The sequence below is a fragment of the Solirubrobacter ginsenosidimutans genome (assembly GCF_027587205.1).
In genome coordinates this window covers 1-163106 of the sequence record NZ_JAPDOD010000017.1, presented here as the reverse complement: position 1 = coordinate 163106, position 163106 = coordinate 1, and the positions used below count along the sequence as shown (strand labels likewise).

The 163106-nt window shown below is 71.2% G+C and carries 157 protein-coding genes and 3 pseudogenes; 109 read left to right on the top strand and 51 right to left on the bottom strand.

All coding sequences use genetic code 11. The features are described 5' to 3' along the window. The 9 genes from OM076_RS18825 to OM076_RS18785 form a co-directional block, all read left to right on the top strand. Positions 1-2920, top strand: a 2920-nt coding sequence (locus OM076_RS18825; RefSeq protein ID WP_270041587.1) for a PKD domain-containing protein, incomplete at its 5' end; no start/stop codon positions are given. A gap of 108 nt (positions 2921-3028) precedes the next feature. Continuing rightward, entirely contained in the window at positions 3029-5080 is a 2052-nt protein-coding gene (locus OM076_RS18820) for a PQQ-binding-like beta-propeller repeat protein (RefSeq protein WP_270041586.1), read from the top strand. 3 nt (positions 5081-5083) lie between these two features. Next, a complete protein-coding gene (locus OM076_RS18815) occupies positions 5084-6679 on the top strand; it encodes an NHL repeat-containing protein (RefSeq protein ID WP_270041585.1) in 1596 nt (531 codons plus the stop codon). Positions 6680-6757: 78 nt separating this feature from the next. Further along, a complete protein-coding gene (locus OM076_RS18810) occupies positions 6758-7405 on the top strand; it encodes a hypothetical protein (protein WP_270041584.1) in 648 nt (215 codons plus the stop codon). 232 nt (positions 7406-7637) lie between these two features. Then, positions 7638-8399, top strand: a complete 762-nt coding sequence (locus tag OM076_RS18805; RefSeq protein WP_270041583.1) for a class I SAM-dependent methyltransferase — start codon at positions 7638-7640, stop codon at positions 8397-8399. Further along, complete coding sequence (locus OM076_RS18800; RefSeq protein ID WP_270041582.1) at positions 8396-8563, top strand: hypothetical protein; 168 nt, start codon at positions 8396-8398, stop codon at positions 8561-8563. The genes OM076_RS18805 and OM076_RS18800 overlap by 4 nt, the downstream gene beginning before the upstream one ends. After that, positions 8560-9192, top strand: coding sequence for a hypothetical protein (locus OM076_RS18795; RefSeq protein ID WP_270041581.1), 633 nt, complete (start codon positions 8560-8562; stop codon positions 9190-9192). The genes OM076_RS18800 and OM076_RS18795 overlap by 4 nt, the downstream gene beginning before the upstream one ends. Next, positions 9189-10220 carry a ScyD/ScyE family protein gene (locus OM076_RS18790; RefSeq protein ID WP_270041580.1) on the top strand — a complete coding sequence of 344 codons (1032 nt, stop codon included), beginning with the start codon at positions 9189-9191 and terminating at the stop codon, positions 10218-10220. Before OM076_RS18795 ends, OM076_RS18790 begins: the two co-directional genes overlap by 4 nt. Then, on the top strand, positions 10217-11659 hold the full coding sequence (locus tag OM076_RS18785) for a flavin-containing monooxygenase (protein ID WP_270041579.1): 1443 nt from the start codon (positions 10217-10219) through the stop codon (positions 11657-11659). Before OM076_RS18790 ends, OM076_RS18785 begins: the two co-directional genes overlap by 4 nt. On the opposite strand, the gene OM076_RS18780 is transcribed toward OM076_RS18785, so the two are convergent. Both OM076_RS18780 and OM076_RS18775 read right to left on the bottom strand, forming a co-directional pair. Then, positions 11646-12209, bottom strand: a complete 564-nt coding sequence (locus OM076_RS18780) for an alpha/beta fold hydrolase (RefSeq protein WP_270041578.1) — start codon at positions 12207-12209, stop codon at positions 11646-11648. The genes OM076_RS18785 and OM076_RS18780 overlap by 14 nt on opposite strands. Then, positions 12188-12316 carry a hypothetical protein gene (locus OM076_RS18775; protein ID WP_270041577.1) on the bottom strand — a complete coding sequence of 43 codons (129 nt, stop codon included), beginning with the start codon at positions 12314-12316 and terminating at the stop codon, positions 12188-12190. The genes OM076_RS18780 and OM076_RS18775 overlap by 22 nt, the downstream gene beginning before the upstream one ends. Positions 12317-12428: 112 nt before the next feature. On the opposite strand from OM076_RS18775, the gene OM076_RS46175 reads away from it, so the two are divergent. Continuing rightward, positions 12429-13502, top strand: coding sequence for an ETX/MTX2 family pore-forming toxin (locus OM076_RS46175; protein WP_270041576.1), 1074 nt, complete (start codon positions 12429-12431; stop codon positions 13500-13502). On the opposite strand, the gene OM076_RS18765 is transcribed toward OM076_RS46175, so the two are convergent. The 5 genes from OM076_RS18765 to OM076_RS18745 are packed head-to-tail and all read right to left on the bottom strand — an operon-like array spanning position 13499 to position 19074. Then, entirely contained in the window at positions 13499-14560 is a 1062-nt protein-coding gene (locus OM076_RS18765; RefSeq protein WP_270041575.1) for an ABC transporter ATP-binding protein, read from the bottom strand. The two genes, OM076_RS46175 and OM076_RS18765, sit on opposite strands and share 4 nt — an antisense overlap. Further along, positions 14557-15576, bottom strand: coding sequence for an ABC transporter ATP-binding protein (locus OM076_RS18760; protein WP_270041574.1), 1020 nt, complete (start codon positions 15574-15576; stop codon positions 14557-14559). Before OM076_RS18760 ends, OM076_RS18765 begins: the two co-directional genes overlap by 4 nt. After that, positions 15573-16517, bottom strand: coding sequence for an ABC transporter permease (locus OM076_RS18755; RefSeq protein WP_270041573.1), 945 nt, complete (start codon positions 16515-16517; stop codon positions 15573-15575). The genes OM076_RS18760 and OM076_RS18755 overlap by 4 nt, the downstream gene beginning before the upstream one ends. 1 nt (position 16518) lies before the next feature. Beyond that, a complete protein-coding gene (locus OM076_RS18750; protein WP_270041572.1) occupies positions 16519-17547 on the bottom strand; it encodes an ABC transporter permease in 1029 nt (342 codons plus the stop codon). Then, on the bottom strand, positions 17548-19074 hold the full coding sequence (locus OM076_RS18745) for an ABC transporter substrate-binding protein (protein ID WP_270041571.1): 1527 nt from the start codon (positions 19072-19074) through the stop codon (positions 17548-17550). A gap of 279 nt (positions 19075-19353) precedes the next feature. Here OM076_RS18745 and OM076_RS18740 point away from each other — a divergent pair, with 279 nt between their 5' ends. Next, positions 19354-22860: a PQQ-binding-like beta-propeller repeat protein gene (locus OM076_RS18740; RefSeq protein ID WP_270041570.1), complete on the top strand. Its 3507-nt coding sequence runs from the start codon at positions 19354-19356 to the stop codon at positions 22858-22860. On the opposite strand, the gene OM076_RS18735 is transcribed toward OM076_RS18740, so the two are convergent. After that, positions 22857-23540, bottom strand: a complete 684-nt coding sequence (locus tag OM076_RS18735) for a zinc metallopeptidase (protein ID WP_270041569.1) — start codon at positions 23538-23540, stop codon at positions 22857-22859. The two genes, OM076_RS18740 and OM076_RS18735, sit on opposite strands and share 4 nt — an antisense overlap. A 35-nt stretch (positions 23541-23575) precedes the next feature. Between OM076_RS18735 and OM076_RS18730 the strand changes: the two genes are divergently transcribed. The 6 genes from OM076_RS18730 (at position 23576) to OM076_RS18705 (ending at position 30351) form a co-directional block, all read left to right on the top strand. Continuing rightward, positions 23576-24277: a haloacid dehalogenase type II gene (locus OM076_RS18730; protein WP_270041568.1), complete on the top strand. Its 702-nt coding sequence runs from the start codon at positions 23576-23578 to the stop codon at positions 24275-24277. Positions 24278-24515: 238 nt separating this feature from the next. Beyond that, the gene (locus tag OM076_RS18725; RefSeq protein ID WP_270041567.1) at positions 24516-25286 is read left to right on the top strand and encodes a polymorphic toxin type 37 domain-containing protein; all 771 of its coding nucleotides are present in this window, start codon (positions 24516-24518) and stop codon (positions 25284-25286) included. A 6-nt stretch (positions 25287-25292) separates the two neighbouring features. Continuing rightward, a complete protein-coding gene (locus tag OM076_RS18720; protein WP_270041566.1) occupies positions 25293-25778 on the top strand; it encodes a HEAT repeat domain-containing protein in 486 nt (161 codons plus the stop codon). A gap of 9 nt (positions 25779-25787) precedes the next feature. Next, positions 25788-26819, top strand: coding sequence for an aldo/keto reductase (locus OM076_RS18715; protein ID WP_270041565.1), 1032 nt, complete (start codon positions 25788-25790; stop codon positions 26817-26819). Between the two features lie 43 nt (positions 26820-26862). Beyond that, positions 26863-28836, top strand: a complete 1974-nt coding sequence (locus OM076_RS18710) for an HD domain-containing phosphohydrolase (RefSeq protein WP_270041564.1) — start codon at positions 26863-26865, stop codon at positions 28834-28836. Between the two features lie 51 nt (positions 28837-28887). Further along, entirely contained in the window at positions 28888-30351 is a 1464-nt protein-coding gene (locus OM076_RS18705; protein WP_270041563.1) for a DHA2 family efflux MFS transporter permease subunit, read from the top strand. Here OM076_RS18705 and OM076_RS18700 read toward each other — a convergent pair. Then, positions 30295-30783 (bottom strand): hypothetical protein, encoded by a 489-nt coding sequence (locus tag OM076_RS18700; RefSeq protein ID WP_270041562.1) that lies wholly within the window; start codon positions 30781-30783, stop codon positions 30295-30297. The two genes, OM076_RS18705 and OM076_RS18700, sit on opposite strands and share 57 nt — an antisense overlap. Before the next feature lie 239 nt (positions 30784-31022). Between OM076_RS18700 and OM076_RS18695 the strand changes: the two genes are divergently transcribed. Continuing rightward, complete coding sequence (locus OM076_RS18695; RefSeq protein WP_272598148.1) at positions 31023-33077, top strand: NAD(+) synthase; 2055 nt, start codon at positions 31023-31025, stop codon at positions 33075-33077. Here the strand turns inward: OM076_RS18695 and OM076_RS18690 are convergent. After that, positions 33074-33430, bottom strand: a complete 357-nt coding sequence (locus tag OM076_RS18690; protein WP_270041560.1) for a response regulator — start codon at positions 33428-33430, stop codon at positions 33074-33076. The genes OM076_RS18695 and OM076_RS18690 overlap by 4 nt on opposite strands. Before the next feature lie 48 nt (positions 33431-33478). Continuing rightward, positions 33479-33910, bottom strand: a complete 432-nt coding sequence (locus OM076_RS18685; RefSeq protein ID WP_270041559.1) for a MarR family winged helix-turn-helix transcriptional regulator — start codon at positions 33908-33910, stop codon at positions 33479-33481. A gap of 44 nt (positions 33911-33954) precedes the next feature. Here OM076_RS18685 and OM076_RS18680 point away from each other — a divergent pair, with 44 nt between their 5' ends. The 5 genes and pseudogenes from OM076_RS18680 to OM076_RS46890 all read left to right on the top strand — a co-directional run. Continuing rightward, on the top strand, positions 33955-35652 hold the full coding sequence (locus OM076_RS18680) for an MFS transporter (RefSeq protein ID WP_270041558.1): 1698 nt from the start codon (positions 33955-33957) through the stop codon (positions 35650-35652). Continuing rightward, entirely contained in the window at positions 35642-36295 is a 654-nt protein-coding gene (locus OM076_RS18675; RefSeq protein ID WP_270041557.1) for an MBL fold metallo-hydrolase, read from the top strand. The genes OM076_RS18680 and OM076_RS18675 overlap by 11 nt, the downstream gene beginning before the upstream one ends. A 44-nt stretch (positions 36296-36339) precedes the next feature. Then, positions 36340-36765 (top strand): organic hydroperoxide resistance protein, encoded by a 426-nt coding sequence (locus OM076_RS18670; RefSeq protein WP_270041556.1) that lies wholly within the window; start codon positions 36340-36342, stop codon positions 36763-36765. A gap of 427 nt (positions 36766-37192) precedes the next feature. Next, positions 37193-38218 (top strand): aromatic ring-hydroxylating dioxygenase subunit alpha, encoded by a 1026-nt coding sequence (locus OM076_RS18665; protein WP_270041554.1) that lies wholly within the window; start codon positions 37193-37195, stop codon positions 38216-38218. Next, positions 38218-38772: pseudogene (locus tag OM076_RS46890) on the top strand (GntR family transcriptional regulator); the annotation flags it as partial. The gene OM076_RS18665 and the pseudogene OM076_RS46890, both read left to right, overlap by 1 nt. 61 nt (positions 38773-38833) lie before the next feature. Here OM076_RS46890 and OM076_RS18655 read toward each other — a convergent pair. Next, on the bottom strand, positions 38834-39781 hold the full coding sequence (locus tag OM076_RS18655; protein ID WP_270041552.1) for a class I SAM-dependent methyltransferase: 948 nt from the start codon (positions 39779-39781) through the stop codon (positions 38834-38836). A gap of 24 nt (positions 39782-39805) precedes the next feature. Next, positions 39806-40444, bottom strand: a complete 639-nt coding sequence (locus tag OM076_RS18650; RefSeq protein WP_270041551.1) for a hypothetical protein — start codon at positions 40442-40444, stop codon at positions 39806-39808. A gap of 139 nt (positions 40445-40583) precedes the next feature. On the opposite strand from OM076_RS18650, the gene OM076_RS18645 reads away from it, so the two are divergent. Then, positions 40584-43457 (top strand): putative bifunctional diguanylate cyclase/phosphodiesterase, encoded by a 2874-nt coding sequence (locus OM076_RS18645; RefSeq protein ID WP_270041550.1) that lies wholly within the window; start codon positions 40584-40586, stop codon positions 43455-43457. Here OM076_RS18645 and OM076_RS18640 read toward each other — a convergent pair. Next, positions 43404-44309: a LysR family transcriptional regulator gene (locus tag OM076_RS18640; protein WP_270041549.1), complete on the bottom strand. Its 906-nt coding sequence runs from the start codon at positions 44307-44309 to the stop codon at positions 43404-43406. The genes OM076_RS18645 and OM076_RS18640 overlap by 54 nt on opposite strands. 85 nt (positions 44310-44394) lie before the next feature. Between OM076_RS18640 and OM076_RS18635 the strand changes: the two genes are divergently transcribed. From OM076_RS18635 to OM076_RS18615, 5 genes are read left to right on the top strand one after another with little or no spacing between them, the layout of a single operon-like run. Beyond that, positions 44395-46467, top strand: a complete 2073-nt coding sequence (locus OM076_RS18635) for a cytochrome P450 (RefSeq protein ID WP_270041548.1) — start codon at positions 44395-44397, stop codon at positions 46465-46467. Next, positions 46448-48229 (top strand): PEP-utilizing enzyme, encoded by a 1782-nt coding sequence (locus tag OM076_RS18630; protein ID WP_270041547.1) that lies wholly within the window; start codon positions 46448-46450, stop codon positions 48227-48229. Before OM076_RS18635 ends, OM076_RS18630 begins: the two co-directional genes overlap by 20 nt. Further along, positions 48226-48807, top strand: coding sequence for an HD domain-containing protein (locus OM076_RS18625; protein WP_270041546.1), 582 nt, complete (start codon positions 48226-48228; stop codon positions 48805-48807). Before OM076_RS18630 ends, OM076_RS18625 begins: the two co-directional genes overlap by 4 nt. Then, positions 48804-49373, top strand: a complete 570-nt coding sequence (locus OM076_RS18620; protein ID WP_270041545.1) for an HD domain-containing protein — start codon at positions 48804-48806, stop codon at positions 49371-49373. The genes OM076_RS18625 and OM076_RS18620 overlap by 4 nt, the downstream gene beginning before the upstream one ends. After that, positions 49361-50083, top strand: coding sequence for an SDR family NAD(P)-dependent oxidoreductase (locus tag OM076_RS18615; protein WP_270041544.1), 723 nt, complete (start codon positions 49361-49363; stop codon positions 50081-50083). The genes OM076_RS18620 and OM076_RS18615 overlap by 13 nt, the downstream gene beginning before the upstream one ends. On the opposite strand, the gene OM076_RS18610 is transcribed toward OM076_RS18615, so the two are convergent. After that, on the bottom strand, positions 50080-50943 hold the full coding sequence (locus OM076_RS18610; protein ID WP_270041543.1) for an NAD(P)/FAD-dependent oxidoreductase: 864 nt from the start codon (positions 50941-50943) through the stop codon (positions 50080-50082). The genes OM076_RS18615 and OM076_RS18610 overlap by 4 nt on opposite strands. A 50-nt stretch (positions 50944-50993) precedes the next feature. On the opposite strand from OM076_RS18610, the gene OM076_RS18605 reads away from it, so the two are divergent. From OM076_RS18605 to OM076_RS18595, 3 genes are all read left to right on the top strand, one after another. Beyond that, complete coding sequence (locus OM076_RS18605; protein ID WP_270041542.1) at positions 50994-51542, top strand: helix-turn-helix domain-containing protein; 549 nt, start codon at positions 50994-50996, stop codon at positions 51540-51542. Between the two features lie 86 nt (positions 51543-51628). Continuing rightward, the gene (locus OM076_RS18600) at positions 51629-55366 is read left to right on the top strand and encodes a family 78 glycoside hydrolase catalytic domain (protein ID WP_270041540.1); all 3738 of its coding nucleotides are present in this window, start codon (positions 51629-51631) and stop codon (positions 55364-55366) included. 46 nt (positions 55367-55412) lie between these two features. After that, positions 55413-56810 (top strand): M28 family metallopeptidase, encoded by a 1398-nt coding sequence (locus OM076_RS18595; RefSeq protein WP_270041539.1) that lies wholly within the window; start codon positions 55413-55415, stop codon positions 56808-56810. Here the strand turns inward: OM076_RS18595 and OM076_RS18590 are convergent. Next, on the bottom strand, positions 56786-57157 hold the full coding sequence (locus OM076_RS18590) for a hypothetical protein (protein ID WP_270041538.1): 372 nt from the start codon (positions 57155-57157) through the stop codon (positions 56786-56788). The genes OM076_RS18595 and OM076_RS18590 overlap by 25 nt on opposite strands. A 60-nt stretch (positions 57158-57217) precedes the next feature. Here OM076_RS18590 and OM076_RS18585 point away from each other — a divergent pair, with 60 nt between their 5' ends. The 3 genes from OM076_RS18585 to OM076_RS18575 are packed head-to-tail and all read left to right on the top strand — an operon-like array spanning position 57218 to position 59777. Beyond that, the gene (locus OM076_RS18585; RefSeq protein ID WP_270041537.1) at positions 57218-57673 is read left to right on the top strand and encodes a MarR family winged helix-turn-helix transcriptional regulator; all 456 of its coding nucleotides are present in this window, start codon (positions 57218-57220) and stop codon (positions 57671-57673) included. Then, positions 57670-59280, top strand: a complete 1611-nt coding sequence (locus OM076_RS18580; RefSeq protein ID WP_270041536.1) for an MDR family MFS transporter — start codon at positions 57670-57672, stop codon at positions 59278-59280. Before OM076_RS18585 ends, OM076_RS18580 begins: the two co-directional genes overlap by 4 nt. Then, positions 59277-59777, top strand: coding sequence for a universal stress protein (locus OM076_RS18575; RefSeq protein ID WP_270041535.1), 501 nt, complete (start codon positions 59277-59279; stop codon positions 59775-59777). The genes OM076_RS18580 and OM076_RS18575 overlap by 4 nt, the downstream gene beginning before the upstream one ends. Here OM076_RS18575 and OM076_RS18570 read toward each other — a convergent pair. Continuing rightward, positions 59762-60532 carry an enoyl-CoA hydratase/isomerase family protein gene (locus tag OM076_RS18570; RefSeq protein WP_270041534.1) on the bottom strand — a complete coding sequence of 257 codons (771 nt, stop codon included), beginning with the start codon at positions 60530-60532 and terminating at the stop codon, positions 59762-59764. The two genes, OM076_RS18575 and OM076_RS18570, sit on opposite strands and share 16 nt — an antisense overlap. 2 nt (positions 60533-60534) lie before the next feature. Continuing rightward, positions 60535-61245, bottom strand: a complete 711-nt coding sequence (locus tag OM076_RS18565) for an SDR family NAD(P)-dependent oxidoreductase (protein ID WP_270041533.1) — start codon at positions 61243-61245, stop codon at positions 60535-60537. Positions 61246-61445: 200 nt separating this feature from the next. Between OM076_RS18565 and OM076_RS18560 the strand changes: the two genes are divergently transcribed. Next, the gene (locus OM076_RS18560; protein ID WP_270041532.1) at positions 61446-62444 is read left to right on the top strand and encodes an NAD(P)H-dependent flavin oxidoreductase; all 999 of its coding nucleotides are present in this window, start codon (positions 61446-61448) and stop codon (positions 62442-62444) included. Here the strand turns inward: OM076_RS18560 and OM076_RS18555 are convergent. Beyond that, positions 62441-62935: a glutathione peroxidase gene (locus OM076_RS18555; RefSeq protein WP_270041530.1), complete on the bottom strand. Its 495-nt coding sequence runs from the start codon at positions 62933-62935 to the stop codon at positions 62441-62443. The genes OM076_RS18560 and OM076_RS18555 overlap by 4 nt on opposite strands. Positions 62936-63005: 70 nt before the next feature. On the opposite strand from OM076_RS18555, the gene OM076_RS18550 reads away from it, so the two are divergent. After that, positions 63006-63539, top strand: coding sequence for an RNA polymerase sigma factor (locus OM076_RS18550; RefSeq protein ID WP_270041529.1), 534 nt, complete (start codon positions 63006-63008; stop codon positions 63537-63539). Further along, positions 63529-64488: a hypothetical protein gene (locus OM076_RS18545; protein ID WP_270041528.1), complete on the top strand. Its 960-nt coding sequence runs from the start codon at positions 63529-63531 to the stop codon at positions 64486-64488. Before OM076_RS18550 ends, OM076_RS18545 begins: the two co-directional genes overlap by 11 nt. Here OM076_RS18545 and OM076_RS18540 read toward each other — a convergent pair. Then, positions 64485-66230 carry a sensor domain-containing diguanylate cyclase gene (locus OM076_RS18540; RefSeq protein ID WP_270041527.1) on the bottom strand — a complete coding sequence of 582 codons (1746 nt, stop codon included), beginning with the start codon at positions 66228-66230 and terminating at the stop codon, positions 64485-64487. The genes OM076_RS18545 and OM076_RS18540 overlap by 4 nt on opposite strands. A 90-nt stretch (positions 66231-66320) precedes the next feature. Here OM076_RS18540 and OM076_RS18535 point away from each other — a divergent pair, with 90 nt between their 5' ends. Beyond that, entirely contained in the window at positions 66321-66797 is a 477-nt protein-coding gene (locus tag OM076_RS18535; RefSeq protein ID WP_270041526.1) for an Hcp family type VI secretion system effector, read from the top strand. After that, complete coding sequence (locus tag OM076_RS18530) at positions 66716-68152, top strand: methyltransferase regulatory domain-containing protein (RefSeq protein ID WP_270041591.1); 1437 nt, start codon at positions 66716-66718, stop codon at positions 68150-68152. Before OM076_RS18535 ends, OM076_RS18530 begins: the two co-directional genes overlap by 82 nt. A 30-nt stretch (positions 68153-68182) precedes the next feature. Here the strand turns inward: OM076_RS18530 and OM076_RS18525 are convergent, their stop codons facing one another. Both OM076_RS18525 and OM076_RS18520 read right to left on the bottom strand, forming a co-directional pair. Continuing rightward, on the bottom strand, positions 68183-70357 hold the full coding sequence (locus tag OM076_RS18525; RefSeq protein ID WP_270041525.1) for a glycoside hydrolase family 31 protein: 2175 nt from the start codon (positions 70355-70357) through the stop codon (positions 68183-68185). A 9-nt stretch (positions 70358-70366) separates the two neighbouring features. Then, the gene (locus OM076_RS18520) at positions 70367-71200 is read right to left on the bottom strand and encodes a VOC family protein (RefSeq protein ID WP_270041524.1); all 834 of its coding nucleotides are present in this window, start codon (positions 71198-71200) and stop codon (positions 70367-70369) included. A gap of 56 nt (positions 71201-71256) precedes the next feature. Between OM076_RS18520 and OM076_RS18515 the strand changes: the two genes are divergently transcribed. After that, entirely contained in the window at positions 71257-72093 is an 837-nt protein-coding gene (locus OM076_RS18515) for a helix-turn-helix transcriptional regulator (RefSeq protein WP_270041522.1), read from the top strand. A 19-nt stretch (positions 72094-72112) separates the two neighbouring features. Here the strand turns inward: OM076_RS18515 and OM076_RS18510 are convergent, their stop codons facing one another. Both OM076_RS18510 and OM076_RS18505 read right to left on the bottom strand, forming a co-directional pair. Next, a complete protein-coding gene (locus OM076_RS18510) occupies positions 72113-72277 on the bottom strand; it encodes a hypothetical protein (RefSeq protein ID WP_270041521.1) in 165 nt (54 codons plus the stop codon). Between the two features lie 11 nt (positions 72278-72288). Beyond that, a complete protein-coding gene (locus OM076_RS18505) occupies positions 72289-72570 on the bottom strand; it encodes a hypothetical protein (protein WP_270041520.1) in 282 nt (93 codons plus the stop codon). Positions 72571-72707: 137 nt separating this feature from the next. Here OM076_RS18505 and OM076_RS18500 point away from each other — a divergent pair, with 137 nt between their 5' ends. The 3 genes from OM076_RS18500 to OM076_RS18490 are packed head-to-tail and all read left to right on the top strand — an operon-like array spanning position 72708 to position 75933. After that, a complete protein-coding gene (locus OM076_RS18500) occupies positions 72708-74867 on the top strand; it encodes a helix-turn-helix transcriptional regulator (protein ID WP_308214348.1) in 2160 nt (719 codons plus the stop codon). Between the two features lie 47 nt (positions 74868-74914). Continuing rightward, positions 74915-75124: a DUF8691 family protein gene (locus tag OM076_RS18495; protein ID WP_270041519.1), complete on the top strand. Its 210-nt coding sequence runs from the start codon at positions 74915-74917 to the stop codon at positions 75122-75124. Then, a complete protein-coding gene (locus tag OM076_RS18490) occupies positions 75121-75933 on the top strand; it encodes an alpha/beta hydrolase (RefSeq protein ID WP_270041518.1) in 813 nt (270 codons plus the stop codon). The genes OM076_RS18495 and OM076_RS18490 overlap by 4 nt, the downstream gene beginning before the upstream one ends. Here the strand turns inward: OM076_RS18490 and OM076_RS18485 are convergent. Further along, positions 75923-76858 (bottom strand): VOC family protein, encoded by a 936-nt coding sequence (locus tag OM076_RS18485; protein ID WP_270041517.1) that lies wholly within the window; start codon positions 76856-76858, stop codon positions 75923-75925. The genes OM076_RS18490 and OM076_RS18485 overlap by 11 nt on opposite strands. Before the next feature lie 109 nt (positions 76859-76967). Here OM076_RS18485 and treS point away from each other — a divergent pair, with 109 nt between their 5' ends. Beyond that, positions 76968-79187: a maltose alpha-D-glucosyltransferase gene (treS, locus tag OM076_RS18480; protein WP_270041516.1), complete on the top strand. Its 2220-nt coding sequence runs from the start codon at positions 76968-76970 to the stop codon at positions 79185-79187. On the opposite strand, the gene OM076_RS18475 is transcribed toward treS, so the two are convergent. Next, the gene (locus tag OM076_RS18475) at positions 79184-79375 is read right to left on the bottom strand and encodes a hypothetical protein (protein WP_270041515.1); all 192 of its coding nucleotides are present in this window, start codon (positions 79373-79375) and stop codon (positions 79184-79186) included. The genes treS and OM076_RS18475 overlap by 4 nt on opposite strands. Before the next feature lie 96 nt (positions 79376-79471). On the opposite strand from OM076_RS18475, the gene OM076_RS18470 reads away from it, so the two are divergent. From OM076_RS18470 to OM076_RS18455, 4 genes are all read left to right on the top strand, one after another. After that, entirely contained in the window at positions 79472-80632 is a 1161-nt protein-coding gene (locus OM076_RS18470; protein ID WP_270041514.1) for an inorganic phosphate transporter, read from the top strand. Next, positions 80629-80865: a hypothetical protein gene (locus OM076_RS18465; protein WP_270041513.1), complete on the top strand. Its 237-nt coding sequence runs from the start codon at positions 80629-80631 to the stop codon at positions 80863-80865. The genes OM076_RS18470 and OM076_RS18465 overlap by 4 nt, the downstream gene beginning before the upstream one ends. A gap of 70 nt (positions 80866-80935) precedes the next feature. After that, complete coding sequence (locus OM076_RS18460) at positions 80936-82009, top strand: hypothetical protein (protein ID WP_270041512.1); 1074 nt, start codon at positions 80936-80938, stop codon at positions 82007-82009. After that, positions 82006-83496: a phytoene desaturase family protein gene (locus OM076_RS18455; RefSeq protein WP_270041511.1), complete on the top strand. Its 1491-nt coding sequence runs from the start codon at positions 82006-82008 to the stop codon at positions 83494-83496. The genes OM076_RS18460 and OM076_RS18455 overlap by 4 nt, the downstream gene beginning before the upstream one ends. On the opposite strand, the gene OM076_RS18450 is transcribed toward OM076_RS18455, so the two are convergent. After that, positions 83493-84137, bottom strand: a complete 645-nt coding sequence (locus OM076_RS18450; protein WP_270041510.1) for a response regulator — start codon at positions 84135-84137, stop codon at positions 83493-83495. The genes OM076_RS18455 and OM076_RS18450 overlap by 4 nt on opposite strands. Positions 84138-84162: 25 nt before the next feature. Here OM076_RS18450 and OM076_RS18445 point away from each other — a divergent pair, with 25 nt between their 5' ends. Beyond that, positions 84163-85647 carry a GAF domain-containing sensor histidine kinase gene (locus OM076_RS18445; protein ID WP_270041509.1) on the top strand — a complete coding sequence of 495 codons (1485 nt, stop codon included), beginning with the start codon at positions 84163-84165 and terminating at the stop codon, positions 85645-85647. On the opposite strand, the gene OM076_RS18440 is transcribed toward OM076_RS18445, so the two are convergent. Beyond that, on the bottom strand, positions 85644-86495 hold the full coding sequence (locus OM076_RS18440; protein ID WP_270041508.1) for a universal stress protein: 852 nt from the start codon (positions 86493-86495) through the stop codon (positions 85644-85646). The two genes, OM076_RS18445 and OM076_RS18440, sit on opposite strands and share 4 nt — an antisense overlap. Before the next feature lie 129 nt (positions 86496-86624). Here OM076_RS18440 and OM076_RS18435 point away from each other — a divergent pair, with 129 nt between their 5' ends. Both OM076_RS18435 and OM076_RS18430 read left to right on the top strand, forming a co-directional pair. Next, positions 86625-87692: an FAD-dependent oxidoreductase gene (locus OM076_RS18435; RefSeq protein WP_270041507.1), complete on the top strand. Its 1068-nt coding sequence runs from the start codon at positions 86625-86627 to the stop codon at positions 87690-87692. Positions 87693-87718: 26 nt separating this feature from the next. Next, entirely contained in the window at positions 87719-88297 is a 579-nt protein-coding gene (locus OM076_RS18430) for an IolE/MocC family protein (protein ID WP_270041506.1), read from the top strand. Here the strand turns inward: OM076_RS18430 and OM076_RS46170 are convergent. From OM076_RS46170 to OM076_RS18415, 3 genes are all read right to left on the bottom strand, one after another. Then, the gene (locus OM076_RS46170) at positions 88227-89156 is read right to left on the bottom strand and encodes a DUF559 domain-containing protein (protein ID WP_270041505.1); all 930 of its coding nucleotides are present in this window, start codon (positions 89154-89156) and stop codon (positions 88227-88229) included. The two genes, OM076_RS18430 and OM076_RS46170, sit on opposite strands and share 71 nt — an antisense overlap. Before the next feature lie 79 nt (positions 89157-89235). Beyond that, positions 89236-91422, bottom strand: coding sequence for a 3-hydroxyacyl-CoA dehydrogenase NAD-binding domain-containing protein (locus OM076_RS18420; RefSeq protein WP_270041504.1), 2187 nt, complete (start codon positions 91420-91422; stop codon positions 89236-89238). Beyond that, entirely contained in the window at positions 91422-92639 is a 1218-nt protein-coding gene (locus tag OM076_RS18415) for an acetyl-CoA C-acetyltransferase (RefSeq protein WP_270041503.1), read from the bottom strand. Before OM076_RS18415 ends, OM076_RS18420 begins: the two co-directional genes overlap by 1 nt. A gap of 85 nt (positions 92640-92724) precedes the next feature. Between OM076_RS18415 and OM076_RS18410 the strand changes: the two genes are divergently transcribed. After that, positions 92725-93348 (top strand): TetR/AcrR family transcriptional regulator, encoded by a 624-nt coding sequence (locus OM076_RS18410; RefSeq protein WP_270041502.1) that lies wholly within the window; start codon positions 92725-92727, stop codon positions 93346-93348. Here the strand turns inward: OM076_RS18410 and OM076_RS18405 are convergent. The 3 genes from OM076_RS18405 to OM076_RS18395 all read right to left on the bottom strand — a co-directional run bounded on the left by OM076_RS18405 (position 93323) and on the right by OM076_RS18395 (position 96841). Further along, the gene (locus OM076_RS18405; RefSeq protein ID WP_270041501.1) at positions 93323-94825 is read right to left on the bottom strand and encodes a TIGR03118 family protein; all 1503 of its coding nucleotides are present in this window, start codon (positions 94823-94825) and stop codon (positions 93323-93325) included. The two genes, OM076_RS18410 and OM076_RS18405, sit on opposite strands and share 26 nt — an antisense overlap. A 68-nt stretch (positions 94826-94893) precedes the next feature. After that, positions 94894-95337: a nucleoside deaminase gene (locus OM076_RS18400; RefSeq protein WP_270041500.1), complete on the bottom strand. Its 444-nt coding sequence runs from the start codon at positions 95335-95337 to the stop codon at positions 94894-94896. Between the two features lie 16 nt (positions 95338-95353). Continuing rightward, on the bottom strand, positions 95354-96841 hold the full coding sequence (locus tag OM076_RS18395; protein ID WP_270041499.1) for a Kelch repeat-containing protein: 1488 nt from the start codon (positions 96839-96841) through the stop codon (positions 95354-95356). A gap of 71 nt (positions 96842-96912) precedes the next feature. Between OM076_RS18395 and OM076_RS18390 the strand changes: the two genes are divergently transcribed. Continuing rightward, complete coding sequence (locus tag OM076_RS18390; RefSeq protein WP_270041498.1) at positions 96913-97680, top strand: MBL fold metallo-hydrolase; 768 nt, start codon at positions 96913-96915, stop codon at positions 97678-97680. 35 nt (positions 97681-97715) lie between these two features. Continuing rightward, complete coding sequence (locus OM076_RS18385; protein WP_270041497.1) at positions 97716-98936, top strand: DUF7405 family protein; 1221 nt, start codon at positions 97716-97718, stop codon at positions 98934-98936. Here OM076_RS18385 and OM076_RS46165 read toward each other — a convergent pair. Further along, positions 98933-101689: an SBBP repeat-containing protein gene (locus OM076_RS46165; protein ID WP_270041496.1), complete on the bottom strand. Its 2757-nt coding sequence runs from the start codon at positions 101687-101689 to the stop codon at positions 98933-98935. The genes OM076_RS18385 and OM076_RS46165 overlap by 4 nt on opposite strands. Then, on the bottom strand, positions 101686-104088 hold the full coding sequence (locus OM076_RS18375; protein ID WP_270041495.1) for a DUF11 domain-containing protein: 2403 nt from the start codon (positions 104086-104088) through the stop codon (positions 101686-101688). The genes OM076_RS46165 and OM076_RS18375 overlap by 4 nt, the downstream gene beginning before the upstream one ends. A gap of 63 nt (positions 104089-104151) precedes the next feature. Here OM076_RS18375 and OM076_RS46885 point away from each other — a divergent pair, with 63 nt between their 5' ends. The 14 genes and pseudogenes from OM076_RS46885 to OM076_RS18305 all read left to right on the top strand — a co-directional run. Next, positions 104152-104361: a TOBE domain-containing protein gene (locus OM076_RS46885; protein WP_372518055.1), complete on the top strand. Its 210-nt coding sequence runs from the start codon at positions 104152-104154 to the stop codon at positions 104359-104361. A 783-nt stretch (positions 104362-105144) separates the two neighbouring features. Beyond that, the gene (locus tag OM076_RS18365; protein ID WP_270041493.1) at positions 105145-105669 is read left to right on the top strand and encodes a PadR family transcriptional regulator; all 525 of its coding nucleotides are present in this window, start codon (positions 105145-105147) and stop codon (positions 105667-105669) included. Between the two features lie 45 nt (positions 105670-105714). Then, positions 105715-106677 carry a collagen-like triple helix repeat-containing protein gene (locus OM076_RS18360; protein WP_270041492.1) on the top strand — a complete coding sequence of 321 codons (963 nt, stop codon included), beginning with the start codon at positions 105715-105717 and terminating at the stop codon, positions 106675-106677. A 225-nt stretch (positions 106678-106902) separates the two neighbouring features. Beyond that, complete coding sequence (locus OM076_RS18355; protein ID WP_270041491.1) at positions 106903-108516, top strand: substrate-binding domain-containing protein; 1614 nt, start codon at positions 106903-106905, stop codon at positions 108514-108516. After that, positions 108516-109955: a PKD domain-containing protein gene (locus tag OM076_RS18350; RefSeq protein WP_270041490.1), complete on the top strand. Its 1440-nt coding sequence runs from the start codon at positions 108516-108518 to the stop codon at positions 109953-109955. Before OM076_RS18355 ends, OM076_RS18350 begins: the two co-directional genes overlap by 1 nt. Then, positions 109952-110578: a MotA/TolQ/ExbB proton channel family protein gene (locus OM076_RS18345; protein ID WP_270041489.1), complete on the top strand. Its 627-nt coding sequence runs from the start codon at positions 109952-109954 to the stop codon at positions 110576-110578. The genes OM076_RS18350 and OM076_RS18345 overlap by 4 nt, the downstream gene beginning before the upstream one ends. Then, entirely contained in the window at positions 110575-110904 is a 330-nt protein-coding gene (locus tag OM076_RS18340; RefSeq protein ID WP_270041488.1) for a DUF2149 domain-containing protein, read from the top strand. The genes OM076_RS18345 and OM076_RS18340 overlap by 4 nt, the downstream gene beginning before the upstream one ends. Then, positions 110901-111584 (top strand): ABC transporter permease, encoded by a 684-nt coding sequence (locus OM076_RS18335; RefSeq protein ID WP_270041487.1) that lies wholly within the window; start codon positions 110901-110903, stop codon positions 111582-111584. Before OM076_RS18340 ends, OM076_RS18335 begins: the two co-directional genes overlap by 4 nt. Next, complete coding sequence (locus tag OM076_RS18330) at positions 111563-112477, top strand: ABC transporter ATP-binding protein (RefSeq protein WP_270041486.1); 915 nt, start codon at positions 111563-111565, stop codon at positions 112475-112477. The genes OM076_RS18335 and OM076_RS18330 overlap by 22 nt, the downstream gene beginning before the upstream one ends. Position 112478: 1 nt before the next feature. Beyond that, positions 112479-113171, top strand: coding sequence for an ABC transporter permease (locus OM076_RS18325; RefSeq protein WP_270041485.1), 693 nt, complete (start codon positions 112479-112481; stop codon positions 113169-113171). After that, complete coding sequence (locus tag OM076_RS18320; protein ID WP_270041484.1) at positions 113168-114121, top strand: sugar ABC transporter substrate-binding protein; 954 nt, start codon at positions 113168-113170, stop codon at positions 114119-114121. Before OM076_RS18325 ends, OM076_RS18320 begins: the two co-directional genes overlap by 4 nt. Before the next feature lie 10 nt (positions 114122-114131). Then, a complete protein-coding gene (locus OM076_RS18315; RefSeq protein WP_270041483.1) occupies positions 114132-114959 on the top strand; it encodes an aldo/keto reductase in 828 nt (275 codons plus the stop codon). 47 nt (positions 114960-115006) lie between these two features. Then, positions 115007-115300, top strand: coding sequence for a hypothetical protein (locus tag OM076_RS18310; RefSeq protein ID WP_270041482.1), 294 nt, complete (start codon positions 115007-115009; stop codon positions 115298-115300). Positions 115301-115744: 444 nt separating this feature from the next. Then, positions 115745-116107, top strand: a pseudogene (locus OM076_RS18305) (aldehyde dehydrogenase family protein); the annotation flags it as partial. Between the two features lie 117 nt (positions 116108-116224). Here the strand turns inward: OM076_RS18305 and OM076_RS18300 are convergent. Beyond that, positions 116225-117718: an aldehyde dehydrogenase family protein gene (locus tag OM076_RS18300; protein WP_270041480.1), complete on the bottom strand. Its 1494-nt coding sequence runs from the start codon at positions 117716-117718 to the stop codon at positions 116225-116227. Between the two features lie 129 nt (positions 117719-117847). On the opposite strand from OM076_RS18300, the gene OM076_RS18295 reads away from it, so the two are divergent. Both OM076_RS18295 and OM076_RS18290 read left to right on the top strand, forming a co-directional pair. After that, entirely contained in the window at positions 117848-119161 is a 1314-nt protein-coding gene (locus OM076_RS18295; protein WP_270041479.1) for a helix-turn-helix domain-containing protein, read from the top strand. 109 nt (positions 119162-119270) lie between these two features. Then, the gene (locus OM076_RS18290; RefSeq protein WP_270041478.1) at positions 119271-119651 is read left to right on the top strand and encodes a hypothetical protein; all 381 of its coding nucleotides are present in this window, start codon (positions 119271-119273) and stop codon (positions 119649-119651) included. 80 nt (positions 119652-119731) lie between these two features. Here the strand turns inward: OM076_RS18290 and OM076_RS18285 are convergent, their stop codons facing one another. Further along, positions 119732-120334 (bottom strand): TetR/AcrR family transcriptional regulator, encoded by a 603-nt coding sequence (locus tag OM076_RS18285; RefSeq protein WP_270041477.1) that lies wholly within the window; start codon positions 120332-120334, stop codon positions 119732-119734. Between the two features lie 24 nt (positions 120335-120358). On the opposite strand from OM076_RS18285, the gene OM076_RS18280 reads away from it, so the two are divergent. The 4 genes from OM076_RS18280 to OM076_RS18265 are packed head-to-tail and all read left to right on the top strand — an operon-like array spanning position 120359 to position 122650. Further along, the gene (locus tag OM076_RS18280) at positions 120359-120967 is read left to right on the top strand and encodes an FMN-binding negative transcriptional regulator (protein ID WP_270041476.1); all 609 of its coding nucleotides are present in this window, start codon (positions 120359-120361) and stop codon (positions 120965-120967) included. Then, positions 120964-121719: a class I SAM-dependent methyltransferase gene (locus OM076_RS18275; protein ID WP_270041475.1), complete on the top strand. Its 756-nt coding sequence runs from the start codon at positions 120964-120966 to the stop codon at positions 121717-121719. The genes OM076_RS18280 and OM076_RS18275 overlap by 4 nt, the downstream gene beginning before the upstream one ends. An 18-nt stretch (positions 121720-121737) precedes the next feature. Beyond that, the gene (locus OM076_RS18270; protein ID WP_270041474.1) at positions 121738-122163 is read left to right on the top strand and encodes a universal stress protein; all 426 of its coding nucleotides are present in this window, start codon (positions 121738-121740) and stop codon (positions 122161-122163) included. Positions 122164-122185: 22 nt separating this feature from the next. Then, complete coding sequence (locus tag OM076_RS18265; protein ID WP_270041473.1) at positions 122186-122650, top strand: (2Fe-2S)-binding protein; 465 nt, start codon at positions 122186-122188, stop codon at positions 122648-122650. A gap of 164 nt (positions 122651-122814) precedes the next feature. On the opposite strand, the gene OM076_RS18260 is transcribed toward OM076_RS18265, so the two are convergent. After that, complete coding sequence (locus tag OM076_RS18260) at positions 122815-123273, bottom strand: nuclear transport factor 2 family protein (RefSeq protein WP_372518054.1); 459 nt, start codon at positions 123271-123273, stop codon at positions 122815-122817. Further along, the gene (locus tag OM076_RS18255) at positions 123270-124157 is read right to left on the bottom strand and encodes a LysR family transcriptional regulator (RefSeq protein WP_270041471.1); all 888 of its coding nucleotides are present in this window, start codon (positions 124155-124157) and stop codon (positions 123270-123272) included. The genes OM076_RS18260 and OM076_RS18255 overlap by 4 nt, the downstream gene beginning before the upstream one ends. An 85-nt stretch (positions 124158-124242) precedes the next feature. Here OM076_RS18255 and OM076_RS18250 point away from each other — a divergent pair, with 85 nt between their 5' ends. From OM076_RS18250 to OM076_RS18230, 5 genes are read left to right on the top strand one after another with little or no spacing between them, the layout of a single operon-like run. Then, positions 124243-124986, top strand: coding sequence for a 2-phosphosulfolactate phosphatase (locus OM076_RS18250; RefSeq protein WP_270041470.1), 744 nt, complete (start codon positions 124243-124245; stop codon positions 124984-124986). Further along, positions 124983-126431: a form I ribulose bisphosphate carboxylase large subunit gene (locus OM076_RS18245; RefSeq protein WP_270041469.1), complete on the top strand. Its 1449-nt coding sequence runs from the start codon at positions 124983-124985 to the stop codon at positions 126429-126431. The genes OM076_RS18250 and OM076_RS18245 overlap by 4 nt, the downstream gene beginning before the upstream one ends. Beyond that, positions 126431-126856, top strand: a complete 426-nt coding sequence (locus tag OM076_RS18240) for a ribulose bisphosphate carboxylase small subunit (protein WP_270041468.1) — start codon at positions 126431-126433, stop codon at positions 126854-126856. The genes OM076_RS18245 and OM076_RS18240 overlap by 1 nt, the downstream gene beginning before the upstream one ends. Then, the gene (locus OM076_RS18235; protein ID WP_270041467.1) at positions 126853-127701 is read left to right on the top strand and encodes an AAA family ATPase; all 849 of its coding nucleotides are present in this window, start codon (positions 126853-126855) and stop codon (positions 127699-127701) included. Before OM076_RS18240 ends, OM076_RS18235 begins: the two co-directional genes overlap by 4 nt. Then, positions 127701-128612 carry a phosphoribulokinase gene (locus OM076_RS18230; protein ID WP_270041466.1) on the top strand — a complete coding sequence of 304 codons (912 nt, stop codon included), beginning with the start codon at positions 127701-127703 and terminating at the stop codon, positions 128610-128612. Before OM076_RS18235 ends, OM076_RS18230 begins: the two co-directional genes overlap by 1 nt. Before the next feature lie 10 nt (positions 128613-128622). Here OM076_RS18230 and OM076_RS18225 read toward each other — a convergent pair whose 3' ends face one another. Continuing rightward, the gene (locus OM076_RS18225) at positions 128623-129168 is read right to left on the bottom strand and encodes a hypothetical protein (protein WP_270041465.1); all 546 of its coding nucleotides are present in this window, start codon (positions 129166-129168) and stop codon (positions 128623-128625) included. Positions 129169-129236: 68 nt separating this feature from the next. Between OM076_RS18225 and OM076_RS18220 the strand changes: the two genes are divergently transcribed. From OM076_RS18220 to OM076_RS18210, 3 genes are read left to right on the top strand one after another with little or no spacing between them, the layout of a single operon-like run. Continuing rightward, positions 129237-129569: a hypothetical protein gene (locus OM076_RS18220; protein ID WP_270041464.1), complete on the top strand. Its 333-nt coding sequence runs from the start codon at positions 129237-129239 to the stop codon at positions 129567-129569. 2 nt (positions 129570-129571) lie between these two features. Next, a complete protein-coding gene (locus tag OM076_RS18215) occupies positions 129572-131719 on the top strand; it encodes a caspase family protein (RefSeq protein ID WP_270041589.1) in 2148 nt (715 codons plus the stop codon). After that, a complete protein-coding gene (locus OM076_RS18210) occupies positions 131716-132390 on the top strand; it encodes a tetratricopeptide repeat protein (RefSeq protein ID WP_270041463.1) in 675 nt (224 codons plus the stop codon). The genes OM076_RS18215 and OM076_RS18210 overlap by 4 nt, the downstream gene beginning before the upstream one ends. Here the strand turns inward: OM076_RS18210 and OM076_RS18205 are convergent. Then, positions 132375-133355, bottom strand: a complete 981-nt coding sequence (locus OM076_RS18205) for a LysR family transcriptional regulator (protein WP_270041462.1) — start codon at positions 133353-133355, stop codon at positions 132375-132377. The genes OM076_RS18210 and OM076_RS18205 overlap by 16 nt on opposite strands. Positions 133356-133435: 80 nt before the next feature. Between OM076_RS18205 and OM076_RS18200 the strand changes: the two genes are divergently transcribed. The 21 genes from OM076_RS18200 (at position 133436) to OM076_RS18100 (ending at position 149479) form a co-directional block, all read left to right on the top strand. After that, the gene (locus OM076_RS18200; protein ID WP_270041588.1) at positions 133436-134317 is read left to right on the top strand and encodes an FAD binding domain-containing protein; all 882 of its coding nucleotides are present in this window, start codon (positions 133436-133438) and stop codon (positions 134315-134317) included. A gap of 1 nt (position 134318) precedes the next feature. Continuing rightward, the gene (locus tag OM076_RS18195) at positions 134319-134564 is read left to right on the top strand and encodes a hypothetical protein (protein ID WP_270041461.1); all 246 of its coding nucleotides are present in this window, start codon (positions 134319-134321) and stop codon (positions 134562-134564) included. Next, positions 134561-134842 (top strand): hypothetical protein, encoded by a 282-nt coding sequence (locus tag OM076_RS18190; RefSeq protein ID WP_270041460.1) that lies wholly within the window; start codon positions 134561-134563, stop codon positions 134840-134842. The genes OM076_RS18195 and OM076_RS18190 overlap by 4 nt, the downstream gene beginning before the upstream one ends. 67 nt (positions 134843-134909) lie before the next feature. Beyond that, a complete protein-coding gene (locus OM076_RS18185; protein ID WP_270041459.1) occupies positions 134910-135179 on the top strand; it encodes a hypothetical protein in 270 nt (89 codons plus the stop codon). Further along, positions 135176-135496 (top strand): hypothetical protein, encoded by a 321-nt coding sequence (locus tag OM076_RS18180; protein WP_270041458.1) that lies wholly within the window; start codon positions 135176-135178, stop codon positions 135494-135496. The genes OM076_RS18185 and OM076_RS18180 overlap by 4 nt, the downstream gene beginning before the upstream one ends. Continuing rightward, the gene (locus OM076_RS18175; protein WP_270041457.1) at positions 135493-136062 is read left to right on the top strand and encodes a hypothetical protein; all 570 of its coding nucleotides are present in this window, start codon (positions 135493-135495) and stop codon (positions 136060-136062) included. Before OM076_RS18180 ends, OM076_RS18175 begins: the two co-directional genes overlap by 4 nt. Beyond that, the gene (locus OM076_RS18170; protein WP_270041456.1) at positions 136040-136912 is read left to right on the top strand and encodes an FAD binding domain-containing protein; all 873 of its coding nucleotides are present in this window, start codon (positions 136040-136042) and stop codon (positions 136910-136912) included. The genes OM076_RS18175 and OM076_RS18170 overlap by 23 nt, the downstream gene beginning before the upstream one ends. Further along, positions 136912-137382 (top strand): (2Fe-2S)-binding protein, encoded by a 471-nt coding sequence (locus OM076_RS18165; protein WP_270041455.1) that lies wholly within the window; start codon positions 136912-136914, stop codon positions 137380-137382. Before OM076_RS18170 ends, OM076_RS18165 begins: the two co-directional genes overlap by 1 nt. Then, positions 137379-139742: an aerobic carbon-monoxide dehydrogenase large subunit gene (locus OM076_RS18160; protein WP_270041454.1), complete on the top strand. Its 2364-nt coding sequence runs from the start codon at positions 137379-137381 to the stop codon at positions 139740-139742. Before OM076_RS18165 ends, OM076_RS18160 begins: the two co-directional genes overlap by 4 nt. Continuing rightward, positions 139739-140623, top strand: coding sequence for an AAA family ATPase (locus OM076_RS18155; RefSeq protein ID WP_270041453.1), 885 nt, complete (start codon positions 139739-139741; stop codon positions 140621-140623). The genes OM076_RS18160 and OM076_RS18155 overlap by 4 nt, the downstream gene beginning before the upstream one ends. Beyond that, positions 140620-142059, top strand: coding sequence for a vWA domain-containing protein (locus OM076_RS46160; RefSeq protein WP_270041452.1), 1440 nt, complete (start codon positions 140620-140622; stop codon positions 142057-142059). The genes OM076_RS18155 and OM076_RS46160 overlap by 4 nt, the downstream gene beginning before the upstream one ends. Beyond that, positions 142047-142199 (top strand): hypothetical protein, encoded by a 153-nt coding sequence (locus OM076_RS18145; protein WP_270041451.1) that lies wholly within the window; start codon positions 142047-142049, stop codon positions 142197-142199. The genes OM076_RS46160 and OM076_RS18145 overlap by 13 nt, the downstream gene beginning before the upstream one ends. Continuing rightward, positions 142192-142635, top strand: a complete 444-nt coding sequence (locus tag OM076_RS18140; protein ID WP_270041450.1) for a molybdopterin cofactor-binding domain-containing protein — start codon at positions 142192-142194, stop codon at positions 142633-142635. Before OM076_RS18145 ends, OM076_RS18140 begins: the two co-directional genes overlap by 8 nt. After that, the gene (locus OM076_RS18135; protein ID WP_270041449.1) at positions 142632-143141 is read left to right on the top strand and encodes a YceI family protein; all 510 of its coding nucleotides are present in this window, start codon (positions 142632-142634) and stop codon (positions 143139-143141) included. Before OM076_RS18140 ends, OM076_RS18135 begins: the two co-directional genes overlap by 4 nt. Beyond that, on the top strand, positions 143142-143570 hold the full coding sequence (locus OM076_RS18130; RefSeq protein ID WP_270041448.1) for an SRPBCC domain-containing protein: 429 nt from the start codon (positions 143142-143144) through the stop codon (positions 143568-143570). 2 nt (positions 143571-143572) lie between these two features. Then, positions 143573-143824, top strand: coding sequence for a hypothetical protein (locus OM076_RS18125; RefSeq protein ID WP_270041447.1), 252 nt, complete (start codon positions 143573-143575; stop codon positions 143822-143824). Continuing rightward, the gene (locus OM076_RS18120; protein ID WP_270041446.1) at positions 143821-146151 is read left to right on the top strand and encodes an aerobic carbon-monoxide dehydrogenase large subunit; all 2331 of its coding nucleotides are present in this window, start codon (positions 143821-143823) and stop codon (positions 146149-146151) included. Before OM076_RS18125 ends, OM076_RS18120 begins: the two co-directional genes overlap by 4 nt. Next, positions 146148-147035, top strand: coding sequence for an XdhC family protein (locus tag OM076_RS18115; protein ID WP_270041445.1), 888 nt, complete (start codon positions 146148-146150; stop codon positions 147033-147035). The genes OM076_RS18120 and OM076_RS18115 overlap by 4 nt, the downstream gene beginning before the upstream one ends. 82 nt (positions 147036-147117) lie before the next feature. Continuing rightward, positions 147118-147513 carry a VOC family protein gene (locus OM076_RS18110; RefSeq protein WP_270041444.1) on the top strand — a complete coding sequence of 132 codons (396 nt, stop codon included), beginning with the start codon at positions 147118-147120 and terminating at the stop codon, positions 147511-147513. A gap of 71 nt (positions 147514-147584) precedes the next feature. Then, entirely contained in the window at positions 147585-148505 is a 921-nt protein-coding gene (locus OM076_RS18105) for a hypothetical protein (RefSeq protein WP_270041443.1), read from the top strand. Between the two features lie 17 nt (positions 148506-148522). Further along, the gene (locus OM076_RS18100; protein ID WP_270041442.1) at positions 148523-149479 is read left to right on the top strand and encodes a cation diffusion facilitator family transporter; all 957 of its coding nucleotides are present in this window, start codon (positions 148523-148525) and stop codon (positions 149477-149479) included. 332 nt (positions 149480-149811) lie between these two features. Here OM076_RS18100 and OM076_RS18095 read toward each other — a convergent pair whose 3' ends face one another. Continuing rightward, the gene (locus OM076_RS18095) at positions 149812-150252 is read right to left on the bottom strand and encodes a DUF3592 domain-containing protein (protein WP_270041441.1); all 441 of its coding nucleotides are present in this window, start codon (positions 150250-150252) and stop codon (positions 149812-149814) included. A 38-nt stretch (positions 150253-150290) separates the two neighbouring features. Here OM076_RS18095 and OM076_RS18090 point away from each other — a divergent pair, with 38 nt between their 5' ends. Further along, a complete protein-coding gene (locus tag OM076_RS18090) occupies positions 150291-150671 on the top strand; it encodes a hypothetical protein (RefSeq protein WP_270041440.1) in 381 nt (126 codons plus the stop codon). On the opposite strand, the gene OM076_RS18085 is transcribed toward OM076_RS18090, so the two are convergent. Continuing rightward, the gene (locus OM076_RS18085; RefSeq protein ID WP_270041438.1) at positions 150656-150964 is read right to left on the bottom strand and encodes a hypothetical protein; all 309 of its coding nucleotides are present in this window, start codon (positions 150962-150964) and stop codon (positions 150656-150658) included. The genes OM076_RS18090 and OM076_RS18085 overlap by 16 nt on opposite strands. A gap of 190 nt (positions 150965-151154) precedes the next feature. Beyond that, a complete protein-coding gene (locus tag OM076_RS18080; protein WP_372518056.1) occupies positions 151155-152030 on the bottom strand; it encodes an aminoglycoside phosphotransferase family protein in 876 nt (291 codons plus the stop codon). Between the two features lie 11 nt (positions 152031-152041). Between OM076_RS18080 and OM076_RS18075 the strand changes: the two genes are divergently transcribed. Further along, positions 152042-152509 carry a carboxymuconolactone decarboxylase family protein gene (locus tag OM076_RS18075; protein WP_270041436.1) on the top strand — a complete coding sequence of 156 codons (468 nt, stop codon included), beginning with the start codon at positions 152042-152044 and terminating at the stop codon, positions 152507-152509. A 12-nt stretch (positions 152510-152521) separates the two neighbouring features. Next, positions 152522-153439 carry an SGNH hydrolase domain-containing protein gene (locus tag OM076_RS18070; RefSeq protein ID WP_270041435.1) on the top strand — a complete coding sequence of 306 codons (918 nt, stop codon included), beginning with the start codon at positions 152522-152524 and terminating at the stop codon, positions 153437-153439. 1 nt (position 153440) lies between these two features. Here OM076_RS18070 and OM076_RS18065 read toward each other — a convergent pair whose 3' ends face one another. The 3 genes from OM076_RS18065 to OM076_RS18055 are packed head-to-tail and all read right to left on the bottom strand — an operon-like array spanning position 153441 to position 156267. Then, positions 153441-153815 carry a hypothetical protein gene (locus OM076_RS18065; protein WP_270041434.1) on the bottom strand — a complete coding sequence of 125 codons (375 nt, stop codon included), beginning with the start codon at positions 153813-153815 and terminating at the stop codon, positions 153441-153443. A gap of 32 nt (positions 153816-153847) precedes the next feature. Beyond that, positions 153848-154873, bottom strand: a complete 1026-nt coding sequence (locus OM076_RS18060) for a DUF459 domain-containing protein (RefSeq protein WP_270041433.1) — start codon at positions 154871-154873, stop codon at positions 153848-153850. After that, positions 154873-156267, bottom strand: coding sequence for an MBOAT family O-acyltransferase (locus OM076_RS18055; protein WP_270041432.1), 1395 nt, complete (start codon positions 156265-156267; stop codon positions 154873-154875). The genes OM076_RS18060 and OM076_RS18055 overlap by 1 nt, the downstream gene beginning before the upstream one ends. 48 nt (positions 156268-156315) lie before the next feature. Between OM076_RS18055 and OM076_RS18050 the strand changes: the two genes are divergently transcribed. After that, positions 156316-158154, top strand: a complete 1839-nt coding sequence (locus tag OM076_RS18050; protein WP_270041431.1) for a M1 family metallopeptidase — start codon at positions 156316-156318, stop codon at positions 158152-158154. Here the strand turns inward: OM076_RS18050 and OM076_RS18045 are convergent. From OM076_RS18045 to OM076_RS18035, 3 genes are read right to left on the bottom strand one after another with little or no spacing between them, the layout of a single operon-like run. Beyond that, the gene (locus OM076_RS18045) at positions 158151-159008 is read right to left on the bottom strand and encodes a TIGR03560 family F420-dependent LLM class oxidoreductase (RefSeq protein WP_270041430.1); all 858 of its coding nucleotides are present in this window, start codon (positions 159006-159008) and stop codon (positions 158151-158153) included. The two genes, OM076_RS18050 and OM076_RS18045, sit on opposite strands and share 4 nt — an antisense overlap. Positions 159009-159022: 14 nt before the next feature. After that, a complete protein-coding gene (locus OM076_RS18040; protein ID WP_270041429.1) occupies positions 159023-159931 on the bottom strand; it encodes an NADP-dependent oxidoreductase in 909 nt (302 codons plus the stop codon). Positions 159932-159943: 12 nt separating this feature from the next. Continuing rightward, positions 159944-162139: a methyl-accepting chemotaxis protein gene (locus OM076_RS18035; protein ID WP_270041428.1), complete on the bottom strand. Its 2196-nt coding sequence runs from the start codon at positions 162137-162139 to the stop codon at positions 159944-159946. Between the two features lie 265 nt (positions 162140-162404). On the opposite strand from OM076_RS18035, the pseudogene OM076_RS18030 reads away from it, so the two are divergent. Beyond that, positions 162405-163106 (top strand): annotated as a pseudogene (locus tag OM076_RS18030) (hypothetical protein); the annotation flags it as partial.

The following is a 163106-nucleotide window of genomic DNA, read 5'->3' as shown; positions in this document are numbered from 1 at the left end:
GCAGACCGTCCGCACGACCAACGCGACCGGCGGCACGTTCACGCTGACCTTCAACGGCCAGACGACCGCTCCGATCGCCTACAACGCGACCGCCGCGGACATCGACACGGCCCTGGAGGCGCTCTCGAACGTCGGCGCCAACAACATCCAGACCAGCGGCGGGCCCGTGAGCACCGCGAACGTCAACGTGTTCTTCCGGCGCGCGCTGCAGCAGACCAACCAGAACCAGATCACCGCCAACGGCGCGGCCCTCACGGGCAGCACGCCCACGGTGGCGACCACGACGGCTCAGGAGGGCGCGTGGTTCCAGCGGCCGACCGGCGATGACCGCCGCTCGACGCTGAACACCAACGATCTCCGCGGCAAGCTGCTGCGCATCAAGGTGAAGGACACGATCGCCGCGGGCGACCAGAACAAGGCCGACCTCGGCTCGGGTGCCGGCGCCTATACCGTTCCGGCGGGCAACCTGAAGGACTACTCGGCGTCACACTACGCCGCCGTCGCCGGCCAGCCCGGCTTCGACACGAAGTTCCGTCCTGAGATCTACGCGATGGGCTTCCGCAACCCGTTCCGCCTGCAGGTGGACGAGAACGACGTCGCCTACGTGACCGACTACTCGCCGGATGCCAACACGCCGGCGCGCAGCCGCGGGCCGTCAGGTGTCGGGCGCATGGAGATCGTCCGCCACCCGTCCAACTACGGGTATCCGCAGTGCTACTCGACCAAGCTCGGGTACTACCGCTGGAACTTCCGCGAGTTCGCTCCCGGCACCACGACCGTCGGTACCCCGCTCGACAACCCGCCGCAGCCGATCGACTGCGGTAACACCAGCGCGTTCCAGAACCCGTCGCGGTGGGTGCGTGACGGTGGCCCGGGCTTCGAGCCCGGCCTCGCCAGCACCCCGCCGCTGAGTGATCCCGAGATCTGGTACTCGTACCGCGACAACGTCGCCGGCACGCCCCTGGGCACGCCGTGCTTCGGCTACTACGCGACGACCCCCGGGCCGGCCGCGCCGGGCTCGACCACCGAGTGCCCGCGGCTCTTCCCGGAGCTGTTCACGGGCGGCGTCGGCCCGCACGGTGCCGTGAAGTACCACTACGACCCCGCCAACGCGGGCACGAAGAAGTTCCCGCCCTACTACGACAACTCGGTGATCCTGGGCGAGTTCACGCAGGACACGATGCGCGAGGTCAAGCTCGACTCGCAGAACCGCGTGTTCAAGATCAACAGCTTCATGCCGTGTGGAGCTGCCAACGTCCCCTCGTCGCCGTTCACGTTCGAGTGCGACAACCCGATGGACATGCAGTTCGGCAAGGACGGCTCGTTCTACCTGCTGACCTACGGTGACGGCTTCTTCGCCGCCAACCTGGACGCCGGCCTGTATCGCTGGGATTACGTCAAGGGTCAGCGCGCGCCGAAGGCCGTGCTCACCACCGACCGGACCGATGGTCCGCTGCCGCTGACGGTCAAGTTCAAGGGCTCGGCGTCCAGCGACGACGACCCGGGTGACTCGATCCGCTTCGAGTGGGACTTCGGCGATGGTTCGCCGCTCTCCACCGAGCCGGACCCGACGCACGTCTACACCAAGGCCGGCCGCTACACGGCCATTCTCTCGGTGTTCGACTCGACGGGCGCCAAGACCGCGACCAGCACGATCATCACGGCGGGCAACTCCAGCCCGACCGTCACGGTCACGGCCCCGCTGGACGGCGGACTGTTCTCCTTCGGCGACAAGCTGCAGTTCAAGGTGACGGTCACCGATCCGGAGGATCCGTCGATCAACTGCAACGACGTCCAGGTCACGTTCGTGCTCGGCCACGACACGCACGGCCACGCCGAGCAGAGCACGACCGGCTGCACCGGGTTCCTGCAGACCGATGCCGGTGACGTGTCGCACGGCGGCAACGTGTTCGGCGTCATCAGCGCGACCTACACGGACAAGGGCGGCCAGGGCGCCAACGCCGCGGCTCCGCCGCTGTCGACCACCAACCAGGTGCAGACGCGTCAGAAGCATCAGGAGGTCGAGTTCGTCGTCAACCAGTCCGGCACGGCGACCGCGACCAACACCGACGGTCCCACGGGCGCGGGCGTGCATCGCTCGAGCCTCGCGGCCGCCGACTGGATTCAGCTGAACGGTCCGTTCAACCTGTTCCAGGCCGACTCGATCTCGTTCCGCGTCTCCGACGTGCAGCCGACCGGTACCGGCTTGCCGCGTACGGTGGGCTCGCCGCTGGCGGCGATCGAGATCCGTCAGGACTCGATCACGGGTCCGATCCTGACCACCGCCAACCTGACCTCCACGGGCAGCACGGTGGCGGCCGCGATCTGGAACACGCAGACGTTCGCGCTCCCGCCCTCCACGGGCAAGCACGAGCTGTTCTTTGTGTTCCGCTCAGTGACCGGTGGGACGACGGGCGGCAACCTGTTCAACCTCAACTGGGCCGAGTTCAACGGCAACGGCGTCACGGTCCAGCAGACCACGGCGACCGGCACGGCGACCGGCACGGTGCCCGCGACGCTGTCGCTGGCGCTCGGCACGCCGGCGTCCTTCGGGCCGTTCACGGCAGGCGTCGCGAAGACGTACAACGCGACGACCACCGCCACCGTCATCTCGTCCGCGGGCGACGCGACGCTGAGCGTCTCTGATCCGAGCTCGGTCGCGACCGGGCATCTGGTCAACGGGACGTTCTCGCTCCCGTCGGCTCTGACCGCCAAGGCGGCCAGCGCGGCCGGCACCGGCGGGGCGTTCGCCCCGGTCGGCGGCTCCGCCGCGCCGACCACGCTGTTGACGTACGCCGCGCCCGTGTCCAACGACGCCGTCACGGTGTCGTTCGCACAGGCCATCGGGGCCAACGACGCGCTGCGCACCGGCAGCTACTCGAAGACCCTGACGTTCACGTTGTCCACGACAACGCCGTAAGACGCTCGACCGCGGCGGCCCCTCTCGGGGCCGCCGCGGCGCAGTGCTGGCGCGCCGCGCCGGGGAGGCGTAGGGTCGGCACAACCTGAGCGAAGGGGTTGTCTGATCGTGTTCCGCCTCGGCGTCGTGTGCCGGATCGTGGCGACCATGTTCGCCTTCGCCGGAGCGGGCGTCGATCCGGCCTTCGCAGTCGATCCCACGGCCGCCTGGGTCGCCGACGACGAGGTGCTCGCGCTGGCTCCCGGGTCCGGCGGGCTGCTGTACCTCGGCGGGTGGTTCGAGCGGATCGGCCCGCGCACCGGCTCGGGGATCGTGCTCGATCCCGCGCTGGGTGCCGTCGAACCCGGCTGGCCCGAGGTCGACGGCGAGATCTCCACCGCCGTGCCGGACGGCTCAGGCGGGTTCTTCGTCGCCGGTGCGTTCGAGCACGTCGGCGGCGTCCCGCGCGCTCACCTGGCGCACCTGCTCGCCGATCGCACGCTGGACGCGGCGTGGGATCCGCGACCGGACGGTACACCGGCGGCCATGGCGCTCGACGGGCCGACGCTCTACGTCGGCGGCTCGTTCACGCGCATCGGAGGCCTGCCGCGCGAGGGTCTTGCCGCGGTGGACGCGAGGAGTGGTGCGGCGACGGGCTGGGACCCGGGGCCGGTCAGCTCGCCCACCGCGCTGGTCGTCGCCGGCGGCTCGGTCTACGTCGCCGGCGCCTTCTCCAGCGTGGCCGGCGCGCTGCGCCGCTGCCTCGCGGCGTTCGACGTGGCGACGGGTGCGCTGACGCCGTTCGACCCGGAGCCCAACGATGCGGTGAACGCCCTCGCCTTCTCGGGCGGCGTGCTCTATGCCGGGGGCACGTTCGACACGATCGGCGGGCACTCGCGCAGCCGCCTGGCAGCGCTCGACGCGGTCACGGGTGCGGTGACGGACTGGAACCCGAGCGCCGACGACACGGTGACCGCGCTGACGCTCGGCGGCGGCACCGTGTACGCCGTGGGTGACTTCACCCACATCGGGCTCCAAGCGCGTCTGCACGCCGCTGCGATCGACACCCTCACGGGAGCGCCGACGCCTTGGCGCCACGACGGGAGCGTCAGCGCGGTGTCGGTCGCGGACGGCACCGTGTTCGCCGGTGGCACCGACGGCGTCGCGCAGCTCGACGGCTTCGGTGCTGTGGTGCGGCGCTGGGGGGCGGGGGCACAGGTCAAGGCGCTCGCCGCGGGTGGCGGGAAGCTCTATGTGGGCGGCAGCTTCGAGGCGTTCGAGCTGCAACCTCGGCGGCACTTCGCCGCGGTCGACACGGCGAACGGCACGCTCGCCGCGTGGGCCCCGACCTCCGACCGCGCGCCGTACCTGCTCGCCGTGTCCGGCTCGACGGTCTACGCCGGCGGCTACTTCACGACCCTCGACGGGCACCGCCACCGCTATCTCGGGGGGCTCGACGCGACGACCGGCGCCTCACGGGCGTGGGACCCGGGAATCGACGGCGAGCCGGGCGAGCTGGTCGTCCACGGCAGGACGCTCTACGCGAGCGGGGGCTTCGAGCGCGTGGAGGGTCACGTGCGCTCCGGTCTGGCCGCGTTCGACGCCGGCTCGGGGGCGCTGCTGCCGTGGAATCCGCACGCGAACGGCGGCGTCGGGGCGATCGCGGTGCAGGGCGGCCGGGTGTACGTCGCGGGCGGGTTCTCGCGGATCGGTGGGAAGAAGCGGCACCGCCTCGCCGCACTGACGGTGAGCCGGGGACGGGCGACGCGCTGGGCGCCCCGGATCACCGGCGATCCGTATTCGCTCGCCGTCAGCGGCTCGACGGTCTACCTCGGTGGTGACATCACCCGGATCGGGGACCGCCGCCGGCGCTGGCTCGGCGCGATCGATGCCCGCACCGGCCGGCCGACGGCCTGGCACCCGCGCGTCGATGCCAACGTCCTGCGCCCGGTCGTCGCCGACGGGTTCCTCTACGCCGACGCGCGCTTCCCACGCCGCGAACCCGTGCAGGTCGCCGCGTTCGCGCTCCCGTCCGGGCGCCTGACCGCGTGGCAGCCGGAGACCGGCCTCGGCTACGTGTCCGCGCTCGCCGCGAGCGGCGGCGTGGTGTACACCGCGACGACCTTCGAAGGCGGCGGGTTCGATCGCGGGTCGCACATCTTCGCCTTCCCGGGGCCGTGACCGGTGCGGCACCCGCTCGGTCTCCTGCTGCTCGCCGTCGCCGTCGCCATGATCTGGCCGGCCTCCGCCGGCGCGGAAGGCGAGGCGTACGTGATCGCCGGCGGTGGGCGGGTGCGTCCGGCGGACATCGCGAGCGCGCCGGCCACCGAGTTGCGGCTGGCGGTCGAGAGCGTGATCGCCGCTCACGACGGTGGCCTGCTGATCGCGGGCGGTGACGTGGTGCTGCGGATGAGCGTGCTGGGCCGGGCGAGCCGGGTCGCGGGTGGGCTTCCGCACGGCGACCGCGGGGAGGGCGGGCCGGCACTCACGGCGCACCTGCGGTCCGCCGGAGCCGTCACCGAAGCGGCGGACGGGACGCTCTTCGTTGCGACCGACCGCACCGTCCGGCGGATCGCGCCGGACGGGACGATCATGACCGTTGCGGGCGGCGGGCCGCTGTACCCGCCGCCGCTCGGGGAACCGCTTCCGGCGCTGTACTCCAAGCTGGCACCTACGGCGCTCGCGCTCGGGCCCGACGGAAGCTTGTGGATCGCCGACGACGAGGAGGACAGCGGCCTGCTCACGCTGAGCGCGGACGGGCTGCTGCGGGCGGTAGCGCCGGTGGGGCCGAGCGACGACCGCTGCGTCGGGCGCGCGGGGTCGTTGGCGCCATCGGCCGGCGGGCTCCTCGTCGGGTTCGCGTACGCGGTCTGCCGCGTCGACGCCGCCGGGGTGCGCACCGTGTTCGCCGGCGACTTCCGGCCCGCCGAGCTCGTACTCGGCCGGATTGCCGAGCGCCCGGTCGCGCTGCCCGGAGGCGACGTGGCGCTCCTGCGCACGGGCTCGTCGACCACGCCCGGCACGATCCTGCGCGTGACCGGCTCGCCACCGCACGCGGTCCGCGTCCCGCTGCAGGCGGATGGCGTCAATCTCCCCTTGAGCTTCAGCGCGTATGAGCTGGGGGTCGCCGCGGACGGCGGTCTGCTCGCGAGTGACGGTAAGGAGCTCGTCTACCTCGCGCCCGAACGCCCAGGGCTGGCGGCGCTGCGCTTCGAGCCGGGCTCGCGCCGCTCGCTCGCGCTGCGCTCGACGCTGCCGGGTCACGTGCGTCTGCGGTTGGACGGCCCGCAGACCGCCCACCTGACCGCGACCCTCGGCGGTGGCGTCGGGCACCCGCGCCTGCCGGGTCGGCTGCGCCCCGGGCTGTATCGGATCGTCGGCGATCTGCGCACGCCGTCAGGCGCACGGACGACGGCGAGGACCGCGCTCGTGCTCGGCGGCACGCTGACCGATCGTGCGGCAGCGCGCGTGCTCGGCCTCCCGCGGCTGCCGCTCGCGCGCGCCGCCGGCCGCACGCGAGACGAGAACCCCGTCATCGCGATCGATCGCTGCCGCCGCTGGTCGCGCACGCGCGTGGACTGCCGGTCGATGGAGCACGACCAGGGCGAGCCGCGGCCGTACTGCCTCTCCCTCCAGGCCGTGCAGCTATCGACCGACGGAACCGTCACCAGCCGTCCCTATGACTGCCCCGCCCGCGGTGCGTTCCTTCTCCGCCCGCACTTCACGCACGCCGCGGTACCGGTCGACCTGCGCGCGATCGCGGAACGCTGGCGCGGCTAGACGAGCTGTACTCCCGGCCAGGTTCCTGGACGATCATCCAATGGTGGGGCGGCTTGCGCCCGGACACAGTCCATGGCGATGAGCGGGAAGACGTTGTTGCAGTGGATCGCGGTGCTTTCAGCATTGGGGGCGCTCGCGGCGTACGCGCTACGACCGGAGAACAAGCCCGTCGCGCAGGCGTCGACCACGTCCGGCGAGTTGACGTTCGCGCCCGACTTCCCGGTCGCGGACCGCGCGTGGGTGCTGGGCGCGATCGCCAAGGCGCGGCCGGAAGCGCGGCGGCTGATCGACGACGTCGACGGGCGAACGCGGATCACGGCGTTCTACGAGCCGTACGGGTACTGGCTGGGCTGGGCGAGGGCCGTCGCGCCGAACCAGTACGAGGTCCGGCTGAACCTCGCGCGCCTCGACGGCCGGCGCAAGATCGACCGCGACACGGTCACGTTGCACGAGCTGGGCCACGTCGTCGACTACGCGCTCGTGCCCGACATGCTGCGCGACCGGCTCGCCGCGCAGGTGCCGACGAGCGGGGTGTGCCCGGACAAGATCCAGGGCGACTGCGCCGCCGCGCCGGAGCGCTTCGCCGACACGTTCGCCAAGTGGGCGCTGCGCGGAGCGGTCTCCGCCGTGGGTGCCGGGTACAGCCTCGCGTCGCCGCAATCGCTCGAGGACTGGGGCGCGCCGCTGTCCGAGCTCGCGATCGAGCTGGACGTCACCGCGGGCTGAGTCGCTCGAACGTCCTGATCCGGCCGCTCTCTGGGCGAACGTTACGGGCGTGGCATTGAAAGTGTCCCGCACACGCCTTCTTCCGGTCGCCGTGGTCGACCGTGGGCGTTTGATGCTCTGTGCGCCGGTTTCGATCAGGTTCGCACTGTTCGATTTGGCGCGCAGGTGGGGGTGCGGCACCAGAGCGTCCTGACAGGCAGCTCTGGTTACACACCCCCTAGCCTTCGCGGACATGGATCCGCTGGCGCAACGGGGATTCGGGGCGAGCCTTGACGCGGCGCGCGTGTACGACCGCGGGCGGCCGGGGTATGCGCCCGAGCTCGCGCCGTGGCTCGCCGAGGAGCTTGGGCTCTCGCGGAGCTCGCGCGTGCTCGACCTGGCCGCGGGGACTGGGCAGCTCTCGCGACTGTTGATGCCACTGGTTGGATCGGTGGTCGCGGTCGAGCCTGCGGCGGCGATGCGCGAGGTGCTGGCGTCGCGGGTTCCCGGCGCCGAGGTTGTCGAGGGCGTGGCGGAGCAGCTCCCGCTGGCCGACGGTTCGATCGACGCGGCGGTCGTCGGCAACGCGTTCCACTGGTTCGACGCCGACGTCGCGCTGCGTGAGCTCGCGCGGGTGCTGCGGCCGGGAGGCGGGCTGGCGATCGTGTGGAACATCGGCCGCGACACCGAGCCGCCGACACCGGAGCTCGAGACGTACGTCGCCGGGTTGCGCACCGAGGCGGGCCTCGGCCCGATGACCGGGAGCCAGGACCCGGCATGGCGTCGCGCGTTCGCCGCCACCGACGCGTTCGCGCCGCTGCGCTACCACGAGCTGCTCCACACCCGCGAGCAGGACCGCGAGACCTTCGTCGCCTACCTCGCCTCGCTGGCCTTCATCGCCGCGTTGCCCACCCGCGACACGGCGATCGAACGGCTCCGCGAGCTCGCCCCGGAAGTGTCGATCTTGTCAATGCGCACCGAGTGCCACTGGACGCGCCGTAGACTCGCGGCGTGACCGCGTTCTCGCCGCCGATCCAGATCGATCCGCGTCCGTTGAGCGCGCTCGAGACGCAGCTCGTCGAGCGGTTGCTGCAGGACCCGTTCGCGCCGCGGAGCTGCGCTCCCAGGCGCGTGCGGCGCGGGCCGTGGCGCGGTGCGGGTGCGGCTGCGCGTCGGTGAACTTCGAGGTGGATCAGGCGGTACCCGCCGCCTGTTTCGACCCCGGCGACGTGCCGTCGGGCCGGTCGGATTGGCTGCCGTTGATCGCGACCGGGACGGACGCGGCGGGTCGCTGGGTGGAGGTGACGTTGCACGTGACGAGCGGCTACCTCGGTGAGTTGGAGATCTGGACGGGCAAGGAGGGCGAGGTCGCTGAACCGGTCGTCGACTCGCTCGAGCTCGAGGAACGGGTGTCGGCGCGGATGAGCCAGGCGATCGCGCGGGCGCTGATCGAGCGCCTGGAGCCGGAGCTGCCCGCGGGCATCGCGCTGGAGCCGACGTGGCTCGGCGGCATCGACGTCCGCCGCGCCGGCCTCCCGGCGGAGAGCGCGTCCGGCTTCGGTGGCATCGCGGCCACGGCGCAGAGCCTCCTTTCGAGTGTCGGCTGGAAGCTCGACGAGCACACCGATTACACGTGGCTGCCGTGCGCCCATCCCGACGTCGAGTGCGCCTGCGCCGACGGCGGGGCGGCGCTCGAGGGCGACGAGCTGCGGCTGTGGTTCGGCGAGGCCGAGCGCCCGACCCGCACGTTCGCCCCGGTGAGCCGCGACGAGCTGACGCGGCTCGCGACGCTGTGGAGCGAGCCGTGAGGCGCGCGTTGTGCCTCGCGATCGCGCTGATCGCGCTCGTCGCCGCGCCGGCGGGCGCGACGACCACAGTGATCGCGGACCATCTCGCCCGGCCGCGCGGGCTCGCGATCGCTCCCGACGGGACGCTGTACGCGACGCTGGTCGGCACCGGTGGGAAGCGGTGCAACTTCGAGGGCTGCTTCGGCGCGTCCGGGAGCATCGTCAAGGTCACGCGAGAAGGTGCTGTCAAGACCGTCGCGGATGGTCTGTTGTCGATGCGCGGCCGGCCGGACGGGTTCTTCTCGCTCGGCGCCGACCAGCTCACCGTCCTGCCGGACGGACGGCTGATGACCGCGATCTCCGCCGAGTTCAACGAGGCCCCGAACACGCCGCCGCGACAGGTGCCGAAGGCCGTCCGCAAGCAGTCCGGGCGGCTCGTCTTCGTCACCCCCGGCGGGCGCCGGGAGATCGGGCCGAACGTCTCGGCCGTCGAGTACCGCGATGATCCGGACGGCGAGGGGAAGGTCTCCAACCCGTACGGCGTCGCGGCGCTGGGCGACGCGCTCTACGTCTCGGACTCGGCGGCCAACACGCTGCTGGAGATCCGGGGAAGCGACGTTCGCACGATCGCGGTCTTCCCGCACACCGAGGCCGGCGCGCAGTCGGTTCCCGCCGCGCTGACGGCGGGCACGGACGGCGCGCTCTACGTCGGCGAGTACACGGGCAACGAGTCCAAGAGTCACAGCGCGCGGATCTGGCGGGTCGCGCCGGGCGCGGCGCCGGTCGTCTTCGCGTCGGGGCTGACGACGATCAGCGCGCTCGCGAGCGGGCCGGACGGCGCGGTCTATGCGACCGAGTTCCGCCCCGGGCGGGTGGTCAGGATCGCGCCCGACGGCACCAAGACGATCGTCGCGACCGGGCTGCACTACCCCGGCGGCGTGGCGGTCGGCAAGGACGGCAAGGTCTACGTCAGCGACTGGTCGGTGGCAGGCGCCACGCGCGAGGATGCGTATCGCAAGCACACCGGCCGTATCCTGCTCTTGACTTGAGCGCGGAGCACGTTGACGTACTGATCGTGGGGGCCGGGCTGTCGGGGATCGGTGCCGCGCACCATCTCCAGACCCGTCTCCCGCACAAGACCTACGCGATCTTCGAGGCGCGCGCGGCCAGCGGCGGGACGTGGGACCTGTTCCGCTACCCGGGCATGCGGTCGGACTCGGACATGCAGACGCTCGGGTACCGGTTCCGCCCGTGGACGGCGGCGAAGGCGATCGCGGACGGTCCCGCGATCCTCGAATACGTCCGTGACACCGCGCGTGAGGCGGGGATCGATCACCGGATCCGGTACGGGCATCGCGTCGTCCGCGCCACCTGGTCGACGCCCGACGCGCGCTGGACGGTGGAAACCGAGGGCGAGCCGGACGTCACGTGCGACTTCCTCTACGTGTGCGGCGGCTACTACCGCTATGACGAGGGCTACCGGCCCGAGTTCAACGGCTTGGAGGACTACAGCGGCCGGCTCGTCCACCCGCAGTTCTGGCCCGAGGACCTGGACTACACGGGCAAGCGGATCGTGGTCATCGGCAGCGGCGCCACGGCGGTGACGCTCGTGCCCGCGCTCGCGGAGCGCGCCGGTCACGTGACGATGCTCCAGCGCTCACCGTCGTACATTCTCTCGATCCCGTCCGAGGACCCGATCGCCAACGCGCTGCGCCGTCTGCTCGGCCCGCGGGCGGCGTATCCGATCGCCCGCTGGAAGAACGTCGGGATCTCGACGCTCGTCTACCAACTCAGCCAGCGCCGTCCGAAGCTGATGCGCAAGCTGCTGCGGCATGGCGTCGCCGCGCAACTGCCGGACGGCTACGACGTCGACGTGCACTTCAACCCGCGCTACGGCCCGTGGGATCAGCGGCTCTGCCTCGTGCCCGACGGCGATCTCTTCAAAGCGATCTCGCGCGGGCGGGCGTCGGTGGTCACCGACGAGATCGACCGGTTCGTCGCGGGCGGTATCCGGCTCGCATCGGGAGCGGAGCTGGACGCGGACGTCGTCGTCACCGCCACCGGCCTGAACCTGCTCGCCATCGGTGGCATCGAGCTCGTCGTCGACGGTGAGCCGGTGTCACTGCCGGAGCGGATGGCGTACAAGGGCATGATGCTCAGCCGCGTCCCGAACTTCGCGTTCACGATCGGGTACACGAACGCGTCATGGACGCTGAAGGCCGATCTGGTGGCGGAGTACGTCTGCCGCCTGCTCACCCACATGGAGCGCCGCGGGTACCGGCAGTGCATGCCGGTCGATGACGACCCGACGGTGGAGCGGCGCCCCTTGCTGGACTTCGACGCGGGCTACGTGCAGCGCTCGATCCACCGCTTCCCGAAGGGCGGCTCGCGCGCGCCGTGGCGCCTCGGGATGAGCTATGCGCAGGACGTCGTCACCCTCCGCCACGCGCGGCTCGAGGACGGCGCGCTGCGCTTCAGCGCGCGTTGAGACGAAGCCAGTCCAGAGTCAGCGGGCAGGCGTGCAGGATCGAGATGTGGCCGTCGAGCGGGCGCAGCCACAGCTCCGGCCGGGGCAGGGCGCGCAGCAGCGCATAGGCGTGCGACGGCGGGATCACGCGATCCTCGCCACCCTGTGCGAGCAGCACCGGCGTTTCGATGCTCTCGAGCTCGAACCCCCACGCTGAGGCGAACGCCACGTCGTCGTCGATCTCTCCGTCCGGCCCGGCCTCCCCGGCGCGCACCGCGTCCTGCCCGAGCGAGGACCAGTCGCCCTCCAGCGCGGCCCAGTCGGCGTCGGTGAAGCTGGACGGGACGAACTCCGCCGTCTCGGCATGCTCGGCCCGTGTCTCCCGGCCCTCGCGGGCCGCGCGCAGACCGCTCGGATCGACCATCCCGCCGAACCAGTCGAACGCCTCGGTGTAGGGCGCGGGGCTTGCCAAGCAGGCGACGGCGGTCACCCGCTCCGGCAGGCCCGCCGCGCAGGCGAGCGCGTGCGGGCCACCGCCGGACGCGCCCATCACCGCGAAGCGCTCGAGCACCCGGTCTGCGGCGAGCCGTGATGCCACAGCACCGCGAACCCGTCGCCGCCGCTGTCGTGAACCCGCAGCGTGCGCCCGTCGCCGAGGGTCAGATCCCGCGCCGTCACCACCCCCACAACCTACCCCACCAACCAGAACGCAAGGTCTTGCCAAGCCGCTCTCTCAGAGAATGCGGCCACGCCCACTCACCTCCCACCTCTCCCTCGATGGAGGAACGTCGTGAGTCCGATCCACCGAATCGCCGGCGCGGTGCTGTGCACCGCCGCCTTCGCATCGATCACGCCCGCCGCGCTGGCCCTGCCGCCGGTCGGTGACGACCCGATCATCCATTGCCCGAAGGGCTACGTCCTCGTCGACGACGTCTGCGTCAAGCTTCCGCCACCGCCGCCTTCGATCAGCCCCGTCGTGACGCTCGGGACGCCGCGCCAGACCGTCGACACCGCCGCGGTCCGGGTCACCGGCCGGGCGACGGACGGCGACCAGCCGAGCGCCGCGCTGACGGTCCAGGTGCGCGTCGACGGCGTGCTCGTGCGGACGCTCACCGCGAACCAGCCCGACCCGCCTGTGGCCACGCCGAACGCCCGTGCCGCCGCGATCCCGCCACCCACGCTGCCCGGCCACACCTATGACGTCACGGTCCCGGCTCCGGCGACCGCGCAGACCGTCTGTGTCACCGCCGTCAACGTCGGCAGCGGCTCGAACACCACCGTCTGCCGGGCCGTGGACCAGGTCGCCGAGTTCGTCGGCCACAGCATCGGCTACGACCTCGATCACCTGCAGATCACCGATGCCAGCCTCGAGTCGCTCGACCACCTGTCGCAGACGAACTCGTCGAACCTCCAGCAGAGCACGACCATGAGCGGCGAGAAGACGTTCACCGACACGCAGAGCTGGACGAACACCTCCACCCTGAAGATGACCCTCTCGGGCGGCGTCAAGATCCCGCTGATCAGCGACTTCAAGGTCTCGGTGGAAGGCTCGAAGAGCTGGACGAAGAACGGCTCGACGACGAACACGACCAAGTTCGCCTGGTCGCAGCCGATCCTCGTCCCCGCACACTCCAAGATCGTTGCCAGCATCGCGGTCACGAAGACCACGCTGACCGTTCCGTACATCCTCTCGGGCGAGTACGTCTACCGCAGCGGCTACAGCGTCGCCGGCACCAGCGGCGGCACGTTCACGGGCGTCAACAGCCACGATCTCGAGGTGACCATCGACCAGTTCGACCTCGACGGGACGCCGGCCGCCAAGCCGGCGCCGCAGCCTCAGGCATCGCTTCTCGCAGGCGCCTAACTCACCAGTTGATCGGCCGCCGGCAATTCCGGGCCGGCGGCCCGCGGCGAGGCGGGCGAGCGGGACGCGGAGACGATCTCCTCGAACGCGACGTTGCGCGGGTGATGACAGGCGGCCAGATGCCCGTTCGCGTACGCGGTGAGCGGCGGCTCGACGGAGCGGCAGATCTCGGTCGCGTGCGGGCAGCGGGTGTGGAAGCGGCAGCCCGGGGGCGGGTTGATCGGCGACGGCGGCTCGCCCTCGACGACCGGTCGCGAGCGGGCGCGGTTCTCGCGCGGGTCGGGGATCGGGATCGCTCCGAGCAGGCCGAGCGTGTACGGGTGGATCGGCTTGTCGTAGAGCTCCACCGCGGGGGAGACCTCGACGATCTTGCCCAGGTACATCACGACGATCCGGTCGCTGACATGGCGCACGACGGACAGGTCGTGGGCGACGAAGACGTAGGAGAGCCCGAACTCGTCCTGGAGCTCCTCGAGCAAATTGACCACCTGCGCCTGGATCGAGACGTCCAGCGCGGACACCGGCTCGTCGAGCAGGATCGCCTTGGGCTCGGCGGCCAGGGCGCGGGCGATCCCGATCCGCTGGCGCTGCCCGCCGCTGAACTCGTGCGGAAAGCGGTTGAGGTGCTCGGGGTTCAACCCGACGCGCTTGAGCAGTTCGCGCGAACGCTGCTCGACGTCGCGCACCCCGCGCAGCCGCAACGGCAGCCCGACGATCTGCCCCACCCGCTTGCGGGGATTCAGCGACGCCTGTGGGTCCTGGAAGACCATCTGCAGTTCGCGGCGCACCGGGCCTAGCTCTCGCCGCCCCGCCGAGGTGATATCGGCGCCGCGGAAGCGGATCGAGCCGCCTGTGGCATCGACGAGCCGCATCAGCGCGCGGATCAGCGTCGACTTGCCGCAGCCCGACTCGCCGACGATCCCGAGCGTCTCGCCCTCCTCCAAGACGAACGAGACGTCATCGACGGCGTGGACGCGCCCGACGGTGCGCGCGATCAGCACGCCACGGCGGACCGGGAAGTGCACCTGCAGGTGGTCGACCTCCAAGAGGGCGCTCAAGAGATCACCGTGGTCTCGTACGCGAGGCCGATCGCGCCGTCGACCATCCGCCGCGCCTGCTTCTCCTCCAGCGACAGCCAGCAGCGGTCGCGCCCGTTCAGCGGCGGGTCCTCGGTGCACTTGGCGAACGCGTGCGGGCAGCGCGGGCGGAAGTGGCACCCCTCCGGCGGGTCCAGCAGCGAGGGCGGCGAGCCGGGGATCGCCGGCAGCCGGCGCGAGCGGTCGCGGTCCAGCCGCGCGATCGACCCCAGCAATCCCCACGTGTAGGGATGCCGCGGGTCGTAGAACAGCTCGTCCAGCGTGCCCTGCTCGACCACCCGCCCCGCGTACATCACCAGCACGCGGTCGGCGATGTCGGCGACGACGCCCAGGTCGTGGGTGACCATGATGATCGCCGCGCCCGTCTCGTCCCGCAGCGCCCGCAGCTCGCGCAGGATCTGCGCCTGGATCGTGACATCGAGCGCCGTGGTCGGCTCGTCGGCGATCAGCAGTTCGGGGTTGCAGGACAGCGCCATCGCGATCATCACGCGCTGCCGCATCCCGCCGCTGAACTCGTGTGGAAACGAGCGCGCCCGCTCGGCTGCGCGGGGGATGCCGACGCGGCCGAGCAGCTCCACGGCGCGCTCGTACGCCGCGCCCCGTTTCAGATCCGGCTCGTGCGCCCGGATCTGCTCGACGATCTGGTCACCGACCCGGTAGACCGGGTTCAGCGATGACATCGGGTCCTGGAAGACCATCGCGATGCCGTTGCCGCGAATGCCCTCGAGCTCGTGCTCGGAGGCCGTGAGCAGGTCGGTGCCGTCGAACTCCGCCGAGCCCTCGAAGCGGGCGTTGGGTGACCTTGTGAGCCCGAGCATGGTCATCGCGGTCACCGACTTGCCCGAGCCGGATTCGCCGACGATCGCGACGATCTCGCCGGGATCGACGGCGAACGAGACGCCGTCGACGGCTCGCACGACGCCTTCCTCGGTGGCGAAGGAGACGTGCAGGTCGGACACAGACAGCAGCGGGGTCACAGGCGGATCCGTGGGTCGAGGAGGGCGTAGACAATGTCGACGAACGCGCCGATCACGACCACCGCGAACGCGGTCAGCATCGTGATGACGAGGATCGGCGGGACGTCGAGCCGGAAGATGGAGTCGGCCGCGTACTGGCCGACGCCGTGGAGCCCGAAGACGCTCTCCGTGAGGATCGCGCCGCCGCCGATCACCGCGGCGAAGTCCAGGCCGAACAGCGCGATGACCGGGATCAGCGAGTTGCGCAGGACGTGGCGGAGCGTCACGCGCGAACGGCTGATGCCCTTCGCCCGCGCCGCGCGCACGTAGTCCTCGTTCATGGTCTCGAGCATCGTCGAGCGCAGGACGCGCGAGTAGACGCCGATGAACAGCACCGAGAGCGCGAACCATGGCATCAGCAGGTGCGTGAACCACTGCCACGGGTTCTGAGTCAGCGGGACGTAGCCGCCGAGCGGGAAGATGCTCCACTTGTAGCCGAGGTAGTAGAGCATCATCGCGCCGAGGAAGAACACCGGGGTCGACACGCCGACGAGTGACAGCACGGTCAGTCCGCGGTCGAGGAGATGCCCCGCCGAGAGCGCGCTCAGCACGCCGAAGAGAATGCCGAGCCCGAGCCAGATGATGCCCGCGCCGATGGCCAGTGACAGCGTCGCCGGCAGGTCGCGCTTGATCTCCTGCAGCACGTTGACCTGCTGCGTGTAGGAGACCACCGAGCCGGAGAAGATCTTGCCCATGGTCGTGAAGTACTGGTCGTAGAGCGGCCGGTCGAAGCCCCACTGCGCGCGCACGTCGGCGACCTGCTGCGGCGTCGCCAACCGTCCGGCCAGGCGGAGCGCGGGGTCCCCGTTGGGGATGGCTTGGAAGATCAGGAACGTCAGGACCGAGATCGCGAACAGGACCCCGATGACACCGACGCTCCGGCGGAGGATGAAACGAACCATGTCAGTGCTCGATGCGCACCTTCGCGCGCGGGTCGAGGGCGTCCCGGACACCGTCGCCGAAGATGTTGATCCCCAGCACGGCGGCGACGAGCATCAGTCCCGGCACGATCGTGAGATGGATCGCGCTCGGGATCAGCCGGATGCCGTCGGAGATCATCGTCCCCCAGGACGGGTTCGGGTCTTGGACGCCCGCTCCGAGGTAGGAGAGCCCGGCCTCGGTGAGGATCGCGTTGGCCACGATCAGCGGGATGAAGACGATCAGCGTCGAGATCACGTTCGGCAGGATCTCGGTCGTCATGATGCGGGAGTTGGAGAGCCCCAGTGCTCGCGCCGCGTCGACGAACTCGCGCTCGCGCAGGGTCAGCACCTGCCCGCGCACCGGCTTGGCGACGTAAGGGACGTAGATCACGCCGATGATCACCGCCGGCACCATCAGCGAGTTCCCCTTGAGCTCGAACAGGCCGAGGTTGAGCCCGCCGACCGCAAGGGTCACACCGAGCGCGACGCCGAGGATCACGACGGGGTACGCCCACAACACGTCCAGCACCCGCGAGAGGACCCCGTCCACCACGCCGCGGAAGTAGCCCGCCGAGACGCCGATGAGCGTCGCCAGGATCATCGTGATCAGCGTCGCGACCCCGCCGATCTCGAGCGAGTTGCGCCCGCCGTAGAGCAGCCGCACGGCGACGTCGCGGCCGTTGGTGTCGGCGCCCAGGAAGAAGCGCCCATGCCAGGTCGGCCCGATCGGGATGCCGGCGACCGACACGACGTCGGTCGGCTTGCCGTTGACCATCACCTGATCGGTCAGGTGGTTGGCGGTCGGCGTGGTGTGCGCGATGTGCTCGGCGTACACGGGGGCGAGCAGGCAGAGGATCACGACCAGCAGGAACAGCCCGCCGAACGCCAGCGCGGTGCGGTTGCGCCGCAGCCGCCGCCATGCCAGCGCGTACGGCCCGATCCCGGCGGGGGCGTTCTCCTCGGGCACCGCGCCCGAGGAGAACTCCGTCCCTGTGGCCTCAGTGGTGGCCACCTACTTGAGGGAGATCGAGGACCAGTCGTTCCCGTACAGCGGACTGAAGACGGCGCTGCCGAAGTCGATCCGGTTCGAGAAGAACATCGGCTGCTTCTCCTGCCCGTAGGCGGCGATGTACGCCTTCTGGGCGAGATACTCGTCGAGCTTCTGCCAGCGGTCGGCGACCGTGTCGAGCTTGTCGGCCGGCACCGCGTTGAGGACCTTCAGCTCGCTCTGGATGTGCGGGTCATTGACCTGGCTGAAGTTCTCGTTGTTGGTGTCCTGGATGGAGTTGGCGTCCATCAGCAGGTAGAAGTCGCTCGGGTTCGGGAAGTCCTGATTCCAGTCGGCGAAGCCCGTCTGCGGCTCCGTCTTCTTGTTGCCGATCGTGGCGAAGTACTGGGCGTCGGCGATGATCTTGGACTTCGCCTTGAAGCCGATCTGGTTCAGGACGTCGGTGTAGTAGGAGACGAACTCCTTGCGCGGGCTGCGCGTCTCGCTCCACACCGTCACCGGCTGCCCGGCCATGCCGGACTGCTGGACGAGCTGCTTGGCCTTGGCGAGATCCGGCGCGCCGTTGGGATCGCCGTACGGGCACGCGCTCGTCGGGTGACCGATCAGCCCCTCGGGCAGGAACCAGCAGGTCTGCGTGAAGTTGCCGCCGTTGAGGCGGTTGATCGCGCGCCGGTCGAGCGCGAGGTTGACGGCCTCGCGGGCGAGCTGGTTGTTGAACGGCTTCGCCTGCGTGTTCAGGAAGAAGTAGAACGTCGAGATCGTGTTCTGCTGCTTGTAGCGGTCGGCCGCCTGGCTGGTGACCTGCGGGACGAGGCTCGGCGGGATCTGGTCGGCCCAGTCGAAGATGTCGGCCGAGTTGTTGAGCACCTGCTCGGCCTCGGTCTGCGTGTTGGACGCGATCTTGACCGTGAGGTCGACGTGACCGGGATCGACCCCCGGAACCATCGTGGCCGTCCACTTGGGGTTGCGGGTGACATCGAACGAGCGGTTCGGGACCACGTTCTTGATCTCGTACGGGCCGACGCCGGGCGGCGGGGTGTTGGAGAGGTTGGTCATCTTGGTCCCGGTGGGGACCAGGCCCGCGGCGGGGAAGGCGAGCACGTTCAGGAACGCGCCATAAGGCTTGGTCAGCTCGATCGTGATCTTGCCCGAGCTGTCGTCGGTCGTGATGCCCGAGATCGTGTGCGACTTGCCGGTGTCGTAGGCGTCGGCGCCCTTGATGTAGCCCGTGAAGAAGGACTTACCGCCCCAGTTGAGCTTGAGCGCACGCTCGATCGTGTAGGTGAAGTCCGAGGCCTTGACCGGTGAGCCGTCGGAATAGGAGAGACCCGGGCGCAAAGTGAGCGTGTAGGTCTTGCCGTCACTCGACACTGTCGGGAAATCCTGCGCCAAGCCGGGAATCACCTTGCCGCCGTCTTCTCCGCTCTTGTGCGCATACGTATATAGCCCGAGATAGGAGATCCATGTCGCCTCCGCCGACTGCGTCGTGTAGCCCTCCTGCGGGTCCAGGAAGTCAGGCGCGGTGCCCATCAGGACGGTGGCCGTGCCGCCGTCTTTCGTCGCTGTAGAGCCACTGGCGGTCTTCGCCGGGGTGGCACTGCTCGAACTCTCAGAACTTGAACCGCACGCCGCCACGGCAGCCGTAAGCGCGACGGTCGCCGCGCCGTAAGCCAACTTGCTTCTCACACTTCCTCCTAGCGAGTCACATCTTGGCCCTGACGCTATGGGGTGGCTATGGCATTTGTGTGAGAAGGGCTAGATTAAGTGTGAGGACTGACGGAGAGCTCTCACGGGTACTGGCTCTGCGCCATGTTGCGCACCACTTTCCTGACCGCGGCTATCACGCTCGCGCTCGCGCCCGTCGCGATGGCCGTTCCGACGTCGACTCCGCTGGCCCTCCCGTACGTCAACGGGCCCGTGTGGAGCATGCTGGTCGACGGCGACACCGCCTACGTGGGCGGGACCTTCACGGCGGCCGGCGGGACCGCCACCGGCCCGCTGGCGCTGGTGCGCTCGTCCGACGGCTCGCTGGTACGCGCGTTTCGCGGCATCACCGCCAACAGCACGCCGGCGAATGTCTCGGACTCGGTGCTCAACGTCGCCGCCGCCGTCTCCGACGGTGCCGGCGGGTGGTACGCGGGCGGCGGTTTCAACCAGGTGGACGGCCTGTTCCGCCAAGCGCTCGTGCACCTGCGCCCCGACGGCTCGCCCGACCCGGCGTTCCGGGCGGACGTGGTCGGGCAGGTCGATGCGCTGGCCCTGCGCGGCGACACGCTGTTCGTCGCCGGCAGCCTGTTCGCCGCCGGCGGCGAGGCGAGCGGGAACCTCGTCGCGATCGATGCGCGGACCGGCGCGCGCCTGGATTGGGAGCCCGACGTATCGCTGAACGAGATCGACGATCTCGAGCTCGACGGCGACCGGCTCTACGCGGGCGGCGGGAGCCTCGTGGCGCTCGACGTCGCGACCGGCAAGCGGGTGCGTTGGGTGCCCAGGTGGAACGGGCACGTCTATGACCTCGCGGTGCGTAACGGCGTCGTCTACATCGCTGGTTCCTATCACCGCTACGAGGGGACCCGGGAGGTCTACGGCGCCGCGGCGGTGCGAACGTCCGACGGCGGCCCGGTGACGATGGCGACCGACGTTCCCTCGCCGCGGTCGGTGGTCGCCACCGAGCAGGCGGTGGTCTGGGGGATCAGCGAGTCGGGTCGCACGCTGCTCGCGACCGACCCCGCGACCGGTGCCGATCTCGGCTGGTTCGCGAGCGTCAACGGATCCGGCTACGGGCGGATCGCCACGGACGGGCAGCGCCTGTTCGCATCGAACCTCACGGGGCCGGCGAACGGGCTAGGCGCCTTCGACGTGCGCGACGGCTCGCCGGTCGCGTGGAACCCGGGGTTCGCCGGCACCGTCGTGGTCTCGATGCTGGCCGCGGCGGACGGGCAGGTCGCGGTCGGCGGCGCGCTCGGGTCGATCGGGGCCGTCGCGCGCAAGAACCTCGCGGCATTCGACCTGCGCACGGGCGCGGTGCTCCCGTTCGACCCCGGCCTCGACGTGACCTACAAGTTCCCCGGCCCGCAGGACACGGTGCGGCCGCTCGCGCTGACGAAGGTCGGCGGGACGCTGTACGTGGGTGGGCGCTTCGACACCGTCGGGGGCGCGGGTCACAAGAACCTGGCGGCGCTCGATCCGGTGAGGGGCGCGCTGTTGCCGTTCCCGGCCTCGGACGTCGAGGTCCACGACCTCGCGGCGGGCGGGGGATCGCTGTTCGTCGGCAAGGCGCTCTACGGCGCCGTCGGCGGCGTCGTGATCGAGGGCGGGCTCACGGCGATCGACCTCGCGAGCGCGACGACGCGGGCGTGGGCGCCGGACACCGACTGCTCGGTCGACGCGCTGACCGTGAGTGGGCCGACGCTGCACGCGGGTGGGTGTTTCAGGCAGGTGGGCGGCGCCGGGCGGGTGGGGTTGGCGAGCTTCCGGATCGCGGACCTGGCACCGGTGGAGGGAGGGGTGGTCAATGGCTCCGTCTCGGGGCTCGCCCCCGATGGGTCGGGCGGCGTCTGGGTCGGTGGGGCGTTCACGGGGAACCTCCGGCATTTCGGCCCCGGCGGGGCGGTGCTCGCCGATGCTCCGGCCGTCGATGGGCCGGTCAACGCGTTCTCGCTCGACGGCGGGGTGTTGACGCTGGGCGGCGCGTTCACGCACCTGGCCGGTGTGCCGCGCAGGAACCTCGGGCAGGTGCGGCTGGCGGACGGCGCCGTCACGTCGTTCGATCCCGAGCCGGGCGGCTTCGTCACCGGCGTCGCCGGGCTGGCCGACGGCGGCGCGCTCGCCGCCGGCGGGTTCGGCTGGACCGCCTTGTCCGTGACGGCCGGGCTCGCCCGCTTCGGGTCGAGTGGGGCAGTCCCGGTGCCCGCGGTGCGGGCCGCACCGACGGTGCGCGGCGATGCCTACGTCGACGGGGCGCAGCGGACCGACGGGGGCGAGTTCGATCCGGCCCTGCGGCGCGAAGTGCATTGGCTGCGATGTGATGCCAACGGCGACGCGTGTGTCGACACGGGCGTGCAGGACACGACGAGCTACAAGCTGCGCGCGGCCGACGTCGGGCACCGGCTGCGAGTCGAGGCGCGGGCGTTCGGCGACGCCGGCGGGTCTGCGGTGAGCCGCTCCGCGCCGGGGCCGTTCGTGGCGGGTGAGCGGCCCACGTACCACGACAACGGGGCGCCGACGCTGTGGGGCATCCCGCGCGCGGGCCAGACGGTCAGTGCCGATCCGGGCTTCCTGGAACCGGCGGCGACGTCGTACAAGTACCTGTGGCTGCGCTGCGACGACGTGTTCTGCGAGCGGATCGAGCACGACGCGCCCACCTACGTGCTGACGGCGGCCGACGTCGGCAAGCAGATCGTCGTCGATGTCACCGCGTCCAACGCCGCGGGCTCGGCACACCAGACGTCGCAGAACCAGGAGTTCGTGGTGCTGGCGGGCGCGGCGAGCGGCGTGGCGCCGACGGGCGTGAAGCCGCTCGCGCCGTACCCGAGCACGGCCGGATCGACCGCCTTCGCGTCGACCGAGCAGGACCTCGACGCAGACGTTCACACCTACCGCTACACGTGGCTGCGCTGCGCCGATGCGACCGGTGACACGTGCGTGCGCTTGCCCGGCCACGCGTACATCCGCCGCTACGGCGCCGCGGACGTCGGCTCCCGCATGCGCGTCGCGGTCGTGACCTACGACCACGACGGCGAGTCCTACGAACGCATCTCCGACCCGGGCCCGGTGATCGGGCCGGACCCGAACCCGACGCCGACGCCGACCCCGTTCCCGACCCCGACGCCGACGGCGAGCCCGACCGCGACAGCGAGCCCGACGCCGACGGCGGACCCGACGGCGACGCCGACCGCGACCGCGAGCCCGACCGCAACGGCGACCGCCACACCGACGGCGAACCCGACCGCGACGGCGGAGCCCAACGCGACGCCCGCGGCGACCGCCGGCCCGAGCCCGACGCCCGCCGCCGACCCTGGCCCCACGCCGATCGCGCCCGCGCTCCCGAAGCGGCGCATCTCCGCCCCCTCGCCTCTACCCACGACGCACGTCGTCGCCACCCACGACCGGGTGAAGGTGCGCGTCCGTTCGACCGTCGCCACCCCCGTGACGGTCCGCGTCAAGCGCGGCGGCGCGACCCTCGGTCGCGCCACCGCCACGCTCAAGGCCGGCGTCACACGCACGCTGACCGTCAAGGTCCGCCGCCGCGGCGCGGTCACCGTCGAGGTCGTGACCCGCGCCGGCACCGTCCGCCACCGAGCGAGGGTGGGCTAGGTGGCGTGATCCATCGCCGCGGCGACGAGGACCAACGCGCCGAAGAACCCGAGCTGGCGCGCGAGGCCCGCGATGTAGGTGAACGCCGCCGCGTTCAGCACCGAGCGGACCTCGTCGACCTCCTCGTCGTCGGCGAGCCGCGCGGCGGAGATCAGCTCCAGTGCCCGCTTGCTCGCGCCCAGCTCGACCGGCAACGTCGCCAGCGCGAACACGACGAGCCCGAACACGTACACGAGCGAGAGCACCATCAGGACCGGGATGCCGAGCCAGAAGCCGCCGATGAAGAACACCGCCGAGAAGGGCGCGAACCGAGACAGCGGCTCGGCGACGGCCTTGCGGATGCGGTAGGCGCGGTTGCCGTCGGCGTCCTGGTAGGCGTGGGAGACCTCGTGGGCGGCGATGCCGAGGGCGGCGACGCTGCGCTCGGTCGCGACCGGCTCCGACAGCCGCAACGCGCCCGCGGCGCCGTCGTAGTGATCGGTCAGCGCGCCCGGGGACTCCTCGACCCGCACGCGCTCGAGACCGTGCGCACGCAGCAGTTGCGTCGCCACCTCCGACCCGCTGATCCGCGCCCGGTTGGGAATCCGGCGGTACATCGTGAAGGTCTGTTGGACGCGTCGCTGCGCGAACAGCCCGCCGGCCAGGGGAAGGAGGAGTAGGAGCCAAAGGACGGCGGTCATGGCCCGGCAGTCTGAACAACGACACACTGTCGTACATGAGCCCAATCGACTTCCGGTCCTTTGACGCCCTGACCTTCGATTGTTACGGGACCCTGATCGACTGGGAGACGGGCATCCTGAACGCCCTGAAGCCTGTCCTGCGGGCCCACGAGACGACCGTCGAAGCGGAGCCGCTCCTCGAGGCCTTCGCCCGCCACGAGGCCGCGCTCGAGGCGGGGCCGTACCTCCGCTACGCCGACGTCCTGGCCGGCTGCCTGCGCGGTCTGGGCGACGAACTCGGCTTCGAGCCGACCCCGACCGAGCGGACCACGTTCGGGCGCTCGGTCACGGAGTGGCCCGCGTTCGCGGACAGCCCCGCGGCGCTCGCCCGACTCAAGCAGCGCTTCAAGCTCGGCGTGATCACCAACTGCGACGACGACCTCTTCGCCGCCTCCAACCAGCGCCTCCAAATCGACTTCGACTGGGTCGTGACCGCCGAGCAGGCGGGCGGCTACAAGCCACGGCCGGAGAACTTCGTGTTCGCGTTCGAGCGCATCGACGTCCCGCGCGAGCGCATCCTGCACGTCGCCCAGTCGCTCTTCCACGACCACGTCCCCGCCACGGCGCTCGGCATGACCACGGTCTGGATCGACCGCCGCCAAGGCCGCGCGGGCGGCGGCGCGACCCCGCCCGCCGACGCGCAGCCGGACCTCACGACGCCGGACCTGAAGACCTTCGCCGACTTGGCCACCGCTTAGGAGCCCGTTGACGAATACCGGTGCGCCCGCTGCGGCACATCCGCGGCGCCTCGCGCCACCCACGCTGCTCACGTGGCAGAGCCACGCATCGCGAGCGCGTGCGGCCCGAGGCACTGGCGGCTGCACCACATCGGTTGGACCGACCATTCGTCAACGGACTCCCTAGGCCCGGTCCCACGCCCAAGTGGGGCCGTGGGCCTCATGACAGCGCGCCGCCGACCGCCAAGACTCCAGAGGCATGTCGCGTGCCCGCTCCGAGACCGGTCAGACCGCCGCCGAGTACATGGGCGTCCTGCTCGTCGTCTCGGCGATCCTGGTCGCGCTGCTGCACGGCGGCACGCCGAAGCTGCTGAGTGTCAATGTCGGGCACGCCGTCGATTGCATCGTCGGCATGGGTTGCCCGGCGGCCGCCACTGACCAAGGCGGCGACAGGCCGGCGCCCCCAGGGGCGCCCCCCGCTCCCCCGACGACGACGACCACGGCGGCCGCCGCCGCGTTCCCGACCCCCAACCCGCAGCCCGGCCCCGCGCCGCCGCGGCCCGCGGCCGCCGTGCCGCCCGGCTGGACCGGCCAGGCCGCGAACCTCCCGACCGGCGGCGACCGCCCGTACGTGCCGCCCAAGAACAGCCACGGCAAGCCCAAGAAGGTGCCGGCGGGCGGACGCGGGGGAGCGAAGGGCTACGAGGACGCCGACGGCAACATCTGGGTCTGGAACCCGCCCGGCGGCCGCACCGCCCATGGTGGCCCGCACTGGGACGTCCAGCATCCCGACGGCTCGCACACCAACGTCGACCCCGACGGCAACATCACCCACGGCGACGACAACTTCCCGAACAAGTCTCGCGGCGGGTCCAGCGACGGCGGCGGCAACTCCGGCGACCACCACACGGCCGAGATCGTCGGCGGCACGGCGGCCGGGATCGGCATCGGCGGCATCATCTGGTGGGGCGCGAAGATCCTCTCACCCGCCTGCGGGCCCTTCGCGCCCGTCTGTGCGGTAGTCCTGTAGCCCGAGATGAACGCCGACCAGATCATCGCCGCCCTCGAACTGCCGGCCAAGGACCGCCGCCCGACGCTGTGGGCGATCGAGGAGGACGAGCGGCCGGAGGACGTCGCGCAGGCCCTCGCGATCGCCGAGGACGCCCACACCCGCCAACTGCTCGCCGACCTGCTCGGCTTCCAGGCCGCGCCCGCGGGCGTCGAAGCGCTGATCGCCGCGCTCTCAGACGTCGAGGGCCGCGTACGCTCCGCGGCGGCTGACGCGCTCGGCAAGGTCTTCATGTCGCACCCGGACCTGCCGGAGCGGGAAGCGGCCGGCGCGGCGCTGCTCGCCCGCGCCGGGGTCGAGCCCGAGATCACGACCCGCACCGTGCTCCTCACCGCCCTCGGCACCACGCGCCACGAGCCCGGCCGCGCGACGCTCCAACGCGCGCTCGACGACCCGGACGAGCGGATCCAGAAGTCCGCACGCTGGGCGCTCGAGCACTACCCGAACGGGTAACGTCGCGGCATGGAGTACCGGAACCTAGGCCGCAGCGGCTGCGTCGTGTCCAGCTTCGCGCTCGGCACGATGACGTTCGGCAACGAGACCGACGAAGCCGGCTCGCACGCGCAGCTCAATACCTTCGTCGCGGCGGGCGGGACGCTGATCGACACCGCCGACGTCTACACCCGCGGCGCGTCGGAGTCGATCATCGGCCGCTGGCTGGCCAAGCAATCGCCGGCGCTGCTGAGCGACGTCGTGATCGCCACGAAGGGCCGCTTCGCGATGGGGGACGCCAGGAACGACCTCGGCCTCTCGCGCCGCCACCTGCGCGACGCGCTCGACCAGTCGCTGCGGCGCCTGCAGGTCGATCACATCGACCTCTACCAGGTGCACTCCTTCGACCCGCTGACGCCGCTGGAGGAGACCTGGGGCTTCCTCGACGACGCCGTCCGGGCGGGGAAGATCTCCTACGTCGGGCTCTCCAACTACACCGGCTGGCAGATCCAGAAGGTCGCCGATCTGGCTGAGCACCGCGGCCTGGCCAGGCCGGTCACCTTGCAGCCGCAGTACAACCTGCTGGCGCGCGAGATCGAGTGGGAGATCGTCCCCGCGTGCGAGTCCACCGGCCTCGGGCTGTTGCCCTGGTCCCCGCTCGGCGGCGGGTGGCTGACCGGCAAGTACACCAAGGACGAGCGGCCGACCGGGGACACGCGCCTCGGCGACGACCCCAATCGCGGCGTCGAGGCCTACGACCGCCGCTCGACGGTCCAGCGGACCTGGGACGTGATCGACGCGGTACAGACGATCGCAAGTGACCGCGGCGTCTCGATGGCGCAGATCGCCCTCGCGTGGTTGACCGACCGGCCCTGCATGACCTCCGTGATCCTCGGCGCCCGCACGCTCGAGCAGCTCGAGGACAACCTCGGCGCGGCCGGACTGCATCTCACCGCCGAGGAGACCGCGCGGCTCGATGAGGCCAGCGACCCCGCGGCCGCGTCGTATCCCTACGGCGACCTGGGCGTCGAGCAGCGGGCGCGCAGGCTGCCCGGTAGTTAGCGCGGGTCAAGACCACAGCCGCGCAGTCGATCTCCCTGGGGAGATGGCACCGCGCAACTGGAGACCCGAGCGATGGCTGCTGACGGCGGCGCTGGTCTGCCTCGGAGCGGTGCTGCTGCGCAACCTCGGCGTCATCCCGCCGGTCCTGCCGCAGGTGTGGGACAAGGCGTACAACGGGGTGGAATTCCTCGCGGTCGCCGTCTGCGGCCTGCGGGCGGCGCGCTCGTCCGGCGGCGAGCGGCTGGCGTGGGGGATGTTCACCGTGGGTCTGCTGGGCTTCGCCGCCGGCGACGTCTACTACACCGCGGCGCTGATGGACGTCGCCACGCCGCCGTATCCGTCCTTCGCCGACCTCGGGTACCTGAGCATCTACCCCGCGGCGTACATCGGCCTCATCTGCCTGTTGCGCGCACGTGCGCCCCGCCTGGGAACGGCGCTGTGGCTCGACGGCGTCGTGTGCGCGCTCGCCGGCGCGGCGGTCGGCGCGGCGCTCGTCTTCGGCGTGATCGCCGAGACCCACGGGTCCTTCGCGACCGTCGCGACCAACCTCGCCTATCCGCTGGGCGACCTGACGATGCTCGCGTTCGTGATCGCGGTGATGGTCGTCACCGGCGGCGCCGCGGGACGGACATGGCGGCTGCTCGCGGTCGCGTTCGCGCTTTGGGCGATCGCCGACGGGACCTACCTGTATCGCGTGGCGGTCGGCACCTATCAGGAGTACACGGTGCTCGACACGGCCTGGCCGGCGGTGTACGTCCTGGTGGCGTTCGCCGCCACGAGCCCGACCCGCGCGCTGGACACGCGGCGCCTGCGCGGCGGGATGCTCGCGCTGCCGGCCGCGTTCACGCTGATCGCGCTCGGCCTGCTGGCGGTCGATCACTATCTGCGGCTCAACGCGGTCGCGCTGTGGCTGGCGACGGGCTCGATCGCTGCGGCGGTGGTCCGCTTCGTCCTGACGTTCCGCGAGAACCTCAGGACGCTCGGAGTCAGCGAGACCGAGGCCGCGACCGACGAGCTGACGGGCCTCGGCAACCGGCGCGCGCTGCTCGCCGAGCTGCACCGCCGCGCCGCCACGGCGACCGCGGAGGACCCGCTGCTGCTCGCGCTCTTCGACCTCGACGGCTTCAAGGCCTACAACGACACGTTCGGCCACCTCGCGGGCGACGCGCTGCTCACGCGGCTCGGGCGCGAGCTCGCCGCGGCCGTGGCGGGCTCGGGCAGCGCGTTCCGGATGGGCGGGGACGAGTTCTGCCTGCTCGCGTCCGGTGCCGACGCCGCCGAGACCCTGCGGCGCGCCTCCGACGCCCTGGTGGCCTCCGGCGAGCGCTTCACGATCCGCTCCTCATACGGCGCGGTCCACCTGACCGGTGACGGGCGGGACCCGCTCGACGCGCTGCGGATCGCGGACCAGCGCATGTACGCCGCCAAGCGCGGTGGGCGGCGCACGAACGACGAGACGGTGCACCAGGTGCTGCTGCGCGTCGCGGCGGAGCACGACGGCGCGCTGCGCGACCACGTCGACGACGTCGCCGACCTGGTCGAAGCCGTCGCCGTCGAGCTCGGCCTCAGTGAGGACGAGCGCGTCGAGGTGTGCCGCGCGGCCGCCCTGCACGACATCGGCAAGGTGGCGATCCCGGACGCGATCCTGCACGCCCCGCGCGCGCTGGACGCGAACGAGTGGGAGTACATGCGCCAGCACACGATCATCGGCGAGCGCATCATCAGCGTCGCGCCCGAGCTCACCGGCGTCGCGCGGATCGTCCGCTCCAGCCACGAGCGCTACGACGGCGGCGGCTATCCGGACGGGCTCGCGGGTGAGGCCATCCCGCTGGGCGCGCGGATCGTCGCGGTCTGCGACGCCTACGACGCGATGGTCACCACCCGCGCTTACCGCGGCGCGCGGCCTGCGTCGGAAGCGCTGCGTGAGCTCGTGCGGTGCGCGGGCTCGCAGTTCGACCCCGCGGTGGTCGCGGCGTTCGAGGCCGCGCTCGCGCCCACCGCGGTCGCCGTGATTTAGACCTTCGGACTTGAACGGAGCGGTCCGTTTGCGTCAGGATCGCGGACGGTCATGCGTGAACTCGGTCGCCCCGTGCTGCTTTCGGCTGCCGTCGTGATCTGCGGCGCCGTCATGACGATCCTCGATTCGACGATCGTCAACGTCGCGATCGAGCGGCTCGCGGTGGTCTACGACGCGCGGCTGTCGACGATCCAGTGGGTCTCGACCGGCTACCTGCTGGCGCTGGCCGCGGTGATCGGGCTGGCCGGCTGGGCGGTGGACCGGTTCGGGACGCGGCGGGTGTTCATGACCGCGGTCGCCGCCTTCGCGCTCGGCTCGCTGCTGTGCGGGCTGGCGTGGTCGGCGGGTGCGCTGATCGCGTTCCGGGTCCTGCAGGGCCTCGGCGGCGGGCTCGTGATGCCGGTCGGCATGACGATCCTCGCGCGCGCCGCCGGGCAGGACCGGATGGGGCGGGTGATGGCGCTGGTCGGCGTGCCGATGCTGCTCGCGCCGGCCATCGGTCCGGTGCTGGGCGGGGCGCTGTTGGACAGCGCTTCGTGGCGGCTGATCTTCTTTATCAACCTGCCGGTGGCGGCGCTGGCGCTCGTGCTCGCGGCGCGGGTCCTGCCGCGCGGGGGCGGGGAGGAGCGTGGGGCGCCGCTGGACGTGCTCGGCCTGGCGCTGCTCTCGCCCGGGCTGGCGGCGCTGGTCGCCGGGCTCGCCTCGCCCGCGGGTGGGGCGCTCGCCCATGGCGTCTGGCTGGTCTTGGGGGTCGTCCTGATCGCGGCGTTCGTCGTGCACGCGCTGCGAACGCCGCACCCGCTGATCGACGTGCGCATCTTCCGCGACCGCGTGGTCGCCGCCGCGACCGCGACCACGCTGCTCTTCGGCGCCGCGTTCTTCGGGTCGCTGCTGCTGCTCGCGCTCTACTTCCAGCTCGCCCGCGATCTCAGCGCGCTGCAGACGGGCGCGGTGCTGGCCGCGCAGGGCGTGGGCGCGATGCTGACGATGCCCATCGCGGGCAAGCTCACCGACCGCGTGGGGGCGGGCTCGGTCGTGCGGGTGGGCGTGGCGCTGGTGCTCGTGGGGACGCTGCCGTTCGCGTTCGTCGCCGAGGACGTGCCGGGCTGGATGCTCGTCTGCGGCCTGTTCCTGCGCGGCGCGGGCATGGGCGCGACGCTGATGCCGGCGATGGCCGCGGCGTACGCCGCCGTGCCCGAGGTCGCGGTCGCGCGGGCGGCGAGCGCGCTGGAGATCGTCCAGCGGGCGGGTGCGACGCTCGGCATCGCGCTGCTCGCCGCGATCCTCCAGCACGGGCTCACGGTGCGCGTGCCCGGGTTCCACGGGACGTTGAGCACGGTCGAGGACGCCTCACCGGCCGTGCGCTCCGCGCTGGCGGACCCGCTCACCGCCGCCGCCGGTCACACCTTCACGTGGGCGCTGATCCTCACCGCCCTGACGCTGTTCCCGGCGCTGCTCCTACCCCGCCGGCGCGAGCAGCCCGATCCGCTCCAGGCTGCTCAAGACCTGGCCTGAAAGGTCCTCGGCGACGGCCTCGGCCGCTTCCTCCTCGGGTGTGACTCGGATGCCGAGCCGATAGCCCTCATAGCGGGCGTCGAGGTGCACCTTCCAGGTGAAGTTGCCGCTGCGCTGCATCCCGGCCGCGAACCGGCTCGGGCTCAGCTCGTCCGTCGCGTTGTGCATCAGCCCCGCCCCGACGCGGTCGTGCGGCGGGCGGAAGTCGTAGGTGTGACCCTTCGGCACCACGAACAGCCACAGCGCCCGCGGCGCGAGCAGATCGGGCTGGAGGAACAGCATGTGGCGCGAGATGTAGCCCATGCTGGCGAGGCTGCGCCGCGCCGTCTTGCCGGGCTCAGGCTTCTGCGCCGCGGGGATCGCGGCAAGGATCCGCTCGGCCGCGACGTCGACCACGACCTTGCCCCACGCCTCGAATTCGGTCGGTTCCACGGGTCCAAACCTAGCTGGCCCCGTCGAACGGCCGAGCTGGTCGGCGCTGCCGAACGCCCTGGCGGTGGCGGGCGCGTGGTGATCGCCGGGAGGCCACGCTCGCCCGGATGCGGCAGATCGCGGCCGCGCTCGGCACCGGCCTGCAGAGCAGCGACGGCCAGTTCGGCGAGTCGCCCGGCACCGTCGCCAGGGGCGGGCTGCCCGGCCGTCGGTGACGCCGCGGCGGCCGCCCCGCCAAGATGCAGGGCGTGCAGTCCTTCGACTCCCTCTACAGCCACGGGTTCGTGCGCGTCGCCGCCGCCGTGCCCCACCTGCGCCCGGCGGAGCCGGCCTTCAACGTCGAACGCACGCTCGAGCTGGCGGGGCGGGCGTCGGAGAACGACGCGGCGCTCGTGGTGTTCCCGGAGCTGGGGCTCTCGGCGTACGCGATCGACGACCTGCTGCACCAGCACGCCGTGACCGACGCGGTGCTCGAGGGCCTGGGGCAGATCGTCGAGGCGAGCCGCGAACTGCTGCCCGTGGTGATCGTCGGCGCGCCGCTGTGGGCAGAGGGCGGGCTCTTCAACTGCGCGGTCGTGATCCACCGCGGGCGCGTACTGGGCGTGACGCCCAAGAGCTACCTGCCCGACTACAAGGAGTACTACGAGGAGCGCCAGTTCCGCGCCGCCCGGGAGGCGATCCGCGACGAGCTCACGCTGCTCGGGCAGACGGTGCCGTTCGGCGCCAACGTCCTCTTCGCCGCCGCCGACGTCCCGAACTTCGTCATCCACGCCGAGGTGTGCGAGGACGTGTGGACCCCGATCCCGCCCTCCTCCTACGGCGCGATGGCGGGCGCGACGGTGCTCGCGAACCTGAGCGCGAGCAACATCACGATCGGCAAGGCGGACTTCCGACGCACGCTCTGCATGGCGCAGTCCGCGCGCACGATCTCGGCCTACATCTACACCGCCGCCGGCCAGGGCGAGTCGACCACCGACCTCGCGTGGGACGGGCAGGCGCTGATCTGCGAGAACGGCGACCTCGTCACCGAGGCGGCGCGCTTCAGCGCTGAGGAGCAGGTGCTGTACGCCGACATCGACCTCGAGCGGATCGTCTCCGACCGGGGCATGACGAACAGCTACGGCGACTCGATCCTTGACCAGCGCGAGCGCCTAAAGACTTTCCGTACCGTCAAGTTCGACGTCAGCACGGGGGATACGCCGCAGCCGCTGCGGCGGCGGATCGAGCGCTTCCCCTACGTTCCCGCCGACCCGGTGACGCGTTCGGAGCGCTGCGAAGAGGTCTACAACATCCAGGTCCACGGCCTCGAGACGCGGCTGCGGGCGACCGGGATCGAGAAGGTCGTCATCGGCGTCTCAGGCGGGTTGGACTCCACGCATGCCCTGATCGTCGTCGCCCGCGCGATGGATCGCCTCGGACTTCCGCGCGCCAACGTCCTGGCCTACACGATGCCCGGGTTCGCGACCTCCGACCACACCAAGGGCAACGCGTGGAAGCTGATGGAGGCGCTGGGCGTGACCGCGCGCGAGATCGACATCCGCCCGTCGGCGCTGCAGATGCTGGAGGACCTCGACCACCCGTACTCCGACGGCGAGAAGCAGTACGACATCACCTTCGAGAACGTGCAGGCGGGTGAGCGGACGTCGCACCTCTTCCGGCTCGCCAACCACCTCGGAGGGCTCGTGATCGGCACCGGCGACCTCAGCGAGCTGGCGCTCGGGTGGGCGACGTACGGCGTCGGCGACCAGATGTCGCACTACGCGGTCAACGCCTCGGTGCCGAAGTCGCTGATCGGCTTCATGCTGCGCTGGGCGATCGACACGGCGCAGTTCTCAGCCGACGTCTCCGCGGTGCTGCAGTCGGTCCTCGACACGGAGATCTCGCCCGAGCTGATCCCGGGCGACGGCGACAAGCCGACCGCCGACAGCGAGAGCAAGGTCGGCCCCTACGAGCTCCAGGACTTCTTCCTCTTCTACATCCTGCGCTTCGGCTACCGGCCGAGCAAGGTCGCGTTCCTCGCCGAGCACGCCTGGGGCGACGTGGATCGCGGCCCGTGGTCGGACCTGATCCCGCCCGACCGCCGCAACGCCTACAGCCGCGCCGAGATCAAGCACTGGCTCGGCGTCTTCCTCTTCCGCTTCTTCCAGTTGAGTCAGTTCAAGCGCACGGCGATCCCGAACGCGCCGAAGGTCGGCTCGGGCGGGTCACTCTCGCCGCGCGGGGACTGGCGAGCGCCGAGCGACGCGTCGGCGCAGGTGTGGCTCGACGAGCTGCGCCGCAACGTGCCCGACTAGGCGGCGAGCAGGTCGTCGACCAGCTCGGTGAGCTCGTTGCCCCAGGTGGGCTTGGGCTTGAAGGCGTCCAGGCCCGGGCGCAGGCGGGACAGTTCGTCCTCGCTGGGGGACCGGCCGCTGTGGATCAGGACCGGGACCTCGCTGAGGTCGCGCAGCCGTTCCAGCGTCTCCCAGCCGTCGAGGCCGGGCATCTGTAGGTCGAGCACGACGAGATCGGGACGATTCTCGAAGAAGCGACGGAGCCCGAGGCGCCCGTTCTCGGCGGTGATGACCTCGTGGCCGGCGCGTTCGAGCAGCATGCGCATGACCATCGCCAGGTCGGGTGCGTCGTCGATGACGAGGATGCGTGCCACTCGTTCACATGATGTGGCTCCGATTGTTGATCGCAGCCAGACGTTGGGTTAGGAATCTGCGATCCGGCGCAGGATCGGCGCCGCAGCGCGGATCGTGGCGCGCTCCGCCTCGCTCAGATCTTCGTTGAGCACGCGTGCGAGCCAGCCGACGCGGTGCCGGCGGTCGGCCTCCAGTGCCTCGAGCCCGGCAGGTGTGAGGTCGATGATCGCCCGCCGCCCGTCGGTCGGATCGGGGCTGCGCGCGACCAGGCCCGCGTCCTCGAGCTCGCGGACGGTCTGCGCCATCGACTGCGGACGCATCCGCGCACCCGCGGCCAGCTCGCTGATGCTCTTCGCGCCTTCGCGGTTCAACGCGCCGAGGACCGAGCCCTGGCCGAGCGGGAAGCCATGCTCGGCTCGCACGCGACGGAAGATCTGGCCGAGCGAGACGCGCAGTTCGGCCGCCAGCTCGGTGATGTCCTCGTCCAAGGTCGGCGCCATTATACACAGGCAAACTGTACAGGCTGCCTGTATACTTTCGGCACGTGGCCTCAGATCGATACAAGTGGGTCGCGCTCTCCAACGCGACGCTCGCCGTACTGCTCGCGACGCTCGACGCGTCGATCACGCTGATCGCGATGCCGGACATCTTCCGCGGCATCCACCTGGACCCGCTGCGGCCCGAGAACTCCTTCTACCTGCTGTGGATGATCCTCGGCTACCTGGTCGTGACCAGCGTGCTGATCGTCAGCCTCGGCCGGCTCGGCGACATGTACGGGCGGGTGAAGATCTACAACCTCGGGTTCGTGATCTACACCGTCGCGTCGCTGTTCCTGGCGATCGACTGGTTCACCGGCGAGGCGGGTGCGACGTACCTGATCATCTGGCGGATCGTGCAGGGCATCGGCGGCGCGTGCCTGCTGGCCAATGCCGCGGCGATCATCACCGACGCCTTCCCCGCCAACCAGCGCGGGATGGCGCTGGGGATCAACAACATCGTCGGCGTCAGCGGGATGTTCGTCGGGCTCGTGCTGGGCGGGATCCTGGCCCCGATCGACTGGCGGCTCGTGTTCCTGATCAGCGTGCCCGTCGGCCTGTTCGGGACGATCTGGGCCTACATGAAGCTCGAGGAGCGCTCCGAGCCGCGCAAGACCAAGGTCGACTGGTGGGGCAACCTCACCTTCGCGCTCGGGCTGATCCTGATCATGGTCTCGGTGACCCACGGCATCCGCCCGTACGGCTCGCACGCCACGGGGTGGACGAGCCCGACGGTCCTCGCCCTGCTGGCCGGCGCGGTCGTCTGTCTGGCGGCGTTCGTCTTCGTCGAGCGCCGCGTCGAGAACCCGATGTTCGAGTTGCCGCTGTTCCGCATCCGCGCCTTCACGTTCGGGACCCTGTCGACCTTCCTGTCGGCGGTCGCCCGCGGCGGCCTGATGTTCATGCTGATCATCTGGCTGCAGGGCATCTGGCTGCCCCAGCACGGCTACAGCTTCACCGAGACGCCGCTGTGGGCGGGCATCTACATGCTGCCGCTGACGATCGGGATGCTGATCGCCGGCCCGACGTCGGGCTATCTGAGCGACCGTTTCGGCGCCCGCTGGTTCGCGTCCGGCGGCATGGTCGGGGCGGCCCTGAGCTTCATCCTGCTCGGCTTGCTGCCGACGGACTTCGCGTATCCGCTGTTCGCGCTCGCCCTGTTCCTGGTCGGCGTGTCGATGGGGATGTTCGCCTCGCCCAACCGCGCGGCGATCATGAACAGCCTGCCGAAGGAGCACCGCGGCGCCGGCGGGGCGATGAACCAGACGTTCCAGAACTCCGCCCAGGTCCTCTCGATCGGCATCTTCTTCACGCTGATGATCATCGGGCTCGCGTCGACGCTGCCGGAGACGCTGACCAGCGGCCTCGAGGCGCACGGCGTGCCCGCCGCGACCGCCGAGCACATCGGCGCCCTGCCCGCCGTCTCGGTGCTGTTCGCCGCGTTCCTGGGCTACAACCCGATCCAGAGCCTGGTCGGCGAGCACACGCTCAACGCGCTGTCGGCGCATGACCGGATCGTGCTCACCGGCCCGAACTTCTTCCCCCACCTGATCTCGTCGCCGTTCCGCGACGGGCTGCACACCGCGTTCGCGTTCGCGGTGATCGCGTGCCTGATCGCGGCCGCCGCTTCGGCGCTGCGCGGTGGGCGCTTCCACTATGGCGAGGTCGCCCTCGTCTCACGACCCGAGGAGCAACATGCACGTTGAGTGGTACGGCCAGTCGACCTTCCGCCTGCAGGCGGGTGGCGTGACCGTGGTCATCGACCCGTTCGGCGATATGTCGGCGGCGGCGGCGCGCGGCCTGCAGTTCGACTACCCGCCGCTTGAAGGCGTCAGCGCCGACCTGCTGCTCGTCACGCACGAGCACACCGACCACAACGCCGTCGAGGTCGTCGGCGGGGACCCGGTGCTCATCCGCTCCAGCGCGGGGACGTTCGAGTCCCCGGTCGGCGAGGTCATCGGCGTCGCCTCCGAGCACGACCCGGTGGCCGGCACGCAGCGCGGCGCCAACGTGATGTACGCGTTCGAGCTCGACGGCGTGCGCGTGGCGCACCTCGGCGATCTCGGCCAGTCGATCCTGCGCGGCGAGCAGGCCGCGGCGCTCGGCCAGGTCGACCTGCTGTTCGTCCCGGTCGGCGACGGGCCGACGATCGGCGCCTCGCTCGCCCACGAGATCTCCACGACGCTGGGCGCGCGCTGGGTCGTGCCGATGCACTACCGCACGCACCGCACGAACTTCCTCGAGACCGCCGACGCGTTCCTGGAGCGCTTCGAGCAGGTCACCCGCCCGGGCGCTCGCTTCGAGCTGTCCGAGGTCGCGGAGGGCGCCGTCGCGCCCGCCGCTCCCTAGCGGGTTGTCAGCATGTGACGCGGATCTCGAAACGGGAGGCAACGATGGCGAAAGTGATCTACACGGCGAAGGCGACCGTGACCGGCGGGCGCGAGAACGGCCACGGCGTGACGGACGACGGCGCGCTGGACATCCAGCTGCGCCCGCCCACCGACGGCGGTGGCACCAACCCGGAGCAGCTCTTCGCGGTGGGCTACGCGGCGTGCTTCGAGGGCGCGCTGGGTGCGGTCGGCCGGCGCCAGAAGCTCGAGCTGGGGGAGGTCTCGATCGCGTCCAGCGTGTCGCTGATCACGACCGACGACCGTGGTTACACGATCAGCGCCGAGCTCGACGTGACCGTGCCGGGCGTTGACGCGGACGCGGCGGTGGAGGTCGTGCGCGCGGCGCATGGCGTCTGCCCGTACTCGAACGCGACGCGGGGGAACATCGAGGTTTCGCTAATCGCGAACGGTCAAGCGGTCGTCCTGTAGGGACGAACGTCAACTGCGCCGGGTGGGGGAGCGGGAGTGCCCGGTCGCGTGGTCGACCGTGGGCGTTTGCGGGTCCGTGCGCGGGTTTCGATCAGGTTCGGACTGGTCGAGTTGGCGCGCGGGTGGGGGTGATGAACAATTGAGTCCTCACAGGACGCATTTGTTCGTCACCCCCTCGCGCATGACTTCGTTGCTCGCCGAAACCGATCACCGGAAGGCCCGGCGCGGACGGGGGTGTCAGCACCACGCCCGTAACTGTCGGTATCCCAGCACGACGCTTCAAACCAACGGAGCCGCGCGCCGAGCGGTTCCACGCCAGCCCGGGACGGGTGGCACTGCCACTCCCTCCCCCCTCACCGGCGCAGTTGACTTTCGTCCCGAGCAAAACGCTTGTCCATGGGTAAGGCCTTACATACCATCACGCACAATGATCGCCGAGCACCCACCCGCCTCTGTGCCCGACTTCGCCGCCCTGCGCCACTGCTGGCACCCCGTCGCCTACACCCACGCAGTCAAGGACACGCCCCACCACACCCGCCTGCTCGGCGAAGACCTCGTCATCTGGCGAGACTCCGGCGGCACGCCCCACGCGTTGCGCGACCTGTGCATCCACCGCGGCACCGCGCTCTCGCTCGGGCGGGTGGTCGGGGATCGGATCATGTGCCCGTACCACGGGTGGCAGTACGGGAGCGACGGCGTGTGCACCCACATCCCGCAGCTCGAGGACCCGACGAAGGTGCCCGGCAAGGCGCGGGTCGACGCATTCGCTACGCAGGAGCGCTACGGGCACATCTGGGTCGCGCTCGAGACTCCCGCGCGGTACGACCTGCCGGACATCCCCGAGCTCGACGATCCCGACTGGGTCGTCGTCCAGGCCGGGCCGTACGCGTGGAACGCGGACGCCAGCCGGCAGCTCGAGAACTTCACCGACTTCGGGCACTTCCCGTGGGTGCATCCCGGCCTGCTCGGCGATCCCGAGCGGCCGGTGGTCCCGGACTACAGCGTCACGATCGACGATCACATCCTGCGGTACGACATCGTCCGCCCGGAGGCGCCCAACAGCGACGACTTCCCGGTCTTCGGGAACGAGACGACCGAGGCGCCCACCAGGCGCTCGCGCTACCAGCTCCACCTCCCGTACACGATCCTGCTGCGGCTCGGGTGGGGCGGGGAGAAGGGGATGGTCTACTTCTTCGCCTCGCAGCCGGTCGACGAGGACCACTGCGCCGGGTACGTCACGATCGCGCGCAACTACGACCGCGAGCAGCCGGCGTCGGTCCTGCAGGACTTCGAGGACACGATCTTCAATCAGGATCAGGTGGTGGTCGAGTCACAGCGGCCCGAGCGGGTGCCGTTCGACCTGGCGGCGGAGATGCACATGAAGTTCGACGCGGTCGCGATCAATTACCGCAAGGCGATGCGCGAGCAGGGCCTCGCCAAGCGCCCGGCGTGATGAGCCTCGACACGGCGATCGAGCGCTCCTCTCTGAGAGGGGAGGCCGTGAGACGGATCCGCGCGGCGATCATCTACGGCGAGATCGAGCCGCACGCGATCCACTCGGCCCCCGCGCTCGCGGCCCGGATGGGCGTGTCGGTCACGCCGGTCCGCGAGGCACTGCTCGAGCTCACCAGCCGCGGCATGGTCGAGCAGGTTCGCAACCGCGGGTTCAGGGTCGTCGAGCACACGCCGGCCGACCTCGACGCGGCGCTCGAGCTGCGCGCCCTCCTCGAGGTCCCGATGCTCACCCGCCTCGCCGGGCGCCTCGAGCCGCACGACGCCACGCATCTGCAAGCCGTCGTCGACCAGGGCATCGCGGCGGCGCGCCTCAGGGACACGAGCACGTTCCTCGACCTCGACCGCTCGTTCCACCTCGGGCTGCTCGAGCGCGCCGGCAACCCTCGCGTCGTCGACGTCGTCGACCAGGTCCTCGACCACCTCCGCCTCGCTCGCTTCGCCGAACATCACGACGCCCTGATCCCCGTCGCCGAAGGCCACGCCCGGATCCTCGACGCGATCGTCGCCGGCGACGCCACAGCGACGACACGAGCCGCGACCACCCACCTCGCCCTCACCCGCACCGCGTGGGAGGACTACTTGCGGCGGAAGAGGAGACGGCCGCGTCGAGCTCGGGCGGGAGCACGAGCCGGCTCAGCTCCAGGCTCTCCTCCAGCTCGAACGTCGTCTGCTGCTCGTAGGTCGCCCAGTTGCCCGCCGCGAACTGGTGGCGGCTGCCGATCACGATGTAGAGCTCGACGCTGCGGGTGTTGAACACCGCCCGCTCGAAGTCGTTGTTCGCGGGCGGCCAGGAGCACAGGACGACCTGCGGCGAGCGCGCCTTCAGCGACTGCTTGGCGTCCTCCTTGACCACCCACTGGGGGAAGCTGACGTCGCGCCAGCTGTGGTCGTCGGTGGCCATCACGTCCACGCCGCGCTCGCGCAGGAAGCGGGTGAGCGTGCCGTCGCCGGCCGCGATCTCCAGCGCGCTGCGGTCGCCGATCTCCGCGGCCAGCGCCGTGATCAGCGGCTTGGAGTAGAAGCAGTAGATGCCCTTCTTGGCGACGAGCGGCATCAGGTAGCGCCGCTGCCACAACAGCGGCCAGAGCGCCTTGAACCAGAACATCGACACCGGCTTGCGCTCGAACCCGCCGCCCTCGAACAGCAGCCGCTGCGCGACCTTGCCGTTGAAGAGGTTGAAGCGCACGCGCCCCTCGGTGACGCCGGTCGCCGCCTGCAGGCTGAGCTGCTTGATCGCCTCCACCGCCATGCGGCGCCGGATCTCGCCCGACACGTCGGCCAGGCCACGGCGCCGGCCCGCCGCCTGCGAACCGCTGCCGGAGGCGAGCGAGGAGACGTAGCGCGTCAGCTCCTCGCGATCCCCGCGCGGGACGATCTCGGCGAGCTCGCGCTGCACCACCGCCCACTCGCGCGGGTACGCGGCCTGCAACTCCGTCAGCGTCGGCTCCTGCTCGAGCCAGGCCCGGATCTCACGTGGATCTCGTGGCGGCGCCGCGGGCACGGCGCCGAATGCTACGCGGCGGCCTCAGCGGGCGCGCGAGTACGGGTCGACGTAGACGTCGTCGATCCGGAAGTGCGCGTCCTTGCCCTTGGGCATGAAGCGGAACGCGACGGGCGCCGCGGCGACGCCCGGCTTCTTGTTGAAGACCTCGATCGCGATCGTCGGCGTCGGCTGCCAGGTCGTGGCGTCGCTCTCGTAGCCGTACGGCTTCGTGTTGAGCAGCTTGCCCTTGGTGTCGTAGTAGAGGACGTCGATCTCGAGGCTGCGCTTGGCCGAGCCGGCGTTGAGCGCGAAGGTCCGGAAGTAGGGGTAGGTCTCGTCGATGCAGATCGGGGCCGTGACGGCGCTCGAGCCCGCGGGGAGATCGAGCGAGTGACTGTCGGCTGCGCCGCCGATCCGCCACGGCTCGTTGCCCGCGACGACCGCGGCCCCGTCGGCGAGGCTCCAGCTCGTGGCTCCCGCTTCGACGCCCGCGTTGGCGACCGGCGTGTAGAGCCCGAGATCACCGAAGGGCGCGAAGGGCTGCGTCAAGGTCGGGTCGGGCTTGCAGTCGTACGGGTTGGCGATCGAGGACTTCGCGTGAGCGGGGGCCGCGGCGATGGCGGCGAAGCCGAGGGCGGCGAGACAGACGCGCAACCCGCGTCGACCAGAAGACAGCTGCATACCCGTACTTGATCGGTCGCCTGCGGGGTTCTTTGACGCCTGACCGGGGTCTGCTGGACGAGTGTTGGCGATGTCAGTCCGCTGACATTGGGCCCGGTGGCCGCTCAATGCGCGCCTGAGCCCGCCGATCCGCACGGTAATGGGCTCTTCGCTCAAAGAGCTCTCCTCGGACGCCCTCGATCACATCGAGCTGGCTCGGGCCCGAGCCACCCGCCGGGCCGAGCGGCGCGAGCTGCTGACCGAACTCGTCGTCGGGTGCCTGTTCGTGCTGGCGGCCGTCGTCATGGCGGTGCTCTGGCCGGAAGGGCACCTGGCCTGGGGCACCGCGCTGCTGCTCGTGGTGATCTACGCCCTGCTCCGGCAGGTCAGCTTCGAGGTCGGCGAAGGCGTCACGACGCCGGTCCAGCTCGCGTTCATCCCGATGCTGGTCCTGCTGCCGCCCGCGCTCGTGCCGGTCGTCGTGCTCGTCGCGCAGCTGCCGGGGACGCTGACGAAGATCGTGCGGCGGCAGGCCGCGCCGCAGCGGCTGGTGCTGCCGATCGCGGACTCCGCCTTCTCCGTGCCGCCGGCGCTCGTCATGGCCCTCGCCGGTCCGACCACGGGCGTCTGGGCGACCGCCGTGGCGTGCCTCGCCGCGCTGGTCGCGTTCGTGGTCGCCGATGTCGCGATCTCGTGGTTCCGGTTGCGGGTCGGGCTCGGCCTGGACCCGCGCACCGAGCTGCATGGCTTCGCCTGGGTCGCCCTCGTCGACGCGGGCCTCGCGCCGATCGGCTTCCTGGCCGCGCTGGCCGGCGCCGTGCACCCGGCGCTGCTGGTGGCGGTCCTCCCGCTGGGCGGGCTGCTGGCCTTGTTCGCCCAGGAGCGCCGCGGGCGGATCGAGAACGCGCTGGAGTTGCAGCGCACCGCCCAGGACGGGCGCGAGCGGCTGCAGACGATCGTCGGCAACTCGTCGGACTGCATCATGATCGTCGCCGCCGACGGGACGCTGCGGATGCTCACGGGCTCCGTCGAGCCGATCTTCGGCCCGGCATGGGAGACGGAGGCGGAGGGCTCACCGCTGCTGGACTACGTGCACGCCGAGGATGGCGCGCGGGTGCGCGCGTTCGTGCGCAGCGTCGCCGACAAGGCCGACACGCCGGGGGAGCTGGAGTGGCGGATGCGCTACGCCGACGGCGCCTATCGCCACGTCGCCGCCGTCGCTTCGAGCCTGCTCGAGGACCCGCGGGTGCAGGGCATCGTGCTCACCGTGCGCGACGTCGAGGACCGCAAGGCCTTCGAGGAGCAGTTGCGCCATCGCGCGTTCCACGACGCGCTGACCGGGCTCGCCAACCGCGCGCTCTTCTATGACCGCACCGAGCACGCGCTCAACCGCGGCGCGCGCAGCAACGCGCAGGTCGGCGTGTTGTTCCTCGACCTCGACGACTTCAAGGCGACCAACGACACGCGCGGACACGCCGACGGCGACCGGCTGCTGCAGGAGGTCGCGAACCGCCTCACCGCCTGCCTGCGCGCCGGCGACACCGCCGCGCGGCTCGGCGGCGACGAGTTCGGCGTGCTCGTCGAGAACCTCGCCGACCCGGGCGCGCTGGAAGCGACCGCCGCGCGGGTCCTGGAGGCGTTGCGCCAGCCCGTCGCGCTCGCGTCGGGCGACGCCGTCGTCTCGGCGAGCGTCGGCATGGCGCTGAGCACGCTCCAGGACCGCGGCGTCGAGGAGTTCCTGCGCAAGGCCGACCTCGCGATGTACGAGGCCAAGCGCAGCGGCAAGCGCCACGCGACGCTGTATGCGCCGCGGCTCGAGCAAGGCCCGCACGGCTCGCGTTCGCAGTGGTTCGCCCGCGACGACGAGCAGCGCGCCGAGATCGAGGCCGTGCTCGAGGACCCGAACGGCATCACGATGGTCTTCCAGCCGATCATGGACCTGCGTACCGGGCGCGTCGCGGGCTACGAGTCCCTGTCGCGCTTCAACCGCGAGCCGCGCCGCGGTCCCGACCTCTGGTTCGCCCAGGCGCACCGCTGCGGGCTCGGCTACGCGCTCGAGGCCAAGGCGATCCTGGCCGCGCTCGCGCTCGCTCCCACCCGCCCGGCGGGCACCTACCTCACGTTCAACCTGAGCCCGTCGTCGCTGCTCTCCGACCAGGTCATGCGGGTGCTCCCGGAGCGCCTCGAAGGCCTCGTGGTCGAGATCACCGAGAACGAGCTGGTCTCCGGCGACCCGGCGATCCTGCGCGCGCTGGCGAGCCTGCGGGCGCGCGGCGCCCGGCTCGCGGTCGACGACACCGGCGCCGGCTACGCGGGCCTCACCCACGTGATGCGCCTGCAGCCGGACATCATCAAGCTCGACCGCGCACTGACCACGGGCGTGGACACCGATCCGGCCAAGGCGCCGCTGATCAGCTCGTTCGTGCGCTACGCGCGTGACATCGACGCCGCGGTCTGCGCCGAGGGCGTCGAAACGCTGCCCGAGCTCGAACGGCTCGCCGACCTCGACGTCGCCTACGGGCAGGGCTATGGCATCGCGCGCCCGTCCGCGCCGTGGGTGCCGGTGGCACCGGAGGCGACCGCGGCGTGCCTGCACTCCTTCGAGGCCACGCTGGCGGACGCGGCGGGCGCAGAGGACCACGACCGCCGCCTGGAGCTGCTCGCGCGGCGGCTGTCGGCGGTCACGACGCCCGCCGAGCTCGAGGCGTGTCTGCGCCCGCTGGCGCTCGAGCTGCAGGCCGACGAGGTGCGCCTCACGGGACCGGCGACCGCCCGGGCGATCCAGCTGCTCGCCGACGATCCGGCCGCCGATCCGGAGGCGGCGGCCGCACTGCGCGCCCGCGGCTTCGGCTCCTGCCTGACGCTCCCGATCACCCACGCGGGCGAGACCGTCGGCCACCTCGAGGCCTACGCGGTCGAGCAGCGCCCGTGGAGTCGCTTCCAGATCGGCCGCGCGCGCGTGCTGTGCTACCAGCTCGGCTCACTCGTGCACGGCTTCGCGCCCGCGGGCGACGCCCTCGGCGACCTCGCGTAGGCGGGCCACGACCGGGAGGCCGGTTCCGCGCCGCCAGGCGAGCGCGATGCCGACCGTCGGCTCCGGAGCGGTGAAGCGGCGGAAGACGGCGCCGGGGATGCGCAGTGTGCGCGAGCGCTCGAGCATGATGAAGCTCACGCCCGCGCCCTCGGCGACCGCTCGGACGAGCCGTTCCTCCTCCGGCTCGGTGCGGATGACGGCGGGCGCGCGGCCCTCGCCGTAGACCGCGGACAGCATCTCCTCCCACGGGCCCGGGCCGTGGTCGCGCGGCCACCAGACCAGCGGCTCCGCGCGCAGGTCGTCGGGCGCGATCGCGCGGCGGCGGGCGAGGCGGTGCCGGGAGGGCAGGACGCAGACCAGCGGCTCGCGGGCGAGCTCGTGCTCCTCGATCGCTGCGTCCAGCAGCGGCGGGCGCACGAAGGCGACGTCGATCAGGTCGTGGCGCAACTGCTCGGCGTGCAGGCTCGTGTAGCCGACCGACAACTCGAGCGAGACCTCCGGGTAGCGGGCGCGGAAGGCTTCGACGATCTCGCCCGCCAGCCCGCCGGTGAGCGAGCGGGTGAGGCTGAGGCGCAGACGGCCGCGCGAGCCGGCGCCGGCCTCCTTGGCCCGCTCCGCCGCGCGCGTCGCGCGGGCCAGGACGTCGCGCGCGTCGTCGAGCAGGCCAACGCCTGCGGGGGTGAGCGAGACGCCGCGGCGGTTGCGCTCGAACAGCCGCACGCCGAGCTCGTCCTCCAGGGTCCGCACCTGCTGCGAGACGCTCGGCTGCGAGAGGTGCAGCTGCTCGGCGGCGCGGCGGAAGTGCAGCTCCTCGGCGACGGCGACGAAGGATCGGAGTTGCCGGAGCTCCACGGTGTGCCGATGATAGGCCCTGCCTTTCACAGGCGTGTGAATTCGTCTTGATCCGCACAAGGTCGGTGCGTACCGTCGCCGGGCAGTGGAGGAGAGACCACTCAGCTGCGCGTTCCGGCCGTTCGAGCTGGAGGATCCGTTCGACTTCTACGCGCGCGCCCGCGCCGAGGAGCCGGTGTTCTTCAGCGAGGAGCTCGGCTATTGGGTCGTCACGCGCTACGCCGACATCCACGCGATCTTCAAGGCGCCGAAGGTCTTCAGCTCGGAGAACACGCAGGCGCCGTACAAGCCGCGCCCGGCGGCGGTGGAGCGGGTCCTGCACGCGGGGGAGTTCCGCGCGTACAGTGGGCTCTCCGGCCGCCAGCCGCCGGAGCACACCCGCCTGCGGGGCTTCATCGCCCAGGCGTTCACGCCGCGGCGGGTGGCGACGCTGGAACCGCAGATCCGGGAGCTCGCGGGTTCGATGATCGGCGCCTTCGCGGACCGGGCTCAGGTCGACCTGGTCGCCGCGTTGACCTACGAGCTGCCGGCGCTGGTCATCTTCCGCCTGCTCGGCATCCCGGACGAGGACGTCCCGCGCGTGAAGGAGTGGGCGGCGAGCCGCGTGTACCTGAACTTCGGGGACCTGCCGGGGGACGAGCAGGTCGAGCACGCCGAGAACCTCGTGCGCTACTGGCGCTACTGCGTCGAGCTGATCGAGGCCCGCGAGCGCGAGCCGCGCGACGACCTGCCGTCTGACCTGGTGCGGCTCGGCGACGCCTCGATCACCAAGGACGAGATGGCGGGGCTGGTCTACGGCCAGCTCACGGCCGGGCACGAGACGACCTCGGCGCTGCTGGCGAGTGGCATCAAGGAACTCCTCTCGCAGCGATCTCGCTGGGTGGAGTTGACGCGCGATCCGTCGCTGATCCCGGCCGCGGTCGAGGAACTGCTGCGGCTCGTCACGCCCGTCTTCGCCTGGAAGCGCAGGACGCTGCAGGAGGCGCGCATCGGCGAGGTCGACGTGCCGGCCGGCGCCAACGTCCTCCTGCTGCTCGGCTCCGCCAACCACGACGACGCGGTCTTCGCGGACCCCGCCGCGATCGACCTGCGGCGCGAGAACGCCCGCAGCCACCTGGCGTTCGGGCACGGCATCCACTTCTGCCTCGGCGCGTCGCTGGCGCGCCTGGAGGAGCGGGTCGTGCTGGAGGAGCTCACCACGCGGCTGCCGGAGCTGTCGCTCGTTCCGGAGCAGGTCTTCGACTACTCCGCGAACACGACCTTCCGTGCGCCGGCCGCGGTGCACGTGCGCTGGCCGGTGCAGGTCGTCGCGCTCTCGGACTGCGCCGACGTCGCGCAGGTGGGTGGCAAGGCCCTGTCATTGGGGACGATGCTGCGCGCCGGCTTCCCGGTCCCGGGTGGCTTCGCGGTCACGACGTCGGCGTTCGCGTCCGGCCGCGTGCCGGAGGCGGAGATCCGTGCGGCCTATGCGGCGCTCGGCGACGACGTGGCGGTGGCGGTGCGCTCGAGCGCCACGTCCGAGGACGCCGCCGATGCCTCCTGCGCCGGGCAGTACGACACCTACCTGTGGATCACCGGCGCCGACGAGGTCATCCGTCACGTCGAACGCTGCTGGGGCTCGATGAACACCGGCCGCGCGCTGGCCTACCGGCGCGACAAGGGGATCGACGAGCCGCAGATGGCGGTCGTCGTCCAGCGCATGTTCGGTGCCCGCGCCGCGGGGGTGGCGATGACGCTGAACCCTTCCAACGGGGATCGCTCCAAGATCGCGGTCGAGGCCGCGCCCGGCGTGGGGGAGGCGGTGGTCTCCGGCGAGGTCACGCCGGACCACTTCCTCGTCGACAAGGTGATGCTCGACGTCGTCTCGACCCGCGTCGCCGACGGCGAGGTCGGAACCTGCCTGACGCCCGTCGAGGTCAAGGCCGTCGCGCGGCTGGCCAAGCTCGTCGAGCGGCACTACGGCCGCCCGCAGGACATCGAGTGGGCGATTGATGTCACCGGCGCCGTCGTCCTGCTCCAGGCCCGTCCCGAGACGGTCTGGGCGAACAAGCCGCACGTCGTTGGCACGACCCATGAGACCGGGCTCGGAAGCCTGGTCAGCACGCTCATCAACCCGCTGGCCCAGAGGAGGACCTCCGGTGTCGACGCAGACCATTAAGCGCTTCGCCAGCCCGTACGACGACGCTCCGCCGCCCGAGGCCGCCGGCTGGGAGGAGCTGTACCCGTACTACCTGCACTTCCGCGAGGACCGGCGCGAGGCCGAGGAGGCGCGCTTCTGGTTCGCCGACACCCAGCACTGGCCGACGGTCTTCAAGCCGTTCGACACGATCACGGTCGAGTTCGCGATCCGCTGCCTCGGGCAGTACAACACGCGCCACTACGTGATCCCGCCGGCCAACGGGATCGACTATCGCGTGCACAACGGCTACGTGTACATGTCACCCGTGGGGGTGCCGGAAGCTGACATCCCCGCGCGCGTTCCGGAGTTCCTCGAGCGGGCGGGCTTCTACTTCCAGAACTGGCCCGCACTGCTGGAGAACTGGCACACGAAGATCCGTGGGGTGATCGACGAGCTGGAGTCGATCCGCTTCGAACCGCTGCCGGACCGCGTGCCGCTGGCTGACATCACGAGCGGCAAGGGCCTGGACCCGCACCTCGCGTTCACCCACGACTACAACCGGCTGATCGAGCTCGCGTACACGGCGTTCCAGTACCACTTCGAGTTCCTCAACCTCGGCTACGTCGCCTATCTGGACTTCTTCGGGTTCTGCCAGGAGGCGTTCCCCGGGATCAGCGATCTGGGCATCGCGAAGATGGTCCAGGGGATCGAGGTCGACCTCTTCCGGCCCGACGACGAGCTCAAGGCGCTCGCCCGGATGGCGGTCTCGCGCGACGTCGACCTGGACGGCGGGCTCGTCGCGGTGCGCGACGAGGTGTGGCTCGCGGCCTGGGAGGCCGCGATGGACCCGTGGTTCAACTTCTCCTCGGGCAGTGGCATGTACTCGAGTGACAAGGTCTGGCTCGACCATCTCGAGATCCCGTTCGGCTTCCTGCGCGACTACGTGGCCGAGCTGCGGGCGGGGAAGGACATCGCCCGCCCGACCGAGGCGATCGGCGCCGAGCGCGACCGCGTCACGAGCGAGTACCGGGCGCTGCTGCCGGAGGACGCGCAGGCGGTGTTCGACGAGAAGCTGGGGCTGTCGCGGCTCGTGTTCCCCTACGTCGAGAACCACAACTTCTACATCGAGCACTGGTCGCTGTCGCTGTTCTGGCGCCGCGTGCGCGAGCTGGGCCAGGTGCTGGCCGACGCCGGCTTCTGGGGCGAGGCCGAGGACATCTTCATGCTGCGCCGTGACGAGATCCCGCAGGCGATCTTCGACTACGGCAACGGCTGGGCGGTCGGCGCGGAGTGCGCGGGGCCGTTCCACTGGCCGGGGGAGATCGCGCGTCGCAAGGACATCCTGGCGGCTTTGAGCGCCAAGCCGCCGCTACCGGCGATGAACGAGCCACCCGCGGTGATCACCGAGCCGTTCACGATCATGCTCTATGGCATCACGTCCGAGCGGGTGGGGCAGTGGTTGTCCGGCGGGGATTCCGAAGGCGGCCTGAGTGGCATGGCGGCTTCCCCGGGCAAGGCCGAAGGCGTCGCGCGGGTGGTGCTCGACGCGGACGAGCTCGGCTCGATCCAGGCGGGGGAGATCCTCGTCAGCCGCATCACGGCGCCGTCGTGGGGGCCGGTCTTCGGGCAGATCGCGGCCGTCGTGACCGACATCGGCGGGATGATGAGCCACGCCGCCATCGTCTGCCGCGAGTACGGGCTGCCCGCCGTGACCGGCACCGGCTCGGCGACCACCGCGATCGTCACCGGCCAGCGGATCCGCGTCGACGGTGACAGCGGCACGGTGACCCTGGTGGCGTGAGCGACTACGCGGAGGTCTGGGCCGCCGCGCGGCCGTACATGCGGGCGCGCAAGAACGACGTGCACATCCCGCTGTCCTTCGGCTACGCGCAGCGGCTGGTCGAGCAGCATCCGGAGGCCGACGCCGACGTGGTGCTGCTCGCCATCCTCCTGCACGACGTCGGCTGGGCGATGGTCGACCAGGAGGCGATCTACCGGGACGGCTTCGGGCCGGGGATGTTCGAGTCCGACGTGCGGATCGCCCACGAGAAGGAGGGCGCGCGGCTGGCCCAGGCGATCCTCACGTTGCTCGGCTACTCGACCGGGCTGGTCGAGGAGGTCGTCGCGATCATCGACGGGCACGACACGCGCCGGCGCGCGCTGTCGCGCAACGACGAACTGGTCAAGGACGCCGACCGGCTGTGGCGCTTCAGCGTCACCGGCGTCAGCGTGGCGTGCGACTGGTTCGCGAAGACCCCGCGCGAGTACGTCGAGCACCTCGTCCCGCAACTCGAGCAGTTCTTCACCCCGGCGGCGGCCTCGATGGCGGGTACGGAGCTCGAACACACGCGGCTGGCGCTCCGGGTCGCCGACCTGTGATCGACGCGGTCTACACGCTGGCCGAGCCGTACTGGCACACCCGCTCGGGCGAGATCCACATGCCGGAGTCGTTCGCGATGGCGCAGCGGCTGCTGGAGGCGGAGCCGGCCGCCGATCCGCTGATCGTGCTCGCTGGGGTGCTCCTGCATGACGTCGGGTACGCGCGGGTGCCTGTGGAAACGCACCATGCTGGGCTCGCGGACGCGCCGGGCGGGTGGGACGCCAACGTCACCCGCCGCCACGAGCGGGAAGGCGCGGCGCTGGCGTCGGAGATCCTGCGGCAGGTGGGGATGGATGAGGCGCGCGTCGCCCGCGTCGTCGAGATCGTCGACGGGCACGACTCGCGGCTGGAGGCGCTCAGCCTCGAGGACGCGCTGGTCAAGGACGCCGACAAGCTCTGGCGCTACACCGAGAGCGGCGTCCGGATCACCCACACGTGGGTCGACCGCACGCCGGAGGCGTTCATGGACTACGTCGAGTCCAAGATCGACGCGTGGCTGTTCACCGAAGCCGCGCGCTCGCTCGCCCGCGAGGCGCTGGCCTGGTCGCGCGGATGCGTGTACTGATCACGGGCGCGGGCGGTGGGTTGGGGCGCGCGTTCGCGCTCGCCTTCGCCGCGCGCGGAGACGAGGTGATCGCGGCCGACCTCGACGGCGACGCGGCGCGCGGGACGGCGGCCGCGGTCGAGGCTGACCGCGGCGCCGGCGCCGAGCCCTTCGTGGTCGACGTCTCCTCCTCCGCCTCGGTCGCCGCGATGGCCGCCGCGGTGGGCCCGGTCGACGTGCTCGTCAACAACGCCGCGATCTACGCCGGCCTCACCCGCGCGCCGTTCCAGGAGCTCGAGGAGGCCGAGTGGGACCGCGTGCTGGCGGTCAACCTCAAGGGTCCGTGGCTGTGCGCGAAGCACGTCGTCGCGGCGATGCCCGACGGCGGCGCGATCATCAACGTCTCCTCGGCGACGGTCCTCAGCGGCTCGCCGCACTGGGCGCACTACGTCGCGTCCAAGGCCGGGCTGATCGGCCTCACCCGCACGATGGCCCGCGAGCTGGGTGACCGGGCGATCCGCGTGAACGCGATCGCCCCGGGCTTCACGCTCACCGAGGCGAGCCGCGACCTGATCGACGGCGCCGACACCTATGGCATCGACCGCGGCGCGCTCAAGCGCGGCGCCCAACCCGAGGACATCGTCGGTGCCGCGCTCTTCCTCGCCTCGCCCGCGAGCGCCTTCATCACCGGCCAGACGCTGGTCGTCGACGGTGGCCGCCAGTTCGTCTAGACCGGCTGGACGATGCCCTCGCCCACGAGGCGCACGTTGACGAACACGGCGGCCCGCGCGCCGTCGGCGATCGACATCGGCACGTTGAGCATCGGGTCGGCGCAGTTGCCGACGGCGTAGACCCGGTCGACGGTCGTCTGGCGATCCGCCGCGGCCGACTCGACGAACCCGGCCTCGGTGAGCGTGCAGCCGAGCTGGATGGCGAGCGCGCTGCGCGGGTGCATGGCGATGTTGAAGAAGAGGGCGTCGCGCTCGATCGGGTCGCGCCCGTCCAGCTCGATCGACGTCAGCCTGCAGTCGGTGGAGACGAAGCGGGTGATGGGCTCACGCACGACCGGCACGCCGATGTCAGCCTCGAGGCCGGGGGAGAAGACGATCACGTCGCTCGACCACTGGCGCAGCAGCGGACCCATATGCTCCGCGGCCTCCGGACCGGCGAGCACCGCGAGGCGCTGGTCGGCGTGCTCCCAGCCGTCGCAGTACGGGCAGGTGTGGGCGCTGATGCCATAGATGGCGTCGAAGCCCTCGACGTCAGGGGTCGCGTCGAGCATGCCCGTGGCGAGGATCAGCGTGCGCGCGGTGATGCCGTCGACCTCGACGCCGCCCTCGATCGCCCGCGCCTCACCCACCTCGGCGGGGCGCACCTCGATCCCGTAGCGCCCGACCTCCTCGACGCCGCGAGCGCGCAGTTCGGCGGGCGGCAGCCCGTCGTGGCCCAGCACGCCGTGCATCTCGCGCGCGGCGTAGTTGCGCGGCTTGCCCGAGTCGAGGACGAGCACGCTCCGGCGCGCGCGCCCCAGGGTCAAAGCCGCGCTCAGCCCCGCGGGACCGGCGCCGACGACCAAGCATTCAAAATCCATGCCGCTCAGCCTTGCGTGATTCCAGCAATGTGGCAAGACTTCATGCCGAAATGGCAAAGACCGACGAACTCGTCCGCGCACGATTGCGCGCCCTGCGCCTGGAGCGCGGGCTCAGCCAGGAGGACGTTGCCGAGCGCGCGGGCATGGCCGCGTCGACGCTCAGCCGCCTCGAGTCGGGCGCCCGCCGTCTGGCGCTGGATCACCTCACGCCGCTCGCCGGCGCGCTCGGCGTCGAGGTCGGCGAGCTGCTCGCGCCCGCGACCCGCGACCCCCGCGTCAAGGAACGCTCGCGCATCGTCGAGGGCATCGTCATGCGCCCGCTCTCGCGCCACACGCCGGGCGGGCTGATCGTCGCGCACATGGACTTCCCGGCCGAGCGCACGATCCCGAACCCGCGCAGCCACGAGGGGCACGAGTGGCTCTACGTGCTCGCCGGGCGCCTGCGGCTCGTCCTCGGCGACGAGGACCTGATCCTCGAAGCGGGAGAGGCGGCCGAGTTCTCGACCTGGACGCCGCACTGGATGGGCGCGGTCGACGGTCCCGCGCAGGCGCTGGCGATCTTCGGACCGCAGGGCGAGAAGGTCCACATGCGCACCTGAGATCGTTTATGAGCGTTATGCATTGACGGCCTGATCGTTTCTGGCGTATCTTGCCTGCAGGTTTTCTGGAGGAGGAGAGCGTCCACGTGTTCAAGAGGGTCGCCGTACTGGCATTGACCGTCGCGTTGTCGGCGGCCGCGCAGGCGCAGGCCGCCGGGCCGACCAAGCTCACGGTCGAGCAGCAGCCGCACCCGCTCGCGGTCGAGAACCTCGACTCGCCGGCGTTCGGCTGGTCGGTCAGCGACGCGCGGATCGGCGCGATGCAGACCGCGTACGAGCTGCGCGTCGGCACCTCGCCCGGCGCCGCCGACGCGTGGGACTCCGGCAAGGTCGTCTCCGACGCGTCCGCCAACGTCGCCTACGCCGGCCCGGCGCTGAAGCCGCAGCAGCGCTACTGGTGGTCGGTCCGCACGTGGGATGCCGACGGCAAGGCCGGCGACTGGTCCGACGCCGCGAGCTTCGGCACCGCGGTCAAGGGCGACTGGCAGGGCCAGCCGATCTGGACCTCCGTGCCGGCTCTCGGCAGCGACTACTCGCTCGAGGCCGACTTCTCCGTCACCACCGTCGCCCTCGGCATCAAGTTCCGCGCCTCCGGCGGCAACAGCTTCATGTGGCAGATCCGTGGCGATAGCTCCAACGAGCTGCGCCCCCACGTGCAGGTCAACGGCACCTACACGCAGATGAAGGCCGTCAAGCTGCCGATGACGATCGGCCTCAACACGATCCACCACCTCAAGCTCGACGCGATCGGGTCGACGATCACGACCTCGATCGACGGCGTCGTCGTCGACACCACCACCGACACGCGCAACCCGAGCGGGTCGGTCGGCTTCCGCACGGGCAGCACCGAGTCGGGCAAGGTCGACAACGTGAAGGTCACGAGCACCGGCGGCACCGTCCTCTACGCCAACGACTTCAACGCGGCGAGCACCGACTTCTCGTGCGGGACGGTCGCCGGCGGGGTGCTGAGCGTCGGCACGAGCAAGGACTGCGCCTATGGCCTCACCGACAACTGGGCCTTCCTGCGCAAGGGCTTCACGGTCGCCGACAAGCCGATCGCGTGGGCCACGGCGTACGTCACCGCCCGCTCCACCGAGCCCGCCCACCAGTACGTCTACAAGCTCTCGCTCAACGGGCGGTTCGTCGGCGTCGGCCCCACCCGCGCGATCACCGACTCGACGACGACGATGTACAACGCCTACGACGTCGGCGCCCTGCTCGAGCCCGGCGCCAACGCCCTCGGCGCGCTCGCGTACACGACGTCCGACAAGCGCTTCCTCGCGCAACTCGTGATCGCCTACGTCGATGGCACGCGCGACGTGATCGCCAGCGACGGCACCTGGAAGACGCTCCCCGGCGCGACCGCGATACCCGACGGCGGCAGCATCGGCACCTCCTACTACGCGGCGCCGGTCGAGAACATCGACGCCCGCAAGTATCCCTCCGGCTTCGACACGCCCGGCTTCGACGACGGCGCCTGGTCGGCGGCCGTCACCAAGGCCGCCGTCCCGGCCCTCTCCGGCACGCCCGCCGCGCCGGTGCAGCAGCAGCTGATCGCCCCGGTCAGGATCACCAAGCTCGGCGACCGGCACTACCTCCTCGACTTCGGCCACACCGTCGTCGGCGGCCTGGAGCTGAAGGCGGACGGTGTGGGCGGCGAGCCGGTCGAGATCCGCCTGGGGGAGGAGCTGAGCTCGCCCACCGCGGTCGACTACACCCTTCGCGCCGGCAACACGTACCGCGACACGTGGACGCTGCGCCCCGGCGCCCAGACGCTGTCGCTCTGGGGCTACCGCGTGTTCCGCTACGCCGAGGTCATCGGCGCGCCGCAGGATCTGACGGCCGACAACGTCCAGGCCGCCGCGCTCGTCTATCCCTACGACGCGAACGCGTCCTCGTGGTCGTCCTCGAGCGCGCCGCTCGACCAGGTCTTCGACTTCAGTCGCACCGGCGTCCGCGCGCTCAATCTCGACCTGCACATGGACTCGCCGACGCGCGAGCGCGCCCCGTACGAGGGCGACAACCTGATCCACTCGCTGATCCAGGGCTACGACGACGGCGACTGGACCGATTCCGCGTACACGATGGAGTGGCTGGCGGTCAACGAGACGTGGCCGGCGGAGTGGCGGTTCTCCTCGATCCTGAGCATCTACCAGTACTGGGAGGCGACCGGCGACCTCGGCCCGGCGCGCCGCCGGTACGCCGATCTGAAGGCGTTCCTGCCGACGCAGTACCTGCGCTCGGACGGGCTCGTCGAGAAGGCGCCGGGTTCGAGCTCGCAGGCCAACGCGGACCTCGTCGACTGGCCGGACGCCGAGCGCGACGGCTACGTCTTCACCACGGTGAACACGGTGATCAACTCGTGGTCCTACCGCGCGTACGTGGACATGGCGCAGCTGGCCGCGGCGATGGGCGATGCCGAGAACGCGGCCACCTGGAACGGCATCGCCGAGAAGCTGCGCGCCGCGATCAACGCGAAGCTGTTCGACCCGGCGACCGGGAGCTACTTCGACGGTCTGACCACGACGCATCGCGCCGTGCACGCGTCGGTCTTCCCGGTGGCGATGGGCGTGGCCGGGCCGGACCAGATCGGGCCCGCGACGGCGTACATCGCCCAGCGCGGGATGGTCTGCAGCGTCTTCTGCGCGAACTTCCTCGTCGACGCGCTCTACAAGGCCGGGCGGGCGGACGACGCGATGCGGATGCTGACCGGGACCGGCCAGCGCAGCTGGCTGCACATGATCGCTTTGGGTGCCGGCTCGCCGATGGAGGCGTGGGATCCGGCGCTGAAGTCCAACACGACGTTCTCGCACCCCTGGGCGGGCAGCCCGGCGTACCTCGTCTACCGCGGTGCGCTGGGGATCGAGCCGCTCGAGCCCGGCTACAAGCGCTTCGCGGTCCGGCCGCAGCCCGGCGGGCTGACCCACGCCGAGGGGGTGACACCGACGGTCCGCGGACCGGTCAGCGCGGCGTTCGCCACCCCCGGCGGCGCCAAGTTGGACCTCGCCGTCACCGCACCCGCGAACACCAGCGCGCGCGTGACGCTGCCGGGCAGCGACCCGACCGTCTACGTCGATCACCGCGCGCGCACCGGCGTCGTCGGGGCCGACGGCGTGAGCGTCGACGTCCCGGCCGGCTGCCACCTCGTCTCCACCCGGGGCGCGTCCGGCACCCCGGACAGCGTGCTGGCCTTCGCCGTCGCCCACGGGTGTGACACCGCCGCGCCGGTCCTGACGCTGCCGTCCGAGGTCCGCGCGACCTCGGCGACCGCGGCCGGCACCGCGGTGACCTTCACGGCTACGGCGGCCGACGCGGTCGACGACGCGGTTGCCGCGGTCTGCGATCCCGCCTCGGGCGCGACGTTCCCGGTCGGCGCCACGACCGTGCACTGCACGGCGACGGACGCCTCGGGCAACACCGCGAGCGGCACGTTCGACGTGCTCGTCACGTGGGCCGTGGGTGCGGACGGCGGCGCCGGCGGCACCGTCCCCGCGACGCTCGCGCTGACCCTGGGCGCGCCGGCGACCTTCGGCCCGTTCACGCCGGGCCTGGCGAAGGACTACACCGCCTCCACCACCGCCAACGTGATCTCCACCGCCGGTGACGCGGCGCTGACCGTCTCGGACCCGGGCCACCTGACCAACGGCACGTTCACCCTCCCATCGCCCCTGACGGTTGCGTTCAGCAAGTCGACCTGGACGGCCCCGGTCGCCAACGACCCGGTGACGATCACGTTCAACCAGCACATCGGCGCCACCGACCCACTCCGCACCGGCACCTACGCGACGACGCTCACCTTCACGCTTTCGACGACAAGCCCGTGACGGTTCGGGGTACTACCTCCCGCGACGGAGTCGTCTGGGAGGAACCATGTCTATACGTCGGAAGGCGCTCGTGGCGACGGGGGCGGTCGCCGTAGGGCTCGCGGGGTGGGTCTCGGTCGGGTCGGCGGTGGGGGACCACCACGACGACGGCTGGTGGCGACCGCCGCCGGACGTGCGGCGGATGCTCGACCAGGTCGACTCCCGCAGCCTGCAGCGCTTCGATCACGCGCTGGTGGGCTTCGGCACCCGCCACACGCTGTCCACGCAGACCGATCCCACGCGGGGGATCGGCGCCGCGCGCGACTACATCAAGCAGCAGTTCGACCAGATCGCGCAGACCTCCGGCGGGCGCATGACCGTCGCGCTCGAGGGCTACGACCAGCCGCCTGCGTCGCGGATCCCGGTCACGACGAGGATCACCGACGTGGTCGCGACGTTGAAGGGCACGGACCCGCAGTCCGCCGACCGGGTTTACATCGTCGGCGCGCACTACGACTCGCGCATCACGGACGTGCTCAACGGCACCGACGACGCGCCTGGCGCCAACGATGACGGCTCCGGCACGTCGGCGGTGCTCGAGCTCGCGCGGGTGATGGCGCCGCGGCCGACCGAGGCGACGATCGTCTTCGTCGCCTACGCCGGCGAGGAGCAGGGCCTCTACGGCTCCAACCACCTCGCCGAGGTCGCCCGGCAGCAGGGCTGGAACATCCAGGGCGTGCTGAACATGGACATCATCGGCAGCCCGGTCGGCGGCAGCGGGCTGCGCGACGACCGCACGATCCGGCTCTTCTCCGAGGGGGTGCCGACGAGCGAGACGGCGGCGCAGACCGCACGCCGGCAGACGATCGGCGGCGAGAACGACGGCAGCTCGCGCCAGTTGGCGCGCTACGTCAAGGAGACCGGCGAGAACGACGCGACCGACATGCGGGTCAAGCTGGTGTGGCGGCGCGACCGGTTCCTGCGCAGCGGCGACCAGGTGTCGTTCCTGCAGCGGGGCTGGGCCGGCGTGCGCTTCACGGAGCCGTTCGAGAACTTCGACCATCAGCATCAGGACGTCCGGGTCGAGAACGGCAAGCAGTTCGGCGACCTGGAGCAGTTCGTCGACTTCCGCTACCTCGCGCGGGTCACGCGGGTGATCGGCTCGTCGCTGGCGGCGCTCGCCCGCTCACCGCGCGCCCCGGTCAACGCCCGCATGCTCACCGCGGACCTGGGCTATGACACGACGCTGCGCTGGAACGCGAACCCGGAGCCCGACGTGGTCGGCTACGAGGTCGTCTGGCGCGACTCGACCGAGGCGCTGTGGACCAACTCGCGCCGCTTCGGCAACGTGACCGAGGCGACGATCCCGAACCTCAACAAGGACGACTACCAGGTGGGTGTGCGGGCGATCGACCGCGACGGGAACAAGAGCCCCGTCGCCTACCCGATCCCCGCCAACGCGTAGACCTGGTCGCGCAGGCGCAGGCAGCCGCTCGCCCGCAAGGCGAGCGGGTCGCCCTCGGCGGTGTACGCGCTCGCGCGCCGGGCCGACCAGCACCGGCGGTCGCGCATCCGCACCGTGTAGGTGACCGGATCGCTGCCGCCCTTCTCGTAGACGCGGCAGCGCCACGTCACCGATCCGCGCTTGGAGCATTTCTTGGAGCCGACGTCGGCCGTGCCGCCGACGCCCTTCACCACGCCGCGGTGCAGCGTCTTGCCGTTGACGCTGCCGATCGCGGGCGCGAACAGGTACACGCCGACGAGGACGACGAGGACCAGGAACGGCCGGATCAGCTTCAACAGCAGGAACACGCGCTGGCAAGGTAGACACATCGCGCTATAATTGCTTGCAGAAAGCAAGTAACTTCCAAGATGTCAGCGCCCTCCGAAGATCTCGTCATCGCCCTCTACCGGCTCGGCCTGGTGCAGCGGTCGATCGCGCGCCATGCGCTTGCGGAACTCGGCTCGCAGGGCTTCACCGCCCTCGCCGTGATCCAGCGCGAAGGGCACGTGCGGGTGAGCGAGGTGGCCGACCAGTTGAGCGTGGACCTGTCGGTGGCCAGCCGGCAGGTGGCCGCGCTCGTGCTCGCCGGCTACGTGGAGCGCGAGCCGGACCCGGACGACCGCCGCGCCACGCGCCTGCGGCCGACGGAGAGCGGCACGCGCGTGCTCACCGACTCGCACCGCCGCATGGTCGCCACCGCGACCAGCGCCCTGAGCGGGTGGTCGGACGAGGAGATCGCCGGGCTCGCCTCCCAGCTCGAGCGGCTCCGTGAGGACTTCGCGACGGTGGCATCGCTGCCGACCCGCCAGGAGCATGCCGCATGAGCGCTACCACCGAGGCACCCACGATCGTCGTCGGACCGCCGCCTGGGGACGGCGGTCCGCCGGCGATGTCTCACCGTGCGGTGCTCGAGGCGCTGTCCGGCCTGCTGCTCGCGATGTTCGTCGCGATCCTTTCGAGCACGGTGGTCTCGACCGCGCTGCCGCGGATCATCGGCGACCTCGGCGGCTCGCAGTCGGCGTACACGTGGGTGGTGACATCGACGCTGCTGGCACTGACCGTCACGACGCCGATCTGGGGCAAGCTCTCAGACCTCTTCGATCGCAAGCTCTTGGTTCAGACCGGGCTCGTGCTGTACGTGGGCGGGTCGATCCTGGCCGGCCTCTCGCAGTCCACGAGCTTCCTGATCGCGTGCCGCGTCGTGCAGGGGATCGGGGTGGGCGGGCTCACCGCGCTGGTGCAGGTGATCCTGTCCGACCTCGTGTCCCCGCGCGAACGTGGCCGCTACGCGGGCTATCTCGGCGCGGTGTTCGGGGTGGGCACCGTCGCCGGCCCGCTGATCGGCGGTGTCGTCACCGACGGTCTCGGCTGGCGCTGGTGCTTCTACATCGGCGTCCCCTTCGCGGTGGCCGCCTTCGCGCTGCTGCAGAAGACGCTGCACCTGCCCCGTCGTCGCCGCGAGGCGAAGATCGACTACGCGGGCGCGACGCTCATCGCCGGCGGGGTGTCATCGCTGCTCATCTGGGTCTCGCTGGCGGGCCAGCAGTTCGACTGGGTCTCGTGGCAGAGCGCGGTGCTCGTGGTGCTCGGCGTCGTTCTCTGCGTCGGCGCAGTGCTGTCGATGCGACGCTCGCCCGAGCCGCTGATCCCGTTGCGCCTCTTCGCCAACCGCAGCGTCGTGCTGGCCGTGATCGCGAGCATCGCCGTCGGCATCGCGATCTTCGGCACGACCGTGTTCCTCAGCCAGTACATGCAGATCGCGCGCGGCAAGTCGCCGACCGAATCCGGCCTGCTGACGATCCCGATGGTCATCGGCCTCTTCCTGGCCTCGACCTTCATCGGGCGGCTCGTGTCCCGCACCGGCCGCTACAAGCGCTTTCTCGTACTCGGCGCGGTGCTGCTGACGGCCGGGCTCGGCCTGATGGGGACGCTCGACGAGACCACCAGCTTGGTCGAGCTGGGCGTGTTCATGCTGCTGGTCGGCGCGGGCGTCGGCATGCTGATGCAGAACCTCGTGCTGGTCGTGCAGAACACGGTCCGCTACGAGGACATCGGCGCCGGTTCCTCGCTCGTCGCCTTCTTCCGGTCGCTCGGCGGCGCGATCGGCGTGAGCGTCCTCGGCGCCCTGCTCGCCACCCACGCCAGCAGCACGATCACCTCCGGCCTCGCGGCCCAGGGCCTGCACACGACCGCCGGCGCCGATCAGGTGCCCGACGTGCGCTCGCTCCCGGCGCCGGTCGCCCACGTGATCGAGCACGCCTACGGCACCGGCGTGGGCGAGATCTTCCTCTTCGCGGCGCCGCTCGGGCTCGTCGCCCTCGCCGCGGTCGCGCTGTTGCGCGAAGTGCCGCTCGGCGGCAAGAGCGGGATCGACATCGCCCGCGAGCGGGCGTCGGAGCCAACCCACCACCAAGAAGGAGCGACACCATGAGCGTCGCCACCGTCCCAGAGCCCGCGAAGATGCTCGGCGAGCTCAAGCTGCACCGCATCCTCGTCGCGATCGACGGCTCGGCCAACGCCGAGCTCGCCCTGACCGGGGCGATCACCGTCGCGCGGCGCGACAACGCCACGGTCACGCTGCTCACCGTCGGCCCGGACCTCGCCTCGAGCCCGGCGAGCTGGTCGGTGCCGGTCGCCGGCACCTTCGACCAGAACACCGTCGACGAGGACGCGGGCCAGCGCCTGAAGGACACGCTCGCCCGGATCCCGGCCGACATCTCAGTGCACACGCTCTACCGGCGCGGGAAGGCCGGCTGCGAGATCGTCAAGGCGGCCAAGGAAGGCGACTACGACGCGATCATCCTCGGCGCCCGCGGCGTCGGGCGGGTCGGCGCGCTGATGGGCAGCGTCTCCAGCTACGTCCTGCACCACGCTGACATCGCCGTGTTCGTCGCGCACGCGCCGAAGGAGACTCACAGTCCCGAGTAGCTCGCCTTGCCCGGGCCGTCCTTGAGGAAGGAGGCGACCGCGCCGCGCAGGTCCTCGGTGTCGAACAGGGGAGCCGAGACATCGGGGACCAGCGCGTCGGCCGCCCGCACGCCGTGGTCGGCGGCGGTGCGGACCAGGCGCTTGGTGGCGGCGTGGGCGCGCGTCGGGCCGTTCGCGAGCTTCAGCGCCACGGCGCGCGCGTCGTCGGCGAACGTGTCGTCGGGAAGGATCTGGGTCACGACGCCCCACTCGGCGAGCGTCTGCGCGTCGAACAGCTCGCCGGTGTAGACGAGCTGTCGCGCCCGCGCCGGGCCGGCCCGCTCGGTCAGCCGCTGCGGGCCGCCCATGCTCGGCGTCAGGCCGACGACCGTCTCGACCAGGCCGAACCGCGCGCTCGTCGCGGCGATCAGCAGGTCGCACGCGAGCGCGATCTCGAACGCCGCCGTGAGGCACAGCCCGTGCGCGGCGAAGACCGTCGGGCAGGGGAGATCCTCCAGCGCCTGCGCGGCGCGGATCAATCGCCGCCACAGGATCGCGGCGTCGCGTGGGGCGAGCCCGTCGAACTCGTGCACGTCCACGCCGGCCGACACCACCCGCCCGCTCGCGTGCAGCAACAGCGCGCGCGGCGGGTCCGCGTCGAGCGCGTCCACGGCGTCGATGAATGACTCGAAGACGCCGTGGTCGAACAGGTTCAGGTCGCCGTGGTCGAGCGTGAGCACGGCCAGCGGCCCGTCGTCGGTGCGGTGGAAGCCCATGGCTAGTAGTGAATCGCGCCCTTGGTTCCGCCGCCCACCGCGATCGCGTCGCCGTTGATCGACACGCTCCGCGGGCTGGCGAGGAACGTGATCACGTCGGCGACCTCGGCGGCGGTGATCGCGCGACCGATCGAGACGTGTGCGACCGCGGAGGCGGGCGGCTGGCGCTCGGTGATCGTCGGCCCGGGATGGACGACGGTGACATTGATCCCGGCCGGACCGAGCTCGTCCGCGAGGTTCTTCGTCAACGCGGCGACGGCGACGTTGCGCACCGACCCGACGACCGAGCCGGTCTGACGGGCGGCGAGCCCGGAGACGTTGATGATCCGTCCCCAGCCCTGTCCGACCATGTACGGCGCGACCGCCCGAGCGCACCGCAGGTAGCCGCGCACCTTGACGTTGAGCTGCTCCTCGAGCGTCTCCTCGCCGAATCCGCCCTGGTTCACATTGGCGGCGGCGTTGACGAGGATGTCGACGCCGCCGAACGTCTCGACGACCGCCGCGACCATCGCGGTGACCGACTCGTCGGAGCCGGTGTCGGCGGGCACGGCGATCCCGCCGAGTTCGCGGGCGGCGGCGCCGAGCGCTTCGACCCCGCGGGCGACGACCGCCACCCGCGCGCCCTCGGCGGCCAAGGCGCGCGCCGTCGCCAGCCCGATGCCCTTGCTGCCGCCGGTGACGATCGCCCGGCGGCCATTGAGTTGGAGGTCCACCTGGCAGTTCCTAGCAGGACCCAGCGCGCGACTCGGGACGAACGTCAACTGAGGGTCGCGCTGTTCGATCGGGCGCGTTGATGGGGGTGTGTTACCTCGCTCGCGCCTAGCGATAGCCAGGTCACACACCGCCTCGCCGATGGGTGATCGGGGCGCGTGAGAACGCCCCTTCTGTCTCGCTAGCCCGTAGCGTCCCGTGCGTGACCCTTCCGCGAACGCGCGTCTCGGAGCTCTTGCAGCTCGACCATCCGGTGATCCAAGGGCCGTTCGGCGGCGGGCTGTCGTCGCTCGAGCTCGCCGCCGCGGTGTCCAACGCCGGCGGGCTCGGCTCGTTCGGCGCGCAGCACCTGAGCCCCGAGCAGCTGACCGAGACGATCCGGGCCCTCCGCGAGCGGACCGACCGCGCGTTCAACGTGAACCTGTGGGTGTCGACCCACGACGTGCCGGAGGAGACGTTCGACTGGGACGCCGCCGTTGCACGGCTGCGGCCGCTCTACGACGCCGCCGGCGTGGCGCCGCCGGAGCGGCCCCGCCCATCGGCCTACGCGTTCGACGTGCTCGCGGAGGCCTTGATCATGTCGAGGCCGCCGGTGTTCAGCTTCGTCTACGGCGTCCCCGACGCGCGGATCCTCGACGCCTGCCGCGAGGCGGGGATCGTGACGATCGGGACGGCGGTCACGGTCGACGAGGCGGTCGCGCTCGACGAGGCCGGGGTGGACGCGATCGTCGCCTCAGGCTTCGAGGCGGGCGGGCACCGGATCGCCTTCCTGCGCCCGCCCGGTGAGTCGCTGATCGGCACGCTCGCGCTGGTCCCGGCCACGGTCGACGCCGTCCAGGCGCCCGTGATCGCGGCGGGCGGGATCGCCGACGCGCGCCAGGTCGCGGCGGCGTTCGCGCTGGGGGCGGAGGCGGTGCAGGTGGGCACGGCGTTCCTCGCCACCCGCCAGTCGGCGGCGAGCCCCGCGCACCGCGAGGCGCTGTCCCACGGCCCCCGCGACACCCGCCTGACGAAGGCCTTCACCGGCCGCCTCGCCCGCGCGCTCGCGAGCGACTTCCGGCTCGCAGACAGCGCGCCGTTCCCCTACCAGGCGATGCTCACCCGGCCGCTCGTCAGCGCCCACTGGGCGGGCCAGTCGGCACCGCTGGTGCAGCCGGATCAGGACGCCGTCGAGCTGCTGCTCCGCCTCGTCGCGGTCTAGTTCAGCGCGCCCTCGATCGCCGCGACCACCCGCTCGTCCTCCGGTTCGACCATCGGGCGGAAGCGTGCGAGCACCTCACCCGCCGGCGAGACCAGGAACTTCTCGAAGTTCCACTGGATGTCGCCGGCCTCGCCCTCGGCGTCGGGCGTGGCGGTCAAACGCGAGTAGAGCGGGTGCCGATCCTCGCCGTTGACCTCGAGCTTGGCCGTCAGTGGGAAGGTCGCGCCGTAGGTCATCGAGCAGAAGGTCGCGATCTCCTCCGACGTGCCGGGCTCCTGGCCGCCGAACTGGTTGCACGGCACGCCGAGCACGGTGAAGCGCTCGCCGCCGAAGCGCTGTTGGAGCCGCTCGAGGCCCTCGTACTGCGGGGTGAGCCCGCACTTGGAGGCGACGTTGACCACCAGCACCGCCCGTCCGTCGAGCAACTGAGCGTCCAGCGGGGTGCCGTCCAGCGCGTCGAGATCTGCGAACCATTCCGAGACTGAAGCCATTGAAAGGACCCTACCGAGCACGTTTCCCGTGCCCGTTAGAACCGCGGAGGTGGGGGACACTGAACGGGGCATGGACGACGACTCACAGCTCCAGCGCCTGCATCTGGAGCACGCCGGCGCGGTCCGCGCCTACGTCCGGCGGCGGATCGGAGCAGACGAGGCCGACGAGGTCGTCGCCGACGTCTTCGTGATCGCCTGGCGCCGGCTGGGCGAGCTGCCGCCGCAGCCGCGGACGTGGCTGCTCGGCACCGCCCGCCGGGTGCTGGCGAACCGGCGCCGCACCGCGAAGCGTCAGCGCGCCCTCTACGAACGACTCGCGAACGAAGCCGAAGCCGACGCCGGCGCGGCGGCCACGCAGGAGCCCGGCGACGGCAGCGTGCTCCGCGCGCTCGCCTCGCTCTCCGCCAACGATCGCGAAGTGCTGCTGCTCGTCTCCTGGGACGGCTTGAGTCACCAGGAGGCGGGCGAAGTGCTCGGCGTCCGCGACACCACCGTCGCGATGCGCGTCCACCGCGCCCGCCGCCGGCTCGAACGTGCCCTCGAGCGCACGTCGGTCCCCGCACCCCATATCCGCGCGACCCAGGAGCTCTCCGATGCCCGCTGACATCCTCGACCGCCTGCGGGCGGCAGACATCGTGGCCGACGCGGGCGAGGCGCCGCCGTTCTCCGACACCGCGCTCCGGATCGTCGAGCTGCGTGCCAAGCCCAAGCGCCGCATCCGGCGCGTCGTCCCCCTCGCAGTGACCGCCACGGCGGCGCTCGCCGCGTCGCTGGCGATCGTCACCGGCTCCTCCGACAACCACCGCACGGCGCCGTTCGGCGTACTGCAGGCCGCGGCCGCGACCGCCGGGTCAAGCTCCGCCGACGGCCTCTTCTCCGGCTACGTCAAGGACACCCGCATCCAGATCGACGCGGTCGAGGACGTCGCGGCCCAGACCTCGCTCCTGCGCGAGACGATCCGCCCGGTCTCGCCCACCGAGTACGAGGCGAGGATGGACGGCCACGAAGGGCATCCGGCGACCACCGAGCGGCGGCCGTACGGCACGCTCTACACGGGTCCCTTGCCCACCGGTGGGCACCCCGCACCCGCCCCGACCAGCGCCGTGGAGGTCCGCGCCGCGATCGCCTCGTGGGCGGCCGCCCAGCCGCCGGCCGGCGGCGACACGGGCGTCGCGGAGCTGTTGCAGGACGCCTATTCGCGCACCGACGGCACGCAGCTCGCGCTCGGCTACGCGGAGCTCGTGCTGACTGCGCCGCGCGTGGCGCCGGAGGTCCGCGCCGCCGTCTACGACGCCTTGCGCACCGTTCCGGGCGTCGAGATCGACGCGCACGCGACCGATCCGGCGGGTCGCCCGGCAGCGGCGCTGATCAGCGAGTCCCACCACGGCCCGACGGGCACGCGCCACGAGCTGCTGATCGATCCACAGACCTCACGCGTCCTCGGTTCCCGCGACGAGTTCACCGTCGCCGTGGGCGCCAACGCCCATCGCCCGGCCAACGAGCCGCCCTACGGCACAGGCTCGCAACAGACGACGTACCGCTACGACTACTAGGCGATCCGGGTGGTGAACGGCGGCTGCGCGTCGTGCGGGAGCGACGCGCGGTTGCGGCCGTCGCGCTTGGCGGCGTACAGCTGATGATCGGCGTGCTCGATCAGCGCGTCGAGCGTGGCGAGGGAGTCACCGGCGTGGATGCCGCCGATCGAGACCGTCAGCTCCAGGCGGAGGTCGCGGACCTCGACCGGCGTCGCGGCGACGACGTCCAGCAGCTCCGCGGCGCGGCGGGCGAGGTCGTCGTCGGAGTCGATCCGGAGGAGCACGGCGAACTCCTCGCCGCCCCAGCGCGCGAGCACGTCCTCGGGGCCGAGGACCGTGCGCAGCCGCCGCACGAGCTCGACCAGCACCGCGTCCCCGGCGAGGTGACCGTGGACGTCGTTGATGCGCTTGAAGTGGTCCGCGTCGAGCAGCAGCAGCCCGAACGTGGAGGGGCTGGCGGCCAGCGCCCGGCCGGCGATCGCCGTGAAGTGGCGGCGGTTGTACGCGCCCGTCAACTCGTCGGTGATCGCGAGCTGCTCCGCCGCCCGATGCGCCCGGCGCAGTTCGTTCTCGAGGTTGCGGCGGTCGGTGATGTCGCGGGTCATGCCGTCGTAGAGCAGCGTCCCGTCGGCTTCCAGGCGGGGCCGGAGGCGGTCGAGGACGATCCGCTCGACGCCGTCGCGCCCGGTCACGCGGTACTCGAGCTCGATCGGCTCACCGCGGGCGAGGTCGGTCATCGCGGCGTCCCGGCCGCCGCGGTCGTGGGGATGCACCATCGACGCCCAGATCGCGTCCGTCTCGTCGTGATCGAGGATCGGCGATCCGGTCAGCCGCTCGAGATTGGGCCCGCGATACACCGACCGATAGCGGCCGTCGAGATCGGGGCCGAGCGTGTAGAGGTGGTCCTCCATCGCCTCGACCACGCGTGCCAGCGCCGAGTGCGCGCTCGCCAGCTCGCTGTGCAGGCGACGGCGCTCGGTGACGTCGGAGACGATCCCGCTCACCTGGACGGTGCCATCCTCGCCGCGGCGGGCGATCGCGCGGTCGTGCACCCAGCGGGTGACCCCGTCGTAGCCGCGCAGGCGGTACTGGACGTCGGCGTCGCGACCCTCGCAGAGCGCCGCGTCGAAGGTGGCGATCGCGGGGAGGTCGTCCGGGTGGATGGCCGCGGTCCAGTTCTCCATCGCGCCGTCCGGGTCGGCGCCGCCGAGCAGCCGGTCCGCGCCGGGGCCCTGGAAGAGCTCCTCGATCCGCCCGTCGGGGTGGGCGATCGCGCGGTAGACGTGCTCGCCGACCACGTCGAGGAGGTGCATGAAGCGATGGTCGGCGTCCGCGAGGCGCGCGATCGTCTCCTCGTGCTTGGTCACGTCGGACACCAGGCCCTGGATCAGCAGGCGGCCGTCCGGGAGCGCGCGCGCCCGAGCGCGGTGCCAGACGGTCCGCGTCACACCGTCCAGGCCGCGCAGCCGGTAGGTCACCTCGGCCCCGCGGCCGAGGACCACCTCGCCCCAGAAGCGGTCGTACGACGCGCGGTCCAGCGGCTCGACGCAGGAGTTCCACACCTCGCTGGACTCGGCGACGTCGCCCGGCTCGGCGCCGACGAAGCGTGCGAAGGCCGGCCCTGAGAAGCGCGTGAGGAAGCGGCCGTCGGGTAGCAGCTCCCCGATGTGCACGTGGTCGTCGAAGAGCTCGAGGATTCCCTCGAAGTGGTTCCCGCGCCGGCGACGCCGGCTCAGCAGATTGGGAAACGGCCATTTCACGACGTGTCTTCCCACCGTTATCGGCACGTGGCCGCTCGGCTTGCGCCGGGCCGATTGACTTGCACTGAGCGTTCAGGTAGACCAGCGGCCATGGCCGCCAACTACTTCCTGCGCATCGACGGGATCCCGGGCGAGAGCACCGACGAGAAGCACAAGGGCGAGATCCCCGTCCTGGCCTTCTCGTGGGGCGAGGCGCAGAGCGCGTCGCCCGCGAGCGGTGGGGGCGGCGGCGCCGGCAAGGTGAGCATCGGCCCGCTGAACGTGACCGCGGTCACGTCCAAGGCGAGCCCGCCGCTGCTGCTCGCGTGCGCCAGTGGAAAGCACCTCAAGAGCGCGACCCTGACCGGCCGCAAGGCGGGCAAGGGGCAGCTCGAGTTCCTGACGTTCTCGCTGTCGGATGTGCTGGTGAGCGACTATCAGGTGAGCGGTTCCGAGGACACTCCGATCGATACCGTGTCGCTGGCCTTCGCGAAGATCCAGGTCGAATACCGCGAGCAGAAGGCGGACGGCTCGGCGGGCGCGGTGTCGAAGGCCGGCTGGGACGTCAAGGCCAACAAGAAGATCTGACGATCTCGCTCTACGACGCGGTTCCCTACGTCGGGCGCCCGTTCGCCCAGACGCACCCTGACCGGCTCGCCACGCTGGCGGCGCTGTTCGGTCGCGCTCCCGCGGATCCCGCCCACTGTCGCGTGCTCGAGCTCGGCTGCGGCGATGGGGGCAACCTCGTGCCGCTGGCGATGGTCCTCCCGGACTCGACGTTCCTCGGCATCGACTCCGCGCCCGCCGCAATCGCCCGCGGGCGCGCGTTCGAGCTGCCCAATCTCACGTTGACGACCGCCTCGATCGAGGCCTTCCGGTCCGTCGGCGAGTTCGACTACGTGATCGCGCACGGCGTCTATTCGTGGCTGGACGCCGAGACCCGCGACGCGCTGCTGGCCGTCATCGCCCGCGCGCTCGCCCCGCACGGCGTCGCCTACGTCAGCTACAACGCGCTGCCCGGCGGTCGCCTGCGCGAGGCGTTGCGGGACATCCTGCGCTTTCACACCGAGGCCCTGGAAGACCCGCGCGAGCGCGTCGACCAGGCCCGAGCGCTCCTGCGCTTCCTGCTGGCCGAATGGCCGGAGCACCAGGAGCTGCGCCCGCAGGCCGAGCTGCTGCTGCACCGCACCGGTGCGAGCCTGCTGCACGACGAGCTCGCGCCCTACAACGCCCCCGTCTACTTCCATGAGTTCGCCGCGCACGCCGCCGCGCACGGCCTCCAGTACCTCGCCGAGGCCGACTTCTTCGAGTCCCAGACCACTGCCGACGAGCTGCGCGCGATCGATGATGCGGTGCGCCGCGAGCAGTACATGGACTTCGTCAAGGGCCGGATGTTCCGCCAGACGCTGCTCTGCCACGCCGACGCGCCCGTCGACCGCTCGCCGCGGCCTGAAGTGATCGCGCCGCTCGCTTTCTCCACGCCCGCGGTGCGCGACGGCGAGGCGTTCACCGGGCCGACGGGCTCAACGCTGAGCACCGATCATCCGGACGTGATCGCAGCCTTCGAGCGCGCGGCGGGAGCGTGGCCCGCGGCGGTTTGGGTCCGCGACTGCGACGGCGACGCCGAGGTGCTGCACGCCGCGCTGCTGCGCGCCTACGCCGCCAACCTCGTGCAACTCCACGTCCACCCGCCCGCGTGCGCGACCCACGCCGGCGAGCGCCCGCGGGTGACCCCGCTCGCGCGCCATCAAGCCGAGCGGGGCGAGTACGTCACCAACCTCCGCCACGCGCTGGTCCGTGTCGAGGACGAGCGCGGGCGCCGGCTGATCACGCTGCTCGACGGCACCCACGACCGTGCCGCGCTGGTGCGCGAGTTGCCGGTCGAAGGGCTCGACGCCAGCCTGGAGAGCCTCGCGCAGCTCGCGCTGATCCTGCGGGAATGATGGCCGGTGCTGTGCGGACGAGCTGCGCGCTCAGGCGGCGTCGTCGTCGTCGAACTGAACCGCGCCGCCGTACGCGACGACCTCGAAGCGGGCGTGCGGGGCGTAGTCGCCCTCGCTCTCGGCGCGGAGCCGCACGTCCGGGCCTTCGCGGGTCAGCACGAAGCGCGTCCGGCGGACGGGGCCGTCGACCGTGAGCCCGTCGTCCTCCTGCAGAAAGGACGTCCACGTGCCGTCCGCCGACGGGACGAACACGTGCAGCTCGATCACGTCCGGGCGGACGTTCGTCGAGGGCGGCGCCTCAGGCCACATCGGGATGACCGCGCCGCCGCGCGCGTAGAGCGGGATCCGGTCCATCGGCGTCTCGGCGATCACGAACGACGGCCCGGTGAAGCACTCGCCCGTGTGCGCGTCGTACCAATCGCCCGCGGGGAGATAGACCTGCCGCGCGGTCACCCGTGACTCGTACACGGGCGCGACCAGCAGGTCGCCCCCGAAGAGGTACTGGTCGTCGAGATCGCGGACGGCGGCGTCGTACTGGTGATCGAAGACCAGCGGGCGCTGGACCGGCGCGCCGGTCTCGGACGCGATGATGAACGCGGAGTAGATGTAGGGCAGCAGGCGGTAGCGCAGCGCGATCGCGTCCCGGACCAGGTCGAGCACCGCTTCGCCCCACCCCCACGCGTACTGGTCGACGTTGCCGATCTCGGAGTGGTTGCGGCAGAACGGCGTCAGCGTCCCGTACTGCATCCAGCGCACGAACAGCTCGGCGTTGGTGTGCCCTTGGAAGCCGCCGATGTCAGCGCCCACGAACGCCTGGCCGGAGAGGCCGAAGCCGTTCGCCATCGGGATGCTCATCCACAGGTGATCCCAGCGCGAGCCGTTGTCGCCCATCCAGTTCGCCGCGTAGCGCTGGATGCCGGCCGAGCCGGCGCGCGAGAGCACGAACGTGCGCAGCTCGGGCATGGCGGCGCGCAGCCCTTCGACCGTTCCCATCGCCATCAGCAGCGCGTACTGGTTGTGGTAGCGCTCGTGTGACTCGCGGCCGTGGTCGAAGCGCATCCGCTGGGGTGGGTGGGCGCCGGTCGCCGGCTCGTTCATGTCGTTCCAGATGCCCGCGAGGCCGGATTGCACGTGGGCGGCGTTGAGCTCGCCCCACCACCTGCGGCCCTCCTCGCTCACGAAGTCCGGGAACGCGGTGTCACCGGGCCAGACCTCGCCGATATAGATGTCACCGCCCTCGGTCTTGCACAGGACGTCGCGCTCGACCCCCTGGTCGAAGATGGCGTAGCCCGGCTCGTACTTGACGCCGGGGTCGATGATCGTGATCACGCGGAAGCCGTCCTCCCGCAGCCGCGCGAGCATCCCGGGCGCGTCCGGGAACAGCTCGGGGTTCCAGGTGAACACGCGGAAGCCGTCCATGTACTCGATGTCGAGCCAGAGGGCGTCGCAGGGGACATCGAGCTCGCGATGACGGCGCCCCACCGCCTCGACCTCGTCCTGCGTGTACGCCTTCCAGCGGCACTGGTGGTAGCCGAGCGCCCACAGCGGCGGTGGGGCGGTGCGGCCCGTCAGCCAGGTGTAGGCCTCGAGGATCTGCGGCAGCTGTGGGCCGGCGAAGACGTACTCGGTGTACTGGCCGCCCTCGAAGCGGAAGCTGAGCGAGTCCGGGCGGGTGAAGTCAAACGCCGCGCGGTAGCCGTTGTCGACGAATGACGCGCTCACCTGCCCGTCCGCGGTGTGGTGGTAGAAGAACGGGATCGAGACGTAGTAGGGGTCGAAGTCGGTCTCGGTCCCGTCGCCGTCGAACTCCGCGTTGGCGTGCGGGTTGAGGATGTCGGTGTTCCAGAGCGTGAAGTCGCGCCCGCGGCGATTGTGGCGCCCGGACTTCTCGCCGAGGCCGTAGATCGCGTCCTCGGGCCGGCACTTGCGCTTGACCCAGAACGCGTCGTTGAGCGTCGCGTAGGGCTCGATCGGCTCGATCACCGGCGAGCCGTCGCGACGGCGGACGCCGAGCGTTGTCACGTCGATCTCGAGCGCGGCGGTGCGCAGGGTCGTGCCGTCGACTTCGAAGTCCGCGGTTCCCTCGGTGCAGACCGCGAACGTCGGTTGCTCGTCGAAGACTCCGCCGCGACTGATCTTGAGGCGGATGACGTCCTCGCGCAGCACATCCACCCGTAGCCGCTCGCGTCCCCAGGGCACCTCCATGCTCGGAGGCTACGCCACGAACGCCACCGCCGTGCCCCAGGGGTCGCGGGCGATGAAGCCGCCGGGGAAGTCCTCGGCGCCGGTCACGCGGGCGCGGACCTCATCCGTGTCCGGGACGACGACGGTCCAGTGGCGCAGGCCGACGGTGTGCTCCGGCGCGGGGCCGACGCCCTGGCCGCGCCAGATGTTGAAGCCGAGGTGATGGTGGTAGCCGCCGGCGCTGACGAACGCGGCGCTGCCGAGGTTGGCCTGCACCTCGAAGCCGAGCACGTCGCGGTAGAAGGCGAGGCCCTGCTCGATGTCACCGACGTGCAGGTGCAGGTGGCCCATGCGCAGACCGGGGCGGACCTGCGGGGAGAAGTCCTCGCCGGCGACGGTGGCGAGCAGCGCGTTGAAGTCCAGCGCCGCGGGACCGCCCGCGTAGCCGAGATCGGCGGGCCAGGCGGTCTTGGCGCGATCGGCGGCCAGCTCGATGCCGTTGCCGTCCGGGTCGGCGAGGTAGATCGCCTCGTGGGTGCGGTGGTCGGAGGCGCCCTCGATCGGGGTCTTGGTCACCGAGAGGCGGATCGCGGCGCGGGCCAGCTCCTCGCGCGTGGGGTACAGCAGCGCGTAGTGGTACAGGCCGGCGTGGCGCCCGGCGGGGCGGGCGAGCGGGTCCTCGACCAGCTCGAGGACGGTGAACTCACCGTCGCCGAGAGTGGCGGTGGTCGCATCGTGGGTGTGCACGCGCAGGCCGAGGGCGGTCTGGTACCAGGCGACGGAGCGGTCGAGGTTCGAGACGGTGAGGGAGACGGCGCCCAGCGTGAGCGTCGCCGGGAGCACTGGAGTCGCGGTCGAGGTCATGACCCTTAGGATCGCCCGCGGCACCCCGCTTTCCCATGGCAAAGCCTCGCGAACATATGGACATCGCCGTCGACCGGCTCCCGCAGGAGCTGCAGGTCGTGCTCCTCGACGACGCGTCGTTCGGAAGCGAAGCCCCGCAGGGCGCTCGCGAGCCGCACCGGCACGACTACCACGAGCTGATCTGGGCGCGCCGCGGCGACGGCGAGCACTCGATCGACGGCGAGCGCTTCGCGGTCGTGCCCGGCACCGTGACACTGATCGGCCGCGGGCAGATCCACGTCTTCGAGCGCGCGCGGCGGCTCTCGGGCGCGGTCGTGCGCTTCGGGCCCGAGATGCAGCACGAGGGGCCGGGCTGGCTCGTGGGCGGGCGCGGCTCGCGCACCGTGCCGGTCCCGCCGTCGGAGGTCCCGGCGCTGGAGTCGACGATCGCGATGCTGGCGGCGGAGACGGCGCGTCCCCGCGACGCGCACGGGCTCGACGTGCAGCGCCACCTGCTCTCCGTGCTGCTGTTGTGGGTGGAGCGCTGGTACGACGCGACCCGGACCGAGCGCCGTGACCCGGACGACACCGACGTCCAGCTCTACCGCCGCTTCGACGGCGTGCTCGAACGCGACTTCGCCCGCCACCACGATGCCGCCTGGTACGCCGAGGCGCTCGCCGTCCCGGCCGCGCAGCTGTCGCGCTCGCTGTCACAGGTGACGGGGCGCACGACCAAGCAGCTGATCACCGATCGCGTGATGCTCGAAGCCGCTCGGCTCCTGCGCTTCACCGACCTCAACGTGGGGGAGATCGCCTTCCGCGCAGGCTTCGAGGACCAGCTCTACTTCAGCCGGGCGTTCAAGCGCCACTACGGCGAAGCCCCGACGTCCTACCGAGAGCAATACCTCGGATAGGTCTGCGACAACGGCGGTGTCAACTCTTCCCGATCGACGACGTGAGGAATATCCAGGCCGCGCAGATCGCGCTGCCTCCAATGCTCACGAAGAACAGTTCGGTCGTGTGGTCCTGGTTGTGCGGCGCGTATGCGGCGATCACGATGCATCCGATCACCGCGACGGCCTGCAAGATGTGCTTCAAGTACTCCCTCATCAGGGCATCAGCGCGCCGCTGATCGTGAACGCGAGCCCGACTGCCGCGCCGAGAGCAGCTGCACCGGAGGAGAGCACGGCGAGCGTATCGAAGCGAACGTTGGGCAATGATGTGGCCCCGCGCTGCGCTCGCCATAGGAACCACAGGAGTCGTGGCAGCCAAACGCAGGCGAGTGCCAGTGTCGTCGTCAGCAGCGCCGATGTCCCGGCGAACCCGAGGTCAATCTCTTTCGGAAGCCAACGGAACGTCGTCGTCTCGCCGACCGCAGCGTAGAGACTCATGATGGGAGGATTCGAGGTGCATCTGTCGCTTCCTCCAACTATTGTCGATCACTGAGTGATGCCGGAGTGAATTTCAACATGATCACCACCAATGGCCACGCGCCAGCTCCGGCGCCCGCCGTGATTTAGGAGCCACCATCCTCCTCGTCACCAAGCTCCACCCGCCGTTCGTCTCGGCGCGGACCGTCGCGCGTGAACGGCTCTTCGAGCGCCTGCGCGACGGCCAGGGCCGGCGCCTGACGCTGGTCGCCTGCCCCGCCGGCTTCGGCAAGTCGACCCTGCTGGCCGCCTGGCGCGAGACCGAGTTGCAGCGGCGGCCCGTCGCGTGGGTGACGCTGGACGAGGGTGACAACGACCCGGCCGTGCTGTGGGCGCACGTGAGCGCCGCGCTCGGGTTCGACCCGCCGGCGACCAGCGCGCCGCTGAGAGAAGTCGTCCTGCCGCGGCTGATCAACGCCCTGGCCGAGCGGGACGAGGTAGCGCTGGTGCTCGACGACTTCCACCGCCTCTCGAGCGCGAGCACGCGCGAAACCGTCGCGTGGTTCGTCACCCGCCTGCCCGCGAACGTCCAACTCGTCCTCTCGACCCGCACCGATCCCGCGCTGCCACTGGCGACGCTGCGGGTCCGCGGCGAGTTGCTCGAGCTGCGGGCGGACGAGCTGCGCTTCACGACCGAGGAGGCCGACGAGTTCCTCAACCAGCGCCTCGGCCTGCAACTGCAGCCCGACGACGTCGAGCTGCTCGTCACCCGCACCGAGGGCTGGCCCGCCGGCATCTACCTGGCTGCGCTGTCGCTCGCCGGCACCGACGACAAGCACGGGCTGGTGACCGCCTTCGACGGCACCAGCGCGCACGTCGTCGACTTCCTCGCGGGCGAGGTGCTCGCCGCCCACCCGCCCGAGCTGCAGCGCTTCATGCTCCACACGTCCGTGCTGGAGCGGCTGTGCGCGCCGCTGTGCGACGCCGTGACCGGGTCGCCGGGCTCCGCCCAGGCGCTGGACTCGCTCGCGCGCACCAACCTCTTCCTGCTGCCGCTCGACGATCGCCACCGCTGGTTTCGCTTCCACCACCTGTTCGCCCAGATCCTGCGGGTCGAGCTCGCCAAGCGCGAGCCACACCTAGGCCCCGACCTGCATCGCCGCGCGCACGAATGGCATCGCGAGTTCGGCACCACCGACGAGGCGATCCATCACGCGGTCGAGGGCAAGGCGTTCGGAGAAGCCGCACGGCTGATCGCCGGGACATGGGTGCACTACGCCAACGCCGGTCGCATCGAGTCGGTCAACGACTGGCTGGCGCACGTGCCCGACGAAGGCGATCAACGCCTGCTGCTGGCCAAGGCGTGGGTGTCGGCGCTGCGAGGCCGCGAGCCGGACATGCGCGCCGCCGCCACCAAGGCTCGCGCGCTCGGGAACCTCGCGGACGGCCCGCTGCCTGACGGGTTCATCTCGGTCGAGTCCAGCTTGAGCGTGCTGGAGGCGACCTTCGGCTGGGGAGACGTGTCGGCCATCCTCGCCCACGGCGCCCGCTCGGAGCAGCTCGAGCCGCCGGACTCGCCGTGGCGCCCCGTGATCACGTGGGCGCTCGGCTGGGCGCACTACTGCAACGGCGATCTCGACGAGGCCGAACGCTGGCTGGGAGAGACGACGCGGATCGCCCCGCCGGTCGAGCAGTGGATCGTGGGCGTCGCGGCGATCGCCGACCTGTCGCTGATCGCGGGGATGCGCGGGCGGCGCGCCGAGCAGTTGCGCCTCGCGCTGGAGGCGGTCGAGGTCGCGCGCACGGTCGGGCTGCTCGACGCGGTCGAGGACGGCGAGGTGCACACGGCCTACGGCGTCGCCCTGGCCGCGCACGGGCGAGCGGGCGAGGCGCTGCCCTCACTCGAGAAGGGCGTCTTCCTCCGGCGCCTGTGGGCGCAGAAGCTCGACCTCGTCGACGGCTTGATGGCGCTGGCGTCGACGGTCGCCGAGCTCGGTGACCGCGAACGGGCCACCGCGCTGTTTGACGAAGCGCAGGAGATCGCCGCGCAGTGCGCCGACGCGGGCGTGCTCCCCGTCCGCCTGGCGGCGGCCCGCAAGGCCGCGCGCCTGGACCGCGCGACGCCGAACCACGACGAGCTCAGCGAGCGCGAGCTGACCGTCCTGCGCCATCTGCGCGGCGGCCTCAGTGAACGCGAGATCGCGGCCGAGCTCTACCTGTCCTTCAACACCGTGCACAGCCACGTCAAGTCGATCTATCGCAAGCTGGGCGTCTCCTCGCGGGCCGCAGCGGTCGAGCGCGCCCGCGATTTCACCTAGGTAGGTGATGACAATTCACCTAGGCGCGTATGAGAGTTCGCGCCGCGATGACGACCACCTACGAGTTCGTGCTCCGCGGTGAGATCGGCGATCACTTCGGGGTGCTGTTCGAGGGCATGCGGTTGGAGCGGGTCCAGGGCACCACCGTGCTCACCGGGCCGGTGCGGGATCAGTCGCACCTGCACGGCCTGATCGAGCGCTTCCAGGAGGTCGGCATCGAGCTGGTGTCCGTGAACCCCGTGAAAGGAACCACATGACCAAGCCAGACACGATCGTCCTCGTCCACGGCTTCTGGGTGACGCCCCGCAGCTGGGAGGACTGGATCAGCCACTACGAGGCCAAGGGCTTCAAGGTCATCGCGCCCGCCTACCCGGGCTTCGAGGTCGAGGTCGACGCGCTCAACGCGGACCCGGCGCCGATCGAGGCCGTGACCGTGCCGCAGATCATCGAGAAGCTCGAGGGGATCCTCTCCGAGCTGGACGCGCCGCCGATCATCATGGGCCACTCGGCGGGCGGCGTGTTCACGCAGGTGCTGCTCGACCACGGCTTCGGCGCCGCCGGCGTCGCCATCAACAGCGCGCCCACCGAGGGCGTCAAGCGCGTCCCGCTCTCGCAGATCCGCGCGACGTTCCCGGTCCTGAAGAACCCGGCGAACCGCCATCGCGCGGTCGGCTTCACGCACGACCAGTGGCACTACGCGTTCACCAACGGCTTCAGCGAGGAAGAGTCGCGCGCGCTCTACGAGCGCTACCACATCCCCGCGTCCGGGGCGATCTTCTGGGGCAGCGCGCTGGCCAACATCCATCCGGGCCCTGACGACAACCACGTCAACTACGACAACCCGGATCGCGCGCCGCTGCTGTTCATCTCCGGTCGCGAGGACCACCTGATGCCGCCGTCGCTGCAGCACTCCAACGCCAAGCACTACAAGCCCGAGAACCTCGTCACCGAGGTCAAGGAGTTCGACGGCCCGCACCTCCTCCCGGCCTGGCCGGGCTGGGAAGAGGTCGCGGACTACGCGCTGGACTGGGCGCTCGAGCACGCCCGGGAGCCGGTTACGAGCTGACGGGGAGCCAATCCGCGCGCGGGTCGGGGAGCGGCGTCAGCCGTGCCTCGATCTGCTCGCGCCGGTCCTCGAGGAACGGCGGCAGGATGATCTTGGTGCCGAGCTCCTCCAGCTCGAGCCCGTCGACCAGGAAGCCGGGCTCCTCGGTCGCCAGCTCGTACAGGACCCCGCCCGGCTCGCGGAAGTAGAGCGAGTGGAAGTAGTGGCGGTCGACGTAGCCGGAGTTCGGGATCTTCGCCGCGTCGATGCGCTCGATCCACTCCATCAGGTCCGCGTCGTAGGTGCCCCACGCGATGTGGTGCACGGTGCCGGCGCTCTGGCGGCCGCGCTCGGCGGGCGCCTGATCGAACGCGATCCAGCCGCCGCGCTTGTCGCCGCGCAGCTCGAAGCGCTCGTCCTCGTCCTTGGTCGCGCCCATCAGGCCCAGCAGCAGCGCCTCGGACCCGGCCGGGTCGTGCGAGTACGCGCGCACGCCTTCGAAGCCGCGGATCGCCAGCTCGGCGGGGATCTCGGGGTGCGTCGCGACCAGCGGCGCGTCACCGGAGGTGTCCACGACCAGCTCGTGGTCGAGCTTCTCGGGATCGGAGAACCGCAAGGAGCCGTCGACGAGATCGAACGGGACGCCTTCGTCCTCGAAGCGCTGCGCCCAGAAGACGAGCGCCTCGCGCGAGCCGACGCGGTGGACGATCCGGTGGACCATGCCGGCGCCGGGACGACCGGGAATCGCGCCCGGGTACTCGAAGAAGGTGAGGTCGGCGCCGGGGGTGGCCGCCTCGTCGCCGTAGAAGAGGTGGTAGACGCCAGGATCGTCCTGGTTGACGGACTTGGCGGTCAGCCGCAGACCGAGGACGCGCGTGTAGAAGTCGACGTTGCGGCGGGCGTCGCCGGTGATCGCGCTGATGTGGTGGATGCCTTCGAACTTCATCGCATGTGTCCTCTCAAAGATTGCAACGTCAACTATAGCTCGATGAAGTTGCTTACGCAACCATCTTCGGGGTGTGCCGGGACGCCCCACCGGGAACCTCAATTGGATCGTGACCAAGAGCCTCGATCGATCCCTCACGCGCGAAAACGACCCGGACGGGCGACACGCTCCCGAGATCACCTACGACGAGCAGTTCTATCCCGCGCGGCCGAAGCGCTTCCGCCCGTCCGCCCGGCGGTCGCTGCGGCGCCGGCTCGCCGACCGGCGCAGCGACGGGGACGCGGTCGCCGACAACCGCGAGTACGTCGAGTGGCTGGTCGAGGCATCGATGCTCGCCGACGCCAACCGGCTCGCCTCGCAGCTCTCCGGCCAGGGCAGCATGTGGCAGAACCCGTACGCGCACCCGGATCCCCGCGCCGCGCTGGAACGCGCGAGCGTCTGGTTCACCGCGTACCCGCTGTCGTTCGTTACCCGCGTGGGCGAGACGTTCCTCTCCGCGCTGTCTGACCCCGCGCTGTGGCAGGCGTTCCGCGCGATCGGGATCGACGGGGTGCACACGGGGCCGGTCAAGCAGGCGGGTGGGCTCAACGGCCGCCGCCTGACGCCGTCGATCGACGGGCACTTCGACCGCATCAGCATGGAGGTCGATCCCGCCTTCGGCACCGAGGACGACTTCCGCCGCCTGTGCGCGACCGCCTCCGAGTTCGACGGCACCGTGATCGACGACATCGTGCCCGGCCACACCGGGAAGGGCGCCGACTTCCGGTTGGCGGAGATGGCCTACGGCGACTACCCGGGCATCTACCACATGGTCTCGATCCGCCCCGACGACTGGCACCTGCTGCCGGACGTCAAGGACGGCCGCGACTCGGCGAACCTCGACGGTTCCACCGAGGCCCGGCTCGAGCGCGCCGGCTACATCATCGGCCAGCTCCAGCGGGTGATCTTCTACGAGCCGGGGGTCAAGGAGACCAACTGGAGCGTGACCCGCCCGGTGATGGGCGTCGACGGCGTCGAACGGCGTTGGGTCTACCTGCACTACTTCAAGGAGGGCCAGCCGTCGATCAACTGGCTGGACCCGTCCTTCGCCGGGATGCGGCTGGTGATCGGCGACGCGCTCCACGCGCTGGCCGACCTCGGCAGCGGCGGCCTGCGCCTGGACGCCAACGGCTTCCTCGGTGTCGAGAAGACCGCCGAGGACGCGCCCGCCTGGTCGGAGGGCCACCCGCTGAGCGAGGCCGCCAACCACCTGATCGCGAGCATGATCCGCAAGATGGGCGGGTTCTCCTTCCAGGAGCTCAACCTCGCGATGGACGACATCAAGGCGATGGGCGAGACCGGCGCCGACCTGTCGTATGACTTCGTCACCCGCCCCGGCTACCACCACGCGCTCGTCACCGGCGACACCGAGTTCCTGCGGCTGACGATGAACCTCGCGCGCGAGATGGGCATCGACCCCGCCTCGCTCGTGCACGCGATGCAGAACCACGACGAGCTGACCCACGAGCTCGTGCACTTCTCGACCCGCCACCGCGACGACCCCTTCACCTACCGCGGCGAGACGTTGACGGGCTGTGAACTCGGCGAACGCGTGCGCGCCGATCTCAATAACAACCTCACCGGTCCGGGCAAGGCCTACAACCGGCGGTTCACCCAGAACGGCATCGCGTGCACGACCTCGACGGTCATCTGCGCGACCCTCGGCATCGAGGACCTCTCGGAGATCGCTGAGGCCGAGCGCGACCGGATCCGCGACGTCCACCTGCTGCTGGCGATGTTCAACGCGCTGCAGCCGGGGGTCTTCGCGCTGTCGGGCTGGGACCTGTCCGGAATGCTGACCGTCGATGCCGCCGACGTCGCCGACCTGATCGCCGAGGGCGACACGCGCTGGATCAACCGTGGCGCGCACGACCTGCGCGGCGTCGACGAGCCCGCGCGCGAGGGCCGGATGCCGCCGGCGCGCAGCCTCTACGGCACGCTGCCCGACCAGCTGGCCGACCCGGACTCCTTCGCGTCGCGCCTGCGCCGGATCATCGACGTCCGCCGCGAGTACGAGATCGCGACCGCGGTGCAGGTCGACATCCCGGACGTGTCGCATCGCAGCGAGCTGGTGATGGTGCACCGGCTCGCCGACGACGCGTTGCAGATCACGGTCCTGAACTTCTCAGGCGAGCAGGTCTCCGGCAGCGTGCGTTCCGAGCAGCTGCCGGCGGGTGCGACCGTGATCGACATGTTCACGGGCGAGGAGGTCGCCACGGTGGACGACCTGCACAGTTTCCCCGCGGTGCTCGAGGGCTACCAGGGGACGTCGTTGCTGGTGCGGCGCTAGTCGCCGCCGCCGGTGGGCGGCGCGGAAGGCTTGATGAGCGTGTCGAGGCTCGTCACCGGGGGGCGGGGCCCACCGTTGAGTGCCTCGAGCGCGGCCTTGATCTTGGCGGCCTCTTCGACCGCCGGCGCGAGCTCCGCGAGGCGTTCCTGTAGGCGGGCACGGCTTTGGGTGATGGCGTCGTCTGCCATGGGTCGCAACCGTACTCGCGACCAATGAGAAAGGTTGTTGCCAAGATGTGAACGTCGTCGCCCGGGTAGCGCTTTTGGGCCATAGGGTCGTCAGCTGTGACTGGGGACATCATCGTCGTTCTCGTGGTCGCCGTCGCTCTCGTGTTCGATTTCACGAACGGCTTCCATGACACCGCCAACGCGATGGCGACGACCATCGCGACGGGCGCGCTGAAGCCGAAGGTGGCTGTCGGCGTCGCGGCTGTACTGAATTTCGCCGGTGCGTTCATCTCGATCACGGTCGCCGCGACCGTGGCCAAGGGAATCGTCGACGCGGGCGTCATCACGGACACGGCGATCTTCGCCGGGCTCATCGGCGCGATCGTCTGGAACCTCGTGACCTGGTGGTTCGGCGTCCCCTCATCGAGTTCGCACGCGCTGATCGGCGGCATGATCGGCGCCGCCGTCGCTTCAGTGGGCTTCTCGGCAGTCGAGGGCGACGGTGTGCTCTCCAAGGTCATCGTGCCGGCGCTGATCGCTCCGGTGCTGGCCGGCGTCGTCGCGCTCGGCGCGACGGTGATCGTCTATCGCATGATCAAGCGCTACACCGCCGAGCGCGCGGAGCGCGGCTTCCGCTGGGCGCAGGTCGCATCCTCGTCGATGGTCGCACTCGCGCACGGCACCAACGACGCGCAGAAGACGATGGGCGTCATCTCGCTCGCGCTGATCGCCAACGGCAACCTCTCGGGCGGCGACGATTTCACCGTCCCGACGTGGGTCGTCGTCTCGTGTGGAACGGCCATCGCACTGGGCACCTACACGGGCGGCTGGCGGATCATCAAGACGCTCGGCACCAAGGTCACCGAGGTGCGCCCCCCGCAGGGCTTCTCCTCGGAGGAGGTCGCCGCGACGGTGATCCTCGCTTCTTCGCACTTCGGCTATCCGCTGTCCACCACGCACGTGGTCTCGGGCGCCGTCACCGGCTCCGGCGTCGGCCGCCCGGGCGCGTCGGTCGACTGGAGCGTCGCGAGGCGGATCGTCACGGGCTGGGTGCTGACGCTTCCCGCGGCGGGCCTGACCGCCGCGGTCGCCTTCTGGGTCACCGACATCTTCGGTGAGGACAGCGCGATCGGCCCGATCGTGGTCACGATCGCTCTCGCCATCGCCTGCTTCTACCTGTGGCGTGCGAACAATGCCTCCAAGGTCGAACCCGACGACATCGTCCAGACGCCGCGCTTCGAGCAGCCGGCGCACGAACTCGAACCGGTGGGCGCATGACCGTTATCGCCGACAGCATCATCGACTGGGGCGCGCTGCTCCAGGTGATCTACATCTCGGCCATCGCCGGGATCGCCATCGCCGCCGTCCTGGGCACGGGCATCGTGGCCTCGCTGCGCGCGCAGGACTCTGACGGCGCTACCGCACTCGCCCTGAATGGTGTGATGGTGGTCTCCGTGATCCTGGTCGGGATCGCGATCGTCACCGGGATCTACTTCCTCACTGACAAGTAGGTAGTTCTCCGCACCCGATCTGCGGGGGCGCACGGCTTGTATGCCCCGATGGTGAGACGATCATCGGGGCATGAGCGCTACGACTGAGACCACGAGCCAACCGGGCCCGTTCGGCTTCGCCAGGATGGCCGGTTCCTCGATCGCCGGCCACGACGCCGCACCCTGGGTCACCGACTTCCTCAACGCCGCGTACTACCGGCGTCCCGTCGAGGAGCGCGACGTCGACGACCTCCGCTTCGCCTTCGGCGTCCTCACCACGCACTGGTACCGGTCGCACCCGTCGCGCCGGCTGCGCCTCACCGATCTCGCCGCGTTCCACCGCGCGTTCGGCTCTGAGCGCTTCAGCACGGACGAGTCCGCGCGCGGCGTGCTGAGCCGCGAGGCGCTCGAGCGCGGCGCTGCGGCGCTGATCGGCGACTGGTTCCCGGCCGCCTACGCCGACGACGCGCGCCGCGCGTGGGGGATGGCGTTCCCGACGGTCGAGGAGCGCGAGGCGTACGACCCGTCGTTCCGCCTGGAGCTGGCCAAGCTGGGTGAGCTGACCGCCGAGAGCGCGCCGCTGGATGAGCAGGTGTGGCACACGTACCCGCCGGTCGAGATGCCGGACGCGGGTGCCGTGATCGCCGCCTTGACGCGCCCCGAGACCTGGCCGGACTACGCGAGCGAGATCGGGCGCTTCACGCCGCTGCGGCCCGGCGGGCTGGCGGGGCAGACGTTCGAGATCGAGGTCGCCGCCAACACGCGCACCGCGCTGCCGGTGTTCACGCGCGGGTACGTGACGATCACCACGCTGGTCACGCCTGACGATCCGGCTGCTCTGGGGGCGTGGTTCGAGGCACTCGAGGACGGCATGGCGCGCTACGGCAGGGACGAGCCCCGCGTGCTGCCCGAAGGCGCCGAGCCGCTCGTCGGCTTCGACCTCACCACCCACCGCGGGCACTTCATGGGCTCCGGCCACAACCGCCTGACGCTGTACACCCACGAAGGCCGGACGTGGGTCAAAGCGGCCGGGACGTGGGATCCGATGCCATGGCATCTCGACAAGGCGTACCGCACGGCGGGCGAGGCGGCGCAGCACGCGTTTTGGGGCGACGACGCCGAGCTCAGCATGCTGCGGCAGTTCGCGCTGACCCTCGCCAGATGAGAGACGCGGTCGTCATCGGCGCCGGCCCGAACGGCCTGGCCGCCGCGATCCGGCTCGCCGAGGCCGGCCGCTCGGTCCTGGTGCTCGAGGCCGCGGACGCGCCCGGCGGCGCCGTGCGTACGCAGGAGCTGACGCTGCCGGGCTTTCGCCACGACACGTTCTCGTCGGTGTATCCGGCGTCGGCGGCGTCGCCGGTCTTCGCGCGGATGCCGCTCGCGGCGCACGGCCTGGAGTGGGTGCACCCGGCGGCGCCGTACGCGCACCCGCTCCCCGATGGCGAGGCGAAGCTGCTCTACCGCGGGCTGGACGAGACGGCGGCGTCCCTGGGCGGGCGCGACGGGGAGAACTGGGTCGCGTTCGTTCGCCCGTTCCTGGACAACTTCGAGGCCGTGCGGGCGACGATGCTCTCCGGCTTCCCGCCGGTCGGTGGGCCGGTCAAGCTGCTGGCCGGCGCGGGGCCGCTGCGGCTGCTGGACTTCACGCGCATGCTGCCGGGCTCCGCCGTCGGGCTCGGCAAGCGGCTGTTCGCGGACGGCGGGTCCCAGGCGTGGCTGTACGGCGCGGCGATGCACGGTGACACGCCGCCCGACGGCGCGGGCTCTGGCATCGCCGCCTTCTACCTCAACCTGCTCGGTCACGCGGTCGGGTGGCCGTCGCCGCGCGGCGGCGCGGAGCGGCTGACCGACGCGCTGGTGGCGTATTTTCGGAGCCTCGGCGGCGAGGTGCGCTGCGGCGTGCGGGTCACGCGGGTGCTCAGCGCAGGCGGGCGCGTCACGGGCGTGGCGAGCGACGACGAGCGCTTCCCCGCCCGGACGGTCGTCGCCGATCTGATGCCACGCGCGCTGATGGCGATGACCGACTTCCCCGGCTGGTACCGGACGGCCTTGAAGACGTTTGTGCCGGGGGCGGCGACGGTCAAGGTCGACTGGGCGCTGGACGGGCCGATCCCGTGGACCAATGATTTGGTCGGTGGGGCGGGGACGGTGCACGTGGCGGGTGGGCGAGAGGAGTTCATGCGCTCGGTGGCGCAGGCCCACGACGGCCTCGCGGACCTCCCGTTCCTCTTGCTGGGGCAGCAATCGGTCGCGGATCCGTCGCGCGCGCCCGAGGGCAAGCACACCGCCTGGGCCTACACCCACGGGCCGCAGGCCGGCGTCGACTGGGCCGCGTCGACGCCGCTGGTGGCCGAGCGGATGGAGGAGCAGGTCGAGCGCTTCGCTCCCGGCTTCCGCGACCGCATCCTCGCCCGCCACGTGCTCGGGCCGGCGGACCTGCAGGCGCGCAATCCGAACCTCGTGGGCGGCGACGTCGGCGGCGGCTCCTATCGGCTGCGCCAGGTCGTCTTCCGCCCGCTCCCGAAGCTCTCGCCGTACTCGACGCCGCTGAAGGGCCTATTCATCGGCAGCGCCGCGACCTTCCCGGGCGGGGCGGTGCACGGCGTGCCGGGCGACGCCGCCGCGCGGGCCGCGTTGAAGCAGTCGCGTTAGACGTCGACGAGGCCGTGCTCGAGCGCGTAGCGCACGAGCTCGGCGCGGGTGGTGCGGCGCAGCTTCTGCTGGATGTGGGCGCGGTGGGTCTCGACCGTGCGCGTCGAGAGGAAGAGCTGGTCGCCGATCTCGACGTTGGTGTGGCCGAGCGCGATCAGCCGCAGGACCTCGACCTCACGCGCAGTCAGGTCGTCGGGCGGGCCGGCCGGTGGGGCGAGCGCGAGCTTCGCGCCCAGGCGCGGGTTGAGGTAGGTCTCGCCGGCGGCGGCGAGCTTGATCGCGCCCAGCAGCTCCTCGTCGGCCGCCTCCTTGAGGACGAAGCCGAGCGCGCCCGCCTGCAGCGCCTGGCGCGCGAAGGCCGGGTCGTCCTGCATCGTCAGCACGACCACGGCGGCCACGGTCTTCAGCCGCGGGATCGCGTCCAGACTCGAGCCGCCCGGCATGTTGAGGTCCAGGACGAGGACCGTGGGGCGGTGCGCGCGGGTGAGCCGCTCGGCGTCCGGGACCGTTCCGGCCTCGGCGATCACCTGGAGGCCGTCCTCGTTGTCGATCAGCATGCGCAGGCCCTGGCGGACCACCGTGTGATCGTCGGCGATGACGACGGTGGTCTGGGAACGGTCGGCGCGCTCAGCGGTGGACATCGCGTGCAACGGTAGCCTCCCGGCGGTGGACGAGGTCCGGCTCCAGCGATTGCTCGACGTCGGGCGCTCCCTGGTCGGCGTGCTCGATCCCGAGATTGTGCTCCAGCGGCTGCTCGAGGTCGCTCGCGAGCTGACGGGCGCGCGGTACGCGGCGATCGGCGTGCTCGATGCATCGCGCGAAGGGTTGGAGCGGTTCCTCACCGCGGGCATCTCCGACGCGGTGGGGAGAGCGATCGGCGACCCGCCGCGGGGGCGAGGCGTGCTCGGCGTGCTGATCAAGGACCCCCGCCCGCTGCGGCTGGCGGACGTCGCCGCGCACGCGGAGTCCTACGGCTTCCCGTCCTCGCACCCGCCGATGCGCTCGTTCCTCGGCGTCCCGATCGTGATCGAGGGCCGCGCGTGGGGGAACCTCTATCTGACCGAGAAGGCGGGTGGGGCGGAGTTCTCGGCTTCGGACGAGGAGGCCGCGGTGGTCTTGGCCGACTGGGCCGCGATCGCGATCAACAACGCGCGGCTCTACCGCGACGTCCGCGAGCAACGCGACGAGCTCGAACGGACGATCCGCGGCCTGGAGGCGACGACGGAGATCAGCCGGGCGCTGGGCGGGGAGACCGACCTGGCGCGGGTGCTCGAGCTGGTCGTCAAGCGCTCCCGGGCGCTGCTGGACGCGCGCGCGGCGGAGATCGTGCTCGCCGACGGCGAGGTGGGCGCCGTCGCGGGGGAGGCCGTGAGCGGGGAGCCTGCGCTGACGGTTCCCGTGACGTTCCGCAACCGGCCTTTGGGTTCGCTGCGGGTCTACGGCGGCCCGTTCGGCGAGGAGGACGACCGGTTGCTGCGGGCGTTCGCGGCCAGCGCGGCCACCGCGATGGCGACCGCCCAGCACGCGGGCGAGCAGGCGCTGCGGCAGTCGCTGGAGGCGTCCGAGGCCGAGCGCTCGCGGTGGGGGCGTGAGCTGCACGACGAGACCCTGCAGCAGCTCGCGGGTCTGCGGATGCTGCTCGCGGGTGCGCGCCGCAGCGGGGATCGCTCGCGCATCGACCGCGCGCTGGAGACGGCGCTGGAGCAGCTCACCACGGGGATCGGCGACCTGCGCTCGCTGATCGCCGACCTGCGTCCCGCGGCGCTGGACGAGCTCGGGCTCGCCCCAGCGCTGGAGACGCTGGTCGGGCGCTCGTCGTCGTCGGATGTCGAGGTCGACCTCGACGTGTCGCTTGACGGGCGGCCGCCGGCCGAGATCGAGTCGACCGTCTACCGCGTCGTCCAGGAAGCGCTCACGAACGTGCTCAAGCACGCGGCCGCGTCGCGCGTCGCGGTGGTCGTGCGCGACGCGGGGGCATCGATCGAGGTCGTCGTACGCGACGACGGTGCGGGCTTCGATCCCCACCGGCGGTCGACGGGCTTCGGGCTGGTCGGGATGCGCGAGCGGCTCGCGCTGGTGCGCGGCACGCTCGACATCCAGACCGCGCCGGGCGGAGGCACGACCCTGCGCGCCGTGATCCCGCATGGCTAGGCGGCGGCCTGCTCGGCCGCGGCGCGGGCCGCGCCGCGTGGGACGACGATCACCGGGCAGTGCGCGCCCCGGGTCACCCGCCCGCTGACGCCGCCGACGAGCACGGCGCGCAGCGGCCCGTAGCCGCGTGAGCCGGTGACCAGCAGGTCGAGCTGCTCCGTGCGCTTGATCAATTCCTCGACGGGGTCGCCGGTGCGCAGGACGGTCTCGGCCTCGACGGTGAGCGTGCTCGAGGCTTCGTCGAGCTGCTCGCGCAGGCGCTGCTGGGTCTCTTCGCGCAGGGTGTCGAGCTCGTACCCCACGCCGCCCGCGATCGCCGGGCCCGCGTACCAGTCCAGGCCGGCGACGCCGACCAGCTCGAGCTGCGCGCCGAAGGAGAGGGCCAGGCCGGCGGCGGCCTCGAGCGCGGCGCGTGCCTCGTCGGAGCCGTCGTAGGCGACGCCGATCCTCGTCACGCGGCGCTCGGTGTAGCCGCGCGGGACGACGGCGACCGCGCACCGCGTGCCGTGGAGCAGCTTCTCGCCTGTGCTGCCGGGCAGGACGCGACCGAGCCTTCCGGTGTGGGCGGAGCCGACGACGATGAGGTCGGCGTCGGTCGCCTCGGCGAGGTCGTGCAGCGCGCGGGCGGGTGAGGTCTCGGCGATTGCGCGCGTCTCGACGTTGCTCAGGCCTTGGGTGGCTTCGTGGAGCGTGTCGAGCGCCGTGTCGCGCAGGATGGCGTAGCCGGGTGCCCCGCCGACGGGGAACGAGGTCGCGGCGATCAGGTGGGCGTGGTCGAACTGGCGGGCGAAGGCGATGACGTCAAACGAACGGTCTGTGGCATCGACGCCGATGACGATGGTGTTCATGCCGCCACCGTACGTCCGGGCGTGCGGGCGTTCATCGGGGTTTGCGGCGCCGTGTCTGCGGGTTTCCCGCAGTCGCGAACGGTGCTCGCCACGGACGTCTGACGGCCGTCGCGGGGCTAGCTTGGAGGTATGCCGACCAACGTCCTGATCGCCGGCGGCGGACCCGCCGGACTCGAAGCCGCGCTCTCCCTGCACCGCCTCGCCGGTGAACGGGTCGCCGTCACCGTCCTCGCTCCCGAGGCCGAGTTCACCTATCGCCCGCTGAGCGTCCTGACGCCGTTCGCGGCTGGTGGCGAGGTCACCTATCCGTTCGACCGGATCGCGTCCGACGCCGGGTTCGCCCACGTCCGCGACCGGCTCGCGAGCGTCGACATGGCGGCGCGCGAGGTGCACACCGTCACCGGCGAGCGGCTGGGGTACGACGTCCTCCTGATCGCCTCGGGCGCGCGTCCCGTCGTGCCGTTCACCGGTGCTGTCGCGTTCACCGGCTCGCTGACCGACCAGGAGCGCCTCCACGGCATCGTCCAGGACGTCGAGGGCGGGTACCTGCGGTCGCTCGCGTTCGTCGTCCCGGCGGGGGCGACCTGGCCGCTCCCGCTCTACGAGCTGGCGCTGATGCTGGCCGCCCGCTCGTTCGAGATGGGCATGACGGTCGATCTGCACCTCGTCACGCCCGAGAACGAGCCCCTGGAGCTGTTCGGCGCCCAGACCACCCGCGTCGTCAACGACCTGCTCGCGCGTGGCGGGATCAAAGTCCACACCGGCCTGGAGTGGACGCCCGCGATGCTCGACGTGCAGCGCGTCATCACGCTGCCGCGGCTCGAGGGGCCGGCGATCGCCGGGCTGCCGAACGACGAGCACGGCTTCCTCGTCGCGGACGAGTTCGGGCGCGTCGCTCCCGGCGTCTACGCGGCCGGCGATGTCACGGCGGGTGCGATCAAGCAGGGTGGCATCGCCTGCCAGCAGGCCGACGCCGCGGCCTCGCACATCGCCGCGCTGGCGGGCGCGGACGTCGAGCCCAAGCCGTTCAAGCCCGAGCTCCGCGGCCTGCTCCTGACCGAGCACTGGGCCCGCTACCTCAAGCCGGGCGCCGGGCCCTCGACCCTCGCCACCCCCGGCCTGCGCTGGCCGCCGAACAAGATCGACGGCCGCGAGCTCTCGCACTACCTCAAGAGCCTCGAGCCCGCGCGCGTGTAGTCAACGCCGTTTGACACTTTTCTCGTGTGACGCTCATTCCTGCCACGATGGGCGCTTCGCCAATCGGCTACAAGCCCGTCGAGCACGCCGGCTTCGGGACGCTGACCGCCGCGCAGTTCAAGGCGGCGCTCGACCAGAACGGCCTGCGCGCCACCTCCGGACACCAGGGGATTCCGCAGCCGTGGGACGAGGCGGCGTGGCGCAAGCACGTCGCCGACGCGGTCACGATCGGCCAGCGCAACATCGTCAACCCCGCGAGCCCGATCACCTACTTCCAGCCCGACGGCAACCTCGCGAACATCAAGGGCCTGACGACCGCCGCCGCCTGGCACGCCTACGCGGCCGACCTCAACAAAGCGGGTGCGATCGCTCGCCAGTCCGGCCTGAAGTTCGGCTTCCACATCGACTTCGCCCGCATCTTCAAGGCCGCCGGCAACCCCCGGCAGCACGAGTACATCATCGAGCGCGACGACGCCGGCGCCACGGCGCTAACCACGGCAAAGGTCGGCTACGACTTCCTCAGCGCGATCCGCTCTAGCTCGTCCAGGCGGAGCTCACGCGGGCGAGCACGTCCGCGGAGCTCCGTTCGAGCTCGGAGTCGGTGAACCGCAGGAGCGTGTAGTTCGCGTCCAGCAGGGCCTGATCGAGTCGCGCGTCCCGGCGACGCGCCGTCGGCCGCTCGTGGCCGCCACCGTCGATCTCGACGGCGAGGCGCCGGTCGGGCCAGTGAAAGTCGACTTCGAAGCCCGCCAGTTCCATGTTCACCAGCGGTTCCGGCATCTCGGTCGGTAGAAGGGCGAGGAACGCGTCCTCGTGCGGACTCCTGGTCCCGGCGCTGCCGCTCAGGTAGAGCTCGATCGCCCGCTCGAGCACACGAAGGTTGCGGCGACCGTTGGCCCGCGTCATCGCGCGGCGGGTGGCGGCGAGGTCGAAGCGCTTCCAGTACGCCGCCTCCTTGATCAGGAACGCCAGCTGGTGTGGCGTGAGGCTGTCGGTGAGGTCGACGAGCGTGCGTGCGATGGTCGTGACCGGGATGCCGCGGCAGGTCGTCACGTCCCGCGGGTCGAGCCGGCGACAGGTGTGGATGATGACGCCAGGGATTGGCCGGTGCCGGCGGGGGACGAGGATCTCCGGCACGTGGGATCGAAAGCGCCGCTGGTCAAGGATCAACGTCGTCGCGGACACGTGGCCCAGGGTCGCTCCCTCGCCACCCGCGAAGACGGCCGCGAGCCACCGCCCGTCCCGCGAGAGCCCGGCGTGGCCGTACGCATAGACGCCCGGATGGACGAGATGGAGCGCGCCGCGTGCGCGCCGCCGGCTCACCGCACTGCCGTTCAGGCCCGCGGCGCGCAGATTCGGCACGCTCAGCACCCCGTGTTGGCGGGCCGCGAGCGCCGCGAGGCGGGCCTCGGCCGCTAGGGGTGCGTAACCAGAGGTTCCTGCTGGGAAGCTGTAGTTACGCACCCCCGGATTGTCGGCCGGGCCCGTGTCACGGATCTACACCGAGATGTCACAAAGGTGTGACAAATGGCGCACGACTTCGCTACGCGGTGGCGAGGACCTCGGCGTCGAGGTAGAGCTCGCCGGACTCGGCGCGCGCGACGAGGGACTCGGGCGGCGTGAAGCGCTCGCCGTACGTCTCCGCGAGTTCGCGGGCACGGGCGACGAAGCCGGAGAGGCCGCCTTCGTAGCCGTTGATGTACTGCAGGACGCCGCCCGACCAGCCCGGGAAGCCGATGCCCATGATCGAGCCGATGTTGGCGTCGGCGACGGACTCGATGACACCCTCGTCTAGGCACTTGACGGACTCGATGGCCTCGATGAACATCATCCGCTCTTCGAGGTCCTTCAGCACGATCGATGACGGGTCGGAGACCGGCGGGAACGCCGAGCGCAGGCCCGGCCACAGCCGCGTCCGCTTGCCGTCGGCGTACTCGTAGAAGCCCGCGCCCTCGAGCTTGCCCGGTCGCTCGAACTCGTCGAGCATGCGGTCGATGACACCCTCGGCCGGGTGCGCCACCCACGTGCCGCCGTCGGCCTCCACAGCGGCCTTGGATGCGGCGCGGATCCGGCGCATCAGCTTCATGTTCAGCTCGTCGGAGAGCTGGAGCACGGGGGCGGGGTAGCCGGCCTGGGAGGAGGCCTGCTCGATCGACGGGGCAGGGATGCCCTCGGCGAGCATCGCCATGCCCTCGTTGATGAAGGTGCCGATGACGCGTGAGGTGAAGAAGCCGCGCGAGTCGTTGACGACGATCGGGGTCTTGCCGATCTGCTTCGCCAGGTCCAGCGCGCGGTAGACCGCGGCGTCGCCGGTCTTCTCGCCCTTGATGATCTCCAGCAGCGGCATCTTGTCGACGGGCGAGAAGAAGTGCAGGCCGATGAAGTCCGCGGGGCGCGAGACGTTCTCGGCCAGCGAGGTGATCGGCAGGGTGGAGGTGTTGGAGCCCAGCAGCGCGTCGTCGGCGAGGTGCGGCTCGATCTCGGCCATGACCTGCGCCTTGACCGCCGGGTCCTCGAAGACGGCCTCGATCACCAGGTCGGCACCCGCGGCGGCCGAAGCGTCAGTCGTCGCGGTGATCAAACCGAGCAGGGCGTCGCCCTTCTCCTGCGTGGTCTTGCCGCGCTCGACGCCCTTCGCGACGAGCTTCACGCTGTAGTCGCGACCGCGGTCGGCGGCGGCCTGGTCGACGTCCTTCAAGACGACTTCGATGCCCGCCTTCGCGCACACGTACGCGATCGCGGCGCCCATCATGCCGGCGCCGAGCACGACGACCTTCTTCACCGAGGTCGGCTCCAGATCGTCCGGACGGCCACGCTTGCCGCCCACGGCCTGGAGGTCGAAGAAGAACGCCTGGATCATGTTCTTCGCGACCTGGCCGGTCACGAGGTCGACGAAGTAGCGCCCCTCGATCTCGATCGCGTTGTCGAAGTCGACCTGCGCGCCCTCGACCGCCGCGGCCATGATGTGGTGCGGGGCGGGGTAGTTCGCGCCCTTGATCGTCTTGCGCAGGTTCGCGGGGAAGGCCGGGAGGTTGGCCGCAAAGGAGGGATTCGACGGCGTGCCGCCGGGGATCTTGTAGCCCTTGACGTCCCACGGCTGGACGGCCTCGGGATTCGCCGCGATCCACTTCTTCGCGGCCGGGACGAGATCGTCCACCGAAGGCACGACCTCGTTGATCAGGCCGAGCTCCAGCGCCTTGGCCGGGCGCAGGCGCTGGCCCTGGAGCAGCAGCTGCAGCAGCGCGTTGGCGATGCCGAACATGCGGACCGAGCGCGTCACCCCGCCACAACCCGGCAGCAGGCCGAGCTGGACCTCCGGGAAGCCGAGTACGACCTTGGAGTCGTCGACCGCGACGCGGTAGTGCGCGGCGAGCGCGATCTCCAGGCCGCCGCCCAGTGCGGCGCCGTTGATCGCGGCGACGACCGGCTTGCCGAGCTTCTCGAGCCGCCGCAGGTGGGACTTCAGCTCGCGCACCATCTGCGCGACCTCCGCCGAGTCACCGGGGCGCGCCTTCTTCAGATCGTTGAGGTCGCCGCCGGCGAAGAACGTCTTCTTGGCGGAGGTGATGACGACGCCGGTGATGTCGTCCTTCTCGGCCTCGAGGCGGTCGATCGTCGCAGCCATCGAGGCCTTGTAGGCCTCGTTCATCGTGTTGGCCGACTGGCTCGGGTCGTCGAGGATCAGGTTGACGACGCCGTCGGCGTCCTTCTCGTAGCGGATCGTGCTCATCAGATGCGCTCCACCACGGTCGCGATGCCCATGCCGCCGCCGATGCACAGCGTGGCCAGGCCGTAGCGCTTCTCGGTGCGCTCGAGCTCGTCGAGCAGCGTGCCCAGGATCATGCCGCCGGTCGCGCCGAGCGGGTGCCCCATGGCGATCGCGCCGCCGTTGACGTTGACCTTGTCGAGGTCGACCTCCATGTCCTTCGCGAAGCGCAGGACGACGGCGGCGAACGCCTCGTTCATCTCGATCAGGTCGATGTCGTCGATCGTCAGGCCGGCCTTCTTGAGCGCCTTGCGCGTGGCGGGCGCGGGGCCGGTGAGCATGATCGTCGGGTCGGCGCCCGAGACCGCGGTGGCGACGATGCGCGCGCGCGGCGTCAGGCCGAGCTCCTTGCCGATCTGCTCGTTGCCGATCGCCAGCAGCGCCGCGCCGTCGACGATGCCCGACGAGTTGCCCGGCGTGTGGACGTGGTCGATCGCCTCGATCCAGTGGTACTTCTGCAGGGCGACGGCGTCGAAGCCGCCGTGCTCGCCCATCATCGCGAACGACGGCTTCAGCGTCGCCAGCGTCTCGACGGTCGTGCCGGGGCGGATGAACTCGTCGTGGTCGAGGACGACGTTCTCGTTGAGGTCGAACACCGGGACGACGCTGTTCTTGAAGTACCCGGCGGCCTGCGCGGCGGCGGCGCGCTCCTGCGAGCGGACGGCGTAGGCGTCGACGTCGTCGCGGGAGAAGCCCTCGACGGTCGCGATCAGGTCGGCACCGACGCCCTGGGGGACGAAGGACGTGTCGTAATTGGTCTCCGGGTCCATCGCCCAGGCGCCGCCGTCGGAGCCCATCGGGACCCGCGACATCGACTCCACGCCGCCGGCGAGGACGAGGTCCTCCCAGCCGGAAGCGACCTTCTGGGCGGCGACGTTGACCGCCTCCAGGCCTGAAGCGCAGAAGCGATTGAGCTGGACACCGGCCACGGTGTTCGGCAGCCCGGCCTTGATGGCGGCCGTCTTGGCGATGTCGGCGCCCTGGTCGCCGATCGGCGTGACGCAGCCGAGGACGACGTCGTCGATCCGGTTCGGATCAAGCCCGCCGTGGCGCGAGAGCAGCTCGTGCGTCAGGCCCACCACCAGGTCGACGGGCTTGGTCGCGTGCAGCGACCCGTTGCTCTTGCCCTTGCCCCGTGGGGTGCGGAGCGCGTCGAATACGAGTGCTTCTGTCGCTGCCATTTCGTCCTCCGGTATCGCGCGTGAGGACGTAAGTCTAGGCCAAACATTCGTTCACGAACGCAAGTTTGTGGCAACCTGGTCACAGATGACGTCCGTGCCGAGACGCAGCCAGGCCGAGCGCAGCGCCGCCACGCGCGAGGCGCTGCTCGACGCCGCGATCGAGTGCCTGATCGACGAGGGGTACGCGTCGGTGACGACGAGCGCCGTCGCGGTCCGCGCGGGCGTGTCCCGCGGCGCACACCTGCATCACTTCCAGACGCGCAACGCGCTCGTCGCCGCGGCCGTCGAAGCGCTCGCCCAGCGCTGGCTCGGGGAGTTGCGCGAGGCCACGGCGGGGCTGCCGGAGGGTCCGGACCGCACGCTCGCCGGCCTCGACCTGCTGTGGGCGCACTACGCCAGCCCGCTCTATCAGGGCGCGCTGGACCTGTGGACCGACGCGCGCTCGGACGACGAGCTACGCGCGATCCTGCTCGAGGTGGAACGGTTCCTGGACCGCGAGACGCTCGAGGTCGCGCACGTGCTGTTCCCGGAGGTCGCGGGCACCGACGAGTTCGAGGAGCTCATCCAGTTCGCGGTCGCGACCGTGCGCGGGCTCGCCACGCTCGATCTGCTTCACCCGGGCGGCGAGCGCAACCGGCAGCAGTGGGCGCACTGCCGGTTGCGGGTCGCCGCGCAGTTCTCCTCTACGGCGTCGTCGTCGACAGCGTGAAGGTGAACGTCTTGCTGTACGAGCCGGTGCGCAGCGCTTCGTTGACACCGATCGACTGCTTGAAGTTGACCGTCACCGCGTCGTTGCTCGTCGGCCCGGCGTAGGTCAGCAGGGACGTCGGGGCGGCGCTGCCACCCACGGGTCCGCCGGCCGCGGCCGTCCCGACCGCGCTGGTCGCGGTCGCCGACACCGGCTGCGCGAGCGTGAACGTGCCGTTGACGAGCTTGCCCGTGTTGGTCGTGCTCGGGTCAGAGACCGACAGCGCCGCGTCACCCGCGCTGGAGATCACGGTGGCGGTCGTGGAGGCCGTGTAGTCCTTCGCGACGCCGGGGGTGAACGCGCCGAAGCTGGCCGGCGTGCCGAGCGTGAGCGAGAGCGTCGCCGGCACCGTTCCACCCGCCTGACCCGGGTTCGGGATGATGCGTCCGAAGAGGCCCTGGGTCTCGCCGAACGGACCGGCCGTGAAGTACAGGTGGTTGCGCTGGCCGTTGTTGGCGGCGCCGGAGCCGAACTGGATCGCCCACAGGCCGCTGATCGAGATCGGCGTGCCGTCGAGGTTCTTCAGGCCGCCGTCGGGGGTCCACGTGCCGTCCGCGTTCTCCTTGAAGGCGTTGATCCGGCCGTCGCCGAAGTTGCCGATCAGCAGGTCGCCGCCGTAGGCGCCGAAGTTCGGGTCGGCCATGGCGACGCCCCACGGCGCGTTGAGCACGCCGGTGGACGCCACGCGGGCGAGGAGCTTGCCGTTGAAGTCGTAGGCGTTGACGTAGCCCTTGCCTGCCCCGGGGAGCTCGTCCGTCGCCGAGGCCTTCTCGGCGTAGGTGACGAAGATGCGGCTGCCGACCGTCTGGATGCCGTACGGCGCGTACGTGGCGGGCAGCGACGGGTCCTTGAACGCGTCGGCGGGAAGCGTGACGGCCGCCCACTGGGAGTCGACGACGTCGACGTTGCCGTTCCTGAAGTCCGTCGAGTACAGCCGCGGGCCGGTCGGCGTCACCGCGAGCGCGAGGCCGGTGTAGAACGCGTTGTGCGCCGGGGCGGTGGCAGAGGGCACGTGGACCTCGGACGCCGCACCCGCGCGCCAGCCGGAGACCGCGCCGGACATCGTGTTGAAGATGAAGTTCGACTGACCGCCGGTGATCGGGAACGCACCCGCGGTGCCGTTCCAGACGATGCCGGTCGGCTTACCCACGACCTGCACCACGGTGTTGTTGACCGCGCCCGTCGCCGGGATGATCGTCGACGTGTCGGTGGCGTTGTTGGCCGGCCACCAGGGCGACGTCGGGCTGCTCACGAGCCCCCAGGGGTTCTTGACGTTCGTGTCGATGCGATCCGCCGGGACCGCGGCCGAGCTCGACACGAGGTTGCGGACGACGTACTGATCACTCGGCGCGGCTTGCGCGGCCGAGCCCGCACCGGCGAACCCCACGCTCGCGAGCGCTGCGGTGATGATGACCTTTCGGGCGACACGTGCTTGCACAGCGGTACGGCCTCCTACCTCGACGCTGGACCGGGACATTGGGCATTACGCACCGCGGACGAGTTCGTTCACTCGCCGATGTCTTCATCCCAGATCTCAGGGTGCTCCGCAATGAACGCTTGTAGGAGGTCAAAGCATTCGGAGGGGTCGAGGTCGACCACGGTCACCCCGGCCTCGCGCAGCCAGTCCGCGCCGCCCGCGAACGTGCGCGACTCCCCGATCACGACGGTCCCGATGCCGAACTGGCGTACGAGCCCGCTGCAGTACCAGCACGGGGAGAGCGTCGTCACCATGATCGTGTCGCGGTAGGACCGGCGCCGTCCGGCGTTGCGGAACGCGTCGGTCTCGCCGTGCACCGACGGGTCGTCGTCCTGGACGCGCCGGTTGTGCCCGCGCCCGAGCAGCGTCCCGTCGCCGGCGAAGAGCGCGGCCCCGATCGGGATCCCGCCCTCCGCTCGCCCCGCCCGCGCTTCCTCGAGCGCGACTTCCAGCAACTGCGCGTAGTCGCTCATCCGCGCAGGGTCGCAGCTACCGGTGGCGCTTGAGCGTGGCCTTCACCGAGCTGCGCGCACCCGTCAGCTCGAGCGTGACCTTCGTGCCCTTGCGCGAGACCTTGCGCAGCGAGCCCTTGGAGAGCTTGAGCTTGAACGTCTGAGCTTTGCCCTTGACGAGCTTCAGCGGCGTCTTCGCGAGGACGGTCTTGCCGGCCTTGAGCACGAGCGTGTCCTGGCACGCTCCGACCGCGCTGCAGCTGACCTTGACCGACAACGTGCCCGCGCGGGTGAGCGTGAGCGACTTCGGGAGCCTCGCGAGCTTCGAAACCCCGGCGCGCGGGGCCGGCGGATCCGGTGTGGCAGTCGGAGTCGCGGTCGCGGTGGGCGCGATCGTGGCGACCGGCGTGGGGGTCGCGATCGGTGTCGGGGCCGGGTGAAGGCGCTCGACGACCTCGTCGCCTCCGTAGCCGCCCGCCACGAGCAGCGAGCCATCGAGCAGCACCTCGGCGATGTGACTGGAGCGGGCACGGAGCAGCGGACCCGCCGGCGTCCACGTCCCGGTGGCGGGGTCGTAGATCTCCGTCGCGGACTGGGCCGCGAACACGGTGTTGTCATACCCGCCGACGATCACCGCGCGTCCGTCCGGGAGCATCGAGAGCGTCGCTCCTGCGTGGCCGACGTTGAGCGAGCCGGTCGGCGTCCACTTCCCGGTCGCCGGGTCGAAGAGCTCCGCGGTCCGGCTCATGAACGGGGTCAGGCCGTTGCGTCCGGACCCGCCCGCGACCAGCACGCGGCCGTCCGGCAGCACCACGGACTGGAGGCTCATGCGCGCTTCGCTGAGCGGGGGCGCCGCCGACCAGGTGTTGGTGACGGGGTCGAAGAGCTCGGCGCTGTCGAGCTCATCGCCGTTCCATCCGCCGGCGATCAGCACGCGGCCGTCGTGCAGGCGCGCGATCGCCGCGTCGTAGCGGGTCTGCTTGACCGGCCCGGTGGACGTCCAGACGTTGGTCTTCGGGTCCCACGTCTCGGCGCCCGTGTTCACGTCGTAGAGCGCGTCGCCGCCGACCGCGAGCACGCGACCGTCGGCGAGCAGGATCGCGTTGTGGTAGCCGCGGGCCTCGTTCATGGTTCCCGCCGAGGACCAGTGGCCCGTCTTGGGGTCGAATACCTCGGCCGCCTTGGTGGGGTCATAGACGGTCTTGCGGCCGCCGGGGACGAGCACGCGCCCGTCCGGGAGCACGATGCCGGGCGCCTGCGAGTGCGGTCCGGCCATGCTCTCGACCTTGGACCAGCGGTCCTTCGCCGGGTCATAGCGCTCGGCGGAGGAGAACACGATGGTGCCGTAGTCGGCGCCGCCGGCGATCAGGACGCTCCCATCCGCGAGGCGCGCGCCGGCCGCACCCCCGCGGCTCGACTGCATCAGCGACCCCGCGGACGACCAGATCCAGTTACTCGCCTGGGCGGGGCCCGGGACGAGCGCGAGCATCAGCAATGACGTTGAGAGCACGAGGCGACCGTTCACGGCGCGGCATTCAATCAGTGAGCGTGGCCTCAGCAAACGGGACGTTCGTCCAGCGCGGTAGGTTCCGCGGCGTGAAGCTCACCCACATCGGCGGACCGACAGCACTGATCGAGCTCGGCGGCTGGACGATCCTGACGGACCCGACGTTCGACGCCGCCGGCGGTCACTACAACTTCGGCTGGGGCACGGCGTCGGACAAGGTCGCCGGGCCGGCGATCGCGGCGGGCGACCTCCCGCCGCTCGACGCGATCCTGCTCAGCCACGACCACCACGAGGACAACCTCGACGCGGCAGGGCGGGAGCTGCTGCCAGGAGCGGGCGTGGTGGTCACGACGGCGTCGGGCGCCAAGCGGCTCGGCGGTGAGACACGCGGGCTGATCGCGTGGGAGGGAACGCGGCTCGAGGCGCCGGGCAGGCCGACGGTGGAGATCATCGCCACGCCCTGCCGGCACGGCCCGCCGCTGAGCCACCCGATCGTCGGCGACGTGATCGGCTTCACGCTGATCTGCGAGGGCTTCGTGGTCTGGATCTCGGGTGACACCGTGCTCTACGACGGCGTGCGCGCGGTCGCGGGGCGGTGGGAGATCGACGTCGCGCTGATCCACCTCGGCGGCGTGCAGTTCCCGGTCACCGGGCCGGCTCGGTACACGATGACCGGCAAGGACGCCATCGAGCTCGTGGGGCTCGTGAAGCCGGCGGTCGCGGTGCCGATCCACTACGAGGGCTGGTCGCACTTCAAGGACGGGCGCGGTGGCATCGAGACGGCATTGAGCCAGGCGCCGGCCGAGGTCACGCAGCGGTTCCGCTGGGTGCCGATCGGGGAGCCGGTCGAGTTCTGAGCGAGCTCGCGACGCGCCGCGCGTTCCTACTGGGCGTGGCGGCGCCGACGCTGGCGGCGCTGACCGGCGCGGCGCGGCCGCCCGCCCGTGTGGCGGAGCGACGCCGCGCGCTGCCGGACATCCAGTTCGACGTCGGTGACTTCATCGGTCCGGCGGCGACGGTCGACGGCGTCGTCGTGCGCTTCCCGCCCGTCTACTCGAGCTTCGTGACGGTGGCGTTGACACGGCGGCCGACGGCGCGCGATCGGGAGCGGTTCGCTGCTGCTCTGGCGGGGCTGGAGCGGCGGTTCCCGTTCGCTCCGCGAGGCGTGCTGACGCTGATCGGCTACGGGCGGCCGTACTTCGACCGGTTGCCGAACGCACTCGTCCGTTCCTCCGTGCCGCGGCTGCGCGGCGACGGCGCGCGGTCCGCGTTCGAGGAAGCGATCCCGGGGCCCACGGACCCTGGCGACGTCACGATCGAGCGCAACGACATGGTCCTGGTGCTGCGCAGCGATTCCGAGGCGCAGCTGGCGGCCGCCCAGCGGGCGCTCGTGCTGCCGGGCTTGATGCGGGTGACGTCGCGACGGCTGCAGTTCGTTCAGCCGGGTCTGCCGCGCAAGGTCGCGGACGCGCACGGGTTGCCGTTCGCGGGCGCGATCGACCCACGCTCGCCGCTGTGGATGGGGTTCGCCGACCAGCAGGTCGGCGGGAGCGGGCCGCCCGCGATCGTCACGTTCGCCGGCAACGCGTCCGCGCGGGAGACCACCGCGCGGCGCGGCGACTACTTCGACCACGGGTCGGTCCTGCATCTCTCGCACCTGATCGAGGATCTCGAGCGCTTCTACGCGCAACCGCCCGCCGAGCGCGTCGCGGCCGTCTTCCGCTCCAACCCCGCGCCCGCGCCCCGCGTGTACGTCGAAAACACGTTCACGGATGCGGGCGACGCGGAGCGCGAGGTCGCCGCTTCGGGTCGTGTGGGGCATCTCGCGGCGGTGCAGCGCACGTCGCGGGCGGGCGACGGGACGCCGCTGCACATCCGCCTCGACGGTGCCGGGTTCGATGCGCTCGACGTGGTCGACGGGGTGCCGCGGCCGAAGCTGCACTTCGCGATGCTCGTCCCGAGCGCCGACCGCTTCGCGCGGCTGCGGCGCCGCCAGGGGGAGTTGCCGGTCGAGCGCAACGGGATCGAGCCGTTCGTGCGCGCGACGCGGCGGCAGAACTTCCTCGTCCCGCCGCGCCGTCACCGCGTGTTCCCGCTCTCGGAGCTGCGCTAGCCCGTGATCGTGATGTCGCCGTTCGTGTTGGCGGCGCGGTGGATCCGGCCGTCCGGGCCGCCCGCGATGACCGCTTCCGCGTCGACGTGGGGTTTGCCGTCGGCGAGCGCGATCCCGACGCCGCCGGCCCCTTCAAGCGTCTGCCAGCGCGCTAGCCGGCGTCCCCGCGCAGCGATCTGCGCGAGGAACGTCGCGCCGCTCGAGAGTCCCGTGACGTACGCGGTCCCGGCGGGGGTGACCGCGATGGCGCGGCCGACGTCGTCGCCCGCGCCGCCGAGGTAGGTCGAGTAGAGGACGCGGCGGGCGTCGACGGCGAGCGCGAACGCGTCCCCGCCGCCGTTGAGCCGCTTCTGGAACGCGTTGGCGTGCGGGAAGCGGGTGGCGTTGGTGACGCCGGTGACGTAGGCGGTTCCGTTGCGGTCCAGCGCGACGGCGAACGCCGCGTTGCCGTGGTTGCCACGGTCGCCGCCGCCGAAGACGGTCGAATAGACGAGCGTGCGTCCGCGCGCGTCGAACTGGGCGACGAACGCGCCGCCGGCGACGTGCGGTTGCAGGTCGCCGACGTTCGGGAAGCCAGGGGAGACCGTGCGGCCGACGACGACCGCCCGGTTGTGCGCATCGACCGCGACGGCGTTGCCGTCGTCGTAGTGCGTGTCACCGAGGAACGTCGCGTAGTCGAGCTTGCCGGCCGGATCGAGGCGCGCGACGAACGCGTCGAACGGTCCGCCGCCGTAGCTGCGCTGGAACGCGTTCCGCGTGGTCGGGAAGTCGGTCGAGTTCGTCGCTCCGGCGATGTACGCGCGCCCTTGGCGGTCGACCGCGATCCCGCGTCCCGACGTGTAGCGGGTGCCGCCGAGGATGACCGAGTAGACGAGCTTGCCGGTCCGATCGAGCTTGGCGGCGAACGCCGAGATCGGCACGCCGCGATTCCCCGGCCCGCGCGTGGTGGGGAAGTCCTTCGAGGCGGTCTCCCCGGTGACGTACGTGTTCCCTTGCCGGTCGACGGCGATCGCGCGCACCGCGTCGTTCCCGGTCCCGCCGAGGAGGTGGGTGAAGGGCGGGGCCGCCGCCGCGGCGGCGAGGTGCGCGGCGGCGAGATGCGCGGCGGCGGGCGCGGTGGCGCGGTGCGCTGCGAGGTCGCTGCCGCGCTCGACGGCGAACCTTCGCCTCGCCGCGATCGGCGGCTTGACGCGCCGGGTGAAGGTCGCCTCCGCGGTCACGGTGACGCGGTCCGCGCGGCGCAGCACGCGCCTGCCCGCCGCGGTCAGGCGGAGCCGGATCGTTCCCGTGCGCGCGTCGGTGAAGCCGTGCCGGCCGGAGGCGATCGTCTCGCCGCGCGCCCGCCAGCGGACCTCGGCCCGTCCCGCCGTGAGGCTCTTCAGCGGCAGTGTGATCCCGCCGGTGGCGACCAATGTGTCGATGTGACCGGGTTTGCCGCGCGGAGCCAGCCGGAGGGCCAGTTCTCGCTTGATCTCGGCCGTCGTCGGACGCCCCTGGATCCACCCGGTCGGGGCGGAGACGACGGTCGTCGCGCCCGCGGTCTCGCGCACGCGCACGCGTGACCCGACGTCCGCTCGCGTGAGCCGATAGCGCGGGCCGGTGCCGGCCGGCGCGCAGACCGTGTCGCAGCGCAGCCAGTCGTAGCTCAGCGTGGGGGAACCGGACCAGCGGCCCGGGACCGCCGCGAGCAGCGTGCCCGCACGCGCGGCGCCGGTGATCGACGGGGGTGCCAGGTTGGCCGGGGCCACGCTCGCGGGCGGCGGCGGCGACCCCACCTCGGGCTCGCTCGCGCACAGCGCCCACGCGTCGGTCTGGGTCAGGCTGCCGGAGTCGACGCCGCCGGTGTGCGTCGCGGCCGTCCACGCGGTCGCCGCCCCGGCGCCCACCGGTGTCCCGGTCGGCGTGCTCGGATAGCTGCCGGTCAGATGGTCGCCCTGCGAGCCGGGCAGCGCGAAACCGTCGCTGATCGACGCGCCGCCGCCGAGCAGCACGGTCCCCGCCGGGCACGACGCGGTCGCTTGCGCGGCGGTGCTGGCGGTGGCAGGACCCGGCACCTGGACGTGCGCGACGAACACCGCCGGCGCGCCGGCCGCGCAGACCGCGTACGCGTGCGTCGCGTTGTCCTGGTTGCCTCCGCCGCCGTTGAGCCCGACCGCCGTCCACGAGTTCGGCGCGGGACCGTCGAGCACGGGCGCGCCGCCGGCGTCGCTGGGATAGCTCGCGCGCGGCTTGAGGCTGCCGACGGTCCCCGGCGTCGCTCGCGCCCCGCCGGAGAGCAGCCCGGTCCCGGGCGGGCAGGTCGCGGTCGCGCGCGTCTCCTGGAACGTACCCGCCGGCCCGCTCGCATCCGCCACGACGACGGTGGTCGCAAGCGGCGGCGCGTCGAGGCAGACCGCGTACGCCACGGTCAGCCCGTCACTCGGCACCGCCCCGCCGCCACCACCCGCCGCGAGCCAGCGCCCGCCGTCGAGCGGAACCGATCCGTCGATATGCAAGCCGTTGGCGAGGCTCGCCTGCGCGCCCTGATCGAGCCGCGCACCGCCGCCGCTGACCGTTCGCCCACCGCAGTCGGCGGTCACCGTCACCTCGCTGAACGCCGCGCTCGGCCCGGGCACGCCGGCGCTGACGACGGTCGTGCCCGCGTGGGCGGGAGCCGCGAGAACGAGCGCGACGACGAGCCCACCGAACGCTCGCGACCATCGAGGGTCGAGTTCCTCGCGTATAGCGCGAATACGTCGACTCTCGCGGGTCACGAGCGCTTGATCGTCACCGTCAGCTTGCGCGTGAACGGCTTGCCGCCCGTCGGGGTGAACGTCAACGTCACCGACACCTTCACCCGCTTGTGGCGGAGCAACGCGCGCTTCGCCTTCGCCGTCGGCTTGAGCGTCAGCGTCAACGTCCCCTTGGCGCGCGAGGTGACCTTGACCGAGCCGAAGGTCGCGCCGTTGGCCCGCGCCGAGGCGGCGAACTTACCCGCCCCGGGAGCATCGAGCTTCAGCGTCAACACGCCGGTCCGGCTGGCCTTCGAGCTGCGCACGGTGAAGCGGTTGGAAACCGCTGTCGGCGCCGGCGAGTCGCCCACCGGCGGCGGGGGCGGACTGCTCCCGAAGAGCGTGAACGTCGCGCCGCCGCAGTCGGTCGGGCCGACGGGCACGTTGCGAGCGTCACCGCCGTAGCTGACGGCCCAGTAATAGGTCCCCGGGCCGGGCGCCGCGAACGGGGTCGCCGAGTAGCTGCCGTTCCCCGCGACGCCCACGGAAGAGCTCGCGAGCGGGGACGCGCAGGCGGCGTCGGCGAAGACCGTGAACGTCAGCGTCCCGCCGAGCGCCGACCCGTTGCTCAGCGTCGCCGTCGCGCCGGTGGACGTGGCGGCGAGCAGGATCTCCGGCACCGCCTTGACGACGATCGTCGCGTCGCCGCACCCGGTCGCCGCCGGCTCGTTCGCCCCGTCACCGCCGTAGGAAGCGGTCCAGCGATACACGCCCGCGGCCACGGGGAGGAACTGCGCGGAGGCGTAGTCGCCGCCGCCGGCGACCGTCGCCACCGAGGACGCGACCGCGGCAGAGCAGGTCGAGTCGTCCGGGCCATACAGGCGGAACGTCACACTGCCCGACAGCACGGCGCTCGACGCGATCGTCGCGCGGGCGCCGATCACGACGTTCACCCGCCCGGCACCGACCGCCGTCGCGTTCAGGCTGGGCTTCACCCGCGGCGCCGCCAGCACCTCGACCGTCGAGGAGGCGAAGTTGTCCGCGGCAGTGGGATCCATGGTGTCCGACGCGACCGTCGCTTCGTTGACCGCGTCGCCGACCGTCGTGGGCGTGGCCACGATCTTCACCGAAGCCGAGCCGCCGGCCGCCAGCGCGCCGAGCGCGCACGTGACCTGTCCGGCGGCGAAGGTGCACGCCGCGGGATCCGCGGAGACGAACGTGGCACCGGCCGGGAGGGTGTCCGTGAGCTTGACGCCGGTGGCATCGGCACCGTTGTTGGTCGCCTTCAACGTGTAGGTGATCGACTGTCCGACGACCGCGGGGGAGGGCACGGCGTCGATCGTCAGCGCGAGGTCGGCGACGGGCGCCGGCGCCTCGGCGCACAAGGCGAAACCGCGCAGGTTCATGTGCTTGCCGGCCGTCAGGTTCTGGCCGCCCGCCTGCACCAGAGACGTCCAGGTCGTGAGGTTCGTCGCGCCGTCGGCGGCCTCGGTCGTGCCCGCGGCGTCGGCCGTGGGATAGCTCCCGCGCATGTGGTAGCCCTGCTGCGGCTGCAGGCCGTCGGTCGCTCCGACGGTCTCGTCGACCTTGTAGCCGCCGCCGATCAGCCGCGTCGACGCCGGGCAGCTGACCGGGTTGGTGATCGGCGTGGTGCCGACCTGCGCATCCGGGCCGGCCTTGTCGACGCGCACCACCCGCACGGCGGGAGCGGTGGCATCGGTCGAGCACAGCGCGAACGCGGTGACCTCGTCGGTCGCCGATGTCAGACCTGCCGAGCCGTAGGCGCTCCACGACGTCGCCGCCGTCGAACCGTCCGCCGCCGCAAGCCCGGCCGCATCGGACGGATAGCTCGCCATCGGCTTGAGGTTGCCGTTGTTCCCGGCCGTCGTCCCGTCGTTGATCTGGTCCGCGGTGCGGGTGGCCGCGCCGCCGCCGATCAGCCGCGAGCCCGCGGGACAGGTCGCGGTCGTGAGCGTCGGCGGGTTGACCTCCTGCGTCGCGTTGACGCCCGTCGTCGACTTCGTGGCGACGACGGTGTGCGCCGGCCCTCCGCCCGACGCGCAGAGGGCGAACGTCGCGGCCTGATCACCCGCCTCGCTCACGCCGGTGAAGTTGGCGATCGCGGTCCAGTGGCTGATGTCCACCGCGCCGTCGGCGGCCGCGGCGTCGACGGGGGTCGCGCCGGTCGACGGCAGCGTCCCGCCGAGCACGAGGCCGTTGGTCGGCAGTGTCGCCGGATCGGTCGCGTTGCGCAGGTACCCGCCGCCGCCCACCAGCCGCGAGCCGGCCGCGCAGCCCGCGGTGACGGTGACCCCGCGGTGCGCGCCGAAGTTCGGCAGGGCGAGCGTCGTCGCGTCGACGGTCACCGTCGGCAGTTGTGCCTGCGCCGGTGCCACGAACAGCAGCACGAGCGCGACCGCTCCCACGATTGACTTCAGCACCGCCAGCCCCCTCCGAAGTAGTCGAACCGTGACTACTGTACGCCTCGCGTAGCCTGCTCAGCCATGAAGCTCAGCGCGCGCAACCAGCTCCCCGCCACCGTCACGGCGATCACCGAAGGCCCCGCGACGGCGAACGTCGAACTCGACTGCAACGGCATCCGCCTGGTCGCCTCGATCACGGTCGAGGCCGCGAAGGAGCTCGGGCTCGCCCCGGGAACGGAGGTGACGGCGTTCGTCAAGGCGTCGGACGTGATCCTCGGCGTCGCCGACTGAGTCGCGCAACGCGGTGAGCCACGGCTCGGGCGTGTCCGGGTAGCACGCGCAGACCGCCGCGGCGCTCGGCCAGCGTGGGCTCTCGGCCTCCCACCGGCCGGGGTGCTCGCGCGAGGGCGTCCAGTCGCGGTAGGTCGGCGGGCGGCCGTGCAGACGCGCCCAGTCGCGGATCGCGTCGAGCGCTTCCTCGCGGCTCCAGGCACGGGCGACCGACGGCAGATGGCGCGTGCACTCGCGGCACGCGTCGGCGGTGGGGGAGGTCAGCGGTGCGCCGCAGCCGGGGCAGTCGCGCGCGCTCAGGTAGTTGTAGGCGCTGGAGCGGGAGACCCCCAGCCGGCGCCCGATCTCGGCCAGCCCGTAGCCCTCGGCGGCCAGCGCGCGGGCCTCGGTCACCCGCTCGGCGACGGTGGTCTCGAACGTCAGCCGGCGTGCGTCCAGCCCGGCCTGCTCGAGTGCCGTGCTCCAGGCGCCGAAGTGCCGGGCGACGCACGAGCTCGACGGCCAGCGCGGGTGTTCGCGCATCCACCGGCGCTGGCCTTCGGAGGCCCGCGCGGGGTTCTCCCCGGACCAGTCCTGGCGCTTCGGTGGCCGGCCGGTCACCCGCACCCAATCGCGCAGGGCGTCGAGGATCGCGGGGGCCGACCAGCGGTCACGGCGCCCCGGGTGGGCCTGCGGCCGGTACGGCCGGCGCTCGGTGGGCGTGAGGATCGAAGCAGCCGCCATCGTCTCCAGAAGATAGTCAAAGATTGACTATCGCTGCAAGCCGGTAGCGTCCGATGTGTCATGCGGCGGCGTCCAGATCAGCTCACGACCGGCGAGTGGGCCGTGCTCGCCCTCGTCGAGGAAGGGCCGATCCACGGCTTCGCGGTCGCGCGGTCGATGGCGCCCGGTGGCGACGTCGGGCGGGTGTGGTCGATGCGCCGCCCGCTCGTCTATCGCACGCTCGACGTGCTCGAGGATCGCGAGCTGACTCAGACCGCCGGCACCGAGGCGAGCACGACCGGGCCGCAACGCACGCTCATCGAAGCGACCGCCGAGGGGCGCTCGAAGGTCGCGAACTGGCTGATCGAGCCCGTCGAGCACGTCCGCGACGCCCGCTCGGAGCTGCTGCTGAAGCTGCTCTTCCTCGATCGTCGCGGCACCGCTCCGGACGCGCTGCTGGACGCGCAGCGCGACCGCTTCCATGAGCAGGAGCGCGAGCTGCGCACGACGCTCGACGAAGCGGACGGCTTCTCGCGCACCCTCGCGCTCTGGCGGGTGGAGAACACCGCCGCCGCGGTGCGCTTCGTTGACGCGCTGCATAGGTGAGGCATAGGCTCGGCTGGTCAATGACTGACTAGCGAGGGAGTTGCGATGTTCCGGTCCCGACTCGCCGTCGCCTGCGGTGCGCTGCTCGCCAGCGCCGCCTTCGCAGGCCCGGCGTACGCCGCCGACCCCTGCGTGGATGACCACGCCGCGGGCACGGACGCGATCTTCAAGCTGCGCGGGCGGCTCGCCGCCGAGCAGACCCTGACCGTGACGCAGTTGCGCGCCGCGGTCGCCGCCGGCACGGTGACGCAGAAGGAGGAGATGGTCACCTACAACACCGGCGCGACGCCCACGCACCGGTCCTACAAGGGTGTGAACCTCTACGAGGTCATGACCAAGCTCGCCGAGCCGCTCTTCAGCACGACGATCAAGAACCCCGGCCTGCGGTACTTCGTCGCGGTCACGGCCGCCGACAACTACGCCTCGATCATCGCCTGGGGTGACATGGACCCGGGCTTCGGCAACCGCAGCGACATCCTGCTCGCCTACGACGAGCGCAACGATGACGTCGCCGGATCGATCTACACGTCGCTCGGCAACGTCGGCCCGCGCCTGATCGTGCCCCTCGATGTCAAGGGCGGGCGCTACGTGAGCTGCGTGCGCGACGTGCGGCTCGCCAGCATGGACGACTCCAACGGGATCGTGCCCGCGCCGACCGGTCCCGCCGGCCCCGCCGGCCCCACGGGCGCCACGGGTGCTGCCGGTGAGACGGGTCCCGCCGGGCCGTCCGTCCAGGCCTCGCCGGGTGCGCCCGGCGCGACCGGCCCGCAGGGGCCGAAGGGCGACAAGGGCGCGGCGGGCCGCGACGCGAAGGTCACGTGCAAGAGCAGCGGCAAGACCAAGGTGCGCTGCACGGTCAAGTACGCGAACAAGAAGGCGAAGCTGACCCGCAACGGGCGGGTCTATGCGCGTGGCACCGCCGGCTCGCTCACCGCGACGCGCGCGCTCAAGAAGGGCCGCTACACGCTGCGTGTGGGCTCGGAGGCGATCCCGGTCCGGCTGGGCTAGCGGGCTCGACGTCGATCTGGACGGCGCGGCCACCGACCACGGTGGCCGCCGTCGCCTGGGCGCGGTTCGCCGCGTCGTCCTCGCTCGTCGCCTCGACGGTCCGTGACTCGCATAGGTGGTGCCCAACTAGAATTCAGAAGCGGACTAGCTCTGAGGAGGAACGTAGGGATGCGACGAGCAGGATTGGTCGCGGCCGCATTGGCCGCCGGACTCGCGTTGCCATCGATGGCAGCGGCGGACAACATCCGAATCGAGAGCACGACGGACACCGTCGATGCCGGCCTGGTTGCCGGTCTGCTGGAGAACGCGTACAAGGCGGCGCAGCCAGGCGACACGATCGCCTACCACGCGGTGGGGACCGGCGCCGCGCTGACGAACGCCCGCAACGGCCTCGCCGACGTCGTCATCACCCACGCGCCGTCGCTGGAGGCACAGTTCGTCGCCGACGGCTACAGCCTCGGCCTGGGCCGCCAGATCTTCTACTCCGACTACGTGATCGTCGGCCCCAAGGACGACCCGGCGGGCGTCGCCACCAAGCACCCGCACGACGCGATCGGCGCGTTCCAGGACATCGCGACGGCCGGCGCGGCGAGCCCGGACACGGTCCGTTTCCGTTCTCGCGCTGACGCCTCCGGCACCAACGTGCAGGAACAGATCATGTGGAAGATGACGAGCGGCGTGCCGGTCCAGCAGGCGACCAACTCCGCGGACACCACTCGCGCAGAGCCGGTCGGCGCGGGCGGGGCCGGAACATTCCCCGCCTGGTACGTGCGCCAGAGCGGCGGCCAGGCCGAGAACCTCGGCCGCGTCGAGGCCTGCGTCGTCGCCGGCAACGGCTGCTACACGATGCTCGACCGCGGCACGTTCAACAAGCAGGTCAACGACGGTGTCGTCACCCATCTGAAGATCGTCGCCGACAAGAACGACGCCGGCGCACCCGGCGGCAAGAACCTGCTGATCAACCCGTTCAGCGTCTACATCGTCAACCCGGCGAAGTTCGCCGCGCCGCCGATCCCGAACGTCGCCGCAGCCACGCGCTTCGCCGACTTCCTGGTCTCGCCCGCGTTCCAGGCGGCGCTGGTCGGCTTCCCGAACGCGATCGACCCGGCCTTCCTCCCGGACGCGTTCCCAGCGCTGACGCTGGACACCCCGCTGCCGCAGACGGCCGCCCCGGGTGACACGATCGAGCTCGACGGCGTCGCCAAGAACCGCCTGCCGGGCGGCTTCAACAACGTCGAGGCGATCACCGGCCTGCCGATCCAGCTGCAGCAATCAACCGACGACGGCGCGACGTGGAAGAGCATCGGCGGCCCCGTCAACACGATCACGGGCGGCAAGTTCTCCATCACGACCGCGATCGGCCGCACCACCAAGTACCGGTTCTCGACACCGGCGTACGCCGCGTCGCCGTACAACCAGTACAGCCCGTCGACGCAGGAACTCGGCGTGGTCGCGATCCCGACGCCCACCCCGGAGCCGACCGCGACGGCCACGCCGCAGCCGACCGTGAGCCCGACCCCGACCGCCACGCCCACCCCGACGGTGGTGCCACTGGCGAAGGACACGACTCGCCCGACGGTGAGCAAGGTCTCGCTCACCCGCCGGGGCGTCGCCCTCAGCATCTCCGAGGGCGGGTCGATCAAGCTCGTCATCGAGCGCCGCGCCGCGAAGGGCAACAAGTACACGAAGGTCCAGACCGTGACCCTGAAGTCCACGGCCGCCAAGACGATCAAGGGCTCGCACAAGACCCTCAAGGCGGGTAAGTACCGCGTCCAGATCACCGCAACCGACCTCGCCGGGAACAAGCGCACCCTGACGCGGAACTTCACCCTGAAGTAATGCGCCGGGGCGTCACAGCCCTAGCGATCGCCATCGTCGCGCTCGGCGCGCTCGCCCCCACGGCGGGCGCGCAGGACGGCGTGAACGTGACGATCGACGGCGACACGACGCTCTACGACGCGGGGACGATCGCCGGCTGGAGCGATATCGGCGATGTCCCGTACACCGTCAGTCCGGACTTCCGACAGCCCTTTACCGGGACGTCGGTGGGCAAGTTCCTCGAGTCCATCGGTCAGCCGGTCGAGCACGTGAGGCAGATCGACATCGAACGGACGTCGATCACAGGATCGATCCTCAGCATCGGGCACGATCGGATCGTCGGCGGCTACGACGGCCCCAATGGAGAACACCGTGAGGCGCTGTTCGTCACCGCCTACGGGCAGGGCATGCAGTTCCTGCGCCCGCTCGGCAGCGCCACCGACAACAACGGCCAGGACTGGATCACGGCGTCGGTGGTGAACCACAAGATCCTGCCGCTGGAGGTGACCGTCGAGCGATATCCCGGGTTCAGGGACCTCGAACTCCTGCCCACCGTCTCCAATCCGAATCCCAAGAAGGGCGACTCCGTGCAGTTCGGCGTCAGCGTGCGCAACGATCCGGGGACCGTCGCTTGGCGATATCGCTGGAACTTCGACGACGACGGAACCTGGAGCACGGATCGCTCGCCAGCTCACACGTACAACGACCCGGGCACGTGGCAACCGAGCGTGACCGTGACCGATCCCACCGACGGATCCTCGAAGACGTTCGTGTTCACCAATCCGTCGATCAATGTGATCGGGCCGACCACGACGGCGACACCCACGCCGACGGCACACGCGACGGCGAGCGCGACGCCGGACGCCAACCGCAGCGGCGGCGACGGTGGCCCGGGCGCCGGTGGCGGCGCGCCGACCTCGGGCGGGGGCGACGGGAACCAGAAGGACGCCGCCACCGGGGCGAAGCGCAGCAAGAGCAAGAGCTCACGTGCGACGAACGGGGCCACGCGCGGGGTCGCGACGCCGACGGCCACGGCCACTGCGGGCGCCACCGCCACCGCCACCGCCGCGGCGAGCGCGACCGCACCGCCGCACGGGTCGGGAACCGGGAACGCGGGCGGTCAGGCGAAGACCGGCGAAGCGAACGCGGGCAAGGACAAGACCGATGAGTCCTCGGCGCCGACACGTGGCGCCACCGCGGCTCCCGAGACCGCCGCTCCCGGCAACGCCGCACCGGCGGTGCAGGGCGAGCAGGTCGACGGGATCCTGCTGGCGAGCGCCGGCTCGATCGCCGACGTGATCGATGCCGCGCGTTCGGCACTCCCGACCAAGCAGGATCGTTCGCAGGCGCGGCGTGGCGGTGGGGACAGTGCGCCGATCGCCGGGTGGGTCGGTGGGGGTGCCGGGCTGTTCGGTCTGCTCCTCCTCGGCGCCGTTCGTGAGGGAGGCTTCAGGCGATGATCGTCCTCGCCTCAGTCGAGGACGTCGTCTACGACGCCTCGACCGTCCTGCGCATCCCGGTGTTGATCCTGGCGCTGGCCGCGCTCGCGGTCGTGATCGTCGAGCTCGGCGGGCTGGTCGTCGAGCTGGTGCGGCGGCGCCGGCGTGACAGCGACGTGCTCGAGCGGGCGGCGGTCGCCACCCGCACCGCCGACAGCGACGAAGCGCGCAATCGAGCTCTGGGGGCGCTCCGTGGAGCGGCGTCCAGCGACGCGATGGCGGCGACGTTCGTGCGCGTGGCCGGGCAGGCGCGCGGGCCGGGCGCTGAGACGCGGATCGCGAAGAGCCTCGCCGACTACGACCTGCAGTCGCTGCGGCGGCTCGAGCGCACCCGCATGCTGGTGCGCGCGGGCCCCGCGCTTGGCCTGATGGGCACGCTGATCCCGCTGTCACCGGCCCTGACCGGCCTGCAGGCGGGCAACGTCAACCAGCTCACGGACAATCTGCGCGTGGCGTTCTCGATCACCGTGCTCGGCCTGCTTGTGGGCGCGGTCGCGTTCAGCATCTCGCTCGTCCGCGACCGCCTGTACGCGCAGGACCTGTCCGACCTCGAGTTCGTCGCCGCCCTGCTGGAGGAGCAATGACCCGCGTCACGCCGCGCGCGCGTCGCCGCGACGATCACAACGGCGACCCGCTCGACGGGCTCGTGAACATGTTCGACCTCGGGATCGTGCTCGCCGTGGCGTTCCTGCTGGCGGCGCTGCAGTCGGTGAACCTGACCGAGCTGCTGACCAGCAAGGACGTGACGATCGTGCGCAAGACGGCCAGCGGGCAGACGGTGATCATCAAGGAGGGCGACAAGGTGCGCACGGTCAACCTGTCCGGGCAGCGGGCCAGCGGCGTGGGGGAGCGCGTCGGCTCGGTCTACCGGCTGCCCGACGGCCGGCTGGTCTACGACGCCGGCAAGTGAGGTTCGAGTACGACACGGCCGAGCTTGCGCTTCGCACGCTCCGGATCGGCTTCGAGTCCACCGCGATCGCCGCCGTCGCGGGCGTGCCGCTCGGCGTCGCGCTCGGGCTCGGTCGCTTCCGTGGCCGCAAGACGACGCTGAGCGTGTTCAACGCCGGGCTGCGCGTGCCGCCGGTGGCGCTCGGCCAAGTGCTGTGGCTGCTGATGTGGCCCAGCTCCCAATGGGGCGGCGGCCCGCTCAGCGGTCTCGGCTGGATCTACACCTTCACCGCCGCGATCCTGTGCCAGACGCTGCTCGCGCTGCCGGTGATCGTCGCGCTGACGAGCGCGGCCGTGCAGGCGGTGCCGACGACGCTGCTCGACCAGGCGCGGGCCTACGGCGCCGATGGCGCCGCGATCGCCGCGCTCGCCGTACGCGAGGCGCGCATCGGCGTGCTCGCCGCGTTGACCGCCGCGCTCGGCACCACGATGGCCTCGGTCGGCGCCCTGCTGATCGTGAGCAACCTCGCCGACGCGCAGACCCTGCCGACGGCGACGCTCGTCGTCTGGCGAGAAGGCGGCCGCAACGCGGAGGCCGTCGCCTACGGGACCGCGATGCTCGGGATCTTCCTCGTCGTCGCCGCCGCCTTGACGGTGGTCCAACACGGACAGCGCCCGCGATGGCTTCCCGTCCGGTCCTGACCGCATCTGGCCTCGCCGTCGGGCGAGGAACAACCACGGTCGCGTCGGACATCTCGCTCGAGTTGCACCGGGGCGAGCTCGTCGCGGTGCTCGGGCCCAATGGCGCGGGCAAGTCGACCTTGCTCGCCACGCTGGCCGGCCTCCTGCCCCCACTCGCCGGGAGGGTCGAGATCGACGGCCGCGTCGCGGCGGCCCTGCAGGCACCCGCCCTGGCGCGCCGGTCGGTGCGGGCGAACCTCGACGCAGCGCTCTCGTGGTGGGGCGTGCCGAAGCCCGATCGGCCGGCGCGCGCGCTCGACGCGCTGGAGCGGATGGGCGTCGGCGAGCTCGCCGAGCGCCCCGCGTGGACGCTGTCGGGCGGTGAGGCGCGGCGCGTGCATCTCGCCCGCGCGATCGCGCTGCGCCCCGACGTGCTGCTGCTCGACGAGCCCTTCGCCGGCGTTGATGTACCGACCCGCGCCGCACTCCTGCGCGACGCCGCGTCGGTGCTCCGCGACCCGTCGCGCGCGACGTTCGTCGTGCTGCACGACCGTGCCGAGGCCTGGGCGCTGGCGGACCGGCTGATCGTGCTCCTCGACGGGCGGCTCGCCGCGGCCGGTGAACCGCGCGCCGTCCTCGAACGCCCGCCGACCCGCGCCGTGGCGACCTTCCTCGGCTTCACTGGAGCGGTGCGCGAGAACGGCGGCGGCGTGCGCTGCGTGCGGCCGGCGCAGGTCGCGCTCGACGCGGACGGTCCGCTCGCCGGCATCGTCGCGCGGCGCATCCCCGAGGAGGACGGCGTGCTGTGCGAGGTCACGCTCGACGGCGGCGCGGTGCAGGTGCGCCACCCGTATCCCGGGCCCGCCGAGGGTGAAGCCGTGCGCCTGCGACTCGACGGCGGCGTGGTGTTCTGACGTGGAGTTCATCTTCGTCATGGTCCGGCAGGCGCTGGAACGGATCTTCAGCGGTGACATCGACGTGTGGACGACGGTCTGGCGCACGCTGCAGCTCGCGTTCGCCTCGACCGCCCTGGCGCTCGTGATCGGCCTGCCGATCGCGGTCTGGCTGGCGGAGGCGAGCACCCGGGCCCGGCGCGCCGGGATCGTGGTCGCCAACGCCGGCCTCGGCCTGCCGCCGGTCGTGCTCGGGGTCTACCTCGCCGTCGCGTTCTACCCGGCGTCCCCACTCGGGCGGCTGCAGCTGACGAACACGCTGACGGCGATGATCATCGCGCAGGCGCTGCTCGCGCTGCCGATCGTCGTCGCCATCACGGCCGCCGCCGTCGCCGGCCTGCCCGCGGGGTTGCTCGAGCAGGCGCGTGCCTTCGGAGCGTCGCGCCCGCGGCGCGGAGTCCTGGCGTTGCGGGAGGCGCGGGTGGGCGTGTTCGCCGCGGTGATGGCCGCGCTGTTGTCGGCGCTGGCGGAGGTCGGCGCGGTGATCCTCGTCGGCGGCAACATCGAGGGCCACACGAATACGCTGGCCTCGACCGTGCTGCTCGATCTCTCCGCCTCGGACCCCGCCGGCGCCACCGCCAACGTGCTCGTGCTGCTCGCGCTGGTGCTCGTCGTCGGCGGCGCGCTCACCTTCGTCCAGCAGCGGTCGCGGTGAACGTCGATCGCCGCACGTTCCTGCTCGGTGCCGCCGCGGCCGTCTTCACCGGATGTGCCGGCGGGAAGAACGACCCCCGGCTTGGAACGCAGGCCCGCGCCCAGGCGCGCAAGACGGTCGCGATCGACTACGCGTCCTACTACGCGCCGATCGACGACGTCAAGCGACTCGTGGGCGAGCGAGCGGCGGCGGTGGGCGCGGACGTCACGTTCAGCAACGATCCCTCCGGCACCGCGGCGCAGGTCAAGCAGCTGAAGGCCTGGACCGGCGACCGCGGCGGGTTCAACGTGATCGCGGTGGCGCCGTTCGACGTCGCGGCGGTGGAGCCGATCGCGGCGGACGCGCTCAAGCGCGGGATCGCGATCGTCAGCTACGTCACGCCTTTGAAGAACCAGTCGGCCGGGATCGTCGTCGACCGGGGGGAGGCGGGGCGGTTGCTCGCGACCGACGCCGTCAAGCACGGCAAGCGCGCGCTGGTCGTCCGCCCGCCGTCGGCGCCCGCGGTGCCGCTCCCGTTCGCTCCCGGGTTCGCCGACGCCGAGAAGGCCATCGGGGGTGTTGTCGAGATCGCCGCGACCGTCGATGCGCAAGCCGATGCCGACGCGCAGGGCGTCGTCGAGACCGCGTTGAAGAGCGACGCCTCGATCGAGCTCGTCCTGTGCTGGAACGACCTGACCGCGATCGGCGCCGCGAGCGCCGTCAACGCGCGGGACATCTACGTCGGGGGTCTCGGCGCGCCCTCGCTGAGCGACCCGCGGGCCCTGCGGTTCCACGGTGCGCTACAGGCGCTCGTCGCCGCCCGCATCTCCGATCTCGCCGACGCGCTGGTCGACCTGCCGCTCGCCTACGCGCAAGGCAAGAAGCCCGGCTCGCGCAGCGTGCCGGTGACGCTGCTCAAGCAGGGCGAGCCCGAAGTCGACGCGTTCGCGTCCGACTTCGCAGCGTCGTAACCTGGTTGACATGGCAACGAACCTGACGGTGGACGGGCGCGCCCGCGTCCTCGCCGATGGCAACGAGATTCCCCTGCTCGCGCTGGGCGTGTGGCAGGTGCCCGAAGGGCCTGAGACCGAGAACGCCGTGCGCTGGGCGCTCGAGCTCGGCTATCGCCACATCGACACGGCCCAGGCGTACCGCAACGAGCGCAGCGTCGGCAAGGCCCTGGCCGACAGCGGCGTCCCGCGCGACGAGATCTATCTGACGACGAAGTTCAACCCCGGCGGCAAGGACGCCGAGGTGGAGGCGCAGCGCTCGCTCGAGCGGCTGGGCGTCGACTACGTCGACCTCTACATCATCCACTGGCCGCAGGGCGGGCCGACGTGGGCGTGGGACGGGATGCAGCGCGCTCAGGCGGCGGGCTACGCGCGCTCGATCGGCGTCTCGAACTTCAACGTTCCCGAGCTGGACGCCCTGATCGCGGTGGCGGACTCGCGCCCCGTCGTCAACCAGGTGCAGTTCAGCCCGTTCGAGTTCCGGCGCGAACTGCTGGACGCGTGCGAGGAGCGCGGCATCGTGCTCGAGGCCTACAGCCCGCTCGGCACGGGCCGCCACCTCGACGACCCGCGGGTGGGGGAGATCGCCGCGCGGCTCGGCCGCACCCCCGCGCAGGTGCTGATCCGCTGGGCGATCGAGCGCTCGCTGATCGTGCTGCCGAAGTCGACGCACCGCGAGCGCATCGACGAGAACGGCCAGGTCTTCGACTTCGCGCTCACCGGCGAGGACATGGCGACGCTGGACTCGCTGGACCAGACCGACGGGACCGCCGCGGCGCGCGAGAGCAAGTGGTGGTGAGCTAAGCCGCAGGGAAGAACCCGGGGCGGTTGGGCGTCTTCACCTGAATGACCGCCCTCCGCCCCGACTTCCCCCAGATCCTGACGCTGTCCGAGCAACTCGATGCGATGCTGCTCGGCTGGCTCGAGCGCAACGCCCAGTCCGTACCGGCCGAAGCGCAGGCCGGCGCGATCCTCACCGTCGTCGCCGAGCACCTGCCCGAGGTCGAGACGTTCTGCGCGCGCTGGGACATGCGCGTCGAGCGCCTCGGCGGCGGCACGAAATGGCAGTCGATCCGCGTCGACGGTCCGCGGCTCCCGGTGCTCGGCTTCGCTCAGATCACTTCGCTCTATCGCGCCTAGAAGGCCCTGAAATAGTCGTCCTGGTTTGAAAGCCGCGTCTGCAACGACCGCGACGCGGCTGCTGTGGGACGAACGTCAACTGCGCCTCGTCACAGTCGCCGTGGTCGACCGTGCGCGTTTGAGGGTAGGGTCGCGGGTTTCGATCAGGTTCGCACTGTTCGAGCTGGCGCGTTCGCGGCGAGTGGTCACTGAACGTGGCCTGACAACGTTTAGTGACCACACCGCGTGCCGGTGGGTGATCGGCGTGCGTGAGAACGCCCTTTCTGTCTCCGTGGCCCGTAGCTTGACGGTCGGTCTCGTGCTCGCGTGAGCTAAGGAGGCCGGCCACCCATCGATCCCGGCGAGCCGGAAAACGGCTCCATCCACCGCAGCGGCCCCTCCCTCATCGGAGCAGTTGACTTTTCGGCCCTCTAGAGCATCGTCGTCGAGAGCGTGAACGTCAGCGGGCGCGGCTTCTGGTTCCCGCCCACGGTGCTGCAACCCGCCGCCGACGACGATCGCGCCGTCCGCGAGGAGATCTTCGGCCCGGTCGTGGCGATCCTCCCGTTCGATACCGAGGAGGAGGTCATCGCCCGCGCCAACGACACGATCTACGGCCTCGCGGGCTCGATCTGGACCACCGACGGCGCCCGCGCGATGCGGGTCGCCCGCGCGCTGGAGATCGGCGCGCTGGCGATCAACTCCTACACCGCCGTGCGCGTCGGCACGCCGTTCGGCGGCTTCAAGCAGTCGGGCATAGGACGCGAGCTCGGCGCAGACGCGGCGGACGCCTACACCGAGCTCAAGAACGTCTTCTTCGCAACCTAAAGCCCACTTAAGGGGCCAGACCCCTTAGGTGGCGTTTAGGTTGAAACGGCGCCAGACCGGGCCGCGTGAAATCTAAACGCGAGATAAGGGGCCAGACCCCTTAGGTGGCGTTTAGGTTCAGAGGGCGATCACGACCGACTTCGTCTCCTGGTAGGCGTTGAGGACCTCTTCGCCCATCTCGCGTCCCCACCCGCTCTGCTTGTAGCCGCCGAAGGGCAGCGCGGCGTCGTAGATGTGGTACGTGTTCACGTGCACCGTGCCCGCCTTGATGCGCGACGCGAGCTGGTGCGCCTTGGAGACGTCACGCGTCCAGACGCCCGCGGCGAGGCCGTACTCGGAGTCGTTGGCCTGGGCGGCGATGTCATCGACCGACGCGAACGGCGTCGCGGCGACGACCGGGCCGAAGATCTCCTCGCGCATGACGCGGTGATCCTTCGTGGCATCGACCAGCACCGTCGGCTGCACGAAGTAGCCGGGGCCGGGGATCGCGTTGCCGCCGGTGACGGCGCGGGCGCCTTCCTCGGCGCCGATCTTCAGGTAGCCGGTGACGCGGTCGAACTGCTCCGAACTCACCAGCGGGCCCATCTCGGTGTCCGGGCTCATGCCGTGGCCGACCTTGATCGCCTCGGCCGCGCGCGACACGCCCTCGACGACCTCGTCGAACAGGTTCTGGTGGATGTAGAGCCGCGACGCCGCGGTGCAGACCTCGCCCTGGTTGAAGAAGATGCCCTGGGCGGAGCCGGCGATGGCGGCCGCGACGTCGGCGTCGTCGAGGATGATGTTCGGCGACTTGCCGCCGAGCTCGAGCGAGACCCGCTTGAGGTTGGTGCGGCCCGCGGCCTGCGCGATCAGCTTGCCGACCTCGGTGGAGCCGGTGAAGGCGACCTTGTCGACGTCGTGGTGCTCGGCCAGCGCCGCGCCCGCGTCGCCGTAGCCGGTGACGACGTTCAGAACGCCCGCCGGGATGCCGGCTTCCAGCGCCAGCTCGCCCAGGCGCAGCGCGCTCAAGGGCGTCTGCTCGGCCGGCTTCAAAACGATCGTGCAACCGGTCGCCAGCGCGGGCCCGACCTTCCACGCCGCCATCAGCAGCGGGAAGTTCCACGGGATGATCTGCGCGACCACACCCACGGGCTCCTTGACCGTGTACGCGTGGAACTCGGCGCCGGGGATGTAGGGCAGCGACGGGCGCACGGTCGAGCCGCGCAGCTTGGTCGCCCAGCCCGCCATGTACCAGAACAGGTCGGCGGCGAGCGGGACGTCGGCGGCCGCGGCGACGGCCTTGGCCTTGCCGTTGTCGAGCGAGTCGAGCTCGGCCAGCTCGTCCGCGTTCTCGGCGACGAGATCCCCGAGGCGGTGGATGGCGCGGCCGCGCTCGGACGGCGTCATCTTCGCCCACGTGCCGGTGAGCGCCTTGCGCGCCGCGGCGACGGCGCGGTCGACGTCCTCGGCCTTGCCGTGCGCGACGGTGGTGAGCACCTCGCCGGTGCCCGGGTCGATCGTCTCGAACGACCCGCCGTCGGCGGCGTCGACCCACTCGCCGCCGATCAGCAGCTGGCGCGGCGACGACGTGAACCGGCGGGTGGCCTCGGCGACAGCAATGGCGATGGCCATAACGGACTCCTCCTCATGCGTGGACGGACTTCCTGTCACGAGCCTATGACTACGCGTGTAAGGGGTTGCCGAGGTTGCGCCAACGTTGCATGCTGCTTTATCGCGATCCGGTAGTTTCGCGTTGACTAGATGCGCAACCCGTGGCTGGCCGTCAACCCGTTGGGTGATCGCCTCGCCCAGGCGAAGGCGCTGCAACGCGTGCACGAGGCCTTCCACTCTGGTCGCGACGTCGGCGGCAGCGTGCGCGCCGTAGTGGCGCAGTCGTGGGCGCGGTCGTCCAGCGCGGGCGTCGATCCGGTCACCCGCGCACCGATCGTGCTGGCCGACGAGCGCGAGATCGACGAGCGCTGGTCGCACCACCCGCTGCATCCGGTGCTCCCGGTCCTGCGCGACCTACTCAGCAGCGCCACCAGCGAGTCGGGCCACATGCTCGTGATCTCCGACGCCGCGGGCGTGCTGCTGTGGATCGAGGGCCACCACCGGGTCATCGAGGCCACCCACGACATGCACTTCGTCTGCGGCGCGGACTGGAGCGAGAGCGGCGCCGGCACGAACGCGCTCGGCACGGCGATCGCGGTCGACCACCCGGTGCAGATCTTCAGCGCCGAGCACTACTCGCGGCGCGTGCACCCGTGGCAGTGCTCCGGCGCGCCGATCCACGATCCCGCCACCGGCGAGATCATCGGTGTGATCGATCTGACCGGCCACCTGAAGACGGCGCATCCGCACACCCTGAGCCTCGTGACCGCCGCCGCGGGCATGGCCGAGGCCTTCCTGCGCCACGACCGCGACCGCCGCGACGAGCGGGCGCGCGAGGCCTATCTGGAGCGGGTGGGCGGCGCGCGTCAGCGGACCGCGTTGGTGCGGCGCAACGGGCAGGTCCTGATGGGCGTGCCGAGCGGGTGGCTGCCGAGCGGATTCGCGCTCGAGCCGGGCGAGTTGGCGCTTCCCGACGGAACCGTCGCCGACGTCGAACCGCTCGAGGACTGCCTGGTCGTCTGGCAGCGGAGCGCGGGCGGGCGCCGGGAGCCGCACGCCCCCGTGCGGCTCGATCTGCTGCGCCGCCGGCCGCTGCTGCACCGGCCGGGGGAGACCGTCCCGCTCTCCGGTCGCCACGCGGAGATCCTCTGCACGCTGCTGCTCGCTCCCGACGGGTTGACGGTCGAGGAGCTCACCCACGAGATCTATGCCGACGGCGGCAAGCCGGTGACGCTGCGGGCGGAGATGTCGCGCCTGCGCAGCGCGCTCGGCGGCCTGATCACGGCGCGTCCGTACCGCTTCGCGATCCCGGTCACGAGCGACCTTCAGGAGGTCGAGACGCTGCTGGCGAACGGGCACACGGACGAAGCACGGCAGCTGGCGCGTGGGCGGCTGCTGCCCGGATCGCACGCGCCGCGGGTGGTCGAGGCCCGCGAACGCCTCGAGCACGCGCTCTCCGCCTGAGCGGGTGACGGGTGCGGTCACTGAGCTGCCCCACAGGCAGCCGAATGACCCCACCCGTCACGCATTCGCCTGCTAACTTGTTGTACGTCAAGCAAGTGAGGCGGCAAAGATGATCGATTTCATGGAGGACCAGCTCGACCGGCACCTGGTCGAGGACCCGGACCCCGAGGCGCTCGACCCGGAGTACGTCTGGCACGAGGTGGCGCAGATCCGGCGATCCCCACAGGGACTCGCCGCGCAGGTCGCCGCGACGCCCGAGGTCCGCGCGCGGCACACGATGGGCGGCGCGCTCTCGCCGGCGACAGCGTCCTGGCTCGCATTGGGCTTCGACGCGACGCTGGGGGAGACGGTCCTGCGGCTCTACCGCGCGGCGCCCCGCGACGCCTCGACCGCCGACGCACGCGTGGTCGCGCTCGACGGCCCCGGCCACTGGTGGCTGGCGCTCCCCGACCAGCTCCCTGCCGCGGTCGCCGCGCTCACGGCGCGCTGAGCGCGGTGATTAGGGGGTCAGACCCCTCAACAATTCTTTTGGCTCTGCGCGGTGCTTCGCAATGTTGAGGGGTCTGACCCCTACGGGGCGAGGGCGCGGTCGAGCCAGCCGTGGACCTCGGCGGCGAGCGCGTCGACGTCGACCGCGTCCGGCGCGAGTTGCAGCTGCAGCGAGACGCCGCGGAGCTGGCCGACGATCGCGAACCCGGCCGCGTCCGCGTCGACCTCGGGCCGGATCGTGCCGTCCTCGATGCCCTCGGCGATCTTCACGGCGAAGTAGCGGCGAAAGGAGGCGTCGCGCTCGACGAACAGGTCGCGCAGCCCTGGCTCCTCGCCGCCGATCGCCGCGATCCACAGCCGCAGGAAGACACTGGCGTCGCGCGCGCCCGAGCGCAGCGCCGCCAGGTACGCGGCGACGTCCGAGACGATCCGCTCACGCCCGCGCAGGCCGGGCGCGACCGGGGCGAACTGGGACTGGGCGAGCTTCGCCACCGCGGTCATCAGTCCCTCGCGGGTGCCGAACTGATGGTTGACGATCCCGCGCGAGTACCCCGCCGCATCACCCACCGCGGCCATCGTGACCGCCCGGACGCCGTCGGTGGCGATGATCGCCATCGTCGCCTCGAGCACCCGCCGCTCCGTCTCTGCGCGGCGCTCGGCCTGGGTGCGGCGGGTCGGCTCCACGCGGGCAAGGATACGGTTGACGGCATGCGGCACAGCCCCCATCACGCGGAGACCGACCCGGCGGTGGTCCGCCGCCTCATCACCGAGAACCCGTGGGCGACGCTCGTCAGCCAGGCCGACGGACTGGTCGCCAGCCACTATCCGATCCTGCTCGACGAGGAGAGCGACGAGCTCGCGATCTACACCCACGTGGGCAAGCCCGACGACGAGATCCACGCGTTCGGCAGCGCCGAGGTGCTGCTGATCGTCGCCGGCCCGCACGGCTACATCTCGCCAAGCTGGTACGCGGAGGGCGCGGCGCAGGCACCGACCTGGAACTTCAGCGTCGCCCACTGCTACGGGGTGCCGGAGGTGCTCGACCCCGAGCGCAACCTTCAGGTGCTGACCCGGCTGGTCGCGCACTTCGAGCAGCACGTCGAGGACCCGCTCTACCTCGACCAGGACTACGGCGCCCGGGTCGCGCGCGGCACGGTCGGCATCCGGCTCCCGATCACCCGCTTCATCTGCAAGGTCAAGATGAGCGAGGACAAGGACCCGGTCACGCAGCGCCAGGTGCTCGCGCAGCTGCGCGGCGAGGGCCCGTACGCGTCCGCGGCGCTCGCCGACGACATGGAACGGGCGCTGCGCGGATGAGGGAGACGCCGGCCGGGGACTTCGACTACGAGGCGGGCGGCGAGGGATACGCGACCGTCCGCCGCACCGACCCGCGGATCGCGGCCTACGTCCACACCGCCCTGGGCGACGCGCGCACCGTGCTCAACGTGGGTGCGGGTGCGGGCTCGTACGAGCCGCAAGACCGCTACGTGGTGGCGGTCGAGCCGTCGGCCAAGATGCGCGCGCAGCGCTCCGGGCCGCCCGCGGTCGACGCGACGGCCGAGCAGCTCCCGTTCGACTCCGACAGCTTCGACGCGACGATGGCGACGATCACGATCCACCAGTGGACCGACTGCGACGCCGGCCTGCGCGAGCTGCGCCGCGTCAGCCGCGGCGCGGTCGTGATCCTCACGTTCGACGGTCCCGCGATCGCGGAGTTCTGGCTCGAGGACTACGTCCCCGAGGTGATCGCGGCCGAGGCGCGGCGCTACCCGGGCCTCGGCCACATCGCGGCGGTGCTCGGCGGTGAGGTCACCGTCACCGAGGTCCCGGTCGCCCTCGACTGCGTGGACGGCTTCGCCGAGGCCTTCTACGGCCGTCCGGAGGCGCTGCTGGACGCCACCGTCCGCCGCTCGCAATCGGCCTGGGGCTTCGTGCCCGCCGACGCGATCGACGACGGCCTCGCCAAGCTGCGCGCCGAGCTCGCCTCGGGTGCGTGGGACGCGCGCCACGGCCAGCTGCGCACGCAACCGGAGTTCACCGGGGCGCTACGCCTGCTCGTAGCTCGCTGAACGGCGTAGGCTCCGCGCATGAACGCGATCGTCATAGGGACGGACGGCTCTCCGGGCGCCGAGGCGGCGATTCAGAAGGTCCTCGAGCTGGTGCGGGGGACGGGGGCGACGGTGCACCTCGTCTGCGCGTATCCAGGACGCTCGGCGCTGGAGCGGATCGGCATGACCGGCAAGTCGGATCCCGTCGACCTGCGCGGCGTCGCGCACGACGTGGTGTCGCGCGATGAGCACCGGTTCGACGACGCGGGCCTGAAGGTCGAGAAGCACGTGCGCGCGGGCGACCCGGCGCACACGATCCTCGACGTCGCCGACGAGCAGCACGCCGACCTGATCGTGGTCGGCGCAGGCGGCACGCCGGGGCACCGGCGGCTGATGCTCGGCGGCGTGGCCGGCAAGCTCGCGCACAACGCGCAGACGAGCCTGCTCATCGTGCACCCGAGCTGATCGGTAGGTTCACCTCCGGCGGATGCAGGTGACGGTCTCGATCAACGGGCAGGAATACACGCGCGACATCGAGCCGCGGTTGCTGCTGGTCCATTTCCTGCGCGACGAGCTCGGGCTCACCGGCACGCACTGGGGCTGCGACACCTCCAACTGCGGGACGTGCGTCGTGCTGATGAACGGCGAGCCGGCGAAGTCCTGCACCGTGCTCGCCGCCACCGCCGAGCGCTACGAGATCACGACGGTGGAAGGCCTGGAGCGCGACGGCGTCCTCGACCCGGTCCAGGAGGGCTTTCGCGAGAAGCACGGCCTGCAGTGCGGGTTCTGCACGAGCGGGATGCTGCTCACCGCCCGCGCGCTGCTGGACCGCAACCCGGACCCCACCGACGACGAGATCCGCGTCGCGATCTCCGGCCAGATCTGCCGCTGCACGGGCTACGCGACGATCGTCCGCTCGATCCGCTGGGCGGCCGAGCACCCCGACGGCTAGGAGCCGGTTGACGAATTCCGGTGCGCCCGCTGCGGCGCATCCGCGGCGTCTCGCGCCACCCGCGCTCCTCACGTGGCAGAGCCACGCATCGCGAGCGCCTGCGGCGCGAGCCACTGGCGGGCTGCACCACATCGGTCGGACCGACCATTCGTCAACCGACTCGACTAGCGCAGCGGGATCGCGTCGCCCCGCTCGGACTCCGGCCGGGTGCCGAAGATGCGGCGCTCGGACTCGGAGATCGCGAGGTCGTTGATCGAGGCCTCGCGGCGGCGCATGTAGCCCTCCTCGTCGAACTCCCACTGCTCGTTGCCGTAGGAGCGCCACCACTGCCCGCTCGCGTCGCGGGACTCGTACTGGAAGCGCACGGCGATCCGGTTCCCCGAGTACGCCCAGAGGTCCTTGCGCAAGGCGTACTCGAGCTCGCGGTCCCACTTGCCGCGTAGGAACGCGGCGATCTCGTCACGGCCGGTCACGAACGTGTCCCGGTTGCGCCAGACGGAGTCGGCCGTGTACGCCGCGGCGACCTTGTCGGGGTCGCGGGTGTTCCACGCGTCCTCGGCGGCCTGGACCTTCTGGCGCGCGGTCTCCTCGGTGAAGGGCGGAACGGGGGGACGCATCTTCAACCTCCTCGGGCAGTGATGAAATCGAGAAACGTGGCCACGACCGGCCGGACCGGTCCCACCCCGGAGCACAGCACATGCCACGCCCTCGGCGCAGGTGCGGAGGTGACCGCGATCGCTGCCAGCAGACCTGTAGCGAGATCGTCGGCGACCGCGTCACGCGACACGAACGAGACGCCCAACCGGGCGCGTGCCGCCTGCCGGATCGCGCCGTTGGAACCGACCGTCAGCGTGCGCGGCGCAAGACCGGTCGCGGCGAGGAAGTCCTCGTTGACCGAGCGGGTGCCCGATCCGGGCTCGCGCAGCAGCCACGTGCGGGCGGCCAGCTCGTGCGGCGCGACCTCCGCGCGAGCCGCCAATTCGTCGTCCGGCGCGGTGATCAGGACGTGCTCGTTCGGGTGCAGTGCCCGGGCTTCCAAGCGGGCGTCGCGCGGCGGGCGGCCGGCGAAGGCGACGTCCGCCTGGTGGGCGAGCACGAGCCCCATTACCCGGTCGCGGTTGCCGACGTCGAGCGTCAGCCCGACGCCGGGGTGCGCCGTCGCGAACGCCTGCATCAGCCGCGGGACGAACGACTCCGCGGAGGTCGTGACGGCGGCGATACGGAGCGTTCGCGACGCGTTCTCCGCGCTCTCGACAGCGGCGCGCCGGCCCTGCTCGAGCAACCCGATGACGTCGGTCGCAAAGGGCGCGAACGCCGCTCCCGCGGGCGTCGGCCGGACACCGCGCCCGTCGCGCTCGAGCAACGGGGTACCCAGCTCGCGCGCCAGCCCGCTGACGGCGGCCGAGACCGACGACTGGGTGACGATCAGCTCGTCCGCGGCGGCCGTCACCGAGCCGCTGTGCACCACGGCGAGGAACGCGCGCAGCTGGGTCAACGTGATCGACACGTCTCAGAACCATAAGCAAAAACCACTGCATACGTGAGAACACTTCGATGGAAGGCGAAGCAAGATCCCGGCAAGCTCCTGCCGCATGCCCCTCGCCTCCACGGCCCCGCGGCCGGCCGCTCCGCCCCACCGCGCGCGGCTGCGCGCCGTCGACGTGGCCTTCACGCCCGCCGGGGCGCGCCGCGCGGACGTGACGGTCGTGATCGACGTCCTGCGTGCGACGACGACGATCGTCCGCGCGTTCGAGGCCGGCTACCGGCGCGTCCTCTGCGCGGCCACGCTCGACGCCGCCTACGCCCTGGACGCACCCGGACGCGTGCTCGCCGGCGAGCGGCGCTGCGTGCGCCCGCCGGGCTTCGCGCTCGGCAACTCCCCCGGCGACACCGACCCGCCGCTTGGCGACGTGCTGGTGCTGGCGACGACCAACGGCACACCGGCGATCCTCCGCGCCGCGGCGCTCTCGACCGTCGTCCTGATCGGCTGCCTGCGCAACCTCGAAGCGACCCTCGACGCGATCGGCGACCGCGACGTGCAGCTGCTGTGCGCCGGCACCGACGGGCGCCCGTCGCTGGAGGACACCTACGTGGCCGGCCGCCTCGCCCAGCGGCTGGGCGGGCAAGCCTCCGACGCCGCGCTGCTCGCGCAGGCAGTCGCCGGTGAACGGCCCGACGCGCTCGCCGCGGGTGCGGGCGGGCGCGCGCTGATCGCCGCCGGGCTCGCCCGCGATCTCGCCGTCTGCGGACAGGAATCCGTCGACGCCACCGTCCCGACCGTGCGCGCGGCCGCCGCCGGGGTCGCCACGCTCGAACCGCTGAAAGGGCCCCGATGACCGCCTTGACCACGAAGGACCGCTGGACCGCGGGCGTCACGCCCTACGCGCAGATGGGCTACTGGGACCCCGATTACGTGCCCAAGGACACCGACGTCCTGGCCGCGTTCCGGATCACGCCGCAGGACGGCGTGGACGCCGTCGAGGCCGCCGCGGCCGTCGCCGGCGAGTCCTCGACCGCGACGTGGACCGTCGTCTGGACCGACCGCCTGACCTCCTACGAGCACTACCAGGCGAAGGCCTACCGGGTCGACCCTGTCCCGGGCACGCCGGGCCAGTACATGGCGTACATCGCGTACGACCTGGACCTCTTCGAAGAAGGCTCGATCGCCAACCTCAGCTCCTCGATCATCGGCAACGTCTTCGGCTTCAAGGCGCTGCGCGCGCTGCGGCTGGAGGACATGCGGATCCCCTCGCACTACGTCAAGACGTTCCAAGGCCCGGCGCACGGGATCGTGATGGAGCGCGAGTACCTGGACAAGTTCGGCCGCCCGCTGCTGGGCGCGACGACCAAGCCCAAGCTCGGCCTGTCGGCCAAGAACTACGCGCGCGTCGTCTACGAGGCGCTGCGCGGCGGGCTGGACTTCACCAAGGACGACGAGAACATCAACTCGCAGCCGTTCATGCGCTGGCGCGACCGCTACCTGTTCGCGATCGAGGCCGTGATGCGCGCCGAGGCCGCCACCGGCGAGATCAAGGGTCACTACATGAACGTGACCGCGGGCTCGATGGAGGAGATGTACGAGCGGGCGGAGTTCGCGCGCGACATCGGCAGCGTGGTGATCATGGTCGACCTCACGGTGGGCTACACGGCGCTCACCTCGCTGGCGCGCTGGTGCCGCGCCAACGGCGTGCTGCTGCACCTGCACCGCGCCGGCCACAGCACCTACACCCGCCAGAAGAGCCACGGGATGTCGTTCCGCGTGCTCGCCAAGTGGTGCCGGCTGATCGGCGTCGACCACATCCACGCCGGCACGGTCGTCGGGAAGCTCGAGGGCGATCCGGGCAACGTGCGCGGCTACTACGACATCTGCCGCGAGCGCCACAACGCCGCCGACCCCGCGACGGGCCTGTACTTCGACCAGGACTGGGCGTCGCTGCCGGGTGTCATGCCGGTCGCCTCGGGCGGGATCCACGCCGGCCAGATGCACCAGCTGCTGCACCTCCTCGGCGAGGACGTGATCCTGCAGTTCGGCGGCGGCACGATCGGCCACCCGATGGGCATCGCCGCCGGCGCGACCGCGAACCGCGTCGCCGTCGAGGCGATGGTCATGGCGCGCAACGAGGGGCGCGACTTCCACACCGAGGGGCCGGACATTCTGGCTCAAGCGGCCAAGGGCTGCCCGCAGCTCGGCGCGGCGCTCGAGATCTGGAAGGACATCACCTTCGACTACGCGTCGACCGACACGCCCGATGCCCTCGTCACCCCGACCCCGGTCTACTGATGCGACTCACCCAAGGCGCCTTCTCCTACCTGCCGGAGCTCTCCGACGAGCAGCTCGAAGCGCAGCTGCGCTACGCGCTGCGCCATGGCTGGGCGATCATGATCGAGCGCACCGACGACCCGCATCCGCGCAACGCGCTGTGGGAGCTGTGCGGGCAGCCGCGCTTCGACGTGCCCGAGCACGAGGCGCCAAGCGTGCTCGACGACGTGCGCGCCGCACGCGAGACCTACCCCCGCGGCTACGTCAAGGTCGTCGCGTACGACCGCTCCCTCGGGCGCCAGACGACGGCGCTGTCGTTCATCGTCTCGCGGCCGGCGAGCGAGCCGGGCTTCCGGCTCGAGCGCATCGAGCAGTCCGATCGGCGCGTCCGCTATGCGCTGCACGCCTACGCGACCGACGCGCCCGCCGGGAGCCGGTACGCATGACGGCGACGACGCTCGCCGAGCCGGACGTGCACGCGGTCCTCGGCGAGCTCGACCGCGACCTCGTCGCGCTCGCCCCGGTCAAGGCGCGGGTGCGCGAGATCGCCGCGCTGCTGACGATCGACCGGCTGCGCGAGGCCGAGGGCCTCACCGCCACCCGGCCGACGCTGCACATGAGCTTCACCGGCAATCCCGGCACCGGGAAGACCACGGTCGCGCTGCGGATGGCTCAGGTCCTGCACCGCCTCGGCTACGTGCAGACGCCGCGCGTGGTGTCCGTCACCCGCGACGACCTCGTCGGCCAGTACGTCGGCCACACCGCGCCCAAGACCACCGAGGTGCTCAAGCGCGCCTACGGCGGCGTGCTGTTCATCGACGAGGCGTACTACCTGCATCGCCCCGCGAACGAGCGCGACTACGGCCAGGAGGCGGTCGAGGTCCTGCTGGGCGCGATGGAGGCCGAGCGCGACCGGCTCGTCGTGATCCTGGCCGGGTATCGTGAGCCGATGGAAGCGTTCTTCCGTGCCAACCCCGGCATGGGCTCCCGCGTGGCGCATCACGTCGACTTCCCCGACTACGACGTCGACGAGTTGGTCGCGATCGCGCGGCTGATGGTCTCCCAGCGCGACTACGTGCTCGACGCGGATGCCGAGGACGCGCTCGTCGCCTACGTCGAGCGCCGCCGCGCGCGGCCGCGCTTCGCCAACGCGCGCAGCATCCGCAACGCGATCGACCGCGCGCGCCTGCGCCAGGCCGCGCGGCTGTTCGACGCCCCGGGCCCGCCCTCGCGCACCGACCTGATGACGCTCGAGGCGCGCGACCTCCTGGCCAGCTCGGTCTTCGCCTGATGCCGCGCCCGATCATCCTCGGTGTCGTTGGGGACTCCGCGGCGGGCAAGACGACGATCACGCGCGGGCTCGTGCGGCTGCTCGGCGAGGAGCACGTCACCCACATCGCGGCCGACGACTACCACCGCTTCGACCGCCGCCAGCGCGCGGAGCACGCGATCACGCCGCTTCACCCCGCGTGCAACTACATGGACATCATGGAGCAGCACTTCCGCGAGGTGCGCGCGGGGCGGCCGATCCTGAAGCCCGTCTACCGCCACCAGGACGGGACCTTCGGCGCGCCGGTCTACGTCACGCCGCGCCAGTTCACGATCGTCGAGGGGCTGCTCGGCTACCACACCGAGGCGCTGCGCGAGGTCTTCGACGTGCGCGTGTTCCTCGCGCCGCTGGAGGAGCTGCGGCGCAAGTGGAAGGTCGACCGCGACTGCTCCCGGCGCGGGTACACGACCGATCAGGTGCTCGAGGAGCTCGACCGGCGCGAGAGCGATTCGGCGACGTTCATCCGCCCGCAACGCCGCTTCGCCGACATCGTCGTCTGCTTCGTCCCCGGCGATCACGGGCAGTTCGACGCCGAGGTCACGCTCGGCCGCGGCCTCGTGCATCCGGACCTGACGCCGTTCGTCGACGGCGACCAGCGCGGGCTGACGATCGTCGACGCCGGCACCGAGCACACGCTCGCGATCTCCGGCGGCATCGACCCCGGCTACGCGGCGACGATCGAGGAGGCGATCTGGGACCGGATGCACTTCGCCAGCCACCTGCGCTCGGAGCGCCTCGGCGAGTTCACGGTCGGGACGCAGCTGCACCGCTCGGAGTCGCTCGCGCTCGTCCAGCTGCTCGTGCTCTACCACCTCGTGACGGCGCGGGCCTCGGTCGCGCTCGGGGCCGACGGCCTGCGCGTCGCCTCCTGAGCGCAGCCGTCTATGGCGGCGATGGGAGGCGGGTCACGATCGTCGCGACGGCCGCGAGGATGCCGCCGCACACCAGCCAGAGGCAGATGAGGTCGGCATCGCCGTCGACGGCGGGGAGCAGCCCGGCGAACGCCGCGAGGGTCGCGACGACGAGCGCGACGGTCCCCAGCCACCGGAGCTGCCTGTCCCTGTCGGACGCCCGGTCGGGCACCGGCTCGACGACGAGCGCGACCAGCAGGCCGGCGATGACCTGCGCGCTCGTCGCCAGGAGGTCGCCGAGGTCGCTGCGATCCGGAATCGACGGTTGCACGATCATGCCGAGAGCGATGCCGCCCAAGAAGAACCAGAGCGGGATCCCGGACCACTTGCGGGCGTACTGGGTGAAGGCCAACGCCAGCAATCCGACGCCGATCCCGGCGACCGAGAGCCAGGGTGAAGCGTCGCTGATACGGTCCAGCGCAACCGCGTAGAGCGCCGCGAGCGCGACCGCCAGGAGGCCGTCCCGCCAAAAAGCGTGAGGCGGATCGGATTGCGCGCGAGCAGGCTCCGGAGTCACGAGCCGAGAGTAGTCTTTTACTGTCGGCGGGGGCGCTCAACGGTGTGGAAACAGTGACAATGGAAGCCATGGGGCAGACGACGATCACGGTGCGCCTCGACGGCGCCGGGCCAGCCGAAGCGGGCGCGCTGGCCGCGGAGCTCAAGCTTTTCCTGCAGAGCGAGGACCCCGCGCTCGAGGTGAACGTCCAGCGCGAGGACCCGTCGCGACAGGACCTCGGGACGGTGCTGATGATCCTGGTCCCCGCCGCCGGCACGATCGGGCTCAAGCAAGCCGTTCGCGCGTGGAAGTACAAGCATCGCGACCGGCGCTTGGTGCTCGACAGTGAGCACGGTCACGCGGTCGTCGACAGTCCGGACGAGGCGGAGGCGGCGGTCACCGCAGTGGTTCCGCCCGCGTGACGATGCCCGGTGTCCAACTCCCCGCACCGGCGTTGATCCTGCTGGGAGCGGCGGAGTTCCCGAACCAGGAAGACCTGAGCAATCCTGCGTTCGGCCAGGCGGCAGACGCGATTCGCAGGCTGGCGGCAACCACGTTCGAGCTGCCGGAGGAGTGGTTCCTCGATCTGTTCGACCAGCCGCTCTCGCCGAGCGAGATGGCAGAAGAGATCAAAGCGTTCCTGGCGCGTGTCGCGGCCGACGGCCCGAGCGCCGCGATCGTCTACTACATCGGCCACGGCGAGATCGCGAGCGAGGAGTATCGGCTGGCGCTGCAGGGAACCAGGCGAGATCAGCCGGTCAACACCATGCTCGGAGCGGTTGCGCTCGCAGAAGCCATGCAGCCGGCACGCCGGACCGTGCCGCAGATCGTCGTGGTCGACGCCTGCCTTGGAGCCGGCATCGTCGATGCGTTCAAGACGCCGCGGGCGGGCAAAGGCGTGGCAGTGTTCGCCGCGGCAAGCCGCGACGACTACGCGAACGCCCCAGACCCGGATGCGCCCACGCTGTTCACCGCGGCGTTAACGCGCGTCCTGCGCGACGGCGACGCTGCCGGACCCGAATGGCTGTCGCTGGAGGATGTGAGCGATTTCGTGCAGGCGGAGTGGGCCACCACCGCGGATGCCGCCCGTCCCGAACTGCACGACCCCGAGCAGCGCGAAGGCGAAGTCTCGAAGCTGCGCATCTTCCGCAATGCGGGACGTCGTCCACCCGCGGAGCCGGCGAGCTCACCGTGGTGCATCGTCTTCTCTTCAGGCGAGGACGAGGAATTCACGACGGCATGCCGGGACATGCAGACCAAGTACTTCGAGAGCATCCAGCGGGAACTCGGTTTCACCTTCGCGGACGAGCCGGTGTGCCTGCGTCCGAAGGAACTGGTCGCGTCGCCGCGCAACCTGCTCGACGGCGTGCGCCACGTCTGCCGAGCGGACGTCGCCCTCTTCGACTTGACCGAGATCGAGCGCGACCCGGTCGCGATCCTGCTCCTTGGAATCCGCGCCGTGATCCGGCGCGGCGTGACGGTCTGCTCATCGAAGCGTGTCGATGACAGGACGACGGCGCTCTTCCATCTGCGTGAGGTGCGCATCAGCTCGCATGAGGAGCGGCCGTATGACGCGCTGCAGGGCCCGCATGACACCCTTGGCCGCCGTGTACGCGACGGGCTCCGCGAGCTGCGAGCCGCCCCGCACCGCTACGCCGATCTTCCGGCGTTCGATCCGGTCCGCGCAGTCCCGCCGACGTCGGCGGCCGCGCGTCCGCGCACCCTCGAGGACGGTCAGGTGCTCGTCCTCTGCTCCTTCGACGAGGAGTACACCCGGCGCGTCGGGAATGGGCTACTGCGCGCGCTGGACGCCGCGGCGTCGCGAGATCTCCAGCGGCGGTCGCTCAGCTCCTCGGTGCTCCAGGCGAAGGTCGCGCGCAGCCTGGACATCGACTCGCCGCGGCAGGTCAGCGCCGCCCTCTACGAGGCGATCCGGCTGACGGAGTTCTGCGTCGTGGACCTGACCGAATGGCGTCCGAACGTGCTCTTCGAGCTCGGCGTGCGTCTTGCGGCAAGCCCTATCGTCCCGATCGTGATCCTCGAACAGGGCGAGCAGGGGACCCCGGAACGCGACGCACTCGTCGACCTGTTTCAACCGATCCGCTACGAGACCGCATCACTGAGGGACGCGGTGACCGACATGACTCAACGTCACCGTGAACTTCGTCAGTTGACTTCGGAGGAGCGGGCCCGCGCCCCTTCGCTGCGGACCCATAACGCGATCTATCCCGAAGCGTGGAGGTTCGCCGACGCGGCGGGAGAGGCCGTCGCGGGCGAGGTCGTGGAGCGGCTGCAGGAGCTCGCCGCGGCGATGATCACCGACAAGAGCGATGGCCGGCGACCGACGGTCTACCCGCCTGACCACGCGCTGGCCGCCGACGCGGAGTCCAACGGGGTCGAGTTGCTCGTCGCGGCCTGGCTCTATCTCACGCGGCGCAAGGACATCGAAGACAAGAACGTCCTTGCGATGGCCAAGACCGTCGGCGACGAGCTCGTGGAGCGTCTCCCCGTCGGCGACCACCTCGCGGATGAGATCTTCGCGAAGCTCGACGAATTGGAGGAGGCGCAATGAGCGTCGAGGACGCGCTCGAGCGTGCGGCGGACCTGCAGCGACGAGCCAAGGCCTACTCGCGACGCGAGCACTACGATCGGGCGGTCGCGTTCCTCACCCAAGCGATCGACCTGCTCGAACCGGCGCTCGAACAGCAGAGAGCGCAGACCGAGGCGAGTAGCACCTCCCTGGTCGCCACGGCGCTGGCCGACACCCACGGGGTGCTCGGGGGCACGCATCGGCGTCAGGGACGTCTCGACGAGGCGCTGCGCGAGTACTCGGCGGGGCGCGAGATCGAGCAGGATCCCGAGTTCGGGATCGTGAACTCGTACAACCTGACCAACGAGCAGGTGATCGCGTTTCTGCTCGCGCCACAGCCCGACGAGCAGCAGCGTGCGGCGGCGAAAGCGGCGTATGAGCTGGTGTGGGCGCAGGCCAACGGTCCCCGGCGCGGCGACTGGTGGGCGTGGGCGGACGTCGGCGTGCTCTCGGTGCTCGCCGGCGAGCGCGACGACGCGGAGAACGCCTACCGCACGTTCCTCCGGCTCGGAGCTCGCCCGACGGACCTCGAATCCGCCCAGCTCGTCCTCGACGAGATCGTCAGCCACGCGCGCGAGCACGACCCGGAGGTGATGCGCTGCGCGGAGGCGACGGTCGCCCTCCTCGGGGAGCTCCGTCAGCCGCCGCGCTGAGCGACGGACTGCCACAGCGTGACGTGGACCTTCGGGCGGATCTGGGAGGACACGGCGCCGGCGCGGCCGGAGGAGATCGCCTGCGTCGCCTCCGGCGTCGTGGCGAAGCGCTGGAGCGCCAGGGCGGCCGGCAGGGCGCGCCCCAGACCGAGGGTCGAGGCGTGCCACATCTCGATGATCGGCGTTCCCCGTACGTCAAGACGCACGAGCTGGCGCCGTCGGACCTCGTCGACGACCGCGTGCGAGAGGACGAGCATGATGCCCTCGCCGGCCACCGCGGCGGCGACCGCCGCGGCGCCGCTGCTGTAGGTCGAGATCTGCTCAGGGGCCAAGCCGGGGTTGCGGGCGAAGAAGCTGCCCGTCGCCTCGCCGGGGTCCAGCTCGGGCGGGCCGACGAGCCAGCGCTCGCCCGCCAGCGATGCCGGCGCGATCGCCCGCCCGCTCGCCAGCGGGTGCGAGGGCGCGGCGACGACGATGAAGCGACAGCGCAGGAACGGGGCGGCGGCGATCGACGTCGCGCCGCTCGGCGCCGGGCCGAGCGCGATGTCCGCGCGGCGATGCTCCAACGCCTCCACGAACGACCCGGAAGCGGCCGACGTGACCGTCAGCTCGAGCCCGTCGTCGCGGGCGGTGAAGAGCTCGATCAGCGGGCCGATGTGCTCGGCGACCAGCGGGGTCGCCAGCACCGAGAGACGGCGGCTCTCGCCGCCCGACTCCGCCACCGACCGCCGCGCCTGCTCGGCCAGCCCGAGGATCTCGGTCGCCAGTGCCGCCAGTCGCCGCCCGCCGGGCGTCAGCGCGATGCCGCGGCCGCTGCGGACGAACAACTCATCGCCGAGCTCCTTCTTCAAAGCCGACACCGCGACCGAGACCGCGGGCTCGGTCACCTCGAGCTCCGCCGCGGCCGCCTTGACCGAGCCGTGGCGCGCCACCAGCACGAAGGACTGCAGCTGAGCGAGGGTCATAAGCGATCACTTAACTCTGGTTGACAAGGCGACCATAACAGCGCCAATCTCCCAAATGGAGGAGAGACCAAGGAGGAGTCCTGCAGGTCCCAGCACCGTTTGGATACGAGCGAGCGACGAGCGTCGAAGAGGCGCTGGCGCTGCTCGAAGAGCACGGACCCGAAGCCCGGCTGCTGGCCGGTGGGCACAGCCTGCTGCCGATGATGAAGCTGCGGCTGGCGGCGCCCGAGTACGTGATCGACATCGATCCGCTCGCGGACGCGCTCGGCTACATCCAGCCCGGCCCGGCCGAGGTGCGGATCGGCGCCATGACGCGCCACAACGCCCTGCTGGAATCGGCGTATCTGCTGGAGAACCTGTCTATCTTCACGGATGCCGAGCGTGTAATTGCGGACCCTGTGGTCCGCAATCGGGGGACGATCGGCGGAGCGCTCTGCCAGGCCGACCCGTCGGAGGACCTCTCCGCGGTCTGCGCGGCGGTGAAGGCCAAGCTGGTGATCCGGGGAATGCAAGCCGAGCGGGTCGTGGACATGCACGAGTTCCACCGAGGGCCGTACGAGACCGCGGTCGGGCCTGCCGAGATGCTGGTCGAGATCCGGGTCCCGGTCAGCGCGAACAGCGGCAGCGCGTACCTGAAGGTCGATCGCCGCGTCGGTGACTGGGCGGTCGTGGCCGCCGGCGCCGCGCTCACGCTCGGCGAGGACGGTCGCATCACGCAGGCGGGGCTCGCGCTCGCGGCGGTCGGCGGGGACATCACGGTCAGCAAGGCCGAGCGGGCGCTGATCGGCGAGCCGCCGACCCAGAAGACCTTCGAGCGTGCGGCCCGGCTCGCGCAGTCCGCATGCGAACCCGTCAGCGATCAACGCGGATCCGCGGACTACAAACGGCACGTCGTCGGCGTTCTCACGGAGCGCGTCCTCGCGCGCGCCACCGAACGCGCCCAACCCAAGAAGGAGGAGTGAGATGTCCACCGGATGGACCGTCGGGCTGGTGCTCGGCGTGCTGGTGATCCTGATCGCCGCGGCGATCGTCATCACGATCGTCCGCCTCGCGCAACGGATCGCCGATCAGGCGCGGACCGCGGTCGGGGGCGTGGACGTCGTGCGTCAGCAGACGACCAAGCTCAACGACATCGGCCAGATCAACGACTCCGGCGTGCGCATCCTGCACTCCGCGCGCGCCCTGCGAAAGGTGGCGGTGGGCAAATGAGCAACACCGGTGCTTGGAACCTCGCCCTGGTCATCGGGCTGGTGGCCGCGCTGATCGTCGCCGCGCTGCTGCTGATGCTGATCCGCGCTGTCCGTGACATCGAGGGCTCGGTCAACGGCCTGCTCGAGGTCGCCACCAGCGTCGCGGGTAACACCGCCAACATCCCGCAGCTCGAGGCCACCGCGCCCGTGCTCGGTCTGATCGTGGAGGAAGCCGTCGTCCAGGACGGCTACATGAACGCGCTCACCGACGGCTACGGGGGAGTGCAAGCCGCATGAGGACCCTGGCAACCGAGCAACGAGGGCCCGCACGCGTGGCCCAGGGACCCACAACCGGGGTCAGAGTATGAGCGGACATGCCCTCTTGAGCATCCTGCTCGCCGTCGTCGTGGTCGCCGTGCTGGCCGTCGCGCTGATCGAGGTCCGCACCCGCCTGCGCAACATCTCGCACGGGTTGGCCACGCTGGCCGGCGCGCTGGAGATGGTCGAGAACGACCACCTCAAGCCGCTCGAGCCCGCCGTCAAGGCGATCAACGCCCAGTTCGACATCATCCTGTCCGCGCTGCCCGGGATCGGCGCGAAAGCGGCGATCGTGGCCGAGAGGAGGCCGCGATGACCCTCTGGTGGATCCTCGACATCGTCCTGCTGGTCGTCGTCGTGCCGGTCGTCGTCATCCTGCTGAAAGGCGTGCTCGACGAGGCCAACGGCATCGTCCCGAGCATCAATCGCATCCGCGACGCGGCGAGAGCGGGATCGAAGGACCTCGACGCCGTCCCGCTGCTGCTGACCACGCAGACGCAGGTGCGCGAAACGGTCGAGAACGTCGCCGCGTACGGCGGCTCGCTCGACGTGATCCTGGACGACGACCCTGGAGGAGCGGCAGCGAGGGCCCATGCTCCTGCCCCAGGGACCCAGGAACGGGGTCTGCGGTGAGCGGCCCCGCGGTCCTCTTGCTGATCACGGTCGTCCTGATCGTGCTCGCGCTTGTCTACTTCCTCGTCTCCACGATCGTCGCGCTGACGAAGATCGCCAACGGGTTGGACGAGGCGATCGCCGCCGTCGTCGAGATCGTCGAGAAGTCCAAGCCCGTCGCCCCCGTCGTCGACGACATCAACGCCAACCTCGACGCCGCCGTCTCCGCCCTCGAAGGCCTGCTGGTCAAGAAGGCCGGCATGGAGGATGCGGTCGGGCTCGTCGACGGCCTCTACCCGGGTGCGGCCGCGGCCGGCTTCCGCGACTTCCCCGGCAGCGCGGACACCAAGGCGCCGCGGATCGGCGAGGTCTACACCCGCGGCACGCTCACGCTCGCCCGCCTCGGCCGCGAGGCACCGATCGCCGCGGCCAGCCCCGCGGGCGGACCTGTCCTGCGCAACGTGCTCGGCGGCAGCCTGGCGGCGCGCGCGCTCTACCCGGTCGAGCGGCCCGGCCGCTCGCCGGTCATCGGCACCAACGCTCCCGTCCAATACGAGGCTGAAGATGCAGACGCCAGCGCGGTTTGACTACGAGCGGGCGACGAGCGTCGCCGGGGCGATCGCGGCCCTCAAGGAGCATGAGGACTCGCGCATCGTCGCGGGCGGGCACAGCCTGATCCCGATGATGAAGCTGCGGCTCGCGCAGCCGTCGCGGCTGATCGACATCAACGACCTCACGGAGCTGCAGTACATCCGCGAGGAGGGCGACGAGATCGCGATCGGCGCGCTGACGCGGCACGTGGACCTGCTCGAGTCCGAGTTGCTGTGGAGCCGGTTCCCGGCGTTCCGTGACGCCGAGAACGTGATCGCCGACCCGGTCGTCCGCAACCGCGGCACGATCGGCGGCTCGCTGTGCCAGGCCGACGCGGCCGAGGACCTCTCCGCGGTCGCCTCCGCGCTGAAGGGCGTCGTGACGATCGTCGGGGCCGACGGTGCGAGAACCGTTCCGATGGGCGAGTTCCACCTCGGCCCGTGGATGACCGCGGTGGGCGAGGGTGAGCTCGTCACCGAGGTGCGCTTCAAGGTCCGGCCCGGGGCCGGTTCCGCGCACGAGAAGGTCGAGCGGCGGGCGGGCGACTGGGCGATCGCGGCGGCCAGCGCGGCCGTGTGGCTCGACGGCAACAGGATCGCCGATGCCGGCATCGCGTTGAGCGCGGTCGGCATGACCACCGTCGACGTCACGCGGGCGGAGGAGCTGCTGCGTGGCGAGGTGCCGTCGGACACGCTGTTCGAGCAGGCGGGGCGCGTCGCGTCCGAGGATTGCTCGCCGATCCCCGACAGCCGCGGACCGGTCGATTACAAGCGCCACCTCGCGGGCGTGCTGACGAAACGAGCGCTCCGCACGGCGGCGGCGCGGGCTCTCAAGCAGGAGGCGTGATGGATATCTCGATCGTCATCAACGGCGAGACGGTGACGCGCGACGTCGAGCCGCGCACGCTGCTCGTGCACTTCATCCGCGACACGCCAGGCCTGACCGGCACCCACTGGGGCTGCGACACGTCGAATTGCGGCGCCTGCGTGGTACTGATGGATGGGAAGCCGCTGAAGTCCTGCACGGCGCTGGCGGCGATGGCCGTGGGCCATGAGATCGCGACCGTCGAGTCGCTCGAGAAGGACGGCGAGCTGGACCCGATCCAGCAGGGCTTCCACGAGTGCCACGCGCTCCAGTGCGGGTTCTGCACGCCGGGGATGCTGATGACCACGCGCGCACTGCTCAACGAGAACCCGGACCCGACGGAGGACGAGATCCGCGTCGCGATCTCCGGCGCCATCTGCCGCTGCACGGGCTACAAGAACATCGTCGCCGCCACCCGGTGGGCCGCGGAACACCAGGAGGTGTCGCGATGAGCGCGATCGAGGACCGGCCGATCGGCTTCGGCCGCCTGAAGCGCAAGGAGGACGCGCGCTTCATCCGCGGCCAGGGCAACTACCTCGACGACATCCGCCTGCCCGGGATGGTCCACATGGCGATCCTGCGCTCGCCGTTCGCCCACGCGCGGATCAACTCGATCGACACGAGCGCCGCGCTCGCGCTGCCGGGCGTCGCCGCGGTGATCACGGCCAAGGACCTGGAGACGCTCGGGCTGGCCTGGATGCCGACGATCTCCTACGACACGCAGGCCGTGCTCGCGGGCGACAAGGTCCGCTTCCAGGGTCAGGAGGTCGCGGCGGTGATCGCGACCGACGAGTACATCGCCCGCGACGCGCTGCAGCTGATCGACGTCGACTACGAGCCGCTGGACGCGGTCGTCAACGCGCGCAAGGCCTTGGATGCCGACGCGCCGCTGATCCGCGACGACAAGGAAGGCCAGATCGACAACCTCGCCTCGCCCACCTGGGAGGCGGGCGACGAGGACGCGACCGACAAGGCCTTCGCGGAGGCCGACACGGTCGTCGCGCGCGACATCATCTACCCGCGCTGTCACCCCGCTCCGCTCGAGACCTGCGGCATGATCGCCGACTTCAATCCGGAGACCGGCCAGCTCGACATCTACAACGGCAACCAGGCGCCGCACGCGCACCGCACGGTCTACGCGCACGTCGCCGGTCTCGCCGAGCACATGATCCGCATCCGCTGCGGTGACATCGGCGGCGGCTTCGGCAACAAGGTGCCGGTCTATCCGGGCTATGTGTGCGCGATCGCCGGCTCGATCGTCGCCGGCGTGCCGGTCAAGTGGATCGAGGACCGCTCCGAGAACCTGATGTCCACGGGCTTCGCCCGCGACTACATCATGAAGTCCGAGATCTGCGCCAAGGACGGGAAGATCACCGGCCTGCGCGTGGACGTCATCGCCGACCACGGCGCGTTCGACTCGACCGCCCAGCCGACCAAGTTCCCGGCCGGGTTCTTCCACATCGTCTGCGGCTCCTACGACCTGCAGGCGTCGCACGTGAAGGTCAAGGCCGTCTACACCAACAAGGCGCCGGGCGGGGTCGCGTACCGGTGTTCCTTCCGCATCACCGAGGCGGTCTATTTGGTGGAGCGGATGGTCGACGCGCTCGCGCTGGAGATGAAGGTCGACCCGATCGATCTGCGGATGCGGTCGTTCATCAAGGAAGACCAGTTCCCGTACGAGACGACGACCGGCTGGACCTACGACTCTGGCGACTACCACAAGACGATGCGGGTCGCGATGGACATCGCGGGCTACGAGGACCTGCGCCGCGAACAGGCCGAGAAGCGGGCGCGCGGCGAGCTGATGGGCATCGGCGTGTCGTTCTTCACCGAGGGCGTCGGCGCGGGCCCGCGCAAGCACATGGACATCCTCGGGCTGTCGATGAACGACGGCGCGGATCTGCGCATCCATCCGTCTGGGAAGGCCGTCGTGAGCCTCTCCGCGCAGACCCAGGGTCAGGGCCACGAGACGACGTTCGCGCAGATCGTCGCCGAGGAGCTGGGCATCCCGCCGGAGGACGTCGAGGTCCGCCACGGCGACACTGACAAGTCGCCGTACGGGCTCGGCACCTACGGCTCGCGCTCGACGCCGGTGAGTGGCGCGGCCGTCGCGGTCGTCTCGCGCAAGGTCCGCGACAAGGCGCGGGCGATCGCGGCGACGATCCTCGAGACCCGCCTGGAGGACCTCGCCTGGGAGAAGGGCCGCTGGTACGTCAAGGGCGATCGCGAGCAGGGCGTGTCGATCTTCGACATCACCAAGCGCGCCTACAGCGGCGAAGCGCTGCCGGAGGGCTTCGAGGGCGGCCTCGACGCGCAGGTCATCTACGACCCGCCGAACCTCACGTACCCGTACGGCGCCTACATCGCCGTCGTCGACGTCGACCCCGAGACGGCGCACGTGAAGGTCCGCCGCTTCATCGCGGTCGACGACTGCGGCGTGCGGATCAACCCGATGATCGTCGAGGGGCAGATCCACGGCGGGCTCGCCGAGGGCATCGGCATCGCGCTGATGGAGGTCATCACGTTCGACGCCGAGGGCAACTGCCTCAACGGGTCGTTCATGGACTACCTGATCCCGACCGCACTCGAGGTCCCCGACTTCGAGCTGGGCGAGACGGTCACGCCCTGCCCGCATCACCCGCTCGGGGCCAAGGGCGTCGGCGAGTCGCCCAACGTCGGCTCGCCGCCGGCGATCGTCAACGCCGTGATCGACGCGCTCTACGAGAGCCACGGCGTCGACCACCTCGACATGCCGATGACCCCGGCCCGCGTCTGGGCCGCGATGCAGGGGAACGCCGAGCCGCCCCAATGACCTCGGAGCTGGAGCACGTCGCCCCCGACGTCGAGACGCTCGCGCAGCGGCTGGCCTCCGCCGACTACCTGGTCGACGAGGGGCTGGCCACCGCGCTCTTCCTCAGCCTGCGCCTTCCGCAGCCGTTGCTGCTGGAGGGCGAGGCGGGGGTGGGCAAGACCGAGGCCGCCAAGGCGCTGGCCACGGTCCTCGACACGCCGCTGATCCGGTTGCAGTGCTACGACGGGATCGACGCGGGCGAGGCGCTCTACGAGTGGAACTATCCGCGGCAGCTGCTTTCGATCCGTTTGGCCGAGGCCAATGACACCGCGCTCACCGAGGACGCGCTGTTCGGGCCGGAGTACCTGGTCGCGCGGCCGCTGCTGCGGGCCTTGCAGCACCCCGGTCCGCGCCCGGCGGTGCTGCTGATCGACGAGATCGACCGCGCGGACGACGACTTCGAGGCCTTCCTGCTCGAACTGCTCGCCGAGGCCGCGGTGACGATCCCGGAGCTGGGCACGATCCATGCCACCCACCCACCGGTGATCGTGCTGACGTCCAACCGCACGCGGGACCTGCACGACGCGGTCAAGCGCCGCTGCCTGTATCAGTGGATCGACTACCCGGACGCGCGGCGCGAGGTCGAGATCGTGCGCCGGCGGGTGCGCGGCGCCTCCGAGTCGCTGGCCGTGCAGGTCGTGGCGGCGGTGGCCAAGATGCGCGACGGCGACGTGCAGAAGCCGCCTGGCATCGCCGAGGCGATCGACTGGCTGAAGGCGCTCGAGCTGCTCGGCGTCGACACGCTGGACGCCGCCGCGATCGGCCGCACGCTCGGCAGCGTGTTGAAGTACAGCGAGGACCAGGACGTGGTCCGCGCGACCGGATTGGAGAGCTTGGTGTGAGGCTCGCGACCGTCGAGCTCGACCTCGCGCCGCTGGTGGCCGCGTTCGGGCGGCGCCTGCACGCGGCGGGCGTGCCCGTGACCGCGGAGCGATCGTCGCGCCTCGCGACCGCGCTGACGCTCACGCGTCCCGTGTCGCGCACGCGGCTGTATTGGACGGCGCGCGCGGTCATGGTGTCCGATCACACGCAGGTCGACGCCTTCGACCGCGAGTTCTTCGCCGTGTTCGGCTCGCGCGTGGACGGCGGGGCGGAGGAGGCGCGCGACGAGCGCCGCGACGCCGCGGGCGCCGAGGTCTCGCCGGGCGAGGACCGGCCGGCGGGGCGCGGCGGGACCGACGGTGCGACCTCGGGCGACCTTCCCTCCGACGCGGCGGGAGCGGATCGTGATGCGCCGGGTGGCGGGCGCGCGGGCGGCGTCCAAGCGCCGCGCGACGGCGACATGCCCGCGCTGCCGAGCGCCGGCGGCCCCCGTGGGCGCGCGGCGGCCGCGCAGGCGGGCGAGACGGACGACGCCGACGAGGCGGGCGATACGGGCGCCCCGACGCTGGCGAGCGTCGGCGAGCGCCTGGGCAGCAAGCGCTTCGACGCGCTCGCACCCACCGAGCTCGCACAGATTTACGCGCTGATGACGCGCCTCAAGCTCGCGACGCCGACCCGCCGGACGCGGCGCGCCGACCGCGCCCGCCGCGGCGAGCAGGTCGACCTCCGGCGCACGCTGCGCGGCTCCCTGCGCACGGGCGGCGACCCGATCAACCTCGCGCACCGGCGCCGGCGCGTGGTGCCGCGGCGGCTCGTGCTGCTGTGTGACATCAGCGGCTCGATGGAGCCGTACGCGCGGGCGTACCTGCAGTTCCTGACCTGCGCCGCCAACGCCAATGCCGAGGCGTTCGTGTTCGCCACCCGGCTCACCCGCATCACCCGCGCGCTGGCCACGCGCTCGCCCGAGCGCGCGATCCAGCGCGCCGCCGCCGCCGCGCCCGACTGGTCCAGCGGCACCCGCATCGGCGACGCGCTGCGCACGTTCAACGACCGCCACGGGCGCCGCGGCATGGCCCGCGGCGCGGTGGTCGTGATCCTCTCCGACGGCTGGGAGCGCGGAGAGCCGCGGCTGGTCGGACGCGAGATGGAGCGGCTGTCGCGGCTCGCGTACCGGATCGTGTGGGTCAACCCGCGCGTCGCCGCCGCGGGGTTCGTCCCGCGGGCGGGTGGCATGGTGGCGGCGCTGCCGTACATCGACGCACTGGTCTCCGGGCACTCGCTGACCGCGCTGGCGCAGGTCGCCGACGCGATCGGCGGGCTCGACGTGCCGCCGCCGGTGGCACCGGAGGAGGACGAGGAATGGGCCAGCGCCACACCCGTGGCCGGGAGCTCGGTCGCGATGCCGAGCGGCTACGGGCCGAGCCGAGGAAGGACGACGCCGGGATGGAGCCTGTGAAGACCTGCATCTACCCCGGGTGCGACCGGCCCGCCGTGCCGCCGCACCCCGCAGGCGGGCCGCAGCCCGCGTTCTGCGACCGCGAGGACCACAACGCGCTGACCGCGCACCAGAAGCGAAAGGAGCTGGAGAATGGCTGACGAGGCCTATCGCGCGGTGTTCCTGCGCGTGCACCCGACGGGCAAGATGGTGCTGAGCCTGACGACCGAGCCCGACGGCAACGAGGGTCGCTACGCGCAGCTCGTGGCATCCGAGCTCGGCGTCCCCGCGCTCGACGTGAAGGTCGTCCCGGCCGACGAGAGCCGCTTCGGCACCGGGCACGGCTTCAACACCAGCCCGTCGGACGGTGTCCCGACCGCGATCGCGAGCGCGACGGAGAAGATCCGCGCGAAGGCGCACCTGATCGCGGGCGTGGCGCTGGAGACCCCCGCCGACGATCTGAAGTGGGAGGACGGGGTGTTCGTCGGCCCCGCCGGCGCGCGCACGATCGCTGACATCGCCCTCTACGCCCACGGCTCCGGCGAGCTGCCGCCCGGGGTCGAAGGCGGGCTCGACGCGCAGGCTGTCTATAGATGAGCAAGCTCGGCCCAGAGAACGGGACGCTGACGGTCCGCACCGGCAAGGGCGGCGCCGCGGCCAAGGCCGGCCACAACCTCGTGATCGAGGTGCAGCGCTGGCAGGGGTCGCTCACGCCCGAGGCGGTCGAGCTGACCGCCGACGCGCGCTCGATGCGGGTCGTGTCCGGCAACGGTGGCATCTCCCCGCTCGGCGACGACGAGAAGGCCGGCATCTCGCAGACGATCGACGAGGAGGTGCTCAAGGGCGGCAACATCGCGTACCGCTCGAGCGCGGTCACCGCCCGGTCCGACGGCGGGTATGACGTCGACGGCGAGCTCGACCTCCTCGGCGTCCGCGCGCCGCTCTCCTTCGCGCTGTCACTCGACGGCGACCGCCTCACCGGCAGCGCCTCGGTCAAGCAGACCGCGTGGCGCATGAAGCCCTACTCGGCGCTCTTCGGGACCTTGAAGGTCGCCGACGTCGTCGAGGTCTCGATCGACGCAACCCTTCCCAAGGAGCAGTAAATGGTTGAACTCGACCACTCGTTCTCGACCGGCAAGCCGGCCGACTACAACTGGGACGCGGTCCTGGACCTCGACCGGATCATCCCGTGCGTCGAGGGCGGCAAGGTCATCGAGCTCGAGAACCCGGATCTGGCCAAGGCCGAGATCAAGGTGAAGATGGGCGCGATGTCGATGACGTTCAAGGGCACCGTCGAGGTGGCCGCCAAGGACGAGGTGGCCAAGCACGCGATCCTGCGCATCAAGTCCAAGGACACCGGTGGCTCCGGGTACGCCAACGCCGACGTGGCGTTCACCTTGAATGACGGCGGCGGCACGATCCACACCGAGGCCAAGATCACCGGTAAGGCCGCATCGATGGGCGAGGGCGTGGTCTCGACCGTCCTCGACGCGCTGATCAAGGACTTCACGACCAAGCTGGCGGCGATCTAGGCATGGCCGAGCGGATGGTCATGCGGGCGATCCGCGCGGGGGAGGTGCCACCCGACGGCGGCACCGCCCTGCAGGAGAACCCCGACCGTCCGGTCTTCCGCGGCCACGGGCCGTACGACTACGTCTGCGTGCAGTGCGGCAACGTGCTCGCGCAGGCGATGTCACTGGAGGCGATGAACAAGCGCGTCCGGATCAAGTGCGGGCGCTGCAAGACGATCAACGTCGCCGTCTACGACCACAAGGGCGAGACATGACGATCGGGTTCGGCTCCACGCGGCGCAAGGAGGACGCGCGCTTCATCCGCGGCCAGGGCCACTACGTCGACGACGTCCAGCTGCCCGGGATGCTCCACGGCGCCGTGCTGCGCTCGCCGGTCGCGCACGCGCGGATCGTCTCGATCGACACCGCGGCCGCGCTCCAGCACCCGAAGGTGCACGCCGTGATCACCGGCGCGGACCTCGGCGAGCAGGCGTGGATGCCGACGATGTCCGCCGACGTGCAGGCGGTCCTGGCGACCGACAAGGTGCGCTTCCAGGGGCAGGAGGTGGCGTTCGTCGTCGCCGACGACGGTTATTCGGCGCGCGACGCGCTGGCGCTGATCGACGTCGAGTACGACCCGCTGCCGGCCGTGGTCGACGTGCGGCTGGCGCTGGAGCCCGACGCGCCGGTCATCCGCGACGATCAGCCGGGCCGGATCGACAACCACATCTTCGACTGGGAAGCGGGCGATGCGGCCGCGACGGCGGCGATCTTCGCCCGCGACGACGTCGTGGTGATCGAGCAGGAGATGCAGTTCCCCCGCTCGCACCCGGCGCCGATGGAGACCTGCGGGGCCGTGGCGGACTTCGACCGGGTCAGCGAGAAGCTGACCGTGTGGTGCACGACCCAGGCGCCGCACGCGCACCGCACGTTGTATTCGCTCGTGTCCGGCCTGCCGGAGCACCGGATCCGGGTGATCTCGCCGGACGTCGGCGGGGGCTTCGGCAACAAGGTCCCGGTCTATCCCGGCTACATCTGCGCGATCGCGGCGGCCCGCATGCTCGGCCGGCCGGTGAAGTGGATGGAGGACCGCTCGGAGAACCTGATGTCGACCGGCTTCGCGCGCGACTTCGTGATGCGCGGGCGGATGGCGGCGACGCCCGAGGGAAAGCTCCTGGCCGTCGCCGTCGATGTCATCGCCGACCACGGCGCGTTCAACGCCACCGCGCAGCCGTCGCGGTACCCCGCGGGGTTCTTCAGCGTCTTCACCGGCTCCTATGACGTCGCCGCGGCACATTGCGCGGTCACCGGCGTCTACACCAACAAGGCGCCGGGCGGGGTCGCGTACGCGTGCTCGTTCAGGATCGCCGAGGCCGTCTACCTCGTCGAGCGCTGCGTCGACTGCATGGCGGGTGAGCTCGGCCTCGATCCCGTCGAGCTGCGGCTGGCGAACCTGATCCGGCCGGACCAGTTCCCGTACGAGTCCAAGACCGGCTGGGTCTATGACTCCGGCAACTACGAGGCGGCGCTGCTGAAGGCGCTGGAGATCGCGGACTACGCGGGGCTGCGGGCCGAGCAGGCCGAGAAGCGGTCACGGGGCGAGTTGATGGGCATCGGCCTCTCGTTCTTCACCGAGGCCGTCGGCGCGGGCCCGCGCAAGCACATGGACATGTTCGGCCTGGGGATGAACGACGGCGCCGCCATCCGGATCTCCCCGTCCGGCACGGCACAGCTCTCGATCAGCGTGCAGACCCAGGGCCAGGGGCATGAGACGACGTTCGCGCAGATCGTCAGCGCCGAGCTGGGGATCGCGACCGACGACGTCGATGTCATCCACGGTGACACCGACACGACGCCGTACGGGCTCGGGACGTACGGCAGCCGCTCGACGCCCGTCAGCGGCGCGGCCGCCGCGCTGGCCGCCCGCAAGGTCCGCGATCGGGCCCGGATCGTCGCCGCCGCGATGCTCGAGGTGGCAGCGGAGGACCTCGAGTGGACCACCGGCCGCTGGGCGGTCAAGGGCGACCCGTCGCAGGGCGCGTCGATCGCCGAGATCGCGGTGGCGTCGCGCGGGCCGATCGAGCTGCCGCTGGGGATCGAGGCGGGGCTCGACGCCGAGGCCGTCTACGACCCGCCCAACCTGACGTTCCCCTTCGGCGCCTACATCTGCGTCGTCGACGTCGATCCCGGGACCGCGCACGTGAAGGTCCGCCGCTTCATCGCGGTCGACGACTGCGGCGTGCGGATCAACCCGATGATCGTCGAAGGCCAGATCCACGGCGGCCTGACCGACGGGGTCGGGATGGCGCTGATGGAGATGATCGCGTTCGACGAGGACGGCAACTGCCTCGGCGCCTCGCTGATGGACTACCTGATCCCGACCGCGGTCGAGGTCCCCGACTGGGAGACCGGCTTCACCGTCACGCCCTCGCCGCACCATCCGATCGGGGCGAAGGGGATCGGCGAGTCCGCCACCGTCGGCTCGCCGCCGGCGATCGTCAACGCGATCTGCGACGCACTCGGCGTGCGTCACATCGACATGCCGTGCACACCGTCTCGCGTGTGGGACGCGATGCGTTCAAAGGGAAGGCCAGCGCAATGAGCCAGGGTGATCTCGTCCAGCGGATGGAGCGGCTGCTCGCCGACCGGGTGCCGTTCGTCACGGCCACCGTCGTGCGCGCGGCCAAGCCGACCAGCGTGCGTCCCGGCGACGCGGCGATCGTGCTCGGCGACGGCACCATCGACGGCTTCGTGGGCGGCGTCTGCGCCCAGGCGTCCGTGCGGCTGCACGCCGCGCGGGTGCTGGAGACCGGCGAGGCCGTGCTGCTGCGGCTCTTCCCGGGCGCGGGCGACGACGACGTCCAGGACGGCGTGGTCGTCGCGCACAATCCGTGCCTGAGCGGCGGCTCGCTCGAGATCTTCCTCGACCCGCACCTGGCGGCGCCGCGCGTGCTGATCGTGGGGGACACGCCGATCGCGCGTGCGCTGGAGACGGTCGCCGGCGCCGCGGGCTATAGCGTCTCGCGCGGCGGGGAGATCGATCCGCAGCGCTCGGACGCGGCGCTCGTGGTGGCGTCCCACGGCGATGCGGAGGAGCGCGCGCTCGTGCAGGCGCTCGAGGTGGGTGTCGGGTACGTCGCGCTGGTCGCTTCCCCCCGGCGCGGCGCGGCGGTGCTGCAGTCGCTCGACGTCGACGAGGCGCTGCGCTCGCTCGTACAGACCCCGGCGGGCCTCGACATCGGCGCGCGCGCACCGGGTGACATCGCGGTCTCGATCCTCGCGCAGATGATCGCCCAGCGCACCTCGCACGCGCCCGAGGCGAGCGTGGCGCCGGAGCCGGTGCGCACGGTGGTCGACCCCGTCTGCGGCATGAACGTGATGGTCAGCGGGTCCACGCCGCATCTGGAGGTCGGGGGCGAGGACTTCTACTTCTGCTGCGAGGGCTGCCGCTCCACGTACGCCGCCCAACATTCGCACGCGGGGTAGCTGGTTCAGATGGAGTGATCCGGATCACGGCTGCTGACCGCGCTCATGGACAGCCGCGCCTGCGAGTGATACACCCGTCGGCATGGCTTCGGTGAGCGTGCGGTACATCGTCGAGGACGTCGATGCGGCGATCGAGTTCTACTGCGGTCTGCTCGGTTTCGACGAGGTAATGCATCCGGCGCCCGCGTTCGCGATGCTCGCACTGGGCGACCTGCGGCTCAACCTCAGCGCGCCGGGCGGCGGCGGTGGCGGTGGGCAGGCGATGCCCGACGGGACGCTGCCGCAGCCGGGCGGCTGGAACCGCTTCGCGCTCGAGGTCGGAGATCTCGAGCGGACCGTGGGCGTGCTGCGCGAAGCGGGCGCGCGGTTCCGCAACGAGATCGTCGAAGGCCGCGGCGGGCGGCAGATCCTCGTCGAGGATCCGTCGGGCAATCCCGTCGAGCTCTTCCAGCCGACGCGGCCCGAAGCACGCATGTAGTTCTTCCTGTCAGGTTTCGCGAGCGGGCCGCGACTGACCGGGTGACCACCCACCCGGAAGGAGCTCCACCAGTGCTCGACGTCACCACCTTCAACGATCGCGTCCAGATCGGGCGCCACTTCTCCGTCACCTTCGAGCGCACGTTGCGGATCCCGGACGACGGCCGCGAGTACCCGCTTCCGCCCTCGCTCGGGCACTTCCCGGTCCGGCGCGTGGCCGACTACGCGGACCGCGTCCCGCCCGCCTGGCGCGAGCACGGCGGGGTGTTCCTGCCGATGTACCAGCGCGAGGCGATGTGGCTGAACTTCAGCGGCGCGCACTGGCGGCCGCACGCGCTCAAGGTCGCGCTCGGCAAGGTCAACGCGTTGTCGGGCAAGCCGTATCACCAGTGCCTGGCGGCCGGCGAGCAGGACTACGTGGTCGCGCCGCCGCAGCCGTGGCTGGACGGCATCAACGCGGGCGACGGGTTCATCAAGCAGTTCGTCGCGATGCCGCTGGGGCAGGGGTACACGGTCGAGGGCCAGCTCACGGGGGAGGAGACCCACGGCGGGCTGCAGCTGGTGGTCTTCGACCCCAAGCCGGGGCGCTTCCCGGACCAGGCGCCGCACGTCGCCAGCCTGCGCGCCCGGGGTAGCGGGGCGATGGCTCCCGCGTGCGCGCCCGCGGGCGCCGTGGCGGCGGAGATGGGGCTCGCCGCGGGCGGGCGGATGCGGCAGCAGCTCTACCCCGACCCGCACGGGCTGGACACGTGGGATGAGGCGAACTTCGGCCGCGTGTACGTGCACATCGCCAACAGCGAGGCCTGGACGCGGATCACCGGCGAGCCGCTGCCGCCGACGCCGGTCGACGTCCGCGCCTACCTGGCCGCGGGCCTGCCCTGGTTCGACCTCTACGACGACCACCTCGGTGACATCGGGGCGAGCGGCGTGCTGGCGGGCGTCAAGAGCGTCGACGAGCTGGACGCCCAGCACGTCGCCGACGGTGTGTGGTGAAGTAATCTGGCGCGCGGATGGCGGGGGACGGGCATGAGAGCGGTGGGGCGATCGCGGCTGCGTTCGCGGCGAACATGGGGATCGCGATCACCAAGTTCGCCGGGTTCCTGATCACGGGGTCGTCGTCACTGCTGGCGGAGTCGATCCACTCGGTCGCCGATTCCAGCAACCAGGGCCTGCTCGTCCTCGGCGGGCGCCAGGCCAAGCGCGCGCCGGACGAGTTGCACCAGTTCGGCCACGGGCGGGTGCGGTACTTCTGGGCGTTCGTCGTCGCGGTGGTGCTGTTCTCGCTCGGCGGGTTGTTCTCGGTCTACGAGGGCTACCACAAGATCCACGACCCGCACGAGATCGACTCGCCCGCGATCGCGATCGGGATCCTCGCGGTGGCCTTCGTCTTCGAGGCGTTCGCGTTGCGGACGGCGGTCCGGCACGCGACGCCCGCGCGCGGCCGGCGCAGCTGGTCGGAGTACATCCGCGAGTCGCGCTCCCCGGAGCTTCCCGTGCTCCTGCTCGAGGACTCCGGCGCGTTGCTCGGCCTGACGTGCGCGCTGCTGGGTATCGCACTGGCGCTGATCACCGGCGAGCCCGTGTTCGACGGCATCGGCACGCTCGCCATCGGCATCCTGCTGCTCGTCATCGCCTTCGTGCTGGCGCGCGAGATGCGCAGCCTGCTGATCGGCGAGTCGGCGTCGCCGGAGCTCGAGCGCCGCATCGACGCCGAGTTCGAGCGCGCGCCCGAGGTCCGGCGCGTCATCCACACACTCACCGAGCACCTCGGCCCGGACGAGATCCTGATCGCCGCCAAGGTCGAGTTCGACCCGGGATTGACGATGGCGCAGCTCATCGACGCGATCAACGCCGCCGAGGCGCGCGTGCGGGCGATCGAGGGCATCGGCACCGCGCGGATCTACGTCGAGCCGGACGTGGGTCCGCCCGAGACGGTCGAAGAGGCCGCCGCCCCTCCGCCGAGCTGAGCCGAACGTCGACTGCACCGGGTGGGGGAGGGGTGCGTAACCAGAGCTGCGTGTCAGGCAGTTCTCGTTCCGCACCCCCATCAACGCGCCACATCGAACAGTGCGAGCCTGATCGAAAACCGCGATCCGTGCCTCAAACGCGCACGGTCGACCACGGCGACCTGGACGAGTCGTGTGCGGAACACACTTTCAGTACCACGCTAGTAACTGTCGGTATCCCGGCGCGGCAAATTCGAGCCGACAGAGCCGCGCCGCGCGACGGACTCACGGCAGCCCGGAACGGGTGGCTCGCCACTCCCCCTCCCCACCCGGCGCAGTTGAATTTCAAGCACCTAGCTGACCGCGATCAGCAGCGCGAGCAGCACGCCGAAGATGCCGCCGCCCACGAGCCAGTACCCCGTCCGCGGCGTGTGCTTCTCGAGATAGGCCTGGTCGGGGTCGCTCGGGTCGTAGAAGACGTCGACCTCGTCCGGGATGGCGGCCAGCGCCTGCTCGGCGAGCGACTGCCGCAGTCCCCGGTGCGCATACGTCGTCAGGCTGGACGTGTGCTCGATGCCGTCGACCGTGAACACGTACGTCGCCTTCGGCCAGTACCCGCCGCCCTTGCCCCAGCGGCCTTCGCGGTTCCCGGCCGACATGACCGCCAGCTCCCGCTTGATCACCCGCCCGCGCACGGTGCCGTACGAGCGCATCCGCCGCGCGGTCTTGATGTACCCCTGCCCGGCGAGGATCGCGCCGGCGGAGATGACGAAGAGGGCGATCGCGGCGGCCAAGGGAGACGCGATCATTCCAGGCGACGAATGAGCACGCGATGATCGAGTTCTTCACCGTCCCGCCAGGCGAGGACGATGCCTTCCGCGCCGCGTGGACGGACGCCGCCGCACCCGCCACGACGCTGCACCGCGCGCTGCGCGACGACACCCAACCGCGCTTCGCCGCGCTGTCGGCCCCGGGTGGGCCGGACGCGGGCGTCCTGCTCCTCGTCGAGTTCGACGGCGACGACGCGCTCTGGCCGCCGGTCTTCGCCCGCTGGACGCCGCGCCAGGGCTTCATCGAGGCTCGCCTGGACGGCGGCGTCGCGGCCGTGCACTGGTCGAGCCCGCTGATGTACCAGCGCGCGGTGCAGGCGGAGGGCGACCTCGTCGCCGCCCTACCGTTCCCGACCCGCGCCGCTCTCTACGCCCGCGCCTGAGGGCGAAGCGCGATCGCCCACGCCGCCGCGGAGGCGACGAGCGCAACCGCGAGCAATGGGAGTGCGATGTGGAGCGTCCGCGCCGGCTGCATGCCGTAGTCCTCGACGTAGCCGTTGAACACCAGGTAGAACAGCCCGACGAGCAAGGCGAACAGGCCGCCGAGCTGCAGGACGAACGCCAGCGGCGCCGACCAGAGGTCGCGGCTCCGGCGGTGCGCGACGACGGCGCACGTCCCGGCGAGCACGCTCCCGGCCGCGAAGAGGATCAAAAACAGTCCGGCGAATGGGCTCATCGCTCTCACATCGGCGAAAGAGCGCAGATCGCTTAGCGCGTCGCGTCGCGCCGTATTTCCGTCCGTTTGGCGCTCATCTGGGTCGCCTCGAGAACCTGCGTCGTCGGCGCTCTGGACCGCGTCGGGGTGCGGCTGCGGGTCGCGGGGCAGACCGTCCGCCAGGTCGTCCACCTGCCGCGGCCCACGAATCTCACGTGCGACTAGCGTGGTCGGCAAGCACCCGCTCGACGATCAGCCGCGCACGCGGGTCGGCGTCGAGCGTGATCAGCGCCTTCCACAGCGCCCACCCGCGCCCGCGTGACCACGTCGCGTCGTCGACGCCCAACGCCGCGCGGAACGCGTCCCGCGCGGCGTCGGAGAAGAACGTCCAGGCGATGACGACGTCGCAGGCGGGGTCGCCGACGCCCGAGCTGCCGAAGTCGATCACCGCGGCCAGACGGCCGTCGCGGACGAGCAGGTTGCCGACGGCGACGTCGCCGTGGAACCACACCGGCTCCCTGGTCCAGGTGGCCGCAAGCGCGTCCTCCCAGCAGGCCAGGGAGGCGCGGGCGTCGATCACGGCCCGCTGGGCCTCGATCGCCCGCAGCGTCTCCTCGCCGTAGGTCGACAGCGGACCGCCGCGGAAGAAGTTGTGGCGCCCCGGCGCCGGACCGCCCCGCGCGTCGGCACCCCGCAACGCGACGAGAAAGCCCGCCAGATCACGCGCGAACGCGACCAGGTCGCCGATCGCGTCCTCACTCGCGCTCTCACCCGCCAGCCAGCGATAGACCGACCAGCGGAACGGATATCCACAGCCCGCCGAACCCGCCGCGACCGGGTCCGGGATCGGGAGCGGCAGCGACGGCGCGAGCACGGGCAACCAGCGCTGCTCCTTCTCCACCTGCAGCGCGTACCAGTCACCCGCCGGCAACCGCACCGACAGGGCATCGCCGAGCCGGAACGTCCGATTGTCGACCCCGCTGAGGGCGACCGGCGCGATCTCCAGCGCCGCCCACTCCGGGAACTGGGAGTCCACGAGGCAGCGGGCCAAGGCGGCGTCGATCGTCACATCCGAGGAGGCTGTCACGTCCATTGAATATGGCTACCACGATTCCCGCACATCGCCTGCAGCTCCCGGAAGTCGCCCCGCGCCAGTACGGCGCCGTCGCCAGGCTGTCCGCCGCGAACCCGCTTGATCCCGCGCTCGGCGACCTGATCGACATTCGCGCGTCGCAGATCAACGGCTGCGCGTTCTGCCTGGACATGCACTGGAAGGAGGCGAAGGAGCGCGGCGAGACCGACGAGCGCCTCTACATGATCGCGGCCTGGCGCGAGGCCACGTGTTACGACGCCCGCGAGCGAGCCGCGTTCGCGCTCACCGAGGCGGTCACCTTGATCGCGGACGGCGGGGTCCCGGACGACGTCTGGGCGCAGGTCGAGGACGAGTTCGACCCGGAGGAGATCGGCGCGCTCCTGTTCGGCATCGCCACGATCAACGTCTACAACCGGCTGAACGTGGCCGTGCAGACGGAGCCGGGCCACTACGTCCCCGGGATGTTCGCCTGAGATGATCCCGCGGTGCTCACCCGCCTCATCCGCTTCACGCTCGCCGCCCTGCTCCTGCTGACCGTCGCGAGCGCGGCGGCCGCCGACAAGCCGCGCTGCTTCGGCGCAGCCTCGCGTGACCCGCAGAAGCCCTGCAACAACCCGAACCTGCGCCTGAAGGTCACGCCGACCCCGAACCAGGCGCTGCTGAAGCCGAACAGCATCTGCAATCGCCTGCACGTCGAGGATCTGGTGCGGACGTGCTGGTGGGGTGCACGGGCCAAGCACTCCAAGACCACGGTCGCGCTGATCGGCGACAGCCATGCGTCCGCCTGGCGCTCGGTGCTGTCGCCGATCGGCAAGCAGCGCCACTGGCGCGGCATCTCGAACACGCTGACCAGTTGCGCGTTCTCCAAAGTCGTCAGCCTCGCCCCGAAGTCCCGCGCCGACGAGTGCCGCAACTGGAACGAGCAGACGATCGCGTGGTTCGAGCGTCACCCCGAGGTCACGACCGTCTTCGTGGTCGCGGCGACGATCCCCAAGCCCGGGTTCGAGACGCAGGTCAAGGGCTTCCGCGACCAGTGGAAGCGCCTCCCGCACACGGTCCGCAACATCATCGTGATCCGCGACAACCCGCGGATGCAGGCGGACACGGGCCCGTGCATCGACGAGGCCCGCAAGGCCAAGCAGCCGCCCGGCATCGCCTGCGCGCGCAAGCGCAGCACGAGCCTGCCGACCGACCCGCCGAGCACCGCCGCGAGCCGGATGCACTCCAAGCGCATCCACGTGATCGACATGTCGAAGTACTTCTGCGACGCGTCACTTTGCTACCCGGTGATCGGCGGCGTCCTGGTCTACAAGGACCTCACCCACATCACCACGGCCTACGGGGCAACCCTGGCGCCGTACCTCGAGCGCGAGGTACGACGCCTGAAGATCAAGGGGCTCTAGCTCAGTCGAGGTTCTGCTGGTAGGAGTGCTTGACGACCTTCGAGCCGTTCTTGCACGTCACGGTCGCGTCGATCTCGACCGAGGTCGACCGGCGCGTCTCGCGGCACGAGTACCCCTGGACCTTCTTGACGCAGCGGCCCTTGGGTCCCTTGCCGCCCGACGTGCGGCAGGTGTAGTAGGCCTTGGCGATCTTGCTGCCCGTCGAGCACGAGGTCTTCGTGACCGAGAGCGCCGTGAAGTAGCCCGACCCGGGGTACTTCGGAGGAGTGCACGTGGCCGCCGCGGAAGCCACCGGACTGGCGGACGCGCCGGTGGCGACCACCAGGCCCACGACGACGCTCAGCAGGGCGCTGGGAATGTAAAAGCGTGAAGACACCGCGACGACGGTAGTGCCGAGGGCGGACAGGGTCAACGCTGCAAGGCGAAGTCCTGACCCATGCGCTTGATCACGACGTTCGCCAGGAAGGCCGCGCCGGTGTCGTTGAGATGGATCCCGTCGGGCATCCGGACGATCGTGTCCTCGCCGTTGATCGGCATCGCGTCGCGGTAGCCCTTCGGGGTGAAGATCGGGATCGTCTCGATCAGGTGGACCTGCGTCTTCCACGGCTCGGCGGCGACGTCGATCGCCGCGTTGACGACCCGCCCGATGTCCGCCCGCGCCTTCGAGCGCGGCGTCATCAGCTTCACCCAGTACACCTGCGCCGCGCCCTTGGCCCGGTAGGTGTTCATCATCGCCCGGATGCGGTTGGCGTACTCGGTCGCCCAGTCCACGCCGCAGCACTTGATCTCGCCGCCGCCCTGCTTCTCGAACGGGAAGCCCTCGTTGGCGCCGATGAAGACGACCACCGCGTCGGGCTTGTCCTTGCGCACCTGGTCGACCGAGAGCTGCCCCCAGTCGACGAGGAAGCTCTTCGAGATGCCCGAGCCGAGGTGCGGCTCGCGCAGGACCTTCACGCCGGTGGGCGCGAGATCGCGGGCCAGGCTGGTGTCCAGAGGCGTTGACAGCGAGTCGCCGGTGACGAGCAGCGTCTTCAGCGGCCGCGGCTTGGCCGGCTTGGCGCCGAGCTGGGCGGGGTCGAAGGCCTCCGGCGTGACCGGTGGCACGCCCGTCGTCTGCAGCGTGAGCGTGGCGAAGGAGCCGTTGCCCCCGAGGTCGTCGTCCGGCCGGACCCACGCCGTGGCGTTGTCCGCGACCTGGGCGAACGGGAGTGCGTCGGCGATCGCGCCCGCCGGCTTGCCGAAGAACAGGACCACGTCGCGCCCGATCCCGGGGTTCATCTGCTCGCCCGCCCGCCGCGCCGAGTCCCCCGCGAAGACGACGAGCAGCGCGGCGATCAGGAACGTCGTCCAGACCGCGTCCCGCGCGCGGAAGCGCGAGAGACCGTGCTGGTCGAAGCGGCCCATCAGGCTGTCGTCACGGTGCGAAGGCGGCATCAGAAGCGGAAGTAGATGAAGGGGGCGACGCCCTGGCTCGGGACGGTCGCGCCGACGTACAGGATCAGGATGGCCAGTCCGACGGCGATCACGACCGGCTGCAACCGTTCCAGCCGGATCTGGAAGTTCTCGACGCCCTTGCTCGGCAGCAGCTGCAATCCGATCACGACCACCACGCCGAGGATGACCGGCGCGGACCATAGCGTGGCCGAGCCCGGAGCGAACAGGCGCGAGATGAACGTCCAGGCCTGATCCAGGCTCTGCGAGCGGAACAGGATCCAGCCGAACACGACGAGGTGGAAGGTGATGAACCACCGCAGCCACTTCCAGATCTTCTCCCACTTCTCGGCGAACGCGTGCTCGAGGCAGAGCCCGGCGCCGTGGAACGCGCCCCACAGCACGAACGTGAACGCCGCGCCGTGCCAGAGGCCGCCGAGCAGCATCGTCAGGAAGAGGTTGCGGTAGGTCTTGTACTTGCCCTTGCGGTTGCCGCCGAGCGGGATGTAGAGGAAGTCGCGCAGGAAGCGCGAGAGCGTCATGTGCCAGCGCCGCCAGAAGTCGCGGAAGCCGAGCGAGCGGTAGGGCGACATGAAGTTCTGCGGGAAGACGTAGCCCAGCAGCAGGGCGAGGCCGATCGCGATGTCCGTGTAGCCGCTGAAGTCGCAGTAGATCTGCGCCGTGTAGGCGTAGGCGGCCATCCACACGTCCGGCGCCCCATAGGACTCGGGCACCGCGAAGACGGGGTCGACGATCGTGCGCGCGAGGTAGTCGGCGATCACGACCTTCTTGATCAGCCCGAGCCCGATCAGCGCCAGCCCGGAGCCGACCGCGACCTTGCGCGGGTCGCGCGGCTCCTGCAGTTGCGGGAGGAACTCGCGCGCGCGCACGATCGGGCCGGCGACGAGGTGGGGGAAGAAGCTCAGGTAGAGCGCGACGTCGATCGTGCTCGCCGGCTCGACGAGGCGCCGCTTGACGTCCACGGTGTACGAGATCGCTTGGAACGTGAAGAAGCTGACCCCGACCGGCAAGGCGATCGTCAGCAGCGGCAGCGGCATGCCCAGGCCGACGGTGTTGAGCGCGTCGGCGATGCTCTGGGTGAAGAACCCGTAGTACTTGAAGACCGCGAGGACGAGCAAGTCGAGCGTCACCGTGACGCCGACGATCCACTTGCGCGTGTGCTCGTCCTGCGAGCGGTGGATCAGCTTCGCGCCGGCCTGGTTGAGCAGCGTGATCCCGGCCAGCAGCAGGCAGAACTTCGGGTTCGCGCAGGCGTAGAAGACGTAGCTGGCGAAGACGATGAAGATCTTCCAGATCGCCTGGCGCTTCATCAGCGCCCACGAGATCGCCAGCACGATCGGGAAGAAGATCGCGAATTGGACTGTCGGGAACAGCACGAGTCCGGCAACCTACCGTCCCTGGCAAGTCCTATAGAGGGGGGACGTATGCGTCGGGGTCTGTTGTTGGTCGTCGTCGCGGCGGTGGCCGCGTTCGGGGGAATGGCGTTGGCCGGTGCGGGAGGCACCGGAAAACCGGATGACGTGCCGCTGGCCAGAACCGCGGCCGCGGCGCCGCCGACGGCGTGCGTGAACGGGTCGGGAGATCTCGGCGACACCTACTACCCGGGGATCGGGAACGGGGGCTACGACGTCACCCACTACGACCTGAACATCGGCTACAACCCGACGACCCACATCCTCAACGGCAAGGCGACGATCACCGCCGCCGCCACGCAGAACCTGTGCCGCTTCAACCTCGACCTGCGTGGGCTCACCGTCGACAGCGTCAAGGTCGACGGCGCCGCGGCGACGTTCGCCCGCGACGGCCGCGAGTTGATGATCACGCCCGCCGCCTCGCTCGTCGCCTCGCACGGCTTCAGCGTCGAGGTCGTCTACCACGGCGAGCCCGGGCCCGCCCCGCGCGACCCGGACAACTTCATCGACGGGTGGAACTACACCGAGAACGGGTCCTACACGTCGACCCCGCCGCAGGGCGCCGACACGTGGTACCCGTGCAACAACAACACCAACGACAAGGCGACCTTTACGTTCAATGTGACGGTCCCGAGCGATCGACAGGTCATGTCGAATGGCCAGCTGATCTCCAACACGGTCGACGAGGCGGCGGGCACGTCGAACTGGGTGTGGGAGGAGACCGAGCCGATGGCGACCTACCTGGCGACGCTGAACATCGGCAAGTTCACGATCCTGCGCGACACGACCGCGTCGGGCATCCCGATCATCAACGGCGTCCGCCCGGACCAGCTCACCGACACCGCGCGCACCCGCCTGGCGGGCATCGGCAACATCATCGACTTCTTCGGGACGAAGTTCGGCAAGTACCCGTTCAGCTCGGTCGGCGCGATCGTCGACGTGACCAACGCGGGCTACCAGATGGAGACCCAGACGCGGCCGGAGTTCACCTCCGCCAACGGCCTCTCGGCGCTCGCTCACGAGCTCGCCCACCAATGGTTCGGCGATCACGTCGCCGTGCGCCGGATGCGTGACGTGTGGCTCTCCGAAGGCTTCGCGACGTTCGCCAACTGGCTGTGGGTCGAGAACGGCGGCGGCACGACCGCGCAGGCGGCCTTCAACACGCAGTACGCCCGCGCGGCCAACACGACGTTCTGGAACAACACCGTCTTCGACCCGGGCGTCGTCAACCAGTACCAGAACGCCACCGTCTACACCCGCGGCGGGATGACGCTGCAGGCGCTGCGGGCCAAGCTCGGCGACGACACGTTCTTCCAGATCCTCAAGGACTACGTCTCGACCTTCGGCGGCGGCACCGCGTCCACCGACGACTTCATGGCGATCGCCCAGCGCGACTCCGGCCAGGACCTGCGCGACTTCTTCAAGCAGTGGCTCTACACGCCGGGCAAGCCGAACGAGACGTACTGCTACTGCGTCGCGCCGGTCGGCGGGACCTCGCCGGTGGGCGGGTCGGTGCCGGCGACGCTGGCGCTCACGCTCGGCACCCCGCCGGTGTTCGCGCCGTTCACGCCCGGCGTGGCGAAGGACTACACGACCTCGACCACGGCCAACGTCATCTCGACGGCCGAGAACGCGTCGCTGACCGTCTCCGACCCGGGGCACCTGATGAACGGCGCGTACGCGCTGCCGTCGCTGCTCGAAGTGTCGTTCTCGAAGTCCGCGTGGACGGCGCCGACCGCCAACGAGACGGTGACGATCGACTTCAAACAGCACATCGGGGAGACCGACGCGCTGCGGACGGGCGCCTACTCCAAGACGCTGACCTTCACGCTCTCCACCACCCAACCCTAGGCGGTACGCAACGCCGGCCCGACTTCGCGCGCCCATCGTTCGATGGTCGCGAAGTCGGCCGGCGGGCGGGCGGAGACGAGGAAGTCCTCGACGCCCATCGCCTTGTGGGGAAGGAGCGCCTCGACGATCTGCTCGGAGGTCATGGCGGCGGCGACGTCGGTGCGCATCACGACCTGCTTGCGGATCTCCGCCGGGTCGCGGCCGACGTCGGCGCAATGGCGCTCGAGCACGTCGAGCTTGTGCCGGTACTCGGCGGGGTCGCCGTGGAACGTGTTCCAGCCGGTGGCGTGCTCGGCGACGATCCGCAGCGTGCGCTTCTCGCCGGAACCGCCGATCCAGAGCGGCATCGGCGACTGCAGCGGCTTCGGCTCGTTCTGGGCCTCGGTCAGCGTGTAGTGCTCGCCCTCGAAGTTCGCGCGCTTCTCGGTCCAGAGCGCCCGCAGGACGTGGCAGGCCTCGTCGAGCATGTCCATCCGCACGCCGATGCGCGGGAAGTCGATGCCGTACTCGCCGTGCTCCTCCTCGTTCCAGGCGGCGCCGATGCCGAACTCCATCCGCCCGCCGGAGATGTGGTCGATCGTCGTCGCCATGTTGGCCACGACCGCCGGATGGCGGTACGTGACGCCGGAGACGATGATCCCGCAGGCCAGGCGCGTGGTGTGCGCGGCCATCGCCGCCAGCAGCGTGAAGCCCTCGAAGCACGGCCCGGTCGGGTCCGACTGAATCGGCTGGAAATGGTCGAACACTGAGGCCCAGTTCAACTCGACCTCCTCGGCGAACTTCCAGATCGCCAGGTACTCGTCGAAACTCGCCGCGTTCTGCTGCCCGCTGTGGATACCGAAGCGAAGACCCATGTCTCCCAACGTAATCAGAAGACGATGAGGGCGCGGCCGCGAATGCCGCCGGCGTCCGTCACCCGCTGCGCCTCGGCCGCCTGCTCGGGCGGGTACTCGCCCGCCACGCGCAGCGCCAGCCTGCCCTCGGACGCCAGCTGGCGGAGCTCCATCAGCCAGTCCGTGCGGTGCAGGGCGGTGGAGACGCGCACCGGCTGGATCTCGATGCCGCGCGGGGGCGGCTCCTCGGGCTGCCAGCCGCGCACGACGACGAGCGTGCCGCCGTCGCGGATCGCGTCGAAGGTCGCGGCGTGCAGCATCGCGGTGTCGAAGACGGCGTCGACCTCCTCGGGGAACGGCTCGCCGCGCGGCACGACGACGTCGGCGCCGAAGCCGCGCACGAGCGCCTCGTCCTCGGGCTTGGCGTCGGCGAGGACCCGCCAGGCCCGCTCGTGGGCCAGCGCGATGACGTAGGACGCGAGCAGTCCCGCGCCGCCCGTGACGCCCAGCGTCGCACCCGGCGGCAGCCCGATCAGGTCCAGCCCCGCCATCGCGGTGAGGCCGTTCATCGGCAGCGTCGCGGCCTGCTGGAACGTGGTGCCGGACGGGATCAGCACGACGCTCGAGGCCTCGACCACGAGCAGTTCGGCCTGCGCGCCGCCATCCGGCCGGCGCGGCGTGACGACGGCCATGACCTCGTGGCCGGCGATGAAGCGATCGACGCCCTCGCCGACCGACTCGATCGTCCCCGCCGCGTCCATCCCCGGCGTCCAGGGCGGCGGAGTGTCGGCCCCCGCGTTGCGAAGGCCGATGTCGGTCGGGTTGACCGCGGCGGCCTTGACCGCGATCCGGACCTCGCCGGGCCCGGGCTCGCGGACCTCGCGGTCGATGACCGTCAGCACTTCCGGCCCGCCGGGCCCTGAGATTCCCACTGCGCGCGCCATGGCGCAGGAGTCTTACACGCGGAACTGGGCGACCAGCCGCTCCAGCTCCGTCGCCGTGCCCGCCAGCTGCTGCGCTGAGGCCGCGATCTCCTGGGCGGAGGCGCTGGTCTGCTGCGTCGAGGCGGAGACCTGCTCCGACGACGCGCTGGACTCCTCCGCGACCGCGGCGACCTCGATCATGTCGTCCTGGACCCGCTCGGCGCTGGAGGCGATCTGCGCGACGGCGGCGGCGATCGAGTCCACGCGGGAGCTCATGCCGTCGACGGACGCGCCGATGCGCTCGAAGGCCTCGCGCGCCTGCTCGACGGTCGCCGCGCCCTGCTCGGAGCGCTCGGCGCCCGCCTCGACCACGAACACGGCGTGGTTGGTCTCGGCCTGGATCTCCTGGACGAGGTCGGCGATGCTCGCCGCGGCGCGCTGGGACTCCTCGGCGAGCTTGCGCACCTCCTCGGCGACGACGGCGAAGCCCTTGCCCTGCTCGCCGGCGCGGGCGGCCTCGATCGCGGCGTTGAGCGCCAGCAGGTTGGTCTGGCCGGCGATGCCGGTGATCGTCTCGATGATGCCGCCGATCTGCTCGCTCTTGTTGGCGAGCTGGTGCATGACCTCGGTGACCTGGCCCGAGCTCTCGCGCACCTGGCGCATCGCCTCGGTGGCCTCGGAGACGGCGTGCTGGCCCTCGGCGGCGATCTGCCGCGCCTCGGCGGCCGCCGCGGCGGTCTCCTGCGCGGACTGGGCGCTGGACTCGGTGGCGAGGCCGACCTCGGCCGTGGCGCTGCGGGCGGCCTCGATCGCGCGGACCTGGCGCTCCGCGCCCTGGGCGACGTCGGACACGGCCGAGGCGATCTCCCCGACGGCGCGGCCGGCCTCCTCGGAGGTCGACGCCATCTCGCGCGACGCGGTGCTGAGCAGCTGCGAGGACTCCGACACCGCGCCGACGAGGCCGGCGAGCTTGCGGCGCATGTCGCGCACCGCGACGCCGAGGCGGTCCTCGTCCGAGCGCGGCTCGACCTCCTGCGTGAGGTCGCCGTGGGCGATCCGGTCGGCGTGGCCGGCCATCTCCTGCAGGTAGTCGACGGTGTGCTGGAAGGCGGTGCCGAGGCGGGCGAGCTCGTCGTGGCCCTTGACCTCGATCGCCACGTCGACGTCGCCCTGGGACACGCGCTCCGCGGCGTCGGTGACGGCGACGATCGGGCGGGCGAGGCGCACCGCGAACCACCAGATCGCGGCGCCGACGAGCACCAGCAGGAAGAGGCTGGTGAGCAGCGTCGCGGTCCGCAGCTTGCTGATCGGCGCGAGCACCTCGGACACCGGGACGGACGTGATGTAGCCCCACTTGCCGGACTTCACGGGCGCCCAGGTGAGCACGACGTGCTTGCCGGTGAACGGGTCGGTGGTCTCGGCCTGGCCCGCGTGGCCGGCGGCGATGTCCTTCGCCGCCCGCGCGAGCACCGGGTTGTGCTTGGCCGCGCCGAGCTTGCTCAGCGACTGCTTGCCGACCACGCCCTTGTCGGGCGCGGCGACGAACGTGCCGCCGTTGGAGACGAGCAGGCCGTAGCCGGAGTCGAGGATGCGGAGCTTGCCGACGTCGGTGTTGATCGCGCCGAGCGAGACGTCCACGCCGCCGATGCCGATGAACTTGCCGGCGCGCTCGACCGGCGAGGTGTAGCTGGTCATCAGGAGCCCGTCGTAGAGGTAGGGCTCGATGACCGAGTCGGCGTGGGTCTTCTTCGGCTGGTTCCAGTAGTCGCTGGCCTCCTGGTCGACCAGCGGGTCGAGCGTGACCTTGCCCGAGATCTTGTTCCAGTACGGGCCGTAGCGGCCCGTCTTGTCCGAGCCCGGCTCGTTCTTGTGGGCCGCGTCCGCGCCGTCGAAGGCGTTCGGGTCATAGCCGACGTAGGCGCCGACGACCTGCGGGTTGCGGTCCAGGAAGCGATGGACGATCGCGTTGACCTCGGTGCGGTCGGCTTTGCCGTCCAGGCCCTCGGCGAGCGTGGCGAGCGAGCGGCCGACGCCCTGGTTCTCGCGGACCTGCGCGTCGAAGTCGTTGGCGCCCGCGGCCGACAGTCGCTGCATCTCGGCGAAGCGCGAGGTCTTCTCGGCGCTCGACGCGCGGGAGAGGGCGAGCAGGGTCACGACCGCGACGGCGACGGCGGTGAGCGGCAGCAGGAAGACGAGCATCCTGGTGCGGACGGAGGTCAGGCGTGGCATGGACATCGGCCATGGTCATCGGACGGACAGCGCTCGTACTTGAAACTGGACGAATCGGTCCGGCGCCGAAGCGCTCCCTCTCAACCGATGGTCCAGCTCATCTGATCTTCTTCGCTGGCTCTTCGGTCTACGCGCCAAGTTTCACGCGCTGCCGATGCCGACACGCAAGCGACGCCGACCGATCGAATCCGCACCGAAACCGCGCCCCATGCCGAGGGCGCGGTCGCCGCGCAAGCCCCGCGCGCACCGGCGTTCCCGCCCTGGAGTGCTGACCGCGCTGCTTGTCCTCGTGGCCGGCGCCGCGGTCGTCGTCGCGGTCCTGAGCCTGCAGAGCGCGCCCACGACGCTCGTGTCCGAGCGCACGGTGACCGTCGCGAACGGCGTCATCCAGACCGTCGTCTCCGGTTCCGGCAACCTCGAGCCGGCCCGCCAGGTCGACGTCGACTTCGCCACCAGCGGGAAGATCACGAAGGTCTACACCAAGGCGGGCGCGCACGTGAGCGAGGGCGAGCTCCTCGCCCGGATCGACAACCGCAGCCAGAAGGTCGCCGTCGCGAAGGCCGAGGCGGACCTCGTGGACGCGCAGGACGCGCTGACGAAGGCCCAGGACGCCGAGGCGGCCGGGACGACGTCGGCGACGAGCAGCACGGCGACAACGAGCGGCGACGCGACGACAACCGCGGCGAGCGCAACGGCCGCAAGCGCGGCGACGGCACGGACGAGCGCGGCGACGCGTGTCGCGACCGCGGCGCGGGTGAGTGCGGCGACGGCGACCGCGGCGCGTGCGACCACGGCGAGCGCGGTGACCGCGCGGACGAGCGCTTCGCCCGTCCGCGCGGTGACCGCGCGCTCTGGTGCCGCCGCGCGCGCCGTGACGGCCGCGGCGGCGCGCGCGTCGGCGACGTCGATCGGGTTTCTCGCCCAGGCGACGCCGACGGCGACGCCCGGCGCCACGGAGGCGCCGGCA

Bases quoted from the DNA above. Each gene is read 5' to 3' on its own strand.
- OM076_RS18810 (WP_270041584.1), top strand. From the start codon at position 6,758: ATGAGCGGGAAGACGTTGTTGCAGTGGATCGCGGTGCTTTCAGCATTG.
- OM076_RS18805 (WP_270041583.1), top strand. From the start codon at position 7,638: ATGGATCCGCTGGCGCAACGGGGATTCGGGGCGAGCCTTGACGCGGCG.
- OM076_RS18755 (WP_270041573.1), bottom strand. From the start codon at position 16,517: ATGGTTCGTTTCATCCTCCGCCGGAGCGTCGGTGTCATCGGGGTCCTG.
- OM076_RS18745 (WP_270041571.1), bottom strand. From the start codon at position 19,074: ATGGGCACCGCGCCTGACTTCCTGGACCCGCAGGAGGGCTACACGACG.
- OM076_RS18740 (WP_270041570.1), top strand. From the start codon at position 19,354: ATGTTGCGCACCACTTTCCTGACCGCGGCTATCACGCTCGCGCTCGCG.
- OM076_RS18735 (WP_270041569.1), bottom strand. From the start codon at position 23,540: ATGACCGCCGTCCTTTGGCTCCTACTCCTCCTTCCCCTGGCCGGCGGG.
- OM076_RS18730 (WP_270041568.1), top strand. From the start codon at position 23,576: ATGAGCCCAATCGACTTCCGGTCCTTTGACGCCCTGACCTTCGATTGT.
- OM076_RS18725 (WP_270041567.1), top strand. From the start codon at position 24,516: ATGTCGCGTGCCCGCTCCGAGACCGGTCAGACCGCCGCCGAGTACATG.
- OM076_RS18720 (WP_270041566.1), top strand. From the start codon at position 25,293: ATGAACGCCGACCAGATCATCGCCGCCCTCGAACTGCCGGCCAAGGAC.
- OM076_RS18715 (WP_270041565.1), top strand. From the start codon at position 25,788: ATGGAGTACCGGAACCTAGGCCGCAGCGGCTGCGTCGTGTCCAGCTTC.
- OM076_RS18710 (WP_270041564.1), top strand. From the start codon at position 26,863: ATGGCACCGCGCAACTGGAGACCCGAGCGATGGCTGCTGACGGCGGCG.
- OM076_RS18705 (WP_270041563.1), top strand. From the start codon at position 28,888: ATGCGTGAACTCGGTCGCCCCGTGCTGCTTTCGGCTGCCGTCGTGATC.
- OM076_RS18695 (WP_272598148.1), top strand. From the start codon at position 31,023: ATGCAGGGCGTGCAGTCCTTCGACTCCCTCTACAGCCACGGGTTCGTG.
- OM076_RS18685 (WP_270041559.1), bottom strand. From the start codon at position 33,910: ATGGCGCCGACCTTGGACGAGGACATCACCGAGCTGGCGGCCGAACTG.
- OM076_RS18675 (WP_270041557.1), top strand. From the start codon at position 35,642: ATGCACGTTGAGTGGTACGGCCAGTCGACCTTCCGCCTGCAGGCGGGT.
- OM076_RS18670 (WP_270041556.1), top strand. From the start codon at position 36,340: ATGGCGAAAGTGATCTACACGGCGAAGGCGACCGTGACCGGCGGGCGC.
- OM076_RS18665 (WP_270041554.1), top strand. From the start codon at position 37,193: ATGATCGCCGAGCACCCACCCGCCTCTGTGCCCGACTTCGCCGCCCTG.
- OM076_RS18650 (WP_270041551.1), bottom strand. From the start codon at position 40,444: ATGCAGCTGTCTTCTGGTCGACGCGGGTTGCGCGTCTGTCTCGCCGCC.
- OM076_RS18645 (WP_270041550.1), top strand. From the start codon at position 40,584: ATGGGCTCTTCGCTCAAAGAGCTCTCCTCGGACGCCCTCGATCACATC.
- OM076_RS18615 (WP_270041544.1), top strand. From the start codon at position 49,361: ATGCGTGTACTGATCACGGGCGCGGGCGGTGGGTTGGGGCGCGCGTTC.
- OM076_RS18610 (WP_270041543.1), bottom strand. From the start codon at position 50,943: ATGGATTTTGAATGCTTGGTCGTCGGCGCCGGTCCCGCGGGGCTGAGC.
- OM076_RS18605 (WP_270041542.1), top strand. From the start codon at position 50,994: ATGGCAAAGACCGACGAACTCGTCCGCGCACGATTGCGCGCCCTGCGC.
- OM076_RS18595 (WP_270041539.1), top strand. From the start codon at position 55,413: ATGTCTATACGTCGGAAGGCGCTCGTGGCGACGGGGGCGGTCGCCGTA.
- OM076_RS18585 (WP_270041537.1), top strand. From the start codon at position 57,218: ATGTCAGCGCCCTCCGAAGATCTCGTCATCGCCCTCTACCGGCTCGGC.
- OM076_RS18580 (WP_270041536.1), top strand. From the start codon at position 57,670: ATGAGCGCTACCACCGAGGCACCCACGATCGTCGTCGGACCGCCGCCT.
- OM076_RS18575 (WP_270041535.1), top strand. From the start codon at position 59,277: ATGAGCGTCGCCACCGTCCCAGAGCCCGCGAAGATGCTCGGCGAGCTC.
- OM076_RS18570 (WP_270041534.1), bottom strand. From the start codon at position 60,532: ATGGGCTTCCACCGCACCGACGACGGGCCGCTGGCCGTGCTCACGCTC.
- OM076_RS18555 (WP_270041530.1), bottom strand. From the start codon at position 62,935: ATGGCTTCAGTCTCGGAATGGTTCGCAGATCTCGACGCGCTGGACGGC.
- OM076_RS18550 (WP_270041529.1), top strand. From the start codon at position 63,006: ATGGACGACGACTCACAGCTCCAGCGCCTGCATCTGGAGCACGCCGGC.
- OM076_RS18545 (WP_270041528.1), top strand. From the start codon at position 63,529: ATGCCCGCTGACATCCTCGACCGCCTGCGGGCGGCAGACATCGTGGCC.
- OM076_RS18535 (WP_270041526.1), top strand. From the start codon at position 66,321: ATGGCCGCCAACTACTTCCTGCGCATCGACGGGATCCCGGGCGAGAGC.
- OM076_RS18525 (WP_270041525.1), bottom strand. From the start codon at position 70,357: ATGGAGGTGCCCTGGGGACGCGAGCGGCTACGGGTGGATGTGCTGCGC.
- OM076_RS18520 (WP_270041524.1), bottom strand. From the start codon at position 71,200: ATGACCTCGACCGCGACTCCAGTGCTCCCGGCGACGCTCACGCTGGGC.
- OM076_RS18515 (WP_270041522.1), top strand. From the start codon at position 71,257: ATGGACATCGCCGTCGACCGGCTCCCGCAGGAGCTGCAGGTCGTGCTC.
- OM076_RS18505 (WP_270041520.1), bottom strand. From the start codon at position 72,570: ATGAGTCTCTACGCTGCGGTCGGCGAGACGACGACGTTCCGTTGGCTT.
- OM076_RS18495 (WP_270041519.1), top strand. From the start codon at position 74,915: ATGACGACCACCTACGAGTTCGTGCTCCGCGGTGAGATCGGCGATCAC.
- OM076_RS18490 (WP_270041518.1), top strand. From the start codon at position 75,121: ATGACCAAGCCAGACACGATCGTCCTCGTCCACGGCTTCTGGGTGACG.
- OM076_RS18485 (WP_270041517.1), bottom strand. From the start codon at position 76,858: ATGAAGTTCGAAGGCATCCACCACATCAGCGCGATCACCGGCGACGCC.
- OM076_RS18475 (WP_270041515.1), bottom strand. From the start codon at position 79,375: ATGGCAGACGACGCCATCACCCAAAGCCGTGCCCGCCTACAGGAACGC.
- OM076_RS18465 (WP_270041513.1), top strand. From the start codon at position 80,629: ATGACCGTTATCGCCGACAGCATCATCGACTGGGGCGCGCTGCTCCAG.
- OM076_RS18460 (WP_270041512.1), top strand. From the start codon at position 80,936: ATGAGCGCTACGACTGAGACCACGAGCCAACCGGGCCCGTTCGGCTTC.
- OM076_RS18455 (WP_270041511.1), top strand. From the start codon at position 82,006: ATGAGAGACGCGGTCGTCATCGGCGCCGGCCCGAACGGCCTGGCCGCC.
- OM076_RS18450 (WP_270041510.1), bottom strand. From the start codon at position 84,137: ATGTCCACCGCTGAGCGCGCCGACCGTTCCCAGACCACCGTCGTCATC.
- OM076_RS18440 (WP_270041508.1), bottom strand. From the start codon at position 86,495: ATGAACACCATCGTCATCGGCGTCGATGCCACAGACCGTTCGTTTGAC.
- OM076_RS18435 (WP_270041507.1), top strand. From the start codon at position 86,625: ATGCCGACCAACGTCCTGATCGCCGGCGGCGGACCCGCCGGACTCGAA.
- OM076_RS18420 (WP_270041504.1), bottom strand. From the start codon at position 91,422: ATGAGCACGATCCGCTACGAGAAGGACGCCGACGGCGTCGTCAACCTG.
- OM076_RS18415 (WP_270041503.1), bottom strand. From the start codon at position 92,639: ATGGCAGCGACAGAAGCACTCGTATTCGACGCGCTCCGCACCCCACGG.
- OM076_RS18410 (WP_270041502.1), top strand. From the start codon at position 92,725: ATGACGTCCGTGCCGAGACGCAGCCAGGCCGAGCGCAGCGCCGCCACG.
- OM076_RS18400 (WP_270041500.1), bottom strand. From the start codon at position 95,337: ATGAGCGACTACGCGCAGTTGCTGGAAGTCGCGCTCGAGGAAGCGCGG.
- OM076_RS46885 (WP_372518055.1), top strand. From the start codon at position 104,152: ATGAAGCTCAGCGCGCGCAACCAGCTCCCCGCCACCGTCACGGCGATC.
- OM076_RS18365 (WP_270041493.1), top strand. From the start codon at position 105,145: ATGCGGCGGCGTCCAGATCAGCTCACGACCGGCGAGTGGGCCGTGCTC.
- OM076_RS18360 (WP_270041492.1), top strand. From the start codon at position 105,715: ATGTTCCGGTCCCGACTCGCCGTCGCCTGCGGTGCGCTGCTCGCCAGC.
- OM076_RS18355 (WP_270041491.1), top strand. From the start codon at position 106,903: ATGGCAGCGGCGGACAACATCCGAATCGAGAGCACGACGGACACCGTC.
- OM076_RS18350 (WP_270041490.1), top strand. From the start codon at position 108,516: ATGCGCCGGGGCGTCACAGCCCTAGCGATCGCCATCGTCGCGCTCGGC.
- OM076_RS18345 (WP_270041489.1), top strand. From the start codon at position 109,952: ATGATCGTCCTCGCCTCAGTCGAGGACGTCGTCTACGACGCCTCGACC.
- OM076_RS18340 (WP_270041488.1), top strand. From the start codon at position 110,575: ATGACCCGCGTCACGCCGCGCGCGCGTCGCCGCGACGATCACAACGGC.
- OM076_RS18330 (WP_270041486.1), top strand. From the start codon at position 111,563: ATGGCTTCCCGTCCGGTCCTGACCGCATCTGGCCTCGCCGTCGGGCGA.
- OM076_RS18315 (WP_270041483.1), top strand. From the start codon at position 114,132: ATGGCAACGAACCTGACGGTGGACGGGCGCGCCCGCGTCCTCGCCGAT.
- OM076_RS18310 (WP_270041482.1), top strand. From the start codon at position 115,007: ATGACCGCCCTCCGCCCCGACTTCCCCCAGATCCTGACGCTGTCCGAG.
- OM076_RS18300 (WP_270041480.1), bottom strand. From the start codon at position 117,718: ATGGCCATCGCCATTGCTGTCGCCGAGGCCACCCGCCGGTTCACGTCG.
- OM076_RS18295 (WP_270041479.1), top strand. From the start codon at position 117,848: ATGCGCAACCCGTGGCTGGCCGTCAACCCGTTGGGTGATCGCCTCGCC.
- OM076_RS18290 (WP_270041478.1), top strand. From the start codon at position 119,271: ATGATCGATTTCATGGAGGACCAGCTCGACCGGCACCTGGTCGAGGAC.
- OM076_RS18280 (WP_270041476.1), top strand. From the start codon at position 120,359: ATGCGGCACAGCCCCCATCACGCGGAGACCGACCCGGCGGTGGTCCGC.
- OM076_RS18275 (WP_270041475.1), top strand. From the start codon at position 120,964: ATGAGGGAGACGCCGGCCGGGGACTTCGACTACGAGGCGGGCGGCGAG.
- OM076_RS18270 (WP_270041474.1), top strand. From the start codon at position 121,738: ATGAACGCGATCGTCATAGGGACGGACGGCTCTCCGGGCGCCGAGGCG.
- OM076_RS18265 (WP_270041473.1), top strand. From the start codon at position 122,186: ATGCAGGTGACGGTCTCGATCAACGGGCAGGAATACACGCGCGACATC.
- OM076_RS18250 (WP_270041470.1), top strand. From the start codon at position 124,243: ATGCCCCTCGCCTCCACGGCCCCGCGGCCGGCCGCTCCGCCCCACCGC.
- OM076_RS18245 (WP_270041469.1), top strand. From the start codon at position 124,983: ATGACCGCCTTGACCACGAAGGACCGCTGGACCGCGGGCGTCACGCCC.
- OM076_RS18240 (WP_270041468.1), top strand. From the start codon at position 126,431: ATGCGACTCACCCAAGGCGCCTTCTCCTACCTGCCGGAGCTCTCCGAC.
- OM076_RS18235 (WP_270041467.1), top strand. From the start codon at position 126,853: ATGACGGCGACGACGCTCGCCGAGCCGGACGTGCACGCGGTCCTCGGC.
- OM076_RS18230 (WP_270041466.1), top strand. From the start codon at position 127,701: ATGCCGCGCCCGATCATCCTCGGTGTCGTTGGGGACTCCGCGGCGGGC.
- OM076_RS18220 (WP_270041464.1), top strand. From the start codon at position 129,237: ATGGGGCAGACGACGATCACGGTGCGCCTCGACGGCGCCGGGCCAGCC.
- OM076_RS18215 (WP_270041589.1), top strand. From the start codon at position 129,572: ATGCCCGGTGTCCAACTCCCCGCACCGGCGTTGATCCTGCTGGGAGCG.
- OM076_RS18210 (WP_270041463.1), top strand. From the start codon at position 131,716: ATGAGCGTCGAGGACGCGCTCGAGCGTGCGGCGGACCTGCAGCGACGA.
- OM076_RS18205 (WP_270041462.1), bottom strand. From the start codon at position 133,355: ATGACCCTCGCTCAGCTGCAGTCCTTCGTGCTGGTGGCGCGCCACGGC.
- OM076_RS18195 (WP_270041461.1), top strand. From the start codon at position 134,319: ATGTCCACCGGATGGACCGTCGGGCTGGTGCTCGGCGTGCTGGTGATC.
- OM076_RS18190 (WP_270041460.1), top strand. From the start codon at position 134,561: ATGAGCAACACCGGTGCTTGGAACCTCGCCCTGGTCATCGGGCTGGTG.
- OM076_RS18185 (WP_270041459.1), top strand. From the start codon at position 134,910: ATGAGCGGACATGCCCTCTTGAGCATCCTGCTCGCCGTCGTCGTGGTC.
- OM076_RS18180 (WP_270041458.1), top strand. From the start codon at position 135,176: ATGACCCTCTGGTGGATCCTCGACATCGTCCTGCTGGTCGTCGTCGTG.
- OM076_RS18170 (WP_270041456.1), top strand. From the start codon at position 136,040: ATGCAGACGCCAGCGCGGTTTGACTACGAGCGGGCGACGAGCGTCGCC.
- OM076_RS18165 (WP_270041455.1), top strand. From the start codon at position 136,912: ATGGATATCTCGATCGTCATCAACGGCGAGACGGTGACGCGCGACGTC.
- OM076_RS18160 (WP_270041454.1), top strand. From the start codon at position 137,379: ATGAGCGCGATCGAGGACCGGCCGATCGGCTTCGGCCGCCTGAAGCGC.
- OM076_RS18155 (WP_270041453.1), top strand. From the start codon at position 139,739: ATGACCTCGGAGCTGGAGCACGTCGCCCCCGACGTCGAGACGCTCGCG.
- OM076_RS18145 (WP_270041451.1), top strand. From the start codon at position 142,047: ATGGAGCCTGTGAAGACCTGCATCTACCCCGGGTGCGACCGGCCCGCC.
- OM076_RS18140 (WP_270041450.1), top strand. From the start codon at position 142,192: ATGGCTGACGAGGCCTATCGCGCGGTGTTCCTGCGCGTGCACCCGACG.
- OM076_RS18135 (WP_270041449.1), top strand. From the start codon at position 142,632: ATGAGCAAGCTCGGCCCAGAGAACGGGACGCTGACGGTCCGCACCGGC.
- OM076_RS18130 (WP_270041448.1), top strand. From the start codon at position 143,142: ATGGTTGAACTCGACCACTCGTTCTCGACCGGCAAGCCGGCCGACTAC.
- OM076_RS18125 (WP_270041447.1), top strand. From the start codon at position 143,573: ATGGCCGAGCGGATGGTCATGCGGGCGATCCGCGCGGGGGAGGTGCCA.
- OM076_RS18120 (WP_270041446.1), top strand. From the start codon at position 143,821: ATGACGATCGGGTTCGGCTCCACGCGGCGCAAGGAGGACGCGCGCTTC.
- OM076_RS18115 (WP_270041445.1), top strand. From the start codon at position 146,148: ATGAGCCAGGGTGATCTCGTCCAGCGGATGGAGCGGCTGCTCGCCGAC.
- OM076_RS18110 (WP_270041444.1), top strand. From the start codon at position 147,118: ATGGCTTCGGTGAGCGTGCGGTACATCGTCGAGGACGTCGATGCGGCG.
- OM076_RS18100 (WP_270041442.1), top strand. From the start codon at position 148,523: ATGGCGGGGGACGGGCATGAGAGCGGTGGGGCGATCGCGGCTGCGTTC.
- OM076_RS18090 (WP_270041440.1), top strand. From the start codon at position 150,291: ATGATCGAGTTCTTCACCGTCCCGCCAGGCGAGGACGATGCCTTCCGC.
- OM076_RS18085 (WP_270041438.1), bottom strand. From the start codon at position 150,964: ATGAGCCCATTCGCCGGACTGTTTTTGATCCTCTTCGCGGCCGGGAGC.
- OM076_RS18075 (WP_270041436.1), top strand. From the start codon at position 152,042: ATGGCTACCACGATTCCCGCACATCGCCTGCAGCTCCCGGAAGTCGCC.
- OM076_RS18060 (WP_270041433.1), bottom strand. From the start codon at position 154,873: ATGCCGCCTTCGCACCGTGACGACAGCCTGATGGGCCGCTTCGACCAG.
- OM076_RS18050 (WP_270041431.1), top strand. From the start codon at position 156,316: ATGCGTCGGGGTCTGTTGTTGGTCGTCGTCGCGGCGGTGGCCGCGTTC.
- OM076_RS18045 (WP_270041430.1), bottom strand. From the start codon at position 159,008: ATGGGTCTTCGCTTCGGTATCCACAGCGGGCAGCAGAACGCGGCGAGT.
- OM076_RS18040 (WP_270041429.1), bottom strand. From the start codon at position 159,931: ATGGCGCGCGCAGTGGGAATCTCAGGGCCCGGCGGGCCGGAAGTGCTG.
- OM076_RS18035 (WP_270041428.1), bottom strand. From the start codon at position 162,139: ATGCCACGCCTGACCTCCGTCCGCACCAGGATGCTCGTCTTCCTGCTG.